Annotated in this window: 191 protein-coding genes, 4 tRNA genes and 8 pseudogenes (1 of these 203 only partly in view); 89 read left to right on the top strand and 114 right to left on the bottom strand. The window is 71.8% G+C overall.

Going from position 1 to position 230,686, the window contains the following annotated elements:
- Positions 1-3: 3 nt before the first annotated feature.
- Entirely contained in the window at positions 4-210 is a 207-nt protein-coding gene (locus K3769_RS11990) for a hypothetical protein (RefSeq protein ID WP_267026425.1), read from the bottom strand.
- 142 nt (positions 211-352) lie between these two features.
- On the opposite strand from K3769_RS11990, the gene K3769_RS11985 reads away from it, so the two are divergent.
- Positions 353-1,669, top strand: coding sequence for an RNA polymerase subunit sigma-70 (locus K3769_RS11985; protein ID WP_267026424.1), 1,317 nt, complete (start codon positions 353-355; stop codon positions 1,667-1,669).
- A 79-nt stretch (positions 1,670-1,748) separates the two neighbouring features.
- Complete coding sequence (locus K3769_RS11980; protein WP_267026423.1) at positions 1,749-2,516, top strand: SDR family NAD(P)-dependent oxidoreductase; 768 nt, start codon at positions 1,749-1,751, stop codon at positions 2,514-2,516.
- 329 nt (positions 2,517-2,845) lie between these two features.
- On the opposite strand, the gene K3769_RS11975 is transcribed toward K3769_RS11980, so the two are convergent.
- Complete coding sequence (locus K3769_RS11975) at positions 2,846-4,288, bottom strand: MFS transporter (RefSeq protein ID WP_267026422.1); 1,443 nt, start codon at positions 4,286-4,288, stop codon at positions 2,846-2,848.
- A gap of 80 nt (positions 4,289-4,368) precedes the next feature.
- Between K3769_RS11975 and dusB the strand changes: the two genes are divergently transcribed.
- Positions 4,369-5,535, top strand: coding sequence for a tRNA dihydrouridine synthase DusB (dusB, locus tag K3769_RS11970; RefSeq protein ID WP_267026421.1), 1,167 nt, complete (start codon positions 4,369-4,371; stop codon positions 5,533-5,535).
- Positions 5,536-5,907: 372 nt separating this feature from the next.
- Here dusB and K3769_RS11965 read toward each other — a convergent pair whose 3' ends face one another.
- Both K3769_RS11965 and K3769_RS11960 read right to left on the bottom strand, forming a co-directional pair.
- Positions 5,908-7,854 (bottom strand): amylo-alpha-1,6-glucosidase, encoded by a 1,947-nt coding sequence (locus K3769_RS11965; RefSeq protein ID WP_267026420.1) that lies wholly within the window; start codon positions 7,852-7,854, stop codon positions 5,908-5,910.
- Positions 7,851-9,434, bottom strand: coding sequence for an MGH1-like glycoside hydrolase domain-containing protein (locus K3769_RS11960; protein WP_267026419.1), 1,584 nt, complete (start codon positions 9,432-9,434; stop codon positions 7,851-7,853). The genes K3769_RS11965 and K3769_RS11960 overlap by 4 nt, the downstream gene beginning before the upstream one ends.
- A 145-nt stretch (positions 9,435-9,579) precedes the next feature.
- Between K3769_RS11960 and K3769_RS11955 the strand changes: the two genes are divergently transcribed.
- Together K3769_RS11955 and ppdK are read left to right on the top strand one after the other, a co-directional pair.
- Positions 9,580-10,797, top strand: coding sequence for an ROK family transcriptional regulator (locus K3769_RS11955; protein WP_267026418.1), 1,218 nt, complete (start codon positions 9,580-9,582; stop codon positions 10,795-10,797).
- Between the two features lie 416 nt (positions 10,798-11,213).
- A complete protein-coding gene (gene ppdK / locus K3769_RS11950; RefSeq protein ID WP_372514921.1) occupies positions 11,214-13,988 on the top strand; it encodes a pyruvate, phosphate dikinase in 2,775 nt (924 codons plus the stop codon).
- Between the two features lie 181 nt (positions 13,989-14,169).
- Here the strand turns inward: ppdK and K3769_RS11945 are convergent, their stop codons facing one another.
- The 4 genes from K3769_RS11945 to K3769_RS11930 form a co-directional block, all read right to left on the bottom strand.
- On the bottom strand, positions 14,170-14,631 hold the full coding sequence (locus tag K3769_RS11945) for an LAETG motif-containing sortase-dependent surface protein (protein ID WP_267026417.1): 462 nt from the start codon (positions 14,629-14,631) through the stop codon (positions 14,170-14,172).
- 99 nt (positions 14,632-14,730) lie between these two features.
- Positions 14,731-15,114, bottom strand: a complete 384-nt coding sequence (gene nirD / locus K3769_RS11940) for a nitrite reductase small subunit NirD (protein WP_267026416.1) — start codon at positions 15,112-15,114, stop codon at positions 14,731-14,733.
- Positions 15,111-17,780 (bottom strand): nitrite reductase large subunit NirB, encoded by a 2,670-nt coding sequence (nirB, locus tag K3769_RS11935; RefSeq protein ID WP_267026415.1) that lies wholly within the window; start codon positions 17,778-17,780, stop codon positions 15,111-15,113. Before nirB ends, nirD begins: the two co-directional genes overlap by 4 nt.
- Positions 17,780-19,048, bottom strand: a complete 1,269-nt coding sequence (locus K3769_RS11930) for an NAD(P)/FAD-dependent oxidoreductase (RefSeq protein WP_267026414.1) — start codon at positions 19,046-19,048, stop codon at positions 17,780-17,782. The genes nirB and K3769_RS11930 overlap by 1 nt, the downstream gene beginning before the upstream one ends.
- A 203-nt stretch (positions 19,049-19,251) precedes the next feature.
- Here K3769_RS11930 and K3769_RS11925 point away from each other — a divergent pair, with 203 nt between their 5' ends.
- Positions 19,252-20,034 carry a sulfite exporter TauE/SafE family protein gene (locus tag K3769_RS11925; RefSeq protein ID WP_267026413.1) on the top strand — a complete coding sequence of 261 codons (783 nt, stop codon included), beginning with the start codon at positions 19,252-19,254 and terminating at the stop codon, positions 20,032-20,034.
- A 42-nt stretch (positions 20,035-20,076) separates the two neighbouring features.
- On the opposite strand, the gene K3769_RS11920 is transcribed toward K3769_RS11925, so the two are convergent.
- A complete protein-coding gene (locus tag K3769_RS11920; protein ID WP_267031331.1) occupies positions 20,077-20,703 on the bottom strand; it encodes a class F sortase in 627 nt (208 codons plus the stop codon).
- 143 nt (positions 20,704-20,846) lie between these two features.
- Positions 20,847-21,428: a GVDTG sorting domain-containing protein gene (locus K3769_RS11915; RefSeq protein WP_267026412.1), complete on the bottom strand. Its 582-nt coding sequence runs from the start codon at positions 21,426-21,428 to the stop codon at positions 20,847-20,849.
- A gap of 314 nt (positions 21,429-21,742) precedes the next feature.
- Here K3769_RS11915 and K3769_RS11910 point away from each other — a divergent pair, with 314 nt between their 5' ends.
- Entirely contained in the window at positions 21,743-22,366 is a 624-nt protein-coding gene (locus tag K3769_RS11910; RefSeq protein WP_267026411.1) for an NADPH-dependent FMN reductase, read from the top strand.
- A 22-nt stretch (positions 22,367-22,388) separates the two neighbouring features.
- On the opposite strand, the gene K3769_RS11905 is transcribed toward K3769_RS11910, so the two are convergent.
- A complete protein-coding gene (locus K3769_RS11905; RefSeq protein ID WP_267026410.1) occupies positions 22,389-23,291 on the bottom strand; it encodes an aminoglycoside phosphotransferase family protein in 903 nt (300 codons plus the stop codon).
- A 23-nt stretch (positions 23,292-23,314) separates the two neighbouring features.
- Here K3769_RS11905 and K3769_RS11900 point away from each other — a divergent pair, with 23 nt between their 5' ends.
- A complete protein-coding gene (locus K3769_RS11900) occupies positions 23,315-23,893 on the top strand; it encodes a hypothetical protein (protein WP_267026409.1) in 579 nt (192 codons plus the stop codon).
- A gap of 113 nt (positions 23,894-24,006) precedes the next feature.
- On the opposite strand, the gene K3769_RS11895 is transcribed toward K3769_RS11900, so the two are convergent.
- Complete coding sequence (locus tag K3769_RS11895; protein WP_267026408.1) at positions 24,007-24,207, bottom strand: DUF397 domain-containing protein; 201 nt, start codon at positions 24,205-24,207, stop codon at positions 24,007-24,009.
- A 3-nt stretch (positions 24,208-24,210) separates the two neighbouring features.
- Entirely contained in the window at positions 24,211-25,104 is an 894-nt protein-coding gene (locus K3769_RS11890; RefSeq protein WP_267026407.1) for a helix-turn-helix domain-containing protein, read from the bottom strand.
- A gap of 199 nt (positions 25,105-25,303) precedes the next feature.
- On the opposite strand from K3769_RS11890, the gene K3769_RS11885 reads away from it, so the two are divergent.
- Complete coding sequence (locus K3769_RS11885; protein WP_267026406.1) at positions 25,304-25,732, top strand: ATP-binding protein; 429 nt, start codon at positions 25,304-25,306, stop codon at positions 25,730-25,732.
- A 77-nt stretch (positions 25,733-25,809) separates the two neighbouring features.
- Here the strand turns inward: K3769_RS11885 and K3769_RS11880 are convergent, their stop codons facing one another.
- From K3769_RS11880 to K3769_RS11865, 4 genes are all read right to left on the bottom strand, one after another.
- Positions 25,810-27,453, bottom strand: a complete 1,644-nt coding sequence (locus K3769_RS11880; RefSeq protein WP_267026405.1) for a M4 family metallopeptidase — start codon at positions 27,451-27,453, stop codon at positions 25,810-25,812.
- Between the two features lie 376 nt (positions 27,454-27,829).
- The gene (locus K3769_RS11875; RefSeq protein WP_267026404.1) at positions 27,830-29,977 is read right to left on the bottom strand and encodes a molybdopterin oxidoreductase family protein; all 2,148 of its coding nucleotides are present in this window, start codon (positions 29,975-29,977) and stop codon (positions 27,830-27,832) included.
- A 316-nt stretch (positions 29,978-30,293) separates the two neighbouring features.
- Positions 30,294-30,590, bottom strand: a complete 297-nt coding sequence (locus tag K3769_RS11870; protein ID WP_267026403.1) for a hypothetical protein — start codon at positions 30,588-30,590, stop codon at positions 30,294-30,296.
- A 159-nt stretch (positions 30,591-30,749) separates the two neighbouring features.
- Entirely contained in the window at positions 30,750-31,481 is a 732-nt protein-coding gene (locus K3769_RS11865) for a SanA/YdcF family protein (protein WP_267026402.1), read from the bottom strand.
- A gap of 211 nt (positions 31,482-31,692) precedes the next feature.
- Here K3769_RS11865 and K3769_RS11860 point away from each other — a divergent pair, with 211 nt between their 5' ends.
- The 5 genes from K3769_RS11860 (at position 31,693) to K3769_RS11840 (ending at position 39,004) form a co-directional block, all read left to right on the top strand.
- Entirely contained in the window at positions 31,693-32,469 is a 777-nt protein-coding gene (locus K3769_RS11860; protein ID WP_267026401.1) for a sirohydrochlorin chelatase, read from the top strand.
- 303 nt (positions 32,470-32,772) lie between these two features.
- Entirely contained in the window at positions 32,773-34,131 is a 1,359-nt protein-coding gene (locus K3769_RS11855; RefSeq protein ID WP_267026400.1) for a deoxyguanosinetriphosphate triphosphohydrolase, read from the top strand.
- A gap of 115 nt (positions 34,132-34,246) precedes the next feature.
- Entirely contained in the window at positions 34,247-35,512 is a 1,266-nt protein-coding gene (locus K3769_RS11850) for an NAD(P)/FAD-dependent oxidoreductase (RefSeq protein ID WP_267026399.1), read from the top strand.
- Positions 35,513-35,567: 55 nt separating this feature from the next.
- Positions 35,568-37,487, top strand: a complete 1,920-nt coding sequence (gene dnaG / locus K3769_RS11845) for a DNA primase (RefSeq protein ID WP_267026398.1) — start codon at positions 35,568-35,570, stop codon at positions 37,485-37,487.
- A gap of 203 nt (positions 37,488-37,690) precedes the next feature.
- Positions 37,691-39,004, top strand: coding sequence for an RNA polymerase sigma factor (locus K3769_RS11840; protein WP_267026397.1), 1,314 nt, complete (start codon positions 37,691-37,693; stop codon positions 39,002-39,004).
- Between the two features lie 346 nt (positions 39,005-39,350).
- Here the strand turns inward: K3769_RS11840 and K3769_RS11835 are convergent, their stop codons facing one another.
- The 4 genes from K3769_RS11835 to K3769_RS11820 form a co-directional block, all read right to left on the bottom strand.
- Entirely contained in the window at positions 39,351-41,279 is a 1,929-nt protein-coding gene (locus K3769_RS11835; protein ID WP_267026396.1) for an ABC transporter ATP-binding protein, read from the bottom strand.
- Entirely contained in the window at positions 41,279-43,012 is a 1,734-nt protein-coding gene (locus tag K3769_RS11830) for an ABC transporter ATP-binding protein (RefSeq protein ID WP_267026395.1), read from the bottom strand. Before K3769_RS11830 ends, K3769_RS11835 begins: the two co-directional genes overlap by 1 nt.
- A gap of 186 nt (positions 43,013-43,198) precedes the next feature.
- Positions 43,199-44,653, bottom strand: coding sequence for an FGGY family carbohydrate kinase (locus K3769_RS11825; protein WP_267026394.1), 1,455 nt, complete (start codon positions 44,651-44,653; stop codon positions 43,199-43,201).
- Positions 44,654-44,747: 94 nt separating this feature from the next.
- A complete protein-coding gene (locus tag K3769_RS11820; RefSeq protein WP_267026393.1) occupies positions 44,748-45,056 on the bottom strand; it encodes a YtxH domain-containing protein in 309 nt (102 codons plus the stop codon).
- 164 nt (positions 45,057-45,220) lie between these two features.
- On the opposite strand from K3769_RS11820, the gene K3769_RS11815 reads away from it, so the two are divergent.
- From K3769_RS11815 to K3769_RS11800, 4 genes are all read left to right on the top strand, one after another.
- Positions 45,221-45,293: transfer RNA gene (locus K3769_RS11815), tRNA-Asn, on the top strand.
- Between the two features lie 6 nt (positions 45,294-45,299).
- Positions 45,300-45,372 (top strand) — tRNA-Asn (locus tag K3769_RS11810).
- Positions 45,373-45,549: 177 nt separating this feature from the next.
- Positions 45,550-45,623 (top strand) — tRNA-Ile (locus tag K3769_RS11805).
- 399 nt (positions 45,624-46,022) lie between these two features.
- Positions 46,023-47,024 (top strand): AraC family transcriptional regulator, encoded by a 1,002-nt coding sequence (locus tag K3769_RS11800; protein WP_267026392.1) that lies wholly within the window; start codon positions 46,023-46,025, stop codon positions 47,022-47,024.
- 73 nt (positions 47,025-47,097) lie between these two features.
- Here K3769_RS11800 and K3769_RS11795 read toward each other — a convergent pair whose 3' ends face one another.
- Complete coding sequence (locus K3769_RS11795; protein ID WP_267026391.1) at positions 47,098-48,888, bottom strand: PucR family transcriptional regulator; 1,791 nt, start codon at positions 48,886-48,888, stop codon at positions 47,098-47,100.
- 408 nt (positions 48,889-49,296) lie between these two features.
- On the opposite strand from K3769_RS11795, the gene dnaK reads away from it, so the two are divergent.
- From dnaK to K3769_RS11750, 9 genes are all read left to right on the top strand, one after another.
- Complete coding sequence (gene dnaK / locus K3769_RS11790; RefSeq protein WP_267026390.1) at positions 49,297-51,201, top strand: molecular chaperone DnaK; 1,905 nt, start codon at positions 49,297-49,299, stop codon at positions 51,199-51,201.
- A 9-nt stretch (positions 51,202-51,210) separates the two neighbouring features.
- On the top strand, positions 51,211-51,828 hold the full coding sequence (locus K3769_RS11785) for a nucleotide exchange factor GrpE (RefSeq protein ID WP_267026389.1): 618 nt from the start codon (positions 51,211-51,213) through the stop codon (positions 51,826-51,828).
- Positions 51,829-51,834: 6 nt separating this feature from the next.
- Entirely contained in the window at positions 51,835-52,785 is a 951-nt protein-coding gene (locus K3769_RS11780) for a J domain-containing protein (protein WP_267026388.1), read from the top strand.
- Entirely contained in the window at positions 52,782-53,129 is a 348-nt protein-coding gene (locus tag K3769_RS11775) for a chaperone modulator CbpM (protein ID WP_267026387.1), read from the top strand. The genes K3769_RS11780 and K3769_RS11775 overlap by 4 nt, the downstream gene beginning before the upstream one ends.
- Entirely contained in the window at positions 53,120-55,759 is a 2,640-nt protein-coding gene (gene clpB, locus K3769_RS11770; protein WP_267026386.1) for an ATP-dependent chaperone ClpB, read from the top strand. The genes K3769_RS11775 and clpB overlap by 10 nt, the downstream gene beginning before the upstream one ends.
- The gene (trxA, locus tag K3769_RS11765; protein ID WP_267026385.1) at positions 55,756-56,214 is read left to right on the top strand and encodes a thioredoxin; all 459 of its coding nucleotides are present in this window, start codon (positions 55,756-55,758) and stop codon (positions 56,212-56,214) included. Before clpB ends, trxA begins: the two co-directional genes overlap by 4 nt.
- Before the next feature lie 96 nt (positions 56,215-56,310).
- Positions 56,311-56,574 carry a UBP-type zinc finger domain-containing protein gene (locus tag K3769_RS11760; RefSeq protein WP_267026384.1) on the top strand — a complete coding sequence of 88 codons (264 nt, stop codon included), beginning with the start codon at positions 56,311-56,313 and terminating at the stop codon, positions 56,572-56,574.
- A complete protein-coding gene (locus tag K3769_RS11755; RefSeq protein ID WP_267026383.1) occupies positions 56,574-58,307 on the top strand; it encodes an FAD-dependent oxidoreductase in 1,734 nt (577 codons plus the stop codon). Before K3769_RS11760 ends, K3769_RS11755 begins: the two co-directional genes overlap by 1 nt.
- A 93-nt stretch (positions 58,308-58,400) precedes the next feature.
- Positions 58,401-59,534 carry a hypothetical protein gene (locus tag K3769_RS11750; RefSeq protein ID WP_267026382.1) on the top strand — a complete coding sequence of 378 codons (1,134 nt, stop codon included), beginning with the start codon at positions 58,401-58,403 and terminating at the stop codon, positions 59,532-59,534.
- 53 nt (positions 59,535-59,587) lie between these two features.
- Here the strand turns inward: K3769_RS11750 and K3769_RS11745 are convergent, their stop codons facing one another.
- On the bottom strand, positions 59,588-60,451 hold the full coding sequence (locus K3769_RS11745) for a helix-turn-helix transcriptional regulator (RefSeq protein WP_267026381.1): 864 nt from the start codon (positions 60,449-60,451) through the stop codon (positions 59,588-59,590).
- Between the two features lie 130 nt (positions 60,452-60,581).
- On the opposite strand from K3769_RS11745, the gene K3769_RS11740 reads away from it, so the two are divergent.
- Complete coding sequence (locus K3769_RS11740; protein ID WP_267026380.1) at positions 60,582-61,532, top strand: NAD(P)-dependent alcohol dehydrogenase; 951 nt, start codon at positions 60,582-60,584, stop codon at positions 61,530-61,532.
- Positions 61,533-61,791: 259 nt separating this feature from the next.
- Here the strand turns inward: K3769_RS11740 and K3769_RS11730 are convergent, their stop codons facing one another.
- From K3769_RS11730 to K3769_RS11705, 7 genes and pseudogenes are all read right to left on the bottom strand, one after another.
- Positions 61,792-63,327, bottom strand: a complete 1,536-nt coding sequence (locus tag K3769_RS11730; RefSeq protein ID WP_372514918.1) for a sensor histidine kinase — start codon at positions 63,325-63,327, stop codon at positions 61,792-61,794.
- 257 nt (positions 63,328-63,584) lie between these two features.
- Positions 63,585-64,622, bottom strand: coding sequence for a rod shape-determining protein (locus K3769_RS11725; protein ID WP_267026379.1), 1,038 nt, complete (start codon positions 64,620-64,622; stop codon positions 63,585-63,587).
- 139 nt (positions 64,623-64,761) lie between these two features.
- Positions 64,762-69,342: an SAV_2336 N-terminal domain-related protein gene (locus tag K3769_RS11720; RefSeq protein ID WP_267031329.1), complete on the bottom strand. Its 4,581-nt coding sequence runs from the start codon at positions 69,340-69,342 to the stop codon at positions 64,762-64,764.
- A gap of 167 nt (positions 69,343-69,509) precedes the next feature.
- Positions 69,510-70,550 (bottom strand): AAA family ATPase, encoded by a 1,041-nt coding sequence (locus K3769_RS11715; protein ID WP_267026378.1) that lies wholly within the window; start codon positions 70,548-70,550, stop codon positions 69,510-69,512.
- 48 nt (positions 70,551-70,598) lie between these two features.
- Positions 70,599-71,312, bottom strand: coding sequence for a VMAP-C domain-containing protein (locus K3769_RS40880; protein ID WP_308216312.1), 714 nt, complete (start codon positions 71,310-71,312; stop codon positions 70,599-70,601).
- A 608-nt stretch (positions 71,313-71,920) separates the two neighbouring features.
- Positions 71,921-72,382: pseudogene (locus K3769_RS41125) on the bottom strand (S1 family peptidase); the annotation flags it as partial.
- Positions 72,379-72,774, bottom strand: a complete 396-nt coding sequence (locus K3769_RS11705; protein WP_267026377.1) for a CU044_2847 family protein — start codon at positions 72,772-72,774, stop codon at positions 72,379-72,381. The gene K3769_RS11705 and the pseudogene K3769_RS41125, both read right to left, overlap by 4 nt.
- A 211-nt stretch (positions 72,775-72,985) precedes the next feature.
- Here K3769_RS11705 and K3769_RS11700 point away from each other — a divergent pair, with 211 nt between their 5' ends.
- From K3769_RS11700 to K3769_RS41115, 3 genes and pseudogenes are all read left to right on the top strand, one after another.
- Complete coding sequence (locus K3769_RS11700) at positions 72,986-73,111, top strand: hypothetical protein (protein WP_267026376.1); 126 nt, start codon at positions 72,986-72,988, stop codon at positions 73,109-73,111.
- A 21-nt stretch (positions 73,112-73,132) separates the two neighbouring features.
- A pseudogene (locus K3769_RS41285) lies at positions 73,133-73,441 on the top strand (S8 family serine peptidase); the annotation flags it as partial.
- Positions 73,442-73,454: 13 nt separating this feature from the next.
- Positions 73,455-73,505: pseudogene (locus K3769_RS41115) on the top strand (hypothetical protein); the annotation flags it as partial.
- A 166-nt stretch (positions 73,506-73,671) separates the two neighbouring features.
- Here the strand turns inward: K3769_RS41115 and K3769_RS11690 are convergent.
- Genes K3769_RS11690 through K3769_RS11680 form a run of 3 tightly spaced genes read right to left on the bottom strand, consistent with a single transcriptional unit; the run spans position 73,672 to position 78,078 of the window.
- Positions 73,672-75,132, bottom strand: a complete 1,461-nt coding sequence (locus tag K3769_RS11690; protein ID WP_267026375.1) for a carboxyl transferase domain-containing protein — start codon at positions 75,130-75,132, stop codon at positions 73,672-73,674.
- Positions 75,125-76,639 (bottom strand): acyl-CoA synthetase, encoded by a 1,515-nt coding sequence (locus tag K3769_RS11685; RefSeq protein ID WP_267026374.1) that lies wholly within the window; start codon positions 76,637-76,639, stop codon positions 75,125-75,127. The genes K3769_RS11690 and K3769_RS11685 overlap by 8 nt, the downstream gene beginning before the upstream one ends.
- 53 nt (positions 76,640-76,692) lie before the next feature.
- Positions 76,693-78,078, bottom strand: a complete 1,386-nt coding sequence (locus tag K3769_RS11680) for an SLC13 family permease (RefSeq protein ID WP_267026373.1) — start codon at positions 78,076-78,078, stop codon at positions 76,693-76,695.
- Between the two features lie 203 nt (positions 78,079-78,281).
- Here K3769_RS11680 and K3769_RS11675 point away from each other — a divergent pair, with 203 nt between their 5' ends.
- Together K3769_RS11675 and K3769_RS11670 are read left to right on the top strand one after the other, a co-directional pair.
- On the top strand, positions 78,282-79,004 hold the full coding sequence (locus K3769_RS11675; protein WP_267026372.1) for a FadR/GntR family transcriptional regulator: 723 nt from the start codon (positions 78,282-78,284) through the stop codon (positions 79,002-79,004).
- A 55-nt stretch (positions 79,005-79,059) separates the two neighbouring features.
- Positions 79,060-79,839 (top strand): Type 1 glutamine amidotransferase-like domain-containing protein, encoded by a 780-nt coding sequence (locus K3769_RS11670; RefSeq protein WP_267026371.1) that lies wholly within the window; start codon positions 79,060-79,062, stop codon positions 79,837-79,839.
- 174 nt (positions 79,840-80,013) lie between these two features.
- Here K3769_RS11670 and K3769_RS11665 read toward each other — a convergent pair whose 3' ends face one another.
- Complete coding sequence (locus K3769_RS11665; protein ID WP_267026370.1) at positions 80,014-81,156, bottom strand: MerR family transcriptional regulator; 1,143 nt, start codon at positions 81,154-81,156, stop codon at positions 80,014-80,016.
- 162 nt (positions 81,157-81,318) lie between these two features.
- Between K3769_RS11665 and K3769_RS11660 the strand changes: the two genes are divergently transcribed.
- Positions 81,319-82,197 carry an ATP-grasp domain-containing protein gene (locus K3769_RS11660; protein WP_267031328.1) on the top strand — a complete coding sequence of 293 codons (879 nt, stop codon included), beginning with the start codon at positions 81,319-81,321 and terminating at the stop codon, positions 82,195-82,197.
- Here the strand turns inward: K3769_RS11660 and K3769_RS11655 are convergent.
- The 10 genes from K3769_RS11655 to pgfA form a co-directional block, all read right to left on the bottom strand.
- Positions 82,178-82,828, bottom strand: coding sequence for a hypothetical protein (locus K3769_RS11655; RefSeq protein ID WP_267026369.1), 651 nt, complete (start codon positions 82,826-82,828; stop codon positions 82,178-82,180). The genes K3769_RS11660 and K3769_RS11655 overlap by 20 nt on opposite strands.
- Positions 82,797-83,690, bottom strand: coding sequence for an FkbM family methyltransferase (locus tag K3769_RS11650; RefSeq protein ID WP_267026368.1), 894 nt, complete (start codon positions 83,688-83,690; stop codon positions 82,797-82,799). Before K3769_RS11650 ends, K3769_RS11655 begins: the two co-directional genes overlap by 32 nt.
- Positions 83,691-83,694: 4 nt before the next feature.
- Complete coding sequence (locus K3769_RS11645) at positions 83,695-83,991, bottom strand: Trm112 family protein (RefSeq protein WP_267026367.1); 297 nt, start codon at positions 83,989-83,991, stop codon at positions 83,695-83,697.
- Positions 83,897-84,898, bottom strand: coding sequence for a hypothetical protein (locus tag K3769_RS11640; RefSeq protein ID WP_372515143.1), 1,002 nt, complete (start codon positions 84,896-84,898; stop codon positions 83,897-83,899). The genes K3769_RS11645 and K3769_RS11640 overlap by 95 nt, the downstream gene beginning before the upstream one ends.
- A gap of 15 nt (positions 84,899-84,913) precedes the next feature.
- A complete protein-coding gene (locus K3769_RS11635; RefSeq protein ID WP_267026365.1) occupies positions 84,914-85,681 on the bottom strand; it encodes a class I SAM-dependent methyltransferase in 768 nt (255 codons plus the stop codon).
- Complete coding sequence (locus K3769_RS11630) at positions 85,678-87,054, bottom strand: condensation protein (RefSeq protein ID WP_267026364.1); 1,377 nt, start codon at positions 87,052-87,054, stop codon at positions 85,678-85,680. Before K3769_RS11630 ends, K3769_RS11635 begins: the two co-directional genes overlap by 4 nt.
- Complete coding sequence (locus K3769_RS11625; RefSeq protein WP_267031327.1) at positions 87,051-91,787, bottom strand: alpha-(1->3)-arabinofuranosyltransferase; 4,737 nt, start codon at positions 91,785-91,787, stop codon at positions 87,051-87,053. The genes K3769_RS11630 and K3769_RS11625 overlap by 4 nt, the downstream gene beginning before the upstream one ends.
- Entirely contained in the window at positions 91,784-92,677 is an 894-nt protein-coding gene (locus tag K3769_RS11620) for a class I SAM-dependent methyltransferase (RefSeq protein ID WP_372514917.1), read from the bottom strand. Before K3769_RS11620 ends, K3769_RS11625 begins: the two co-directional genes overlap by 4 nt.
- On the bottom strand, positions 92,674-93,825 hold the full coding sequence (locus K3769_RS11615; RefSeq protein WP_267026362.1) for a glycosyltransferase family 4 protein: 1,152 nt from the start codon (positions 93,823-93,825) through the stop codon (positions 92,674-92,676). The genes K3769_RS11620 and K3769_RS11615 overlap by 4 nt, the downstream gene beginning before the upstream one ends.
- A 326-nt stretch (positions 93,826-94,151) precedes the next feature.
- A complete protein-coding gene (gene pgfA, locus K3769_RS11610; RefSeq protein ID WP_267026361.1) occupies positions 94,152-95,129 on the bottom strand; it encodes a cell envelope lipid trafficking protein PgfA in 978 nt (325 codons plus the stop codon).
- A gap of 324 nt (positions 95,130-95,453) precedes the next feature.
- On the opposite strand from pgfA, the gene K3769_RS11605 reads away from it, so the two are divergent.
- The 4 genes from K3769_RS11605 to K3769_RS11590 all read left to right on the top strand — a co-directional run bounded on the left by K3769_RS11605 (position 95,454) and on the right by K3769_RS11590 (position 98,765).
- Positions 95,454-95,606 carry a hypothetical protein gene (locus K3769_RS11605; protein ID WP_267026360.1) on the top strand — a complete coding sequence of 51 codons (153 nt, stop codon included), beginning with the start codon at positions 95,454-95,456 and terminating at the stop codon, positions 95,604-95,606.
- 2 nt (positions 95,607-95,608) lie between these two features.
- Complete coding sequence (locus K3769_RS11600; RefSeq protein ID WP_267026359.1) at positions 95,609-96,850, top strand: PucR-like N-terminal domain-containing protein; 1,242 nt, start codon at positions 95,609-95,611, stop codon at positions 96,848-96,850.
- A gap of 188 nt (positions 96,851-97,038) precedes the next feature.
- On the top strand, positions 97,039-97,812 hold the full coding sequence (locus K3769_RS11595; protein WP_267026358.1) for an IclR family transcriptional regulator: 774 nt from the start codon (positions 97,039-97,041) through the stop codon (positions 97,810-97,812).
- Entirely contained in the window at positions 97,809-98,765 is a 957-nt protein-coding gene (locus tag K3769_RS11590) for an SMP-30/gluconolactonase/LRE family protein (protein ID WP_267026357.1), read from the top strand. The genes K3769_RS11595 and K3769_RS11590 overlap by 4 nt, the downstream gene beginning before the upstream one ends.
- A 108-nt stretch (positions 98,766-98,873) precedes the next feature.
- On the opposite strand, the gene K3769_RS11585 is transcribed toward K3769_RS11590, so the two are convergent.
- Positions 98,874-99,569, bottom strand: a complete 696-nt coding sequence (locus K3769_RS11585) for a GntR family transcriptional regulator (RefSeq protein WP_267026356.1) — start codon at positions 99,567-99,569, stop codon at positions 98,874-98,876.
- Positions 99,570-99,730: 161 nt separating this feature from the next.
- Between K3769_RS11585 and K3769_RS11580 the strand changes: the two genes are divergently transcribed.
- On the top strand, positions 99,731-100,264 hold the full coding sequence (locus K3769_RS11580) for a YbhB/YbcL family Raf kinase inhibitor-like protein (RefSeq protein WP_267026355.1): 534 nt from the start codon (positions 99,731-99,733) through the stop codon (positions 100,262-100,264).
- Between the two features lie 35 nt (positions 100,265-100,299).
- Complete coding sequence (locus K3769_RS11575; RefSeq protein WP_267026354.1) at positions 100,300-101,175, top strand: SCO6745 family protein; 876 nt, start codon at positions 100,300-100,302, stop codon at positions 101,173-101,175.
- A 475-nt stretch (positions 101,176-101,650) separates the two neighbouring features.
- Here the strand turns inward: K3769_RS11575 and K3769_RS11570 are convergent, their stop codons facing one another.
- Positions 101,651-103,195 carry a helix-turn-helix domain-containing protein gene (locus K3769_RS11570; protein WP_267026353.1) on the bottom strand — a complete coding sequence of 515 codons (1,545 nt, stop codon included), beginning with the start codon at positions 103,193-103,195 and terminating at the stop codon, positions 101,651-101,653.
- A 61-nt stretch (positions 103,196-103,256) separates the two neighbouring features.
- Entirely contained in the window at positions 103,257-104,162 is a 906-nt protein-coding gene (locus K3769_RS11565; RefSeq protein WP_267026352.1) for a LysR family transcriptional regulator, read from the bottom strand.
- A 150-nt stretch (positions 104,163-104,312) separates the two neighbouring features.
- Here K3769_RS11565 and K3769_RS11560 point away from each other — a divergent pair, with 150 nt between their 5' ends.
- Positions 104,313-104,504 (top strand): hypothetical protein, encoded by a 192-nt coding sequence (locus tag K3769_RS11560; protein WP_267026351.1) that lies wholly within the window; start codon positions 104,313-104,315, stop codon positions 104,502-104,504.
- A gap of 15 nt (positions 104,505-104,519) precedes the next feature.
- On the opposite strand, the gene K3769_RS11555 is transcribed toward K3769_RS11560, so the two are convergent.
- From K3769_RS11555 to K3769_RS11520, 8 genes are all read right to left on the bottom strand, one after another.
- Complete coding sequence (locus tag K3769_RS11555; RefSeq protein ID WP_267026350.1) at positions 104,520-106,166, bottom strand: pyridoxal phosphate-dependent aminotransferase; 1,647 nt, start codon at positions 106,164-106,166, stop codon at positions 104,520-104,522.
- A gap of 152 nt (positions 106,167-106,318) precedes the next feature.
- A complete protein-coding gene (locus K3769_RS11550) occupies positions 106,319-107,389 on the bottom strand; it encodes an aldose epimerase family protein (protein ID WP_372514915.1) in 1,071 nt (356 codons plus the stop codon).
- 103 nt (positions 107,390-107,492) lie between these two features.
- The gene (gene mmsB, locus K3769_RS11545) at positions 107,493-108,740 is read right to left on the bottom strand and encodes a multiple monosaccharide ABC transporter permease (RefSeq protein WP_267026349.1); all 1,248 of its coding nucleotides are present in this window, start codon (positions 108,738-108,740) and stop codon (positions 107,493-107,495) included.
- Positions 108,741-108,745: 5 nt separating this feature from the next.
- Positions 108,746-110,287, bottom strand: coding sequence for a multiple monosaccharide ABC transporter ATP-binding protein (gene mmsA / locus K3769_RS11540; RefSeq protein ID WP_267026348.1), 1,542 nt, complete (start codon positions 110,285-110,287; stop codon positions 108,746-108,748).
- A 35-nt stretch (positions 110,288-110,322) separates the two neighbouring features.
- A complete protein-coding gene (gene chvE, locus K3769_RS11535; RefSeq protein WP_267026347.1) occupies positions 110,323-111,435 on the bottom strand; it encodes a multiple monosaccharide ABC transporter substrate-binding protein in 1,113 nt (370 codons plus the stop codon).
- Between the two features lie 135 nt (positions 111,436-111,570).
- Entirely contained in the window at positions 111,571-112,539 is a 969-nt protein-coding gene (locus tag K3769_RS11530) for a hypothetical protein (RefSeq protein WP_267026346.1), read from the bottom strand.
- 151 nt (positions 112,540-112,690) lie between these two features.
- Positions 112,691-113,704 carry a zinc-dependent alcohol dehydrogenase gene (locus tag K3769_RS11525; RefSeq protein WP_267026345.1) on the bottom strand — a complete coding sequence of 338 codons (1,014 nt, stop codon included), beginning with the start codon at positions 113,702-113,704 and terminating at the stop codon, positions 112,691-112,693.
- 151 nt (positions 113,705-113,855) lie between these two features.
- The gene (locus K3769_RS11520) at positions 113,856-115,016 is read right to left on the bottom strand and encodes a mandelate racemase/muconate lactonizing enzyme family protein (protein WP_267026344.1); all 1,161 of its coding nucleotides are present in this window, start codon (positions 115,014-115,016) and stop codon (positions 113,856-113,858) included.
- Positions 115,017-115,293: 277 nt separating this feature from the next.
- Here K3769_RS11520 and K3769_RS11515 point away from each other — a divergent pair, with 277 nt between their 5' ends.
- The gene (locus K3769_RS11515) at positions 115,294-116,049 is read left to right on the top strand and encodes an SCO2400 family protein (protein WP_435369364.1); all 756 of its coding nucleotides are present in this window, start codon (positions 115,294-115,296) and stop codon (positions 116,047-116,049) included.
- Positions 116,050-116,246: 197 nt separating this feature from the next.
- On the opposite strand, the gene K3769_RS11510 is transcribed toward K3769_RS11515, so the two are convergent.
- Positions 116,247-116,696 carry a MarR family winged helix-turn-helix transcriptional regulator gene (locus tag K3769_RS11510; RefSeq protein ID WP_267026342.1) on the bottom strand — a complete coding sequence of 150 codons (450 nt, stop codon included), beginning with the start codon at positions 116,694-116,696 and terminating at the stop codon, positions 116,247-116,249.
- Between the two features lie 113 nt (positions 116,697-116,809).
- Between K3769_RS11510 and K3769_RS11505 the strand changes: the two genes are divergently transcribed.
- Positions 116,810-117,832: an NADP-dependent oxidoreductase gene (locus tag K3769_RS11505; protein WP_267026341.1), complete on the top strand. Its 1,023-nt coding sequence runs from the start codon at positions 116,810-116,812 to the stop codon at positions 117,830-117,832.
- A gap of 88 nt (positions 117,833-117,920) precedes the next feature.
- Here K3769_RS11505 and K3769_RS11500 read toward each other — a convergent pair whose 3' ends face one another.
- Together K3769_RS11500 and K3769_RS11495 are read right to left on the bottom strand one after the other, a co-directional pair.
- Complete coding sequence (locus K3769_RS11500) at positions 117,921-119,072, bottom strand: serine hydrolase domain-containing protein (protein ID WP_267026340.1); 1,152 nt, start codon at positions 119,070-119,072, stop codon at positions 117,921-117,923.
- 71 nt (positions 119,073-119,143) lie between these two features.
- A complete protein-coding gene (locus tag K3769_RS11495; protein WP_267026339.1) occupies positions 119,144-121,741 on the bottom strand; it encodes a M14 family zinc carboxypeptidase in 2,598 nt (865 codons plus the stop codon).
- A 260-nt stretch (positions 121,742-122,001) separates the two neighbouring features.
- Between K3769_RS11495 and K3769_RS11490 the strand changes: the two genes are divergently transcribed.
- Both K3769_RS11490 and K3769_RS11485 read left to right on the top strand, forming a co-directional pair.
- Positions 122,002-122,874: a hypothetical protein gene (locus K3769_RS11490; RefSeq protein ID WP_267026338.1), complete on the top strand. Its 873-nt coding sequence runs from the start codon at positions 122,002-122,004 to the stop codon at positions 122,872-122,874.
- A gap of 160 nt (positions 122,875-123,034) precedes the next feature.
- Positions 123,035-123,838 carry an EI24 domain-containing protein gene (locus tag K3769_RS11485; protein ID WP_267026337.1) on the top strand — a complete coding sequence of 268 codons (804 nt, stop codon included), beginning with the start codon at positions 123,035-123,037 and terminating at the stop codon, positions 123,836-123,838.
- Positions 123,839-123,840: 2 nt separating this feature from the next.
- Here the strand turns inward: K3769_RS11485 and K3769_RS11480 are convergent, their stop codons facing one another.
- Together K3769_RS11480 and K3769_RS11475 are read right to left on the bottom strand one after the other, a co-directional pair.
- Positions 123,841-125,154, bottom strand: a complete 1,314-nt coding sequence (locus K3769_RS11480) for a pyroglutamyl-peptidase I (RefSeq protein ID WP_267026336.1) — start codon at positions 125,152-125,154, stop codon at positions 123,841-123,843.
- Positions 125,155-125,291: 137 nt separating this feature from the next.
- Positions 125,292-125,861 carry a TetR/AcrR family transcriptional regulator gene (locus K3769_RS11475; RefSeq protein ID WP_267026335.1) on the bottom strand — a complete coding sequence of 190 codons (570 nt, stop codon included), beginning with the start codon at positions 125,859-125,861 and terminating at the stop codon, positions 125,292-125,294.
- 203 nt (positions 125,862-126,064) lie between these two features.
- Between K3769_RS11475 and K3769_RS11470 the strand changes: the two genes are divergently transcribed.
- Complete coding sequence (locus tag K3769_RS11470; RefSeq protein WP_267026334.1) at positions 126,065-128,512, top strand: glycoside hydrolase family 3 protein; 2,448 nt, start codon at positions 126,065-126,067, stop codon at positions 128,510-128,512.
- Positions 128,513-128,632: 120 nt separating this feature from the next.
- On the opposite strand, the gene K3769_RS11465 is transcribed toward K3769_RS11470, so the two are convergent.
- Entirely contained in the window at positions 128,633-129,547 is a 915-nt protein-coding gene (locus tag K3769_RS11465; protein ID WP_267026333.1) for an SGNH/GDSL hydrolase family protein, read from the bottom strand.
- A gap of 198 nt (positions 129,548-129,745) precedes the next feature.
- On the opposite strand from K3769_RS11465, the gene K3769_RS11460 reads away from it, so the two are divergent.
- Entirely contained in the window at positions 129,746-130,240 is a 495-nt protein-coding gene (locus K3769_RS11460; protein WP_267026332.1) for a DUF3145 domain-containing protein, read from the top strand.
- A gap of 212 nt (positions 130,241-130,452) precedes the next feature.
- On the opposite strand, the gene K3769_RS11455 is transcribed toward K3769_RS11460, so the two are convergent.
- The 5 genes from K3769_RS11455 to fasR all read right to left on the bottom strand — a co-directional run bounded on the left by K3769_RS11455 (position 130,453) and on the right by fasR (position 135,435).
- Positions 130,453-131,748, bottom strand: a complete 1,296-nt coding sequence (locus tag K3769_RS11455; RefSeq protein ID WP_267026331.1) for a beta-ketoacyl-[acyl-carrier-protein] synthase family protein — start codon at positions 131,746-131,748, stop codon at positions 130,453-130,455.
- A gap of 85 nt (positions 131,749-131,833) precedes the next feature.
- Positions 131,834-132,082: an acyl carrier protein gene (locus K3769_RS11450; RefSeq protein WP_267026330.1), complete on the bottom strand. Its 249-nt coding sequence runs from the start codon at positions 132,080-132,082 to the stop codon at positions 131,834-131,836.
- A 71-nt stretch (positions 132,083-132,153) separates the two neighbouring features.
- A complete protein-coding gene (locus tag K3769_RS11445; protein WP_267026329.1) occupies positions 132,154-133,185 on the bottom strand; it encodes a ketoacyl-ACP synthase III in 1,032 nt (343 codons plus the stop codon).
- A gap of 22 nt (positions 133,186-133,207) precedes the next feature.
- The gene (locus tag K3769_RS11440; RefSeq protein WP_267026328.1) at positions 133,208-134,140 is read right to left on the bottom strand and encodes an ACP S-malonyltransferase; all 933 of its coding nucleotides are present in this window, start codon (positions 134,138-134,140) and stop codon (positions 133,208-133,210) included.
- An 89-nt stretch (positions 134,141-134,229) separates the two neighbouring features.
- A complete protein-coding gene (gene fasR, locus K3769_RS11435) occupies positions 134,230-135,435 on the bottom strand; it encodes a fatty acid biosynthesis transcriptional regulator FasR (RefSeq protein ID WP_267026327.1) in 1,206 nt (401 codons plus the stop codon).
- A gap of 84 nt (positions 135,436-135,519) precedes the next feature.
- On the opposite strand from fasR, the gene K3769_RS11430 reads away from it, so the two are divergent.
- A complete protein-coding gene (locus tag K3769_RS11430) occupies positions 135,520-136,173 on the top strand; it encodes a pirin family protein (RefSeq protein WP_267031325.1) in 654 nt (217 codons plus the stop codon).
- Here K3769_RS11430 and K3769_RS11425 read toward each other — a convergent pair.
- Both K3769_RS11425 and K3769_RS11420 read right to left on the bottom strand, forming a co-directional pair.
- A complete protein-coding gene (locus K3769_RS11425) occupies positions 136,170-136,994 on the bottom strand; it encodes a serine hydrolase domain-containing protein (protein ID WP_267026326.1) in 825 nt (274 codons plus the stop codon). The genes K3769_RS11430 and K3769_RS11425 overlap by 4 nt on opposite strands.
- Positions 136,995-137,077: 83 nt before the next feature.
- A complete protein-coding gene (locus K3769_RS11420) occupies positions 137,078-137,548 on the bottom strand; it encodes a GNAT family N-acetyltransferase (protein ID WP_267026325.1) in 471 nt (156 codons plus the stop codon).
- 95 nt (positions 137,549-137,643) lie between these two features.
- Between K3769_RS11420 and K3769_RS11415 the strand changes: the two genes are divergently transcribed.
- Complete coding sequence (locus K3769_RS11415) at positions 137,644-138,108, top strand: MerR family transcriptional regulator (protein WP_267026324.1); 465 nt, start codon at positions 137,644-137,646, stop codon at positions 138,106-138,108.
- Positions 138,105-139,121 (top strand): aldo/keto reductase, encoded by a 1,017-nt coding sequence (locus K3769_RS11410; protein WP_267026323.1) that lies wholly within the window; start codon positions 138,105-138,107, stop codon positions 139,119-139,121. The genes K3769_RS11415 and K3769_RS11410 overlap by 4 nt, the downstream gene beginning before the upstream one ends.
- 156 nt (positions 139,122-139,277) lie before the next feature.
- Here K3769_RS11410 and K3769_RS11405 read toward each other — a convergent pair whose 3' ends face one another.
- Genes K3769_RS11405 through K3769_RS11395 form a run of 3 tightly spaced genes read right to left on the bottom strand, consistent with a single transcriptional unit; the run spans position 139,278 to position 142,233 of the window.
- A complete protein-coding gene (locus K3769_RS11405) occupies positions 139,278-140,186 on the bottom strand; it encodes a DUF4429 domain-containing protein (protein ID WP_267031324.1) in 909 nt (302 codons plus the stop codon).
- 58 nt (positions 140,187-140,244) lie between these two features.
- Positions 140,245-141,468: an alpha/beta hydrolase gene (locus K3769_RS11400; protein WP_267026322.1), complete on the bottom strand. Its 1,224-nt coding sequence runs from the start codon at positions 141,466-141,468 to the stop codon at positions 140,245-140,247.
- Between the two features lie 54 nt (positions 141,469-141,522).
- A complete protein-coding gene (locus K3769_RS11395) occupies positions 141,523-142,233 on the bottom strand; it encodes a TetR family transcriptional regulator (RefSeq protein WP_267026321.1) in 711 nt (236 codons plus the stop codon).
- Positions 142,234-142,318: 85 nt separating this feature from the next.
- Between K3769_RS11395 and K3769_RS11390 the strand changes: the two genes are divergently transcribed.
- A complete protein-coding gene (locus K3769_RS11390) occupies positions 142,319-143,935 on the top strand; it encodes an MFS transporter (protein ID WP_267026320.1) in 1,617 nt (538 codons plus the stop codon).
- Between the two features lie 292 nt (positions 143,936-144,227).
- Complete coding sequence (locus K3769_RS11385) at positions 144,228-144,500, top strand: small hydrophobic protein (protein WP_267026319.1); 273 nt, start codon at positions 144,228-144,230, stop codon at positions 144,498-144,500.
- A 314-nt stretch (positions 144,501-144,814) separates the two neighbouring features.
- On the opposite strand, the gene aceE is transcribed toward K3769_RS11385, so the two are convergent.
- Positions 144,815-147,562 (bottom strand): pyruvate dehydrogenase (acetyl-transferring), homodimeric type, encoded by a 2,748-nt coding sequence (gene aceE / locus K3769_RS11380; RefSeq protein WP_267026318.1) that lies wholly within the window; start codon positions 147,560-147,562, stop codon positions 144,815-144,817.
- Positions 147,563-148,068: 506 nt separating this feature from the next.
- Here aceE and K3769_RS11375 point away from each other — a divergent pair.
- The 6 genes from K3769_RS11375 to K3769_RS11350 all read left to right on the top strand — a co-directional run bounded on the left by K3769_RS11375 (position 148,069) and on the right by K3769_RS11350 (position 152,867).
- A complete protein-coding gene (locus tag K3769_RS11375; RefSeq protein WP_055519877.1) occupies positions 148,069-148,506 on the top strand; it encodes a DUF3052 domain-containing protein in 438 nt (145 codons plus the stop codon).
- 160 nt (positions 148,507-148,666) lie between these two features.
- Positions 148,667-149,125: a peroxiredoxin gene (locus K3769_RS11370; protein ID WP_267026317.1), complete on the top strand. Its 459-nt coding sequence runs from the start codon at positions 148,667-148,669 to the stop codon at positions 149,123-149,125.
- Between the two features lie 138 nt (positions 149,126-149,263).
- A complete protein-coding gene (locus tag K3769_RS11365) occupies positions 149,264-149,839 on the top strand; it encodes a TerD family protein (RefSeq protein WP_055617911.1) in 576 nt (191 codons plus the stop codon).
- A 156-nt stretch (positions 149,840-149,995) separates the two neighbouring features.
- Positions 149,996-150,571 (top strand): TerD family protein, encoded by a 576-nt coding sequence (locus K3769_RS11360; RefSeq protein WP_267026316.1) that lies wholly within the window; start codon positions 149,996-149,998, stop codon positions 150,569-150,571.
- A 289-nt stretch (positions 150,572-150,860) separates the two neighbouring features.
- On the top strand, positions 150,861-152,006 hold the full coding sequence (locus K3769_RS11355) for a DUF475 domain-containing protein (protein ID WP_267026315.1): 1,146 nt from the start codon (positions 150,861-150,863) through the stop codon (positions 152,004-152,006).
- Positions 152,007-152,129: 123 nt separating this feature from the next.
- Complete coding sequence (locus K3769_RS11350; RefSeq protein WP_267026314.1) at positions 152,130-152,867, top strand: TerD family protein; 738 nt, start codon at positions 152,130-152,132, stop codon at positions 152,865-152,867.
- A 115-nt stretch (positions 152,868-152,982) separates the two neighbouring features.
- On the opposite strand, the gene K3769_RS11345 is transcribed toward K3769_RS11350, so the two are convergent.
- Positions 152,983-153,873, bottom strand: a complete 891-nt coding sequence (locus K3769_RS11345) for a TerD family protein (RefSeq protein WP_267026313.1) — start codon at positions 153,871-153,873, stop codon at positions 152,983-152,985.
- A 201-nt stretch (positions 153,874-154,074) separates the two neighbouring features.
- Here K3769_RS11345 and K3769_RS11340 point away from each other — a divergent pair, with 201 nt between their 5' ends.
- The 3 genes from K3769_RS11340 (at position 154,075) to K3769_RS11330 (ending at position 158,677) form a co-directional block, all read left to right on the top strand.
- Positions 154,075-155,238 carry an HpcH/HpaI aldolase/citrate lyase family protein gene (locus tag K3769_RS11340; protein WP_267026312.1) on the top strand — a complete coding sequence of 388 codons (1,164 nt, stop codon included), beginning with the start codon at positions 154,075-154,077 and terminating at the stop codon, positions 155,236-155,238.
- A gap of 71 nt (positions 155,239-155,309) precedes the next feature.
- Positions 155,310-157,859, top strand: a complete 2,550-nt coding sequence (locus K3769_RS11335; protein WP_267026311.1) for a phosphoribosyltransferase — start codon at positions 155,310-155,312, stop codon at positions 157,857-157,859.
- Positions 157,859-158,677, top strand: coding sequence for an HAD family hydrolase (locus K3769_RS11330; RefSeq protein WP_267026310.1), 819 nt, complete (start codon positions 157,859-157,861; stop codon positions 158,675-158,677). The genes K3769_RS11335 and K3769_RS11330 overlap by 1 nt, the downstream gene beginning before the upstream one ends.
- On the opposite strand, the gene K3769_RS11325 is transcribed toward K3769_RS11330, so the two are convergent.
- From K3769_RS11325 to K3769_RS40870, 4 genes are all read right to left on the bottom strand, one after another.
- The gene (locus tag K3769_RS11325) at positions 158,661-159,284 is read right to left on the bottom strand and encodes a DedA family protein (protein WP_282566604.1); all 624 of its coding nucleotides are present in this window, start codon (positions 159,282-159,284) and stop codon (positions 158,661-158,663) included. The two genes, K3769_RS11330 and K3769_RS11325, sit on opposite strands and share 17 nt — an antisense overlap.
- A 111-nt stretch (positions 159,285-159,395) precedes the next feature.
- Complete coding sequence (locus tag K3769_RS11320; protein WP_267026308.1) at positions 159,396-159,605, bottom strand: FmdB family zinc ribbon protein; 210 nt, start codon at positions 159,603-159,605, stop codon at positions 159,396-159,398.
- Between the two features lie 9 nt (positions 159,606-159,614).
- Positions 159,615-160,184, bottom strand: coding sequence for a DUF4383 domain-containing protein (locus K3769_RS11315; RefSeq protein ID WP_308216468.1), 570 nt, complete (start codon positions 160,182-160,184; stop codon positions 159,615-159,617).
- Positions 160,118-160,720, bottom strand: a complete 603-nt coding sequence (locus tag K3769_RS40870) for an ATP-binding protein (RefSeq protein ID WP_308216310.1) — start codon at positions 160,718-160,720, stop codon at positions 160,118-160,120. Before K3769_RS40870 ends, K3769_RS11315 begins: the two co-directional genes overlap by 67 nt.
- 355 nt (positions 160,721-161,075) lie before the next feature.
- Between K3769_RS40870 and K3769_RS11305 the strand changes: the two are divergent.
- Together K3769_RS11305 and K3769_RS11300 are read left to right on the top strand one after the other, a co-directional pair.
- Positions 161,076-161,907 (top strand): annotated as a pseudogene (locus K3769_RS11305) (helix-turn-helix domain-containing protein).
- On the top strand, positions 161,904-162,107 hold the full coding sequence (locus tag K3769_RS11300; protein ID WP_267026306.1) for a DUF397 domain-containing protein: 204 nt from the start codon (positions 161,904-161,906) through the stop codon (positions 162,105-162,107). The pseudogene K3769_RS11305 and the gene K3769_RS11300 overlap by 4 nt, the downstream one beginning before the upstream one ends.
- 247 nt (positions 162,108-162,354) lie before the next feature.
- Here the strand turns inward: K3769_RS11300 and K3769_RS11295 are convergent.
- Positions 162,355-162,429, bottom strand: a tRNA-Val gene (locus K3769_RS11295).
- A 197-nt stretch (positions 162,430-162,626) separates the two neighbouring features.
- Between K3769_RS11295 and K3769_RS11290 the strand changes: the two genes are divergently transcribed.
- Together K3769_RS11290 and K3769_RS11285 are read left to right on the top strand one after the other, a co-directional pair.
- Entirely contained in the window at positions 162,627-163,451 is an 825-nt protein-coding gene (locus tag K3769_RS11290; protein ID WP_267026305.1) for a DUF4097 family beta strand repeat-containing protein, read from the top strand.
- 86 nt (positions 163,452-163,537) lie between these two features.
- Positions 163,538-164,935: a hypothetical protein gene (locus K3769_RS11285; protein WP_267026304.1), complete on the top strand. Its 1,398-nt coding sequence runs from the start codon at positions 163,538-163,540 to the stop codon at positions 164,933-164,935.
- A gap of 174 nt (positions 164,936-165,109) precedes the next feature.
- Here the strand turns inward: K3769_RS11285 and K3769_RS11280 are convergent, their stop codons facing one another.
- Positions 165,110-165,454, bottom strand: coding sequence for a DUF8825 domain-containing protein (locus K3769_RS11280; protein WP_267026303.1), 345 nt, complete (start codon positions 165,452-165,454; stop codon positions 165,110-165,112).
- A gap of 135 nt (positions 165,455-165,589) precedes the next feature.
- Here K3769_RS11280 and K3769_RS11275 point away from each other — a divergent pair, with 135 nt between their 5' ends.
- Complete coding sequence (locus tag K3769_RS11275; RefSeq protein ID WP_267026302.1) at positions 165,590-165,817, top strand: DUF2277 domain-containing protein; 228 nt, start codon at positions 165,590-165,592, stop codon at positions 165,815-165,817.
- A 34-nt stretch (positions 165,818-165,851) separates the two neighbouring features.
- Here the strand turns inward: K3769_RS11275 and K3769_RS11270 are convergent, their stop codons facing one another.
- From K3769_RS11270 to K3769_RS11250, 5 genes are all read right to left on the bottom strand, one after another.
- Positions 165,852-166,562 (bottom strand): DedA family protein, encoded by a 711-nt coding sequence (locus tag K3769_RS11270; protein ID WP_267026301.1) that lies wholly within the window; start codon positions 166,560-166,562, stop codon positions 165,852-165,854.
- A 265-nt stretch (positions 166,563-166,827) separates the two neighbouring features.
- Positions 166,828-167,283, bottom strand: coding sequence for a DoxX family protein (locus K3769_RS11265; RefSeq protein WP_267026300.1), 456 nt, complete (start codon positions 167,281-167,283; stop codon positions 166,828-166,830).
- A gap of 83 nt (positions 167,284-167,366) precedes the next feature.
- A complete protein-coding gene (locus tag K3769_RS11260) occupies positions 167,367-169,376 on the bottom strand; it encodes an FAD/NAD(P)-binding protein (RefSeq protein ID WP_267026299.1) in 2,010 nt (669 codons plus the stop codon).
- Positions 169,377-169,696: 320 nt separating this feature from the next.
- Positions 169,697-171,370, bottom strand: a complete 1,674-nt coding sequence (locus tag K3769_RS11255) for an alkaline phosphatase D family protein (RefSeq protein ID WP_267026298.1) — start codon at positions 171,368-171,370, stop codon at positions 169,697-169,699.
- Positions 171,371-171,571: 201 nt separating this feature from the next.
- Complete coding sequence (locus tag K3769_RS11250) at positions 171,572-172,216, bottom strand: HNH endonuclease family protein (protein WP_267026297.1); 645 nt, start codon at positions 172,214-172,216, stop codon at positions 171,572-171,574.
- 343 nt (positions 172,217-172,559) lie between these two features.
- Here K3769_RS11250 and K3769_RS11245 point away from each other — a divergent pair.
- Positions 172,560-173,223: pseudogene (locus K3769_RS11245) on the top strand (HAD-IA family hydrolase).
- A gap of 276 nt (positions 173,224-173,499) precedes the next feature.
- Here the strand turns inward: K3769_RS11245 and K3769_RS11240 are convergent.
- Positions 173,500-174,453, bottom strand: coding sequence for a peptidoglycan-binding domain-containing protein (locus K3769_RS11240; protein ID WP_267026296.1), 954 nt, complete (start codon positions 174,451-174,453; stop codon positions 173,500-173,502).
- Positions 174,454-174,611: 158 nt separating this feature from the next.
- Here K3769_RS11240 and K3769_RS11235 point away from each other — a divergent pair, with 158 nt between their 5' ends.
- The 3 genes from K3769_RS11235 (at position 174,612) to K3769_RS11225 (ending at position 178,335) form a co-directional block, all read left to right on the top strand.
- Complete coding sequence (locus tag K3769_RS11235; RefSeq protein ID WP_282566151.1) at positions 174,612-176,780, top strand: MDR family MFS transporter; 2,169 nt, start codon at positions 174,612-174,614, stop codon at positions 176,778-176,780.
- 125 nt (positions 176,781-176,905) lie between these two features.
- A complete protein-coding gene (locus K3769_RS11230; RefSeq protein ID WP_267026294.1) occupies positions 176,906-177,595 on the top strand; it encodes a hypothetical protein in 690 nt (229 codons plus the stop codon).
- A gap of 5 nt (positions 177,596-177,600) precedes the next feature.
- On the top strand, positions 177,601-178,335 hold the full coding sequence (locus tag K3769_RS11225) for a hypothetical protein (protein WP_267026293.1): 735 nt from the start codon (positions 177,601-177,603) through the stop codon (positions 178,333-178,335).
- A gap of 202 nt (positions 178,336-178,537) precedes the next feature.
- On the opposite strand, the gene K3769_RS11220 is transcribed toward K3769_RS11225, so the two are convergent.
- Positions 178,538-178,942 (bottom strand): DnaJ family domain-containing protein, encoded by a 405-nt coding sequence (locus K3769_RS11220; protein ID WP_267026292.1) that lies wholly within the window; start codon positions 178,940-178,942, stop codon positions 178,538-178,540.
- A 154-nt stretch (positions 178,943-179,096) separates the two neighbouring features.
- Between K3769_RS11220 and K3769_RS11215 the strand changes: the two genes are divergently transcribed.
- Positions 179,097-179,501 carry a hypothetical protein gene (locus K3769_RS11215; protein ID WP_267026291.1) on the top strand — a complete coding sequence of 135 codons (405 nt, stop codon included), beginning with the start codon at positions 179,097-179,099 and terminating at the stop codon, positions 179,499-179,501.
- Between the two features lie 36 nt (positions 179,502-179,537).
- Here the strand turns inward: K3769_RS11215 and K3769_RS11210 are convergent, their stop codons facing one another.
- Positions 179,538-180,209: an O-methyltransferase gene (locus tag K3769_RS11210; RefSeq protein ID WP_267026290.1), complete on the bottom strand. Its 672-nt coding sequence runs from the start codon at positions 180,207-180,209 to the stop codon at positions 179,538-179,540.
- A gap of 397 nt (positions 180,210-180,606) precedes the next feature.
- Between K3769_RS11210 and K3769_RS11205 the strand changes: the two genes are divergently transcribed.
- Positions 180,607-182,694, top strand: a complete 2,088-nt coding sequence (locus K3769_RS11205) for a bifunctional glycosyltransferase 87/phosphatase PAP2 family protein (RefSeq protein WP_267026289.1) — start codon at positions 180,607-180,609, stop codon at positions 182,692-182,694.
- Here K3769_RS11205 and K3769_RS11200 read toward each other — a convergent pair.
- Entirely contained in the window at positions 182,648-184,330 is a 1,683-nt protein-coding gene (locus K3769_RS11200) for a DUF8823 domain-containing protein (RefSeq protein WP_372514913.1), read from the bottom strand. The two genes, K3769_RS11205 and K3769_RS11200, sit on opposite strands and share 47 nt — an antisense overlap.
- Positions 184,331-184,450: 120 nt before the next feature.
- A complete protein-coding gene (locus K3769_RS11195; RefSeq protein WP_267026287.1) occupies positions 184,451-185,695 on the bottom strand; it encodes a cytochrome P450 in 1,245 nt (414 codons plus the stop codon).
- A 328-nt stretch (positions 185,696-186,023) separates the two neighbouring features.
- Between K3769_RS11195 and K3769_RS11190 the strand changes: the two genes are divergently transcribed.
- The 4 genes from K3769_RS11190 to K3769_RS11175 all read left to right on the top strand — a co-directional run bounded on the left by K3769_RS11190 (position 186,024) and on the right by K3769_RS11175 (position 189,013).
- Positions 186,024-187,193, top strand: a complete 1,170-nt coding sequence (locus K3769_RS11190) for a steroid 3-ketoacyl-CoA thiolase (RefSeq protein WP_267026286.1) — start codon at positions 186,024-186,026, stop codon at positions 187,191-187,193.
- 263 nt (positions 187,194-187,456) lie between these two features.
- On the top strand, positions 187,457-187,939 hold the full coding sequence (locus K3769_RS11185) for a helix-turn-helix domain-containing protein (RefSeq protein ID WP_267026285.1): 483 nt from the start codon (positions 187,457-187,459) through the stop codon (positions 187,937-187,939).
- Positions 187,936-188,490 carry a transposase gene (locus K3769_RS11180; protein ID WP_267026284.1) on the top strand — a complete coding sequence of 185 codons (555 nt, stop codon included), beginning with the start codon at positions 187,936-187,938 and terminating at the stop codon, positions 188,488-188,490. The genes K3769_RS11185 and K3769_RS11180 overlap by 4 nt, the downstream gene beginning before the upstream one ends.
- A gap of 64 nt (positions 188,491-188,554) precedes the next feature.
- A complete protein-coding gene (locus tag K3769_RS11175; protein WP_267026283.1) occupies positions 188,555-189,013 on the top strand; it encodes a pyridoxamine 5'-phosphate oxidase family protein in 459 nt (152 codons plus the stop codon).
- A 139-nt stretch (positions 189,014-189,152) separates the two neighbouring features.
- Here K3769_RS11175 and K3769_RS11170 read toward each other — a convergent pair whose 3' ends face one another.
- The 7 genes from K3769_RS11170 to K3769_RS11140 all read right to left on the bottom strand — a co-directional run bounded on the left by K3769_RS11170 (position 189,153) and on the right by K3769_RS11140 (position 197,206).
- The gene (locus tag K3769_RS11170; protein ID WP_267026282.1) at positions 189,153-189,578 is read right to left on the bottom strand and encodes an aggregation-promoting factor C-terminal-like domain-containing protein; all 426 of its coding nucleotides are present in this window, start codon (positions 189,576-189,578) and stop codon (positions 189,153-189,155) included.
- Positions 189,579-189,918: 340 nt separating this feature from the next.
- Entirely contained in the window at positions 189,919-190,809 is an 891-nt protein-coding gene (locus tag K3769_RS11165; RefSeq protein ID WP_267026281.1) for an ECF transporter S component, read from the bottom strand.
- On the bottom strand, positions 190,806-192,530 hold the full coding sequence (locus K3769_RS11160; protein ID WP_267026280.1) for an ABC transporter ATP-binding protein: 1,725 nt from the start codon (positions 192,528-192,530) through the stop codon (positions 190,806-190,808). The genes K3769_RS11165 and K3769_RS11160 overlap by 4 nt, the downstream gene beginning before the upstream one ends.
- Complete coding sequence (locus K3769_RS11155; RefSeq protein ID WP_267026279.1) at positions 192,527-193,837, bottom strand: energy-coupling factor transporter transmembrane component T; 1,311 nt, start codon at positions 193,835-193,837, stop codon at positions 192,527-192,529. The genes K3769_RS11160 and K3769_RS11155 overlap by 4 nt, the downstream gene beginning before the upstream one ends.
- A 16-nt stretch (positions 193,838-193,853) precedes the next feature.
- Complete coding sequence (locus K3769_RS11150; RefSeq protein WP_267026278.1) at positions 193,854-194,552, bottom strand: SCO2322 family protein; 699 nt, start codon at positions 194,550-194,552, stop codon at positions 193,854-193,856.
- Positions 194,549-195,847, bottom strand: a complete 1,299-nt coding sequence (locus tag K3769_RS11145; protein ID WP_267026277.1) for an SCO2321 family membrane protein — start codon at positions 195,845-195,847, stop codon at positions 194,549-194,551. Before K3769_RS11145 ends, K3769_RS11150 begins: the two co-directional genes overlap by 4 nt.
- Positions 195,848-196,195: 348 nt before the next feature.
- Positions 196,196-197,206 carry a PP2C family protein-serine/threonine phosphatase gene (locus K3769_RS11140; protein ID WP_267026276.1) on the bottom strand — a complete coding sequence of 337 codons (1,011 nt, stop codon included), beginning with the start codon at positions 197,204-197,206 and terminating at the stop codon, positions 196,196-196,198.
- A 275-nt stretch (positions 197,207-197,481) separates the two neighbouring features.
- Between K3769_RS11140 and K3769_RS11135 the strand changes: the two genes are divergently transcribed.
- Positions 197,482-199,608, top strand: a complete 2,127-nt coding sequence (locus tag K3769_RS11135; RefSeq protein ID WP_267026275.1) for an ATP-binding protein — start codon at positions 197,482-197,484, stop codon at positions 199,606-199,608.
- A 7-nt stretch (positions 199,609-199,615) separates the two neighbouring features.
- Here the strand turns inward: K3769_RS11135 and K3769_RS11130 are convergent, their stop codons facing one another.
- Entirely contained in the window at positions 199,616-200,638 is a 1,023-nt protein-coding gene (locus tag K3769_RS11130; RefSeq protein WP_267026274.1) for a Strvi_7410 family MBL fold metallo-hydrolase, read from the bottom strand.
- A 166-nt stretch (positions 200,639-200,804) separates the two neighbouring features.
- On the opposite strand from K3769_RS11130, the gene K3769_RS11125 reads away from it, so the two are divergent.
- Both K3769_RS11125 and K3769_RS11120 read left to right on the top strand, forming a co-directional pair.
- Positions 200,805-202,262 carry an aldehyde dehydrogenase gene (locus tag K3769_RS11125; RefSeq protein WP_267026273.1) on the top strand — a complete coding sequence of 486 codons (1,458 nt, stop codon included), beginning with the start codon at positions 200,805-200,807 and terminating at the stop codon, positions 202,260-202,262.
- A gap of 2 nt (positions 202,263-202,264) precedes the next feature.
- The gene (locus K3769_RS11120; protein ID WP_267026272.1) at positions 202,265-202,498 is read left to right on the top strand and encodes a ferredoxin; all 234 of its coding nucleotides are present in this window, start codon (positions 202,265-202,267) and stop codon (positions 202,496-202,498) included.
- Between the two features lie 229 nt (positions 202,499-202,727).
- On the opposite strand, the gene K3769_RS11115 is transcribed toward K3769_RS11120, so the two are convergent.
- Entirely contained in the window at positions 202,728-203,405 is a 678-nt protein-coding gene (locus tag K3769_RS11115) for a TetR family transcriptional regulator (RefSeq protein ID WP_267026271.1), read from the bottom strand.
- 248 nt (positions 203,406-203,653) lie between these two features.
- On the opposite strand from K3769_RS11115, the gene K3769_RS11110 reads away from it, so the two are divergent.
- Genes K3769_RS11110 through K3769_RS11100 form a run of 3 tightly spaced genes read left to right on the top strand, consistent with a single transcriptional unit; the run spans position 203,654 to position 206,897 of the window.
- A complete protein-coding gene (locus K3769_RS11110) occupies positions 203,654-205,093 on the top strand; it encodes a glycosyltransferase family 4 protein (protein ID WP_267026270.1) in 1,440 nt (479 codons plus the stop codon).
- Positions 205,087-205,830, top strand: coding sequence for a class I SAM-dependent methyltransferase (locus tag K3769_RS11105; RefSeq protein ID WP_267026269.1), 744 nt, complete (start codon positions 205,087-205,089; stop codon positions 205,828-205,830). Before K3769_RS11110 ends, K3769_RS11105 begins: the two co-directional genes overlap by 7 nt.
- Positions 205,827-206,897 (top strand): glucosidase family protein, encoded by a 1,071-nt coding sequence (locus K3769_RS11100; protein WP_267026268.1) that lies wholly within the window; start codon positions 205,827-205,829, stop codon positions 206,895-206,897. Before K3769_RS11105 ends, K3769_RS11100 begins: the two co-directional genes overlap by 4 nt.
- Before the next feature lie 52 nt (positions 206,898-206,949).
- Here K3769_RS11100 and K3769_RS11095 read toward each other — a convergent pair whose 3' ends face one another.
- The 10 genes and pseudogenes from K3769_RS11095 to K3769_RS11050 form a co-directional block, all read right to left on the bottom strand.
- Positions 206,950-207,240, bottom strand: coding sequence for a hypothetical protein (locus K3769_RS11095; protein ID WP_267026267.1), 291 nt, complete (start codon positions 207,238-207,240; stop codon positions 206,950-206,952).
- 92 nt (positions 207,241-207,332) lie between these two features.
- Entirely contained in the window at positions 207,333-208,340 is a 1,008-nt protein-coding gene (locus K3769_RS11090) for an LLM class F420-dependent oxidoreductase (protein ID WP_267026266.1), read from the bottom strand.
- Positions 208,341-208,467: 127 nt separating this feature from the next.
- On the bottom strand, positions 208,468-209,322 hold the full coding sequence (locus K3769_RS11085) for a hypothetical protein (RefSeq protein WP_267026265.1): 855 nt from the start codon (positions 209,320-209,322) through the stop codon (positions 208,468-208,470).
- 158 nt (positions 209,323-209,480) lie between these two features.
- Positions 209,481-210,425 carry an N-acetylmuramoyl-L-alanine amidase gene (locus tag K3769_RS11080; RefSeq protein ID WP_267026264.1) on the bottom strand — a complete coding sequence of 315 codons (945 nt, stop codon included), beginning with the start codon at positions 210,423-210,425 and terminating at the stop codon, positions 209,481-209,483.
- A 73-nt stretch (positions 210,426-210,498) separates the two neighbouring features.
- A complete protein-coding gene (locus K3769_RS11075; RefSeq protein WP_267026263.1) occupies positions 210,499-211,149 on the bottom strand; it encodes a class I SAM-dependent methyltransferase in 651 nt (216 codons plus the stop codon).
- A 495-nt stretch (positions 211,150-211,644) separates the two neighbouring features.
- On the bottom strand, positions 211,645-213,399 hold the full coding sequence (locus K3769_RS11070; RefSeq protein WP_267026262.1) for an MFS transporter: 1,755 nt from the start codon (positions 213,397-213,399) through the stop codon (positions 211,645-211,647).
- Positions 213,400-213,623: 224 nt separating this feature from the next.
- Complete coding sequence (locus K3769_RS11065; RefSeq protein ID WP_267031323.1) at positions 213,624-214,256, bottom strand: response regulator transcription factor; 633 nt, start codon at positions 214,254-214,256, stop codon at positions 213,624-213,626.
- 284 nt (positions 214,257-214,540) lie between these two features.
- Positions 214,541-215,786, bottom strand: a pseudogene (locus tag K3769_RS11060) (sensor histidine kinase).
- Positions 215,787-215,921: 135 nt separating this feature from the next.
- On the bottom strand, positions 215,922-216,641 hold the full coding sequence (locus K3769_RS11055) for an ABC transporter permease (protein ID WP_267031322.1): 720 nt from the start codon (positions 216,639-216,641) through the stop codon (positions 215,922-215,924).
- Positions 216,642-216,643: 2 nt separating this feature from the next.
- Positions 216,644-217,693 carry an ABC transporter ATP-binding protein gene (locus K3769_RS11050; protein WP_372514912.1) on the bottom strand — a complete coding sequence of 350 codons (1,050 nt, stop codon included), beginning with the start codon at positions 217,691-217,693 and terminating at the stop codon, positions 216,644-216,646.
- Positions 217,694-218,026: 333 nt separating this feature from the next.
- On the opposite strand from K3769_RS11050, the gene K3769_RS11045 reads away from it, so the two are divergent.
- The 3 genes from K3769_RS11045 to K3769_RS11035 all read left to right on the top strand — a co-directional run bounded on the left by K3769_RS11045 (position 218,027) and on the right by K3769_RS11035 (position 221,184).
- The gene (locus K3769_RS11045; RefSeq protein ID WP_267026261.1) at positions 218,027-218,902 is read left to right on the top strand and encodes a MaoC/PaaZ C-terminal domain-containing protein; all 876 of its coding nucleotides are present in this window, start codon (positions 218,027-218,029) and stop codon (positions 218,900-218,902) included.
- Between the two features lie 119 nt (positions 218,903-219,021).
- Positions 219,022-220,098, top strand: a complete 1,077-nt coding sequence (locus K3769_RS11040) for a Zn-dependent alcohol dehydrogenase (RefSeq protein ID WP_267026260.1) — start codon at positions 219,022-219,024, stop codon at positions 220,096-220,098.
- 51 nt (positions 220,099-220,149) lie between these two features.
- Positions 220,150-221,184, top strand: a complete 1,035-nt coding sequence (locus K3769_RS11035; protein ID WP_267026259.1) for a 3-oxoacyl-ACP reductase — start codon at positions 220,150-220,152, stop codon at positions 221,182-221,184.
- Positions 221,185-221,269: 85 nt separating this feature from the next.
- Here K3769_RS11035 and K3769_RS11030 read toward each other — a convergent pair whose 3' ends face one another.
- Positions 221,270-221,446, bottom strand: a complete 177-nt coding sequence (locus tag K3769_RS11030) for a hypothetical protein (RefSeq protein ID WP_267026258.1) — start codon at positions 221,444-221,446, stop codon at positions 221,270-221,272.
- 1,353 nt (positions 221,447-222,799) lie between these two features.
- Positions 222,800-223,972 (bottom strand): annotated as a pseudogene (locus K3769_RS11025) (hypothetical protein); the annotation flags it as partial.
- Between the two features lie 279 nt (positions 223,973-224,251).
- Between K3769_RS11025 and K3769_RS11020 the strand changes: the two are divergent.
- The 3 genes and pseudogenes from K3769_RS11020 to K3769_RS11010 form a co-directional block, all read left to right on the top strand.
- Positions 224,252-225,091, top strand: coding sequence for a Nif3-like dinuclear metal center hexameric protein (locus K3769_RS11020; RefSeq protein WP_267026257.1), 840 nt, complete (start codon positions 224,252-224,254; stop codon positions 225,089-225,091).
- Positions 225,088-225,831: a zinc ribbon domain-containing protein gene (locus tag K3769_RS11015; protein ID WP_267031320.1), complete on the top strand. Its 744-nt coding sequence runs from the start codon at positions 225,088-225,090 to the stop codon at positions 225,829-225,831. Before K3769_RS11020 ends, K3769_RS11015 begins: the two co-directional genes overlap by 4 nt.
- 175 nt (positions 225,832-226,006) lie before the next feature.
- Positions 226,007-226,669, top strand: a pseudogene (locus K3769_RS11010) (histidine phosphatase family protein); the annotation flags it as partial.
- A 149-nt stretch (positions 226,670-226,818) separates the two neighbouring features.
- Here K3769_RS11010 and eda read toward each other — a convergent pair.
- Entirely contained in the window at positions 226,819-227,475 is a 657-nt protein-coding gene (gene eda, locus K3769_RS11005; protein WP_267026256.1) for a bifunctional 4-hydroxy-2-oxoglutarate aldolase/2-dehydro-3-deoxy-phosphogluconate aldolase, read from the bottom strand.
- 111 nt (positions 227,476-227,586) lie between these two features.
- Positions 227,587-228,390: a peroxide stress protein YaaA gene (yaaA, locus tag K3769_RS11000; protein WP_267026255.1), complete on the bottom strand. Its 804-nt coding sequence runs from the start codon at positions 228,388-228,390 to the stop codon at positions 227,587-227,589.
- Positions 228,391-228,509: 119 nt separating this feature from the next.
- Between yaaA and K3769_RS10995 the strand changes: the two genes are divergently transcribed.
- Complete coding sequence (locus K3769_RS10995) at positions 228,510-229,991, top strand: RNB domain-containing ribonuclease (protein ID WP_267026254.1); 1,482 nt, start codon at positions 228,510-228,512, stop codon at positions 229,989-229,991.
- On the opposite strand, the gene K3769_RS10990 is transcribed toward K3769_RS10995, so the two are convergent.
- Together K3769_RS10990 and K3769_RS10985 are read right to left on the bottom strand one after the other, a co-directional pair.
- Positions 229,942-230,625, bottom strand: a complete 684-nt coding sequence (locus K3769_RS10990; RefSeq protein WP_267026253.1) for a hypothetical protein — start codon at positions 230,623-230,625, stop codon at positions 229,942-229,944. The two genes, K3769_RS10995 and K3769_RS10990, sit on opposite strands and share 50 nt — an antisense overlap.
- Positions 230,622-230,686, bottom strand: partial view of a MerR family transcriptional regulator gene (locus tag K3769_RS10985; RefSeq protein WP_267026252.1) — the 3' end only. The gene runs 760 nt beyond the window's last position; the window shows 65 of its 825 coding nt (coding positions 761-825); its start codon lies off the right edge, out of view; its stop codon occupies positions 230,622-230,624. The genes K3769_RS10990 and K3769_RS10985 overlap by 4 nt, the downstream gene beginning before the upstream one ends.

Here is a 230,686-nt window from a genome sequence, read left to right as displayed (position 1 = left end):
CCGTCAGGTCCCGGCCGGGTCCACCGTCGCCTGGTGTGCCTCCGTGAGATGTTCCTCGGCCTTCAGCCAGGGCAGGAACTGGGCGGGCCTGCGCCAGCCGCAGGTGTCGCATCTGATCGTCCGCTGCATGCCCGTGCGTTGTACCCGTACGACGTGCTCGCGGCCGTGTTGGTCCCAGCGGCTCACCTTGCTGGTGTTGATCTGCAGCATGACGCCTCCTGGTGGTCGCGCTCCGCTTGCGCGACAAGCCCTAGGAGTCTGCAACACGAACAACATCAACGGGGGCGCGTGCGCGGTGAGTTCTGTGTGCGTTCTGCGCGGTGTGGGGTTCTACGGAGACTAGCGTGTCGGCATGACCGGGAAGTGTCAGACCTGCTCAGGCCCCCTCCAGGACGGCGGAGGGCCCGGACGGGCCGCGTCCTACTGCTCGCAGGCATGCCGCCAGCGCGCCTACCGGGAACGGAAGCGGCCGGCCGGCGTGCCCGCCGGAGAACTCGTCTCCGACCTGGGCGACCGGCTGCGACGGCTGCGGCTGGAACCCGCGGTCGCCTTCCACGCCGATGTCGAGGCCCTGTCCACCCGCTTCAGCCGCCTGCGCCGCCTCGCCCGCGAAGCACGGGAGGAGAGGGTGGAGAGGGTGGAGAGGGTGGAGAGGGCGGGAATCGTCACGCCCGTCGGTGTGACGAATCCGCGTGACGGCGGGTTCGACGCGCTCGTCGAAGCGCACCGGCGGGAGCTGCGGGTCCACTGCTACCGGCTCCTCGGCTCGTACGACGAGGCCGAGGACCTCACCCAGGAGGCGTTCCTGCGCGCCTGGCGGGCCCGGGACACCCTGGAGGACGTCGACAACCCGAGGGCCTGGCTCTACAAGATCGCCACCCGGGTGTGCCTCGACTTCCTGCGCAGACACAACCGGCGTCCCACCCCCTACGAGCCGGTGCCGGGCATGGACTCCGGCGACGGGCCGCCGCCGCCGAGCCTGCCGTGGCTCCAGCCCTTCCCCGACGACCAGCTGCCCGAGACGCCCGTGGCCCGGTCCGCGCCGGACGAGGAGGCGGTGGCGGGCGAGACCCTCGAACTCGTCTTCCTCACCGCCATCCAGCGACTGCCGCCGCGCCAGCGGGCCGCGGTGATCCTGCGCGATGTCGCCGGATGGTCGGCCGCGGAGACCGCCGACCTGCTGGGCGCGAGCCAGGCCTCCGCCAACAGCGCGGCCCAGCGCGGCAGAACGGCCCTGCGGGAGGCGCTGCCCGGCCCGCGCGAGGACTGGTCGGCCCGTCCGCCCAGCGCCGACGACCTGGCGCTTCTGCGGCGCTACATGGAGGTCGCCGCCCGGGCCGACATCGACGCCATGGTCGAGCTGGTACGGGAGGACGCGGTGCTCACGATGCCGCCGAACCCGTTCTGGTTCACCTCGCGCGACGCGCTCATCGCCTTCGTGCGGCCGAACCTCGATCCCGCTTCGCCGATGTTCGCCGGACACTGGCGGCACCTGCCGGTGCGGGCCAACGGCCAGCCGGCGGTCGCCGGGTATCTGCGACGGCCCGGGACCAGCGTCTTCCGGGCCCAGCTCATCGACGTGCTGCGCGTCGAGGAGGGGCGGATCGCGCAGATCACCACCTTCGAGCCGCATCTCTTCGAGGTGTTCGGGCTGCCGATGACGCTGTGAGAGCGATGAGTTCCCGCGGCGGGCGCGTCTCATGGGGTGACGGGCGCACCTCGCGCCCCCTTCGAGGAGATGAAGAGCCATGCTGCAGAACAAGGTCGCGGTCGTCTACGGCGGAGCCGGTTCCCTCGGCGCGGGCGTCACGAAGGCGTACACGGAGGCCGGGGCGAGGGTCTTCCTCGTCGGCCGGACGGAGAAGACCCTGCGTGCGGTCGCCGACGTGACCGGGGCCGCGTACGACGTGCTCGACGCCGCTGACGAGGACGCCGTCGAGGCGCACGCCGACTCGGTGGTCGAGCGGGCCGGCCGGTTCGACGTCTCGTTCAACCTGGTGCCGCGCGGGGACTTCCAGGGCGTACCCCTGACCGAGATGTCGGTGGCCGACTACACGCGGCCGGTCACGCGGGGCATCACGTGCCAGTTCATCACCGCCCGGGCCGCCGCGCGCCGGATGGCCGCCCAGGGGTCCGGTGTGATCCTCGGCCTCAACAGCGGCTCCCACCAGGGCAGTCCGATGCTCGGCGGTACGGGGGCGGCCGACGGCGCGCTCGACGCGCTGATCCGCCAGCTCGCCCAGGAGGCCGGTCCTGCGGGGGTCCGCGCCCTCGGGATCTGGACGGCGGGCGTGGTCGACACCCTGACTCCCGAGAAGCTCAGCGCGGCGGGTGCGCCCGCGGCGGACGAGGCGGCGGTGGAGGGTATCCGCGCGCACCTCGACGGCCTGCGGATGACGAGGCGGTCGCCCCGGATCGCGGACATCGCGGCGCTGGCGACCTTCCTCGCGTCCGACGGGGCGGCGGGGCTCACGGGCACGTGGGTGAACGCGACCGCGGGAATGTTCCCCAGCTGACCGGCTGCCCCGCGCAGTCCCCCGCGCCCCTGAAAGGCCAAAAGACTGCGCCGTTCCCCGCGCCCCTGAAAGGCCAAAAGATTGCGCCGTTCCCCGCGCCCCTGGGGGGGTGAGGGCTGGGGCGTGTGGGGCGGGTGAACGTCGCCTGTGGCTGAGCGCGCAGTTCCCCGCGCCCCTAAAAGCCAAAAGATTGCGCCGTTCCCCGCGCCCCTGAAGGGGCAAAAGATTGCGCCGTTCTCTGCGCCCCTGAAGGGGCGAAAGCTGGGGCGCAGCCCCGCTTTTTAGGGGCGCGGGGAACTGCGCGGCCAGCTACAGGCGACGGTCACCCGTCATACGACCCCCGCTGACTCCTTCACCTCCGGTGAGGACAGGCGGTCCGCCGTGCGGGCGGCTGTTCCTCGGGCCCACCGCCCGCTCGACAGCCCGCCGACCACCAGCACCGCGAGCCCGCACCCCGCGATGATCCACCACGCGGGCCGGGCCGCCGAGACGAACGAGTCCCGGTACGACGACGCGCCGACCCCCGACGCGAGGACCGCGCCGATCACCGCCACCCCCAGCGTCTGCCCGATCTGGCGGCTCGTGGACGCCACCGCCGCGGCGACCCCCGCCTGCGCCCGGGGCATCCCGGACACCGCCGTGTTCGTGATGGGCGCGTTCACGAAACCGAAGCCGAGCCCGAACAGCACGTACCCGATGACGAGCGTCACGTTCGCCGTCTCGGCCTCGAACGCGGCGAACAGCACCCCGCTCACCGTCATCGTCGTACCCGCGATCAGGAGGGACAGGCGCGGTCCCCGGTTGCCCACCAGCCGCCCGGACAGCGGTGCGCAGACGAAGGTCATGGCCGCCATGGGCAGCATCCACAGGCCCGCGTCGAGCGCGCTCAGCCCCCGGACGTTCTGCAGGTAGAGGGTCGACAGGAAGAGGAAGCCGCCCAGCGCCGCGAATGCGCTGACCGCCACCACCGTGGCCCCGCTGAAGGGGACCGAGCGGAAGAAGCGCAGGTCGATGAGGGGCTCGTCGCGCCGGGGCTCGTACCAGAGGAGGGTGACCAGCGCGGCGAGCGCGATCCCGCCGAAGACGAGGATCTTGCCGGCGCCCGAACTGGGCGCCTCGATGATCGCGTAGGTGAGGGAGCCCAGCAGGGCGATCACCAGGAGCTGGCCCACCGGGTCCGGGCGGCGCGCCTTCGGGGCGCGGGACTCGGGCACGTACCGCAGGGTGAGCAGGAGCGCGGCCAGGCCCACCGGCAGGTTGACCCAGAAGATCGAGCGCCAGCCCACGGAGTCGACCAGGAGGCCGCCGACCAGCGGGCCCGCGGCCATGGATATGCCGACGACCGCGCCCCAGACGCCGATCGCGCGGGCACGCTCGCGCGGGTCCGTGAAGGTGTTGGTGATGATCGACATGGCGACCGGGTTGAGCATCGAGCCGCCGACCGCCTGGATCATGCGGAAGGCCACGAGCGATTCGAGGTTCGGCGCGAGCGAGCACAGGACCGAGCCGACGGTGAAGACGACCAGGCCCGCCATGAAGACCTTGCGGCGGCCGATGCGGTCGGCCGTCGAGCCCGCGAGCATCAGCAGCGAGGCGAGCACCAGCGTGTACGCGTCGATCGTCCACTGCATGCCCGCGAGGCTCGCGTGCAGATCCTTCTGCATGGAGGGGAGGGCGACGTTGAGAACGGTGTTGTCGAGGCTCACGATCAGCAGACTCATGCAACAGATCGCGAGCACCAGCTGACGCCGGCGGGGGCTGAGCTCAGGCATGGGTACCAGGTTACGCCCATGTCGGTAGTGTGCCTAACTAACGACTACCGTCACGGGTCGGCGTACGGGACAATGGGGGAATGTCCACGCCCACGATCACTCCCGCGTCCGCGGTGAGCACCGCTCTGCGGATCGGTCCGCACACCGTCCAGCCGCCCGTCGTGCTCGCCCCCATGGCGGGCATCACGAACGCGCCGTTCCGCACGCTGTGCAGGGAGTTCAGCGGGGGAAAGGGCCTGTTCGTCAGCGAGATGATCACCACGCGGGCGCTGGTCGAGCGCAACGAGAAGACCATGCAGCTGATCCGCTTCGACGCGTCGGAGACCCCGCGTTCGATCCAGCTGTACGGCGTCGACCCCGCGACCGTCGGCAAGGCCGTCCGCATGATCGCGGAAGAGGGCCTCGCGGACCACATCGACCTGAACTTCGGCTGCCCGGTGCCCAAGGTGACCCGCAAGGGCGGCGGCTCGGCCCTCCCGTACAAGCGGCCGCTGCTGCGGGCGATCCTGCGTGAGGCGGTGGCCGGGGCGGGGGACCTGCCGGTCACCATGAAGATGCGCAAGGGCATCGACGACGACCACATCACGTTCCTCGACGCGGGCCGTATCGCGGTCGAGGAGGGGGTCACGGCGATCGCGCTGCACGGGCGCACCGCCGCGCAGCACTACGGCGGGACGGCCGACTGGGACGCCATCGCGCGGCTCAAGGAGCACGTGCCGGAGATTCCCGTGCTCGGGAACGGGGACATCTGGTCCGCGGACGACGCGCTGCGGATGGTGCGGGAGACCGGGTGCGACGGGGTCGTCGTGGGGCGGGGGTGCCTCGGGCGGCCGTGGCTGTTCGCTGATCTGGTCGCGGCGTTCGAGGGGCGGGGCGGGCAGTACGCGCGGCCGGCCCTGCGCGAGGTCGCGGCCGTCATGGTGCGGCACGCGACCCTGCTCGGGGAGTGGATCGGGGACGAGGCGCGCGGGGTCATCGACTTCCGCAAGCACGTGGCGTGGTACCTGAAGGGGTTCGCGGTCGGCTCGGAGATGCGGCGGCGGCTCGCGGTCACGTCGTCCTTGAGCGAACTGGCGGAGGGGCTGGAGGAGTTGGAGCTCGATCAGCCGTGGCCGGTGGGGGCGGACGGGCCGCGGGGGCGGACGTCCGGCAACGGGCGGGTTGTCCTGCCGGACGGGTGGTTGAAGGATCCGTACGACTGTGCGGGTGTGAGTGAGGACGCGGAGCTGGACACGTCCGGAGGCTGAGCGCCCCGCGCCCCGGGGGAGCTGCCCGATTGCGCCGTTCCCCGCGCCCCTGAGGGAGTGAGGGCGGAGGTTGCTGGATGAGTGCGGGCACGTACGGGCTGGCCGCGCAGTTCCCCGCGCCCCTAAAGGCAAGCCGGGGCGCAGCCCCGCTTTCCAGGGGCGCGGAGAACGGCGCGCTCAGCGGCAGCCGTCCTGCACGGTCCCACGTGCCTCGGCCCTCATCCCCTCAGGGGCGCGGGGAACTGCGCGCTCGGCCACGGGCGACCTGCACCGTCCCACGTGCCTCGGCCCCCACTCCCTAGGGGCGCGGGGAACTGCGCGGCCCACCCCGGTCGGCCCGCACCCGAAAGCGCGCGGCGGCCACGCGCGACCTCACGCACCGCCCACCGCGGTGAGCAGCGCCAGCGGCGCGGCCGCGGACCGTGACTCCCGCACGCAGGCGTGCGGATACGGCACAGGCTCCGCACGCGTCCCCCTCCCGTACCCCGCGAGCACCTCCGGCAGCCGGTGCCCCGCGACGGACGCCGCGTCCACCAGCCCGTGCGCCACCGTCCGCGCCTCGTCGTGCAGCCCGTACCGCGCCAGCCCCAACGCGATCAGCGCGTTGTCGTGCGGCCACACCGACCCCCGGTGGTACGACAGCGGATGGTACGCGGCCTGCCCCGCGGCCAGCGTCCGTACGCCCCAGCCCGAGAAGAAGTCCGGCTCCAGCAGCCGCCGCCCCACCAGCTCCCCGTACTCCTTGTCCAGCAGCCCGGACCACAGCAGATGCCCCGCGTCGGACGCGAGCGCGTCGACGTGCCTCCCGTCGCCGTCGAGGGCGAGCGCGGGGAAGGCGCGGTCCGCCATCCAGAAGTCCCGCTGGAACCGGTCCCGCAGATCCGCGGCGGCCTGTTCGAGAAGCGCCGCGTACACCTCGTCGTCCCACACCGTCCGGGCGAGCTGCGCGGTCCGGCGCAGCGCGTCGTACGCGTACCCCTGCGCGCCCGCGGCCGTCACAGGACCGGTCGGCCGGCTGCCGTCGCCCGAGCAGATCGCGCCGGGGGAGTCCTTCCAGTTCTGGTTGGCGAGGCCGCCCTCGTCCGCGCGGTAGACGAGATAGCCGCGCGAGGTCAGCCCGCCGTGGTCCAGCATCCAGCCGATCGCCGCACGGGCGTTGGCCTCCAGCCGGCGGGCCGGCGCCGTGTCACCGGTCTGCTCGACGTACGCGCCGAGAAGGATCAGGAAGAGCGGGGTCGCGTCGACCGAGCCGTAGTAGCGGCCGTACGGCACCTGCCCGAAGTGGGCCAGCTCCCCGTGCCGCACCTCGTGCACGATCTTGCCGGGCTGGGCCACCGTGCCCACTCCGACCTCGGTGGCCTGGGCCGCGGCGAGCGCGGGCAGCGTGGCGGCGGCCAGCTGCGGGCGGTAGGGGAGCGCGAACAGGGACGTGAGCAGCGAGTCACGGCCGAGCAGGGTCAGGAACCACGGAACGCCCGCGGCAGGCACGCGAAGTTCCTCCCCGTCCGGGCCCGTCGCCGGTACCTGGAGCACCGCCAGGTCGGCCAGACCCCGCGCGCACGCGGCGGCCAGCTCCGGCCAGCCGGTCGGGAAGGGCATGCCCTCGGTGAACTCGCTCTCCAGCGCGCGGAGCCGGGCGTTCGCGGCGGCCGGGGTGGCGGGCACCCGCGGGGGTGCCGTGCCGTGCGGGCGCGCCGCCACCCGCAGGGCCAGCTCGGTCGAGCCGTGCGGTTCGAGGTCCAGGGCCCACACCAGGCGCCGCGCGCCCGTGCCGGTCTCCTCGACGCCGTCCGGCGCGGGTTCACAGGTGACGGTCGTACAGGACCGCCACTCACCGCGCTGGTAGCCGAACTCCACACCGTCGTCCAGGACTTCGCGGGAGCGGACCGCGCCGGTCTTCGCGTACGTCCGGTGGTCGGAGCGCAGCTCGAACTGGTCCGTGAAGTCGGCGTCGGCGGTGACCGCGATCCGGACCGTCGTCGGCACCGGGCGGTTGCTGGTGATCCGCAGCGACTCGACGAACGAGCCGTCCCCGACTGCCTGTTCGCGGAAGAGGGTGTGGGCGGGCGGCTCCTGCCGGCCGCCGCGCGGCACGAGGACGCAGCGGGCCGTGTCGCCGTCCGTGACCGGCGACAGCGCCTCGGGCACCGCGCCGTCGACGGTCAGCTGCCAGCGGCTCAGATGCCGGGCGTCGCGCACGAACATCCCGTCGGGGGCGGAGTGCGAACCGCCCCCGCCGCGTACTCCGCTGATGTCCCCGCCGTCGCCCACCGTGGCGAACGTCCCGCCGTGTACGAGCAGATGCTGCCGGTCCGTCATCGCAGGTCCCCTCCCAAGGCACCCTCGCCGAACTTCCCCGTCACGCCCAAGCTTCCCGTCACGCCGAACTCCTCGGCCGTGCCGCGCGTCGCGTCGGCCGTCCCGTGCGCCGTCTCCGGCGCCGTCCCGTGCAGCAGGTCCAGCGTCAGCGCCGCGGTCCAGCTGAATCCGAGCGCCCCGCAGGCCTCACCGCTGTACGGGTCCACGTACTCGGCGAACCCGGAGGTGTCCGCCGTCTCCAGCAGCGCGCCGCGCAGCTCTGCCGCGCGGGCCGTCTCCCCGTGCAGCCGCAGCCCCCGCTCCACCAGCCAGTTGGTGTTGAACCAGGCCGGCCCCCGCCAGTACCGGTGCGGGTCGAAGGCGTGCCCGGTCAGGTCGTAACTCGGTACGAGCCGGGTGGTGTCCCCGAGCCCGAAGTGCGGGCCGCACAGGGTCCGTACGAGTGTCGCGGCCGTCTCACGCGGCAGCGTCGGCAGGATCAGCGGGACCAGACCGGAGACCCCGCGTTCGGGGATCGGCTCGCCCGTGCGCACGTCCCGGCAGAGGAACATGCCCGCCGCCGGATCCCACAGCCGGTCCACCAGCGCCGTCGTCAGCCGCTCCGCGCGCGCGTGGCGGGCGGTGCCCGTCGCGCCCAGCTCCCGGGCGATGCGGGCCAGCGCGTGCTCGGAGGCGATCAGCAGCGCGTTGAACGCCGGGTCCTCCACGGCGAACCCGCCGGCCCGCCCGCCGTCCGCGTGACCCCCGTCCGCGTACCCCCCGTCCCGGTAGTCCGCCGCCAGCCGTACGTACCGCCCGTAGTCCAGGTCCGTCGGCCGGTCCTCGGCCGCGCCGTGGTCCAGGTCGGCGCGGCGGAAGGAGCGGGCCGGGGCCGGGGCGACGCGGGACAGCGGCGCGTCCCAGCTCGGGGCGTTGTCCATGCCCTGCTCCCAGGGGTGGACCACCGAGGCGAGCCCCCCGCCGCCCAGGTCCCGGCGGTGCAGCAGGTAGCGGTGCCAGGCCGCGAGGCGCGGGTACATCCGGGACAGGAAGGACCGCGAGCGGGACAGCCCGGGGTCGGCGGTGTGCACCAGCCACACGGCGAGCGCGTGCACCGGTGGCTGCACGATGCCCGAGGTCTGTACGGTGCCCGGGGCGCCCGCGGTGCGCCCCGCGGTCGAGGAGCGCCAGAAGTCCGGGCTCGGGAAGTACGCGTCGAGGGGGACGGAGGGGTTGAACACGATGTGCGGGATCCGGCCGTCGCCCCACTGCGCGCCGAGCAGCGTCTCCAGCTCGGTCTGGGCCCGCAGCGGAGACAGATGCCGCAGCCCGATCGCGATGAACGCGGAGTCCCAGGACCACTGGTGCGGATACAGGCTGCGCGAGGGCACCGTCGACGTGCCCCGCCAGTTGCCGTTCAGCACCCGGGCTGCCCTGGCCTGCAACGACTCCGCCGGGCGGACGGATCCGAGCGGATCGACCGGACCGAGCGGATCGCCGGGATCGACCGGATCGTATACGGCTGTTCCCGCCCGCCCGTGTTCATGGTGCGGGGCGCGGCGGGCGGTAGGACGGGCGGTGAGCTGGGTCGTGCGGTCCACTCAGGTCTCCCCGAAGACATGCGGCCGATCAGTTCGGCAGTAACCACCGTGTAGTTACGTCTATTTAACACGCAGAACTCAATATGTAATGCAGAGTTGGGGAACGCAAGGGGTCCGTATGACCGGAACCGGAGGGAGGAGCGCGATGGCGATCAGGACGGGGAAGGCCGGGAGCCAGGCCAGCTCCGGCGACCTGCTGGAACTCGTGCGAAGCGGACGCGCCACCACACGGGGGGCGTTGCAACAGGTCACCGGATTGTCCCGGGCCACCGTCGGACAGCGCCTCGACCGGCTCTTCCGGGCCGGCTGGCTGCGCGAGGGCGCCGCGGGCCCGGTCGACTCACCGCTCGGCGGACGCCCCTCGGTCCGCCTGGAGTTCGACGACTCCCACGCCGTCGTCCTCGCCGCCGACCTCGACACCCGGCACGCGCGCGCCGCCGTGCTGTCCCTGACCGGCGAGCTGCTGGCCGAGCACGCCGGGCCGCTGCGCGTCGAGGACGGCCCGGACGCGGTCCTCGGCGAGCTGGGCCGCTGGTTCGCCGAACTGCTGGAGAAGGCCGGGCACCGGCCGGCCGAGGTGTGCGGCATCGGACTGGCCGTACCGGGGCCCGTGGACACCGACACGGGCCGGGTCGTCCAGCCGCCGATCATGCCCGGCTGGGACGGCTACGACATCAGGGCGCGCCTCACCCGGGCCTTCACCGAGCACAGCGGCGCCGGACCGGTCCCGGTCCTGGTCGACAACGACGCCAACCTCATGGCGTACGGCGAGCAGCGCACCGCCCACCCCGACTGCTCGGCCTTCGTCCTGGTGAAGGTCTCCACCGGTATCGGCGCGGGTGTGGTCGTCGGCGGCAGGATCTACCGGGGCATCGACGGCGGAGCCGGGGACATCGGGCACATCCGGGTCCCGGAGGGCGCCGACGCGCTGTGCAGATGCGGGTCGTACGGCTGTCTCGCGGCCGTCGCCAGCGGGGGAGCCGTGGCCCGCAGGCTGGTGGAGTCGGGAGTCCCGGCGGCCTCGGGCTCGGACGTGCGCGATCTGCTCACCTCGGGGCACCCCGGCGCGGCGGCCCTCGCGCGGGAGGCGGGGCGGCAGGTCGGCGACGTCCTCGCCACGGTGGTGACCCTGCTCAACCCCGGCGTCCTGATGATCGCGGGGGATCTGGCCGGAACCGCCTTCCTCACCGGTGTACGCGAACTGCTCTATCAGCGGGCTCTGCCCCGCTCCACCGCGCACCTGGAGGTGCTCACGTCCCGGCTCGGCGAGCGGGCGGCCCTGGTCGGAGCCGGTGCGCTCGTCGTGGAGCACCTGTACGCGCCCGAGCGCATCGAGGAGCGCCTGCTCGCCCTGGGCGTGTGAGGCGATGTGACGGTGGTGTCACCGGTCGGGGAACGCGTCCGCATGGTGAAATCCGGGCGCCGGAATCGGCGTGATTCTCGCCACGCATGATCGATGTTTCGCTCAGATGAGCGGATCTTGAGCATCTGCACTTCTCCAAGGGGTGGCACTCAGTGCCACCCCTTGATCGTTGACGATCTGAACTCAGACGTGGCGTTCGCCGCTCAACTGAGCGCAATGCCGGGTCCGTGGGCGTGCCCGCCTTCAAGAAGTGAACGCTGTAGGGCGCATCGGCTTACCATCCCTTGACTTTCGATCTGGTGGCGGACGAGTGGTTACAGCCGTATGACGCGCAAGTGGACGTACCCAGACGCCTTCGATCTGGGTATGTTCCCCGTCGTCAGGGCAGCCACCGCGTCGTCGAGGAGTCGAGACCCGTGTCGGAAAACAAAGATCCCCACGTAGCCACGAACGGCGACAGCGGCGTCGAGAACGGCGGCGAAGGCGTCGGCGGGAGCGTGAAGTTCGTTTATGACTTCACCGAAGGCAACAAGGAACTCAAGGATCTTCTCGGCGGCAAGGGTGCCAACCTCGCCGAGATGACCAACCTGGGTCTTCCCGTGCCTCCCGGCTTCACCATCACCACCGAGGCCTGCAAGACCTACCTCGACAGCGGCGAGGAACCGGCGGCACTGCGTGACGAGGTGAGTGCGCACCTCGACGCCCTCGAAGCGAAGATGGGCAAGAAGCTCGGACAGGCCGACGACCCCCTCCTCGTCTCGGTCCGCTCCGGCGCCAAGTTCTCCATGCCCGGCATGATGGACACCGTCCTGAACATCGGCCTCTCCGACAAGTCCGTACAGGGCCTGGCCAAGCAGGCCGGCGACGACCGCTTCGCGTGGGACTCGTACCGCAGGCTCATCCAGATGTTCGGCAAGACCGTCCTCGGCGTCGAGGGCGAGCTCTTCGAGGACGCGCTGGAGGCGGCGAAGCAGACCAAGAAGGTCGCGGTCGACACCGATCTCGAAGCGGCCGACCTGAAGAAGCTCGTCACCAAGTTCAAGAAGATCGTCAGGACCGAGGCCGGCCGGGACTTCCCGCAGGACCCGCGCGAGCAGATGGACCTCGCCATCCACGCGGTCTTCGACTCCTGGAACACCGAGCGGGCCAAGCTCTACCGCCGCCAGGAGCGCATCCCGCACGACCTGGGCACCGCCGTCAACGTCTGCTCCATGGTCTTCGGCAACCTCGGCCCCGACTCCGGCACGGGCGTCGCCTTCACCCGCGACCCGGCCTCCGGACACCAGGGCGTGTACGGCGACTACCTGCAGAACGCGCAGGGCGAGGACGTCGTCGCGGGCATCCGCAACACCGTCGCGCTCGCCGACCTGGAGCAGATCGACAAGGCGTCGTACGACCAGCTCATGCAGATCATGAAGACCCTGGAGAACCACTACCGGGATCTGTGCGACATCGAGTTCACCATCGAGCGCGGGCAGCTGTGGATGCTCCAGACCCGCGTCGGCAAGCGGACGGCCGGCGCCGCCTTCCGTATCGCCACCCAGCTCGTCGACCAGGGCCTCATCGACGAGGCCGAGGCGCTGCAGCGCGTCAACGGCGCCCAGCTCGCGCAGCTGATGTTCCCGCGCTTCGACGAGGGGACGAAGATCGAGCAGATCGGCCGGGGCATCGCCGCCTCGCCGGGCGCCGCGGTCGGCAAGGCGGTCTTCGACTCGTACACCGCCGTGAAGTGGTCCCGGTCCGGCGAGCAGGTCATCCTGGTCCGCCGGGAGACGAACCCCGACGACCTCGACGGCATGATCGCGGCCGAGGGCATCCTCACCTCGCGCGGCGGCAAGACCTCCCACGCGGCCGTCGTCGCGCGCGGCATGGGCAAGACCTGTGTGTGCGGCGCCGAGGAGCTGGAGGTCGACACCAAACGGCGCCGCATGACCGTGCCCGGCGGGCACGTCGTCGAGGAGGGCGACATCATCTCCATCGACGGCTCGTCGGGCAAGGTCTACCTGGGCGAGGTCCCGGTCGTGCCGTCCCCCGTCGTCGAGTACTTCGAGGGCCGGATGCACGCGGGCGCCGACGACGCCGACGAACTGGTCGAGGCCGTCCACCGGATCATGGCCTTCGCCGACCGCAAGCGCCGCCTGCGGGTGCGCGCCAACGCGGACAACGCCGAGGACGCGCTGCGCGCCCGCCGCTTCGGCGCCCAGGGCATCGGCCTGTGCCGCACCGAGCACATGTTCCTCGGCGACCGGCGCGAGCTGGTGGAGCGGCTGATCCTCGCGGACACCGACGCCGAGCGCGAGGAATCCCTGAAGGAGCTTCTGCCGCTCCAGAAGCAGGACTTCGTGCAGCTCTTCGAGGCGATGGACGGCCTGCCAGTCACGGTCCGCCTCCTGGACCCGCCGCTGCACGAGTTCCTGCCCGACATCACCGAGTTGTCGGTGCGCGTGGCCCTCGCCGAGGCCCGCCAAGACCCGCACGAGAACGAACTGCGGCTGCTCCAGGCCGTCCACCGGCTGCACGAGCAGAACCCGATGCTCGGCCTGCGCGGCGTACGCCTGGGCCTGGTCATCCCGGGCCTGTTCACCATGCAGGTACGGGCGATCGCCGAGGCCGCCGCCGAGCGCAAGAACGCCAAGGGCGACCCGCGCGCCGAGATCATGATCCCGCTTGTCGGCACGGTCCAGGAGCTGGAGATCGTTCGCGAGGAGGCCGAGCAGGTCATCGCCGAGGTGCAGGAGCACACGGGCGTGGACCTGAAGCTCTCCCTCGGCACGATGATCGAGCTGCCGCGGGCCGCGCTGACCGCCGGTCAGATCGCCGAGGCGGCCGAGTTCTTCTCCTTCGGCACGAACGACCTCACGCAGACGGTGTGGGGCTTCAGCCGGGACGACGTGGAGGCCAGCTTCTTCACGGCCTACCTGGAGAAGGGCATCTTCGGGGTGTCCCCCTTCGAGACGATCGACCGCGACGGCGTCGGCAAACTCGTCCGCGACGCCGTGCTGGCCGGCCGTGAGACGCGGCCCGACCTGAAGCTCGGCGTCTGCGGCGAGCACGGCGGCGACCCGGAGTCGGTCCACTTCTTCCACGAGGTGGGACTCGACTACGTCTCCTGCTCACCGTTCCGCATCCCGGTGGCGCGCCTGGAGGCGGGCCGAGCGGCCTCGTCCTCGACGGGCAGCGACCACCGGTAGGCCGAAACCCAGGTCCAGGTCCACAGGGCTCCGGGCCCGTCATCCGCCACCACCCTCACCGGCGGCCGACGGACCCGGCGCACGAAAACGAGGAGGCGGCACCCCGTGCGGGGGGTGCCGCCTCCTCGCCGCGCGCGCCCGGTGCACCCAACGGGCGGGCCCATGCGTCGGGCCCCGGGCGTCAGTTGGTGTCGCCTCGCCTCCGCAGCGCGAACAGCACCCCGCCGCCGGCCAGCAGGACGGTCACGCCGCCGGCCGCGAGGTAAGGGGTGGCACCGCTGCCGCCGGTCTCCGCCAGGTCGGGGTTCCGCCGCCCGGTATCCGTGCCCTCGTCCTTGCCGTCGCCGTCCTTGCCGTCCCCGTCCTTGCCGCCCCCGCCCTTGGCGTCCGTGGCCGTGTCCTGGTCGCTCGCGGGGACGAAGCCGGCGGGCGGTCTGTCGCAGCCGACGCCGTCCTTGTCGCGGTCCAGGTCCTCGGCGTAGTGGTCGTCGCCCTTGACGATGTTCGCGTACCCGTTCGCGTACGCCTCGGTGCAGTTCTCGAAGGGGTGCAGGCCGTCGTGGGCCTCGGCGGCGGTGACGGACACGGCGGCCAGGGCCAGCGCGGCGACGGCCAGGGAGGCGGACTTCCGGAACAGGTTCACGGGGACGAAAGTACGAGAGGGGTTCTCGGCACCGCGGCGGAACGACGGACCCGTGATGCGAACGTGACGTGACCGTACGGTAACTCTCCGCGCACGGAATCAGTGCGCCCGTACCTCGTACGTCGTCACCCGTACCGACTCGTCGTCCAGGCACACCCCCGACGCCAGGTCGAACCGCTGCTTCAGGAGCGGCGAGGCGACGAACGGCCGTCCCTGGTGCGAGCCGGTGAGCCCGCGGGAGAGGACGGCCGCGCCCGTGAACGGGTCGCGGTTGTCGATCGCGTACATCCGGCCCGTACGGTCCAGGAAGAGCGCCACCTGCCGTCCGTCCGGCAGCAGCGCCGCCACCCCCCGCCCGGGCAGCAGGACGGACAGGTCGCACACCGCGAACCAGTCGTCGGCGACCGCCGTACCGGCCGTGCCGTGCGGTTCGGTCAGCCGGAGCTGGACCCTGAGCGTCGTGGTCTCGGGTGCGAGCGTCATCGCTGGGCGCTTCCTTCCAGGGGACGGCTGCCGATGCTCAGCAGCGGCAGGTCGGGCTTGATCTGGTCGCGCTCCGGAACGAAGCCGACGACCGGGTCGGGCGTGTCCGGCGCGTTCACGAACGACACGAAGCGGGACAGCTTCTCCGGGTCGTTGATGGTCTCGGCCCACTCGTCGCGGTAGGCGGCCACATGCGCCGCCATCAGCGACTCCAGCTCCTCGCAGATGCCCAGCGAGTCCTCCACGACCACCTCGCGGACGTGGTCGAGGCCGCCGGGGATCCGCTCCAGCCAGGTCGAGGTGCGCTCCAGCCGGTCGGCCGTACGGATGTAGAACATCAGGAACCGGTCGATCAGACGGATCAGCTCGGCGTCGGAGAGGTCCTGGGCGAGCAGGTCCGCGTGGCGCGGGGTGGCGCCGCCGTTGCCGCCGACGTACAGGTTCCAGCCGGCCGCCGTGGCGATGATGCCGAAGTCCTTCGACTGGGCCTCGGCGCACTCACGGGCGCACCCGGACACCGCCGACTTGAGCTTGTGCGGGGACCGCAGACCCCGGTAGCGCAGCTCCAGGTCGATGGCCATGCGCACCGAGTCCTGCACGCCGTAACGGCACCAGGTCTGCCCCACGCACGACTTGACCGTCCGCAGCGACTTCCCGTACGCGTGCCCGGACTCGAAGCCCGCGTCCACCAACCGGGACCAGATCAGCGGCAGTTGCTCGACCCGCGCGCCGAACATGTCGATCCGCTGGCCGCCCGTGATCTTCGTGTAGAGGCCGAAGTCCCGTGCCACCTCACCGATCACGATGAGCTTCTCCGGGGTGATCTCACCACCGGGGATGCGCGGCACGATCGAGTACGAGCCGTTGCGCTGCAGGTTCGCGAGGAAGTGGTCGTTGGTGTCCTGGAGGGCGGCCTGCTCACCGCCGAGGACATACCCCTCCGCGCCGATCGTGGGTGCCAGCGACGCGACGATCGAGCCGACCGTGGGCTTGCAGACCTCGCAGCCGTCACCGCCCCGCGCGTCCTCGCGGCCGTACCGGTCGAGGAGTTGCTGGTACGAGGAGATGCGCAGGGCGAGGACGATCTCGTACAGCTCCTCACGGGTCTGCGAGAAGCAGCCGCACAGGCCCTTGTCGACCTCGACGCCGCTCGCCTCCAGCTCGGAGGTGACCAGTTGGCCGAGCACCTTCACGCAACTGCCGCAGCCGGTACCGGCCTTGGTGCACTTCTTGACCTCGGGGACCGTCGTGCACGCGTGCTCGGTGACGGCGCCCCGGATCGCGCCCTTGGTGACGTTGTGGCAGGAACAGATGATCGCCTCGTCCGGCAGCGAGGAGGGGCCGAGCTGGACGGGCGCCCCCGCGCCGGCCGGCAGCACGAGCTGCTCCGGGGCGATCGGCGGCACCGAACCGGTGAAGGCCCGCAGCGTGCCGTACGCGTCCGCGTCGCCGACCAGGATGCCGCCGAGCAGCTCCCCGCCCGCCCCGATGACCAGCTTCTTGTACGTGCCCGAGCGCGAGTCCGCGTAGACGACGTCGAGGCAGTCGGCGGCGGCCCCGTGCGCGTCACCGAAGGAGGCGACGTCGACACCGAGGAGCTTCAGCTTGGTGGAGAGGTCGGCGCCCGTGAAGGAGGCGTCGGTGAGGGAGGCGTCGGTGAGGGAGGCGTCGGTGAGGGAGGCGTCGGTGGGGCCGGTCCCGTCGGCGGCGATCGCCGCCGCCGCCGTCTCGGCCATCTCGTAGCCCGGCGCCACCAGGCCGTACACCCGGCCGTCCGAGGCCAGCGCGCACTCGCCGATCGCGAAGACGTGCGGGTCGGAGACCGTACGGCACCGGTCGTCGACGCTGATGCCGCCGCGCTCGCCCACGGTGAGGCCGCAGTCGCGGGCCAGCTGGTCACGGGGGCGCACACCGGCCGAGAACACCACCAGGTCGGTGGCGACCGTGGAGCCGTCGGAGAGCTTCATGCCGGTCACCGCGCCGTCGTCGCCGGTGACGACCTCCTGCGTACCCGTCCCTGTGTGGACCGTCAGGCCCATGTTCTCGATGGTGCGGAGCAGCGCCGCGCCGCCGCCCTCGTCGACCTGGACGGGCATCAGCCGGGGCGCGAACTCCACGATGTGCGTGGCCAGTCCGAGCCCCTTCAGCGCACCGGCGGCCTCAAGTCCGAGCAGCCCGCCGCCGACCACCGCGCCGGTCGTCGCCCGCGCCTTCGCGTACTCCTCGATGGCGAGCAGGTCCTCGATCGTGCGGTAGACGAAGCAGCCCTCGGCGTCCTTGCCCGGGACGGGCGGCACGAAGGGGAACGAGCCGGTGGCGAGGACCAGCGTGTCGTAGCCGACGACGAGACCCGAGCGGGCGGTGACCTTACGGGCGGCCCGGTCGACGGTCTCGGCCGGGTCGCCCAGGTGCAGCTCGATGCCGTGTTCCTCGATGAACCCCATGTCCGTCATGGACAGTTCCTCGGGCGTGCGGCCCGAGAAGTACGAGGTGAGCTGCACGCGGTCGTACGCGGGACGCGGCTCCTCGCACAGCACGACCACCCGGTGCGTGGCGGTCAGGCCGCGCTCGGCCAGCGCTTCGAGGAAGCGCTGGCCGACCATGCCGTGGCCGACGAGCACGATCGTGGGGCGGGGGCCGGTTCCCACAGGTGCGGTCGTGGACATCAGGAGCCTCCATCGTTGGTGAGCAGGTGGAGCAGCGGGGCGCCGTCCGCGGGGAGCGGTTCCGCTCCCTCCCAGGCGCGGGCGAGCGCGCCGACGGTGCCCAGCTCGCCGACGAGCACCCCGCCGACCAGGCGGTCGTCGCGGACGACGACCTTGCGGTAGGTGCCGCGGGTCGCGTCGGTGAGCTGGACGACGTCGTCCCCGGGGAGCGGGGTGTGCTCCCCGAAGGCGGCGAGGTCGAGGGGACCGCCGGAGGCGGCGGAGCCGCCGGTGGCGAGGGTCAGCCGGGTGAGGGCGCGGGTGCCGCCGTAGCCGGCGGCGCCTCCCGCGGGGCCCGTGGACGACCCGGCCGACGGTGGTCCGGCCAGCAACTCGGCCAGCACGTCGGCCTGTTCGAGCGCGGGCGCGGCCAGCCCGTACACCTGGCCGTCGTGCTGCGCGCAGTCGCCGATCGCCCGGATGTGCGGGTCGGAGGTGCGCAGCTCGTCGTCGACGATGACGCCCTTGTGCACGGCGAGCCCGGCGTCCTGGGCGAGTCCGGCCCGCGGACGTACTCCGCAGGCCAGCACCACCAGGTCGGCGCCGAGGGTGTAGCCGTCGGCCATCTCGACCGAGCGGACCGCGCCCTCGACGCAGCGCACACCGCGCACCCGGCTCTCGGTGTGCACCTCGACGCCGAGGTTCTTGAGGTGTCGGAGCACCAACTTGGAGGCCGACGGGTCGAGCTGACGCTCCATCAGCCGTTCGCCCTGCTGGGCCAGTACCACCTGCGCGCCGCGTTCGGCGAGTGCGCGGGCGGCCGAGACGCCGAGCAGCCCGCCGCCGATGACGACGGCCCGGGTGTCCCGCCGTACGGCGTCGGACAGGCCCAGGCAGTCGTCCATCGTGCGGAACGCGTGCACGCCTTCGGGCAGTTCGTGCCGGCCGGGGGAGAAGAGGCCGCGCAGCGGGGGCAGTACGGGGTTCGAGCCGGTGGCCAGGACCAGCGTGTCGTATGCGATCACCGTGTCGTCGGCGAGGCGCACCTGCCGCAGCGCGCGGTCGATGCGCACGACCCGCCCGCGGGTCAGCCGCTCGGGCACCGGGAGCGCGATGACCTCGGGGGCGTAGCGCCCCGCCAGGACTTCCGCGAGCAGCACCCGGTTGTACGGGGTGTGCTCCTCCTCGCCGACGAGTACGGCGGACACGCCGAGCTCCGAGAGCCTGCGGGCGAGACGTACGCCCGCGAGGCCGGCGCCGATCACCACCACACGCGTATTCGAGGTCATGTACGGCAGCGTGCGGTGCCGGTGTTACCCGGCAGCATCACGACTGTTTCCCGCGGGGAACGCTGCCCTCAGCGGGACCGGGGCACGGATGTGAGGGTTCTCGGCGGCCGGTCGGCAACCTCAGAAGTCCCCAACCTCAGAAGTCCCTCAAGGTTCACATAATTCATGGACGGCCCATCTATACCGTCCGTACTGTCGTGATCATGCCCGACATCTCGCTGACCATGGTCGTCGTCCTGTGCCTCGCCGCCCTCGCGGCCGGCTGGATCGACGCGGTCGTGGGCGGCGGCGGCCTGCTCCTCCTCCCCGCCCTGCTGCTCGGCCTGCCGAACTCGGGCTCGGCGGCCCAGTACGCGCTCGGCACCAACAAGGCCGTGGCGATCGTCGGGACGACGGGCGCGGCGGTGACGTACGCGCGCAAGGCGCCCGTGGACGTCCGCACGGCGATACGGATCGGCCTCGCGGCGCTGGCCGGGTCCACGGCCGGGGCGTTCGTCGCCACCGGGATGAGCACCGAGATCCTGAAACCGGTGGTCATGGTCGTCCTGCTCGGTGTCGGCACCTTCGTGATCATGAAGCCCGCGTTCGGTACGGCTCCCTCGACCGAGCCGGTCTCGCCGCGCCGCGTCCTCGCCGCGATCGGACTCGCGGGGCTCGGTATCGGCTTCTACGACGGACTGGTCGGCCCCGGCACGGGCACGTTCCTGGTGCTCGCCCTGACCGCGCTGCTCCACCTCGACCTGGTGTCCGCCTCCGCCACCGCGAAGATCATCAACTGCTGCACCAACGCGGGCGCGCTGGCCACCTTCGCCTGGAAGGGCACGGTGTACTGGCAGCTGGCCGCGCTGATGGCCGTGTTCAACCTCGTCGGCGCGATGGCCGGGGCGCGCACCGCGCTCAAGAAGGGCAGCGGTTTCGTACGGGGCGTGCTGCTGACGGTGGTGTTCGCGCTGGTGGCGAAGCTGGCGTACGACTTCTGGCTGTGAGCCCCCGCTGATCTACGGCTTCTGGCTCTGAGCCCCCGCTGATCAGGGGTGGCGGCTGCCCGTGAGGTGGGCGAAGACGACCACGTTGCCCCGGTAGCCGGTGCCCGCCGAGTAGCCGCCCCCGCAGGTGATCACGCGCAGCTCCGGGCGCGCGGCGGCCCCGTACACCTTCTCGTCCGGGAAGTCGCGGGCGTCGTACACCTCGACCGCGTCGACGGAGAAGAGGGCGACGCTGCCGTCCCGGCGGCCGACCTCGATCGTGCTGCCCTTCCCGAGGGCGCCGAGCCGGTAGAAAACGGCGGGGCCCTCGGCGTTGTCGACATGGCCGGCGACGATCGCGGTGCCCTTCTCGCCGGGCGCGGTACCGGCCTCGTACCAGCCGGCGAGGTTCTTCCGGGCGGCGGGCGGCACGTCGAGGCTGCCCTGCGGGGAGAGGCCGAGGCCCATGAGGGGGGCGTCCACCCGGATCGAGGGGATACGGACGCGGTCGGGCGGTGAGTGCGGCAGCGCGTCGGCCGCCGGCCGGTCCACATGGCTGCCCGCGCGGGCCTGCGCGGCCGACGGCTGGGGCGGCGCGTGCGTCTGGGCGCCGCGGTGCAGCAGCAGGGCCCCGCAGAGCAGCGCGACCAGGGTGGCGGCGGCTATCGAGACGTTCGAGATGTTCGCGATGCCGCTGAACGGACGCACCCGCACGCGGACCCCCTCCCTCCTGTGACGGTTCAGTGGGTCCCGCGTCCCCCTCCGGGCCGCGAGCGGCGTCGGGTCCGGAGAGGGCGGGGACGGCGGTACCGGTGGACAGCGGAGGGTGTCCGTCAGATCCCGTCGCCTCTCGCCCGGCGATGCAGGAGCCAGGTACCGCCCGCGGCGGCGACGGCCAGGGCGGCCACTCCCGCCGCGGTCTGCACGGGGTCGGGACCGAGTGCGCCGCCGACCCCCGTCTTCACGCTTCCTCGCGGGTGGACCTGCGTCTGCGGCCTGCTCTCCTGGGTGGAGGTGAGCGTGACCACCAGGTCGCCGGTCATCCGCGTACCGCCGGAACAGCGCACGACGATCTCGTACGTGCCGGGCTGCGCGGACGGCGGTACCTCGAAGCGGCCGACCGCGTCCTCCTCGTGCACGCTGGGGATCAGCGTGAACCGGCCCGCGCCGACGGCCCCGGCGTCACCCGACACGGCGTCGTCGGACTCGCACGACGCGGTGTTGACGGTGACCTCGTCGCCGGGCGCGACGGTGGCCGGGTAGAGCTCGATGGCCCCGGCGCCGGCCCGGTCGTCCCTCGCCCCGTCGGTCCGCGCCCCCTCCCCGCCCCCGGCCGCCCCGTACGCGGGTGCCGCGCAGAGGGCCGCCGAGGCGACGGCGAGCGCGGTACCGGTCAGCAGGCGGGCTGTGCGCATCGTGCTCGCTCCTGTTCGAGGGGGCGCGACCCGCGACACCCCCATGTGCCGCTGCGTCGGTCACGCCCTGCCCTACCGAGGTAAGTGGCTGTCGACGCCGTACGCCTCCTGATGTCACGTCAGAAGTGCGGTGAACGGGTGTCAGGCGCAGGCTGCGCGGAGCCGTCCCGCCGACGTTTCACCAGGTCATAGGGGTGCGGGTGCCGTCCGGGCAGAAAGAACCCGAAGAGAGCGGGCGGCACGTGTGAACGGGTGACCGGATCTCGCCCTCGCCGCCTTGACCTCAACTTTGGTCGAGGTGTGAGACTCGCCGCATGAACCCCACAGCGGACGTATCCGCACCCCTTCACACCCCCGTTTCCGCACCCGTCAAGGTCGCCGTCATCATCGGCAGCAACCGGGAGGGCCGCTTCGGTCCCGTCGTCGCGGACTGGCTCCTGGGCCTGCTCCGCGAACGCGACGACTACACGACCGAGGTGGTGGACGCGGCCGACGCCGGACTGCCGACGGCCCTCTCCTACTCCCCGACGCCCGAGGTGACCGCGGAGCTGGCGAAGATCACGCCCAAGCTGGCGGCGGCGGACGCCATCGTCGTCCTGACCCCCGAGTACAACCACTCCTACCCCGCCTCGCTCAAGGCCCTCATCGACTGGCACTACGAGGAGTGGCGGGCCAAGCCCGTCGGTTTCGTCTCGTACGGCGGGGTCTCGGGCGGCCTGCGGGCCGTCGAACACCTCCGCCAGGTCTTCGCGGAACTGCACGCCGTCACCGTCCGCGACACGGTCTCCTTCCACAATGCGGGCGCGTCCTTCGACGACGAGGGCCGCCACCGGGACCCCGCGGCCCCGGACGCGGCGGCGAAGGTGATGCTGGACCAGCTGGCGTGGTGGGCGTCGGCGCTGAGGGAGGCCAAGGCGGTGCGACCGTACGGCAGTTGAGTCGTCGCGGTCGTCGCGGTCGTCACTCGGCGTCGGCGAGGGCTTCCGCCACCGCCCGGTGGCCGACGGCCGCGAGGACGGGATTGGTGACCCGGTAGTGGTGCTCGGCCGTCAGCCCGAAGTACAGGGCCCAGCCGCGCCCACGGGCCCAGGTGGCGTCGTCGACGCCGGCGGCCTCGCGGAACAGCGGCCGGGTCCGGCCGTCGAACACGGCCCAGGCGGCGAGTACGTCGGCCGCCGGGTCACCGGTGCCGAGCCCGCCGAAGTCGATGACCGCGCTGAGCCGGCCGTCCTGGGCCAGCAGATTGCCGGGCAGCAGGTCGCCGTGCAGCCAGACGGGTTCGCCGGTCCACCGGGGAACCCGCAGGGCGTCCTCCCAGACGGCGGTGGCGGCGCCCGCGTCCACGATGCCGGCCGCGCCCAGATCGCGGATCGCGGTCCGGACCTGACGGTCGTCGGCGAGAGGCCCTCCACGCCATGAGGGCGATCCACCGACGGCATCGACCTCCCTCAGCGCGGCTACGAACCGCCCCAACCTGCTGGCGGCATAGGCGAGTTCGGCACCTCCACCCAAGGGCTGGTCATAGACATTGCTGCCGTCCAGCCAGCGGAAGACGCCCCACGGCAGCGGGTACCCCTGCCCGGGGGCACCCGCGGCGAGCGGCACGGGGACGGCGAGCGGCAGCCGCGGCGCGAGCACCGGCAGCCACCGCTGCTCCTTCTCCACCTGCCCCGCCCCACCGGGCAACCGAGGCAGCCGTACGACCATGTCCTCGCCGAGCCGGTACATGGCGTTGTCGGTCCCGGCGGACACGACCCGCGTCACGGACAACCCGCCCCACCCAGGAAACTGCTCACCGACGAGCCGCCGGACGAGCGCGGCGTCGATGTCGAGTTCGTCGGGGTGCATCTTCACGTCGGTCATGGCTTTCTGCGCTGAGACGGAAAGTGGACCGTATCCCTGCCGCTCCCTCGTCTCAACGGCTTTTGGAACACCGGCGGCACCCTCAAGCCGCGTACATATCCGGGCAGCCGGGTCACCGGCTACGCGTACGACAACGTCGGCCGGGTCAAGACCCAGGCCACAGCAAGGCGACCAACTACGGCTACCTGCCGCAGATCGCCACGGACACCGATGGCTCCGGCGCACTGATCGCGGACTATCACGCCGACCCCTCCGGCAACTGCCCGACCTGTATCGGCGCGGGCATCGGAGCCGTCGTCAGCGGCGGCGTCTACGCCTTCCAGTACCAGGACGACTTCGACTGGGGCGACTTCGCGGTGGCCACCGGCAAGGGCGCCGTCGAGGAACACGGTCGTTCTCGCATTTCGATGGACGCAGGCCTGGTAATTTCGGCCGCACATTTGAAGAGTATTCGTAATATCTTCAAACTTTCTTTGGCGGACGTCAAGCCGCTCGTGAACAAAATGCGATCCGAAGGGTTCTGGGTGACGTATGTGGAATCAGAATACTTGGTAGCGCAATTGAAGTCGGCAGGTCTGCATATGACGTTTGAGCATGGGTGAGGCCCAGTGTGTGTTATCTGTTTCAGTGGAAAGGGTGAGAGTGTCGAATTTCAGGCGCTGAGGCAGGGCTGGCCTGTGCCGTCGAGACGGTGGGGTATCGGGCGGGGCTGGCGTCAGCCGCGGAGCGGGATCAGGCAGCCGTTCAGCAGGGCGGTGTGGAAGGCCGTCCAGGTGGCGGGGCGGATCCGGAGGGAGGGGCCGGCGGCGTGCTTCGAGTCGCGTATCGCGATGGTGGTGGGGATGTTGGTGGCTATTTCGACGCATTCGGCCAGGGAGTCGCTATAGGTGGACTTGCGGTACTGGAATGCAGTCACGGCTCACAGTTCCTTGTGGAGGGTGTGGAGGAGTGAGAGGGAGTCTCGTTCGCTGAGGGAGTGTCCGGCGATCCTCTTGAACAGCTCGTCGTACGTTGCGGCTCCTTCTCCACCTTCGATCCACGTCTGCGTGAGCACGGACTCGTAGTAGACGACGTCCATGGCGCCGGGTTCGGCGAACGAGATGATGTTGAACGGCCCGTTCATGCCCTGATGTACTCCGCCGCCGAAAGGGAACACCTGGAGAGTGACGTTCGGCAAGTTGCTTACTTGGACCAGGTGATCAAGCTGTTCGCGAGCTGCCTCCCCGCTGAGAGGCAGGCTCCGCAGCGCCGCCTCGTGCAGTACGGCGTCCAGTCGGAGTGGTGGATCGTCGGTGAGCCGCTGCTGCCGTGCGAGTCGCGCAGCGATGAATTCCTCGTCTCCCACTCTGTGCGAGGCCGGTGTCTTCAGACGCCTCGGTGATTCCCTCAAACCCCGCACGTATTGCGGAGTCTGCAGGAGTCCCGGGATGAATCCGAACTGCCACGTCTTGATGGCCGTCGCCGCGTTCTCCAGCGTGACGTACTCCTGCATGACGCCGAGCGTCGTGTAGTCGTCCCACCACCCCTTGGCCTTGCGGCGCTCGCGATCGATCCGGGCGAGTTCCAGGAGGCGGCCCACAACGCCGGGATCGCTGACGAGATACAACTCGCACAGTGCCCGAATGTCGGGGTCGCGCATCGGCACCCAACCCCGCTCCATTTTCGCGACCTTCGTCGTGGAGGCGGTGAGTGCCTTGGCCGCGTGGGTCTGCGTCAGGTTCGCCGCCATGCGCAACTGGAGGAGTTCACCTCCCAATCGGCGCCCCAGGACAGTGGACGTGCTGTTGCCCTGTGTCGGCTGGGTCGCGGTCACGTCGGTGCTCCTCCTGGCCGGCTGATGCGCTGCCAGTCTGGCGCGGGGCGTGTTGATCTCGCAAACCCCGTTCGGAGGAAATCCTCCGGGAGGTACTTGCGAAGTTCGGCAACCCGCTCCTACCTTCAGTGACGTCTCGCTAACAGAGTGATGTCACTTGGACTGTGGCGCCGCTCGCCCCTGCCCGAAGGTGAGCGACATGATCGCCCCCGATGAACCCCTGGCTCTCCAGTACGACTGTCTCGACTACACCCCCCTCCCCAGAAGCGTCACCCTCGCCCGGCGCCGGGCCCACCGTCTGCTCGCGGACTGGGGGCACCCGGAACTGGCGCCCGACGCAGCCCTGTTGGTGTCCGAGTTGGGAAGCAACGCCGTACTGCACGGCAGTCTTCGTGAGCGGCTCTTCCGGGTGGAGCTCACCCTCACCGAGCAGGCCGTGCGGATCGCCGTGTCCGACCCCAAGGGGGAGTTACGGCCGAACCTCCGCGAGGCGACCGCGGACGACATGTTCGGGCGCGGGCTGCTGATCGTCGGACAGGTGGCCGACCGCTGGGGCGTACACACACTGACCGTCGGCAAGTCGGTCTGGTGCGAACTGGACCTCGTGGGCACTCGCGCAGCCCGCTGAATGTCCGACCCGGCCCCCGACGTACGAGTGGCCGCCCCGGTCGTGAACCGGGGCAGCCACGCGGCTCTCGCGCCGGCTCAGCCCACGGACACCGCCGACCAGGCGGCCCCCACCGCCGCGTACTCCGCGCTGCCCGCGCCGTACAGGTCCTTCGCCGCGTTCAGGGTGGCGGTACGCGCGCCCGCGTACTTCGTCGACGATGTCATGTAGACCGTCAGCGCCCGGTACCAGATCGCGCCCAGCTTGGCCTTGCCGATCCCCGTCACCTTCGCGCCGTCGCAGGTCGTGCCGTTGTGGGCGACGCCTCCGACGGTCTTCAGGCCGCTGCCCTCGGCGAGGAGGTACGCGAAGTGGTTGGCGACGCCCGAGGAGTAGTGGACGTCGAGATCGCCGACCGAAGAGGTCCAGCAGTCCGCGGAGTCGCCGTCCTTGGAGGGCTGGTCCATGTAACGCAGTGCCGAGCGGCCGAAGCCGGACTTCACGACCTTCTCGCCGATCCGCCAGTCCCCGGGGTCGGAGGGATTTGCCGCGTAGAACTCCACCAGCGTGCCGAATATGTCCGAGGTCGCCTCGTTCAGGCCGCCCGGCTCGCCCGAATAGGTCAGCGCCGCCGTCTTCGAGGTCACGCCGTGGGACATCTCGTGGCCGCTCACATCCAGCGACACCAGCGGCCCGAAGGTCGTCCCGTCACCGTCGCCGTACGTCATGCAGAAACAACCGTCGTCCCAGAAGGCGTTGTTGTAGGCGCTCCCGTAGTGCACACGGTTGTACGAGCCCTTGCCGTCGCCCGCTATCCCGGTGCGGCCGTGGGTCTTCTTGTAGTAGTCCCAGGTGGTGTCGGTCCCGTACTGCGCGTCGACCGCCGCCGAGGCCCGGCTCGAAGCGGCGCCCGTACCCCAGTGGTTGTCGGCGTCGGTGAGGACGGGCGCCTCCGCACGCTTGTAGCAGAGGATCAGGATGCAGGAGTCGGTCTTGTTCCGCGTGTCGCCCGTGTACGTGTTTCCCCTGGTGGGGTCGGACAGTTGGTAGGTCGAGCCGGACTTCGTCGTCTGCAGCGGGACCGTACCGGCGTAGAGGGAGCGCCCGTCGCCCGCCGCCGTCTCGATGCTGTCCCAGGCGTCGATCTGCCGGCCGGTGACCGCGTCGGTGAGAACGACCCGGGCCGTCGGATTCCCGAGCGAGTCCTTGCCGGTGGCTTCGGTGCGCCAGGCCAGCCGGGGCTTGCCGTGCAGGGCGTCGACGACCAGTTGCGGCTTGGCGACCAGACCGCGGAGCGTCTCACCGACGTTCGCGAGGCGCAGGGCCGCGGTGGCGAGACCGGCCGCCTTCGGCGCCGACACCGACGGCTCGACGGTCGTGAGGGAAAGGGGACGAGTGGTGGCCCGGTCCGCACTCCGGAAATCCCCCGCCGTCGTCAGATGGACCACGAAGTCGCCGCCCAGCACGGGCAACTGACGATACGTCCGGTCGTACCGCACATGCTGCGTGCCGTCCGAGTCGACGATCACGTCACGGGCCTTCGTGTCCTGGTCGGAGGTGAGGCCCAGCCGCGCGGCCTGGTCGGCGATCACCGCCGCTGCGTTGCCGAGCACGGTGTCCCGGCTCGGCCCGTCGGCCGCGGCCACGCCGGGGGACAGGGCACCCGCCAGCAAGGTGGTGGCCGCCGCGGATATACCGACGGTGGCGAGGCGCGAGCCCCGGATGTGCCGTGTCCGACTCATCGAACGCATCGAACTCCTCAGGAAGGCACGCGAAACGCGTGGTGGGGGAGTGGAGGGTGGGGGATGCGAATGCGAATACCCGCTCAGTTCTAGGTGGCGGGACGGTGTCATGTCCATAGCTGATCGCTGGGGGACGTGTGGGGATGTGTGTGGGGTGCGAATCGTTTCTGCAAAGGCCGGAGCATGCTGTTCAGGCATGCTGAACCGACTGCCGTTCCTCGTCTACGGGACCCTGCTCCCGGTTCTGCTTTCAGGGGCGAGGGGAACGGCGCAACCCTTTGCCTTCAGGGGCGAGGGGAAAGGCGCAACCCTTTGCCTTCAGGAACGCGGGGAACTGCGCGACCGGCCCCCACGGACCCGCGGAGTCCCCCGGACGTCACCCCACCCGCTCCACCCGAACCGCACACCCCTTGAACTCCGGCATCCGTGACACCGGGTCGAGCGCCGGATTCGTCAACGTGTTGGCTCGCCCCTCGCCCGGCCAGTGGAACGGCATGAACACCGTGTCGGCCCGGATCGTGGTCGTGATCCGCGCCGGCGCCACCGCCCGCCCCCGGCGCGACACCACGGCCAGGGGTTCGCCCTCCGCGACCCCGAGCCGAGCGGCCAGCCGGGGATGCAACTCCACGAAGGGACCGGGCGCGGCGGCGTTCAGTTCGTCGACGCGGCGCGTCTGCGCACCCGACTGGTACTGGGAGACCACCCGCCCCGTGGTGAGCAGCACCGGGTACTCCTCGTCCGGTTCCTCCGCCAGCGGCCGATGGCTCACGGCGACGAACCGCGCGCGCCCGTCGGGCGTGGCGAACCGGTCGAGGAACAACCGGGGCGTACCGGGATGCACCCCGCCGGCACCGGCACCGGCGTCGGCGTCGGCGGCGAGCTCCGTCGTGCCACCGGCCTCCTCCGCCGGGCACGGCCAGAACACCCCGCCCTCCTCCGCCAACCGCCGATACGTGATCCCCGAGTAGTCCGCGGCCCCACCCGCACTCGCCCGCCGCAGCTCCTCGAAGACCTCCTCCGGGTCCGTGGGGAAGCCCTTCTCCACGCCCAGGCGGGCGGCCAGTTCCCGCATCACGTACAGATCGCTGCGGATGCCGTCCGGCGGCGTGATCGCCTGCCGGCGCAGCAGGACCCGGCCCTCCAGATTGGTCGTCGTGCCCGTCTCCTCGGCCCACTGGGTGACGGGGAGGACGACGTCCGCCAGCTCGGCCGTCTCGGACAGCACCACGTCGGCGACGGCCAGGAAGTCCAGCGACCGCAGCCGCTCCTCGACATGGGCGGCCCGGGGTGCGGAAATCACCGGGTTCGAGGCCATCACCAGAAGCGAGCGGATGTCCGTGCCCATGGCGTCGAGCAGCTCGTACGCGCTGCGGCCAGGACCGGGCAGCGAGTCGGGGTCGACGCCCCAGACCCCGGCCACATGCCGTCGCGCGGCCGGGTCGTCGAGTTTGCGGTAGCCGGGCAACTGGTCGGCCTTCTGCCCGTGTTCACGTCCGCCCTGCCCGTTGCCCTGACCGGTGAGACAGCCGTAACCGGAGAAGGGGCGGCCCGCCCGCCCGGTCGCCAGGCACAGGTTGATCCACGCGCCGACCGTGTCCGTGCCCTTGGACTGCTGCTCGGGCCCGCGCGCGGTGAGCACCATCGCGGACTCCGGCTCGCAGAACATCCGCACGCTCTCGCGGAGTTGGGGCACGGACACCCCCGTGATCCGCTCCACGTACTCCGGCCAGTGCGCCATCGCCGCGGCCCGCGCCGCCTCCCAGCCGCTCGTACGCTCCTGGATGTACGCCTCGTCCGTACGCCCCTCCGCCACCACCAGGTGCAACAGCCCGAGCGCCAGGGCGAGATCCGTACCGGGGCGCGGCGCGAGATGCAGGTCGGCCTGGTCGGCCGTGCGCGTGCGGCGCGGATCGATCACGATCAGCTTGCCGCCGTTCTCCCGCAACTCCGTGAGATAGCGGAGCGCGGGCGGCATGGTCTCGGCGAGGTTCGAGCCGACGAGGATCACACACCCGGTGCGCGGGATGTCCTCCAGCGGGAAGGGCAGCCCCCGGTCCAGACCGAAGGCCTTGATGCCGCCGGCCGCCGCGGACGACATGCAGAACCGTCCGTTGTAGTCGATCTGCGAGGTGCCGAGCGCGACGCGGGCGAACTTGCCGAGCGTGTACGCCTTCTCGTTGGTCAGCCCGCCTCCGCCGAAGATCCCGCACGCGTCCGGGCCATGCTCCGTACGCGTGCGGGACAGCCCCTCGGCGATCCGGTCGAGCGCCTCGTCCCAGCCGGCCGGACGCAGCTCGCCGTCCCTGCGGACCAGCGGGGTGGTCAGCCGCACCCGGGACGAGAGCAGCGCGGGCGCGGTGCGGCCCTTGCCGCACAGGGCGCCCCGGTTCACCGGGAAGTCGGTGCGCTCCGTCACCTCGACCACGCTGCCGCCGTTGCCGTCGCCGTCCGGCACGGGCGTCAGGTTCATGCCGCACTGCAGGGCGCAGTACGGGCAGTGCGTGGGCGTCACGGAGGTCTGCATACCGCCCAGCGTGCGTCGGGAGTGTTACGCGGCACGACGCACCCCGTTACGCGGCAGGCACGGGGACCTCCCCGCCCCGGCCGGCCGGCCGTGAGGGCGCCCGCACCGGGAGGGGTGGTGGGCGGCGAGAGCGGGCGGTGGGGTGGGAGTACCCGCCAGTGCTCCCGCCCCACCGCCCACCCGAAGGCCGCGCCCACCCGGCCACGTATGCGCGGCCACACACACGCGGCCACACACACGCGGCCACACACACGCGGCCACACACACGCGGCCTGCTCACGCGGCCTGCTCACGCGGCCGGTTTACGCGCCCCCGCTCAGCACTCGTACGCGTAGTACGGCTCGTCGCCCGCCTCCAGGCCGATGCGCCCGACCCCGCCCGGCGCGATCTGGATGCAGTCGGGGTCCCACCCGTCGACTTCGACCGTGGCGGAGATCGTGTGGCCGCACGCGTTGCGGATGTCGGCCCATCCCCAGCCGGACGCGCCGAGCTTGGCGCACCCGGGCTCCCGCAGTGACCCGTCGGCGTCCGCCGAGGCGGTCGCCACGGCACCCGGCACCGACAGCAGCGCGACCGCCATGGCGGCGACGAAGGCGGTACGAAGTCCGGTCATGATGTGTCCTTCCCCTCAAGCCCGGTTGAGGTCCGGGCTGGTGAAACAGACACTATCCGTAGTCACTTGACTACAGAACGCTTCGGAACCGCTTTCACGCGGCAGGGTGAGCGACCGCCGCCAAACCCCGACGACCGCGTGACATCCCTCTCGTCGGCATTACCCGGCAGACTGTTTGGCGGACGCCAACGCCCGTTCCACGCCCGGCTCTTGAGGCCCCAGGAACGTGGGATCGGGCTCGAAGACCGCGTCCAGGAGTGCCTTGCCCGCCGCCATCACCTCGCGGGCCCCGCCGTAGTACCAGGTCGTGTCGTGCACGTCGTCCACCCCGACCCCGTACGACGTGACGCCCGCCTCCTGGCACAGCGCGACCGCGCGCCGGATGTGGAAGCCCTGGCTGATCAGTACGGCCTCGTCCACGCCGAAGATCTTCTTGGCCCGTACACAGGAGTCCCACGTGTCGAAGCCGGCGTAGTCGCTGACGATCCGCCCGTCGGGCACGCCCCGCTTCGTCAGATAGGCGCGCATGGCGTCCGGCTCGTCGTAGTCCTCACGGCTGTTGTCGCCGGTGACCAGGACCACCTGGATACGGCCGGAGCGGTACAACTGCGCCGCCGCGTCCAGCCGGTGCGCGAGGTACGGGGACGGCTCGCCCTGCCACAGCCCGGCCCCGAAGACGACGGCGACCTCGGTACGCGGCACGTCCGCGGTCGTCCGCAGCCGGTCGTCCGTGACCGTGAACATCCACGCCGACGGGAGCAGCGCCAGCACGCACCCCGCCATCACGGCCTGCACGGCGCGGCGCTGCCCGGTACGGGTACGCGGCAGCCGCGGTCGCACTCTCGGAAACGCCGGCAGGTGCGGCAGTCGCGGACGTCTCGGACGACGCATGGGACGGTCCCTCCCCGGGTGGCCTCGCTCCGGGAGACGCGGCAGGCGGCCGTCCGGTTCACTCCGTGTCACCGTGCCTCCGTGTGACCGTGCCGCCGCGGAATCGCGCGCACGGCAGCTCACACGGCCGCGCACCCCACCGTGAAGCTCCCGAAAACCACCGTGACCACGGCGCAACGGAGCGGCAACCTCGTTCCCGCACCCTTGGTGCATGACGGCGCACCTAAGGAACCGGAACAGAAGCGGTCGGCCCGGCACCCGGCGTGCCGCCCCGCCCGCGCTCGTCCTGGTGGGCCACGGCAGCCGCGACCCGCGCGCACTGAGCACCGTACGGACCTTCATGGAGCGGATCCGCGAGCTGCGCCCCGGTCTGCCCGTGCACCTCGGGCACATCGAGCTGAACGAACCCCTGCTGCCCGACACCCTCGCCGCCCTCGGCACCGGTGAGGCGGTCCTCGTACCGCTGCTGCTGAGCCGCGGCCACCACGTCAAGCGGGACATCCCCGAGGCCGCCGCCGCGTCGTCGGCGCGCACCCGGATCGCCGGACCGCTGGGCCCGCACCCGCTGCTCGTGGAGACGCTGTACGAGCGTCTTGTCGAGGCCGGCTGGCGCAGGCCGGACGCCGCCGGGCGCCGGACGAGTGCGGTCGTGCTCGCCGCGGCCGGCTCGCGCGACCCCGACGCGGCCGTCGACACCCGCCACACCGCCCGGCTGCTCGCGAACCGCCTCGGGGTGCCCGTCGTCCCCGCGTACGCCTCCGCCGCCGGGCCCACGGTCGCGGACGCCGTACGCGCGCTCACCGCCCGAGGCCGCCCCCGTATCGCGATGGCCTCCTACTTCACGGCCCCCGGCCGCTTCGCCACGGAGTGCGCGGCGGCGGCCCCAGGCATCGCCGCGTCCCCCTTGGGCGCCCACCCCGCGATGGCCCACCTGACCCTGCACCGCTACGACCAGACCACCCAACACACCCTGCCCGCAACCGCGTAGCACCTCCAGGACCGCAGCAAACGACGCAGCCTTTCGCCTCCAGGACCGCAGCAAACGACGCAGCCCTTCGCCCCCAGGGGCGCGGGGAACGGCGCAGTCTTTTGCTTTTAGGGGCGCGGGGAACGGCGCAATCTTTTCGCCCTTCGGCGGCGCGCGGCGCAGCCCTTCGCCTCCAGGGGCGCGGGGAACGGCGCAATCCTTCAACCCCCGGCGGCGCAAGCCGTGTCCGGTTGCCGCTTCGCAGCAGGGCACGACCAACCACCCCGCACCCCGATTGTCAGCTCCTCCGCTTACTGTCAAGGCATGGAAGGCACGAGCACCAACCCCACCCGCCCCCCAAAGGCACACGAGCACCGCACCACCCCCGCGGCCTACGACCCCACGGCAGTGGCCCGCTGGGTCACCGAGCCGGACAAACGCCCCGGCCGCACCGCCTTCCAGCGCGACCGGGCCCGTGTCCTGCACAGCTCCGCCCTCCGCCGCCTCGCGGGCAAGACCCAGGTGGTCACCCCCGGCACCCGGAGTCAGGTCTGGGACGCGAGCCCCCGTACCCGTCTGACCCATTCCCTGGAGTGCGCCCAGGTCGGCCGTGAGCTGGGCGCCGCCCTCGGCTGCGACCCCGACCTCGTGGAGGCGGCCTGCCTCTCCCACGACCTGGGGCACCCCCCGTTCGGGCACAACGGCGAACAGGCGCTGAACGAATTCGCCGAGGACTGCGGCGGCTTCGAGGGCAACGCCCAGTCGCTCAGACTCCTCACCCGGATCGAGCCCAAGCGCTTCGTGCGCCGCGCGGCCGTCCCGTCGGCGGCCCTCGCGGACGGCGACGAACTGGTCAGCGTCGGACTCAACCTCACCCGCGCCACCCTCGACGCCGCCACCAAGTACCCCTGGCCGCGCGGCGCCCACCCCACCGACCCGGGCTCCCCGAAGTTCGGGGTCTACGAGGACGACCGCCCCGTCTTCGACTGGATCCGCGAGGGCGCCCCCGGCACCCGCAGCACCTTCGAGGCCCAGGTCATGGACTGGGCCGACGACGTGGCGTATTCGGTGCACGACGTGGAGGACGGCCTGCACGCGGGGCACATCGACCCGGAGTGCCTGTACGCGGAGCCCGAGCGGCAGGAGATCTTCCGGGTCGCCGTCGGGCGGTACGTGGAGGCGGACACCGACCCCGCCGAGCTGGCCGAGGCCCTCGACCGGATCCTCGGCCAGCGGTGGTGGCCCAAGGGCTACGACGGCTCGGCCGTCGCCCAGGCCCGGCTGAAGGACGCCACCAGCCAGCTCATCGGCCGGTTCTGTCTCGCCGCCGAGAGCGCCACGCGCGCGAGACACGGCACGGGCCGGCTCACGCGGTACGCCGCCGAGCTGGTCGTCCCGCGCGCCGCGCGCCTGGAGTGCGCGGTCCTCAAGGCCGTCGCCGACCGGTACGTGATGCAGCGCGCCGAGCAGGAGCTGCTCCGCGCCGACCAGCGCATCGTCGTCGCCGAGCTGGCCGAGGCGCTCACCGCGCGGGCGCCGGAAGGCCTCGACCCGCAGTTTCGAGCCCTGTTCGACGAGGCGTCCGACGACCGGGCCCGCAAGCGGGTGATCGTCGACCAGATCGCCTCGCTCACGGACGCCGCCGCACGGTCGCTGCATGCGAGGCTCAGGGTGCAGGTGTGACCACCGGAGGGGGCGTGCGTGACCCTGCGTGGCCTGAAGGGGCCGCTCCCTCTTCCCCCATCACGCTGCGTGCGGGACGCTCGCAGGTGGCGACACCGTAACGAGGAGGCATCAAGTGGTCGACGCAGATCAGACATTCGTCATCGTCGGAGGAGGCCTGGCCGGCGCCAAGGCGGCCGAAACCCTCCGGGCGGAGGGCTTCAACGGCCGGGTGATACTGATCTGTGACGAACGGGACCACCCGTACGAACGGCCGCCGCTGTCCAAGGGATACCTGCTCGGCAAGGAGGAGCGCGACAGCGTCTTCGTCCACGAACCCGCCTGGTACGCGCAGAACGACGTCGAACTGCACCTCGGCCAGACCGTCGACGCGATCGACCGGACCGCGAAGACCGTCCGCTTCGGCGACGACGGCACGCTCGTCCACTACGACAAACTGCTGCTCGTGACCGGCGCCGAGCCGCGCCGTCTCGACATCCCCGGCACGGACCTCGTCGGCGTCCACCACCTGCGGCGCCTCGCCCACTCCGAGCGCCTCAGGCAGGTCCTGGCCGCCCTCGGCCGCGACAACGGCCACCTGGTCATCGCGGGCGCCGGCTGGATCGGCCTGGAGATCGCCGCGGCGGCCCGTGAGTACGGGGCCGAGGTCACCGTCGTCGAGCCCGAGGAGACCGCCCTGCACGGCGTGCTCGGCCCCGAGCTGGGCGAGATCTTCGCCGAACTGCACCGCGGGCACGGCGTCCGCTTCCACTTCGGCGCCCGCCTCACCGAGATCGTCGGCCACGACGGCATGGTCCTGGCCGCCCGCACCGACGACGGCGAGGAACACCCCGCGCACGACGTCCTGGCCGCGATCGGCGCGGCCCCGCGCACCGGCCTCGCCGAGGCGGCGGGTCTGGAGCTGGCCGACCGGGCGCACGGCGGCGGCATCGCGGTCGACGAGCAGCTGCGCACCTCCGACCCGGACATCCACGCGGCCGGTGACGTGGCCGCCTTCCCCCACCCGCTGTTCGGCACCCGGCTGCGCGTCGAGCACTGGGCGAACGCGCTGAACGGCGGCCCGGCGGCGGCCCGGGCGATGCTCGGCCGCACGACGACGTACGACAGGGTGCCCTACTTCTTCTCCGACCAGTACGACGTAGGGCTTGAGTACTCGGGCTGGGCGCCGCCGGGCACGTACGACCAGGTGGTGATCCGGGGAGACGTGAGCAAGCGCGAGTTCATCGCCTTCTGGGTGAAGGAGGGGCGCGTGCTGGCCGGGATGAACGTCAATGTGTGGGACGTCACAGAACCCATCCAGCAGCTGATCCGCACGGGGATCCGGGTGGACTCCGAGGCGCTCGCCGACCCCCACGTTCCGCTGGACAGCCTGGTCCCGTGACCGGCGAGGGACTCGGGGGGACTCCACTGTCACACCGTCCCCGTAGACTCGGCGCGTGGCAGGCAGGATCAACGACGAGGACGTGAAGGCGGTTCGGGACGGGGTCCCGATCGACGCCGTGGTGTCCGAATACCTCCAACTGCGCAACGCGGGCGGCGGAAACCTCAAGGGACTGTGCCCGTTCCACGACGAGAAGTCGCCCTCCTTCCAGGTCAGCCCGAGCAAGGGGCTCTTCCACTGCTTCGGCTGCCAGGAGGGCGGCGACACCATCACCTTCGTGATGAAGGTCGACCACCTCACCTTCTCGGAGGCGGTCGAGCGCCTCGCGGGCCAGGCGGGCATCACCCTTCGTTACGAAGAGGGCGGGTACAACCCCTCCCACCAGCGCGGCGAGCGCATCCGCCTGGTCGAGGCCCACCAGGCCGCTGCCAAGTTCTACATCGAACAGCTCGACACCAGCCCGGAGGCCGACACCGGCCGCACGTTCCTCGCCGAGCGCGGCTTCGACCAGTCGGCCGCCGCGCACTTCGGCGTCGGCTACAGCCCCCAGGGCTGGGACCACCTCACCCGCTTCCTGCGCGGCAAGGGCTTCACCGACAAGGAACTGCTGCTCTCCGGTCTCGCCCAGGAGGGCCGCCGCGGCCCCATCGACCGCTTCCGCGGCCGGCTGATGTGGCCGATCCGCGACATCGGCGGCGAGGTCGTCGGCTTCGGCGCCCGCAAGCTCTACGAATCGGACAACGGCCCGAAGTACCTGAACACGCCCGACACGCCGATCTACCGCAAGTCCCAGGTCCTGTACGGCATCGACCTCGCCAAGAAGGACATCGCCAAGAGCAGCCGGGCCGTCGTCGTCGAGGGCTACACCGACGTCATGGCCTGCCACCTGGCCGGCATCACCACCGCCATCGCGACCTGCGGCACGGCCTTCGGCAACGACCACATCAAGATCCTGCGCCGGCTCCTGATGGACAACGGCTCGGCACGGGTGATCTTCACCTTCGACGGGGACGCGGCCGGCCAGAAGGCCGCCCTGCGCGCCTTCGAGGACGACCAGAAGTTCGCCGCCGAGACCTACATCGCGATCGCCCCGGACGGCATGGACCCCTGCGACCTGCGCCTCGCCAAGGGTGACGCGGCCGTCGCCGACCTCGTCGAACCGCGCACCCCGCTCTTCGAGTTCGCGCTGCGCCAGATCATCGCCCGCTACGACCTGGAGACCCCGGCCGGCCGTGCTGCCGCGCTCGACGAGTCCGCGCCCGTCGTGGCCCGCATCAAGAACAGCGGCGCCCAGCACGAGGTCGCCGTCCAGCTCGCCGGCATGCTCGGCATCCTCGACACCCAGTTCGTCGTCAAGCGGGTCGCCCAGATGGCCCGCTGGGCCCGCGACCGCGGCGGCAAGGGCCCCGCGCCGACGAGCGGGGGCACGGGCAACGGCCGCGGACCGCAGCAGTACGAGAACAGCGGACCCAGGCCCCCCTCGGGCCCGGCCCTGACCCTGCGCAACCCGGTCTACGCCACCGAACGCGAACTCCTCAAGCTCGCCCTGCAGCGCCCCGACCTGGTCTCCCCGGCCTTCGACGCGTACGGGGTGGACGAGTTCACCGCCCCGCCGTACGCGGCCGTCCGCGAGACGATCATGGAGGCGGGCGGCGCGGAGTACGGCGTCCAGGACCCGCAGGAGTACCTCGTGCAGGTCCGCGAGGCCGCCCGGGACGACGTGGTTCGCGCCATGGTCACGGAGCTCGCCGTCGAGGCCATCATGCGCAAGACCGTCGACGAGGCCTACGCCGGCGAGCAGTTGGTGACCGTCCGCAGGCGCGCCGTCGAGCGCCGGGTCCGCGACGTCCAGGGCGCACTCGCGCGCGCCAGCGCGCAGGGCGACCCGGTGCAGCTGGCCGCCGTGCAGAACGAGCTGTGGGTGCTCCAGCAGTACGACCAGGCGCTGCGCGAAAAGGGCCCGGCCGCGCTCTGAGCGGGCCGACGCGGCGGGCCCCGGGCCGGAAACCGGACCACGAACCGGATCGGGAACCGGACACCTCGGGGAACGTCCCAGATCAGGGTGCACAGAAGCACACATACCTTCCGCGAGGGTAACCAGGCAGTCACGGACAGGACTCAAAAAGTCACCGCACGCCCCTCGTGGCGAGGATGTGTCGTACTCCACACTGGGTTCCGGTGCCTGAGTCCTCGGAGCGCGGCCGACCCGAACGCGACGGGTCCGAAGTCCCCGCGGTTCCGCTCAATGACTTCGGGATGGACAGCGGCAAGGCCGTCGACCCCATCCCCGACGTACCGCTGCCGCACGCCCCAGCAGCGACATTCCTGGAGGTCGCCCCCGTGCAGACCCAGACCCTGACCGGCAACAGCACGACCCCCGCGCCACCCGCGCCGCCCGCGCACAAGGACACCGACGCCGATGTCCTCGCGGCCGTACCACCGCAGAAGCGTGCCGCCCGGCACCCCGAGAGCGCACCGGAACCGGAGAGTACGCCGGAGCCGCCCGCCGCCGTCCTGGTGGAGAGCGAGGCCGAGACGCCGGAGCCGGTGGAAGCGCCGCGCGGACGTGCGGACACCGGCGCGCCCTCCTCCGACCTGTTCCGCCAGTACCTGCGGGAGATCGGCCGGATACCGCTGCTCACGGCGGTGGAGGAGGTCGAACTGGCCCGCCGGGTCGAAGCGGGCCTCTTCGCCGAGGAGAAACTCCGGCTGGCCTCCGACCTCGACAGTCAACTCGCCCTGGACCTCGACAAACTGGTGGTCATGGGCCGGATGGCCAAACGCCGCCTGATCGAGGCCAACCTGCGCCTCGTCGTCTCCGTCGCCAAGCGGTACGTGGGGCGCGGGCTGACCATGCTCGACCTGGTCCAGGAAGGCAACCTGGGGCTGATCAGGGCGGTCGAGAAGTTCGACTACGCCCGCGGATACAAGTTCTCGACGTACGCGACCTGGTGGATCCGCCAGGCCATGTCCCGGGCGCTCGCCGACCAGGCCCGCACGATACGGGTCCCCGTGCACGTGGTCGAGCTCATCAACCGGGTCGTGCGGGTTCAGCGGCGGATGCTCCAGGAGCGGGGGTACGAGCCGACGCCCGACGAGGTCGGCGCGCATCTCGACCTGTCCAGTGAGCGGGTCAGCGAGGTGCTGCGGCTGGCGCAGGAGCCGGTGTCCCTCCACGCGCCGGTGGGGGAGGAGGACGATGTCGCCCTCGGTGACCTCATCGAGGACGGGGACGCGACGAGTCCCGTGGAGTCGGCCGCGTTCCTGCTGCTGCGGGAGCATCTGGAGGCGGTTCTCTCGACGCTCGGTGAGCGTGAGCGGAAGGTCGTCCAACTCCGGTACGGGCTGGCGGACGGCCGTCCCCGAACGCTGGAGGAGATCGGGCGGATCTTCGGCGTCACCCGCGAGCGGATCCGCCAGATCGAGTCCAAGACCCTCAACAAACTCCGCGACCACGCGTTCGCGGACCAGCTGAGGGGCTACTTGGACTAGGGTCTGTCTGACAATTCCCGTCGTCGCCCGTAGGGCGGCTGCGCGGCGTCAGGTGCGTGCTCTCGGTGTGCCGGGCGTAGAGCCTCGTACTGGACGTACTCGGCTCTGCGCCCGGTGCGGCGAGTGCGTGCATGGCGTCGCGCGGCAGACGGGAATTGTCAGACAGACCCTAGGGCTTCTCCTCGCCCCCGCCGCCCCTTCCCGTTCCCGACCACGTGCCGGGGCTGCGCCCCTCGCCCCCTGTCGCGCTGCGCGCTCGCGCAGTTCCCCGCGCCCCTGGGTACCCAGGGCGCGGGGAACTGCGCAACGGTTCGGGGCGGAGCCCCGCGTACGTGACGGGAAGGGGTCAGTCCACCTCTACCGCCGCCTGGGCGAACTGGGCCTTGTACAGGCGTGCGTACGCGCCCCCCGCCGCCAGCAGATCCGCGTGCGCGCCCTGTTCCACGATCGCCCCGTCCTCCATGACGAGAATCGTGTCGGCGTCGCGAATCGTCGACAGACGGTGCGCGATGACGAACGACGTACGACCGTGCGCGAGCTTCGCCATCGCCTTCTGGATGAGCACCTCGGTCCGCGTGTCCACGGAACTCGTCGCCTCGTCGAGAACGAGGATCACCGGATCGGACAGGAACGCCCGGGCGATCGTGATGAGCTGCTTCTCACCCGCGCTCACCCCGGACCCCTCGTCGTCGATGACGGTGTCGTACCCGTCGGGCAGCGTCCGCACGAACCGGTCCGCGTGGGCCGCCCGAGCCGCCTCCTCGATCTCCCCGCGAGTCACCTCGGACGAGGCCCCGTACGCGATGTTCTCCGCGATCGTGCCCCCGAACAGCCAGGTGTCCTGCAGCACCATGCCGATGCCGGCCCGCAGTTCGTCGCGGGACATCGTGGCGATGTCGACCCCGTCGAGGGTGATCCGGCCGCCGGTGGTCTCGTAGAAGCGCATCAGCAGGTTCACGAGCGTCGTCTTGCCGGCGCCCGTCGGGCCCACGATCGCGACCGTGTGGCCCGGCTCCACCGACAGCGACAGGTCCTCGATGAGCGGCTTCTCCGGGTCGTACCGGAAGGAGACCCCCTCAAGGGCGACCCGCCCCCGCAGCTCCTTCGGACGCGCCCCCGTCACCGGGTCGGCCTCCTGCTCCTCGGCGTCGAGCAGCTCGAAGATCCGCTCCGCCGAGGCGACCCCGGACTGCACGAGGTTCGCCATGGAGGCGACCTGCGTGAGCGGCATGGAGAACTGCCGGGAGTACTGGATGAAGGCCTGTACGTCACCGATCGAGAGCGAGCCGGACGCGACGCGCAGCCCGCCCACCACCGCCACCAGCACGTAGTTGAGGTTCGACACGAACATCATCAGCGGCTGCATGACCCCGCTGTTGAACTGCGCCCGGAACCCGGCCTCGTACAGCTTGTCGTTCTCCTCGGCGAACTGCGCCGCCGACTCGTCCTGCCGTCCGAAGACCTTCACCAGGTTGTGCCCGGTGTACATCTCCTCGATGTGCGCGTTGAGCTTGCCGGTGGTGCGCCACTGCTGCACGAAGTGCGGCTGCGACCGCTTGCCCACCCGGGTCGCCACGACGAACGACAGGGGCACGGTGACGAGCGCGACGAGCGCGAGCAGCCACGACACGTAGAACATCATGATCAGCACGCCGACGATGGTCAGCAGCGAGTTGACGAGCTGGCCCATCGACTGCTGAAGGGTCTGCCCGATGTTGTCGATGTCGTTCGTGGCGCGGCTGAGCACCTCACCGCGCTGACGCTTGTCGAAGTAGGAGAGCGGCAGCCGCGACAGCTTGGTCTGCACGTCCTCGCGCATCTTGTACATCGTCAGGTTGACGGCCCGGTTCACCAGCCGCGTCGCGACCGCCATCAGCAGACCGGCCAGCAGGAACGCCACCAGCGCGATCCCCAGGACCTCCCCGACCGCCTCGAAGTCGATGCCCTGGCCCGGGGTGAAGTCCGTGCCCGAGAGCATGTCGGCCATCCCGCCGTCGCCGCGCTCCCGCATCGCCGCGAGCACCTCGGCCTTCGACTGCCCGGCGGGCAGCTCCCGTCCGACGACCCCCGCGAAGACCAGGTCGGTGGCCCGCCCCAGGATCTTCGGCCCGAGGACCGACAGGCCCACACTGCAGACCACGGCGGTGAGCATCACGTACAGCGTGGTGCGCTGCGGTTTGAACTGCGACAGCAGCCGTTTGCCCGACCCCTTGAAATCCATCGAGTGCTGGTCGGGTCCCGACCCGGCCAGCATGCGCCCCATGGGCCCGGCCATCAGGCTGCCTCCGCTTCCGTCAGCTGCGAGAGCACGATCTCCCGGTAGGTCTCGTTGTCCGCCATCAGCTCGTGGTGGCGGCCGGTCCCGACGACCCGGCCCTCGTCGAGGACCACGATCCGGTCGGCGTCGCGGATGGTCGACACCCGCTGGGCGACGATCACGACGGTCGCCTCGGCGGTCTCCCGCGCGAGCGCCGCACGCAGCGCCGCGTCCGTCGCGTAGTCGAGCGCCGAGAACGAGTCGTCGAAGAGATAGATCTCGGGACGCTGTACGAGGGTCCGGGCGATGGCGAGCCGCTGCCGCTGACCGCCGGACACGTTCGTGCCGCCCTGCGCGATCGTGGCGTCGAGCCCGTTCTCAAGCCCTTCCACGAACCCCTTGGCCTGCGCCACCTCCAGCGCGTGCCACAGCTCCTCGTCCGTGGCGTCCGGATTCCCGTACCGCAGGTTGGTCGCCACCGTCCCCGCGAACAGATACGGCTTCTGCGGTACGAGGCTCACCGTGCGCGCCAGCAGCCGCGGCCCGACCGTGCGGACGTCGACGCCGTCGACCAGCACCTGTCCGTCCGTGGCGTCGAACAGCCGGGGGACGAGCCCGAGGAGTGTCGACTTGCCGCTGCCGGTCGAACCGATCACCGCGGTCGTCTCCCCGGGCAGCGCCACCAGGTCGACGGCCTTCAGGACCGGCTCCTCGGCGCCCGGGTAGCGGAACCCGGCGCCGCGCAGTTCCAGATGACCGTGCCGCCGCAGCTCAAGGACCGGAGCCTTCGGCGGGACCACACTGCTGGAGGTCTCCAGGACCTCCTGGATGCGCTCGGCGCACACCTCCGCACGCGGCACCATCATGAACATGAAGGTGGCCATCATCACGGACATCACGATCTGCATGAGATAGGCGAGGAACGCGGTCAGCGCGCCGATCTGCATCCCGCCGCTGTCGATGCGGTGGGCGCCGAACCACACCACCGCGATCGACGAGACGTTCACCACGGTCATGACGATGGGGAACATCAGCGCCAGCATCCGCCCGGTGCCCAGCGACACCTCGGTGAGGTCGGTGTTCGCCTTGCGGAACCGCTCCTCCTCGTACGCGTCGCGCACGAAGGCACGGATGACGCGGTTGCCGGTGATCTGCTCGCGCAGCACGCGGTTCACGGTGTCCAGGCGCACCTGCATCGTGCGGAACAGCGGTCGCAGCCGGCGCACGATGAGGCTGACCGAGATGCCGAGCACCGGCACGACGGCGAGGAGCACCCCGGACAGCGGGACGTCCAGGCCGAGCGCCAGCACGATGCCGCCCACACACATGATCGGCGCCGACACCAGCAGCGTGAACGTCATCAGGGCCAGCATCTGCACCTGCTGGACGTCGTTCGTCGTACGGGTGATCAGGGAGGGCGCCCCGAAATGGCCCAGCTCACGCGCGGAGAACGACTGCACCCGGTCGAAGACGGCCGCCCGCAGGTCCCGGCCGACCGCGGAGGCCGTACGGGCGCCGTAGTAGACGGCGCCGATGTTGCAGACGACCTGGGCCAGCGAGATGCCGATCATCAGGGCGCCGAAGGAAAGGATGTAACCCGTGTCGCCCTTCACGACACCGTTGTCGATGATGTCGGCGTTCAGGGTGGGCAGGAAAAGCGTGGCGCAGGTCTGCAGGAACTGGAGCAGGACGAGCAGGCCGATGGGTTTCTTGTACGGGGTGAGATAGGTACGCAGAAGTCTTATGAGCACGCTGGGTCTCTCGGGGTCGGCGGCGGGGCGGTTGGTTGCCCTTGGCCCCCATCGTCGAACACTCCCCCCGTGTTACCTCAACTGATTAACCCAAGAGAGGGCCAAGAACGGAGAGGGGATCGGTCCGAAGTCGTAGGCCGCCCGAGACGCCCCGCGCCACCGGGTCCCCGATGGCCCCAGAGGCTCTCAGGACCGGAAGGCGCCCGGGTGGGTCTGGTTGCGCACCGACACGTACTGCTGCCGCACCGCCTGTCCCACCGCCAGCTCCTCGCCCGGCTCCAGGACCTGCGCCGCCGCGCCCTGCCAGACCGGCGGCAGACCCGGCTGGATCGTGCCCTGCTGGACACCGAGCGCCCAGGCGGCCTGCCGGGCCGCGCCGATCGCCGCGTAGTCCGCGGGCTGCGGCACCACGATCTGCGTACCGAGCAGCGCGGGCGCGCACGCCTGTACGGCGTTCAGCTCCGCGGCCTGGCCCAGCAGGAAGATCCGCCGTACCTCGACGCCCCGCTTGCGCAGCACGTCCAGGGCGTCGGCGAGCCCGCACAGCATGCCCTCGAAGGCGGCCCGCGCCAGATGCTCGGGCTTCATCGACTCGCGCCGCAGCCCGGCCAGCGTGCCCGCCGTGTGCGGCAGGTTCGGCGTCCGCTCACCCTCCAGATACGGCAGCATGACGAGCCCGTGGGAACCGGGCGTCGACTTCATCGCCAGATCCGACAGGGCCTCCAGGTCGGGTACGCCCAGCAGTTCGGCGGCCCCGCGCAGGGCCCGTACGGCATTGAGGGTGGTGACGACCGGCAGGTGCATGCCGGTCGCGTCCGCGAGCGAGGTGATCATTCCGGAGGAGTCGACCAGCGCCTCGTGGTGGACGGCCATCACGGAACCGGAGGCGCCGAGCGACACCACCGCGTCCCCGAGACCGATGCCCAGACCGAAGGCCGCCGCCATCGTCTCGCCCGTGCCCGCCGAGATCAGCAGCCCCTCGGGGGTCGTCCCCGCGGCCTCCCACGGCCCGAGCACATCGGGCAGCAACGCCTGGTGGCCGAGCGCCAGTTCCACCAGATCCGGCCGGTACGCGCCGGTCGCCGCCGACCAGTACCCGGTGCTGGAGGCGCCGCCCCGGTCGGTGGTGCGGCGGGCGGGCCTGCCGAGCAGCTGCCACACCAGCCAGTCGTGCGCCTGGAGCAGCATCGCGGTGCGCGCCGCCGCCTCGGGCTCGGTCCGCGCGAGCCAGCGCAGCTTCGTCACCGGCTGGGCGGCCTGCGGCACCGACCCCACGGCCTGCGCCCAGGCCTCCCGCCCGCCGAGCGCGTCGACGAGATCGGCGGCGGCGACCTGGGCACGCTTGTCCCCGCCGACCATCGCCGGGCGGATGGTGTTGCCCTGGCTGTCGACGGGGACGAGGCCGTTCTGCTGTGCGGACACGCCGATGGCCTGGACGCCCTCCAGGAGCCCGCCGCCCGCGGCCTCGCCCAGGGAGAGCAGCCAGGCCTGCGGGTCGACGTCCGAGGGCCGGGAGCCCTCCGCCGGGCCGTCCAACGGATGCGGGGCATACCCCTGCCGGAGTACGGCCCCGCTGTCCGCGTCGCAGACGACGATGCGTGTGAAATCGGGCGAACTGTCCAACCCGGCGACTATCCCCATGGCGGAAATTCTGCCGCATCGCGGCACCGACTCGGGCCGTGGGCGTCGTCGGGGTGCCCCCGGCCCGGTGCCCACGGGTGCGTGGGGAGTGGGGCTAGGTGTTGCTCGTACCCCAGTCGTCCTCGGGGCGGGTGCCGTTCGCGTTGCGTTCGCGCAGGGAGCGGACCCGCTCGGAGACCGAGTCGGGGACCCGGTCGCCGACCTTCTCGCTCACCACGTGGAACGCCTTCCCGGCGAACTGCCGTCCCTGCTGGGCCGCCGACTCGGCGGTGTTGCGCACCGCCGGGTTCTGCGAGACCTGCCGGGCGGTCTTCCTCAGTTGCTCGTAGCGTTCGCGCCCGGCGCGTGTGCCGAGCACGTATCCCAGAGCCATTCCGACGACGAACGTGAGCCGGTAGCGCATGGGGCCACCCTTCCTCTTGTGAGTCGGTCCTTTGCGGCGGCGTCGGTCGCGGGCGGGTTACCGATTGGCGGAGCACCCCCCTGCTTGCGCTAATGTATGTGTCGCAGCGAGCGCACGCCCTCTGGCGAATACCCAGGGAGCTACGTTCGATGCAAACGAGGCAATCCCCTGTAGCTCAATTGGCAGAGCAGCCGGCTGTTAACCGGCAGGTTACTGGTTCGAGTCCAGTCGGGGGAGCTTCGGTCTTCCGTAGCTCAATTGGCAGAGCAGCCGGCTGTTAACCGGCAGGTTACTGGTTCGAGTCCAGTCGGGAGAGCAGTGCGGACGAGGACCCCATGGACTCCATCGGGGTCCTTTTTCATGCCCTCGGGAACCGCTGCGTCCCAGGTGAGGTCCTAGAGGGCAGGCGAAGCCGACCATCCGAAGCAGGAGATCGTATGAGCGGCTATGCTGCGGCAGACGGCGCGCACACATGTGCGCGACGCGCCGTAATGGGGCGGTAGCTCAGCCGGTTAGAGCAGCGGACTCATAATCCGCCGGCCGTGGGTTCGAGTCCCACCCGCCCCACCTGCGCAGGTTCTTGGCCTGCGGAAACGTTCCCCTTTGATGGTCGGAGCGTCGACTTCGAGGCCTTGGGCGACGGGGGTCTCAACCTTTGCCGCGACCGTCTGCTGTCGCGCGTGATCACTCGCGGTGGCCGCAGCGCCGGTAACTGTGATCGGCGCCCGGGGCAGGGGCCGGTAGGCGCATGCGGTGATCCCTTGAGCGCGGTCGGCTGATCGTTCAGGCATGTGTTCGGTGCGGAACTCCGCCGGTGAGGCGGCAGACTTCGGTGGATGCCGCAGATCCCGTACCCGACGCCCGGTGGCAACGTGTGGCTTCGGGGGTTCCGCCGCAGCCGTACCGTGCCCTGATGTCGGGCAGGGGACAGACGAGCCGTGGTACGTGGTGAGGAGCGACGGGGACATGCATCAGGTTTCGGCTCTGCGGGCTGAACTCGCCCGGCCGGTCCGGCTGCGCACCACCGACCTGGACGAGGCCCGGCAGGTCATCCGGCAGAACTTCTACAGCAATGTGGTCGATCTGCTCCAGCCGTCACCGGTCCTGTCCGGGCACTTCGCGGTGAGCAGGCTGCGCCGGGTGACGATCGGTGCGCTGCAGTTCGGTGCGGATCTGCGCATGCGCTTCGGTGAACTGACCGCCTACCACGTCGACGTGCCGCTGACCGGGTCCATGGTGTGGCACCAGGGAGGCCTCGATCCGCTCCTGGCCACGGTGGACGAGGCTGCGGTCTTCCAGCCCGGCCGCACCACGGTGCTGGACCGGTGGGACGGTGACTGCCGACTTCTCGCCGTCAAGATCGAACGCCCCGAACTGGAGCTTCAGCTGGAGCGACTGCTCAACGCCCCGGTACGGCTGCCCCTTCGGCTGGAACCCGCCATGGACATCTCCCGCGGCCCGGGGCGCAGCTGGGCCCGGCTGGTCCGGATGGTGGCGGAGGACGCACAGACTTCCCAGGGGCTCGTCCGTCACGACCTGGTGGCCGACCGACTGCACGAGGCGGTGGTGACAGGACTGTTGCTGGCGGCCGATCACCCTTATCGGGAACGCCTGGCGCGGCCGGTCCCGCCCAGCCGTCCCGCCCCGGTCAAACGCGCCATCGACGCCATGGAGGCGCACCCGGAGCATCCGTTCACCGTGTCGGCCCTTGCCGAGATCTCCGGAGTGGGCATCCGGCAATTGCAGGAGGGGTTCCGCCAGCACGCCGGTATGCCCCCCATGGACTACCTGCGCCGGATACGGCTGGCCCGCGTCCATGAGGAACTGCGCCGCAAGGAACCCGGTCAGGTGACCGTCACCGATGTCGCCCACCGCTGGGGCTTCACCCACCGGGGCAGGTTCGCCGGCGCCTACCGTCGACGCTACGGCGTGACGCCCTCGGCCACCCTGCACAAGACGCAGGGGTAGGCGGCCACGACCTGCCGCGCGACGAGCCGCCGGGCCGTCCCCGCTCTCGTCGCGCGGCGGTTGTGGCGGGGCATCACGGCGGTCCACCCGGCGCGATCTTCCACACCCGGGTCGCCACCTGCAGGTTGAGCCGCTCCTCGGCGTTCGCGAGGTCTCTCCCGCTGATGTCGTGAATGCGCTTGGGCCGATAGCGCAGCGTGCTGCGGTGAATGCGCAGGGATGCCGCGGTCTCGTCGTAGTTGCCGCCGCAGTCGAAGTACCGGGACAGGGTCTCCACCATGGACGTCTTGTGCCAGGCGTCGTAGTCGATGAGCTGTCCGAGCCACTCGTCGACGAACGTCTTCAGTTCTCGGTGGTCGTTCCCGGGGCCCAGAATGCGATAGAGGCCGAGCTCGTCGAAGAACGTGGTGCCGTAGCGCTCACGGGACCGACCGCGCACGGTCAGGGCGCGCTGTGCGTCCCGGTAGCCGCGGGGAATGGCGTCCGGGGAGGCGCACCGGGCGCTCACCCCGATCGTTCCGGACGGTGCGCCGGTCTCGCGGGCGAGCGCCTCGTACAGCGCGTGGGCGTGCGGCCTGGCGTCGGTGATCAGGATGACGTGGTCGGAACGCCAGGTCAGCAGCGCGCGCATACCCACCTCGGAGGCCGCTCGGCCGACGGTCCGGGCGAAGGAGTCGTCCGCGGTCCGGTCCGACCACCGCACCGCGACGACGTACTGGCTGCGGTGCAGGTCGTGCCCGGCCGCCTCGGAACGGGCGTAGGTGCTTGCCTCGGCCGTCCCGGCCAGCAGATCGTCGACCAGCTCGCGGTGCAGTCTCAGCTCCACTTCGGCCAGATCGCGCAGGTGCGTCAGTTCCAGGGCGAGCGACGTCGCCGCGTCGTTCAGTGCGAGCACGGTGTGCTCGTCGGCCTCGCCGTCGGGGTCGACCAGGGCCAGCACGCCCAGGATCTCGTCGTGCGGGCGGACCAGGGTGATGAGCCGGTTCTTGATCCGCACCGGTCCGGCCTCCCGGGCGACGGCGTTGAGCAGTTCGTCCTGACGTACGGGGTCCGGTTCCGGATAGGGGTCCGGGCGGCCGGGGCCGGTCCATGACCTCGGCCGGCCGAAGCGGTCCTCGACCAGCGCCGGGAGTCCGGTGATCCGGTGCAGTGCGCGGGTGACGGCCTTCTCGCCACCGCCCGAAGCGGCGATGTCGGCCATGAGAGCGTGGGCGGCCCGCTGATACCCCAGCTCGGCCACGACGCGGATCAGCTGCAGCTGCAGGGCCGTGCGTTCCTTCCGCAGCCGGTGCAGCTCCCGTGCTTCCTCGCGTCGACGGCGCTGCGTGAAGGCGAGGGAAAGAGCGGCGGTGGTGTGTCCGACAAGCGCGGTGAGCAGGGAGCGCTCCGCCTCGGTGGGCCGGGAAGGGGACGTCACCACGAGGTAGCCACGGATTCCCTCGACACCGCGCAGTCCCAGGGCCCGCCCCCAGGATCCGCCGGACACGCGCACGGGACCGTCGTCGCCGGCCAGGTCCCGCAGCCTCCGGCCCAGGCCCGGGGCAGGGGCCGCTCCCGTCGGGTCAGGGACCAGTTCGCCATCCACTTCGAGGTATCCGGCCACAGCTCTGTACGGTCCGGTGGCGGCTACGTGACCCATGGCGAGGCGCAGGATGTCGCCTTCGTCGGGAGTGCCGAGCAGGACGCGGGAGAACTCCGTCAATGCGTCGAGTGCGTGCCCGACCGAGGTCCGAGCGGGTGAGCAGAGCTCTCTCCGCGGGGCCGCGGGGAGCAGCCGGGCGCTGCCTTTCGAGAGCCTGTCGTCACGAGCGGCGCGGCGGTGGTGCTGGTGGTGGGGCTGGTGGTGCGTTCTGCTGTCGGCCATGGGATCTTTCCCCGTTCGCCTGAGCCCTCAGGAGGCAAGCAGTGGGCTGTGGACCCGTTCCACAGGCCGGCTCATTCAAACTGTTCGAGTTCCTCCTCTGATACTCCCAGGACGACCGGACCCCCGCATTTCTGACCTGCCGGGCTCAGGCGCGCAGCGGCCCGGCTCATCACGCTGGGGAGGTGTTCGAGAGCGTCCTGCGCACTGTGGGACGGGCGACGACCGCACGGCCCGAGCCGGTACGAGGCCGTCGTGTCCGCGGAGCCCGCCCGCGCAGGCTGAACGGCGTGCCGCAGGCCACCGGCGGAGGTTCCGTCCGCCGTACCTGAACCCATGTGCGTCCGCCGTACCCAAAAACCAACGTGCTCCGGAGAGTCGGTGCGGGAGGCCGCACCGGGAGGAGTTCCTATGTCGAAGGCAGTGGGTATCGACCTGGGCACCACCAACTCGGTGATCGCCGTCTGGGAGGGCGGCGAGCCGACAGTCGTGCCCAACAGCGAGGGCAACCGCACGACACCGTCCGTGGTCGCCTTCACCGACACCGGGGAGCGCCTGGTGGGCCAGCTGGCCCGGCGCCAGGCGATCCTCAACCCCAAGGGCACCATCTACTCGGCCAAGCGGTTCATCGGCCGGCACTTCAACGAGATCTCCGACGAGGCCAAGGCGGTGGCGTACGACGTCGTCGAGGGCGACGGCGGCGCGGCCCGCTTCGAGGTACGCGACAAGCTCTACGCGCCGGAGGAGATCAGCGCGCAGGTGCTGCGCAAACTCGCCGACGACGCCTCCAAACAACTCGGGGAACGCGTCACGGAGGCGGTCATCACGGTGCCCGCCTACTTCAACGACGCACAGCGCACCGCCACCAAGGACGCGGGCCGGATCGCGGGCCTGGAGGTGCTGCGGATCATCAACGAGCCGACGGCCGCCGCCCTCGCGTACGGCATGGACAAGAAGGAGCACGAGACCGTCCTCGTCTTCGACCTGGGCGGCGGCACCTTCGACGTGAGCATCCTCGATGTCGGTGACGGCGTGGTGGAGGTGCGCTCCACAGCCGGCGACAGCCACCTGGGCGGGGACGACTTCGACCGGCGTCTGGTCGATCACCTGGCGGACGGCTTCCAGAAAGAGAACGGCATCGACCTGCGCAAGGACCCGCAGGCCCTGCAACGCCTGTTCGAGGCGGCGGAGAAGGCCAAGACCGAGCTCAGTTCGGTGACGCAGACGCAGGTCAGCCTGCCGTTCATCACCGCCGACGCCGCAGGTCCCAAACACCTCACCGACTCCGTCATGCGGTCCACGTTCGAGCAGATCACCAGCGACCTGGTGGAGCGGTGCCTGGGACCGGTCCAGCAGGCCATGGGCGACGCCAAGGTCGGCGAGAGCGACATCGACGAGGTCATCCTCGTCGGCGGTTCCACCCGTATCCCCGCTGTCCAGGCCCTTGTGCGCCGGCTGACCGGCGGCAAGGAGCCGAACATGAGCGTCAACCCCGACGAGGTCGTGGCGCTCGGCGCCGCGATCCAGGCCGGGGTGCTCAAGGGCGAGGTCAAGGACGTCCTGCTGCTCGACGTCACCCCCCTGTCGCTGGGCGTGGAGACCCGCGGCGGTGTGATGACGAAGATCATCGAACGCAACACCACCATCCCGGTGCGCCGCAGCGAGACCTTCTCCACCGCCGAGGACAACCAGCCGGCCGTCGATGTGGTGGTCCTCCAGGGCGAGCGCGAGCGGGCGGCCGACAACCGGGTGCTCGGCCGGTTCCAGCTCACCGACATCCGGCCGGCGCCGCGCGGCGAACCACAGATCGAGGTCGTCTTCGACATCGACGCCAACGGCATCCTTGAGGTCAAGGCCCGCGACCGGGACACCGGCAAGGAACAGGGCATCACCATCAGCGAGAGCTCCAACCTGGACCGCGGCGAGGTCGAACGCATGGTCCAGGAGGCCGAGCGCAACCAGGGCGAGGACCAGGCACTGCGGGAGGCCGTCGACGCCCGCAACGAGCTCGACGCCGTCGCCTACCAGGTCGAGAAGCGTCTCGCCGAACTCGGCGACGCGGCGCCGGGGCACGAGAAGGCCCGTGCCGAGATGCTCGTGTCCGACGCCCGGGCGGCGGTCGAGGAAGAGGCGGGCGTGGAGCGCACGCGGCCTCTGACCTCCGAACTCCAGCAGGTACTCGCCGGGCTGGCGGCTCACCAGGACACCGCCGCCACGGGAGGTCCGGGCCGGACGACGGCCACCGGGGACGGGGCGGCCGGCAGCCCGGGCGGCGGTGACGACGACATCATCGACGCCGAGTTCGACAAGGACTGAGGAATCGCCATGCCGATCCACTCAGGGGAACCCGGCCCGGCCGTGTCCGGGCAGACCGATCCGGCTCCGGAGGGCGCTGTGAGCCCTCCCCCCGAGAACCCGCCGCGCTCGGATCCGCCGACCGAGCGGGGGACCGCCACGGACGAGGCGCCCCGCCCCTACGCGGCCGGCGCAGACACACCGTCCGAAGGCGAGTACTCCACCGAGCTCCGCGAACTGGAGGACCGCTGGCGCCGCGCGCTCGCCGATCTCGACAACCTGCGCAAGCGCCACACCAGGGAGTTGGAGCGGGAGCGGACGGTGGAGCGATCCCGTACGGCTGCCGCCTTCCTGCCCGTCCTCGACAACCTCGAACTCGCCCTGGCCCACGCCGGCGCCGAGGCGGGCGCGGTCGTGGAGGGCGTTCGGGCGGTCCGCGACCAAGCGGTGAACGTCCTCGAACTCCTCGGCTACCAGCGGCACGCGGAGACCGGCGTCGCCTTCGACCCGGCCCAGCACGAGGTGATCGGCGTCGTCCAGGACCCCGACGCCCCACCGGGCACCGTCGTCGAGGTGCTGCGCCCGGGCTACGGGGACGGAGAACGACAGCTCAGGCCTGCCGCCGTGACCGTCGCGAAGCGGGAGTGACCGGTCATGGCACAGGACTTCTACGAGGTGCTGGGAGTGTCCCGCACCGCGAGCCAGGACGAGATCCAGCAGGCGTACCGCAGGCTCGCCCGCAAGAGCCACCCCGACGTCAACAAGGATCCCGGGGCGGAGGAACGCTTCAAGGACCTCAACGAGGCGTACAGCGTCCTGTCGGATCCGAAGACCCGGGCCCGTTACGACCGGTTCGGAGAGGACTTCCGCAAGATCCCCGAGGACTACGAGGAACGGGTCGCGGCGGGCGCGGGCAGCGGCTTCCGCGCCCGGACCACCTCGGGCGCGGGTGGCCCCCGGGTCCGGTACTCCACCGGCTTCGGCGACGACTTCGCGGCGGAGGGTGTCGACATCGAGGACCTTCTCGGCTCGCTCTTCGGAGCGGGCGCCGCCGGGGGTGTGCCGGGAGCCGACCAGGAGGCCGAACTGCCGCTCACCGTCGAGGAGGCGTACCGGGGCGGCCGTCGTACCGTCACACTCGCCGGCCCCGCCGGGCAGCCGAGGCGTTACGAGGTCGAGGTGCCGCCGGGCGTCACCCACGGGCAGCGCATCAGGCTGGCGGGCGAGGGCGGCCGGGGAAGCGGTGACGCCGCCGGGGGCGACCTGTACCTGAGGGTGCGCATCCGGCCTCATCCGCGGTTCCGGCTGGACGGCCGCGACGTGCACGTCCAGCTCCCCGTCGCCCCCTGGGAGGCGGCACTGGGGGCGACCGTGCCGGTACCGACTCCGGCCGGCGGCACGGCCAAGGTCACGGTACCCGCCGGCTCGTCCAGCGGCCGGCGGCTGCGGCTGCGCGGCGAGGGCATGCCGCATCCGCGCGGCGTCGACGGTGACCTGTACGCCGAACTGCGCATCATGGTGCCGCCCACCCTCGACGACCGGGAACGCGAACTGTTCGAGGAGCTCGCCGCCACCTCCTCGTACGACCCCAGGAGGACGCGATGAACCACCGACCCGCGCAAGGGGCAGGCATCGCCGTCCGGTACGCCCTCGTGGCCTCACCCGGCCTTTCCCTGGACGCCGTGGCCCGTCGCTCGGGCCTGCATCCCGACCTTGTCCGCCGGTTCGTCGCCCTCGGCCTGCTCGACGCCGGACGCGACGGCGCGGGGCGCCTGGTGTTCGGCCCCACGGCCCCGGCGGACCTCGCCCGCATCCAGCGGCTGCGCTCCGGACTCTGCCTCAACTACGCATCCATCGGCCTGGTGCTCGACCTGCTCGACCGCATCAGCCTGCTCGAATCCGCCCTGCGCGACCGGGATACGAGGAGTGACACACCCCCATGGACATGAACCGCCTCACCCAGAAATCGCAGGAAGCCCTCCAGGAAGCCCAGAGCGCAGCCGCCCGCATGGAACAGACCGAGGTCGACGGGGAGCACCTGCTGCTCGCGCTCCTCGACCAGGAGGACGGCCTGATCCCGCGCCTGCTGCAACAGGCGGGCACCGAGCCGGAGAACCTGCGCACGGCCGTGCGCGAGGAACTCTCCCGCCGCCCGAAGGTGACCGGCCCCGGCGCGGCCCCCGGCCAGGTCTTCGTGACCCGGCGCCTCGGCCGCCTGCTGGATACGGCCGAACGGGAGGCCAGACGACTCAAGGACGAGTACGTGTCCGTCGAACACCTCCTGCTCGCCCTGGCCGAGGAAGGCTCCGCGACCGCGGCCGGACGACTGCTCAACCAGGCGGGCGTCACCAGGGACACGTTCCTCGACGCGCTCACCCAGGTCCGCGGCAACCAGCGTGTCACCTCCGCCAATCCCGAAGTCGCCTACGAGGCCCTGGAGAAGTACGGCCGCGATCTCGTCGCCGAGGCCAAGGGCGGCAGGCTCGACCCGGTCATCGGCCGGGACGCCGAGATCCGCCGCGTCACCCAGATCCTCAGTCGCAAGACCAAGAACAACCCCGTCCTCATCGGCGACCCCGGCGTCGGCAAGACCGCCATCATCGAAGGCCTCGCCCAGCGCATCGTCCGCGGAGACGTGCCCGAAGGGCTCCGCGACAAGGTCGTGTTCGCCCTCGACATGGGCTCGCTGGTCGCCGGTGCCAAGTACCGCGGTGAGTTCGAGGAACGCCTCAAGGCCGTGCTCAGCGAGGTCAAGGCCGCGCAGGGACGCATCCTGCTCTTCGTCGACGAGCTCCACACCGTCGTGGGAGCGGGCGCCGCCGAAGGAGCCATGGACGCGGGAAACATGCTCAAGCCGATGCTCGCGCGCGGCGAACTGCACATGATCGGCGCCACCACCCTCGACGAGTACCGCAAGCACATCGAGAAGGACGCCGCCCTCGAACGCCGCTTCCAGCAGGTCCTGGTCGACGAGCCGAGCGTGGAGGACACCATCTCCATCCTGCGCGGACTGCGCGAACGCCTGGAGGTCTTCCACGGCGTCAAGATCCAGGACACCGCACTGGTCTCCGCGGCGACCCTCAGCCACCGCTACATCACCGACCGGTTCCTCCCCGACAAGGCCATCGACCTCGTCGACGAGGCATGCGCCCGGCTGCGTACCGAGATCGACTCGATGCCCGCCGAACTCGACGAGATCACCCGCCGGGTGACGCGCCTGGAGATCGAGGAGGCGGCCCTGTCCAAGGAGACCGATCCCGCCAGCCGAACCCGCCTGGAGGAGCTGCGCAAAGAGCTGGCCGACCTGCGCGGCGAGGCCGATGCCCGGCACGCGCAGTGGGAGGCCGAACGGCAGGCCATCCGCCGCGTGCAGGAACTGCGGCAGGAACTGGAGCAGACCCGCCAAGAGGCGGAAGAGGCCGAACGCGCCTACGACCTCAACCGTGCGGCCGAACTCCGCTACGGCCGCCTCCAGGACCTGGAGCGCCGGCTCGCCGCGGAGGAGGAACAACTGGCCGCCAAACAAGGGCAGAACCGGCTGCTGCGCGAGGTCGTCACCGAGGAGGAGATCGCCGAGATCGTCGCCGCCTGGACGGGCGTTCCCGTCGCCCGCCTCCAGGAGGGCGAACGCGAGAAACTGCTGCGCCTCGACGAGATCCTGCGCGAGCGCGTCATCGGCCAGGACGAGGCCGTCCGGCTCGTCGCCGACGCCATCATCCGTGCCCGCTCCGGCATCCGCGACCCGCGCCGCCCCATCGGCTCGTTCATCTTCCTCGGCCCCACCGGCGTCGGGAAGACCGAACTGGCCAAGACTCTCGCCCGGGCCCTGTTCGACTCCGAGGACAACATGGTCCGCCTCGACATGAGCGAGTACCAGGAACGGCACACCGTCAGCCGGCTCATGGGGGCACCACCCGGATACGTCGGCTACGAGGAGGGCGGCCAGCTCACCGAAGCCGTACGCCGCAAGCCGTACTCGGTCGTGCTGTTCGACGAGATCGAGAAGGCGCACACCGACGTCTTCAACACCCTGCTGCAGCTCCTCGACGACGGCCGCATCACCGACGCCCAGGGCCGCACCGTCGACTTCCGCAACGCCGTGATCATCATGACGTCCAACATCGGCTCCGAGCACCTCCTCGACGGCGCCACGGCCGAGGGGGAGATCAAGCCGGAGGCCCGAGCCCTGGTGATGGGCGAGCTGCGCGGGCACTTCCGCCCCGAGTTCCTCAACCGCGTCGACGACATCGTGCTGTTCAAGCCGCTCGGTGAGCGGCAGATCGAGCGGATCGTGGACCTGCAGTTCGACGAACTGCGGCAGCGGCTCGCCGAACGCCGTATCACCGTCGAACTCACCGACGCCGCCCGCGAGGTGATCGCCCACCAGGGCTACGACCCGGTGTACGGGGCACGGCCACTGCGCCGCTACATCTCGCACGAGGTCGAGACACTCGTCGGACGCGCGCTGCTGCGGGGCGACGTCCAGGACGGCGCGACGGTCCGCGTCGACGCCGACCACGGAGAACTGGTGGTGACCTACGACCGGCGGGACGCGGCGCGGGAGGCGAGGGCGGCGTGAACACCACCGCGACGGTGACGGTCACCTGCCCGCACTGCGGACGCGCCAACAGGATTCCCGTGGCCGCCGAAGGGAGCCCGAAGTGCGGCCACTGCACACAGCCGCTGCCCTGGATCGTGGACGCGGGCGACGACGACTTCGCCGAGGTCGTCGAGCGGGCCACCGTGCCGGTCGTCGTCGACCTCTGGGCCACCTGGTGCGGTCCCTGCCGCATGGTCAGCCCCGCCCTCGAACAGGTCGCCCGCGACCTCGCCGGACGGATCAAGCTCGCCAAGGTCGACGTCGACAAGAACCCGCGGCTCAGTCAGCGGTTCGAAGTGCAGGCCGTACCGACCCTGCTCGTCCTGGACCGGGGCCGGACGCTCGCCAGGCAGGCCGGTGCGGCACCCGCACAGGTCCTGCGCCGGTGGGTCGAGCAGGCGCTGGAGGACCGGCGGACCGCGGCGGGAGGCTGAACACGGGCGGGCCGACCACCACGTGGGCGGAACGCGGCCCCGACCCGGACCGGCCGGCCTCCTCGCGCAGCGGTTCCAGACGGAAGGAGAACCCCCATGTCCACGATTCCCGACCCGCACCTGCAGATGGTGCGCCCCGTCACGCCGCGTACCCCCCAGGGCTGCGAGGAGTGCCTCAAGGAGGGCTCCCCCTGGGTGCACCTGAGGCTCTGCCTCACGTGCGGGCGCGTCGGCTGCTGCGACTCGTCGCCCCGCAGGCACGCCAGATGGCACGCGCAGAACGCCGCCCACCCCGTCGTGCGGTCCTTCGAGCCCGGCGAGGACTGGCGCTGGTGCTACGTCCATGAGGCCCTGGTCTGATGAGCGGGGCCGAGCACCGGCACGGCGCGGTCCACGAGACACCGGACCAGGGCGGGGCGTTCCCGCGCCTGACGCCGCAGCAGCTCCGTGAGCTGGCCACGCAGGGTGAGCACCGCAAGACCCACGGGGGTGAGGTCCTGTACCGCGAGGGCGAGCCGTTCCGGGAGTTCGTCGCGATCCTCAGCGGGACCGTGGAGATCCTCCAGGACCCCGGCGGGCCCGAGGAGCGCACGGTGGCCGTGCACGGACCCGGCAGGTTCCTGGGTGAACTCGGGCTGCTGGAGGGCGAGGTGGCGTTCGACACGGCCGTGGTGCGTGAGGCGGGCGAGATCCTGGCGGTACCGGCGGAGCCGCTACGCCTCCTGGTGGGCCGCGACCCCGTCCTCGGCGACCTCATCCTCCGCGCCTACCTGGGCCGCAGGTATCTGCTCATCGGACTCGGCGCCGGCTTCCGGATCCTGGGGTCGTGCTACTCGCCCGACACGCTGCGGCTGCGTGAGTTCGCCGCCCGCAACCGGCTGCCCCACCGCTGGGTCGACTTGGAGAAGGACAAGGAGGCGGAGTCACTGCTGCGCCGGTTCTCCATCCGTCCCGAGGAGACTCCGGTGGTCCTCTGGAAGGGCGAGCGGATCCTGCGCAATCCGAGCAACGCCGAACTCGCCCGGCTCATCGGGCTGCCCGCTCCCTCCCCGGAGCCGGGGCGGTGCGACGTGATGGTGGTCGGCGCGGGCCCGGCGGGACTCGCCGCGGCCGTGTACGGCGCCTCCGACGGACTCCGCACCGTCACCGTCGACGCCGTGGCCACCGGAGGCCAGGCCGCCACCTCGTCCCGCATCGAGAACTACCTCGGCTTCCCCTCGGGCGTCTCCGGGGGCGAGCTAGTCGAACGCGCGGTGCTCCAGGCCCGCAAGTTCGGTGCCCGCCTCATGGTGCCGGCCGAGGTCGACGGGCTCACGCCGCAGGACGACGAGTACGAGATCTCCTTCACCGACGGGTCCCGGACGCGGGCCGGCGCCGTGGTGCTCGCCTCGGGCGTGTGGTACCGCAGGCTGGAGGTGCCCGGCATCGACCGCCTGGAGGGCGTCAGTGTTTACTACGCGGCGACCGTCCACGAGGCCGGCCTCTGCCGGGCGGACCCGGTCGCCGTGGTGGGCGGCGGCAACTCCGCCGGCCAGGCGGCGCTGTTCCTCGCGAACCACGCCTCCCGGGTCCACCTCCTGGTCCGCGGAGGTGACCTCAACGCGGACATGTCGCGCTACCTGGTGGACCAGGTGACACGGCACCCGAAGATCGAGGTGCTCCTGCGCACCGAGGTCCGGGGCGTCACCGGGGAGGAGAAGCTGGAGTCGCTGACCGTGCGGGACAACGCCGGTGGCGAGCGCCGCGAACTGCCGGCCAAGGCGCTCTTCGTGTTCATCGGGGCCAGGCCGCGTACGGATTGGCTCAGAGGAGTGCTGGCCCTGGACGAGAAGGGCTTCGTCCTCACCGGCGCCGATGCCCGGGCGGCGGCCGACGCGGCCCGGTGGGACCCGCTCGGCCGTGGGCCGCTGCTGCTGGAGACCACACTTCCCGGAGTGTTCGCCGCCGGTGACGTCAGAAGCGGCTCGGTCAAACGGGTGGCCTCGGCGGCGGGCGAGGGAGCCATGGCGATCCGCCTCGTGCACGAGCACCGGGAAAAGGCGGGCGCCCTGGTCCGCACCGTCGGCCCCGAGGGGCCTCGCCCGACCGGGTGACCGCGGTGCAAGGCCCCCGGCACCTCGACGTTACTCCCGGACATCCTGTGGGAACCCGTGATCGCCTGTGCAGCCGACGAGAGGGGCCCAGTCATGCCGGAGTCGTCCCAGAGCGTTACGGTCGTGGCTCTCCTGGCGGATCCGGACGCGCCGACGGAGATCGCGCGGCGCATGGCCCGGACACTTCCCGCCCGGCTCGCCGACAAGTCGGGCCCCGGGCGACGGTTCGAGGTCGAGGTGGTCAGTGAGCCCTTCACCTCGGGGACCGAGGACCCGCCGACGCTGATGCGCCGGATCATGGACCGTGGAAGGGCGGAGGACTGGGACATCGTGGTGGCCCTCACCGACCTTCCGCTGCACGCACACGGGCGCAAGCTCGTCGTGAACCTGAGTCACGAGCACGGCCTGGTGCTGCTGTCACTGCCTTCGTTGGGCGGTCTGCGGCTGCAGAAGAGGGCCCGGCTAGCCGTGGAGGAGGCCGTGCTCGGCTTGACGGGTCCGCGGGCCGCCGGGGCGCAGGCGCCGCCACGGGAGCCGCCGCTGCCCGCGCCCTTCAACGGGCGCCTCACACCCGTTCATCCGAGTCCGGTCGATGAGGACGAGACCGCCGATCTGCGCTACGTCGTCAGCGGGCCGCGCGGTTACCTGCGGATCCTCGGCGGTATGGTCCGCGCCAACCGGCCGTGGCGGCTGGTGCCGGGCTTGTCGAAAGCTCTGGCGGCCGCACTCGCCACGGGGGCGGTCGCCACCGTGAACTCCACCGTCTGGAGCCTGGCCGAGGCCCTGAGCACGCCCCGTCTCATGATCGCCACGGTCGGATCTGTCGTGATCATGATCGGCTGGCTGATCGTGGACGCCAACCTGTGGCATCGGCCGGCGGCGTCCACGCGGGAAGCGAAACAGAAGGCGAGGCTCTACAACGCCTCGACGGTCCTGACCGTGGGTCTCGGAGTGCTCGTCTGCTACGTGGGGCTGCTGGTCATCAATCTGGTGTGGGCGCTGTTCATCCTCAACGACCAGGTGTTCGCCTCCATGACGCGGTCCCCGCTGGACGCCACGGACTACTGGACGCTGTCATGGTTCGTCGCCTCGACCGCCACCGTCGGCGGCGCGCTGGGATCTGGCCTGGAGAGCGACGAGGCGATCCGGGCGGCGGCCTACTCCAAACGCGAACAGGAACGTCGTCAGCTGCTCCAGGACGACGGCGAGGACCGGCCCGCGAAGTGAACCCGCACCGGCTGCCACAGCCACTTCCGTGCCGTACGTCGGCGCGCGCCGGATCAGTCGGCGTCCAGCATGCCCGCGAGGAGGCGCAGGCGTTCGGCGTCGGGGCTGTCGTCGGCGGCTGTGCAGACGATGAGAGCGGGGCCCGGTGCGCCCGGTATCGGGTATGCGTCCCAGTCCAGGTTCAGAGCCCCGACCTGGGGATGGTTGAGGCGCAGACGGCCACGAGTCGGTTCCTCCACGTCGTGGAGGGCCCACACGGCCGCGAACTCGTCGCTGCGGACGGCGAGTTCACCGACCAGTTCCACGGCGCGCGGATGTCCCGGATCGGCGGCGACCTGTGTCCGTAGCATCCCGATCAGCTCGGCGACGGTGGCGGCGCGGTTCGGGCAGGTCCGGTCGGCCTCGGGGTGCAGGAACAGCGCCAGCAGGTTCCGCTCCCTCTCCGGCAGCCGGGTCAACTCTCCCAGCAGGGCCGCGCCGAGGGGGTTCCAGGCCAGCACGTCCAGGAAACGGCCGACGACCAGGGCGGGCGAGGCCGTGGCGCGCAGCAGCCGTAGCGTCGTGTCCGGAACCGTCTCCGGTGCGTACGCACGCGGCGGGCGGGCCGGGGTGCGAGCGGCGGCGGCGAGACCGTGCAGGTGGCGTGTCTCCTCGGCGGTGAAGTCGAGGGCGCGGGCCAGAGCGCCCAGGACCTGTTCGGAGGGACGTACGTCGCGTCCCTGCTCCATGCGCTGGTAGTAGTCCGGACTCACCCCCGCCAGCAGGGCCAGTTCCTCCCGCCGCAGCCCGGCCACGCGCCGCCGCGGGCCGGGCTCCAGGCCGACGTCCTGAGGGCGCACCCGGGTTCGGCGGGTGCGCAGGAACTCGGCGAGTTCGCGCCGCGGATCGTCGTTCAGGGCGTGCGAGGAGTCGGTCACGGCAGCAGTATGCCGTCGGCGCGGCCCGCGAGGGTGGGTCTGCCGGACCCAGGAACAGGACAACGACCGCGATGCCGCGTGCGGGGGCCAGCATCGGACACACCACAACCGGTCACGGAAGGACAGCGACATGAAGGCCGTTCAGGTCATGGGTTTCGGTACGGCGGACGTCCTGCGGGTCAATGACGTGGAGCGTCCCGCTCCCGGCGCGGGAGAGGTCCTGGTGGCGGTCGAGGCGTCCAGCGTGAACGGGCACGATGTGATCGTCCGGGCCGGGGAGTTGAAGATGGTGTCGGGGCGCCGCTTCCCGATCGGTGTGGGGCTGGACTTCGCGGGGACGGTCGCCGAGACCGGCGCCGATGTCGCAGGTCATCGAGTGGGGGACCGCGTGTGGGGCATGGTGCATCCCCGCCTGAGGCACACGACAGCGGGGGCGGCCGAGTACGTGGTGGTCGCTGCGGACCGGATCGCACCCGCCCCGGAAAGCCTGTCGCCGGTCGAGGCGGCCTCCCTGGTCGTCGCGGGCTCCACGGCACTGCTCGCGCTGCGTGACAGCGTGCGTCTCACCGGCGGGGAACGGGTTCTGGTCCGGGGCGCGGCCGGCGGAGTCGGCACGGCCGCCGTGCAGTTGGCGCACGCGATGGGCGGCCATGTGACGGCACTGGCCCGCGACCGCCACGCCGGGCTCCTCACCGGCATCGGTGCCGACGAGGTGCTGGACCACCGCTCCACCACCTCGGACCGGACAGGGCCGTTCGACGTCATCGTCGACACCGTCGGCTCTGAACTGAACTGCTACCGAAGCCGGTTGGACAAGGGCGGCCGGATGGTCACCGTGGGACTGTCCGCTTCGGCCCTGGCCGCGATCGCCGCGTCGAGCGTGTACGGGGCCCGCCGCATCCGCACCTTCAGCGCCAATCCCGACACCGCCCTGCTCCGTGAACTGGCCGGTCATGTCACGTCGGGTGCGCTGCGCCCCGTGATCGACAGCGTGCACCCGCTCGCTGACATCGCTGCGGCACACGAGGCGTTCGAGCGCGGCGGCGCCGCAGGCAAGCACGTGGTCGCGGTGGCGGAGTAGCTCCTTGGTCCTCGTGCCTGTCCGGTGCCGTCCGCCGACCGCGAATTCAGTCGTGGGGCCGACCGCGAATTCAGTCGTGGGCAACCAGCGGAACCTGGCCCGCTTCACCTTCCTCCCCCTGCCGCCCGCCGCTTCCACCCCGACCGGGACGCCTTCGCAGACATCACCGTCGCCCTTGCGCGTACGGAAGCCGGGCGTGATGCGCACGACTGGCGGCGGATGTGAGGCGGTAGGGCCGGGGTCGGAGTTCGGCCGGGGATCAGAGGGGGGACTGCCACGTCGTTGTCGTGCTCCCTCCCCGGTCCGCGCCAGTGCCAGTGCCAGTGCCAGTGCCTGTGTCCGTGGCGGTGTCTGTGTCTGTGTCGGCCGCGTTCTCGATCCCGTTGTCGGACACCTTGAGGCGTACGGCCGGGCGGCCGTCCGGCAGGCTCGCCGTCGCGTCGACCGTGACCTCGACACGAGTCGTGCCGGCGCGCCGTGTCGCCGTGGTGAGGGCGTCTTCGAGGGCCGTGAGGAGGTGTTCCGCCACCGCGTCCGGGATACGGGTGTCGACCGGACCGGTGAACCGGACCGACGGCCGGACGCCGAGTGCCGCCCCCGCGCCCGCCGTCTCGCGCAGCACCTTGCCCCGGAAGCTGGTCGGGGCGTCCGCGGGCGGCTGCTGCAGGGCGAAGATCGCCGTACGGACCTCCTGCACGGTGGACCTGAGTTCGTCGAGGGCGCGGCCGATCGTCGCGTGGACCCCCGCCTCCCGCTCGTCCGCCGCCGCGCGGCGCTGCGTGGACTCCAGCATCATGCCCGTCGCGAAGAGCCGCTGGACGACCAGGTCGTGCAGGTCACGGGCGATCCGGTCGCGGTCCTCGAAGACCGCCAGCCGCTCCCGGCGCTGCCGCGCGTCCGCCAGCACCAGCGCCAGCGCGGCCTGCGAGGCGAACTGCGTGGCCAGCAGCTTCTCGGCCGGGCTGTACGGGGGATCACCGCGCCGGCGCGGCAGGGCGAGCGTGCCGATGAGGCGGCCCCCGGCCTGGAGCGGCAGCATCATGCTCGGCCCGAACCGGTGCCGTACGGGAGTCGTCATGCGGGCGTCGGTCGCCGAGTCCTCCAGGAACACCGGCTCGCCGCCGAGGAGTTGTTCCAGGACCGCGCTGCCCGGCGCGATGGTCGTACCGATCAGGCCCTCCCGGCCGTCCGGGGCCGACGCCGTGACGATCTCCATGCCGCCCTCGTCCGTGGGCTGGAGGATCACGCCGGCCGACGCGTCGGCCAGGACGCGGGCACGCTCGGCGACCGTCATCAGCGCGTCGGCCGCCGTCTCGCCGGTGAGGAGCGCCGTCGTCACGGCCGCCGCGCCCTCGATCCAGCGCTCCCGCTGCCGGGCCGTCTCGTAGAGGCGGGCGTTGCCGATCGCGAGGCCCGCCTGAGCGGCCAGCAGCCGTGCCACCTGCTCGTCCTCGGCGGTGAAGGGGCCGCCGCCGCGCTTCTCGGTGAGGGAGAGGGTGCCGTACACCTCGTCCTGTACGAGCAGGGGTACGCCGAGGAAGCCGCGCATCCGGGGATGCCCGGGCGGGAAGCCGCACGCGCGCGGGTCGGCGGTCAGGTCGGTGAGCCTGATCGGCGCGGCCTCGTGGACGAGCGCGCCGAGCAGGCCCCGGTGCCCGTCGGGCGGCTGCCCGATCCGTGCCCGCTCCGCTTCCGTCATCCCGGCCGTGCAGAACTCCGCCAGCCCGTTGTCGCCGGGGGCGAGCACGCCCAGCGCCGCGTACCGGGCGCCGGTCAGCGCCGCCGCGTTCTCCACGACGCGCTGGAGCGTGGCGCGCAGTTCGAGATCGCTGCCGACACCGAGTACGGCTTCGAGGAGACGGGGGAGGGGGAGGAGAGGGAGTCCCTGGGAGGGAGGCTCCCCGGGGTCCGGGTCCGGGTCCGGGTTCGGGTCCGGGTCCGGGTCCGGTCGGGGGGTGTGGGTTCCGTCATGGGTGTCGTGGCCGTGGGGGTGAGGGGTAGGGCTCGGGGTTCTGTGGCCGCCGGGTCGGGGGCGGTCAGCCGGTCAGCCGGTCAGCTGGTCGTCGAGTCGAGGACCAGGGGCTCGATGCGGCCCTCCAGCATCGCGCCCAGGCCGAGGACCGCGCACACGTCGGGCCGTTCGGCGATGTGCACCGGCATGCCGGTCGCCTGCCGCAGCATCTGGTCGAGGCCCGGCAGCAGCGCGCTGCCGCCGACCATCATGATCCCGCGGTCCACGAGGTCGGCCACCAGGTCCGGCGGGCAGGCGCGCAGCACCTTGCCGATGCCGTCGAGCACGGCGGTCAGCGGGGTCTGGATGGCGTCACGCACGGCGGCCGTCTCGACCTGTACGGAACGGGCGAGGCCGGTGGCCACGTCCCGGCCGTGGATCTCGGTGGACGTGGGCCCCTGCGAGGTGAGGCCGTTCCCGGAGAGGGCGAGCTGCAGCGGGCGTACGGACTGCGAGGGGAGCATCAGCTCGTGGTGGTGGCGCAGGTGCTGGACGATCGCGTGGTCGATGGCCTCGCCGCCCACGGGGATGCGTTCGGCCGTCACGATCGAGCCGAGCGACAGCACCGCGACCTGGGTGGCGGCGGCCCCGCACACCATGATCATGGTGGCCTCGGGGCGTTCCACGGGCAGCCCGCAGCCGACACCGGCGGCGATGAGCGTGTCGACCAGTTCGACGCGCCGTGCGCCGAGACCGACGAGCGTCTCCACGGTCGCCCGCTGGGCCAGCGGGTCGGAGTCGTGCGGGGTGCAGGCGGCGGCCCGCAGCCGGGGCTTGCGGCGCAGGGTGCGGCGGACCTTGTCCCCGAGGAGCTGGCGCAGCATGCGCTGGGCCATCTCGATGTCGACGACCGTGCCGCCCGAGACGGGGCGTACGACACGGATGTAGTGGGGGGTGCGGCCCGTCATCTTCTCCGCGAACTCACCGACCGCGATCAGGGCGCCGGTCCGCGTGTTCACCGCGGCGACGCTGGGCTGGTCGACGATCAGCCCGGCGCCCTTCACGAAGACACGCGTTCTCGCCGCTCCGAGGTCGACGGCGAAGTGGCAGCGGCGCAACTGCTCCAGGCTGGCGGTCATGGCAGGTCCTCCCGAGAGCACAGACCGTGGGACTCCACCGGGCGGCGGTCCTCCTACGCATCGTGCGGGAACTGACGGGGTGTCGCCTTTCGGGGTGGGCCGGGCGGGGTGCGGCTGGACGGGTGGTCTTCGGCGGGGCTCAGGTGTTGGGGAGGGAGCGGAGGAGGGGGGCCCACGAGGCCGTGGTCACCTCGCAGCCCGCGCGGAGCAGGCGCTGCTTGTGCCCCTCGGAGCGGGTGTAGCCGAGGAAGCGCAGGCCGGCGGCGCGCGCGGCGGTGAGTTCGGCGACCGAGGAGCCGACCAGTACGGCTTCCGTGGGCGGCACGCCGAGGTGTCGCAGGGCACGCAGGAGGGAGTCGGGGTTCGGCATCAGCAGGGTCAGGTCGTCCGCGCGGCCGTGCACTCCGCCGGTCACCAGGCCGGTCAGCCGGCCGTGCGAGTGCAGGTACTTCCAGACGGCGCCGGGCGCGTTGTCCGCGACGACCGCGATACGCCGTCCGAGCGCGCTGAGCGTGGTGATCAGGGCGTCCGAGAACGGGGTGGACGCCGCGGCCGACACGGCCCGCTCCTCGATCCGGTTGAGCCGTCGGCGCAGATCCGCTCCCTGCGGATGGTCCGCGAAGGCGCGCAGCAGGTCGAGGGGGTTGGCGCGCCCCTCCAGCGGCTGCGTGGGCCCGCCCAGGAGGGAGAGCGGGTCGCCTCTCAGCGCGGCCTCGGGGTCGCGCAGCTCCGCGAGGAGCGTGGCGAGTTCCCTGGTGGCCTGCTTCTCGGCGTCACTCGTGTAGAGACGGACGAGGGGGCCGTCGAAGCCGAGGAGCACGCAGGGGCTGCTCTGCAGCAGGGCCGAGGCCGCCGCCTCCGCGCGCCGGGCGCCCGGTCCGGCGGCCCGCGCGGCGCCGGCCTGCCGGGTGGCCGCCGAGGCGCCCTGCGGACCGGGCTCGGAGAGGGGGGTGCCGGAGAGGGGGGTCTCGGGCCGGCGGGTGGACCTGGATCGCCGAGTGGTCTCTGAGGGCCGAGTGGTCTCGGAGGGCCGCGTGGTCTCGGACGGCCGAGGCGACCCGGGCCGACCGGGGGCCTCGGGACCGCCGGCGGATTCGCGCTGCTGAGGGCTCTCCGACCCGCCGGCGGATGCGGGCTGCTGGGCGCTTTTCGACCCGCCCCGGGATTCGCGCTGCTGAGTGGTCTCCGAGTCGGTGGCGGGAGCGGGGTGCCGGGTGCTCTCGGGTGGGGCGGTGGGGCGGTCCGGGATGGCCAGGTGGCAGGACCAGGCGATCGGCGGGCCGTCGCCCGTCCCGGGCCGCAGGGGCCGGAAGTGGACCGGGCCCACCGGGACGTCCCCGCTCGTCAGCTCCTCGTAGAGGACGGGGGAGACGACCACGGCGATGTCCGACCGATCGGGGGAGGGCGGCGGCGGGGTGGTGCGGGGAGGGCGGGCGGTGTGCCAGAACGTCAGCCGGATCCTGGGCGGGTCCGGCACCTCCAGGAGGATGTCCGGCAGGTCGCGCAGCGTCGCGTTCAGCACGTTCAGCACGGACGCCCCGGGCGCGGTGAACACCAGGTAGCCGTTGTCGACGGCCTGCATGTCGTACTGGTCGGAGGTCAGCCCGCTCAGCGAGAGCAGCCAGGTCATGGTCTGGGAGAGGGCGCCGTACGCGGTCCGGCCGGAGTCGGCGCACTCCATGGTGACGGTCGGCCGGTTGTCGTCGGGGACGGCCCGCAGTTCGCGGTACAGCTCGACGAGCGTGGGGTCGGGTTCGCCGAACTGCCGGTCCTGCAACTCCTCGTACGCCTCGTACGAGTCGATGGCCTCCGCGATGCGGCCCTGGCCCTTGAGGGCGAGCATGTGCAGGCGCCGCAGGTCCTCGCGCTCGGGGTGCTCGCGCAGCAGCGCGCCGAGGTCGCTCGCCGCGCGCTCGAACCGTCCCAGGACGAGGTCGTGTTCGGCGCAGGTGACGCCCAGCGTGAGACGGAGGGAGCGCAGCCGCAGCCGCGCCGACGCCGCGGCAGGGCCGGGAACACCGGCGAGAGCGGCGCCGGACCAGAGGTCCAGGGCTTCCTGGAGGGCGTCGCGGGCCGCCGCCGTACTCCCCTCGTCCCGCAGGTACTTGGCCTCGGCGACGAGGTTCTCGCACCGCATCACGTCGATGGTGGCGGAGGGAGCGTGCAGGGCGTGACCGTCGGGCCCGTCGGCCAGGACGCCGGGTCCCAGCGCCTCCCGGAGCTCGGAGGCCACGACGGCCAGGGTGCGTACCGGATCCTCGGGGAGACTCGTTCCCCAGAGCCCCGCGGCCAGTTCGTCGTGCGGTACGAACCGGCCGTGCCGCAGGAGCAGCATGCAGAGCAGGGCCTGCGCCTGGGGCGGGAGGTCCGGCAGGTGCGAGTCGCCCCGGCCGATCCGCACCGGGCCGAGCAACCGGTAGCGCAGTCGGGTCGCGGTCACGTTCCGCAGCACCGGGCTGAAGGAGCGGGGCATGAGGAGGTCCGCGCCGACGCTCCGGGTGTAGGTGTCCGAAGAGAGCAGGCAGTCCACGGCTTCGACGAACGGCGACCTGAACTCCGGCGGTACGAGCGGGAGTTCGGTCGGTGACGAGGGATCGCCGTCGGCCAGCACGCACAGCAGTTCCCCGAGGTCGCGCAGGTCGTTCGACGCGTCGGCGCCGTGCGGTACCGGCAGCGGGAAGCGGGTGAGCCTGAAGGAGCCGTCGGGCAGTGACAGCACGCCGGACGCGCCGAGCCCGCCGTGAACTGTCGCCTCTCCGTGGAGTGCCTTGAGGCCGAGCACGACCTGATGGGCCAGCGGCGCGAGGGTCGCGAAGGGCACGCCGGGGGTGCCCGGAGGGGTGAGTTCGGCCAGGGTGACGCCCGGCAGGAACGCCGTGACGAGGCAGGGGATGCCGTCGTCGATGCCGAAGTCGTGGACCGCGACCACGTTCTGGTGCCGGACGCGGGAGAGCGCGCGGGCGTCGTGGAGGAACCGCTCGTGTCGCTCGGGCTCGACGGCGTACCGATGGACGGCCACCGTCCGGCCCAGCCGTACGTCGTGCGCCTGCCAGATCCGCCGCGCGCGTCCCAGCGGCCGTACGAGCCGGTACCGGCCGAGCACGAGTCCCGCGGCGCCCTTCGAGGGCGGCCCGCCCATCCGCCGTACGGACTCCTCGCGCACCGCCGCGAACGGTTCGCCCGCGGTCTCCCCGCCCCCGTGCCCCGTACCGCCGCCTGTGCTTCCCGCGCCCGTGCCGTCGCCGCCGGGGGCGAGGACGCGGAACTCGCCGGCCGAAAGACCGGCCCGTTCGTCGATCAACGCACCTACCCGGGCCAGGAGTTCGGAGGTCCTGCCGTAGGCGGAGCGCGGCAGCGTGCGGCGCAGCAGCTCCCGTACGCCCGGCCGGAAGACGTACGAACCGGCCGCCCCCGGGACCGAGACGAGCGCGCCGCTGAGAATCACCTCGGCCAGGTGCTGCGGCCGGGGGTTCCTCTCCACCGCCGCCTGGACCAGGCGCATGACCGGCAACTCCACCGGGCCCACCGCGAGATGCCCGGCCAGCCGGAAGGCCTCCGGCGAGGCGAGGGAGCGGAACCGCAGCAGCAGTTCCTCGGGGGAGAGCCGCTCGACATCGCTGCGGCCCCGCTCGTCGACCGGCGCGAGCGGCGGCCCCGGGCCCAACAGGGCCACTGCGCCCGGCAGTCGGCCGCCGCCCGCCACGAGGGACGACCAGTTGCCCAGCCAGGGCGCCGAGGCTTCGAGCACGGGGAGCGGCAGCAGGCCGGGCGGCAGCCCGTCGAGTGCGTACGAGTCCAGGGCGTACGAGTCCACGGTGTACGCCGAGTTGGGCGCCGCGGGTCCTGGCGCGGTGATCCGCGTGGTCGTGGCGGGCAGGGCGGTGGTGCGCCACAGGCGTTCCGGGAGCGGCTGGACCAGGGCGACCGGCATCCGGGCCGCCCAGCGGCGCAGCGTGCCGTACCAGCGGGCGCCCGCCGGGCCGTCCCGCCACTGGGGGCCCATGCAGTCGCTGAGGAGGAGGGTGACCGTGCGGCCGTCGGCGAACGACTCCTGCGAGCCGGGGCGGCGTACGGTGCCGTCGGCCTCAAGACGGTGCAGTTCCACCGTGCGGAAGATGCCCGACTGGGCCAGCGCCGCGTGCAGTTCGCGGACGAGCGGGCGCCAGACGGGCATCGTCGGGCCGGTGTCGTGCACGAGGTGCAGGGTCAGCCATCGCTCGGCCATCGGCCGCAGCACGGGCAGCCACCACTGGGGTGCGGCTCCGAGCCGGGCGATGCGGTGTGCGGTCGCCGCCTCGTCCAGCTCCTGGCCGACCGGGGCGGGGACGCTTCGCTTGAGGGGGCGCAGGGCTCGTTGGAGGCGGAGGGGGTGGGGGAGCATGGGGGGTGCGGGGGCCAGGAGGGAAGTGTAGAGTCGTCCGGGTGTCCCGGCCCGCGCGGCCGGGCGTCGGTGTGCGGGGCCCGGCAGGCGGAGGGGGATGCGGGTGCCGGGGGCTCGGGGCGGGGCTGGGGTGCGGGTTCGCTGTGGCCGGCCGCGCCGCTCCCCGCCCCTAGGGGGGTTGGGGAGCGGCCGGGGTGGGAAGGTTCGGCCGGTCGCTGGGGGGAGAGGGGGGTGGAGCGGGCTCGCCTGGTGATGGCGGCATGTGGGAGGCCAGCCAGAGAAGCTCGGCCAATTCCACGGAGGCCGGCCCCGACCCCCCGGAAGCCCGAGCCAACACACCAGCAAGAACCGCCACACCCGACCCCGACCCTGAGCCCGGCCCCGCGTCCGACCCCGAGGTCGGCCCCGTGCCTGCACCCGAGGCCGACCCCGACCCCGCACCCGAGTGCCCGCCACCGGGTGTGTCGCCGGCCGCGGCGTCGGGCCCGGCGCCCTCCGTGGGTGGGTCAGAACGCATCCGGTTCTTCTCCTGTGCGGCTCAGGTACGGCATCAGTTGTTCGGCCAGTTCGTCGCGGGAGGACGCGTCGATGCCCGCCACGCCCGTGAGGTAGATCGCGTTGAGCAACTGGTCCGTGGCGAGCTCGCCCTCGGTGCCGCGGGACAGGAAGCGTTCGATCAGGTCGCGGGCGTACGCGTCGGGTTCCCCCAGGTGGGCGCGGACGATGTGCTCCAGGTGGGCCGCGCGGGGCTGGTGCAGTTCGAGGCGGACACAGCGGCGCAGGAAGGCGGGCGGGAACTCGCGCTCGCCGTTGCTGGTGAGGACCACGAAGGGGAACGCCCGGCAGCGTACCCGGCCCCGCGTGACCCCGACCCGTTCGTCCGTGCCGTCGATCATGACCTCGGCCGTCGGGGTGTGCCGGGCGGAGCGGACCAGCTCGGGGATCTCGTACTGGCCCTCCTCCAGGATGTTGAGGAGGTCGTTCGGCAGGTCCAGGTCGCTCTTGTCGATCTCGTCGATCAGCAGGGCCCGCGGCCGGCCGTACGGCAGGAGCGCCGTGCCGAGCGGCCCGAGCCGCAGATGGTCCTGGAGCTCGCCGTCCCGCGGGGTGGCGGGGGCGGGCGGGGCCCCGCCGTCCGGCCGGACGTCGCGTGCGGCCGCGTACAGGCGGGACAGCGGGTCGTACTGGTACAGCCCGTCGTGCAGCGTCGTGCGGCTGGTGATGTTCCAGCGGAGGACGGGGCCCAGCCGCAACTCCCGCGCGACGGCGTACGCCAGGCTCGACTTGCCGCTGCCCGGCGGACCCGTCACCAGGAGCGGCCGGCGCAGATAGAGGGCCGCGTTGACGAGCTGGACCGCGCGGTCCGTGGCGCGGTAGGTGCGGGCACGGTGGCGGCGGTCCGGGGACGTGGCCGAGGCGTCGTCGTCCTCGGCGGGCGTCACCAGCTCCGGGCCGCCGTCGAAGTCGCGCCAGGGCGGCGGCGCGGGCAGCTCGGCGATGCCGTCGTGGGGCTCGCTCGCACCCGTGTAGACGGGCCACAGGGACATGGTCTCTCCGAACGTGTTCCGGTATGCGGGGCTGGTCTCCGGACGGGGCTAGCCGACCGGGTTGTGCAGATAGCCGGCGGGGTCAGGAAGGCATTCGGGGTCCTCCCACAGCAGGGCCAGGTCGTACGCCCAGTGCGGCTCCGGGGCGTCGGAGGCGTACGCCGCCTCACGCAACTCGTGGATGTGACGCGGCAGTTCGCGGGGCGGCAGGTTCGCCAGATGCGCGGCGAGCCGGTCCAGGAACTCCGACCCCCGGCAGTCGACCGACTCCCCGCACCGGTGCTCACCCCGGCAGCCGGTGCGCGGCCACAGCATCACCGGCACCGCCGCGTTCAGGCTCGCCTGGAACAGCCGCCGCACCCGGTCCGCGCGCGGCGGCGTGGCGAAACCCACCATGTCGGCGTCGCGGCGCAGCCCGATCGTCAGCTTCACCTGGTCCTGGCCGACCGACCAGCAGTCGATACGGTGCAGCCGGGCCGTCGGCCGCTCGTCCAGGTACTGCCACTTCTGCCGGAGCTTGTGCTGCAGACCGCCGCTGCGCCGACGTTCCAGGTCCAGCACGACGAGCGGCGCGAACGTACCGAGCGGGCTGTCGTCGTCCGCGCTGCGCTGCCAGTGCGCCACGTCCGTGTTCAGCCAGCGGCGCGGCAGCACGAAGGCCAGCAACTCGCGTGCGCCGACCTCCAGTTCGCGGTACGCCTCGTCGATCCGCTCCAGTGTGTAGGGCCGTACCCGGTCCACGGGGAGGCGGCGCGAGCCCACCACCCGACGGTGTCCGCCGTTGTACGCGGACACCTCCACCAGGAAGCTCCCGTCGCCCGAGCCGCTGGGGCGATCTCGACCAGGATCGGCGACCAGGAGTGCGCAGGCCCTCGCGGGGCGGGCGGGGCGGGGTGGTGGGTCCGTGGGGTGGAGGGCCAGGCGCGCAGGGCGGTCCGGAGGGGGGTGTCGTCGACGAAGTCGGCCAGGCGGGTGGTGAAGCGGGTGACTGCTTCCGCGTCCTGGACCTCGCAGAGGAGGTACCAGGCCGCGTCCCACAGGGAGGTGAAGCCGTGGGGTGGGAGCGGGGGCCCCAGGGGGCCCACGGCGTCTTGGTACAGCCGTTCCGGAGCGTATTCCGAAGCGTGTTCCGGGCGGACCGGGGGATGGGTGTTCTCCGTCCGCGGGGCGGGGGGCCGCAGTTGCTCCAGCAGTCGCCTGAGGTGTTCCTTTTCCTGTTGGTCGTAGGCCGGGGTGGGGATGAGGTCCGCCAGACGGGGCCAGTAGCGGGCCATGACCGGGGCGGGGAGCATACGGCCGTTGCGGATCTCGGCGCTGCGGGCGGCGGCCGAGACCATGCCCACGACCAGACCGGTGTCCGCGAGGGTCACGGCGGCCCCGCTGAACCCCGGCGCCAGCGGCTGCCCGTGCGCCGCCCACGCCTCCAGCTGGACCCACTCGCCGGCGATCAACTGCTGTGCGGTGGCGCGGTATTCGGCGATCGTCCCCTCGTCGTACCGCTTGGGGAAGCCGTAGGCGAGGAGCCTGCGCGGGGGATCGCCGTACGCGTCGGCGGGGGTCGCGAACTCCGCGGGCTTCATCGGCACCGGCCGGTCCAGTTCCAGAACGGCCAGATCGCCCGGGTCGCTCTCGCGGCCGTCCCAGCCGCCGTGCGCGACCACCCGGGCGGGGACCTGCTCGTAGCCACCGTGCGCGAAGGACACCGCGATCGTCTCGGTGTCACCGCGCGCCACGACATGGGCGCAGGTCAGCACATGCTGCTCGGTGACGAGGAAACCGGCACCGGTGTCCCGCCCGCAGCTGATTCTCGCGTGCCAGGCAGCGCTGCTCATGGGCGCGGGGTGGTCTCCGGGGTGGCCGGGGCAGCGGGCCCGCCCTCCGGGGGGCCGGCTGCCGGGGGATCGGCCGACCGCTCGGGCGACCAGGAGAGCTTGACCACGAGATGGCCCTCGACGGCACTCTTGGCGATCAACGCACCCGCCTCCGCGGTGAGTTTGACGCCGAACTCGATCTCCACGGAGTCGGGCTTCAGCGAACCGTCCCTGAAGACCCGGAGCGCGGCGTCCGCGGCGGCCCGTACCCCTTCGAGTGAGCCCTCGAAGGTGCGGGTCGCGGCGACCGTGCCGTCGCCCCGCGCCACCAGGCGGGAGCCGGACTCGTCCTCGGCCCCCTCGACGACGACCAAGGCCCCGTCGTCGGTCTTGAACTCCACTAATCCGTCCATGGCGCCGCACAACCCCCGTAGTCCGTCACTGATGGCCGCCCTCATTGTCACGGACGGTACTTGCCGCTGTCGCGGTTTCCACCGGTCGTTCACCCTCTCACTGGCGGAAAACCGCCAGGGCAGCTTCCCGCCAGGTTCCGTCGGAGTCACCGCCGCACTGGCCCCTCGACACTCTTCGCAGCACCCTGGCACCACGAGAAGCGGGGCACCGATGAGCAGAGGACCGGCGAGGTACGGGGTGGCGCTCGCATCGGCCGGATTCCTGCTCGCCCCGCTTCCGGCCGCCGGGGCCGGAGCCGACGCGCCGGACATCGGTACCGGCGGCTGTTCGACGTGAGCGGGCCGCTACGCCACGGGCTCACCGACGGGAGGACGGACGCGCGCCCTGCCGAGCTTCCGCGGGGCCGCCGTCACCGCAGACAAGGGGCGCGCGTTCTCGCGGGCCCTCACCCGGCGGCACGACCTCGGTGAAGACGGGATCGACAAGGTCTGGCTCGACGGGCGGGTCCGCGCGGAGATGGCCGAAAGCAACGCCCAGACCGGTACGCCCGTGGCCTGGGAGGCGGGGCTGACCGGCAAGGGCGTCACCGTCGCCGTCCTGGACACGGGGGTGGACACCGGCCATCCCGATCTCGCCGGGCGGGTCCTTGTGACGAAGAGTTTCATCGAGCGGTACGTCGATGGCGACACCCCATGTCGCGGGCGTGGCCGCCCTCCTCGCCGAGCGGCACCCCGACTGGAGTGGCCCACAGCTCAAGAACGCGCTCATGTCCACGTCCGAGCGACTCGACGCGTCCGCCTATGTGCTGGTGTGCTGGGCGCCGGTGAGCGACGACCGAAGCGGCTCGGTGACCCAGGAGATCATCAGGGCGGTGGGCGTGCGGCAGTCGCCGCGACTCACAGCTCCCGCTCCCCCTCCCCTTCCCTCTCCCTCTCCCGCTCCCGCTCCCGCTCCCGCTCCACGATGCCGCGCACGACACCCAGCTCCACCAGGTCCTGCGGCCGGATGCGGAGGTGGTCGGCCGTGGCCCGTACCTCCTCCGCCGGGCGCTTGAGGATGGCGGCCGCGAGCTCGGGGGCGATGACGGAGAAGTAACTGCCGGGCGTGGCCCAGGTGTTGTCCGGGGCCGCGAGGGCCAGGGCGCCACCGGAGCCGCCCTCCCCGATCAGCAGCGTGGTCACCGGGGTCGTGGCCGACGCCACCGCCGCGAACAGCTCCGCGATCGCCGCCCCCGCGCCCTGCCGCTCCGCCGCCGCGTCGTTGGCGGCGCCCGGGGTGTCCACCAAGGTCAGCACGGGGATACCGAGCCGGTCCGCGAGCCGGATCAACCGGGCGGCGGTGCGATAGCCGGCGGGGCGCGTGGCGGTGCCGGTCTGGGCCGCGTACGCGACCGTACGGCCGTCCCGCGCCCGGACGCCGAAACCGCACAGCATCCCTTCGTCGACGCCGCCGCAGCGGTCACCGCTGATCGCCGCGCGCCGGACGAAGCAGGCGTCCAAATAGGCTTCGGCGCGCGGTCGTTGAGGTGTGCGCGCGGCCCGTACGGCCTCCCAGCCGGTGGCCGGGAGAGCGGTGTCGCCCAGTGCCGGGGGCGGTGGCGCCGGGGCCGTCGAGGGGGCGGTCAGCAGCCGCAGCCAGAGCGCCAGCGCTTCCGGCAGCTCCCGCTCGGCCACCACCGCGTCGACCGCCCCCGCCGCCCACTGCGCCTCGGCCGTGTACGCGGCCGGGTCCGCGTCGGGCGGCCGGACCCGCGAGCCCGCGAAGCCCACCTGCGCGCCGGACAGCGCGAGGATCACGTCGGCGCCCGCGCCCAGGGTGGCCCAGCCGCCGCCCGTCGTGGGGTCGCGCAACACGGCGATCTGGGGAAGGCCGGCCGCCCGGGTGAGGGCCGACTGCCGTGCCACACGCTGGAGTTGGACCAGGGCGCGCATGCCCTCCTGCATCCGGCTGCCGCCCGTCGCGACGAGCGAGACGACCGGGAGGCGGTGTTCGCGCGCGTAGGTGTGCGCGGCCACCAGCCGGTCGCCCGTGCGCTCACCCAGCGAGCCGCCGAGGAACCCGAACTCGAAGGAGATCAGCACGGCCGGGGTCGGCACGCCGTCCGCGCCGTTGACGGCGGCGGTGCCGCAGACGACGGACTCCTCCTCGCCGGTGCGCTCCGCGGCCCGGGCGCGCGAGGCGTCGTAACCCTGCCAGGAGAGGGGTCCGTCAGGACCGTACGAGCCCGGTGAGGCCGGTGAGTCCAGTGAGCCCGCTGAAGCAGGGCGGGCGAAGTCGGTGAAGCCGGTGCTGACGAGGGCGATCGCCTCGCGGGCCGTGGCCCGGCGGGAGCCGTGAGCCGAGGCGCGCTCAGTCATGGGCCAGCGCGCGCTTCATGATCTTGCCCATGTCGTTGCGGGGCAGGGCGCCGAGATAGTGGACGACGCGGGGCCGCTTGTGGGGCGCGAGCCGGTCGGCCACATGGTCCGCCAACTCGGCCGCGGACGGGGGCTTCTGGGCGTCGGCCGGCACGATCCACGCGACGATCCGCTCACCGAGGTCGGCGTCCGGTTCGCCCGTGACCGCGGCCTCCCGTACGCCCGGGTGCTCGATGAGCGCGTTCTCGATCTCGCCCGCGCCGATCTTGTAGCCGCCGCTCTTGATGAGGTCGGTGGCCTTGCGGCCGACGATGCGTACGTACCCGTCGGGGTCGCGTACCGCCATGTCGCCGGTACGGAACCAGCCGTCCTCGGTGAAGGCCGCCGCCGTCGCGTCGGGCCGGTTCAGATACTCGGTGAACAGGTTCGGGCCCCTGACCTGGATCTCGCCCACGGTCTCCCCGTCGTACGCCTCCAGGGCCGTCGTGCCGTCCTCCTCCGTCAACCGCAGTTCGACGCCCGGCAGCGGTACGCCGACCGTGCCCGCGCGGGGCTCGCCGTCCGCGCGGACGCTGGTGTTCATGAGGGTCTCGGTCATCCCGTACCGCTCGATGACCCGTCGGCCCGTCGCCTCGGCGATCCGTTCGTGGTCGTGCACCGGCAGGGCCGCCGAACCGGACACGAGCAGGCGTGCCCGTGCCAGCGCCTTCGCGAGCGCCGGGTCGTCGGGCAGGGCCTCCGCGATGCGGTGGTACATCGTCGGCACCCCGAACAGCATGGTGGCGCCGCCGCTCAACTCCCGTGTCACGCCCGCCGTTTCGAACCGGCCGAGGTGCCGTACGGATCCGGCGCGGCGCAGGGGGCCGAGGATGCCGAGGATCAGTCCGTGCACGTGGAAGAGGGGGAGGCCATGCACGAGGACGTCGTCGCCGGTCCACCGCCAGGCGTCCGCGAGGGCGTCCAGGGTGGTGGAGATCGCCCGACGCGGGATGACGGCACCCTTCGGCGGGCCGGTGGTGCCGGAGGTGTAGACGACGAGGGCGGGCAGCTCGTCGGCGAGGGCCGGCGGGGTCGGTCCGGGTGCCCGTACGCCGGTGTCGAGGTCGGTGTCGAGGCCGGCGTGGACGTCGATGCGGACGTCGATGTCGACGCGCGGCAAGGAGGCCAGGGCGTCCGGGAGTTGATCCCCCGGGGCGGCGAGCACGAGTGCCGGCGCGCTGTCCGCCACGATGTGCCCCAGCTCGCCGCCGCCCGACTTCGGGTTGAGCGGTACGGCGGGGACGCCGGCCAGCAGCGCGGCGACCACGGCGACGGCCGTCTCCAGGGTGGGCGTGGCCCAGACGGCGATCCGGCCCGCCTCCCCGACGCGGGCCGCCAGCGGGGCGGCGGTCGCCGCGAGTTCGCCGTAGGTCAGGGAGCGGTCGCCGAAACGCAGGGCCGACCGGTGCGCGGCGGTGCCGTCCGGGTCCGCCAGTGCCTCGGTCAGGGCCGGGAAGAGAGAGGACACGCGTACGTACTCCTTGATCGTCGGGCGTTGTCGTGCGGACCAGGGTGCCGGTGTCACCCCCAGTCGGGTACCACCAGGGCGAGCCACACCACGGCGGGGACCACGGCCACCACGATCCCTCCGTACATCATCAGCTGCCGGAAGAAACGCTCCCGGTCGACACCGGGCGCCGCGGCGAGGACCAGCGCGCCGTTCGTCGAGAACGGGCTCACGTCCACCACGGTCGCCGACACCGCGAGCGCCGCGACCATGCCGATCGCGCCGATCTCGCCCTGCGCCAGGAACGGCACCGCCAGCGGGATCAGCGCTCCCATGATGCCGACCGAGGAGGCGAACGCGGAGACCAGCGCGCCGATGTAGCAGAGCAGTACGGCCGAGAGCAGCGGGACGCCGATGTCGCTGACGCCCTCGCCCGCCCAGTCGATCGTGCCCATCTCGTCGAGGACGCCGACGTACGTCAGCACACCGCAGATCAGCAGGACCGTCGGCCAGGCGATCTGGCTGACGGCGTTGCGGCTGTCCTCGGCCCAGACCGTGCTGAGCAGGACGGCGAGGGTGATGGAGGTGAGTCCGGCGTCCAGGTCGAAGACGAGCACGGCGACGACGAGGGCGACGAGAGCGGCGAGGGTGGCGATCCGGGCGGGGTTGAGCCGGGAGGCGTCGTCGTCCGCGTCCAGCTCCTGCACGGCGACGGTCCTGGTCTGGGCTCCGGTCCCGGCATCGGCTCCGGTCCCGGCAGCGGTTCCGGGGCCGGCTCCGTCGGTGGCGGCGTCCGCCGTGGCGTCCGCGGTGACGTCCGCGGTCTTCTGCCGGTCGAGGCCGGTCTCCTCCGCGCGGCTCAGTTTCAGCCCGCCGAACAGCACGAACACGATCGCGGCGATCACGAGGTTGACGATGAGGGAGGCGAGGAAGAGGGCGATCTCGCTGCCGGGGAGGCCCTCGCGCTCGACGATGCCGTTGACGATCGATCCGTAGATGCTGATGGGGGAGAAGCCGCCGCCCTGGGCGCCGTGCACGACCATCGCGCCCATCAGCAGCGGGCTGATGGAGTAGCGCGCGGCGAAGCTCAGCGCGATCGGCGCCACGATGGCGACGGCGGCCGGACTGACCGCGCCGATCGCGGTGAGCGCGCCGGTCAGCACGAACATCACCCACGGGATCAGCACCACCCGCCCGCGTACGAGCCGGATCGAGGCGTGCACCAGCCAGTCGGTCGTGCCGTTGGCGCGGGCGATCGCGAAGAGGTACGTCACGCCGACGAGCACCACGAAGAGGTCGCCGGGGAAACCGGCGAAGATCTTGTCGGCGTCGAGGTCGGCGACGAGTCCGCCCACTCCGAAGGCGGCGGCGAAGGCGAGGGCGCCCATGTTGATGGAGCGGGTGGTGGCGATCACGAACACCACGACGAGCACGAGGATCGATATCAGTTCGGCGGACATACGGGCTCCCGTCTTTGGGTCCCTTGTCGAGTGGGAGTGGAGAGTGGGGAGTAGGTGGGGGGGCGGTATGGCTGAAAAAAGTGGCTGAGTGGCCAAGTGGCTGAACCACATTGGGCGGCCGTGGTGGAGAGCGTCAAGAGAGATGACGTAAATTGGCTCAGCCACTCGTCCGCCAGATCGAGAGGTAAGGGGGAAGACCGGACATGACCGACGCACTGCGGCCCATGGGGTCCAAACCGCGCCTGTACGAGCAGGTCCTCGACCGGCTGCGCAGCTACGCCGCCGAGGGCGGCCTCGGCGCCGGTGACCGGCTGCCGCCCGAGCGCGACCTGGCGGCCAGGCTCGGGGTCAGCCGCGCCTCCGTGAAGCAGGCCATAGTGGTCCTGGAGGTCCAGGGGCTGGTGGAGGTCCGCCACGGCGGCGGCACCTATCTGCTCCGCGACACCCTCGACGCCGAACCGGTGGAGCAACTCGTCGACCGGCGGCGCCGGTTGCCCGACGTGCTCGACGCCCGAGAGGCGCTGGAGACCAAACTCGCTGAGCTGGCCGCCGAGCGGCGCACCGACGAGGACGTGGCCGCCATGGACTCCGCCCTCGCGCACATGCGGGCCGAGATCACGGCGGGCGGCCACGGGGTGGAGGGCGACCGGCTCTTCCACGCGGCGGTCACGGCCGCCGGGCACAGCACGATCCTCGCCGAGTTCATGCGCTCGATCGCCGACCGGATCACCGAGAGCCGCCATGAGTCGCTGCGCCAGCCGGGCCGGCCGACCCGTTCCCTGACCCAGCACCGCGCGATCTTCGACGCGATCGTCGCCCAGCAGCCGGGGCGGGCCGCCGCGGCGATGCGGCGGCACGTGCAGACGGTGGCGAGGGTACGGCTGCTGGACTGGGACCCGGAGGACGGTGAGCGGCAGGGGCCGTGAGGGGCGCGGTGGTGAGCGGCGAGATCCCTGAACGCCGTGGCTAGGATCGGTCGTCATGACCGCGTCCACAGCAGCACACGCCGACCCCACCGCCTCCGCCGCCAGGCCGCCCACCATCCTCGCCACGTCCGGCGGGCACCGTGCGTGGGGTGCCCGGACCATGGTGGAGTTCGACGCGCTGGTGCATCACGCGGTCGACCTGTCGGGTGCGCACGGCCGCCGGCCCCGGGTGATGTACGTCGGTACGGCGATCGGTGACGCCGAGCACTTCGCGGCGCGGATGGCCGAGGCGGCGCGGGTGGCGGGGTTCGACCTCGTTCCGCTCAACCTCTTCCCGCGGCCCAACTTCGACGACGTCGAGGCCGCTGTCCTGGAACAGGACGTCATCTGGGTGATGGGCGGCTCGGTGGCCAACCTCCTCGCCGTCTGGCGGGTGCACGGCCTCGACGACATCATGCGCAGGGCCTGGCGTTCCGGTGTCGTGCTGAGCGGGGTCAGCGCGGGGTCGATCTGCTGGTTCGAGGGCGGTACGACGGACTCGTTCGGCCCCGAACTGCGCCCCGTCACCGACGCGTTGGGCTTCCTGCCCTACGGCAACGGCGTCCACTACGACTCCGACCCGGGCCGCCGCCCCCTGATCCACGACCTCGTCGCGAACGGCACGCTGCCCACCACCCACTGCACGGACGACGGGGTGGGACTGGTGTACCGGGGGACGGACCTGGTGGAGGCGGTGGCGGAGGTCCCGGGCAAGGGCGCGTACGTGGTGACCCGGGAAGGCGACGCGGCGGCCGAGGAACGGCTGGAGCCGCGGCGGTTGCCGGGGGTCCGGTAACCGAACGCAGGACGGGACAGTCCCGAACCCGAACCCGAACCCGAACCCGAACGGGCACCCGAGCCCGCACCCGCACCCGAGCCTGCACCCGCACCCGAGCCTGCACCCACGCCGGCTCCTACGCCCGTGCCCGAGTCCGTACCCGGGTCTGCGGGGCGTCCTTCGTGATCATGCTCACGCGGTGTCCACCACGTCCGTCGCGGTCACGACGTCCGCCACCACGCAGCTCACGTTGTCCGGGGCGCCGGAGGTGTGGGCCGTGGCCAGCAGGGCGCGGGCTGCCTCGGTCGGGTCGGGTGTCGTCGTGAGGGTTGCTGTGAGGGTGCCCTCGGGGACGACCCTCGACAGGCCGTCCGAGCACAGCAGGTAGCGGTCGCCGGGGCGGGCGTCGTGGAGGCGGATGTCGGGCGACGGCGAGCCCGCGCCCGTCAGCGCTTTCGCGAGCAGCGTGCGCTGGGGGTGGACCGTGGCCTCCTCCGGAGTCAGGCGGCCCTCGTCGAGGAGCGACTGGACCACCGTGTGGTCGTGGGTGATCCGGAAGAGTTCGCCGTCGCGCAGGAGATAGGCGCGGGAGTCGCCGATGTGGACCAGGGCCAGTTGCGAGCCCGTCCACACCATCGCGGTCAGGGTCGTGCCGGTTGCCGGGTCCGCCGGGCCCGCCGCCTCCCGGACCGCCTCCGTGGCGCCCTGGACCGCGTCCTCCAGGAGGTTGAGGACGTTTCCGGCGGCGAGCGGTTCGCCGTCGAGGAACTTCAGGGCCTCCACGGCGGCGCCGCTCGCGGGCGCGCCCCCGGCACCGAAGCCGTCCGCGACCGCCAGGACACGGGCGCCCGCGTACACCGTGTCCTGGTTGGCGGGACGGACGAGACCGGTGTCGGTGAGGGCGGCGTAGCGCAGTTCGAGTGTGCTCATGGTCGTCTCCTTGAGTGAGCGGGGGTCCGCGCGGGGGCCCGCGAGGTGGTCGACAAGGAAGGACGCCAGGTCGCGGCGCGTCGCCGTCTCCGCCTCGACCCGTGACCAGAACGCCCGGATCTCCCGCGCGGCGGACGCCGGTTCGAGGGCGCTGACCTCGCGGATCTCGGCCAGCGGCATACCGAGCCTGCGCAGCCACGCCACCAGGCGCGCCTGCTCCAACTGCTCCGGCGCGTAGTAGCGGTAGCCCGTCTCCGGGTCCACCCGCGCGGGACGCAGCAACTCCAACTCGTCGTACAGCCGAAGGGCCTTCGGCGACAGCCGGCATGCCTTCGAGAAGGCGCCGATCGTCATCAAGCCGTTGCTCAAGCCGTTGCTCAAGCCGTTGCTCGTGCCGTTGCTCATGGCGTTTCTCCCTTCCGGCACCGATGGTGTGGTCTCACCGAAGGTGAAGGTCAAGTGGCCCTTTTAATTCTCGGGCCGGTTCCTGGGGCGGTTGTTAACCTGCGACCGGTATTACCGGAGTGAGCCGATACACCGTCTGAGGAGCCCGCCGTGGCACGCACCATTCCCCGCATCGCCCTGGTCACCTGCCAGGAGGTGCTGGAGTCCGGGTACGACCGTGACCTGCCCGTCCTCGCGGACGCGGTGCGGCAGGCGGGGGCGGGTGCGGAGGTCTCCGTCGAGTGCTGGGACGACCCCGGCGTCGAGTGGGGCCGCTTCGACCTCGTACTCATCCGTTCCACCTGGGACTACAGCTGGCGGGCCGCCGAGTTCCTGGCGTGGGCCGACCGGTGCGGGGCCGCGACGACGCTGGCCAACCCGCCGGAGGTGGTGCGGTGGAACGCCGACAAGCGGTATCTGGGCGACCTGGCCGCCGCGGGTGTGCCCGTCGTCGACACCGCCTACCTCGCTCCGGGCGACCCGGTCGACCTGCCCGGCGACCGCGAGTACGTCGTCAAGCCGACCTCGGGGGCCGGAGCCCGGTACGCGGCCCGCTACACCCCCGAGGACCACGAGACCGCCGTACGGCAACTTGAGCGCATGCACGCCGAAGGGCTGACCGCGATCGTGCAGCCGTACGTGCGGAGTATCGACACGGCGGGGGAGAGGGCCCTCGTGTTCTTCGGCGGGCGTCTTCTGCACGCCATCCGCAAGGGGGCCGTCCTCGAACCCGGCACCGCCTTCGACGAGAAGAAGGTCGCGCACCCCGATCTGCGGACCTGGCAGCCGAGCGAGGCCGAACTCGCCGTCGCCGAGCGGGCGTTGGCCGCCGTGCCCGGTGCGCCGGAGCTGCTCTACGCGCGCGTGGACCTGGTGGACGGCGACGACGGGGCGCCCCGCGTCATGGAGCTGGAGCTCGTCGAGCCCAATCTCTTCCTCTTCCTGCACGAGGACTCCGTGCCGGTCGTCGCCCAGGCCGTCGTCAGCGCCGCGGCCCGGTGACCGCCACACGCTGAAGCAGCCCGTACGTGAACTCCGCGACGTAGTCCCGCGGCGCACTGTCCGGGACGGTCGGGCCGTCCGGGACGGTCGGGCCGTTCGGGCCGTCCGGCGCCGTGAAGGCGAGCCCCCAGCGCGTCGGCGCCGACCCCTCCAGCGGACGGACCGGCGCGAAGGCACGGGCGGCCTCGTCGACCGTGCAGGACCAGGGCGTCAGGTCGGCCGGCGACCGCAGCTCCGGACCGGGGGCGCCCGGCGCGCGGACCAGCCACTCGTTCCAGGCCACCCCGCCCGGCGCCACCAGCACCTCGAAGCGCAGGTCCGGCCAGAGGGGGACCGGCCACAGCAGCGCCTCGCAGGACAGGTCGCCGATCCGCCGGGGCGTCACCGACTCGGGGTCGCCCAGGATCGACCGGTACCGCGAGACCGCGCCCCGGCTGCGCGGCGCGTGCCGCATCGCCTGCCAGCGCCGGTTGGCCTCACGCATCTCGGCGACCGAGACCCCCAGCGTGTGGCGGGCGTCCTCCACGAGGTCCGCGTTGTGGTCGGCCATGCGGCGCAGCAGCACGAGCTGGAAGTCGAGCGGGGTGAACGGGGCGGCGCTAGCCGGCTTGGCGGAAGGCATGCGACCCATCGTCGCGTACGCGCCCCGCACGCCGTACGTGCCCCTCGTGCTCCTCGTCCCTCTCGTGCTCCTCGTGCTCCTCGGGCCTCTCGTGCCGCCCGCCCGGCGTCCGGCCGTCGGGGAGGAAGAGCACCGAGTTCACGTACCGGACGTATCCCGGGCCCCGGAAGGGCAGCACGCGGCGCAGCAGACCCTGGGAGACCACGTGCGAGGTGCGCGCCTGGTGGGCCTCCAGGTCGAAGGAGGACAGCGGCAGCCAGGTGTCGCCGGGCAGCACCCAGCCCTCGTAACCCCGCTCGGAGAGGTGGGAGACGACCGTGTCGACGGGCTGGATGCGGGCCTCCAGCTCGATGAACAGGGCCGGGCGGTCCCGGGCGAGGAGGGTGGCCGCGCCGCGCAGGACCGCCAGTTCGCCGCCGTCCACGTCGATCTTGACGAAGCCGACGTCGTGGAGGTTCAGGCTGTCCAGGGTGAGGCAGGGGACGTCCAGGGCGCGGGCGTGGATGTCCCGCCGGACCAGGGACGAGACACCCCGGTCGCCCTGGTCGCCGGGCGGCAGCCACAGCCGGGCCGTGCCGGTCCTGTCGCTCGCGGCGGCACGCACGACCTGGACGTTCCCGGGCGTCGCGGCGGTGATCAGCCGGGCCAGGTGCGGGACCGGTTCGACCGTCACCACGCGCCGGGCCCGGCGTGAGAGACGGCGGGTCCAAGGGCCGTACCAGCCACCGACGTCCACGGCGGTTCCGCAGCCGGAGGGGCAGAGGTCGCCGAGCCGGGCCAGCTCGGGCTCGAAGCGCGGATACACCAGCCGGGCGGCGGAGGCGACCAGCCGCACGGGCACGAAGGGGGCCAGGCGGGCTGCCAGGGTCATGGCGTCATCGCCCCCGGCTTCCGGGGTCCGCCGCGGGAGCCGCCGAGTCGTCGTCGCCGGTGATCCGCAGCAGCAGATCCTCGTGCTCGTCGTCCGTCACCTGCTCGCCGGAGGACGGCAGGAGCTGCGGGATGCCGTCCACGATCGGATATCGGCGCCGCAGCCGGGGGTTGTACAGCGCGGCCCCCGTGCCCTCGGCGGCCTGCTCACCCGCCGTTTCCTTCTCCCTTCCGAGGAGATGCAGCGGGCCCTTGTCCAGCGGGCACGCCAGTATCTTCAGCAGCGGGTCGTCCGGGTTCATGACTGGTCAACTCCCGTGTGGGGTACAAGGGTTGCTGTTCCGGCGGTTGGTCGTGCTTGGGCATCACGAGGAGTACGGAGACCGCCAGCGCCGTACCGCCGGTCCGCAGCGCCAGCCGCAGCGGGTCCTCGGGCAGCGCCTCGCCGAACGCGACCGTGCCGAGCACCGCCGTGAACAGACAGGTCACCGTCGTGCAGACCGGCACGATCAGCGAGGCCCGGCAGCGCTGCAGCGCCGCCTGCGACATGACGAGGCCGAACGCCCCGGTGAAGAGCAGGAGATACGGGTACGGGGAGCGCAGCAGCCCGAGCACCGCACCGCCGACCCCGCTCCCGGTGAGGTGGCTCGACACGCCCTTGATGGCCAGCGAACTGACCCCGTACAGCAGGCCCACCGCCACGCCGTACTCGACGCCCGTCGTCGGCATGCGGTGCCGGTGGCGGGCGCGGCGCTCGGCGGACCCGTACAGCCAGACGCCCAGGGTGAGCGAGGGGACGCAGACCAGCAGGATCAGCGGGGCCGGGGCGCTGCGGCTGACCGTGTCCGAGCCCTCCTTCAGGGACAGCACCACCATCAGGAGCGCGAGCAGGATCGCCCCGAGCGCGTACCGTTCGCGGCCCGAGGTCTCCTCGCCGAGCAGCACCGAGGAGAGCAGGACGAGGATGACGAGCCCGGAGACGAAGAGTCCCTGCGCGGCGGCGATCGGCAGGGTGCGGTAGACGACGAGCTGCGCGCCGAAGCCCGAGGCGAGGGCGAGGGAGCCGCCGATCCACAGCCGGCTGCCGAGGACCAGCCGCAGCAGCCGGGCGGGGCGGCGGACGCTCACCTCGGGCAGGGCCGCGAGCGCCCGTTTCTCCAGAACGAATCCCGCGCTGTAGAGCACGTTCGCCAGCAGGGCCGCGGCCACTCCCCACCACATGGTCTACGTCCTTCGCGCGTGCAGGAGAAGGATCGAGGCCATCGACGGGACACGGCACGCCAGCCGGTCCAGCGGGCGCAGCGGCCGGGGCACGCCGTGGAAGGGCGCGCCCCGCAGCCGGACGACCTCGAAGCCCGACGCGGTCACGAACTCCCGCAGGGCGCGGGGGGTGTAGAGCCGCAGATGGCCCACCACCTCCTTGCCGGGGCGACCGTGGATCGCGCGCAGGCTCACCTCGGAGAAGACGGGCTGGACGCCGGCGAGGAGCAGGGCCCGGTTGTACCAGGCGGCCAGGTTGGGTGTGGAGAGCATGAGATGACCTCCGGGGCGGAGGATCCGATGGAGCTCGTCGAGTGCCGCGTCCGGGTCGACGAGGTGTTCCACGACCTCGCTGAACAGGACGGCGTCGGCGCAGGCGGACCTGAACGGCAGTCCGCCGTCGGTGAGTTCGCCGCGTACCGCGTACGGGAGGCGGGCGTGGGCGCGTCTGAGGGCGTCCTGGGACCAGTCGACGCCGACGATGCGGTGGCCGGCGAGCAGGGGCGCGGCGGTCGCGGCGGCGCTGCCGTCGCCGCAGCCGATGTCCAGGACCGTGCGCGGGCCGGAGGTGGCGGGGCCGAGCGCGTCCGCGAGCATCCGGGCCTGGCGCAGGCTGCGGGGGGCGCCGGAGGCGACGGGGACGGCGGGGTCCTCGTAGAAGTCCCGCAGTCCGTGCGGTCCGTGGGGTCCGTGCGATCCGTGTGGCGGCCTGCGGGGCGGGGCCGTGGTCATGGTGCGCTCCCCGGGTGGCGGTCCGTGCGGCGATCTGTGGGGTGATCCGTGGGGCGGTTCGTGGCGTGTTCCGTCGCGTGCAGGTAGTGCTCGAAGAGGTCACGCAGGTGGCTGCCGTCGCCGTGGTTCAGCAGGGCGCGCGACCAGCGCAGCGCCACGTGCAGCCGGCCCGCCGTGGCGGCCGTCGTCACCGTCAGCCCGCGCGGCATCCGGGCGGGCGCCGAGAACCACACGGCGTGCGCCCGCCCGGCCTCCTCCCCGAAGTCCAGGGCGTACGGCACACGGCCGATGTTGCTCAGCAGGGTGGTCGACGTCCAGGGTCCGGCGGCTCTGCGCAGTCCTCTGGTGAACGCGGCCCGCCAGGCGACGGGCACCACGGGCGCCGTCAACAGGGAGGCACCGTGCCCCAGTTGGGGGCGCGGCTGGGCCTTGAGAGCGCGGGTGCGGTCCGCCGTGCGGCGCAGCAGCGCGGCCATGTCGGAGGCGTCCAGTTCCTCGGGGGCGAAGGGGACCTCGACGAGCCGCGTGCCGTTGCCGATCGGCATGTCCGTGCCTCGCGGGCGGTCGTCCACCGGCATGGTGATGCGCAGGGGGCGCGGCCGGGCGCCGTGTTCGCGGTTCCAGTGCGCGATCGTCAGGGCGGTGGCGGCCATCAGCTGGTCGTTGACGGTGTACGGGGAGCCCTTGGGGCGCCGCGGGACGCTCAGCTCGGTGACGAGCATGCCGTTGCCGTGCTGCTGGGGCGGTCCCGGGGTGCCGTGGGCCACCCGGGCGGGCGGTGCCCAGGTGGAGGGGGTGTCGGGGGCGCGCGGTGTCTCGTCCGTGGTGCGCGTGGGGGGCGCCGCCGGGGAGTTGTCCCGGCCGCCGTACAGTTCCGCCGCGGTCGCCAGGACCCGCAGACAGGCCGGGCCGTCGAGCGCGGTGTGGTTGATGGTGAGGAACAGGACCGCGCCGTCGTCCGCGGGGTCCCGGACCACCTCCAGCCGGATCGGGGGCGAGGCCGAGAGCGGCGGGGCGTCGCGCAGGGCCCGCTCCCGGGCGTGCTTCAGCGCGTCCCGGTCGGGCGCCGGGAACAGGACGGCCTCCACGTCGGCCTCGGGGGTCAGCTCCCACTCGTAGCGCCTGCCGTACCAGGGGCGGGTCGCCTCGCGCATCAGGATGCGGGGGTGGCGGTGCAGGGCCCCGGCGAACGCCCTTCGCAGGCGGTCCGGGTCGAGGTGGCCCGGCAGATGGACCTCGATGTGGACGGTCTCCGGTTCCTCCTCCTGGAGGCAGTGCCGGGCGACCTCGTCCACGACGGGGAACGGAACGCGGGCGGGCTGCCCGGCGGGACCACCGGTGCCGTCGCGTGCGGGGTGCTCCACGGCGGTCATGCGCCCTCCCCTTCCCCGGAACGCCCACGGCTCCCGGAACTCCCACGGCTCCCGGAACTCCCACGGCGACCGGTCCTCCCACGGTCCGCGGGCTGTTCGGCGCCGGGCCCCGGTCCGGGGAACGGCGTGCGCGGTGACCCCGGCCCACGGGCCGAGACGGTCGGCCCGGACCCGCCGGCCGGCGGACCGGCCGGCGAGAAGGGCACCGGCAACGCGCCCGAGACACCGGGTGCTCCGGGTCCTCCCGGCGCACCCGGTGCACCTGGCGCACTCGGCCCGTCCGACGCTCCCGGGCGTCCCGGCGCATCCGGCGCATCCGGTGCACCCGGAGTTCCGGCTGCACGAGGGGCATCGGTTACCCCGTGCCGCGCAGGCGCGCCGGGCGCGGTGCTCACCCCTGGACCCGCTCCGGGTCCTGCTCCGGGTCCTGCTCCGGGACCCGCGGCTCCGGGACTCGCGGCCCCGGGACTCGCGGCCCCGGGATCCCCGTGCTCCCCTCGCGTCCGCTGCGGCAGCGGTGCCGTCGGGGCTTCGGACCCCGGGAGCGGAGGCGGCAGCGCGCTCGGGCCCGTGGGACTGGTGCCCGGGCCGCCACCCGGTCCGCCCCGCCTGCCGTACGCGGGCCCGCCGATCGTCACCAGGCCCGCGAACAGGCCCGTCAGCGCCAGTAGTTGGGCCGTGTGCCCGAATGCCCCGGCGCCCTCGCCGACCGGCTGCCCGGCCCCCGTGGCCGCGGCGATCCCCGCCCCCGCGAGCGCGAGGAACGCGAGGGGTACGAGCACCTCGTGCCGTCGCCGGGCGAGCAGCGCCAGTACCGGCACCAGCAGCGCGAGGAACCCGGCGATCACGATCCCCACCAGGGTGAGCGCGACCGTGCCCAGGATCAGGCCGGGCGGCGGCGGCACCGGCGAGGGCGCGTCCGGATTGGGTGAGCGCCGCCGGAAGAGCGCGAGCCCCGCCAGGACGAGGACCCCGACACCGCCGCCGATCAGCCCGGCCTCGTACACCGTGGACGGTCCGTACGAGAGCTTCACCGTGCCGCCCTCGCCCGCCGGGATCCGCCAGCCCTGCTGCCAGCCGTCGAGGCGCACCGGGTCGAGTTCGCGGCCGTTCAGCGTCGCCTTCCAGCCGTCGTTGAAGTTCTCGTACGTCGTCAGGTAGGACGCCGCGCCCGAGCCGACGGTGACCTCGCGGCGGTCGCCGAGCCAGTCCCGTATGCCCAGTTCACGGCTCTGCGTGGCCGGGGTGGTGACCGTGCCGCGGGTCAGGGTCACGTCGGTGACGGCCAGCGGGCCCGCGTCGCCCGCCTCGACCCGGTGCGCGCCCGAGTCGAGCGACAGGTCGCCGTCCGCGCGCCCGTCCTGACAGAGGATCAGCTCGACCGGGCGCCGCGCCACCAGGTCGCCGACCGTTCCCTTCGCGCTCGTCTCGTACAGCTCGTCGTCGACGGCGAGCGTCGGACCCTTCCCGCAGGGCAGCTCGAAGGGGCGGGAGGAGAGGGCCTTCGGGGTGCGGTAGCGGTCGTCCAGGGCGGGGACGTACGCCTCGGTCAGCCCGACCGGAAGCTGCATGTCCTCGTCCGCGAGGGGGTTGTGGACGGTCAGCGGAGCCGTCTCGGTGACGGTGATGTCGAGCCGGTCCGTGGTGATCGGGTCGAAGCGGACGTTGCCGTTCTCGTCGACCCCGGCGACGACCGCCCCGTCCGGGGAGCTGATGTTCACCTCGGTGGGCCGGGTGGACAGCCCGCCGGCCGACGCGAGGACGACCTCGCCCACCGGCTGCTTGCCCTCCCAGCTCAGCCGGATGGTCGGGTCGTCCCCGGCGATCCACGCGGTGGTCAGATCACCGTCGGTGAGGTTGCGCGGCGACAGGCCGGTCCCCAGCCGGGCCGTGGAGCCGGCCGTCGCGGTGATCCGGTCGTTCTGCTCGGGCGCCACGTCGTACAGCAGCGCGTCGAGCGCGTCACCGGGTACGGGGATCGCGCTCGCCTTCACCGCGTACGTACCGGCCGCGTCCGAGGTCCAGCGGCGGTGCAGCCCGACCTCCGTGCCCGTCGGGGAGAAGCTGCCCGGGTCGGTGGCCCGGTGCAGGGAGACCGTCTCGGCAGCCGCGTCGGTGTTCTCGGCGTCCCTGGGGAGCCGCAGCATCCGGGTCACCTGGACGTCCGGAACGCTGATCTCGGAGAAGCCCGCGCCGGAGAGCCCGGCGTGCCGGGCGGTCGACTCGACGACGGTCACCTTCAGCCAACTGGACGGTCCCTCGGGGGACTTGATGCGCTGACGGGAGCCGTCGGCGCGCAGCGTGCTCGTCTCCGAGCCCCGTTCCGTCTCCACGCGGACCCGGGTCGGCGCCGAGCGCACGCTCTGCTGCGGGAGCGGGGTGACCCGGATCGACGCCGGGACCTCCGTCTCCCCGGTGAAGCCGATCCGCAGCCACTGCCCGTCCGCCGACCCCACCGCGCCCTCGGCCCACGCGGTGTCGGGGTTGCCGTCGAAGGCGTTCACCGGGTCGTACTGCGGCAGGTGGTACAGCCAGTTGCCGCTCGACGACGCGGTCACCGAGCGCGCCCCGCGCAGCTCGGCCACCGTCTGGTGCCCGATCCCGTCCGAGGGCAGGATCTGGTGCGGTTTCTCCCCGGCGTCCTGGTAGCTGCCGGAGTGATTGCGTTCGGTACGGGTGTACGTGTACGAGGTGTTGGCGCCGACCAGGCCGAACCGGGTGTCGGCGCGGCGCAGCCCGTCGCCCACCACCTGGAGGCCGGGGGAGCCGAGCCCCGGGTGGTTGTCGCCAGTCAGCACGGTCGCCCGGTCCCGCATCGCCGGGTCCGCGGCCAGCGGCAGCAGCGCCTCGGGCCCGCCGGACACGACGGCGGTGTCGGCGACGGCCTTCAGCCCGGCCTGGCCCGGCCGGGGCACGTCGGCGGCCGGCTCGTAGATCTCGACGGCCCGCTGGCGCGGATACAGCCCCTCTATCTGGATGGGCGTGTTCTCCGCGATGCGCCCGCCCGTCATCAGCGGGCCGAAGCCGGTCAGGCGCCGGTAGCCCGACTGCTCCAGGGTCCGCTTCACGGTCGTGGTCGGTACGTAGCCGAGCTGGTCGGGGTCGAGATCGTTGCGGACGACGACATAGTGGACGCCCGCCCGCCCCAAGTAGTCGGCCAGCCCCGGGACTTCGCCGCCGGTCTGCAGGGACTGCTCGACCGCGTCCATCGCGCGCCGGTTGCCCGCGGTGCCGAACGGCACGTAGTCCCGCTGGGCCCAGCGGGAGTCGGCGAGCACGTCGAGCGGCTGGTCGATGGTGGAGCCCCAGGTGAAGATGCCGTGCGCGGTGGCGGGCACGACGAGGGCACGGGAGTCCGGCGAGTACTTCTCCAGCCAGCTCGCCGTGGACTTCCAGTACTTGGGCAGCTCCTGGAACGAACCGGGCTGCAGGATCGACCCGTTGAGGTAGGGCCAGGCGAGGCCGGGGAGGACGAGGACCGCCGCGATCAGCGCCGCGTACCGGCGGCCCCGGATCGGACGGGCGCCCTGAGCCCGCGCGGCGACGCCCACCAGGTGGGCCAGCCCGAGGGCCAGCGCGAGCGCGAGCCCGGTCTGGAACTTGTAGATGTTGCGGAAGGGGGCGAGTCCGCCGTCCAGCCAGTCCTGGACCACCCCGTGGAAGGGCGCGCCGAACGAACCGCCGTACCCGGCCAGGGTGATCAGCGCGGCCGTCAGTACGGTCAGTACGAGCCAGCGCCGCTCGGGTATGTCCCGCCGGGCCAGGCCGGCGAGGCCCAGTCCGGCCGCCAGCGCCGAGGAGACGACGGCGACCACCGAGGCCGTCACGGTCCAGCCCGCGGGCAGCCAGGCCTCGTTGAAGTGCAGGTAGGCGACCCAGTTTCCGGCGCCGCGCAGCGACTCCGTCGCCGCCATGGTGTCCGTGGTGGTCCGCGCGCTCTCCACGTACGGGAGGAAGTTCTCGCCGTAGACGCCCAGCACCAGCAGCGGGACGACCCACCAGGCCGTCGCGAGGAGCACGCCCGGCACCCACCAGGCGATCAGCTTGCGCTGACGTGGACCGCGCGGGCGGGACAGGAGGTAGAGGCCGACCGGCAGCAGGGAGGCCAGGGTGGAGGCCGCGTTGACACCGCCCATGAACGGGATGAACAGCGCCGAGCGCAGGGCGGCGACCCGGGCGCTGTGCCGGTCGTTCGTCAGCGGCAGCAGCACCCACGGCAGGAACGCGCCGGGCAGGGCGGCGGCCGAGGTCGAGCCGACGACGATGGTGAACACCGGCCACAGCGCGTAGACCACGGCGCCGAGGAGCCGGGAGGCGGAACCGCCGATGTCCAGGCGCTCCGCGAGCCGCAGCGCGCCCCAGAAGGCGACCGCCACGATGAGCGACATCCACAGCCGCTCGGCCAGCCACACCGGCACGCTGATCAGGTCGGTCAGCCAGTAGTAGGGCAGCATCGGGAAGGCGTAGCCGACGTACTGGTCGGCGATCCCGCCGAAGCCGCCCCGGTCGTGCCACAGCTGGCCGAGGTCCGCGAGGAACTGGCCGGGGTCGAGCGCGACACCGAGCTTGGTGTCGAAGGTCTGCCGGCCCGGGTCCACGGCCAGGAACAGCACGAGGACCACGGCCCAGAATCCCAGCAGCCACCGCCGCGACCGGGGCCCCTGCTCGGGTCCTGGGGCCGGGGCGAGGGGGCGGGTCGCCGCCGGGGGAGGGGCCTGGACCGTGCTGGTCATGGACACCGCCGGAGGATGAGGAGGAGGTTCCAGGTGGCGAATTCACGCAGTCCCGGCGCTCTGGCGACGGCCTGGGCGAGGAACGGCCAGTAGCGGGAGCGCGCCGAGACGACCGTGACGTCGTCCCGGGCGCGTACCTGCCGCAGGGTGGGTCCGATGTGCACGGCGAAGAGGTTCTCGCCGAGGGTGTGCTTGGCGGGGCGGCCGGTACGGCGCCGGTAGCGGGCGCGGGCCCGGTCGGCGCCCAGGTAGTGCCAGGGCGCCCACTCGTGGCCGCCCCAGGGGGACAGCCAGTTGGTGAACGACACGTAGATCAGCCCGCCGGGCCGGGTGACGCGGACCATCTCGCTGAGGAAGGTCTGCGGGTCGGCGACGTGTTCGAGGACGTTGGAGGAGAAGCAGACGTCGGCGACGCCGTCCGCGAGAGGCAGCAGATAGCCGTCGGCGACGACCGATCCCCCGGGAGGGTTCGGGCCGAGCTCGCGCAGGTCCGGCTCGAAGAGGTAGCCGTGCGCGCCCCGCCGCTGGAACTCCTCGGTGAAGTAGCCGCCCCCGCCGCCCACGTCCACGACGGTCCGGCCCTTCACCGGACCGTCGTACGCCTCCACCTGGTCGGCGGCGTCCCGGGCGAGCAGCGAGTAGCAGCCCTCGGGGTCCTCCTGTTCGCGGCGGAAGGCACGGAAGAGGGTGAGGGACCGGCGCAGCGAGGGGTCCCGCAGCCCGGTACCGGGCCCGGGCCCGGGCCTCGCATGCTCGCGCCGCAAGGGCGCCGGGCGGGGGGCTGTCGGCCGAGGAGTCTCGGGCCGGGGAGCCTCCGGCCGGGAAGTCTCCGGTCGGGGAGTCTCCGGCTCGGGAGCCTTTCGCCCGGTGTTCTGTCGCCGAGGGGTCATGGTGTCCAGTCCCTCACCGCCTCCGTCGCCACGGCTCTGAACTGGCGTACCGTGCGGTGCCACCGGTACTGGGCGGCCCGGTCGCCGGCCGCCTTGCCCATGAGGGTGCGACGGTGGGTGGACAGGGCGAGGGTGCACCAGGCCGCGGCGAACGAGGACTCGCCGCGGGCCAGCAGGCCCGTCTCGCCGTCCACGATCGAGTCGCGCAGACCGGGTACGTCGAAGGCGATCGCGGGTGTCTCGCGGGCCGCCGCCTCCGTGACCACCAGGCCCCAGCCCTCGACGGCGGAGGGGTGCAGCAGCAGCCAGGCGGCGCAGAGCAGGCGGTGCTTCTCGGCCTCGGAGACATGGCCGGTGAACTCCACGCCGGGACCGGCCAGTTGCTGGAGCCGCTGCCGTTCGGGGCCGTCGCCGACGATCACCAGCCGGCCGCCGGTGACCGGGCGGACCCGTTCCCACAGGCGCAGCAGCAGGTCGATCCGCTTGTACTCGACGAGCCGTCCCACGGCCAGGAACAGCGGTTCCGGTGAGCGTTCGGCCGGTGCGCCCGGCTCCTCCACACCGTTGTGCACGACACGGATCCGGTCGCGCTCGACGCCGATGGCGCGCAGCGCGTGGGCCGTCGACGGGGAGACGGCGACCAGCAGGCCGCCGCGCCGCCCGCCCGCCAGGGCCCAGTGTTCGAGTCTTCGTCCGAGCCGGGCGGCGGGGGCCAGCGGTCCGCCGAACCGCATCCGCCACAGGTCGGTGTGCACGTGGTTGACCAGGCACAGGGTCGGCCCGCGGTGCCACAGGGGCGCCAGGTACGGCATGCCGTTGCAGACCTCGACGAGCAGGTCGCAGTCGCCGACCTGACGCTGGAACGCCGATCTGGCGCGCAGATAGTGGCCGAGGTCGCCGCCCGCCGACACGACGCGGTAGTCGCGGTACGCCGCGGGGCCGCCGCACAGCAGGGTGACCTGGTGGCCTAGATGGGTCAGCCCCTCGGCGAGTCTGTCGACGAGGAGTTCGGAACCGCCCGCTGCTTCGTTGCCGTAGTCACGGCGGGCGAGGAAAACGATTCGGCGCGGCTGTGGGGGGAGCGCCGGGTGTCGCTGCGCGGAGCTGGGGAAGGCGGCGCGCAACGACGAAGGCACGTGCTGGGGCATGGGTGCTCCAACTCGTCTCGGGGTGCGGAACCAGAGTGGGGCGTGGGGGGTTGGTGCGTTCCGGTGCGTGCGTGTGCGGGACGTGGGCCGGTGCGTTCGGTGCGTTCGGTGCGGGAACCCTGAATGTCCCGCGGGGAGGATCCGTACGGAGGGATGGAACCGTTCTGCCGGTACTTCTGTGGGGTGTGCGGGGTGTGTTCCGTGGGGGTGGGTGAATCGTGTCCGGGTGGGTCGCGTTCGGGTGGGGTGGACAGTTTTCGCCCGCTGCTCCGATGCGGCTACTCACCGAAGTGACAATTTCGGGGCTTTGTGGAGCTGACGTCTCATCACATTGTGAGCGGCTGCTGGGAGCTCTCGGGCGTATCGGGATGCGGACGCCCTCGTGCCACCAGAACGGCACCCACCACGGCCAGGAGGAAACCGGCAATTCCGGCTCCCAGCGGCACCGTGTGCCCCACCATGCGCAGCAGACCGCTGTCCGTCTCGGCGAGATCCACTTGCTTCTGCTGGGTCTCGGGGGTGAACGCGATCCGCTTGCTGTCGAGCAGGACGACGGCGTCCTTCTTCGTCCCGGGCGCCCTGAGCGTCTTGCGGGGCCCGATCGCCGCGTAGATGATCCGGCCCGTGCGCTGGTCGGCGACCAGCTCGACGCCGTGGTTGGAGTACCACTCCTCGGCGAGCACCTGGCCCGCGTCCTCCACCCCGACGAGGGTGCCCGGCACGAGCCGGGTGCCGGTCTTGGTGGCGGGTACGGTCCCGGTGAACCGCAGACCCTTGTACCCCTGGATCCGCTTCTCACCCCGGTACTTCAGCGTGACCGTCGAGCCGAGGGTGTTGTCCCACCAGATGTACGAGCGTTTCTGCACGTCGAAGGGGAACTTGAGGTACGCCTCGCCCTCGAAATAGGGCTTCTCCTCGCAGCAGTGGACCGGCTTGTTCGTCCTGCGGTCGGTCACCCAGCGCTCGATGGTCCACTGGAGCGAGTCGTGCGGGTCGGCCGCGGGCAGCGACTTGTCGGTGTCGACGGACGTGGACACGTCCCACACCGCCCGGCCGCTCCTCTCGCTCTCCGCGACGTCCCCGCGGACCTGCCGGGTGATGGTGATCTTCTTGTCGCGGACGGTTTCTATCTCGTCGGTGTCGAAATAGCTGCCCGTCCCGGTGAAGACGGTCGTCTGGTCGGTGTCGACGGGGGTGCGCTGCGCCCGTGGTTCGACGTACCGGGCGAGCAGCGGGGCGAGGACGAGCAGGAAGACGCCCAGACCCAGGACGATCAGCGAAAAGGGTGTGGCGGTACGGCGCATCCGGGCACTCCAGGAGCTCTTGGTGACACGGCACGCACAGGTGCCGGCACGGTGGGGGAGGGTGCAGGTGCGGTATGGGCCGGGAACCGTAGGCGCACCCTTGACGAAGTGTCAATGCGTTGATGACACTGAGGACTTGCCGGCACCGGGGACTCGTCGGCCGGGACGAGGTGGGCCCGGTGACGGAAGATGTGCCGCGCCCGTCAGGGGCGCGGGGAACTGCGCGGCCGGCCACGACCGGCCCGCGGATTCCGGATTTTCGGACAGCGTTCCCAGCGGAGCGCTGCGGTGGGGGTGACCTTTCGACAGAGAGGCTGACCCGCGATGCCCAGACTGCCCGCCGTCCTGCTGACCGTGACGGTTGCCGCCGTGCTCGCCGTGGGCGCCGCCCTCGGACTCGTCGTGCTGCTGGAGGCGACCCCGGAGCAGCCGAACACACCGCTCATCACCTATGAGACGGCCGGCCGGGAGCGCTGACCATGGCTCTCCGCCCGGCACCCGTCACCGTGCGCTCGGCCTGGCACGACGTACCGCGCCTGCAGGTGCGGCAGTTCGCCGCGCTCGCGCTGGCCGAGGCACCCGCGCTGGCCGAGCAGATCCTCCAGGAGATACAGCACGAGTATCCCCATCTGCCCGTGGTGCTCGACGACTCCGGCGAACCGATGGCGCTGGTCGGGATCCGCCGGGCCATCGAGGTGTTCGTCCAGCACCTGGAGACCGCCGAGGGCCGGCCCCGCGTGCACCCCGAGGTGTTCCAGGAGTTCGGCCGCGGCGAGGGGCTCAACGGCCGCAGCCTCGACTCGCTCCAGGCGATCTACCGGCTCGGTGTACGGCTCGCCTGGCGCCGTTTCGCCGAGATCGGGACGCGGGTGGAGATCCCGCCGCCCGCGATGTACGAACTGGTCGACGCCGGATACGAGTACCTGGACGGGCTGGTCGACCAGTCCGTACGCGGTTACGCCGAGGCCGCCGCCCGGCAGGCCGGGGAACGCCTGAGGCTGCAGCGCCGGCTGATGGAGCTGCTGCTCGCCGAGCACCATCGCGGTGATCCGGCCGAGGCGCTGGCCGAACGGGCCGCGCGGATCGGCTGGCCGCTGCCCGGCAGGGTCGCGGTCGGCGTCCTGCTGCGGCCCGCCCGGGAGGCCGTCGCCCCCGCCGTGAGCCAGGGTGTGCTGCTGGACATGGAGTACGAGCAGCCCCGCATGGTCGTGCCCGAGCCCGACGCCGCCGGGCGGCCCGAACTGCTGCACCGGGCGCTGACCGGCTGGGCCGGCGCGATCGGCCCGCCCGTGCCGCTGCGCGACGCGGCGAAGTCGCTGCGCTGGGCGGAGGCGGCGGTACGGCTGATGGAGCGCGGGCTGCTGCCCGCGGGGGAGGTGCTGTACTGCACGCAGCACACCGAGGCGCTGGTGCTGCTGCAACCGGAGGAGCTGATCGACGACCTGGCGCTGCGCTGTCTGGAGCCGCTCGCCCACTGCGGTCCCACGCACGGGCGGCGGCTCGCCGAGACGATGCTGGCCTGGCTGGAGACGCGGGGCGGGGCTCCCGAGGTGGCCGCGCGCCTGGGGGTGCATCCGCAGACCGTACGGTATCGCCTTCGGCAGATCAGGGAGCTGTGGGGGGACGAGGTCGATGACCCCGACCGGCGCTTCGAACTGGAGCTGGTGCTCAGGGCGCAGCGTCTCCGGGGTGAACTGGGCGACCCCCGCACCCGCCGCTGAACCGACCTTTCCTTCCCACCCGCCCACCCGTTTGCGGCAGTCCACCGGTGGCGCTCCGGAGAAGGGGCGCGGGGCAGCCCCCGCCCCCGGTCGCGCGCGCCCATTGCCCGGTGCAACCCGTGTGAGTAGCCTGTGTTCGCTATGCCGATCGGCTGTTGAAATTTCGAACATAAGGGAGGGGGCCAGTTGTGGGACGCCTCGTACCTGCCGTAACCAGGGCTCTCGACATACTTGAGCTCTTCCTCGACGGGGACGGCACGCTCTCCGCCCCCGACATCGTGCGCCGGCTGCAGTTGCCGCGCACCACGGTGCACGAACTGGTGACGACACTCGCCGCACGTTCGTACATCACGCCCGTACCGGGTCAGCCCGGACGCTACCGGCTCGGCGTGCGGCCGTACCAGCTCGGCAGCCGCTACTCCGAGCAGCTGGACCTGGCCGCCGAGGGGCAGCAGGTCGCCCGGTCCGTCGCGGAGACCTGCGACGAGACCGTGCACGTGGCGATCCTGGAGGGTACGGACGTCATCTACATCGCCAAGGTCGACTCCACGCACGCCGTGCGCATGGTGTCCGCCGCCGGCCGCCGCCTCCCCGCGCACTGCACCTCCGTGGGCAAGATGCTGCTCGCCTCGCTGTCCGAGCCCGAGCTGACCTCGCGGATCCCCGACGACGCCGACCTGATCCGGATGACGCCGAACAGCATCACCGACCCGGGTGCCCTGCGCGAGGCCCTCGTCGAGATCCGCGCGCGCGGCATCGCGGTGGAGAGCCGGGAGTCGAACCCCGACGTCAGCTGCATCGCGGCGCCGGTGCGCGACCGTACGGGCCAGGTCGTGGCGGCGCTGTCCATCTCCGTGCCGATGATCCGCTGGAGCGAGGACCGCAAGGCCGAGCTGGAGGGGCTGGCCGCGAAGGGCGCGGCCGAGCTGTCGGAGCGACTCGGACACCGGGGCGTCGCGTGAGGCGCCGGACGGCGCGTACGCACGCGTACGAGGTGGCGGTCCGGGCGGAGGCGGCCCTCGGGGAAGGCCCCACCTGGGACGCCGACGCCGGTCGGCTGATCTGGATCGACATCCTCGGGTCCCGGGTGTTCACGTACGACCCGGTCTCCGGCCGGCGCACGGTACTGGCCACCGAGCAGCACGTGGGGGCCGCCAAGCCCCGGGTGGGCGGCGGTCTGGTCGTCAACCTCCGCGACGGAATCGGCCTGTACGGGCCGGACTCCGTCACGGACGCGGCGGGGAGCCCCGCCGGAACCTCCGCCGCCGACCCCGCCGGAGATCCTGCCGGGGGCCGCCCTGCCGGGGGCCCGCAGGAATTCCGGTGGCTGCGTCGAGAGATCGTGCCCGGCCGGCGTGCCAACGACGCGGCGGTCGCGCCCGACGGCGCCCTGTGGGCGGGCACCATGCGCTACGACGAGGCAGCGGGCGGCGGCACGCTCTCCCGGGTCGCCCCGGACGGCTCGGCCGAGATCGTCCTGGACGACGTGACGGTGAGCAACGGCACGGGCTGGAGCCCCGACGGCCGCCTCATGTACTACATCGACACCCCGACCCGACGGGTCGACGTCTTCGACTTCGACGGGCAACGGGCCACCGGCAGGCGCCAGTTGGTCGCCATCGAGGAGGGCGACGGCTACCCCGACGGGCTCACCGTCGACGCCGAGGGCTGCGTCTGGGTCGCCTTCTGGGACGGCGGCGCCATCCGCCGCTACACCCCGTCCGGCGCGCTGGACCGCGTCGTGGAACTCCCCGTACCGCGCCCCACGGCCTGCGCGTTCGGCGGCGCCGGCCTGACCGACCTGTACATCACGACAGCCCGTACGGGCCTGGAGGCACCGCACCCGCTCGCGGGCTCGCTGCTGGTCGTCCCCGGCGCGGGACAGGGCCTGCCCCAACCGGCCTTCGCCGGCTGACAGTTCACGGCTGCCGGCTGCCGGCTACCGAGAGCCGGCCGGCCGACCGGCCAGTCGGCCGGCTGGCCGGCCGGCCGTCGGCGCGCCCCGCCCGATCCCGGGCGGGGCTCAGCCCGCCCGACCTGAACCGTCGGTCAGCGCGGCGGCCGTCATGGTGAGGTGCTCGACCAGGACCGCCGCCGCGGTGTCGGCGTCGCGGGCCAGTGCCGCCTCCTCCAGCCTGCGGTGCTCCTTCGCGCCGTCCCGTCCCGGAGTGCGGTGCGCCGACCAGCGGCGGGCCAGCTCGCTCGCGGTCCACAGCCGGTCGAAGGTCTCCAGCAGCGTGGGGTTGCCGCACCCCTCCAGCAGCGTGCGGTGGAAGGCCCGGTGGGCCTCGGCCCAGGCGGCGGTGTAGTACTCGCCCTCCTCCGGCGCGAACGCCGGGGTGCGCGCCAGCCGATGGTGGGCCGCCCGCACACGGGCCTCCCAGTCGAGGTCGCCGCGCTCCACGGACATGCGCAGCACGACCGGTTCGATGGTCCTGCGCGCCTCCGCGATCTCCTGCCAGCGGCGGTCCGAGAAGGACGGGACCGCGAATCCGCGGTTCGGCAGCCGGTCGGCCAGCCCCTCCCCGACCAGCCGCACCAGCGCTTCCCGCGTGACGGCCAGGCTCACTCCCTCCGCCTTGGCGAGATCCTGCGGCTTGAGGGCGTCCCCCGGGGCGAAGTCCCCCCGCATGACCGCGTCCCGCAGCCGCTCGTAGATCTGCTCGGAGAGCATCTGCTTCCCGGTGGGGGCGGGAGGACGGGGCGGTGTGTCAGTCATGGCTCCAGCATAGACGATTTCACAGATAATCGATTATCGGTGTTACTGTCGATTCTGACGCGGATCGCACCGCCATCGCACCGCCATCTCGCGCCGCGTGCCGCCTCCTGGCGCACAGTCACAGCCAACAACCCCTCGCACAGCCCCGAAAGGACCCTCACGTGACCGTCAACGACCCCTTCGCCCGCCTCCCCGAGGTCCCCTCCTTCACCGTCACCAGCACCACCGTCGCCGACGGAGCCGCCTGGCCGCCCGAGCAGCACGCCACCGGCCTGCCCGGCGGGAAGGACGTCTCCCCGCAGCTGTCCTGGAGCGGCGCCCCGGCGGGCACCCGGAGCTACGCCGTCACCGTGTACGACCCCGACGCCCCCACCGGCTCCGGGTTCTGGCACTGGGCGGTGGCCGACATCCCCGCCACGGTCACCCAACTGCCCGAGGGGGCAGGCGACGACACGGGCTCGGGTCTGCCCGAGGGGGCGTACCAGCTGCCCAACGACGCCCGGGCGGCCCGCTACATAGGCGCCGCCCCGCCGGCCGGTCACGGCCCGCACCGCTACTTCGTCGTGGTGCACGCCCTGGACACCGCCGCCATCGGCGTCCCGGCCGACGCCACCCCGGCCGTCCTCGGCTTCACCATGGCCGGTCACATCCTCGGCCGCGCGGTCCTGACCGCCACCGCAGAGACCACCGCCTGATGGCGCCGCCCCACCTCCCAGGAGAGGTGCCCGTGATGGGCCTCGACACCGTCCGCGAAGTCGGCCGAGCCGTCAGTGCGGCGCATCTGTTCACCTACCTCGTCCCCGAAGGGGCCCAGGAGGCGGCCGAGTTCGGCGTGACCGACCGCGGGCCGGTGTACCTGGCGTTCCGGTCGGCCGCGATGGGCGCGGTCCCGTGGCAGGTCACGCTCGCGGCCTTCTACAACTTCAGTCCCCGGGCGGTCCGGGCCATGGACGGCGTGTGGGACGCCGCGTCGCCCGCGCGGTGGCAGGCCGCCCGCTTCCGGGCCGTCGGCCGGGCGATGCGGCGGGTGGGTGTACGTATGCCGGCCGACCGGCTCGCCGAGGCGCGCTCGCTGATCGACCCGGTCGTGGCCGCCGCCGACCACGCGGGCAAACCGCTCGCCGCCGCGAACGCGTCGGTCGCGCTGCCCGCCGATCCGCTCGTCGCGCTGTGGCAGCAGATCACGGTGGTACGCGAGTGGCGCGGCGACGCCCACCTCGTCGTGCTCGCGGACAACGGCGTCGGGCCGTGCGACTGCCTGGTGCTGCACACCGCGGCGGGCGGCCCGCCGGCAGCTCTCGTGCGCACGACCCGTCGGTGGAACGACGAGGAGTGGGCCGCGGCGACGGCTCGTCTCGTGGCCCGCGGCTGGCTCGACTCCCGGGCCACGGACACGGACGCCGACGTCCCCCTCGCCCGCACCCTCGGCCTCACCGACGCCGGCGCCGCGGCCCGCGAGCGGATCGAGGCGGAGACGGACGCGCACTGCGCCGCGCTGTGGGCGCCGATCGGCGACGCGGGCGCCCGCCGCCTCGCCGCACTCCTCGCACCCATCACCGACGCCTTCACCGCGGCGGGGACGTTCCAGGCGGTCCGCCCGGCTTGACCCCGCGCCCTCGGCGGTCATGATCCGCCCCACCTGTGCGCCGTCCTCATCCCGTGCCCGGGCAATCCTCAGTTCGGGCACCTGGCGTCCCGTCCGTCCCCTCCGTCTCTGGCAGGCGCTTTCCGGAGGGACCTGGCGACACGAACGGGACGGACACGGACACGATGCGCACGCTGGTACTGCTCGCCCTGGCGGGCCTGGGCGCCCGGTTGGTGTACGACAGCCTCGGTATGGCTGTGGGCCGCGGCGCTGACCTACTCGATCCGCGCCCACCGCAGGGAGAGGGCGAGGGAGGCGGAGAGTCCCCGGCCCGCACCGGTCCGCGCCTGGAGGGGTGCGGGGAACTGCCTGACCGGCCCCACCGGGCCCGCGCTGCCCAGGTGAAGCCGGCTCCGCAACACGCCAGTGCCCCGCGTGGGAACGCGACCGCGGCGAATGACCTCCCCCGTGGGCCATTCGCCGCGCACTGTGCACGTTATGAGGCGACGTCCGCCGACGACCACCGTGCACGCCGCGCAGATCCGGCCGGTGGGTGTGCACGCTGTCCACCCGTCGCGCGCAGAGCGTGCACGAGGTCGTGGACGCCCGAGCCGGTGGTCAGCAGATCGCGGTTGAGGAGGCGTTCGGCGGCGCGCAGATGGGCGCGGACCGTGTTGCGGCTCAGGCCCACCCGCGCGGCCGTCCGCTGGGCGTCGGTGTTGGCGTCGATCCAGGCCTCCACGGTGAGACACAGATCGCGGTGCCGGGCGTCGCGCAACGGGTGCAGGAAGATCTCCGCCCACGTGGTGGCGGGGGAGGCGCGCAGGAGTTCCCCGAGCCGGGGCGCGACCAGCTGGACCGCGTCGGTCTGGGCGGGGTCGGCGGGGTCGGGCTGGAGCGCCGTGAGGGAGAGGGCCAGGTCGAGCGTGGCCCGGGTGCGGACGTCGCCGAGGTCGACGCCCAGCGCCTCCTCCGCCCGGCGGCAGTGGGCCGTGACGGTGGTGCGGCTGAGGTGCAGCAGACGGGCCACACCGGACCGGGAGAACGTCACGGCCAGCCGGACGACGTCCACCGTGGGCTTGGGAAGGGCCTGCAACGGCTCCAGGTAGGCGCGCGCCCAGGCGAGGGCCGCCCGGCGGGGCAGCACGTGCACCAGCGAGGGCCGGCCCCGGTAGGCGGCCAGCCGGCCGGGGGAGTTGCGGGCGACGGCCAGGGCGTGCACGGCCTCTCCGTAGGCCTCGCCCGTGGCGGCGAGCGGATGCGGCCTGCTGACGCCCAGCGCGTACCCCTCGTTCTCCGCGACGAGCCGCCGCAGCACCTCGCCCTGCCTGAACCGGCCGCCCAGCTCCGGGTCCTCGGCCATGGGGCAGATCAACTGCTCCTTGAAAACAGGGCAGTTCACCATCAAGCCCGGGCCGTGATAGCCCGACGGGTCCAGATACGTCCGGGTCAGCCGGTCGCGGTCGTCGGGCGGGCAGTGCAGGATGTGGACCCGTACGCGCTCCGCGTTCAGCAGCGGCGGTACGTCGCCCGTGGTCATCCGCCGTGCCATGGTGACGTCCCCGGCCAGCAGCGCGGTCAGCACCGCGAACCGCAACTGCGCCGCCTTCGCCTCGTACCCCCGCGTGCCGCCGTCGGCGTCCGACGCCCTGCTCAGCAGCTCGACGATGCCGCCGGCCTGCGAGGCCAGCGCGGCGGCCTCCCGCGGCAGCGGCGACGCGCTGACCGTCACCAGCACCGGGCGCGGCTCGCGTCCGCCGAAGGCCTCCAGGCGTACCTCACGCCCGGCGACGCGGGTGGTGGCCGCGGCCAGCCGTCCGCCGGCCAGCCGTTCCACCTGTTCCGTCAGCGCGTCCGCGATCCGCCGGGGGAAGCCGTCCGTGGCCGCCTCGACCGTGCCCTCGCGGCCGATCCACGCGACGTGCGCCCCGGTCCGGCGGCCGAGCCAGTCCAGCACCTCCGCCGGGGTGCCCCGGCGCCGCACGAGCCGCAGCAGTTCGTCGACGTCCTCCCCGTGTCCCGCCACCTCCACCGCGCTCACGCACCTTCCCTGCCCCGCCCGCCACGGTCCGACAGAGCCTAATGCGCCCCCTCTGTGACGGTCACGCCACCGCTGTGGGCGCCAGTTCCCGGAGTTCGGCCAGGGCCGCCGCGACAGCGGGGCGCTCGTGGCCCCCGGCGCGGGTGCAGGTGAGCAGTTTGCGGTGCGGGTCGCCCGTGCAGCGGACGCGGGTGATGGGCAGGTGGGGGGTCAGATGGGCGAGCCGCGGGATGAGCGCGACCCCGAGGCCGTGCGCGACGAGGTGGGCCGTCACGTTCCAGTCCCAGGCCTGGTGGACGATGTCGGGGGTGAATCCGGCCGCACCGCACGCGGACAGCACCTGTGTGCGGCAGGGGTTCTCCTCGGACGGCGCGATCCATTCCTCGCGGGCGGCCTCCGCGAGGTCCGTCAGCCCGCGTCCCGCCAGCCGGTGCGTGTCGGGTACGACCAGGTCGAACGGGTCGTCCAGCAGCGGCTGCTGGTCGAACCGGGCGTCGCTGATCGGGGGGTTGCGCGGGGTCGCCTCGACGACCGCGAGATCGGCCCCGCCCTCGAAGAGCAGGTTGAAGCTCTCGGGTACGACCGCCTCCTGGATTCGGACGGAGAGGCGGGGGTGGCGGTCGCGCAGCCGGGCCGCCATCGGGGCGATCAGCACCGAGACGGCGATCGGGAAGCCGGTGACCCGCAGCAGTCCGGCGGGATCGTCGTGGTCCGACCGCAGGTCCAGCTCCGCCTGGTCCCAGCGGGCCTGGATCGCGTCGGCGTGCGTGATCAGACTGCGCGCGGCGGGGGTCAGCCGTACGCCGCGGCCCTGCGGTTCCAGCAGGACGACGCCCAGTTCACGGGCGAGCTGGCGGACCTGCTGGGAGGCGGCCGAGGTCGTCAGGTGCAGGGCTCGGGCGGCGGCGGTGACGGTGCCGTAGTGCTCGACGGCCCGCAGGACATGGAGCCGGCGCAGGTCAATCATGAAGCCCAGGCTTAAGGGTCACGTCCGGAAAGTCAACCTGGACGTGCACGGTCGTCGGGTCGCACCCTGGAGGTGCCCTTGAGGGGCGAGGGAACTGCGCGAGCAGCCCCTCGCACCCGCACTCGGTCCCACGGCGTGAGGAGGCCCCGGATGAACGGCGCACAGGGTGAGGCGTGCCCCCACTGCGGGTGGCCGGACGGTGCCGAGCCGTTCCAGGTGGTGTCCCGGCACGGTACGGCGGCCGGCCACACGGTCTGGACCCGGTGCGCCTGCGGCTCGCTCCAGGTGCGGGTCGTGGACGCGTGCGGCATGCGCGTGCTCAGCCGTGGCGGGCGGGGGTGAAGGGGGCGTTCGCCGTCAGCCGACCCGGTTGACCCCGCCGGCCGCGGGCCACCCCGCTCCGTTGGACGCACCCGGTGTGTTCGGCCAGCCGCCGGGCTGCTGCTGGGGTACCGGCTGAGGCTGCGGCATCGCCTCGGGCTGCTGGGGGAACCCCTGCTGCGGGAAGCCCTGTTGCGGGAACCCCTGCGGCTGACCCGGGGCGGCGACCGCGGTCAGCCCCCCGGGCATCCCCGTGGTGCCCCGCGTCTGCGCCGCCGTCAACGGCTGAGGCTGCCCGACCATCCCGTTCGCCGCGGCGACCAGCGGCTGGGGCTGCGGGGGCTGCTGCGGCAACCGCGCCGGCTGCTGGGGCTGTTGCGGCAGTTGCGCGGGCTGTTGCGGCTGTTGCGGGATCTGCGGTGGCTGGGGCTGCTGCACCATCCCGTTCGCCGCGCCCGCCAGCCCCGGATAGCCCTGCCCGTTGGTCGAGCCGACGAGCCGGTCGACCGCCGCCGTACCCGAGCTGTAACCGGCCCCCTGGTTCAGTTCGGACACGGCGGCTCCCCGCCTGGTGCTGGTCCCGTAGAGCACCGACTCCAGGCCGACCACCAGCCGCCGTACGTCCTCCTGCGGGCGTACCACGAGCCGTACGAAGCGGCTCGACGAGCCGATCTTGTTGCCGCACTCGCGGACCAGGATCCGGTGCTCGGTGAGCAGCCGGTCGCGGACCACGGTGCCCTCGGCGCCCACGGGCAGGCGTACGAAGAGGAAGTTGCCCTGCGAGGGGTAGACGGTGAGGCCGGGCAGCATGGAGAGCTGACGCGCCATGTCGAGCCGGTCCCGGCGCACCATGTGCAGGCTCTCCGCGTACTCGGCCCCGTAGTCCTTGAGCATGAAGACCACGGTCTCCGCGAAGGCGTTCAGGTTCCACTTCGGCAGCATCGAGCGGATGCGGCCCGCCAGGCCCGGGTTGGCCACCATGTAGCCGAACCGCACGCCGTGCAGACCGAAGTTCTTGCCGAGGCTGCGCAGCACGATGACGTTGGGGCGCATCACCGCCTCCTCGACGATGCTCGGCTCGTTCTCCGCGTCGGCGAACTCCAGGAACGACTCGTCGATGACGATCAGGTCGAGGTCGGCGAGCGCGTCGCAGAAGGCCAGGATCGTCTGCTTGGGCAGGAAGCCGCCGTCGGGGTTGTTCGGGTTGCAGATGACGGCCGCCCGGGTGCCCCGGGAGCGGATGAACTGGATGTACTGCGCCGGGTCGAGCGCGAAGCCGTTGCTCTCCTGGAGCGGGAACATGTCGACGCGCTTGCCGGTCTCCAGCGGCTGGTCGGTCCAGCGGCCGAAGGTGGGGACGGGGATGGCGAGCGACTCACGGACCAGCAAGTGGTCGATCCAGGTGATGAGTTCGGTTGAGCCGTTGCCCATCGCCACGCACTGCGGGGGAAGTTGCAGCAGATTGCACAGCTCGGCGGTGATGGTGTCGGCGCTGCTCGGGTAGTACGTGATGATGTCGCGCAGCCGGTTGGTCAGCTCGTCCATCATCCGGGGCGAGGGAAAGTACGGATTGCACGGGATGCAGAAGTCCACCGGACCCGCCTCCCCGCTCTCGCGTGCCAGCGCGGCCATCGAGGGGCTGTGCGCGCCGGTGCGGAACAGCGAGGTGACATTGTCGGCCATGGACCCTCCGTCCTTGAGGGGCGGCCCGAGCGGGTACGCGGGCGGCGGCCCGAGCGGGGATACCCGGGCCGCTCCTAAGTACGTGCGCCTGTGTGTCCCTGTTCAACGACTGTGAACCGATGTGGAAATTGTGAACCACCTGTGGAGAGTGGTCACATGTTGAACGAATGGACCGTCGTCGAGCGGTACGTCCCACCCGGCCTGAGCACGGTCGAGGGGAACTCGGGACGGTTCGGCGAGTCGGGAAAGTGCTGGGTCTCCAGACACACCGCGTCGCCCTGCCGGTAGGCCCGCCCGCCGGTTCCGACGAGTGTGCCGTCCAGGAAGTTACCGGTGTAGAGCTGCACCCCGGGCTCGGTCGTCGCGATCCTCAGGGTGCGCCCGGAGACCGGCTCCCGCAGGTGGGCGATGTGCTCGGGCCGCTCCGTCAGGCCCTTGTCCAGGACCATGTTGTGGTCGATGCCCCGGGCATACAGCAGTTGTGGGTCGTCGCGCCGCAGGTCCGCCCCGAGCGTCTTGGGCGTACGGAAGTCGAAGGGGGTGCCCGCGACCTCGGCGAGCTCGCCGGTGGGGACGAGGCCGGCGTCCACCGGTGTGTAGCGGGACGCGGCGACCAGCAGCACATGGTCGTGGACGGAGCCGCCGTCCTCGCCGGCCAGGTTCCAGTACACGTGGTTGGTGAGGTTGACGACCGTGGCCCGGTCGGTGGTCGCCTCGTAGTCGACGCGCCAGTCGCCGCGGGCGGTGAGGGTGTAGGTGACCCGCACGGTGAGCGTGCCGGGGTAGCCCATCTCGCCGTCGGGGCTGGTGCGCCGCAGGACCAGGCCCACGTCGCCGCCGGAGGCGAACCCCGTCACGTCCCAGACCCGCCGGTCGAATCCCTCGGGCCCGCCGTGCAGGTTGTGGCCGCCGTCGTTGACGGGCAGCTCGTGGTCCTCGCCGTCGAGGCTGAACCGGCCCTTGGCGATGCGGTTGCCGTACCGGCCGATGATCGCGCCGAAGTACGGGCTGGACGTCTCGTACGCCTCGACGGTGTCGAAGCCGAGCGAGACGTTGGTGTGTCCGCCGCGGCCGTCGGGGAGTTCCAGGGACTGGACGATGCCGCCGTACGACAGGACTTTCAGCCGGGTGCCGCCGTTCTCCAGCGACCAGCGGTGGACCTCCGTGCCGTCGGCGAGTTCGCCGAAGGGTTCCTTCACCAGTTCTTCCACCCGTTCGTTCACCGGTTCCTGTCTTCCCGAGACGTCGAGACGCCAAGTGGTTCCTGACGCGCACAAAGCAAAATGGGGCCCCGTGGACCGTAGTCCACGGGGCCCCACCGGCACGTTACGAGCCGACCTTGCGCTTGTTCCAGACGTCGAAGCCGACCGCCGCGAGCAGCACCAGGCCCTTGATGACCTGCTGCCAGTCGCTGCCGACGCCGACGAGGTTCATGCCGTTGTTGAGCACACCGAGGACGACACCGCCGATGATCGCGCCGAGGACCGTGCCCACGCCACCGCTCATCGACGCGCCGCCGATGAACGAGGCCGCGATCGCCTCCAGCTCGAAGTTCACACCGGCCTTCGGCGAGGCCGCGTTGAAGCGGGCCGCGAAGACCAGACCGGCCAGCGCCGCGAGCATGCCCATGTTGAGGAAGACCAGGAAGGTGACCTTCTTGTCCCGCACACCGGACAGCTTCGCCGCGGGCAGGTTGCCGCCGATGGCGTAGATGTGGCGGCCGATGACGGCGTTGCGCATCACATAGCCGAAGCCGACGACGAGGACGCCGAGGATGATCAGCACGACCGGGGCGCCCTTGTAGCTGGCGAGCATCATCGTCACCGTGAGGACCGCGGCGGACAGGGCCACGATCTTCAGCAGGAACAGCTTGAAGGGCGGCACGTCGAGCGCGAACTCCTGCTGCCGCCTGCGGTCACGGAACTCCTGCAGCACGATGAAAGCGATCACGGCGAAGCCGAGCAGCAGCGTGAGGTTGTGGTAGTTGGTGTCCGGGCCGACCTCGGGCAGGAAGCCGTTGGAGACCTTCTGCAGACCCTCGGGGAACGGGCCGAGCGTCTGGCCCTCCAGGAAGATCTCGGTGAGGCCGCGGAAGGTCAGCATGCCCGCGAGGGTGACGATGAACGAGGGTATGCCCAGATACGCGATGAAGAAGCCTTGCGCGGCTCCCGCGGCGGCGCCCAGGAGCAGGCACAGCACCACGGCGATCGGCCAGTCGACGTCGTGCTTGACCATCAGTACGGCCGCCACCGCGCCCACGAAGGCGGTGAGCGAGCCGACCGACAGGTCGATGTGGCCCGCGATGATGACGAGCATCATGCCGATCGCGAGGATCAGGATGTAGCTGTTCTGCAGCACCAGGTTGGAGACGTTGCGCGGCAGCAGCAGGTCGCCGTCCGTCCACACCGCGAACAGCACCACGATCAGGCCCAGCGCGATCAGCATGCCGTACTGCCGCATGTTGCGGCGCATGCCGTCCATCATCAGCTGCAGGAGGCCGTCGCCGCCGCCTGTCGAGCCGCCCTTGCCGGCGGGGGCCGGCGCGGGGGACTTGGCGGTCACATTCGTGCTCATCGGTGTTACCTCTTGTCCTTCGTCATCTGGCGCATCAGCACTTCCTGCGTGGCCTCGGCCCGCTGGACCTCACCGGTCAGCCGTCCGGCGGACATGGTGTAGATGCGGTCGCACATGCCGAGCAGTTCGGGCAGCTCGGAGGAGATGAAGACGACCGCCTTGCCCTCGGCGGCCAGTTTGTCGATGACCGTGTAGATCTCGAACTTGGCGCCCACGTCGATACCGCGGGTCGGCTCGTCCAGGATCAGCACATCGGGACCCGCGAAGATCCACTTGCTGAGGACGACCTTCTGCTGGTTGCCGCCCGACAGCTTGCCCACCGGTTCGAAGACGGTCGGCGCCTTGATGTTCATCGACTTGCGGAAGCCCTCGGAGACCTGCCGCTCCTGGTGCTCGTCGACCACACCGCCCTTGGCGACCTTGCCCAGCGCGCTGAGCGAGATGTTCCGGTTGATGGTGTCGATGAGGTTCAGACCGAAGTGCTTGCGGTCCTCGGTCACGTACGCGATGCCGTGCTTGACCGCGTCGGACACCGTCTTCGTACGGATCTCCTTGCCGTCCTTGAAGACGGTGCCGCCCGCGTACCGGCCGTAGGTGCGCCCGAAGACGCTCATCGCCAGCTCGGTGCGCCCGGCGCCCATCAGCCCGGCGATACCGACGATCTCCCCGCGGCGCACCTGGATCGACACGTCGTCGACGACCTTGCGCTGCTGGTCGATCGGGTGGTGCACGGTCCAGTTGCGGATCTCCAGGGCCGGCGCCGCGCCCACCTCGGGTTCGTGCGGGGTGCGCTCGGGGAAGCGGTGGTCGAGGTCGCGTCCGACCATGCCGCTGATGATCCGGTCCTCGGTGGTCTCCGCGGCCTTCACGTCGAGGGTCTCGATGGACCGCCCGTCGCGCAGGATGGTCACCGAGTCCGCGACCGTCTCGATCTCGTTGAGCTTGTGCGAGATGATGATCGAGGTGATGCCCTGGTCCTTGAGGCCCAGGATGAGCTCCAGGAGCTTGCCGCTGTCCTCGTCGTTCAGAGCCGCCGTCGGCTCGTCGAGGATCAGCAGCTTCACCTTCTTCGACAGCGCCTTCGCGATCTCGACGAGCTGCTGCTTGCCCACACCGATGTCGGCGACACGGGTGTCGGGGTGCTCGTCGAGCCCGACCCGCCGCAGCAGTTCGGTCGCGTGCCTCAGCGTCTCGGTCCAGCTGATGAACCCGCGCGTGGCGTGCTCGTTGCCGAGAAAGATGTTCTCCGCGATGGAGAGGTAGGGCACCAGGGCGAGCTCCTGGTGGATGATCACAATGCCGTGCTGCTCGCTCGCCCTGATGTCCTTGAACCTGCAGGACTCACCCTCGAAGAGGATGTCGCCCTCGTAGGTCCCGTGCGGGTGGACGCCGGAGAGGACCTTCATGAGGGTCGACTTCCCGGCGCCGTTCTCCCCGCAGATGGCGTGGACCTCGCCCGGCCGGACGCTCAGGGAGACGTCCGACAGCGCCTTGACGCCGGGAAAGGTCTTGACGATCGAGCGCATTTCCAGGACGGGTCCCGCCATGGTCGTGCCTTCCAATCCCTAGAGAACGGCGGTTGTTACTTGAGGTCGCTTTCCTTGATGTAGCCCGAGTCGACGACAACTTCCTTGTAGTTGGACTTGTCGACGTTGACCGGGTCCAGCAGGTACGCGGGAACGACCTTCGCGCCGTTGTCGTACGTCTTCGTGTCGTTCGTCTCGGGCTTCTTGTCCTGCAGCACGGAGTCGACCATGTTGGCGGCGACCTCGGCGAGCTTGCGGGTGTCCTTGTAGACCGTCTGCGTCTGCTGGTCGGCGATGATCGACTTGACCGAGGCGACCTCGGCGTCCTGGCCCGTGACGATCGGCAGCGGCTTGCTCTTGGAGCCGTAGTCGTCCGACTTCAGCGCGGACAGGATGCCGATGGAGATGCCGTCGTAGGGCGAGAGCACCGCGTCGACCTTGGCGCTCTTGTACGCCGAGGTGAGCAGGTCGTCCATGCGCTTCTGGGCGGTGCCGCCGTCCCAGCGCAGGGTGGTCACCTGGTTGAGCTTCGTCTGGCCCGACTTGATGACGATCTGCTTCTTGTCGATGTACGGCTGCAGGGCGTTCATCGCGCCCTTGAAGAAGTACTGGGTGTTGTTGTCGTCGTTCGAGCCGGCGAAGAGCTCGACGTTGAACGGGCCCTTCTTGGAGCCGTCCTTGAGGCCGAGCTTGTCGACGATGTAGCCGCCCTGGAGCTCGCCGACCTTCTCGTTGTCGAACGACGCGTAGTAGTCGACGTTCGGCGAGTTGAGGATCAGGCGGTCGTAGGAGATGACCGGGATGTCGGCTTCCTTGGCCTGCTGCAGCACGTTGTCGAGCGACTTGTTGTCGATCGCCGCGATGATCAGCGCCTTGACGCCCTGCGTGATCATGTTTTCGATCTGCGAGACCTGGGTGTCCGGGTCGTCCTCGCCGTAGGCCAGCTTGGTCTTGTAGCCGGCCGCCTTGAGGTTCTTCTCCACGTTGGCGCCGTCGGCGATCCAGCGCTCGGACGACTTGGTCGGCATGGCGATGCCGACGGTGCCCCCCTTCGCGTCTCCCTTGTCGCTCTCACTGCCGCCGTCACTGTCCTGCCCGCAGGCGGAGAGGGTGAGGGCGAGTGAGGCTGCCGCGGCTATGGCGGTGAGGGCTGCCTTGCGATTGCGCATGATCATCTTCCTTGATGCTCTGACGGAGGCTCGGTCTTCAGTTGTTGAAAGGATGGAGCTCGGAACGACCGAGAGGAGGTGTGTGGGATTGTGTTCGGCCGCGTCGTCTTTTGTGAAGGGGGTGTAGTCGGAACGTTATGAGGGAATGTCGAAACGTCGGAGCGTCCCCGGCAGCCGCGAGCCGAGCGGCGCCATGTCGCCGTCCGCCCCGTGCCGCGCCAGCAGGTCCAGGGCCAGCCGGCCGCGCCGCACCCTCTCCCGTGCCGTGGACAGCGTCAGATCCCTCATGTGGTGGCCGTACGGGTAGATCCCGGGAGCCTTGGACAGGCCGAACTTGAGATACAGCGGTGCGCCGCGCCGGATCAGCTCGGCGACCTCGTACATGCGCACGTAGCCGCCGAGATCGTCGGGAGCCTCGATGTACATGTCCATGGGGGCGGCGCTGACCCTGCGGATCTCGGTCAGGTGGTCCAGCGTGAGATCGCTGGGCACGTTGATCGAGTCCCCGCCGAGCTGCTCGTACACGGCGTACGCGGCCGGGTTGACCGGACCGATGAGCGCCGAGACCTTGAGCGTGGTGTCGGCCGGGATGAGCCCGGCGACACGGGCCCTGTGCAGAGTCCACAGCACGCCCTCGTCAGCCACGAGGAGGCACTTTACGCCCAACTCCGTTGCGCGTACGGCGTCTTCCAGACAGCCCGCCACCGCATCGTGCCCACGGGCTCTGGTACCGCCGCCCCGCGAGTCCGTACGCGTCGAGCCGCCGATGTCCCAGGTGCCGCGCGGACCGGTGAAGAGGCACAGCTCGATGTCACGCTCGGCGGTGGCGTCGACCATCTCGGTGATCTCGGCGTCGGTCAGCATCCATATGCCGCTGCCCTGGCTGATCCGGTGGATCGGCACGTCGAGCCGCGAGGACTCCTTGAGGACCACGGCCAGCGCCTCGGGCCCCTCGCACGAGGGGATCTCGGTACGCCACTTGCCGCCGCCCGGGAAGGAGTGCGGCGAGGCGTCGGCGGGGGACAGGGCGGGAGCGCCGAGGCCGAGCGCGGCGAGCGCCTGCTCACCGGGTCGACGGGCCGCTCTGGGAGAAGCGTCGGTCACTGGCTTTCCTTAGCTCTGGCAAAGTATGCGTGGGCTCTGGCGAGGTACGCGTTCGATATGTCGGACATGGTTCGTATCGGTGGAGGTACGCCGGTGCGGAGCGTCAGGTCTCCGCACCGGCGTACGGATCGGGGTCGGCCGGAGCCGGTCCTCAGGGGCGCAGGAGCACCTTGCCCACCTTCGGATCGCCGGACCCCACCAGCTCGATGGCGTGGGCGAACTCGTCCAACGGAAGTTCGTGCGTCACCAGCGGCAGCGGATCGAGGAGGCCCGCACCGAAGACCCGTACCGTGTGCGCCCAGGCCTGGGGCGGCGCACCGAACACGGTGTGCACCTCCAGCTGCCGCACGACCAGGTCCGTGGGGTCCAGGCCCTCGGCGCCCGCCGCCGGGATGCCGGTGAGCACCAGCCGGCCGCCGCGTCTGAGCAGCGAGGCGGCGGTGGTCGCGGCAGTCGCGGAACCGGCGGTCTCGATCACCACGTCGAAGTCGGCGGGCAGCTCCTGGTCCCGGGTGCGGAAGTCACTGGCGCCGAACGTGCGCGACAGCTCCTCGCGGTCCGGGCGGGTGCCCACCACCAGCAGCTCCGAGGGCGAACCCGCCTTCAGGAACTGCACGGCGAACATGCCGAGCGTGCCGGTGCCGACGACCGCCACCCGCTCGCCGGGCCGCGCGTTCGCCTTCAGCGCCGCCGCCGCGATGCAGGCCGCGGGCTCCAGGAGCGCCGCCGCCGTCAGGTCGGCGTCGTCGGCGAGGACGTGCAGCAGGCGGGCGGGCAGCGTGAGCGTGGTGGCCATGGCGCCGGGCCGGGTGAAGCCCGTCTCCTCGTAGCCGGCCGTGCACAACGTCGTCTCGCCCTCGTGGCAGCGGTCGCAGACCTGGCAGTTGCGGAAACCCTCGCCCACCACCTTGCGGCCCACCAGGCTCCCGGGCACCCCGCTGCCGACCGCCTCGACCGTCCCCGACCACTCGTGGCCCGGCGTCAGCGGATAGCGGACGTACCCCTCGGGGCGGTTGCCCTGGTACACCTCGCGGTCACTGCCGCAGATCCCGCTCGCGTGGACCCGTACCAGGGCCTCACCGGCGGCGGGCGCGGCGGGCTCGTGGGGGACCAGCCGGAGCTCGCCCGGCCCCTCGATGACGACGGCCTGGGATGCGGCGCTCATGACGGCTCCGTGGCGGTGGGGCGGGTCGGGGTCCCGAGGGGGAGGTGTCCCCTTCGGTCCGCCGCGGCGCGCGACCACAGCGGCCTTGACGGCGTCCGGCGGCGGTGCACAGCCTGCCACAGACCCCGGTACAACTCGGTGCCGGGCGGCGTCACTTGCCCGTGCCCTTCGGCTTGCGCTGCTCCCAGCCGTCCGCCCACAGGTCGAAGCGCGCCTGCTGCTGCGGGAACTCCGCCGCCGCGTCCGTGTCCAGCTCGACGCCCAGACCCGGCTCGTGCGACAGCTCGAAGTAGCCGTCCACGACCTGCGGGGCCCCCTTCACGATCTTCTTGATGTCCGCGTCCGCGAAGTCGTTGAAGTGTTCGAGGATCTTGAAGTTCGGGGAGGAGAAGCCGACCTGGAGGGAGGCGGCGGTGAGGACCGGACCTCCGACGTTGTGGGGCGCCACGAGGACGTAGTGGGCCTCGGCGGTCGCCGCGAGCTTGCGGGTCTCCCAGATGCCGCCGAGGTGGCCGACGTCCGGCTGGATGATGTCCACGGCCTGGCTCTCGAACAGCTCACGGAACTCGATGCGGTCGTGAATGCGCTCACCGGTCGCGACCGGGATGTCGACCTTCGCCGCCACCTTCTCCAGCGCCTTCAGGTTCTCCGGCGGGACCGGCTCCTCCAGCCACGCGGGCTTGAAGGGCGCGAGCTCGTGGGCGAGCCGGACGGCCGTGGCGGGCGAGAAGCGGCCGTGCATCTCCAGCATCAGCTCGGTGTCCGGGCCGATCGCGTCCCGGACCGCCTCGATCAGCGAGACCGAGTAGAGGGACTGCGCGTGGTCCAGCTCGTAGTGGCCGGTCCCGAAGGGGTCGATCTTCAGCGCCTTGTACCCGCGCTCGACGACCGCCTTGGCCGCCTTGTGGTACGCCTCCGGAGTGCGCTCCGTGGTGTACCAGCCGTTCGCGTACGCCTTCACGCGGTCGGTGACCTTGCCGCCGAGCAGCTGCCACACGGGCACGCCCAGGGCCTTGCCCTTGATGTCCCAGCACGCCATCTCGATCACGGCGATACCGGACATGACGATCTCGCCGGCGCGCCCGTAGTCGCCGTACTTCATACGGCGGACGAGGTCTTCGACGGCGAAGGGGTCGGAACCGAGGATGTGATTGGTCTGCGCCTCCCGCAGGTAGCCGATCAGCGCGTCGGTGTGCCCCAGCATGCGGGTCTCACCGACCCCGGTGATGCCCTCGTCGGTGTGCACCTGGACATAGGTCAGGTTGCGCCATGGCGTCCCGACCACGTGTGTGCTGATTCCGGTGATGCGCACGGAGAATGCCCCTTGTCGTGCTCTGCGGCTGCTTTTACGAATCTGTTTCGACTGTTCGAGATTTCGTCACATGTTCGAAATGCTGGCCAGACAGTAAGGATTGGGCGGTGGACGTGTCAATGGGTCGAACGAAGAACGGTTTCGCCGAGATGGCGAAGGAAGGCGGGGAATGGTCGGGCCTGTCCTCAACTGGCACACCGGAACGGGTAGTTCAGCACAGAACTTTCACAGCTGCGCCTGGGAACGTGACCTGAGCGGAGTTTAGTCTTCCGGCGTCATGGACTACTGCCTCCCGTGCCAACGGCACCTCAATGGCGCCCTCGCTTGCCCGGGGTGCGGTACATCGGCCGAAGCGTGCCGGGAGTACGCGGCCTCCCAGGACGACCAGGAGGGCGCCGAGGGGCGTGACGCCCCGCCGGACGAGGGTGACGACGGCGAGTCGGAGGGCGGCGCGGGGCGCCGGTCCCGGCGCGGGCGCGGCGGGAGCCGGGGGGTGCGTGCGAACCGGCGGGACCGGAAGGCCGCGCTGCACCGGCGGCGGCGTAAGCGGGTGCTCCTGGTGGCGGCGGGGCTGCTGCTCGCGGCCGGCGGGCTGAGCCTTGCCGAGCTGGGTATCGAGGCACCGTCCTCGGAGCCGAAGGCGTCGGCCGCGGACGAGGCGTCCGCCAGGGCCTCGGCCGCCGCGGAGGGGTCGGCGGCGTCCGGGGGAGGCGGGTCCGGAGGGCCGGGGGCCTCACCCTCCGCCTCGGAGTCGAAGAAGTCCGACAAGGGCAAGGGCAAGGACAAGGACAAGAAGGACAAGGACGGCACGTCCGAGAAGGACGGGGACGGGGAGGGCGACGAGGGGACCGAATCGGCCGGCCCTGCGTCGTCGTCGGCGGCCGGCCCGACGTCCTCCGCGCCCGCCTCCGGTCCGTCCGACCCGGGGGCGTCGGATCCGGGGACGCCCGACCCCGGGCCCACGACGGGCGACCCGGACCCGGACCCGACCCCGACGGAGCCGTGCGACCGCTTCTTGTGGTGGTGCACGTAACCGCCGGCCGCGGGCCGCTGGCCGCGAGGGTGGGGGACATGGTCTTCGGTTCGGCCGACGACCAGGTGCGGGCCGACCAGGGCTGGCCGCGCAGTTCCCCGCGCCCCTAGGAGGGGCTGCGCCCCATCAGGGGCGCGGGGAACGGCGCAATCTTTTGTCTTTGAGGGGTGCCCCGCAAAAAGTGCGGGCAGACCCGCTCAGTCCGCCGACGTGCCCGGCTCCAGCATCCGCAGCAGCAGCCCCCGCAGAGACACCCGCTCCTCCCGCGACAGCCCCGCCAACGGCTCCCGCGCGAACCGCAGAGACAACCGCAGGCTCCGCGCCACCGCCCGCCCCTCCTCCGTCACCGCGGCCAGCTTGACCCGGCGGTCGGACGGATCCGGCCGCCGCTCCGCGAGGCCCCGCGCCTCGAGCCGGTCCACGATCCCGGTCACGTTCGACGGCTCGCACTTGAGCTTCTGCGCCAGCCGCCGCATCGGCAGCGGCTCCAGCGACAGCAGGCTCAGCAGCCGCGCCTGCGCCCCCGTCAGCGCGTGCTCGGCCGCCGCCTCCTCGTACTCCTCGTGGTAGCGGGCCACGACCGTGCCGATGAGGTCGACGACCTCGAAGGTCAGTGGGTCGAACGAGGGAGTCTTCTGTGCGGCCATGCCCGACAGGCTACCCGGTTACTTGACATCATGAAATATTCAGGAGCATGGTTGTTTCACATACTGAAGCATTCTCATGTGTGGAACCCGTTGCACCAGGAAAGGCGCCCTCCATGACCGACACAGCCGAGCTCCCCACCACCAACCGCGAATGGCACCTCGTGAGCCGCCCGGTCGGCGTCCCGAAGCCCGAGGACTTCGCGCTGGTCGAGGCCGACCTGAAGCAGCCCGGCCCGGACCAGATCGTGGTGCGCAACAAGCACCTCTCCGTGGACCCGTACATGCGCGGCCGTATGAGCGCCGCGAAGTCGTACGTCGCCCCCTTCGAGGTGGGCAAGGTCATGCAGGGTGGCGCGGTCGGCGAGGTCATCGCGTCGAACGCGGACGGCGTCTCCGTCGGCGACCACGTCCTGCACAGCTTCGGCTGGCGCGAATACGCCGTCTTCGACGCCAAGCAGGCCGTCAAGGTGGACCCCGAGGCCGCGCCCCTGAGCACGTACCTCGGCGTCCTCGGCATGACCGGCCTCACCGCGTACGCGGGCCTGCTGCGCACCGCCTCCTTCACGGAGGGCGACTCCGTCTTCGTGTCCGGCGCGGCCGGCGCCGTCGGCAGCCAGGTCGGCCAGATCGCGAAGCTCAAGGGCGCCTCGCGGGTCATCGGCTCGGCCGGTTCCGACGAGAAGGTCAAGCTGCTGGTGGAGGAGTACGGCTTCGACGCGGCCTTCAACTACAAGAGCGGCCCGGTGAGCGAGCAGCTCCGCAAGGCGGCGCCCGACGGCATCGACGTCTACTTCGACAACGTCGGCGGTGACCACCTGGAGGCCGCGATCGGCTCCCTCAACCTGCGGGGCCGTATCGCCATCTGCGGGATGATCTCCGTATACAACAACACGGAGCCGGCGCCGGGGCCGAAGAACCTCGCGCGCCTCATCGCGACGCGCGGCCGGATCCAGGGCCTTCTGGTCGGCGACCACTACGACCTGCAGCCGCAGTTCGTCCAGGAGGTCGGGCCGTGGGTCGCCTCCGGCGAACTCAAGTACCGCGAGACGGTTGTCGAGGGCATCGAGAACAACCTGGAGGCTTTCCTCGGGGTCCTGCGGGGCGACAACACGGGCAAGATGATCGTCACGCTCTGACCCCGACGCGGCCGGAGCCAAAAGATCGCGCTGTTCCCCGCGCCCCTGATCCGGGGCGCGGGGAACGGCGCAATCTTTTTACCGGCGCTCAGGCCGGCGCCGGCGCCGTGTGGATCGCGAGGACCAGCCGCTGGTTCTCCGGTGCCGCGCCCCCCGGGAACGAGATCCGCCGCCGCGTGTACCCGTACGCGAGCCCACTCCGCGGATCCGCGAACCCCTGCGACCCGCCCGCCCCGCTGTGGCCGAACGCCCCCGCCCCCAGGAACGGATGCCACATGTCGGCCGTGGCCTGGAACCCCAGCCCGTACGACTTGTGCGCCCGCGCCACCAGGTCGTACCCCACGGAGTGGATCTGCCCCACCTCCGCGACCGTGTCCGGCTTGAGCAGCGCCGCGCGCCCGTTCACCTCCCCGACCGCCGCCGCGTACATCCCGGCCAGCCCGCGCGCGGAGGCGACCCCGCCCGCCGAGGCCTGACCGAGGGCCCGCACCGCACGGGAGTTGGGGAAGTCCACCAGCGGCACGGCTCCCGGCACATGCTCGTTGAACGCGATCGAGGCCAGCGTGTGCGGCCCCCTCGGTGTCGCGTCCAGCAGCGCCTGCTCCGGCGGCGTCGGTGCCATCGGCTGCACCGACAGGTACCGGTGCTCCTCAGACTCGGGCAGCCCCAGATGGAAACCCAGCCCGTACGGCGCGCGGACCCGCTCCTCGTACACCTCCTGGAGCGTACGGCCGGTGACCCGCCGGACGATCTCGCCCGTGAGCGCGCCGATCACCAGCGCGTGATAGCCGAAGGCCGTGCCCGGCCGCCAGAACGGTCGCTGGCCCGCGAGCCGTTCGGCGATCACCCGGTCGTCGGCCAGTTCGTCGAGGGTGAAGCCCGCGTCCGAACCGACCAGCCCCGCCCGGTGGGCCAGCAGCTCCCGCAGGGTCACCGCCGACTTGCCCTCCGCCGCGAACTCCGGCCAGTAGTACGCCACTTCGCGATCCAGTTCCAGCGTGCCGTCCTGTACGAGCAGGGCGACCACCAGGTGGGCCGCCCCCTTCGTGGAGGAGAAGACACCGAACAGCGTGTCGCCGTCGGTGTCCGCGCCGGTCCACAGATCGACGACCCGCCGCCCCCGTACGTACGCGGCCAACTGTCCCGCGTAATCCGGACGTTCGGCTGCGACGACGGACGCGAACTCCTCGCGCACCGCCTCGAAGCCTTCGGCGACGGTGCCGTGGATCTCCTGTGCCATCCGTGCTCTCCTCAGATCTCTGTGTGCCGCGTCCCAGTTCTCGGCGACCGTGTTCCCAGTACCCGGTCCTCTCAGGACACGGTCAGCAACGCCCGTGCCACCTGCGCGAATTCTCCCTTCGGATGATCGCGGAAGAGCGGCTCCGTGCCGAACAGCACGGCATGCGGCCCGCTCACCACCGAAGCCCGGCCGGCCGCCTGCGCCGGTCCGCCGCCGCCGTCCTGCAACGCGCGCCAGTGGCCGGAGACGAGTGGACTCGCGCCGGCCCCGCCCCCGTACGACTGCTCCACGCGCACCCCGGCGCCGAGGCCCGTGAACCACACCGGCGCGTAGACGAAACCGTGGTCGGGGGCGCCGGCGGTCACCCCGCCACCGGGTGAATTGACCAGCCGTACCACGCCGTTGGCGTCCGGGTTGCCCTCCACCGCCTGGACCGTCAGGAGACCGGCGGAGGTGTTGAGAGCCGCCCCGGTGGCGCCACGGCCCACCAGCCCCTCCCGGCTCAGGAAGGCGTTCAGCGCGGTGCGCGCGGCCGGGGTGAGGTCGGCGGCGTCCAGCCCGGCGGACGCGAACAGGACGTCCGCCCGCGACCAGTCGAAGCCCGCGTTCAGGACGACCGTGGACACCGGGACCACGTCGAAGTTCATCTCCCGCAGCGCGAACAGCTCGCCCGGCGTAACCGCCGCGGCCACCCGGACCCGCCGCAGCGGGGCGCCGCCGCTCTCCTTCGTCGCGTCGAAGGCCACGTCGTACGTCCTCGCGGCGACCGCGGCCTTCCCGCGGGCCGAGGCGGGCACGATCGCACTGCCGTCGACCGCCCGCCGCACCGAAATCCCGTCCGCGAGAAGGGAGTTGAGCGCCGCGATCTCCCGGGGGTCGTCGAGGCGCAGCCGCAGTCGCGGCTGCCGCGTCCCGCCGGGGGCCACGTACCCGGCCTTCGCGGCGGCGTGCACCGCCCGGTCCGGCACGTCGAGTTCCGAGGTCCGTACGGTGTCGACGGTCGCGCCCCACAGGCGGCCGAGGCTCCAGCCGGAGATGTCGTACATCACCGACACCTTGTCGCTGATGTCCCGCCCGTCCGCCAGCATCACATTGGCCATGCCGCGCTTGGGCTGCCGCAGATCGACGACGTACGAGCCCTTCGCGTACGTCCTGCCGTTCGCGCCGCCGAGCCTGAAGTCCCGTGTCGCCTGCCGGACCCGGACGTCGTTGGCGAGCAGGTGGTCGACCAGGCGGGCGGCGGCCGGGGCCGAGCGCTGGGCATCCGCGCCCGCCGGAATCACGTACGCGCGGGGGAAGTCGGTGGTGTAGACGTCCTCCGGGCCGATGCCCGGGACACCCGGCACGGTCTCCGGCGAGACCGGGACCTGGGCGGCGCCCGTCACGCTCCGCCGGAAGACCTCGATCTGGTCGGCGACCAGTGAACTGCGGTGCGTGCGCGCGTAGTCCAGGCTCGCGCGCATCGCCGCGCCCGCGATGGCCACGTTGATCGACGCGCGGCGGCGCAGCTCGGTGACGGGCAGTTCGTCGTACTCGTCGTTGTTCACCGCCATGGGGAACTCGACGGTGTGCGCGGCGACCGTGCCGTGGAAGGGCATGTACTGCGGGGTGAAGATGGGCGGCCAGTCGTCCCAGCCCTCCTCCTGGTCCCGGAAGGGAATCTGGGCGGGCTCCACCCCGTCCCGCTCCGGTGTGTAGCCGAGGCCGTTGACGGCGGCCTCCATACCGAGGGCGTTGGCGTAGGTGTTCTTCAGGAAGAGGTCGTACTCGTAGTTCTCGCCGTGCGGGGGCGTCGTCGGCTCGATGAGGGTGCCGTTGACGTAGCCGTGCAGGTCGACCATGAGCGCGGGCTGCTTGTCGATCGCGATCTGCCGCATGGCCCGCACCTCGGGCTGCGAGGCGGTCACGAAGTCCCGGTTCAGGTCGAACCCGTTGGCGTTCGCTCGGGTGCCGGCGATACGGCCGTCCGGGTTCGCGGTGATGTTGAAGTACACGCGGTGGTGCGCGAGGAGGTCGCGGGTGCTGCCGTCCTCGGCCGTGGCGAGCTTCTCGATCAGCTTGAGGGAGGCGTCCGTGCCCTCCCACTCGTTGCCGTGGATGTTGTTGTTGAAGAAGACCGGCGTCTTGTAGTCCCGCTTGACGGCGGGGTCCTTGGCGGCGGCGACGGGCGCGTTCTCGATCAGCTCGCGCATACGCTCCTGGGCGCGCGCCTGCCGGTCGGACTCCGGCGCGGTGACGGTGACCAGGAACAGCCGGTGTCCGCCGGCCGACCGGCCCGCGACCTCCACACTCACCCGCTCGCCGAGGCGCTGCAGTGCGTTCAGCTTCGGGGCGATGGCGTGGTACGGGGTCAGGCCCAGCTTGATGGACTTGTCGGCCGGGTTCCGGGGGTCCGGGGCGAGTACCTGCTCACGCGGATAACCGCGTACGGCTCCGGCGTCGGGGGTGAGTTCGGTGACCGGGGCGGTCAGGGCGCGGTCGGTGGCGCTCCCGGGTGCCCTGGCCGCCTCTCCGGCTCCGCCGCCGGCGTCGAAGGGGCCGGATCCCTCGCGGACCGGCGCCCCCGGACGGGGTGTCGGGTCGGCGACGGCGCCGTTCGGGGTGAGCAGGAGCGTGGCCGCCGCGGTGGCGGTGGCCGTGACGATCAGGACGGGTCTCGGTAGGCGCACGTGTACCTCCGCGGAGAGGGCCTGACAGGGGTCACTTCGGTACGGGAGGTCTACCTGCTCGTCCCTCCCGCAACAAGAGGGCGTCGGCGTAACCGATGGGGCGGACGCGGGGTCCCCGGCCGGGCGGAGGGGGCATCCTGGAAACGGACCCGACACCAGGCACCGGGCGACCGGCACCCGATGACCGGCGACCGGCGACCGGCGACCGGCAGCGCACGTGCGCGGCGTGCGTGCGTGCGTGCGTGAGGCGAGGAGAGCCCATGGCAACGATCCCGTCGCTCCCCAGCAGGGACGACGTCGCGCGTATCGCGCGCAGCACGTCCGACATCACCGGCCAGCTCCTGGACACCGCGGGCAACCTCACCCGGATCGCCGTCAACACCCTGGACCCGAGGGACGGTTCGGGCGCCGAGGCGCTACGGGTGCTGCGCGAGACGACCGCCGAACTCGCCGAGGCGAGCGCGTCGCCCCAGGCGCAGGAGGCCTTCTACCGGATGGTGGACACGCTGACGCGGCTGGGGACGAGCGGGGCGCCGCTCGCCGGCCACCCGGTCGGCGAACCGGCGCGGGCGCTGCTCACCGCGCTCGGGGACAGTCTGCTGCCGCTCCTCGACGCGGTGGAGCCGGCGGTGGAGGAGGCCGCGGAGGCGCTGGGGGAGCTGGTGGACGCCTCGTCGCCGCTGCTGCCCGCGGTGGCGGGGGTGGCGGCCGGCACGCTGCTGGTGCTCGCGCCGGTGATCCGGGCCGCGGCCGAGGTGCTGCGGGACTCCTCGCCCGAACTGCGGCGCGGCGCGGACGCGTTGACGTCCGCGCTGGCTCCGCTGCTGCCGTTGCAGGCGGCGCTGGCGGAACGGGCCGCGGTGGCGGGGGCGGGCGCGGTCCGTGCGGCGGTGCCGCCGCTGGCGGACCTCACGGAGGTGGCCGCGGCCGGCTTGCGGGCGGGGCGGCCGTTGCTGGTCGCGGGGGAGGAGGCGGTGGTCTCCGGCCTCGAACAGCTCCAGCCGCTGCTTGTCGCTTCCGCGGGGTGGGCGGGCAGGGCGGTGCGGGCCGCGGCGGTGCGGGTGTCGGCGGTCGTCTCGCCCGCGGCGGGTCCGGCGGCGGTGGTGACCGCGCAGTTCCCCGCGTCCCCCTAAAAGCAAAAGACTGCGCCGTTCCCCGCGCCCCTAAGAGGGGCTGCGCCCCATCAGGGGCGCGGGGAACTGCGCAATCTTTTGGCTTTGGGGGCGAGGGGGAGCCGCGCGGCCGGTTTCACCGGCCCGCAGGCGCGGGATCCGCGCCCGGTAAGGTACAGCCATGCGTGATCTTGGCGTGGGATTCAGGTACTTGCTGCGCGGCCAGCGCTGGGTGGCCAGGCACGGAAAGCAGTTCGGCTTCGGACTGATCCCCGGCCTCATCACCCTCGTCCTGTACGCCGCGGCCCTGGTGGCCCTGGCCCTGTGGGGCACGGACTTCGTCACCTGGGCCACCCCCTTCGCCGACGACTGGTCGAGCCCCTGGCTCGGCCTCTTCCGCGGCTTCCTGACGGCGGTCCTCTTCGCGCTCGCCCTGCTCCTGTCCGTCGTCACCTTCACCGCCGCCACCCTCATCATCGGCCAGCCCTTCTACGAGAGCCTCTCCGAGAAGGTGGACCGGGACGTGTCCCCGGACGGCACGGCCCCCGAGTCGGACCTCCCGCTCTGGCGCGAACTGCTGATCTCGACCCGCGACAGCCTCCGCATCGTCGCAAGGGCCGTGATCTGGGGCGTCCTGCTCTTCGCGCTCGGCTTCATCCCGTTCGTCGGACAGACCGTCGTCCCGGTGATCGGCTTCTTCGTCACCGGCTACTTCCTCACCGAGGAACTGACGGCGGTCGCCCTGCAGCGCCGCAACATCGTGCTCCGCGACCGCCTCACCATGCTCCGCTCCCGCCGCATGCTGGTCTGGGGCTTCGGCACCCCCCTCGGCATCGCCTTCCTCGTCCCCTTCGTCGCCGTCTTCCTGATGCCCGGCGCGGTCGCGGGCGCCACCCTGATGGCCCGCGACCTGCTCGGCGAGGAGACCCGCGAGGAGAAAGAGGACGAGGACGCCCCGGCCCCCGCGGGCTCCCTCACCGACTGACGTCAGCCGGTCGCGTCCGCTGCCACCGTCAGGATCGACCGCACCTGGGCGATGATGTCCAGCCGGTTCCGCACGAACTGCGCGTCGGTGACCGTTCCGCTCGCCGGATCCGTGTTGCCCGCCCCGAACTCCAGTACCGGCGTGTGGACATGACCGCCGGGCAGCGAGCCGCCGAGCCCGAGCCGGTCCCGCAGGAGCGTCGCGCGGTATGCGATCTCGTTGGACAGGTAGTTGCCCCCACCGCCCGCCCGGGCCGTCGAGCCCGCGGTCGGACCCTCGGGGCGCACCACGGACTCCGTGTCGCCCGCCGGGATCTCGGTCACCGACGTGTTGTCGTACACGGGGAAGCGTCCCGTGTCCGCCGCGACGATGGCCTTGTACGGCAGGGTCGTCGTCGTCCACTGCGGCTGCGAGGCCGGGTCGGTCACCGGGACGGTCTCGGTGCGCGAAAGGTTCTCGTTGTCCGGGAAGCCGCCGCGCCAGGCCCCGTTGGTGCGCTCGATGTCGATACGGCCCACCCGGCCCTGGCTGACCGTGGTGAACAGGTCGACGTGGGGGAGGTGCGGGCGCAGCGTCCGCTCCACGGTCCCGTCGGCGAAGTCCTGCCAGCGGACCGGGAAGACGGCCGTCTCGATACGCGCCGGACCGTCCGCCGTCCTGATCACCGTGCCGTCCAGCGCGAGCGCGGTCGCCCCCGACGGGTTGGAGATCCGCACGTCCCGGTCCAGCGTGAACGGGTCGAACCCGGTCAGCAGGATCCGCTTGACCTTCTTGACTTTCTTGACCTTCTTGCCACCGGATGCGGACGTGACCTGCGACTGCGACTGCGACTGCGACCTGGTGTGCGGGAAGCGGATGGAGTCCTGGCCCCGTGACGTCCGCTCCAGCGCGGCCAGCAGCTTCGCGCGCCGGGCCTCGCCGAGCCCGAACTCCGGCTCCCACTGCCGCACTTCGCGTGTCATACCGAGCCGGGCCCAGTACAGCGGCCGGTCGTCGTCCCTGCTGAGGTCGCCGCCCGCGGGCCCGCGGCCCTGGGCCCGGTCCACCGCCCGCTGCCACAGCCGCGAACCCTGCCGTTCGACCAGCCGCTCGGCCTGCGCGTACGAACGGGCCTTGCCCAGCTCCCGGGCCAACTCCGGTGCCACCGTGTCGAATCCGGACCGGGCGAGGATCTCCTGGGGCGCCGCCTTGTCGAGGCGCTGCTCCTCCACGGTGGGCGTGGCCGCGGGGTTCTCCGCGGCGAGGGCGGGCGGTGCGGCGAGTCCGGCCAGCAGAGCCAGGCCGAGGGCGCCGATCCGGACACGTATGTGCGTCAAGGCGGTTCAGGTCCTTCCGAGTCGGGAGTGCGAGAGAGGGGGGACGTCGTCGGATGGCGGCAGTATGCGCGACGCACGGGACGCACGCCATAACGCGTGCCCCGCCCGCGCCACCCGCCCCACCCGACCCGTGAAGATCAGCCCTCGCCCAGCAGCGTGAGGAAGTCCCGGAACGCCGCCGGCATGTCCACCGACTCCGGCGCGAGCAGCCACTGGTACTGCAGCCCGTCCATCACCGCGACGAGCAGGGGGGCGGCCCGTTCCGGGGTGAGCCCGCTCGGCAGCCGCTCCCCGTACTCGGTCCGCAGCACCTGCGCCATGTTCGCGCGTACGGCCTCGTACCGGTCGGTGAAGAACTCCCGGGCCGGATGCCCCTCCGTGACGCTCTCGCCGAGCAGCGCCGAGAAGGTCTGCACGATCCCGGGCCGCATGGCGTTGTACTCGACGAGCTGGCCGAGCAGTTCGAGCCGCCACCCGGTGCCGGGGACGGCGTCCCACTGGTCGCGCTCCGCCAGTACGGCGACGAGCAGCGCCTCCTTGGTGGGGAAGTGGTGCAGCAGCCCCTGCGGGGTGAGGGCGACCCGCTCGGCGACCGCCGCCAGGCTCGCGCCCCGGTAGCCGCGCTCGGCGATCACCTCCAGCGCCGCCCGGAGGATCTCCGCGCGCCGTTCCGTGCCTCTGGCCGACCTGGGCGCCCCGCTCGTCATGACGTCACCGTACGACGGACAGGGCTCTCCCCGCGGCTTTCCAGGGCATAGATATAACGCGGACGTAACGAAACCTACCGATCAGCAGGTGACACGGGCAGGATGGCGGGGACGGAACGGTGTGCGACGGAACGCATCGCGCCGGACCGGACCCACCGCACTCAACGAGCTCGACGCAACGCACTCAACGAGGAGGCACCGCCATGGCGGGAACGCGGCCCACCCCGGCCGATCAGGCGCGCGAGGCAGTGGTCGAGGCGGCTCTCGCCCGCCTCGACCTGGACTCGAAGGCTCGGCTGCTCGCCGGACAGGACATGTGGTCCCTGCCCGAGCTGCCCGAGATCGGGCTGAGGTCACTGGTCATGTCCGACGGCCCGATCGGCGTCCGGGGCGTGCGCTGGACCGCCGACGACCCGTCCATCGCCCTGCCGTCACCGACCGCCCTCGCCGCCACCTGGGACCCCGCCCTGGCCCGCCGCGCCGGCCGTCTCCTCGCCCAGGAGGCCCGCCGCAAGGGCGTGCACGTCCTGCTGGCCCCCACCGTAAACCTGCACCGCTCGCCGCTCGGCGGCCGGCACTTCGAGGCGTACAGCGAGGACCCGTACCTCACCGGCCGGATCGGCACGGGGTACGTGACCGGCGTGCAGGAGGGCGGGGTCGCGACCACCGTCAAGCACTTCGTCGCCAACGACGCCGAGACCGACCGCTTCACCGTGGACAACGTGGTCTCGCGGCGCGCCCTGCGCGAGCTGTACCTGGCCCCCTTCGAGGCCATCGTCGCCAACGCCCACCCCTGGGGCATCATGACCGCCTACAACTCGGTCAACGGCACCACGATGAGCGAGCACCGCTACCTGGTGAACGAGATCCTGCGAGGCGAATGGGGCTTCGACGGCTTCAACGTCTCCGACTGGATGGCGGCCCGCTCCACCGTCGGCGCCATCAAGGGCGGCCTGGACGTCGCCATGCCCGGCCCGGTCACCGTGTACGGCGACAAACTCGCCGCCGCCGTCCGGGCCGGCGAGACCGACGAGGCCAAGGTCGACGAGGCCGTGCGCAACGTGCTGCGCCTCGCCGCCCGCGTCGGCATCCTCGAAGGCGCCGAACCCGTCGTCGCCGACCCGTCCGGGCTCCCGGAGACGATCCACGGCGAGTCCCTGGCCCGTGAGATCGCCCGCCGCGCCTTCGTCCTCGTACGCAACGAGGGCGCCCTCCCGCTGGCCGCCGGGCACTCGGTGGCGCTCCTCGGAGCCGCCGCCCGTGACGCCCGCGTCCTGGGCGGCGGCTCCGCGACCGTCTTCCCCGCCCGGACCGTCTCCCCGCTCGACGGCCTCACCGCCGCCCTGCCCGAGGGCGCGCTGACGTACGCGGTCGGCGCCGACCCGAGCCAGGAACTGGCGCCCGCGGACAAGGGGTTCGAGCTGCGCGCGGTCTGCCGCGACACCGCGGGGGCCGTCCTCGGCACGGGCTCGGCGCCGAGCGGCCACCTCCAGTGGATGGGCAACGACCTGCCCGACGGCGTCACCCACGACCGCCTCGACAGCGTCGAACTGACCGGCACCTTCACCCCGCGCGAGAGCGGCCCGCACACGTTCGGGATCAAGGGACTGGGCGCCTTCACGCTCACGATCGACGGCACGGAGTACTTCGACGGCGTCCAGAGCACCGATTTGGACGACCCGTTCGTGACGTTCTTCGGCGACCCCGTCGAGCGCGCCACGGTGGACCTGACCGCGGGCCGCGCCTACGACGTCTCCCTGCGCCACAAAGTCGTGGTCCCCGACGACGTGCCCATGCGGGTCATCACCTTCACGCTCGCCCACCAGGAGCCCGTCCGTGACGCCGACGGGCTGATCGCCGAGGCCGTCGAAGCCGCCCGCGCCGCCGACACGGCGATCGTCGTGGTCGCCACGACCGAGCGCGTCGAGTCCGAGGGCTTCGACCGCAAGGACCTCCGGCTCCCGGGCCGCCAGGACGACCTGGTCCGCGCGGTCGCCGCCGCCAACCCGAACACCGTCGTGGTCGTGAACTCCGGCTCCCCGGTGGAACTGCCCTGGCGCGACGAGGTCGCCGCGGTGCTGCTCGGCTGGTTCCCGGGCCAGGAGGGCGGCGCGGCCCTCGCGGACGTCCTCACCGGCGCCCACGAGCCGGGTGGCCGCCTCCCCACCACCTGGGGCCCGCTGGAGTCCGCCCCCGTCACCGAGGTCACCCCCGCCGACGGTGAGCTCCCCTACACCGAGGACGTGTTCATCGGCTACCGGGCCTGGGAGAAGGAGCACCGCACCCCGACGTACCCCTTCGGCCACGGCCTCGGCTACACCGACTGGACGTACGACGGCATCGAGGTGACGGGTACGACGGTCACGGTCCGCCTCACCAACACGGGCACCCGCACCGGCCGGGAGACCGTCCAGCTCTACCTCGCCCCGACGGACCCCACCCCCGACCGCCCCGCCCGCTGGCTGGCCGGCTTCGCGAACGTCGAGGCCGCCCCGGGGGAGTCGGTCCGCACGACCGTCGACCTCCCGGCCCGGGCGTTCGAGGTCTGGGACGAGGAGTCCAACGCCTGGACACCGGTGAAGGGCCTTTACGAGATCGAGGCATCCCACAGCCTCACGGACACCAGGCTGCGGGCCACCCTCGTCCACTAGCCTCCAGCTTCCACGGGCGGGGAACGGCGCACAGCCTTCAGCTCTGAGGGGCGCGGGGAACGGCGCAATCCTTTGCTCTTGAGGGCGCGGCGAACTGCGGGATCCTTCGCTTGCGCGCCGTCACCGAGATGGTGTACGGGACGTGACCACCCCGTACGCCATCTCCGCGAGCCGCGCCTGCCCGTCCACGCTCGGATGGAACCAGTCCCAGTGACTCAACTGCGTCGTCCCGAACCGGTAGTCGAAGACCGCCCCGCCGTCGGACCGGCACCACCGGTCCTTCGCGCACACCTCTTCCAGGACGGTGTTGTACGCCTGGACCCGGTCCTGCACCCGGTCCCGCCGCGACGTGGCCGCCGAACTCAACGAGTCCGCGTCGGCGAGCATCGAGGGACAGAGCCCCAGCTTCCAGATCTGCTTGCCCATCGGATTCGTCCGCCCCTGTGACCACAGCCGCTTCAGGTCCGGCACGCTGGACACGTACACCTGAGTCTTCGGCAGAGCGGACCGCAGCGTGCTCAGCGCGTCCTCGAACTGGCTGCGGAAGTCCGCGACCGACGTCATCGCGGACACCGACGAACGGCAGGCGTCGTTCGCGCCGGCCATCACCGTGACCAGCTGGGGTTTCTTCGCCGCGGCCTGTGCCATCTGGCCGGGCAGGTCGGCCATGCGCGAGCCGGTCACCGCGTAGTTCCAGCTGCGCTGCGAGGCCCCGGTCTTCCCCAGGAGCCGTACCGCGAGACTCTTCACCTTCGCGTCGGTGCCGGTGGCCCACGACACCTCGGGGCAGTCGGTCAGCACCGAACAGGCGTCGAAGCCGCGGGTGATCGAGTCGCCGACGGCGGCCAGCGAGCGCGGGCTGCGGTCCCAGGCCGGCGTGGGCTTCGGCGACGGCCCACCACTCCGCGCGTCCGTTCCCTTCGGCCCCGGGGAGTTGCCGCCCACCGCGTCGCAGCCGGTCAGTCCCACGACGCCGACAAGAGCCGCGGCGACGGCCGCGACCAGGCCCCGCGAACGGTGGCCACGCTTTCGCATCCCCAGTTCCCCTCGTTCATCACGCAACGGCGGTCCGCCTCCGAGCGTCCTCCCGGGTGAAACTGCCGTGTTTCCGGGCGCCTGGACCGACGGTACGTCACACTCCTTGCGCCGCCACGCGGTAGCCTCGCCAGGTGGCCGCACTGCCACTGAACGATCCGCCAAGCCGCAAAGTGCCCGCTCTGCCCGGAGGTGCCAGTGACGACACGTGGAGTTCTCTACGTGCACTCCGCGCCGCGTGCGCTGTGCCCGCACGTGGAGTGGGCGGTCGCGGGCGTGCTCGGTACGCGGGTCAGCCTCGACTGGATCCGGCAGCCCGCCTCGCCCGGCACGTGGAGATCAGAGTTCTCCTGGAAGGGTGAGGCCGGTACGGCCTCCAAGCTCGCCTCGGCGCTGCGCGGCTGGCAGATGCTGCGCTTCGAGGTGACCGCCGAGCCGTGCGCCAACGCCGAGGGCGAGCGCTACAGCTGCACCCCGGACCTGGGCATCTTCCACGCGGTCACCGGGATCCACGGCGACATCCTGATCCCCGAGGACCGGCTGCGCGCGGCGCTGGCCCGCTCCCAGCAGGGCGAGACCCACCTGGAGTCCGAACTCACCCGACTCCTGGGCAAGCCGTGGGACGACGAACTGGAACCCTTCCGCTACGCAGGCGAGGGAGCCCCCGTCCGCTGGCTCCACCAGGTGGTCTAGCCCCGGCAGACCCCACCCCACAGGGGCCGCGTGGCTTGTGGCCTTCAGGGGCGCGGGGAGCGGCGCGGTCTTTGGCTTGTGGCCTTCAGAGGCGCGGGGAACGGCGCAATCTTTTGACTTGGGCCCCGCCCCGCGACACGCCAGTGGCCCGACCCCTCGAAGAGAAGCCGAGCCACTCACTCACTCACGACCAAGCCGACGGCCGGCCGATCTCACACCGTGCGGAACGCAAGCACCACGTTGTGCCCACCGAAGCCGAACGAGTCGTTCAGCGCCGCGATCCGCCCCTCGACGGGCAACTTCCGGGCCTCCCCGCGAACGATGTCCGCGGTGGCCTCCGCCTCGGGGTCGAGGTTCTCGACGTTGATGGTCGGCGGAGCGATCCGGTGGTACAGCGCCAGGACCGTGGCCACCGACTCCACACCACCCGCGCCACCGAGCAGATGCCCGGTCATGGACTTCGTACCGGACACGGCGAAGTGGTCGGCGTCGTCGCCGAACACCTTCCGCAGCGCCTTCAGCTCGGCCACGTCGCCGGCCGGCGTGGAGGTCGCGTGCGCGTTGACGTGCACGATCTCCGCCGGGTTCAGGTCGGTGCTGTCGAGCAGGTGCTGCAGCGCCGCCGCGATGCCGCGGCCCTCCGGCTCCGGCTGCACGATGTCGTGGCCGTCGGAGGAGATGCCCTGGCCGACCGCCTCCGCGTACACACGGGCTCCGCGCTTGGCGGCGTGCTCGGCCGACTCCAGGACCACGACGCCGGCGCCCTCGCCCAGGACGAAGCCGTCACGGCCGATGTCGTAGGGACGCGAGGCGCCCTGCGGGTCGTCGTTGTTCTTGGACATCGCCATCATGTTGCCGAACGCGGCGATGGGCAGCGGGTGGATGGCCGCCTCCGTGCCACCGGCGACGACGACGTCGGCGCGGCCGGTACGGATCATCTCGATGGCGTAGCCGATGGCCTCGGCGCCCGACGCGCAGGCGGAGACCGGGGTGTGCACACCGGCGCGGGCGCCGACGTACAGGCCCACGTTGGCCGAGGGGCCGTTCGGCATGAGCATGGGAACGGTGTGCGGGGAGACGCGGCGTACGCCCTTCTCCTTCAGCACGTCGTACTGGTCGAGCAAGGTGGTGACGCCGCCGATGCCGGAGGCGATGACCGCGCCGAGCCGGTCGGGGTCGACAGCCGCGCCCTGCTCGGCGGTGTCCGCCGCCTCGGCGCCGGCCGTGGCGGTGAATCCTGCGTCGGCCCACGCCTCCTTGGCCGCGATCAGCGCGAACTGCGCCGAGCGGTCCAGGCGGCGGGCCTGCGGGCGGGGAATGACCTCGCCCGGCTCCACGGCGATCTGTGCCGCGATGCGGACCGCCTGGTCGGCGGCCCAGTCCTGCTCGAGAGGGCGGACGCCGGAACGTCCGGCGACCAGGCCCTCCCAGGTAGAGGCTGCGTCGCCACCCAGCGGTGTGGTTGCGCCGATACCGGTGACGACCACGGTGCGATTGGTCGGGCTCACGGGAATTCTTTCTCCAACGGATACGAGGATTCAGCGGCGCCACCGCCGGGCGGCGGGGCTAGCAGCGTCCGGGGGTGAAGGTGACTCAGCCCTGGTGCTTGAGGATGTACTCGGTCGCGTCGCCGACCGTCTTGAGGTTCTTGACGTCGTCGTCGGGGATCTTGACGTCGAAGCGCTCTTCGGCGGCGACGACGACCTCGACCATGGACAGCGAGTCGACATCGAGGTCGTCGGTGAAGGACTTCTCCAGCTGGACGTCCTCGACCGGGATGCCGGCGATCTCGTTCACGATGTCGGCGAGACCGGCGACGATCTCTTCCTTGGTGGCGGCCATGTCAGGCGCTCCTTCTTGTGTATCCAGAGGGTGTGGCGGTACGACCGTCCGGAACGTTCCGGACGGTGTGCCTAGGGGAGGGTAACGACCGTCGCGGCGTACACGAGACCCGCCCCGAAGCCGATGACGAGCGCGGTGTCGCCGCTCTTCGCCTCGCCGGTCGCCAGGAGCCGCTCCATAGCGAGCGGGATCGAGGCGGCCGAAGTGTTACCTGTGGTGCGCACGTCACGCGCGACCGTGACGTGTTCCGGCAGCTTGAGAGTCTTCACCATCGAGTCGATGATCCGCTCGTTGGCCTGGTGGGGAATGAAGACGTCCAAGTCGTCCGCGGTGAGTCCGGCGGCTTCCAGCGCCTCCTTGGCGACCTTGGCCATCTCGAACACGGCCCAGCGGAACACCGCCTGGCCTTCCTGCGTGATCGCGGGAAACTTGACCTCGCCCTTGGAGTCCAGGGGCAGCTGGGACACGTCCCCGATCCGGAAACGGTCCCAGGGGACGGTCTGCTTGATGGTGTTGGACTTGTCGCCCTCGGAACCCCAGACGGTGGGGCCGATGTGCGGCTCCTCGGAGGGGCCCACGACGACCGCGCCCGCGCCGTCACCGAACAGGAAGGCCGTCGCGCGGTCCTCCAGGTCGGTCAGGTCGGACAGCCGCTCGACGCCGATGACCAGCACGTACTCCGCCGAACCCTCAACGATCATGCCCTTGGCGAGCGTCAGTCCGTAGCCGAAGCCGGCGCAGCCCGCCGAGATGTCGAAGGCCGCGGCCTTCGCCGTGCCGAGCTTGTCGGCGATCTCGGTGGCGACGGCCGGGGTCTGGCTGAAGTGGGAGACGGTCGAGACGACGACGGCGCCGATCTGCTCGGCGCTGATCCCGGCGTCGGCGATCGCCTTGCCGGACGCCTCGATCGACATCGCGGCGACGGTCTCCTCGTCGTTGGCCCAGTGCCGGCTCTCGATGCCGGAGCGCGAACGGATCCATTCGTCGGACGAGTCGATGCGTTCGAGGATCACCTCGTTCGGGACGACGCGAACCGGGCGGTAGCCGCCCACACCGAGGATCCGCGCGAACGGGGCGCCTTTGCGGGCCTTGATCTTCGACATGCTCAGTGGGCTCCTTACGCGCTCAGGCCGAGGCGTGCTCGGCGATGAGCTCGCGAGCCGCTTCGAGGTCGTCGGGTGTCTTCAGCGCCAGCGTCTTCACGCCGGGCAGCGCGCGCTTGGCGAGACCGGTCAGCGTGCCACCGGGGCACACCTCGACCAGCGCGGTCACGCCGAGTTCCTTGAAGGTCTCCATGCACAGGTCCCAGCGGACCGGGTTGGCGACCTGACCGACCAGCCGGGAGACCACTTCGGCACCCGTCGTGACGGCGTTGCCGTCCTTGTTCGAGACGTACGTGACCGTCGGGTCGGCCGGCGACAGCTCCGCCGCGGCCTGCGCGAGGACGTCGACCGCCGGAGCCATGTGCCGGGTGTGGAACGCGCCCGCGACCTTGAGAGCCACCACCCGGCGTACGCCCTCGGGCTTGTCCGCCTCCAGGGCGGCCAGCTCCTCCAGCGTGCCGGCGGCCACGATCTGGCCCGCGCCGTTCACGTTCGCCGGGGTCAGGCCCAGCTTCTCCAGGTGCGGGATCGTCACTTCGGGGTCGCCGCCGAGCAGCGCCGACATCCCGGTCCGGGTGACGGCGGCGGCCTCGGCCATCGCCAGGCCCCGCTTGCGCACGAGCTTCAGTGCGGCCGTTTCGTCCAGGACACCCGCGAGGACGGCGGCCGTGATCTCACCGACGCTGTGTCCCGCGACGGCGTCGGGTGCCGGGGCGGCGGGCGCCGTGGCACCGAGTGCCGAGGCGGACAGGAGACCCGCGGCGACCAGCAGCGGCTGGGCGACGGCGGTGTCCCGGATCGCGTCGGCGTCTCCTTGCGTTCCGAAGTGGGCAAGGTCGAGCCCGATGGCGTCCGACCACGCGGCGACGCGGTCGGCGGCGCCGGGGAGGTCGAGCCAAGGAGTCAGGAAGCCGGGCGTCTGGGCACCCTGGCCGGGAGCGACGAGTACGAGCACTCTCACACTCTCTCTTGTGAACGGGCACGGCCGCCCGTGGGGACAGGGACGAAGAACAGGAGGGGGAATTGTAGGTCCCCGACAAAAGCCTAGAGTTGGGGATCTCCATCGGCCAGACGCCCCAGGATCAGCGCGATCCGCAGCGTGAACGCCGAACGTACGTCGGAAGGCGACCAGCCGGTGACGTCAGTCACACGTCGAAGCCGGTAGCGCACGGTGTTGGGGTGCACGAAGAGCATCCGCGCGGCGCCTTCAAGACTGCTCGCCTGTTCGAGATAGACGCTCAGCGTCTCCAGGAGCGCCGACCCGGCCTCCTCCAGCGGTCTGTAGATCTCCTCCACCAACTGGTCGCGCGCCGCCGGGTCACCGGCGATCGAGCGCTCCGGCAGGAGATCGTCCGCCAGCACCGGCCGGGGGGCGTCCTGCCAGGCGAAACACGCCTTCAGCCCGGCCGCCGCGGCCTGCGCGGAACGAGTCGCGGCCAGCAGGTCGGGGACCACGGGACCGGCCACCACGGCCCCCGCGGCGTACGGGCCGATCAGGGACTTCGCGACCGCCAGGGGGTTGTCGCTGCCGCCCGCGATGACGACGAGCCGGTCACCGAGGACGCCGGTGAGCACCTGCAGTTTGGCGTGCCGGGCGGCCCGCCGGATGGCCTCGACGGTCAGCTCGCTGTCACCGTCGGGTGCCGTGCCCAGCACCACGCACACATGCTCGGGCGAGTTCCAGCCGAGGGCCGCCGCACGGGACACCGCTCCCTCGTCGGCCTCGCCGGACAGGACCGCGTTCACGACCAGCGACTCCAGGCGGGCGTCCCAGGCACCGCGTGCCTCGGCGGCCTGCGCGTACACCTGGGCGGTGGCGAAGGCGATCTCCCGGGCGTACACGAGCAGCGCCTCGCGGAGCACGTTCTCGTCCCCCGGCGCCGCGACCTCGTCGATCGCGGACTCCATCACCTCGATCGTCGTACGCACCATCTCCACGGTCTGGCGCAGGGTGATCGCCCTGGTCAGTTCGCGGGGCGCGGTGCCGAAGACGTCCGTCGAGATGGCCTGGGGGGCGTCGGGCTGCCGGAACCACTCGGTGAACGCGGCGATACCGGCCTGGGCGACGAGGCCGATCCACGACCGGTTCTCCGGTGGCATCGCCCGGTACCAGGACAGCGTCTCGTCCATGCGCGCGATGGCCTGGGCGGCGAGACTGCCGGACGACTTCTCCAGCCGCTTCAGGGTCGCGGTGTGCGCGTGGGCGGTGCGCGCGGCGCGTTCGGTGTTGCTGGTCTCGGGTTCGGGCACGGCACAAGACTGCCTTATCCGGACGCCGGGATGCGGCGGAGGGTCGCAGGTGACACGCCCGGCAGGTCTACCGTGGGTCGCGTGATGGACGTACGGCGCGCCGACGAGCGCTACCGCGGAGGCGACCCGGCGGCCGGGATCGAGTCCCTGCACGCCTTCTCCTTCGGCCCGCACTACGACCCGGACAACCTCCGCTTCGGCGCGGTCCTCGCCTGCAACGAGGAGCGCCTGGCCCCCGGCGCCGGTTTCGACGAGCACCCGCACAGCCACACCGAGATCGTCACGTGGGTCGTCGAGGGCGAGCTGACCCACCGGGACTCCACGGGCCACGAATCGCTCGTACGCCCCGGGGACGTCCAGCGCCTCAGCTCGGCGGGCGGGATCCGCCACGTCGAACGCAACGACGGCGGTACGCCCCTGCGCTTCGTGCAGATGTGGCTGGCCCCGCTCCGGCCGGGCGGCGACCCGCTGTACGAGGTGGTCCACGGCATCGCGGACTCCACGCCGTACGCGGTCCCGGAGGCGGGGGCGATGCTGCACGTACGCCGCCTCGCCCCGGGCCGGCGGACCGCGATCCCCGACGCACCCTTCCTGTACGCGCATGTCGTACGCGGCGAGGTGCTGCTGGGCGGCGCCGAGGTGCTGGGCGCGGGGGACTCGGCACGTGTCACGGACGCGAAGGACCTGGAGGCGGTGGCCCGGGGGAGCGCGGAGCTGCTGCTGTGGGAGATGGGTTAGCCGTTCCGGAGTTCGGCGAGCACCGCGTCCGTGAAGGGCGGCCACGCCTCGGTCGCCCACGTGCCGAACGCCCGGTCCGTCAGGGTCACGCAGGCGACGCCCGCGTCCGGGTCGATCCACAGGAACGTGCCGGACTGGCCGAAGTGGCCGAAGGTGCGCGGGGAGGACGAACCGCCCGTCCAGTGCGGGGACTTGGAGTCGCGGATCTCGAAGCCGAGGCCCCAGTCGTTCGGGTTCTGGTGGCCGTAGCCCGGCAGGACGCCCTTCGTGCCCGGGTACTGCACGGTCATCGCCTCGGCGACCGTCCGCGGGTCGAGCAGCCGCGGCGCCTGCACCTCGGCGGCGAACCGCACCAGGTCGTCGACGGTCGAGACGCCGTCCTTCGCGGGCGAGCCGTCGAGGGTCGTCGACGTCATCCCGAGCGGTTCGAGCACCGCCTGCCTCAGATACTCCCCGAAGGGGATCTCCGTCGCCTTCGCGAGGTGGTCGCCCAGCTGCTCGAACCCGGCGTTGGAGTACAGCCGCCGCTGTCCGGGCGGAGCGGTCACCCGGTGCTCGTCGAAGGCGAGCCCGCTGGTGTGCGCGAGCAGGTGCCGCACGGTGGCGCCCTCGGGCCCGGCCGCCTCATCGAGCTCGACGGCCCCTTCCTCGTACGCGACGAGCACGGCGTAGGCGGCGAGGGGTTTGGTGACGGAGGCCAGCGCGAAGGGTCGGGTGACGGGCCCACGGGTCCCCAGGACGGTGCCGTCCGCCCGTACGACGGCCGCGGCGGCGGTGGGGACGGGCCACTTCTCGATCAGTGCGAGGCTCTGCAAGGACATGCCCAGAGCCTACGGGCCCCGTGCGAGGGCGTCGTCGGGGGTGCGGGGCCCCACCGGCGTGCCCCGCACCCGCCCACCACCGCTCAGAACTTCAGCCGCATCAGCGGATCCGGGGTCCGCACGAACCCCATCGACTCGTACAGCGGCGCGGCCTCCGGGGAGGCGGTCAGGTCGATCTGCCCCACCCCCCGCTCCCGGAACCACACGACCAGCTCCGCCATGCAGGCCCGCGCGTACCCCCGCCGCCGCACCGCGGGATCCGTCGCCACACTGAACACGTAACCGATCCGCCCGTGCGGGTTCCCGGCCCGCCCGATCCGGTACTCCAGCGTCCCCGCCACCAGCGCGGCCAGCGCCCCCGGCCGCTCGGGGTGGTCGACGACGAAGGCCGCGAAACCCCCGTAGGGATCGGCCAGCCGACCCCGTACGGTGGCCAGGGACGCGGCCTGCCAGCCGGTGGACGTGTCCGCCCCGGGCATCGAGTCGATCAACACCTGACGCAGTCGGAGCACTTCCCCGGCGTCCTCGGGCAGGGCACGGCGTACAAGACTCATGATCGGCACGCTAGTCAGCGCGGCGCCCCGTGTCGTCGGAATTTCACCGGCCCGCCCTTGCTTGGAGCGCACTCCAAGGTTTTAGCGTGGGGGCCATGACGGTGATGGAGACCACGGAGCCCGGGACCGACATCTGCGTACCCCCGCCGCAGAGGCTGAGGCGGCCCGACGGCCGGGACCAGTACACGATCAGCGAGGTCGTCGCGTTCACCGGCCTGACGGCACACACCCTCCGCTGGTACGAGCGGATCGGGCTGATGCCGCACATCGACCGCTCGCACACGGGCCAGCGGCGCTACAGCAACCGCGACCTCGACTGGCTCGACCTCGTCGGCAAGCTGCGGCTGACCGGGATGCCGGTCGCCGACATGGTGCGGTACGCGGAGATGGTGCGGGCGGGCGACGAGACGTACGCGGACCGTTTCGAGCTGCTCGAAGCGACGCGGCGGGACGTGCGGGCCCGGATCGCCGAGCTCCAGGACACCCTCGCCGTGCTCGACCGGAAGATCAGTTTCTATGCGGACGCCGGGCAGGCCCCGGCGTCGGAGAGGTCCCGATGACGGACAGCAGGATCGCCAAGGCCCCGCTCGGTACGGGCGGCCTCGAGGTCGGCGTGCAGGGACTCGGCTGCATGGGCATGAGCTTCGCGTACGGCCCCACGGACGCCGAGGAGGCCCGGGCCACCCTGGAGCGCGCGCTGGAGCTGGGCGTCACGCTCTACGACACGGCCGACGCCTACGGGCAGGGGGAGAACGAGCGGTTCCTGGCGCCGTTCTTCGCCGCGCACCGCGACGAGGTGGTCATCGCGACGAAGTTCGCCATGACGATCCCGCCGGACGAGCCGACCCGGCGGATCATCCGCAACGACGGCCCGTACATCCGGCAGGCGGTCGAGGCGAGCCTCAAGCGCCTGGACGTCGACGTGATCGACCTCTACTACATGCACCGCCGTGATGTGAACGTCCCCATCGAGGAGACCGTCGGCACCATGGCCGAGCTGGTCCGCGAGGGCAAGGTCAAGCAGCTCGGTCTCAGCGAGGTGACGGGCGGCGAGCTGCGGGCCGCGCAGACGGTGCACCCGATCGCGGCCGTGCAGTCGGAGTGGTCGCTGTTCAGCCGGGACATCGAGGCGGGGGTCGTCCCGGCCGCCCGTGAACTGGGCGTGACCCTGGTCCCGTACTCCCCGCTCGGGCGCGGTTTCCTCACCGGCTCCTTCACGGACGCCGCCAAGGACCTGACGGCCGGTGACTTCCGCCGTCAGCAGCCGCGCTTCACGGGGGACAACGCGGCGGCGAACGCGGCTCTGCTCGACTCGATCCGGACGGTCGCGGAGGCGCACGAGGTGTCCGTGGGGCAGATCGCGCTGGCCTGGGTGCACCGGCAGGCGGCCGTGCACGGTCTGCCGGTCGTGCCGATCCCCGGCACGCGCCGGCGCACGCGGGTGGAGGAGAACACGGCGGCGACACGGATCACCCTGACGGACACGGACCTCGCGGTCCTGGACCCGATCGCCGCGAAGGTCGCGGGCACGCGCTACGCCGACATGACGTTCGCGTCGGCGGGCCGGGAGTAGCCCACCGCAGTTCCCCGCGCCCCTGAATGCCAGAAGCAGGGCGCAGCCCCGCTTTTCAGGGGCGCGGGGAACTGCGCGGCCCACCCCGACCGACCCGCACCTGTCGAACCCCCTCAGCCCGGCCCAGCCCAGCCCTGCCTTGCCCAGCCGCAGGCGCTAAAGCTCCGCCAACAACTCCGCCTTCTTCACCGAGAACTCGTCGTCCGTGACGAGCCCCGCCTCATGCAGCTCACCAAGGTGCCGGATCCGCTCCGCGATGTCCGCCGGATCACGCCGGGCGGCCCGCGGAACCACCGCGACCGCCCCGGCGGCCGGCCCCGACGCCACCCCGTCGGGCAGCACCGCGGGCCCCCCGGACCGCGCCGCGGCCAGCACGGCCGCCGCGAACGGCAGTGACTCGTGCACCGGCCCGTAGCCGAGCCCGAAGACGACGGCGGCCGGATCCTGATCCGCCTGCCCCGGCTGCGGGACGCCCGCCTCCCGGCGCAGCAGCCGCAGATGCCCCTCGAAGATCTCGGGCGAGCGCCACTCCACCCCGCACAGGTCGGCGACGGCGAACGTCTGGTCGCCGGCCTTCCACTTCGCGGACGAGGCACCCGTCCAGAACCACCGGAAGGCCACGGACTTCCCGTCGAAGGAAGCCTTCCCGTCGTACGCCTTGAACTGGAGCGGCGTCTCGGGCGCCCGCACCAGATAGCGCTCCGCCGGACCCGCGTCCGGCGGCCCCAGCATCGCGCGCAGTTCGTCCGCGTAGTACTCGGCGAGCGTCTCGCGCTCGGCGGGCAGCACGAGCCGGTAGGGGTCGCACACGTCCTTCAGCTGTCCGGCCGCCGCCTCCATCAGCGGATCCGCCCCCGGCCGCGGCTCGGCACGCAGGACGACCGTCCCGCGCTTGCCGGGCGTCAGCGTCACCGACGCGATCGCGTCGAGCGGGATGCGCCGCTCACCGAGCGCCTGGAACAGCTTCGGCGTGCGAATCCCCCGTTCGAAGCGGATGAGCACGGAGTCGGACTCGAACTCCCAGGCGGCATGAAATCCGGCCAGTACGTCACCCATGCGGGCCATCGTATGCGGCATGCGCTTCCTAGTCCCCTCCCTGAGCGGCCCGCGCTTTCCTCGTCCTCTACGCGCGTCCGGCTTCGGTGGTGCCGGGCAGACCCTCCCGGCACCCGTCGTCCTCGTGCGCGCAGCTGACCGCGCGGTACGCGCCAATACCGATCTCGGCGAAATTCCGCAGGCTGTCGGTCCCGGGCTCGAAATACCCGGTGTGTCCCTTCGCCCCGCGCGCGGACAGCACCCGCGCGCCGAAGTCGGAGGACATCGGGTCGGCGCCGTGCCCGAGCCCGCCGACCTCCAGATGCGGTACGTCCTGGATCCAGTCGTCGGAGTCCCGTACGGCCCACACCCGAGCCGCGGTGCGCAGTTGCGCGGCCCGCTCGACCCGCATGCCCGGACTGCCGGCCACCGCTATGTCGGAGACCCGGGGCGGCAGCGAGTGGGCGGCCACTCCGCAGACCACGCTTCCGTAGCTGTGGCAGTACAGCGCCACCCGTGAGCGGCCGGGCAGCGCGCGGACGAGGGCGCCGAGCCGGACCGCGCCCTCCTCGGCGCGTACGCCGGTGGCGGCGTCCATGCCGAGCCCGTTCGGCGTCGTGTAGTCGGCCCACGCGATCACGGCCGTACGCGTCCGGGGGTCGGCCTCCCGCTCGGCGCGGTAGAGGGCCTTGGCCATGCCGACCGGGGCGGTGTACTGGCGCTCGGTGCGCTGGAAGGTCAGCAGGTCGGTGTCGACGCCGGGCACCACGACCGAGACCCGCTCGGCGCGGCCGAGGTCTCCGAAGACCTCCGCGACCCGGCCGGACCCCATCGGGTCGAAGGCGAGGATGCGGCGTCCGCCGGTCATCAGGGCCTCGTAGCGGTGCATCCGGCGGCCCGCGTCGCGCTGGCCGACCGCGGAGAGCCGGCTGTCCCGCGTACGGGCGATCTCGACCTTGCGGGCCTGGCCGAGGGCGATCCGGTTGGCGCGGTAGCGCAGGGCCACCGGCGCCCCGTTCATGTTGCCGACCGCGAGCGGGTAGCGGGTGACGAGCCGGGTCCGCTGGTGCGCGTCGAGCGAGGCGAAGAACTGGGCGAGCCGGATCGGCGTCGTCCCGTCCGGGTCGGGCAGCCGGCGCCCGTCGATGTGCCCGCGTTCCCAGGCGGCGAGGGATGCCGCGATCGGTGTCGTCGCCCCTCTGTGGCCGCGCACCGCTGTCCAGCCGGTGGTCCCGAGCATCACGAACACCACGGCCAGCGCGAGCAACATGCGCCAGACGTTGAGTTGGGGGGTGGAGTCGAAGGAAGTCACTGAAAGGACACACTAGGAGAACGAGAGGGTCTCGCGTTAACCGAGTGAGGCGGATCACGTTTCCGTCGGGGTAATTGGGGCAAAGTCGCCCTGCGCCTCTTCCGCGTCCCGGTGGCCGCTTCCGTCGCGCGTGTGCCAGTTCTCGATCAGGGCGGGCCCCGTCTGGTCGAGATACGAGGCGGTCAGCTCGCGCATCGCGGCCACGCTGAAGTCGTCGCCCGCGCCCCATCTGCGGGCCGCCAGCCGCATCACGCCGCCGAACAGGGCGACCGCCACGCGCGGGCGCGGATCGGCGTCCACGTCGATGCCCTCCCGTTCCGCGATCAGCCGGGCCAGCTGCTCCTCCAGTGCCTCGTGGCGGCGCAGGTGAATGGCGAGCAGCGCGGGGGTCGACTCGATCAACTGGTAGGTGCGCATGTGCAGTTCGATCGGCACGATCGCCTCGATCGCCTCCCCGATGGTGTCCCAGCCAGCCATCACGGCCCGGCGCAACGCGTCCAACGGGGCTTCGTGGGGCGGGCGTCGGCGTACCGCGTCGAGGAAGTGCGACTCCGCCATCTCCTGGACGGCGAAGGCGGCCTCCTCCTTGCCGGCGAAGTAGCGGAAGAAGGTGCGCTGGGAGACGTCGACCGCCTCGACGATCTCGTCGACGGTCGTCCGCTCGTAGCCCTGGGCCGCGAACAGCTCCAGGGCGGACCGCACCAGCGCGTCCCGCGTGCGCTGTTTCTTGCGCTCGCGCAGGCCCGGTCGTGGTGCCGTGTCCATCAGTCCTCTTTCCCGGGTGACGTGTCAGTTACCGAAATGTGAATTGGTTTGTCAATTGTCAGCGGCTGTCACTAACCTCGAACGCATGACTAGTCAGACCACCGTCGACAAGACGGGCCCGGCCGACGAGGCCCCGGCCGCCTCCGGCCCGGCTCCGAGCGCGGGGCTGCGCGGCCACCCGTGGTTCACCCTCATCACCGTGGCCGTCGGCGTCATGATGGTGGCCCTCGACGGCACCATCGTGGCCATCGCGAACCCGGCCATCCAGAAGGACCTCGGTGCCACGTTCGCCGACGTCCAGTGGATCACGAACGGCTACTTCCTCGCACTCGCCGTCACACTGATCACGGCGGGCAAGCTCGGCGACCGGTTCGGCCACCGCCAGACCTTCCTCATAGGCGTGGTCGGCTTCGCGGCGGCCTCGGGGGCCATCGGGCTCTCGGACAGCATCGCCTTCGTGGTGGTCTTCCGGGTGCTCCAGGGCCTGTTCGGCGCGCTGCTGATGCCGGCCGCGCTCGGCCTGCTGCGGGCCACCTTCCCGGCCGAGAAGCTGAACATGGCGATCGGTATCTGGGGCATGGTCATCGGCGCCTCCACCGCGGGCGGCCCGATCCTCGGCGGAGTGCTCGTCGAGCACGTCAGCTGGCAGTCCGTCTTCTTCATCAACGTGCCGGTCGGTGTCCTCGCGGTCGTCCTCGGCGCGGTCATCCTCACCGACCACCGGGCCAAGAACGCGCCGCGCTCCTTCGACCTGCTCGGCATCGGCCTGCTGTCCGGCGCCATGTTCTGTCTGGTCTGGGCGCTCATCAAGGCCCCGGAGTGGGGCTGGGGAGCCGCGCTGACCTGGAGCTTCCTCGGTATCGCGGTGCTCGGCTTCGCCCTGTTCGCGTACTGGGAGAACCGGGTGCGCGAGCCGCTCATCCCGCTGGCCCTCTTCCGCTCCGTACCGCTGTCGGCCGGTGTGGTCCTCATGGTGCTGATGGCGATCGCCTTCATGGGCGGCCTGTTCTTCGTCACCTTCTACCTGCAGAACGTGCACGGGATGAGCCCGGTCGACGCGGGCCTGCACCTGCTGCCGCTCACCGGCATGATGATCGTCGGCTCGCCGCTGGCCGGCTGGCTGATCGGCAGGACGGGGCCGCGCATCCCGCTGGCGGGCGGCATGGCGTTCACGGCCCTCGCCATGTTCGGCATCTCGACGCTGGAGACCGACACCGGCAGCGGGCTGATGTCGATCTGGTTCGGACTGCTCGGCCTCGGCCTCGCGCCCGTCATGGTGGGCGCCACCGAGGTCATCGTGGGCAACGCGCCGATGGAGCTGTCCGGTGTCGCGGGAGGTCTTCAGCAGGCCGCCATGCAGATCGGCGGCAGCCTCGGCACGGCGGTCCTCGGCGCTGTGATGGCCTCCAAGGTCGACCGCGACCTCGCGGGCAACTGGGCCGACGCGGGGCTCCCGAAGCTCTCCCCGGCCGAACTCGACCAGGCCGCGGAGGCGGTGCAGGTCGGCGCGCCCCCGGTGGCGCCGGGCACGCCGCCGGAGATCGCCGCGAAGATCACTGAGGTCGCCCATGACACGTTCATCTCCGGTATGAGCCTGGCGAGTCTGGTCGCGGCGGGTGTCGCCGTCGTCGCCGTCTTCGTCGCCTTCCTCACGAAGAGGGGTGCCAACGCGGAGGCGGGCGCGGGAGTCGGCCACATCTAGTCCGGTTCCTCAATCCCCTTTACACCCCGCCGAGTTCCTTCGGCGGGGTTTTCGCCTATCCGAGTGACACCTCTACATATGACTTTCATACCGCCCGTCACCCGGGTCAGAGTGGTCTCAACTGATCTGTACGGAACGGGCAGTTCGGTTGCAGTGGCGGCGTGCTGCGGAGGGGGCAGCACGCCGCGCAACCGCCGCAAAGAGGTACGCGCCTGAATTGACATGACCGGGGTACCCGACTTCCGAGCCCGAACCGACCGGTATTCGGTCGGCTCAGAGGTCCAGGGAGTTGATGATGGCGGGCTTCGGCCACACCACGCGCAAACACCCTCGCTCGCGTAGCCGTACGAGGTCACGGAGCGGGCCGGATCGCGCGACGCTCGGGATCATCGGAGTCATCTGCGCGGTCGCCGGATTCTTTGTCCTGGGGATCATCCTCGGCCCGGCGGCCGTCGTCTGCGGCTGGCTGGCCATGGGCCGCCGCTGGAACGTCGCCCCACCGCCACCGGCCCTGATCGCCCTGGTCCTGGGAGCGATCGACACCATCCTGGCCATAGCCCTCTAGGAGCGCAGCGACCGGCGCACGCCGGCCCCAACGGACTCGCACCCCTTGCCTTTCCAGGGGCGCGGGGAACGGCGCACGCGAGCCCCAACAGGCCCGCACCCTTGCCTTTCCAGGGGCGCGGGGAACGGCGCACACCAGCCCTGACAGGCCCGCACCCTTGCCTTTTCAGGGGCGCGGGGAACTGCGCACTCCCGCCCCCGGGGACCCGCACCCATTGCCTTTAGGGGCGCGGGGAACTGCGCACACCGGCCCCAACCCCCCCCCGCACCCCCTGCCTTCCAGGGCGCGCGGGGCCCGGGGCCGGGCCCGGGAACCTACGCGTCTCCCCCCGCCGCCCCCGGATCCGCCGCGCTCACATCGAGCAACTGATACCGATCCACCGCCTGCTTCAGCAGCGACCGATCCACCTTCCCCTCACGCGCCAACTCCGTCAGCACCCCCACCACGATCGACTCAGCGTCGATGTGGAAGAACCGCCGAGCGGCCCCCCGCGTATCGGCGAACCCGAACCCGTCCGCCCCCAGCGACTGGTAAGTCCCCGGCACCCACCGCGAAATCTGGTCCGGAACCGCCCGCATCCAGTCGGAAACGGCCACGAACGGCCCCTCGGCACCCGACAGCTTCCGCGTCACATAGGGAACCCGCTGCTCCTCCTCCGGGTGCAGCAGATTGTGCCGCTCCACCTCCACGGCCTCGCGTCGCAGCTCGTTCCAGGAGGTCGCCGACCACACGTCGGCCCGTACGTCCCAGTCCTCGGCGAGCAGTCGCTGCGCCTCGACGGCCCACGGCACCGCCACGCCGGACGCCATGATCTGCGCCGGGATGGAGCCCGCGGTCCCGGGCGCGAAACGGTGGATGCCCTTGAGGATGCCCTCGACGTCGACGTCCGCCGGCTCGGCCGGGTGCTGGATCGGCTCGTTGTAGACGGTGAGGTAGTAGAAGACGTCCTCGCCGTGCGGGTGCTCCTCGGACGAGCCGTACATCCGCCGCAGCCCGTCCTGCACGATGTGCGCGATCTCGAACCCGTACGCCGGGTCGTACGCGACACATCCCGGGTTGGTCGAGGCGAGCAACTGCGAGTGCCCGTCCGCGTGCTGCAGACCCTCACCGGTCAGGGTCGTCCGCCCCGCGGTCGCACCCAGCACGAACCCGCGCGCCAACTGGTCGGCCATCTGCCAGAACTGGTCGCCGGTGCGCTGGAAACCGAACATCGAGTAGAAGACGTACACCGGGATCAGCGGCTCGCCGTGCGTGGCGTACGCCGAACCGGCCGCGATCAGCGACGCCGTGCAACCCGCCTCCGAGATGCCGTCGTGCAGCATCTGCCCGGTCGGCGACTCCTTGTACGCGAGGAGCAGTTCCCGGTCCACGGCCTCGTACTGCTGCCCCAGCGGATTGTAGATCTTCGCGCTCGGGAAGAACGAGTCCATGCCGAACGTGCGGTACTCGTCCGGCGCGATCAGCACGAACCGCTTGCCGATCTCCTTGTCCCGCATGAGGTCCTTGAGGAGCCGTACGAACGCCATGGTCGTGGCGATCGACTGCTGACCCGAACCCTTCTTCACACTCGCGTACGTCTTGTCCTCGGGCAGCGCGAGCGGCTTCGCGCGCACGACACGCGTCGGGACGTACCCGCCGTTGCCCTTGCGGCGGTCGTGCATGTACTGGATCTCGTCGGAGTCCCGGCCCGGGTGGTAGTACGGCGGCGCGCCGGACTCCAGCTCCTTGTCGGAGATCGGCAGGTGCAGCCGGTCGCGGAAGCCCTTGAGATCGGCGACCGTCAGCTTCTTCATCTGGTGCGTGGCGTTGCGGCCCTCGAAGTTCGGGCCGAGCGTCCAGCCCTTGACCGTCTGGGCGAGGACCACGGTCGGCTGGCCCTTGTGCGCCTTGGCCGCCGCGAAGGCCGCGTAGACCTTGCGGTGGTCGTGGCCGCCGCGGCCCAGGTGCAGGATCTGGTCGTCGGTCATGTTCTCGACCATGGCGCGCAGCCGGTGGTCGCCGCCGAAGAAGTGCTCGCGGATGTACGCGCCGGTCTCGGTGGCGTACGTCTGGAACTGGCCGTCGGGCGTGGTGTTCAGCTTGTTGACGAGCACGCCGTCGCGGTCCTGCGCGAGCAGCGGGTCCCAGCTGCGGTCCCAGACCAGCTTGATGACGTTCCAGCCGGCGCCCCGGAACTGCGACTCCAGCTCCTGGATGATCTTGCCGTTGCCGCGTACGGGCCCGTCGAGGCGCTGGAGGTTGCAGTTGACGACGAACGTGAGGTTGTCCAGGCCCTCGCGCGCGGCGATGGACAGCTGGCCGAGCGACTCCGGCTCGTCCATCTCGCCGTCGCCGAGGAACGCCCAGACATGGGACTTGGAGGTGTCCGCGATGGAGCGCGCCTCCATGTAGCGGTTCATCCGCGCCTGGAAGATCGCGCCGAGCGGCCCCAGGCCCATGGAGACGGTCGGGAACTCCCAGAAGTCCGGCATCGAGCGCGGGTGCGGGTACGAGGACAGTGCGCGCGGAGCCTTCGACTTCTCCTGCCGGAAGGCGTCCAGCTGCGCCTCGTCCAGGCGGTCCAGGAGGAACGCGCGGGCGTAGATACCGGGGGAGGCGTGCCCCTGGAAGAAGATCTGGTCGCCGCCGTCACCCCCGTCCTTGCCGCGGAAGAAGTGGTTGAAGCCGACGTCGTAGAGCGAGGCGGAGGACGCGAAGGTGGCGATGTGGCCGCCGACACCGATACCGGGCCGCTGGGCCCTGGACACCATCACGGCCGCGTTCCAGCGGGTCGCGTTGAGGATCTTGCGCTCGATCTCCTCGTTGCCGGGGAAGAACGGCTCGTCCTTGGTGGCGATGGTGTTGATGTAGTCGGTGCTGCGCATCTCGGGAACGGCCACGCGCTTCTCGCGGGCGCGTTCGATCAGTCGCAGCATGAGATAGCGGGCCCGCTCACGGCCGCGCTGGTCCACGGCGGCGTCGAGGGAGTCGAGCCACTCCTGGGTCTCTTCGGGATCGAAGTCAGGGACCTGACTCGGAAGGCCGCCAATGATGATCGGGTTGCGATCGGGTCCGGAAGCCACGCTGTTCCTTCGCTCTCGGGGGGCCGCTTCTTCTCGGTTTCTTCAGTTTTTACTTTGCTTTTTCTCTGGTTTCCTGGGCGTGTGCACCGTTCCCCATCGTGTACCTCGGGAGCGGAAACGTCATCTCTACCGAGAGGTAACCGACACGCTCGTACCGTTCTCCCAAGGGTGGGTCCGGCAAATCGCAACGATACGCCCGACCCGTGACGCGTACCGCAAAGGCATTCGAGTCTCGTACCCTCGTAGGGTTCCGAAATTCACAAACCGGGCAGATTCCTGTGGTGTGTGTCACGAACGGCTGTGATTCCCTGACGGGAGTTGCGGCGACACGGCCGGGATCGTCACCGTTTCGGCGGTCTTGACGGCCGGGTACTTGCGCGATCCGCCCCGCCCGTGTGGACTACGGCCAATGCTGCGCGCACGCGCGTGGCTTGAACTTCCCCAGGATCTCGGCTTCGTCCGGGCCGGGGAGGACCCCATTACCGAACATGATCAGGAGGCAACCCGTGAGCGCGACCGCGGACCACGCGGAGGAGCGGACGAGCCTGGCCGCCAGGCTGGGATTCCAGCCCGAGCAGGTGGTCCAGGAGATCGGCTTCGACGACGACGTCGACCAGGAGCTCCGCTCGGCCATTGAAGAAGTAATCGGCAGCGAGCTCATGGACGAGGAGTACGACGACGTCGCCGACGCCGTCGTGCTCTGGTTCCGAGACGACGACGGCGACCTGACGGATGCGCTGGTGGACGCCACCACGTACGTCGAAGAGGGCGGCGCCGTCCTGCTGCTGACGCCCAAGACCGGCCGAGACGGTTATGTGGAGCCCAGCGACATCGCCGAAGCTGTGACGACCGCGGGTCTGTCCCAGACCAAGGGCATCAGCGTGGGGAAGGACTGGAGCGGCACGAAGCTGGCGACGCCGAAGACGGCCGCCAAGAAGCGCTGAGGCGCAGCCGAGGCCAGGAGGCCCCCGCCGACTCCGGTCGGCGGGGGCCTCGTCCGTTCGACCCCCTCCAGGGCGCCGGGCCCCGCAGGCCGTGATCGGGTGTAGCTGCGTAGGGTGGGGGCACCCGAGCGGGCCGGATCGACGGAAGGGACGCAGGATCATGACGATCGAGGTCGGCGACAAGGCCCCGGACTTCGAGCTGAAGGACAACCACGGTGCCACCGTGAAACTCTCCGGCTTCCGGGGCGCGAAGAACGTGGTGCTGCTCTTCTACCCCTTCGCCTTCACCGGCGTGTGCACCGGCGAACTGTGCGAGCTGCGCGACAACCTCCCGCGGTTCGCCGACCGCGACACCCAGCTCCTCGCCGTCTCGAACGACTCCATCCACACCCTGCGCGTCTTCGCCGAGCAGGAGGGCCTGGAGTACCCGCTGCTGTCGGACTTCTGGCCGCACGGCGAGGTCTCGCGCGCCTACGGGGTCTTCGCCGAGGACAAGGGCTGCGCGGTGCGCGGCACCTTCGTCATCGACAAGGAGGGCGTCGTCCGCTGGACGGTCGTCAACGGCCTGCCGGACGCACGGGACCTGAACGAGTACGTACAGGCGCTCGACGCCCTGTAGGGCCCGCATGCCGACACTTCGGGATTCTTCGTGCCGCAGGGACTGCGGCGGCGGGGAACCTCTCACTAGGATCGGCACGTTGATCCGATACCAACGCACTACGGGGCTTCCCGCCCCCGGACACCAATGGGAGTACTCGTGGGAGTCAGCCTCAGCAAGGGCGGCAACGTATCGCTGTCGAAGGAGGCCCCGGGCCTGACCGCGGTCATCATCGGTCTGGGGTGGGACATCCGCACCACCACCGGTACCGACTTCGACCTCGACGCGAGCGCGATCCTGACGAACGCGGAGGGCAAGGTCAGCAGTGACGCCAACTTCGTGTTCTTCAACAACCTGAAGAGCCCCGACGGCTCCGTCGAGCACACCGGTGACAACACCACCGGTGAGGGCGAGGGCGACGACGAGCAGATCAAGGTCAACCTCGCCGGGGTCCCGGCCGACATCGAGAAGATTGTCTTCCCGGTCTCGATCTACGACGCCGAGAACCGCCAGCAGTCGTTCGGCCAGGTGCGCAACGCGTTCATCCGCGTCGTGAACCAGGCGGGCGAGGCGGAGATCGCCCGGTACGACCTCTCCGAGGACGCCTCGACGGAGACCGCGATGGTCTTCGGCGAGCTGTACCGCCACGGCGCGGAGTGGAAGTTCCGCGCCATCGGCCAGGGCTACGCCTCGGGTCTGCGCGGCATCGCGCAGGACTTCGGCGTCAACGTCTGAGCCGTTCCTCGGGGCCGCAGCCGGCCCTGAGAAGCAAGATCACTTCCCGTCCGGCGCCGCACACTCTTAGTGCGGCGCCGGACGTGCTGGTATCACCGCACCACCGCACCACCGCACCACCGCATCACCAAACGGCTTCAACGGGGAGGACCAAACATGGGTGTCACGCTCGCCAAGGGGGGCAACGTCTCCCTCTCCAAGGCCGCACCGAACCTCACGCAGGTGATGGTCGGGCTCGGCTGGGACGCACGCTCCACCACCGGAGCGGATTTCGACCTGGACGCCAGTGCGCTGATGTGCAACGGCGGGCGGGTGCTCGGCGACGAGTGGTTCATCTTCTACAACCAGCTCAAGAGCCCCGACGGCTCGGTCGAGCACACCGGTGACAACCTCACCGGTGAGGGCGAGGGCGACGACGAGTCCATCCTCATCGACCTCCACAAGGTGCCCGCCAACGTGGAGAAGATCGTCTTCCCGGTCTCCATCCACGACGCCGACAACCGCGGCCAGACCTTCGGCCAGGTGAACAACGCGTTCATCCGGGTCGTCAACCAGGCGGACGGCCAGGAGCTCGCCCGCTACGACCTCTCCGAGGACGCCTCCACGGAGACCGCGATGATCTTCGGCGAGGTCTACCGCTACGGCGGCGAGTGGAAGTTCCGCGCGGTCGGCCAGGGGTACGCGTCCGGGCTGCGCGGCATCGCCCTGGACTTCGGGGTCAACGTTTCGTAAAGGCGAACACCCGGCAGGCGACCCCGGTCCCCAGTGGTCGGGCGGAGGCCGGCGGTGGTGTCACGAAGTGGTGCCGGCGCGTGAGACGGCCCAGGTGGCAGAGGGCGCGCCACCTGGGTTCGGCCCCCCGGACCTGCGACTCTTCGGGCGAAAGGGCCCGGCCCTCTCCTTCGGGGAGTCGGCCCTCTAGACTTCGAGGTCAATGTTTCGTAAAGCCGGGTACGGCGGGGGGAAACCCCCTCCGGACTTCGTCCGGGGGTAGCCCCCCAACCTCACGATTGGGTAGCCAGTGGTTCTGAAAACCTTCGGCTGGTCGTTCGCGGTCACCGCGCTCGGCCTGGTCGCAGCGGTTTTGATCGGCGGATGGACCGCGTTCGGGATCGTGCTGATCCTGTCCATCCTCGAAATCTCGCTGTCCTTCGACAACGCGGTGGTCAACGCCGGAATCCTGAAGAAGATGAGTGCCTTCTGGCAGAAGATCTTCCTCACCGTCGGCATCCTGATCGCCGTCTTCGGAATGCGGCTCGTCTTCCCCGTCGTGATCGTGGCCATCAGCGCCTCGCTCGGTCCGATCGAAGCGGTCGACCTCGCACTGAACGACGCCGACCGCTACCAGGAGCTGGTGACCGACGCCCACCCGTCGATCGCCGCCTTCGGTGGCATGTTCCTGCTGATGATCTTCCTCGACTTCATCTTCGAGGACCGGGACATCAAGTGGCTGGGCTGGCTCGAGCGCCCGCTCGCCAAGCTCGGCAAGGTCGACATGCTGTCCGCCTGCATCGCCCTGATCATCCTGCTCTTCACGGCGCTGTTCCTGGCCCCGCAGGCCCATCTGCACGCGGGCTCCGCCGACAAGGCGGAGACGGTCCTGCTCTCCGGCGTCGCCGGCCTCATCACGTACCTGGTCGTCGGCGGGCTCTCCGGGTTCTTCGAGAACCGCCTCGAAGAGGCCGAGGAGCGCGAGCACGAGGCCGAGGAGGAGGCGAAGGCCAAGGGCAAGGAGGTCTCCGCCGGAGCCCTCGTCGGCAAGGCCGCCTTCTTCATGTTCCTGTACCTCGAAGTGCTCGACGCGTCCTTCTCCTTCGACGGTGTGATCGGCGCCTTCGCCATCACCAACGACATCGTCCTGATGGCGCTGGGCCTCGGCATCGGCGCGATGTACGTGCGTTCGCTGACCGTGTACCTGGTCCGCCAGGGCACCCTCGACGACTACGTGTACCTGGAGCACGGCGCCCATTACGCCATCGGCGCCCTCGCCGCCATCCTCCTCGTCACCATCCGCTTCGAGGTCAACGAGATCATCACCGGCCTCATCGGTGTCGTCCTGATCGCCTGGTCCTTCTGGTCCTCCGTGCGCCGCAACAGGGCGCTGGAGGCCGCGGAGGGAAAGGCTGATCCCTCGGACGACAAGACAGAGGTCTCCTCCGGGGTGTGACACCGGTCAGGTTGAGGAACGCTCTGTGAGGGGCGGCTGCCGGGGAGTCCTCGGCAGCCGCCCCCGCGTATGAGGCCCCGATTCTTCGTCGGGGCGGGGTGAAGGCCAAGCGTGGGGGCGGGAATGAGTTTCTGGGAAGGCCTGTGGGGCGGGCGCTCGACGCAGTTCGACTCGGGCAGCGCGGCGACCAACGCCATCGAACTGACCAAGCGGAACCAGACGATCTCACTCAGCAAACAGGGTGCGGCCACCGGCAATCTCCGTATCAACCTCTCGTGGCGGATGCGGACCTCCGACATAGGCGGGCCCCAGCGGGGCAGCCTGTTGCGGCACCCCTTCAAGGCCCTGAAGCCGGAAGTGGTGCAGGCGCACACCCAGTCCATGGTCAACGTCGACCTCGACCTCGGCTGCATGTACGAGCTGACCGACGGCACCAAGGGGGTCGTCCAGCCGCTCGGGGGCTTCCTGGGGGACCTGAACGGCCCGCCGTACGTGAAGCTCAGCGGTGACGACCGGTTCGGCTCGGGAACGGGCGAGACGGTCTTCGTCAACCTCGACCACCGCGAGAACATCAAGCGGCTGCTGATCTTCGTCTACATCTACGACCAGACCCCCGCCTTCGACCGTACGCACGCGATCGTGACCCTGTACCCGAGCAACGGGCCCCGGATCGAGATCGGGCTCGACGAGCGGCACTCCCAGGCCAGGTCCTGCGCGGTCGTCATGATCGAGAACGTCAAGAACGAGCTGGTGGTGCGTCGCGAGGTGAAGTTCGTGTACGGCTTCCAGGCGGAGCTGGACCGTCTCTACGGCTGGGGCCTGCAGTGGGGCCGCGGCTACAAGGCGAAGGCCGACCGTTAGTGCCCGTCGGGCCCGGCCCGCGTTTCTGGGCGAGCAGGCCCGGCCCGCGCTCCTCAAGGCAAAAGACTGCGCCGTTCCCCGCACCCCTGAGAGGCCTGGGCGTCCGTGCCCGCCCCTATCGGCCGATGAACTGCGGTCCCTGCGGGGGAAGGCGGAAGTCCGGGTCGGGGGCCGGGCCCACCGGCTGGGGGTAGCCGTAGCCGGACGGAGCCGCCGCGGCGGGCTGGGGCGGCGGCGGATATCCGTACGCGGGCGCACTGGTCGGCTGCGGATACCCGTACGCGGGCTGCGTGGCCGGCGGCTGCTGCCGCGTCGGTTCCGGACCGGGAGCGGCCGGCGGATATCCGTACGCCGGCTGGACCGGCTGCTGCGGCACCTGCGTGGTCGGCTCCTCGGGCGGCAACGGCTGCGAGCCGGCCCGCCCCGCGGACGCCGGCGCCTCCTCGGCCCCGGACTCGTCCACCGAGATGCCGAAGTCGGCCGCCAGCCCCTGCAGCCCGTTCGAATAGCCCTCGCCGAGGGCCCGGAACTTCCAGCCCTCGCCGCGCCGGTACAGCTCACCGCAGATCAGGGCGGTTTCCTCACCGGTCTCCGGCTTGATGTCGAAGTACGCCAGCGGCTCGGCGTCCCCGATCGTGGCGTCGAACACCACGATCCGCAGCGCGCGCACCCGGTCGAAGGTGACGCCGTCGGCGGAAGCGACAAGGAGAATCCGTCCCACCCCGTTGTCGACGCCCGCCAGATCCGACTGAATGGTGTCGGTGAGCCCCTCGGCGAGACCGTCGTTCACGCGCTTCTTGCCGAGTCGCCACACCTTCCCCGAGGGATGCCGGGGCTGGTTGTAGAAGACGAAGTCCTCGTCGGACCGCACACGGCCGTCGGGACCGAGAAGGAGCGCGGAGGCATCCACGTCCGGGACACCCCGTCCCGGCGTCCAGCGCAGCACGGCGCGCACCGCCGTGGCGTCCAGCGGGACGTTCGACCCCTTCAGCATGGCGTGCGTCATACGGTCATCCTGCCTTCTCGGGCCTGGTCACGACAACGTGGGGGTGTGCTCCCGCTCGGCTTGCCGCACGGATGTGCGGGCACAATGGTGTTTGTCTGCGTTACCTGAATTTCATGCCCGACGGGAACCCCGGACACGGAACTCTACGTACTATTACCGGCCACATATCGTCAGGCCATCCAGCCGCCCCGGGGGAGACTCATGCGTCATTTCGGGCATATTGCCCCTGAGGTGCGGGACCGCCTCTTCTTCCAGGAGCCGTGCGTCTTCACCGCGGACTCCCCGCCCCGCGTGCTGGCCGCAGCACTCGGAGCCACCCTCTACAGCCCTGCCACCAGGCAGAAGCTCGCCGACGACGTCGTGAAACAGGCCGGCCGCGGTGTCGTCTCCATGGTGGTGTGCCTGGAGGACTCGATCGACGACGCGGACGTCGCGGACGCCGAGGAGAACCTCGTCCGGCAGTTCCATGACCTGGCCGACCGCCCCGCGGACGAGCTGCCCCTGCTCTTCATCCGGGTCAGAACGCCCGAGCAGATACCCGACCTCGTCCGGCGCCTCGGCGCCTCCGTGCGGCTCCTGTCCGGATTCGTACTGCCGAAGTTCACCGAGGAACGGGGCGTCCCCTTCCTGGAGGCGCTCACCGAGGCCGAGGGCGCGAGCGAGCGGCGGCTCTTCGCCATGCCCGTCCTCGAATCGCCCGAACTGCTCTACCGCGAGTCCCGGGCGGAGACCCTCGCCGGAATCTTCCGGGCCGTCGACAAGTACCGCGACCGCGTGCTCGCCCTGCGGCTCGGCGTCACCGACTTCTGCTCGGCGTACGGGCTGCGCAGAGCGCCCGACATGACCGCGTACGACGTCCAGATAGTGGCTTCGGTCATCGCGGACGTGGTGAACGTCCTCGGGCGGGCCGACGGCACCGGATTCACGGTGACCGGGCCCGTGTGGGAGTACTTCCGCGTCCAGGAGCGCATGTTCAAGCCGCAGCTGCGCCGCAGCCCCTTCACCCCGGAGGCCGAGGACCTGCGCGCCGCCCTCATCGAGCACGACATGGACGGCCTGCTGAGGGAGATCTCCCTCGACCGGACCAACGGGCTGCAGGGCAAGACCTGTATCCACCCCTCGCACGTCCTGCCCGTGCACGCGCTCTCCGTGGTCAGCCACGAGGAGTTCAGCGACGCCCAGGACATCCTGCGGCCCGAGCGGGGCGGCGGAGGCGTACTGCGGTCCGCGTACACGAACAAGATGAACGAGGTGAAGCCGCACCGCGCCTGGGCGGAGCGCACCCTCCAGCGCGCCGAGGTCTTCGGCGTCACCAACGAGGACATCGGCTTCGTGGAGCTGCTCGCCGCCGGAATCCCCGGCTGACCCACCACCCCGGCCGACTGACTGACCGTCCCCGGCCGACACACCACCCTCGGCCGACACGCAAGGAACTCATGAACAAAGCTGTGAACGACGGCTCCGGCGTCTGGTCCGCGACGGGCTTCCGCCCCGGAACCAAGGCCGGATCCGGCGACGTCCCCGCCCGCGAGGTCTGGTCCGGGAGCTGGGTCGCCGAGCGCCTCGGCGTCGAACTCGTCGGCGACGAGGGGCTCGGGGAACTGCTCGGGCTCGCACTCCGGCGCAACCCCAAGCGCGCGCACCTGCTCGTGTCGAACGTGCTGGGCAAGCACGTACCGCAGTCGCCCGCCGTCGTCCACGGCTACGGATTCGCGCTCGGGCTGCGCGTACGCGACCTGCTCGGCGAGGAGGCGGCGAGCCGGGCCGTCGTCCTCGGGTACGCCGAGACCGCCACCGGGCTCGGCCACTCGGTCGCGGACGGCGTGGGCCTCGCCCCCTGCCTCCACTCCACCCGGCGGCCGGTCGAGGGCGTCGCGACGGCCGGCGGCTTCGAGGAGTCCCACTCGCACGCCACCTCGCACCTGCTGCTCCCGGAGAACCCCGGCCTGCTCGCCACCGACGGCCCGCTCGTCCTCGTCGACGACGAGTTCTCCACCGGCAACACGGTCCTCAACACCATCCGTGACCTGCACGCCCGCTATCCGCGCGGCCGGTACGTGATCGTCGCCCTGGTCGACATGCGCTCGGCCGCCGACCTCGGCCGCCTCGCGGACTTCGCCCAGGAGATCGACGCGACCGTGGACCTGGTGACGGCCGCCTCCGGCACCGTACGGCTGCCCGAGGGCGTACTGGAGAAGGGACAGGCGCTGGTCGCCGAGCACGAGCGCACGGGGGCCGCGACCCCCGCGTCCCGTCCTGGGCCCGGCGTGATCGCCCGCGTAGACCTCGGCTGGCCCCAGGGCCTCCCCGACGGCGGACGGCACGGCTTCACGCCCGAGCACCGCGTCCTCCTGGAGGGCGCACTGCCCGCCATGGCGGCCCGCATGGCCGAAGCGCTCCCGCCCCGCGCCCGCCACGGCCGCGTCCTCGTCCTCGGCTTCGAGGAGCTGATGTACGCGCCGCTGCGGCTCGGCGTCGCGCTGGAGAAGCTGACCGACGCCGAGGTGCGCTACTCCACGACCACCCGCTCACCCGTCCTCGCCGTCGACGACCCCGGCTACGCGATCCGCACCCGGCTCGTCTTCCCCGCCCACGACGGCCCGGCCGACGGCCCCGGCGAGCGGTACGCCTACAACGTCGCCGGCGCCGGCTTCGACGCCGTCGTCGCGGTGGTCGACTCCGCCGCCGACACCCCCGAACTGCACGCCCCGGACGGCCTGTTGGCGCAACTCGCCGCGCACACGGGCAGCGTGCTGCTCGCCGTCGTCCCCTCGTACGTACCCGAACCCGCACCCGAACCCGCACCTGCGCGGGCCGAAAGGTCCTTGATGCTGCCCGAGCCCCTCCGCGGCCCCGACTTCTCCTCATACGCGGCGGACGAGGTCGGCTGGCTGCTGCAGGACCTCTCGGACACCCGGCTCGAAGCACCGGTCGAGGAACGGGAGGAGGCCATCCAGAGCGGCGGCGCCCACTACGCGGAGTCGCTGCCGGTGGAGTACCAGCCGAGCCCCGAGTACCAGGAGCTGTTCCGCGACGCGCTCGCCGGCTCGGCCGCCCGCATCGCCCTGGCCGTCGGCGCGGTCACCGAGACCGTCCTCGCGGAACGCTCACCGCGGCCCGTCCTCGTCTCCCTGGCCCGCGCGGGCACCCCCGTCGGCGTGCTGATGCGCCGCTGGGCCCAACACCGCCACGGCCTCGACCTGCCCCACTACGCCGTCTCCATCGTGCGCGGACGCGGCATCGACGCCAACGCGCTGCGCTGGCTGGCCGCCCACCACGCCCCGGCCGACGTCGTGTTCGTCGACGGCTGGACCGGCAAGGGCGCCATCACCCGAGAACTCGCCGACGCGATCGAGGAGTTCGAGGCTTCCGGCGGTGCCGGCGGCTTCGACCCGGAGATCGCGGTCCTCGCCGACCCCGGCTCCTGCGTGCGCACGTACGGCACCCGCGAGGACTTCCTCATCCCCTCCGCCTGCCTCAACTCCACCGTCTCCGGGCTCATCTCGCGTACGGTGCTCCGCGCGGACCTGGTCGGGGAGCACGACTACCACGGGGCGAAGTTCTACCGCGAACTCGCCGCCACGGACGTCTCCGCCGAATTCCTGGACGCGGTCTCCGCCCGCTTCGACGAGGTCGGCGACGCGGTGGACGCCCGCGTCAAGGAACTGCTCGCCGCCGACCGGACCCCGACGTGGGAGGGCTGGGCGGCGGTCGAGCGGATCAGCGAGGAGTACGGCATCCACGACGTGAACCTCGTCAAGCCCGGCGTCGGCGAGACGACCCGGGTGCTGCTGCGCCGCGTCCCCTGGAAGATCCTCGCGCGGGCCGGGGCGGGCGCCGACCTCGACCACGTACGCCTGCTCGCCGAACAGCGCGGCGTACCCGTCGAGGAGGTCGCCGAACTCCCGTACACCTGCGTCGGGTTGATCCACCCCAAGTACACGCGCGGCGCGACCGGCGCCGACGGCAGGGCGGTGACGGCCTGATGCCCGGACCCGCCCCGCGCGCCCTGGTCGCCAGCGACCTCGACCGCACACTCATCTACTCCGCCAACGCGCTCGCCCTCACCGGCCCCGACGCCGAGGCGCCCCGCCTGCTCTGCGTCGAGGTGTACCAGAACAAGCCGCTGTCGTACGTGACCGAGACCGCGGCCGGACTGCTCACCGAACTGGGCGGCGCGGCGGACTTCGTCCCGACGACGACCCGCACCAGGGAGCAGTACCACCGCATCCGACTCCCCGGCCCCGCCGCGAAGTACGCGATCTGCGCCAACGGCGGCCACCTCCTCGTCGACGGCGTCTCCGACCCTGCGTGGCAGGCCCGGGTGACCGCGCGCCTCGCGGACGAGTGCGCCCCGCTGGACGAGGTGCGCGCGCACATGGCGGCCACCGCCGACCCGGCCTGGGTGCTCAAGCAGCGCGTCGCCGAGGACCTCTTCGTGTACTTCGTCGTCGAGCGCGAACTGCTCCCCGCGGACTGGGCGAAGGAACTCGCCGTCTGGGCGGAGAACCGCGGCTGGACGGTCTCCGTCCAGGGCCGCAAGGTCTACGCCGTACCGAAGCCGCTCACCAAGAGCGCGGCCATGCGGGAGGTGGCCCGCCGGACCGGCGCGCCCCGCACCCTCGCGGCCGGCGACTCCCTGCTCGACGCCGACCTGCTGCTGGCCGCGGACCACGCCTGGCGCCCCGGCCACGGCGAACTGGCCGAGGCGGGCTGGACGGCGCCGGGGGTCACCGCGCTGCCGGAGCGGGGGGTGGCCGCGGGGGAGCGGATTCTCGGGGAGTTCCTCAGCGCGATTCGGTAGAAGCCCTGGGGGTGTCCCTCTCCCGCCGCCGGCCGCCGCGCCCGGGCCGGAAGAGGCGTACGCCCACGAGGACCAGCAGCGCGAGCGCGGCGCCGGCCAGCACCACCTTCGAGTACGTCGACACATAGCCGGCGACGTCGGTCCAGTTCTCGCCGAGGAAGTAGCCGGCGAGGACGAAGACGGTGTTCCAGATGGCGCTGCCGAGGGTGGTCAGACCGAGGAAGACGGGCAGCGGCATGCGTTCGACGCCGGCCGGCACCGAGATCAGACTGCGGAAGACGGGGATCATCCGGCCGAAGAAGATGGCCTTGGTGCCGTGCCGCGAGAACCACGCCTCGGTCTTCTCGATGTCCGACACCTTGACGAGCGGCAGCCGGGCCGCGACAGCGATGGTGCGGTCGCGGCCCAGCAGCGCCCCCACGCCGTACAGCGCGAACGCCCCGACGACCGAACCGGCCGTCGTCCACAGCAGTGCGGCGAACAGGTTCATCTGCCCGGTGCTCGCCGCGAACCCCGCGAGCGGCAGGATCACCTCGCTCGGGATGGGCGGGAACAGATTCTCCAGGGCGATGGCGATGCCCGCGCCGGGGGCGCCGAGCGTGTCCATCAGGCCGTTGATCCACTGCGGTGCGCTGCTTTGGGTCACGCGCCCGACGCTAGAGAACGGAAGCTGAAGCCAGACTGAAGCCGGGCGTCAGCGGTGCGGGTGGGGCTCGGGTCAGCCGCAGCAGCCTCCGCCGCAACACCCGCCCCCGCCCGGTGCGGACGCGGGGGCCGAAGCGGAACCGCCGACCGCCACGGTCGACAGCAGCTTCACCGTGTCGTCGTGACCGGCGGGACAGTCCGCGGGCGCGGACGACTCGGCCATCGGACGGCTCTTCTCGAAGGTGTCGCCGCAGGTCCGGCAGCGGTATTCGTAACGAGGCATGGGCACAGGTTAGCGGCCGGAGCGTCCCTCTCCCAGGGGAGCCGGAGCGGGAGCGGTGGCGGGGGCGGCAGCCGGGCCGGAGCCCGTGGAGTCCGCGCCCCGGTCCAGCGCCTTCGCGCGCAACTCGGCCCCCGCCTTCACCCGCTGCTCACGCTCGGCCTGTTCGGGATGGCGGGACCGCCAGTACGGGTTGTCGTGGGGCAGGGCGGAGCCGACCCGTCCGTACATCCCGAAGAACATCAGCATCACGCCGACCACGAAGCTGAACAGCACGTTCGGGATGCGGAAGGCGAGGAAGTTCTGGTCCCTGTCGAGCAGGGCGAGGTTCACGAAGCCGCTGAGGATGAAGAGGACGCCCAGAACCATGTTGATCGTCGAGGCGACGTTGCCGCCGATGACCATGCCGACGAAGAGCAGCAACCCGGCGCAGATCGAGATCACGCTCAGCGCGCCGTTGGTGCTCAGCCCCGAGACCTTGTCCCCCTGGGTGTCGAAGAAGCCGACGCGGTCGATCAGCCCAAGGATCCCGAAGGCGAGCAGCACGAGCCCCATGAGCCCCGCACCGATCCGGTAGAACATGCTGAGCCGGTGATCCACCGGCAGATGCTCATCGAGCCTGATCCGCCGCCTGGGCGCCGTACGCAGTACATGAGCGGCCATGTCAGCCTCCTCGGGTGCGCGCTCGGGTGCGCGCTTGGTTGCGAGCGGAGGGCGTCCGTCCTCTCCCCAGCATCCGCCTGGGACGGCGGTACCGCCATCCCAGGGCTCCCGAGCTGTCTGTGGACCGGCCTGATCCTGTCGTGGAACTCGGCCCACACGGTCTTGCCGGGGGCGGTCTCGCGTGGGGTGACACCCCAGTCGTCCGTGAGGGCTTCGACGAGGAGGAGACCGCGGTCCGATTCGCCCTCCGGATCGGGGGTTCCCGTGGCGGGGAGCTTCTCGGCCCGGGTGTCGGTGACCTCGATCCGTAGCGTGCCGCCGGCCTGCGTGAGGCGCAGGTGGAAGTCCCGTCCGGGTACGTGCCCGTGGCGGACCGCGTTCGCCGTCAGCTCCGCCGTGACGAGCGTGATCGTCTCGTTGGTGCCCGAGGTGTAGGGGTGGCCCCAGTCGTTCATGCGGTGCGAGACGAGACGGCGGGCCAGTCGCGCACCGCGTGGGGTGGAAGTGAACTGCATGGCGAACTCTTGTACGGGCGCGATGCGTTGTGGCATATGCCCTTGTGGGGGAGTCACTGACTTCATGACGTACACGGTCGTGTGCGGTGCGTAGCTTTGACCAGGCGTGACGCGCTGACCGCGACGGTTGTACGTCGTCGACGTGCCGTTGTACGCGTGGTGAGGCGTCACTGGTCTTCGGCGCGGCCCGTTGTGCGCAAAGCGGCTGTTCAGAGCGGCTGTTCGGGACGGGGGTCGCGGTCGCGGGGTTGGTCTTCGGTGGTGGCGGTGGGCGACGTACGGGAGGTGCTGGGGCGTGGAGGAACAGCAGGCCGAGGGGGAGTACGAGTTCGGGACGGGGATACTGCACGTCTTCGGGCGCCAGTTGAAGCTGTGCCGGGAGCGGGCGGGGCTGGACCGGGCCGAGTTGGGGCGCCGGACGGGGTACTCCGCGTCCACGATCGCGTCGTACGAGCAGGGGCGACGCATTCCGCCACCCAAGTTCATCGACCTCGCCGACGAGGTGCTGGATGTGGGCGGGTTGTTGCGGGTGGGTAAGGAGGAGGTTGCTCGGGCGCAGTATCCGGCGTTCTTCAGGGATGCGGCGCGTTTGGAGACCAAGGCGGCAGCTCTCCACGTGTACGCGACGAAGGCTGTGCCAGGTCTCTTGCAGACTGATGACTACGCTCGGGCGGTGTTTGCCATGTGGCGGCCGTTGCTGGACGAGGAGATCGTCAGCCAGCGGGTGGCAGCTCGCTTGGCGCGTCAGGACGTCTTCTCTCGCACCCCCTTGTCCACCATCAGTTTTGTGATCGAGGAGTTTGTGCTGCACCGCCCACTGGGGGGGTTGGACGGTGATGCGGGGGCAGTTGGAGCAGATTCTGCTGCACGGGCGTCGGCGTAACGTCGAAATCCAGGTGATGCCGATCGAGCGGGAAGAGCATGCTGGGTTGGAGGGACCCTTCACCTTGATCGAGACGGAGGATGGGCAGAGGATCGCGTACGTGGAGGCGTTCAAGGACAGCCGTCTCTACACAGAGCGGAGGGCGGTGAGGGAGATCGAGGAGCAGTACGGCATTCTCCGGGCCCAGGCGCTCACTCCGCGCGAGTCGCTGGCCTTCGTCGAACAGTTGCTTGGAGAGAGATGAACGCCGAACAGTCTGTGCCCACGTCAGCCTGGTGCAAGAGCAGTTACAGCACAGGTTCGGGGGGTGAGTGCGTTGAGGTCGCTCCCTGGCGGGACCTGACGTATGTCCGTGACTCGAAGGTCGAAGCGGGGCCCATAGTGAGCCTTACGCCGACTGCCTGGAGCGAGTTCGTCGGGTTCGCCGCCCGGCACGCCACGTAAAGCGCGACGCGAGCATCGCCGTGCCCCGTGACCGTCCACCCTCGGTTACGGGGCACTGGCGTGTCAGGCCTTTGCCGCCTCCTGGGGCCCAACGGCCCGCAGCGATCTCGGCGTCCAGGGGGGGCGAGTCGGGGGGTTCTTCCCGGCGCGTGCGTGGAGAACGGTGGGGAGAAGCCGGTGGGAACGAGCAAGGCCCAGGCAGCCTGATGCGTATCGGCTGACCTGGGCCTTGACCATGTCCTGGACCTGGTGGGCGCGGACGGTTTCGAACCGCCGACATCCGCCTTGTAAGGGCGGCGCTCTACCGCTGAGCTACGCGCCCGGGACGAGTCGACAGCCTACATTGCCCGGGGTGGTGCCCCGCAAACCCGTTCCCGGGGGTGCCGTGCGGGGGTTTTCCCCACCCCTGATCCGGGAGTGGTCCGGATCCCCCGGGCGGGGTCTGATCCGTACGGTCGAAGTGTGGCCCCGCGCGATGGCGTGGGGCCGTTGCGGCAGCGGATCTGGGGGAGTCTCGGTATGAGTGGTCGGCAGGGTTCTTCGAGCACCGGTAGGAGTAGGAGCAGGAGTGGGTGGCGGCTTCGTGGGGGGTCTGTCGCCGTCGGTGTGGGGGTCGTCTTCGTGGGGCTTCTTGCCTCCGGGTGTGGGAACAGTGCTGATGAGGACAAGGATCCTGAGACGCGGTCCTTCGCGCTCGACGGCCGGACGTTGACCGTTGACTCCGATGATTCGGCGCTGGAGTTCGTCGTGGGGGACGTTGACGACGTACAGGTCACCCGGTGGTTCAAGGCCAGTGTCGCGATCGGCAAGGATCCCGAGATCAGCTGGAGCATGGAGAAGAGTAATGAGGGTGGCACCCTCACGCTTCGGGTGCATTGCTCCGGTGTTGTCGCTGACTGCTCCGCCAAGCATCGGGTCGTCGTGCCGCGTGGTGTCGCCCTCACCGTGAAGGACCAGGACGGGAGTGTGCGGGCCACCGGGTTCAAGGAAGCCCTCGACATCCGGGCCGCGGACGGGTCCGTGCGGGTCGAGGACGTGTCCGGGCGCCTGACGGTGCGTACCGAGGACGGGTCTGTTCGTGGCAGTGGTATTGACTCCCGGCGGGTCGACGTGAACACGCAGGACGGGTCCGCCCGGCTTGAATTCGCCTCCGTTCCGGACCGGGTCTCCGCGCGTGGGCACGATGGTTCGCTCACCATCGGGCTGCCGGACGCCACGTACCGGGTCACGACCGGTGCCCAGGACGGGTCCGTGGATGTGTCCGTGCCGCGTGACAACAGCAGCTCCCATGTCGTGTCCGCGCACACCCAGGACGGGAAAGTCACGGTGCGTACCGCGAACTAACCGGCCCGTGTGTTCGTCCTTACCTGGTGGGAGAATGAATCGAAGCCACCACCGGGGCAGGGCGGATCTCAGCACGGGAGAGGGAAGTGACGGCGACACCGGCGACACCTTCACAGCCGTATACGCCGTTTGTGCCGCGCGCACAGCAAGTACCTCGCTCCCGTGCGGGCCGCGACCTGTTGGGGCTCGTGCTGTTGCCGCTTCCGCTGCTCGCGCTGACGCTGCCCGCCGCCTTCGCCGGCGGGGGTACGCGGCGGTGGTTCGGTGGGCGTTCCGAGAGCCAGCGGGCCGAGGCGCAGGCCGCGAAGGACGCCGCGGCTGCCGCGTTCTACGAACTCGACACGGCCCAGCGCGATCTGCGGATCTCGATCGAGACCATCACCGCCGTCGACGACAGCCCGCCCGCCCGGCGCGCTGTCGCCGACTTCGAGGCGCTCGGCCGGCGTATCGACGAGGTCAGTCATACGTACATCGATGCCGTGGATGCTCACGATCTTGACCGGGATGATCTGGAGGCGTCGGTTGCCGCTCATGCGCGTACGGAGCTGACCCGGGCCAAGGATGAGCTGGTACGGGTCAAGCAGGAGCTTGATCGGTTCGAACGGGGGCTCGGGCCGCTGCTCGGCAAGGCCGAGACTCAGCTTGCCCGGCTTGCTCCCGCTGTGGAGCGGGCGCGACAGTCCCTGCTCGCCGCGTCGAACGCGCTCGACGCGGTGCGGGGGAGCGGCCTCAAGGCCGATGATCTGGCCGCCCGTCTCGCCGCGCTCGCCCCCGAGCTGACCAAGCTCAACCAGGGTGCCGGGCAGCACGGTGTGCCGGAGACGCTGGAGCGGGCCGACCGGGTCGCCCGGGATGCCGGCGCCGTGCGCGCGGAGGCCGAACGGCTGCCGGAGCGGGCCACCGAGATCGACCGCCGTCTGGTGTCGCTGCGTACGCGCGCGCAGGCGCTCACCACGCGGACCGGGCAGGTGGATCCGGTGCTCAGCGAGTTGCGGCGGCGGTTCGTGGCGGAGTGTTGGCAGGACCTTCAGCATGTGCCTGACCAGGCCGCGGAGGACGTCCGGCAGGCCGAGGCGAAGCTGGTGGAGGCGCGGGCCGCTCGTGAGGAGCAGCGGTGGGCCGACGCCACGGCCCTGCTGTCCACCGTGCGCGCGCTGCTGAACACGACCGATGAGGCGGTGTCTGCGGCCGGGGACCGGTTGCGGCGGCTGAACGAGGTGGCGAAGGACCCGCAGCGGGAGATCGAGCGGACGCGGTTCGCGATCCGGGACGCGCAGCGGCTCGCCATGGCCGGCCGCAACACGCCCGATCCCCGGCAGGCGCGTCCGCTCGACGACTCAGTGGCTCGGCTGGAGAGGGCGATCGGGTCGTTGGAGGGGCGGCATCCGGATTACTGGCATTTCCTGACCGAGCTGGAGGGTGTGCGGGCGACCGTCGCCGGGGTGGTGTCGCAGATCCGGGAGGAGCGGGGGGCCGGCGCGTGACCGGTCGACGCGTAACCGGTAGACGCCCGGTCGCTCGACGGCTGATCGACCTGCCCGCCCGCCGACCGGCCGGGTTCGTACGGCTCCGCTGAGGCGGGGCTTGTGCGCCGTTCCCCGCGCCCCTGGGTGGGTTGGGTGTGCCTTGGTTTGCGGCTGGGGCGGAGTGGGTGCGGGCTATGACGGAGGTCGGTTCTCAGGCTCGGCCGTGTGTTTGATGCTCATGCGCGCGTCCACCTTCTCCTTGGGCGTGACCTCCGACCAGAAGCGGTGGCAGGTCACGAAGACCGCCAGTTCGCGTTCGCGCTGCCGGAGCTTCTCCACCTCGGCCTGTTCGTCGGGGGTCCAGCCCGGTGAGGCGGGGCGTTCCACCTTGCGCCAGCCGTGGTCGTCGCTGAAGCCGTCCAGGGGCTCGACCGACCAGGGGAGCCGCTTCAGCAGGGCCAGAAGTTCGGCCCGGACCTGATGCAGTTCCTCCTGACCGGCCAGGAGGTCGCTTGGGAAGTCGTAGGTCTCAGCCACCCCTCAATGGTACGTCTGTTCGATTTTGCGATGCGAGTTCTTTGGGGACTTCGACGCAGGACCTCGCCAACGGGTTCGGCCGTAGGACTTCACGCGCGCGCTCGCGTTGTCAGTGGCTCGCGCCACACTGGACGTATGTGCCGCAGCATCAAGACTCTCCGACCGCCCGTCCTCCCCGAAGAGGCCACGGAGGACGACATCCGTGCCGCCGCTCTTCAGTACGTGCGCAAGATCTCGGGCTTCCGCGCCCCGGCCGCCCACAACCGCGAAGTCTTCGAACGCGCCGTCGACGCGGTCGCGGAGGCCACGGCCGAGTTGCTCGCCGGACTGGAGGTGAGAGGTCAGGCCGCCCGCACCTCCTGACGCCCTCACCCCGTAGCCGCAGCCCTGCCCGGTCTCAGGCGTTCGGGCCCGTCTCCGCCACGGGTGCCGGCACGAGAGCCGGTACGAGTGGGGGGACCGGCAGGGGTGCGGGGATGAGCGCGGTCACCGGCGCCGGTGACGGGCGCCGCATCAGGTACGCCGCCCCCGCGCCCGCCCCGAAGAGCGCGAGCAGCGAGATGCCCGACGCGAACCACGTCGCGCCCAGCCACTGGCCGCCGAAGTAACCGAGGGCCACGCTGTACGCGGCCCACGCGAGGCCCGCGAGGATCGACCAGGGCAGGAACTCGCGTACGCGCCGGTGCGCGGCCCCCGCGCCGAGCGAGACCAGTGAGCGGCCGGCGGGGGCGAAGCGGGCGAGCACGACCAGCGTGCCGCCGCCGCGGGCCAGGGCCGCGCCGAGACGTTCCTGCGCTCCGCTCAGGCGCGGGGAGCGGGCGATGGCGCGGTCGAGCCGTTCGCCGCCTTGCCAGGCCAGCCGGTACGCCACCAGGTCGCCCAGGACCGACGCGGTCGCGGCGCAGAGAGTCAGCGAGAGGATGTCCGGTACGTGCTGGACGGCCGCTCCGGTGCCCGCCGCGGCGGCCGTCGCCGCCGTGATGACCAGTACGCCGCTGGGCAGCACCGGCAGAAAGACGTCGAACAGGACCGACAGCGCCACTGCGGCATAGATCCATTGGCTGTAGATCCAAGGGGTGCCGGACAGCGACCCCACACTCTCAAGCACCGGAACTCCCCTGTGTCTCCCCCGTAGGCCTCGACCCTGCCGTATGCCGCGGTGTCGCGGGGGAGCGGCAGGAGCGGCCTGTGACAGCCATACAGCGTACGCGTCGGGTGGGGCAGGGGATCCACAGGGGGCGCGTGTGTTCGCTACACCATCTTCACCCGCCTGTCGCACCCGGCTGTCACGCTCGCCCGCCACGCCCGCCAGGCGTAGAAGTCCTGACGGACGCGCGGAAGGGCGGAAGGGCACCCTGCGGGGGCAGGGCGCGTCAGGCCGTGACCGGCTCCGAGGGGCGGTTCTTCTCCCCGGTCGGCGTGGACGAACGGCCGGGGATCAGCCGGTCCAGGCCGAACGCGCCGGAGCCGGTGAAGACGAGCAGGAGCATCGACCAGCAGTACATGGCCGCGCCCTCCCCGCTGTTCTCGATCGGCCACAGCGCCTCGGGCTGATGGACCTTGAAGTACGCGTACGCCATCGCGCCCGAGGCGATGAACGCGGCGATACGGGTGCCGAGGCCGAGCAGGACCAGCGTGCCGCCGACGAGTTCGATGACGGCCGCGTACCAGTTGGGCCAGGCGCCGGTCTCGACGGTGGCGCCCTTGCCGTCCACGCCGCCGAGCACGCCGAGCAGCGAGACGGCGCCGTGGCAGGCGAAGAGCAGGCCGACGACGATGCGGAACAGACCGATGGCGTATGGCTGGGCGCTGTTGAGGCGTCCGGTCATGTGGGATGACTCCTTCGGTGCGGTGCGGTCCATGGCGGACCGGTGGGGGACGTGACCGAGTGAGTGCTCTACGTTAGGTCTGACTATTCAATGCTTGCAAGTTCAACTTTGGGCCATGGTTTTTCGGTCGATACGGGTGTCGAAACGGGTTCCGCGTCCGCTTGCACGCCCCGTCCGACCTCGGCGGCAGCCGTGCGCAGGACGGCCCGCGCCACCGCGTCGGCGTCCGACAGGGTGACCGAGTCCACCCCTGGACGGACCCCCGCGGCGGTCACCCAGTGCACCCCCTCCGTGGGTACTCCGATCGCGAACCGCCGCGCGTGTACCCGACCTTGACGGTCTATCAGGTGATAGGGGCGTTGTGTCACGTCCAGCCCCCCGGTCTCGTAGCCGTCCACGGTGTGCGGGCGGCACTGGCCCGTCTTCAGCAGCCGGGCGAGCAGCGCGTCGGCGGTGCGCCGCAGGTCCGGCTCCGGCAGCCGGGCCTCGATCAGCGTGGTCGCCGACACGGTCGAGCCGGGCACGTCGGGGGAGTGCGCCACCCATGCCCCGTCCTCGGCGCGCACGTCGAGGCGCGGGCCGATCACCTCCAGCACGCCCGCCTCGATGAGCGCCACCATCTCCTCGATACGGCGCCGGGGCGGGCCGATGGACAGGAACGCGTTGAGCGGGGTGTACCAGCGGTCCAGGTGCTCCCGGCGCGAGGGCCCCGCGAGGCCGCCGTGGTCGACGATCTGCCGCAGCTCGTTGCGCAGGTCGCGCAGCACGTCGAGCGCCGCCTTGAGCGGGCCGTCGACGTTGCCGAGCGCGGCCTGTTCGGCGTCCTCACGCAGATGGGCCAGCAGCCAGCCCCGGAAGTCGGCGGGACCGGAGAAGACGCGTCCACCGTGCGGGCGTGAGACCCGGTCCCAGGACCAGCGGTCAGCGGCCGGCACCCCGAACTCGTCCAGCACCGCCGCCTCCTGGGGGTCCCGGTGCGCGACGGCGAGGAAGCGCTCACGGAAGCCGCGTACCGCCGGTGTGCCCGGACCGCCAGCGCCAGCGTCAGCGCCCGCCTCCGCGCCGGCTTCGGCGGTGGTCCGGGTCAACAGCGTCTCGTAGTAGACCGTTTCGACCTCCTTCGCCACCAACGGCCATATCTCCGTGAGGAAGTCGGGTGCGTCGCCCGAGTCCGCGCGCTTGCGGAAGCCGGAGATGGTCTCCGGGGTGAGCACGAGCGGGACGTGACGGCCGTACGGGCCCTTCGCGTTGTCGCCGCGCGCCTGGTACGGGATGCCGCGCCGGGAGCCCGCCACCAGACGCGGCTCGCGGCCCGAGGGGAGATAGCGCGTACCGGCCGGGGTGCGTACGAAACGGCCGCCGCGAGCCGTCGTCAACAGGGCCATGTGGTCGAAGAAGTTGAGGCCCAGGCCGCGCAGCAGGACGGTCTCGCCAGGGGCTACGGGGGAGAGGTCGAGGTCCGCCGGATTGGCGGGCGGGACATGACGCAGCCCGTGCCGCTCGGCATGCGCGGACAGCCGCTGCTGTGCCTGGTCCGCCACGGTCGGCAGATGGCCCTGGGCGAGGACCACGGCCGAAAGGTCCGTCAGGGCACGCCCGTTGTCGAGTACGAGGGTCTGGAGGCCGTCGGCCGTGCCGTCGAGACGGGTCGCGCGCGCCCGGTGCGTCTCGATCCGCAGCGCGGGCGGCGCCCCGCGGACCACCTCGCCGAAGACCCACTCCAGGTACTGGCCGTACTGGGCCCGGGTGGGGTAGTCGTCGGGGCCCAGCCCTTCAGCCGCCTGCCCTGCCGTCCGCGCGCTCGCCCAGGCGTGCAGGCTGGGGCCGGGGCGTATCGGGCCCGAGCAGTCCACGCTGTCGTCGGTGAAGAGGGTGACCTGGGACGCCACGGTGTTCATCAATAGCTCGGCCGGCTGGGCGGTGCGCCAGACGCGGCCGGGGCCCGGCGGTGACGGGTCGACGACGTGGACCGTCAAGTGCGTTCCGGGCGTGAGGAGTTCGGGTGCGGAGGCGCACAGGCGTTCCAGCACGCTGGTGCCGCGCGGTCCGGCGCCGACCAGGGCCACGGAGACGCGATCTGTTGGTTCCGACAAGGGTGTGACTCCCGGACAGGTGGGGCATATTGCGGCTCACCGCCCCGGTGGAAGCGGACGGTCCGCATCATCATGCCGTCGCACGACACGGGAACCGACCCCTGGAGCGGATCAACGGTGCCTGTTGTGGGATGCCTCACGGGACTCATTGGGCGCATGCGCACCAAGCGCCAACATCACGGGCAACACGCGCAATAGACGTACCAGGCCCCGTACGACGCCCCGGACGAGGTCCCGGACGAGGTCGCGGACGCGGACGAGGTCGCGGACGGGGCCACGTGTGAGGCCCCGTCCGGGGCAGCACTCCGTAAGGGGGCCGGTCAGCTCAGGACGGACTCCGTGATCGTCCGCAGCCGCGCCCCACCCCCGCGCTCCTCCCGCGCGTGGTCGAGCCGCAGCCGTGCCGAACGGCCGCTCAGCGTCAGCGTCATCAGCTGGTTGCCGAACCAGGGCCCGCCGGTCTTCCGCCAGTCCACCGGCGGTGCCGCGACCCTGCCGTGCCGGGTGAAACGGCGGCCGAGCGCCCGGCCCGCCCCGCTCCAGCCGAAGCGGAAACCGACCTTTATGTACGGCGGGATGGAGTTGTGGACGGGGGAGCAGGTCAGCTGGACCACCCGGGCGTCGGGGGCGGCCAGGCCCTCCCGCCAGACCGGCTCGGCGACGTACGCGTGGTGCACGTCCCCGGACAGTACGCACACCGTCGCGGGCGCCTGCGGTCCGGAGCCGGCCTCGGCGATCAGCTCCGCCAGCTTGTCGAAGGACGACGGGAACGCGGCCCAGTGCTCCAGGTCGGCGGCCCGCCGCAGGTTCTCCCCGCGCCGCGCCCAGCGCTCGCCCCGCTCGCCCCGGCACATCGCGGCGTTCCACGCCTCCGCGTCGTGCACGAGGTTGGGCAGCAGCCAGGGCAGGGAAGTACCGATGAGGAGGTGGTCGTAGGCGCCGGCGCCGTCGGGTGCCTGCTCGTCCAGTACGTGGCCGTCCATCATCTGCTCGCGCAGCCACTCCCACTCCGCCGGGTCGAGCATCGAGCGGTTCTGCTCGTCGAGGACGCGGGCGGCGCGGCTGTCGACCATCACGAGGCGGGTGCGGCCGAAGTCGCGGCGGTAGCTCCAGCGGACCGAGGCGGGGTCGGCGTCGGCGCGGGCGGCGAAGGCGCGCAGGGCGTCCGTGCCGTCGGGCGTGGCGCGGACCTCCTCGTACAGGGGGTCCTCGGCGAGGCGGTCGGGGGAGAGGTTGCCGAGGTGCTGGTGGACCCAGTACGACATCAGGCCGCTGAGTACGCGCTCACGCCACCAGGGGGTGTCCCGCATGTCGGCGACCCAGGCCTCGCTGGTGTTCCAGTCGTCGATCACGTCGTGGTCGTCGAAGATCATGCAGCTGGGCACGGTGGAGAGCAGCCAGCGGACCTCGGGGTCGAGCCACGATTCGTAGTAGAGGTGCGTGTACTCCTCGTAGTCCGCGACCTCGGCGCCGGGTGGCTGGTCGAGGCCGCGGCGGGCCTGCAGCCAGCGGCGGGTGGCCTTGGACACCTCGTCCGCGTACACCTGGTCGCCCAGCAGGACCAGGACGTCCGGGCGTTCGCCCTGCGGGTCGGCGGCGATGCGGGCCGCGAGGGTGTCCAGCGCGTCCGGGCCGACCGGGTCCTTCTCGCCCTCGGGAGGTGAGGCCCAGCGGCAGGAGCCGAAGGCGACGCGGACGGTCTCGTGGTCGTCCACGGGGGTGTGGATGGCCGAGGGCGGGAAGGGCGAGTCGGGGAGGGGCCAGACCCGCTCCCCGTCGAACAGCACCTCGTACGCGGTGGTCGTACCCGGTGTCAGTCCTTCGACCGGGATCAGGGCGTAGTGGTGGCCCGCCACCTGGAACGTGGGGGACTCACCACCCGAGCCGTCCGCGCAGCGCACCTCGGCGGTGGCCGGACGGCTCGCCTCGACCCACACGGTCGCGGACGAGCCGTCGACGTACCTCAGCAATGGACCCAGGCGCAGGCTCGCCACGTGATCACCCTCCTCCGTCGCCCCGTACGGTACGGAACGACGGAGGCCGGTGGGGAGATTCCGGCGAGAGACCGCCGGGGATCGACGGGGACCGCCGGAGATCGTGTGCGATCACGTGGGATCGGGCGGAATCGGGCGGGATCGCGTGGGATTGAGCGGATCCCGGGTCCCAGGTCCCGGGTCCCGGATCCCGGGTTCGGGTCAGCAGCCGCTGAGGACCGACGTGAGCTTGCTCTTCTCCGCGGAGTCGACGGAGAGGTCGTAGTAGTACTTCACCTGGACCCAGGCGCGGACGTAGGTGCAGGCGTACGCCGTGCGGGACGGCATCCACTCGGCCGGGTCCTGGTCGCTCTTCGACTGGTTCACGTTGTCCGTGACGGCGATGAGCTGGGGGCGGGTCAGGTCGTTGGCGAAGGCCTGCCGCCGGGCGGTGGTCCAGCTGTCGGCGCCGGAGTCCCAGGCCTCGGCCAGCGGCACGAGGTGGTCGATGTCGAGGTCGGAGGCGGCGGTCCAGGTGGCGCCGTCGTAGACGGAGTACCAGGAGCCGCTGGTGGCGGCGCAGGCGGAGCTGGTGACGATGTTCGTACCGTCACGCTTCAGTACGGTCTCGCGGGTGTTGCAGGTGCCGCTGATCGTGATCCAGTGCGGGAAGAGGTCGCGGTCGTACCCGGTGCGGTCCTCGGTCGCCACGGTGAGCGAGGCGAGGTAGGTGCGGGCGGTGGCGGCGCTGACCGGAGTGGGCAGTGCGGCGGAGGCGGCCGGGCCGTTGAAAAGGCCGGCCAGGGCTATCAAACCGGCGAAGGCGGCCACTAGACTCAGCCGTCGACGCGCGTAGACCTTCGGCATGCGAACTCCCTAGGGGTGGGGGGAAGTTGACCTGCGAGCGACCGAAATGCTCGCGGGGGGCGGTTTCCGGGAGATGTGCGACAGGTGAGAAGTTAATGACGTGTGCATGACACGACAAGATGTGCGGCGGGATTCCTGGTGCGGGCTGTCTGCTTTGTCATGTCCTCGCGGGTAATGCGGTGGGGGCCCCGGGGTGGCGGGATCACCCCTTTGTTTTGTACCGTGTAGGAACAAAGTGGTCCCCGTCCGCACTCCCTGACCGGCGGGCGGGGCCACCTTGTTTCCCCGGAGGCGTGCGGGGTTCCTCCTGGCGCGCCCTGTTTCCACGCTTTGGAGCCTGCCGATGACGGCCTCTACCGTGCTGACCGCCCGCGCCCTGCTGCTGGACATGGACGGCACCCTCGTCAACTCGGACGCCGTCGTCGAGCGCGTCTGGCGCCGGTGGGCCGACCGGCACGGGCTCGACGGGAACGAGGTCATGAAGGTCGTCCACGGGCGGCAGGGGTACGCGTCGATGGCCGTGCTGCTGCCGAGCCGGCCCATGGAGCAGAACTACGCGGACAACGCGCGCATGCTCGCCGAGGAGACCGCCGACATGGACGGGGTCGTGGCGATCAAGGGGGCGGCGGAGTTCCTGGCGTCCTTGCGGGAGCTCGGGGTGCCGCACGCGCTCGTCACGTCGGCGGACGTGGGGCTGTCCGCGGCGCGGATGGGGGCGGCGGGGCTGGCGCTGCCGGACGTGCGGATCACCGCGGAGTCCGTGGGGGCGAGCAAGCCGGATCCCGAGGGGTTCTTGAAGGGGGCGGCGGAGTTGGGGGTCGCGCCCGAGGAGTGTGGTGTTCGAGGACTCGGGGGCGGGGATCTCGGCAGGAAGCTCCGCAGGGGATGCGGGTGGTGGGGGTGGGGGGTGCGGGCCGGGTGCATCGGCCTGATGCGGTTGTTCAGGATCTGCGGGGGGTTCGGGTGAGAGGGTTGGGGGTAGAGGTGTGCGGTTGCGGGTGGGGTGAGGGGGTTTGCGCCGTTCCCCGCGCCCCCTAGGTGGGGGGGTGCGACGGACGCCGTGCCACGGTGGGGCGCAAAGATTGCGCCGTTCCCCGCGCCCCTGAAAGCGCAAAGATTGCGCTGTTCCCCGCGCCCCTGAAAGCCAAAGGACTGCGCTGTTCCCCGCGCCCCTGAAAGCCAAAGGACTGCGCCGTTCCCCGCGCCCCTGGAAGCCGAAAGATTGCGCCGTTAAGACTGCGTCGTTTCCCGCGCCCCTGGAAGGGGTGGCGCCGGTGTCGGGGTCAGGGGGTTGTTGTTTCTGATTCCAGGTGGGATCGGGTTTTTTCTGTGTAGACGCCCTGCTCCTCGTCCAGGCCTCGGGTGAACTGGTAGGTGCGTACGGCGTTCTCGGTGCGGTTGTCGTAGTCGCCGTCCGCGTCGCCCACGTAGAGGGCCAACTGCTTGAGGCGCAGCTGGAGTTCGGTGACCTCGGGGCCCTGGTTGCCGCGGCGCAGCACCGCCGGGCCCGCCTTGTCCGTCGGGGCGGCGGACGGCGGGGCGGCGCTGGCCGAGTTGTCGGGCGCCGGTGCGCGCGTCGTCGCGGACGTCCGGGACGACGGGGTGGCCGAGTCGCTCGGCGACCCGGAGTCCGAGGGCGTGGGGCTCTCGTCGGCCGACGCGGACGCCGAGGCCGACTCCGAGGCCGAGGACGACGCGGAGTCCGACGGGGACGGCTCGTCCACCGCCGTGTCCGGCACGCTCGCGCGGATGTCGTCCGGGGCCGCGCCGTTGCGCGACGGCGCCTCGTACGAGAACAGTCCGCCCGCGAACCCGGCCGCCGCGACCACGACCGCCGTGGCGCCCGCTCCCACCAGCACGAAGCGACGCCGGCGGCCCGTGTCCGGAGGGGTGTCCGAGGGGGCCGAGGGCAGGTCGTCGGACGAGGTGCGTTGCAGCGGGATCGAGATCGTCGCCCGGTCAGCGGGGTCCTGGCCGACCGCCGTCGCCGTCGGAGGCGGCGGACCGCCGACGGGGCCCGCGCCCGCGCCCGTGCCCTCCGCGTGTACCTCCAGGTCCACGTAGGGGCGTATGCGCAGCGGGTCGAAGTCCTCCGCGGCTGCCGTCTCGGCGGACCGGGTCTGCAGGAGTTCGTCCGCCGCTCTGCGGGCGCACTCGCAGGTGGGGGAGGACCCCGACTCCCTGGGTGCCCCGCATTCCGGGCATATATGACCGCTCCGGTCGCTCACGTCGTGCATCCTTCCCCGTACGAACTCCAGCGATTATGCAGACCTCCTCCACACAATCTCCCGGTTACCCCCGGAATCCCGAACTCCTGGCCGAATCCACCAGGCCATAACCGGTCACACCGCCCAGGATGGAAGAGGAACGGGACGTTCATGGCCGGGAGGTCCGCATGGCCGGGGATGCGCACGGCAGGGGTGACACGGGCGGCGACAGGGAGGCGCATGGCAGGGGTGGGGGCGGCGGGGGTGTACCCGACGCGGCCCCGGACGCCCTCCGGCCCCGGAGTCCACGGGATCACTCGCCTGATGCCGCCGCCGCTCCGCCGCCCGTGCGCGGCGGTGTCCTCGTCTCCATCGGGGCGCTGCTCCTGGGGCTGCTGCTCGCCGCGCTCGACCAGACCATCGTGTCGACCGCGCTGCCGACCATCGTCAGCGATCTCGGCGGGCTCGACCATCTGTCGTGGGTCGTCACGGCGTATCTGCTGGCCTCCACGGCCGCCACCCCGCTCTGGGGCAAGCTCGGTGACCAGTACGGACGCAAGAAGCTGTTCCAGGTCGCCGTCGTGATCTTCCTCATCGGCTCGGCGCTGTGCGGCATGGCGCAGAACATGCCCCAGCTGATCGCCTTCCGCGCGCTCCAGGGCCTCGGCGGCGGCGGGCTCATCGTGCTGTCGATGGCGATCGTCGGGGACATCGTGCCGCCCCGGGAGAGGGGGAAGTACCAGGGTCTGTTCGGCGCGGTCTTCGGGGCGACCAGTGTCCTCGGGCCGCTGCTCGGCGGGCTGTTCACCGAGCACCTGAGCTGGCGCTGGGTCTTCTACGTCAACCTGCCCGTCGGGGTCGTCGCGCTCGCCGTCATCGCCGCCGTGCTGCACATCCCGGTCCGCTCGCGGCGCCACACGATCGACTACCTCGGTACGTTCCTGATCGCGGCCGTCGCCACCTGCCTCGTCCTCGTCGCCTCGCTCGGCGGCAACACCTGGGGCTGGGGCTCGCCGCAGATCATCGGCCTCGCGGTCCTCGGCGTCGTACTCGCCGCGCTGTTCGTGGCCGTCGAGCGCCGCGCCGCCGAACCCGTGCTCCCGCTGAAACTGTTCGGCATCCGCACCTTCACCCTCGCCGCGGTGATCAGCTTCGTCGTCGGCTTCGCGATGTTCGGCGCGATGACGTACCTGCCGACGTTCCTCCAGGTCGTCCAAGGGGTCTCGCCCACCATGTCGGGCGTGCACATGCTGCCGATGGTGGCCGGACTGCTGCTCTCCTCGACGGTCTCGGGGCAGATCGTCAGCCGGACGGGCCGCTGGAAGGTGTTCCCCGTCGCGGGCACCGCCGTCACCGCCCTCGGCCTGCTCCTCCTCCACCGGCTCGACCCGGACAGCTCCACGGCCGAGATGAGCGTGTACTTCCTGGTCTTCGGCCTCGGCCTCGGGCTGGTGATGCAGGTTCTCGTCCTCATCGTGCAGAACGCCGTCTCGTACGAGGACCTGGGCGTCGCGACCTCCGGCGCCACCTTCTTCCGGTCCATCGGGGCCTCGTTCGGAGTGGCCGTCTTCGGCTCGGTCTTCACGAGCCGGCTGAGCGGCGACCTCGCCGACGTACTGCGCGGGCAGACCCTCCCGGCCGGCCTGGACGCCGACGCGCTCAAGTCCGACCCGAAGATCATCGTCGAACTGCCGGCCGCGCTCCGGCCACCCGTCGTCGAGGCGTACGCCGTCTCCATCACGGACGTCTTCCTGTACGCGTCCCCGGTCGCCGTCGTCGGCTTCGTGCTCGCCTGGTTCCTGCGCGAGGACAGACTGCGGGGCTCGGTGACGGCGCCCGACGCCACCCAGACGCTCGCCAGCAACCCCGTGGAGCGCTCCTCGTACGACGAGGTGTGCCGGGCGCTGTCCGTGCTGGGCAGCCGGGAGGGGCGGCGGGAGATCTACCAGAAGATCACCGCCCGCGCCGGGTACGACCTGCTGCCCGCCGCGAGCTGGCTGCTACTGCGCATCAGGCGCTACGGCTGGGCCGAGCCCGCCGCCCTCGCCGAACACAGCGGGGTGCCCCTGCAGACCGTCATCGAGGCCGCGCGCCAGGTGGAGGAGCGGCGCCTGGCCGTACGGGAGGGACCGGACCTCGTTCTCACCGAGCGGGGGCGTCAGGCGGCCGAGAGGCTGGCCGCGGCCCGGGAGGAGTCCCTGGCCGAACTCCTCGGCGACTGGTGGGGCCCGGACCGGCCCACCGACCTCGCCCAGCTCGTGGCGGAACTGAACTCCGAGCTGTGCGGCTCCGACGCGGAACGGCCCCACGCCGACGCCACGCCGAAACCGGCCGGCCGGACGTGGCTCGCCAAGTGAGCTGAACCGAGGCCCACTTGGGGTGTACGTGACGTGGATCCGGCCACCGGCCGTTTGGTAGCCGAAGTCCGGGCAACCAGACGAAAGGAAGCGGCCCGCTGGGCCCAGAACCCGGAAGGCAATCCATGTCCACAGGCGTGATCATCGTTCTGATCGTGATCGTGGTGGCCGTCGTCGCCGCCGTGATCGCTCGGCTCGTGATGGCCCGCAGGCCGGGCGGCGGGCAGAGTCTGAAGCGGCGCTTCGGGCCCGAGTACGACCGGGCACTGGCCCGGCACGACGGGGACTCCCAGGCCGCCGAGCGCGAACTCGAGGAGCGCGTGCAGCGGCACGGTTCGCTGCGCGCGCAGCCGCTGGAGCCCGCGGCGCGGGACCGTTACGCGGTCCGCTGGACCGCGATCCAGGAGCAGTTCGTCGACTCGCCGCGCGACGCCGTCGTCGAGGCGGACCGGCTGCTCGGTGAGGTGGCCGGCGCGCGCGGCTTCCCGGACGCCGGCCAGTACGAGGAGCAGCTCTCCGCGCTCTCCGTGCACCACGCGCACCACGTGAACGGCTACCGCCGGGTCCACCTGGCCGCGCACCCGAACGGGGCCGGCGCCGAGCGCACCGACACGGAGGAGCTGCGTGAGTCCCTGGTCGAGGCCCGCGCCCTCTTCGAAGCCCTGACCGACTCCGCGCGCGACGACAGGGCGCAGCTGCGGAAGGCAGGCGGGGACGGTGGCGAGGACGCGGCCGAGACCACTCGAAGCGACAGCACCCGCGGCCGTTCGCACGCGCCGTGGGCGCTCAACAGGCGCCACGTGAAGGGGAGTTGAGACACATGCCGGACAACACCGCGACAGGACCTTTCAAGGATCGGCGGGACGGGTCGGACAGGCGCGACGAACGGGGCGATGTGACCAGGACGCCGGGAACGACCGGAGCGGCGCACGGCGACGGGTCCGGGGCCGGGCGTGACGATGTGCTCGGCGGCCGGGACACGGCGGAGCAGGAGCGGGTGCGGGACGGCCAGGACACGATGGTCGGCGGGCGGATCCCGGCCGCCACCGGGCCGCGTACACCGGAGCAGGAGCGCTCGCCGGGGCGCGAGGGCGCCGCGGGTCAGACGAAGATCGCGAGCGGCACCGGCACCGGCACCGGCACTGGCACCGGCACCGGCACCGGGATCGGCACCGGCAAGGCGGCCCCGGGCGGCGGCCGGAGCGGCGCGTCCCGGGAGGGCATCCTGGGCGCCGAGGCGAGGGTGAACGCCGGGAAGGCCAAGGCCGGCACGGACTCCGGCGGGCGGCTCATGCCGCACGACGAGGGCGACAAGTGGTCGCAGCGGCTGCACGACGCGGTCGCCGGGTTCGTCGACGGGCCCCGCGGCTCGGTCGAGGAGGCGGACCGGGTGCTCCAGGAGGTCGCCGAACGGTTCACCGAGGCCGTCACCCAGCGGCGCCGCGCCCTGGGCACGTCCTGGCAGAGCTCCGCCGACGACAAGGCCGACACGGAGCAGCTGCGGCTGGCCCTGAAGGACTACCGCGAACTGACGGAACGGCTCCTGAGGATCTGAGACGGGCCGCAGTCGAGACGGGCCGCAGCCGCACAACTCGCTTGCGCGGCAGGCCGGTTGCGCTGAGTCGACTGAGCCGAGGAGGCCCCGCCCGGGCGATGCGCCGGGCGGGGCCTCACTCGTGGGCGCACACTGCCGTGAGCCGTGAGCCGTGAGCCGTGAGCCGTGAGCCCTCGACGCCGAGCCGCGTGGCCGTCGAGTGTCAGGCCGCGCGGTGTTCGTGCCAGGCGCGGACGATCTCCTCCACGTCGTACGGCTTGAGGCCCAGCGGCGGGCCGGGCGGTGGCTTGAACATCATCTCGCGGATCTTCGCGTTGATCTCCGTGACGATCCGCCGCACCACCCGCTCCGACGGCGCCGCGGCGGCCTGCTCCAGCGCGTCCTCCGCCTCCTTGCGCAGCGCCAGCGTGGGAGGCAGCACGGACATGCCCTCGCGGGCCATCTTCTGCTTGATCCACCACAGTTCGTCGTACGACGTGTCGGGGCCGCTCGGCAAGGGCTTGCCCGCACCGGCGAGTTCGGTGAACTCGCCGCGTGCCTCCGCCTCGCGGATCTGCCGGTCGACCCAGGACTCGAAGCCGACCCCGGGAGGTTTGCGCTCGGTCATACCTCCACGGTATGCGACTGTGCCGGACGCTGTACGCCCGCGCGCTCTATCATTCGGCGGCGATACGTCACCGGCCGTCGCACACGTCCGGCGCGGGACAATCGGAACTTCGGCACATCGGAACGCGGTTACGCGGGGGAACGAAGGAGCGCACGTGCTCGAACTCACCATGGCCTCGGTGTCCGGGACGGACGCCGGCGCGACGGCCGGAATGCAGATGGCCGACGCGCCGAGCGAGCCGGGCGCCGTGCTGCGGGTGGGGCGCGACCGGGGCGCGTGCCGCCTCGCGACGCCCGACGACTGGCTGTTCGTCTCGCGGGTCCACCTGGAGTTCCTGTGCGGGCCCGAGGGGATCTGGCAGGTGACCTGGCTGCGGGGCACGCACGACGACCCGTCGTCCGAGGTGCGGTTCACGCTGGTCGGCGGGGGCGGCGGAGTCCAGCAGCCGCTGCCGTACGGCGGGACGGCGCAGCTGCCGGTGGGGGGCGCGGGCGAGCTGGTCATCCATGACCGCACGGGTCCGCGCAGCGTGAACGTGGGTTTCTACCACGAGGTCTGACGCCGCCGGGTACGGCGGGACCGCCGCGCGCGGCGCCTACGGCAGTACGCGCGCCAGCGCGAACCCGTCGTACCCCTTCACGCCCACCGTCTGGATCGCCGTGGCGCTCAGCTTGGGGTGTGTGGCGAAGAGGTCGAGCGCCTCACGGGTGCCGCGCACGCTCGGGTCGTCGCTGAGGGCGTCGGTGACGGCGCCGCCGCGGACGACGTTGTCGAGGATGATCAGACTGCCCGGCCGGGTGAGCTTGAGCGCCCATTCCACGTAGCGCGGGTTGTTCACCTTGTCCGCGTCGATAAAGACCACGTCGAAGGGTGCGGGGTCCTCGTCGGCCAGCGTCCCCAGGCCGATCAGGGCCGGTCCCACCCGGACCTCGGTGATCTTGTCCAGGCCGGCGCGGGCGAGGTTGTGCCGGGCCACCTCGGCGTGTTGTTCGCTGTACTCCAGGGTGATCAGCCGGCCGTCCTCGGGGAGGGCGCGGGCCAGCCAGATGGTGCTGTAGCCGCCGAGTGTGCCGATCTCCAGGATGCGGGTCGCGCCCTGGATCACGGCGAGGAGATGCAGCAGTTTGCCCTGGTTCGGGGCGACGTTGATCTGCGGGAGTCCGGCGGCGTCGCTGTCGCGCAGCGCGTCGGTCAGGGCGGCGTCCGGCGGGGCGAGAAGCCCCGTGAAGTAGTCGTCCACGTCGTGCCAGAGCTGCGGCTCGGTCATGCGGCGAACCTTTCGTCTGTTTGTTCGGCTCAGCTACGTGGCCGAACTGTTTAGCTGAGCTACTTAGCCGAGCTAGTTAGTAGGGCTAGTTAGTAGGGCTAGTTAGTAGGGCTAACGAGTTCCGTAGCCGAATATAGCCGGTTCCCGGTGGGTTGGGTGGTTGTATTCCCGTCATGGCCTCGCGTGGCGGCGTGCCGTGGGCCCTCTTCGGCCTTACAACACCTTCATCGGGACAAAAGAATGAAGGACGTCAGGTGAAGAGGGGGTTGCCCGCGTCTCACATCGGGGGTGGTGCGAGCCTCTAAGGGTTCGAACGAGAAACAGACGCACGGGACCCCGCGGACTTGTGGGGTTCAAGGGGCGTAGGGGACGAACGGGGCGGGAGGGCCGACGGCACGTGGCAAATGTGGAGCACGGCGGACGACCAGGTGATCCCTTCGGGGCGACGGCGCCCGAGGCGGCCAGAGCGCGGCTGGGCCTGGTCCGTGCGGGCCTGTGGCTGATCGCCGCCGTCCTGGCCGTACGACAGGTCGCCGTCGTCCTGAGTACGCCCAGGGGCGAGCGCCTGACGGATCTGGAGACCTGGGTCGGCCCCGACGGCGTGCTGCATGTGAACGGTTCGCTGTACGACTCGACGCGCTTCACCGGCACACCCTTCGGCGGACTCGTCCTCAAACCTCTCACCAAGGCGGCCGAGCAGGCTCTCGGCTGGGGCTGGACCTTCGGCACGCTGCTGCTGGTGGTCGCCCTCGGCCTGGTCGCCGCCCGCGCCCTGCCCCAGCCGGTGAGCCGCCGTACGGCCCTGCTGGCCGCCCCCGTCGCCATCAGCCTCCTGATGCTGTCCCTGCCCGTGCGCAACACCCTCTACCTCGGCCAGACCAGCATCATCCCGGTCCTGCTCGTGCTCCTCGGCTGCTTCGCCGTGCGCGGGGAACGGGCGAGCGGGGTACTGATCGGCCTCGCCGCGGCCCTGCAGCCCACCGTCCTGCTGTTCGCGCCGCTCCTGTGGTTCACCGGCCGCCGCCGGGCCGCCGTCTCCTCCGCCCTCGCCTTCGCCGCGCTCACCGCGCTCGCGTGGGCGGCCATGCCGCACGACTCGTACACGTACTGGGTGCACCACCTGGCCGGGGTCGGGCTCGGGCGGCCCGCCGACGATCTCGCCAACGAGTCGCTGCACGGGGCGCTGCTGCGGCTCGGGGTCGAGGGGCCGCTGGAGATCGGGCTCTTCCTCGTGCTCGGCACCGCCGTCGCCGTGCTCGGCCTGCGCCGCGCCGTGCGCTACGCCCGCGACGGGCAGCTGCTGCTCGCGGTCGCGGTCACCGGCTGCGTCGCCGTCGCCGTCGCGCCGACCACCTGGCAGCACCAGCTGCTGTGGGTGCTGCTCGCGCTGGTCGGCCGCGTCGGCAAGAAGGCGGGCGACCGGTACGTGTGGCCGGTCGCCGTCGTCCTGGTGATGACCCTGCCGGCCAAGATGATGCTGCCGAACATGGAGTGGCTCTACCCGCTGCGGGACAACGTCGTGCTGCTCGCCGCCCTCGCCGCCGCGACCGTGGTTCCGTTTCTGTCCCGTACGTCGGAGTACTACCGCTCGCCCGTCCCGACCGAGTACGCGCCGCCGGTGCCCACCCGGTTCAGGCGCGTCCCCCTGCTGCCGTTCCTGCGCCGCGTCCTCAGCCGCCCGAACCTCCTCCTCGAACTGCTGCTGATCCGCGTCGGCTACTCCGCGTACCAGCAGGTCAGGCTCGCGGCGACCGGGGGTACCAACACCGGGGGGCGGGCCACCGCCGAACAGCACGGCGAGCAGATCCACTCGATCGAGCAGTTCCTCTTCATCGACATCGAGCACTGGGTCAACCACACGGTCGTGCGGATCGGCTGGCTGGAGGACTTCTTCAACTTCTACTACACGTCGTTCCACTTCGTGGTCCCGCTGACCGTGCTCGGCGTGCTGTACGCCCGCCGGCCCGCCGAGTACCGCTGGGCCCGCTCGGCGCTCGGCTTCGCCACGCTGTTCGCGCTCGTCGGCTTCTGGCTCTACCCGCTGGCCCCGCCGCGGCTGATGCCCGGCCTCGGGTTCATCGACACCGTGCACGGCGTGCAGGACTTCTCCCAGCCGGACTACGGGACGCTGACCGCGCTCACCAACCAGTACGCGGCGATGCCCTCGCTGCACTTCGGCTGGTCGCTGTGGTGCGGGCTCGTCATCGCGATCCTCGCCCCCCGATGGTGGATGAAGGCGCTCGGTCTGCTGCACCCGCTGTTCACGGTCTCCGCGATCGTGGCGACCGGCAACCACTGGGTGCTGGACGCGGTGGGCGGCGCGGCCGTCGTCGGCGCCGGCTTCGGGCTGACCTACCTGCTCCAGGGGCCCAGGCCCCGCCCGCGCACGCTCACGAAGACGGCCGAAAGGGTCGGGGAGGCCCAGAACGCGCAGGCGGTCAGCAGCGCGGGGCCGGGCCCGGCGAAGGGCCGTACCCCGAGCTGATCCGGTACTCGCCCGGCTCGGTCACCGTCAGCCGCGTGAATTCTCCCTCCTTTTCGAGGCAGCCCCCCTCGGCGTACAGCCAGGGCGAGAACGCGACCCGCACGGTCACCGGGCCGGGCCGCGGGACCCGCACCACCACCGCCGCGCTGTCGGCCCGCACGACCGAGGCGGGCGCCGACACCAGCGGAACCGCCTCGCGCACGCGGTAGACCCGCCAGTTCGGGTCCCGCCACACCGGCTCCAGCCACGGCGTGCCGTTCCTGACCAGGCGCGCCTCGTCCTCCGCGAAGCCGTCCGGCTTCCCCGAGGGCAGCACCACGAAGCCGACGGCCCACCGGTCGAGCCAGGCCCGGTAGGTCCTCTCCGAGAAGGTCCCGTCGTAGAAGAGCCGGCCGCGCTCCATGTCCAGCTGCCGGTTCCAGCCGCGCGCCAGGTTCACGTGCGGGGCCAGCGCGGTGGCCTCGCGGTGGTTGCGGGCCGGGACCACCTCGACGCGCGTACGGTCCGCGCCGAGCCGGTCCAGGGCCTCCACGACGCCGGTCGTGTCGTGGGCCCAGGCGGGCACCACGGTCGACACCGCCAGATCGTCGACGGTCTTCTTGCCGACCCAGCCCACGGAGAACACCAGCGCCATGGTCAGCGCCACGCGCCGCCTCGCGTGGGCGGTCCCCGACCTCGGCACCGCGAGCAGCGCGGCCAGCAGCGCCGCCGGGGCGAACAGCTCCGCCAGCCGCTCCACGTTCGTGCCCACCGGAGAGGGCACCAGATACGTGAGGACCGTCCCCGCCGCGTACACGACGGCGCCCCAGCGCAGCACCCGCCAGCCGCGCGGCGCCAGGGTCAGCACGACGAGGCCGATCAGGACCGGCGGCCAGATCCGGGCGGCGGGCATCAGCTGCTCCCCGGTGAACGGGAAGAGCAGGGCGGTCGCACCCACCACCACGACCGGGGGCGCGATGAGCGCGGCGGCCCGCGCCCGGTCCCGTACGAGGGCGTGACCTGCGCCCGCGACGACCAGGAACAGGCCCGCGACCGGGCTGGCCATGGTCGCGAGCGCCGCGTACGCCACGGCGAGGGGGATGCGCCGCTCCCGGGTCAGCAGCACGCAGGCGGCGAGTCCGAGCGCGACGCCGAGCGCGAAGGTCGTACGCCCCGACGCCACGTTGCACCACAGGGCGAGCGACGCGAGCAGCGCCGGGCCCAGCGGGCGGCGGATGCCCGTACGGACGATGAGGACCGCGGCCAGCCAGGCGGCCAGCAGCCCGGCCGCCACGGTGACCGTCCGCACGCCGAAGGCGGCCATCAGGTAGGGCGAGATCAGGCTGTAGTTCGCGGTGTGCATCCCGCCGTACCAGAACAGGGTGTACGCCGAGCCGCCGTGCCGGGACGCGAAGTCGGCCCAGGCCTCCTGCGCGGCCAGATCACCGCCGCCGGTGGCCAGGAACAGCCACCACACCACGTACAGCGGGACGGTCGGGAGGGTGGCGAGGAGCGGCACCCGGTGCCGTGTCCACGCCGGACCCCACGCCGGACCCCGCACCGGAACCCACTTCGGCCTCCGAACCGGTCGGAGGACCCGCTTCCGGGCGGTCCGCGCGCCCTCCCGTGGGTCGGGGGACAGTTCGGCTGGGGCCACGGCTCGGCGTTTCCGTTCGATGTCTTCGCAGGTGTGGGTCGACTGTGCCACCTGTGAAGACGCGTAACGGGGCAAAATCGTTCACCGGCCGGAGAATTCCTCCGGCCGATCGTCGATCCCTCAGTCGACGCCGACCTGAAGTTCCTTCACGCCGTTGATCCAGGCGGAGCGCAGTCGGCGCGGGTCGCCCGCCAGGTGCACCCCGGGCATCGCGTCGGCGATCGCGTTGAAGATGAGGTCGATCTCCAGGGTGGCCAGGGACTTGCCGAGGCAGAAGTGCGGGCCGCCGCCCCCGAAGCCCAGATGCGGGTTCGGGTCGCGGTGGACGTCGAAGACCTCCGGCGTGTCGAAGACCTCCGGGTCGTTGTTGGCGGACGAGTAGAAGAGGCCGACGCGGTCGCCCTTCCTGATCTGCTTGCCGCCCAGTTCGGTGTCCTGGGTCGCGGTGCGCTGGAAGGCGACGATGGGGGTGGCCCAGCGGACGATCTCCTCCGCGGCGGTCGCCGGGCGCTCCCGCTTGTAGAGGTCCCACTGGTCGGGGTGGGTGAGGAAGGCGTGCATGCCGTGCGTGATGGCGTTACGGGTCGTCTCGTTGCCGGCGACGGCCAGCATCAGGACGAAGAAGCCGAACTCGTCGGAGGCGAGGTTGCCCTCGTCCTCGGCGGCCACCAGCGTGGTGACGATGTCCTTGGCGGGGCACTGCTTGCGGTCGGCCGACATGTTCATCGCGTAGGCGAGGATCTCGGTGGCGGCCTCCTGGCCGATCGCCTCGGTGATCGCGTACTCCGGGTCGTCGTACGCGATCATCTTGTTGGACCAGTCGAAGATCTTGGCGCGGTCCTCCTGCGGGATGCCGATGAGTTCCGCGATCGCCTGGAGGGGCAGCTCGCTGGCGACCTCGGTGACGAAGTCGAAGGAGCCGCCGGGGCCGGCGTTCGCGAGGGCGGTCGCCACGATCCGGGTCGCGCGGCCGTGCAGGTTCTCCTCCAGGGCGCGGATGGCACGCGGGGTGAAGCCGCGCTGGACGATCTGGCGGACCCGGGTGTGCTCGGGCGGGTCCATGTTGAGCAGGATCAGCCGCTGGGCGTCGATCGCGTCCCGCTCCATGTGCGGGCCGAAGCGGATGATCGCGGTGTTGAGCGTGGAGGAGAACAACTCCGGGTGCGTGGAAACGTACTTGACGTCGGCGTGCCGGGTGACGGCCCAGTAGCCCCCGTCCTGGAAACCGGCGACGTTGGCCGGCTGCGGGATCCAGCGCACCGGTTCGGCCTGACGCAGCTCGGCGAACTCCGGGAGGGGCACGCGGTGGTGCAGCAGATCGGGATCGGTGAAATCGAACCCGTCGGGCAGCGCTGGACAGGGCATCGGCAACTCCAGGTCGTGAAGTCCAGGTCGTACGACGGTCGTGTTCTGACGGTCCATCAGGCACCGGGAATTGCCGTGAAGGTAGTAACGGGTTCTACAAGAGGCAAGAGGTGCGGCACCGCGAATCTCGATGGATGCTCCGTTTCCCCGCGGGGTCCGTTTCTGTGCGCAGTCGGTGCGGATCGCGACTTCGGCAGCTGCACGACCCTTGCGGTGACGGACGCCGGGTCAGCAGACTGCACACAGAACTAGAACGCGTACTAGTTCAGCGTGGCGGGTGGGCCGGGACGCCCGCGCCGCGCGGGTGACCCGAGGAGAGGAACTCCCCATGGCCGCGGAACCCGTGATCGTCGAAGCCGTACGCACCCCCATCGGCAAGCGCGGCGGCGCGCTCGCCCATCTGCATCCCGCCTATCTGCTGGGCGAGACCTACCGTGAACTCCTCGGCCGTACCGGCATCCAGGCGGACTGCGTCGAGCAGATCGTCGGCGGCACGGTGACGCACGCCGGCGAGCAGTCCATGAACCCCGCCCGCACGGCCTGGCTGACGATGGGACTGCCGTACGAGACGGCGGCGACCACGGTCGACTGCCAGTGCGGCTCCTCGCAGCAGGCCTCGCACATGGTGGCCAACATGGTCGCGGCCGGAGTGATCGACGTCGGCATCTCGTGCGGCGTGGAGGCCATGTCGCGGGTGCCGCTGGGCTCCGGGTCCAAGCACGGGCCGGGAAAACCGTTCCCCGACGAGTCGAACGTGGACCTGCCGAACCAGTTCGAGGCGGCGGAGCGGATCGCGCGCCACCGCGGACTGACGCGCACGGACGTGGACGCGCTGGGGCTCCTCTCCCAGGAACGCGCGGCCGTCGCGTGGTCCGAGGAACGCTTCAAACGCGAGACGTTCGCCGTCCAGGTGCCCACGACCGAGGACGAGCAGCGGGCCGGGCAGGGCATGTGGCGGCTCGTCGACCGCGACGAGGGCCTGCGGGACACGTCCATGGAGGCCTTGGCGAAACTGAAGCCGGTCATGCCCACGGCCATCCACACGGCGGGCAACTCCTCCCAGATCAGCGACGGCGCCAGCGCGATCATGTGGGCGTCGAAGCGGATGGCGAAGGCGCTGAAGCTGCGCCCCCGCGCCCGGATCGTGGCCCAGGCACTGGTCGGCTCCGACCCGCACTTCCACCTCGACGGACCGATCGACGCGACGAAGGCCGTCCTGGGCAAGGCCGGGATGTCCTTGAAGGACATCGACATCGTCGAGATCAACGAGGCCTTCGCCTCCGTGGTGCTGAGCTGGACCCGGGTCTTCGAGCAGGACCTGGCGAAGGTGAACGTGAACGGGGGCGCGATCGCGCTCGGCCACCCGGTCGGGGCGACAGGGGCGCGGCTCATCATCACGGCACTCCACGAACTGGAGCGCAGGGACAAGGAGTTCGCGCTCATCGTGATGTGCGCGGGTGGGGCGCTGTCGACGGGGACGATCATCCAACGGCTCTGATCCGGGACACGCCACCCGGAGGGCGTCGGTCGACGGACGGATGTGCGACGACGGGACCACAGGACGACAGGACCGCATGGGGCGCGGGACCTAGTGCTGGATTCCTCTTTCACTGGGTATATGTCCTGGTGGCGGGGTAGTTGAGGGTGCTCGGGGGCGGGTGCTGGGCGATGGTTTTATGGGCACGACCGGAGCGTGACGAGGACGAACGGGCCGTCGTCCGGCGCCTGTCACGGGCACGGAAGGCTCCGCGGGATGCGGTGATGCGGGCCCGGATGATCGAGCTGAGCTGGTCGGGGCTGCGGGTGCCGGCGATCGCCGTGGAGCTGGACTGCAGCCAGAAAACGGTCCGCTGCTGGCTGCACCGCTTCAACCGATCGGGCCTGCAGGGACTCGATGATCTGGGCGGGCAGGGCCGCAGACGACGCATCACCGAGCAGGAACGATCCCGGATCATCTCCCTGGTCAAGACCGTGCCGCCGGGGCGACTGCGGTGGGAACCCGTCGGAGAACTGTGGGCCTTCGACGAGTCCGGGCCGGCCGAGTGGACACTGGATTCTCTGGCCGCGGCCGCGCGGGCCGAGAGGATCGAGGTAGGCCGCTCACAGGTGCGCCGTATCCTGCTCGCCGAGGGCGTGCGCTGGCGCCGCACCCGGTCCTGGATGCGGTCGAAGGACCCGGACTTCGTCCCAAAAGGACAAGGATCATCGGCCTCTACACCCACCCGCCCGACGACGCGACGGTGATCTGCGCCGACGAGCTGGGGCCAGTGATCCCCCGGACCTTCCCGCCCGCACCCGCCTGGTCACCCGACGGACGCCGGATCAAAGCCGAGCTCGATTACAGCCGTGGGCCCGAGAAAACCTGGGTCTACGGGGCTTTACGCGTCCGGGACGGCCAGCAGATCACCATGACCGCTTCCTCCCGTAACAGCGTCTTCTACCAGCGGTTTCTGCAACAGGTCGAGGACGCCAACCCGACCGGGGAGATCTGGATCGTCACCGACAACTTGTCCAGCCACAACAGCCTGTCCACCCGGACCTGGCTCGAGGAACATCCCCGCATCCACCACTCTTTCATCCCCGTCGGCGCGTGCTGGCTCAACCTCCAGGAAGGCTGGTGGCGCATCTTCCGCAAGGCCGCCCTCGCCGGCCGGTCGTTCGCCAACCCCGACGACATCGCCCAGGCCACGACCCTCGCAACCGACCAACTCAACTCCCGTGCACGTCCCTGGGTTTGGGGCAGAGCGGCACCACCAACCCGCTCTCTACGACGCCGCTATGTGTACCTTCTTTGAGGAATCCAGCACTAGGTCCCGCGCCCCATGCGGTCCGCCGGCCCGCTGGCTACCTTTGACGACCATGCACAGCACGGGAGTTGACCGCCGCGGCACGCGGGAGCGCAGGCGCGACACACTGGAACGGCTCGAAGCGGAACGGGACGTCTGGGTGTCGACAGCCCATCCGGAACGCGGGCCGCACCAGGTGCCGCTGTGGTTCCGGTGGGACGGACGGGCGGTCTGGATGTGCACCGGCGCGGCGTCGGTGACCGCGCGGAACCTCCGTACGGAGCCCCGGGTGCGCCTCGCGCTGCCGGACACCTTCGATGTGGTGCTGCTCCAGGGCGAGGCGGAGTGCTTCCCCGGCGAGCGGGTGCCCCCGGACGCGGCGGAGGGGTTCGCCGCCAAGTTCGGCTGGGACCCGCGCGCCGAGGAGGGGTCCTTCGTGTACGTGTGCGTGGTGCCGAAGACCGTGCGCGCCTGGCGCGGTGAGCCGGAACTGCGCGGCAGGGTCATCATGCGTGACGGGACGTGGCTGTGAGGACGCCCACGGCGTCCGGCGTGCCGCTCGGCGCACGGCGAAGGCGGCGGCCCGGGGATCGGGGCCGCCGCCTTCGCGTACGGGGGGTGGTGCGGGGGGTTCTGCGGAGGTGTCGTGCTCAGGTGGCGTGCGGGGCGGCTCAGTACCAGCCGTTCGCCTGCCAGAAGTTCCAGGCGCCGACCGGGCTGCCGTAGCGGGAGTTCATGTAGTCGAGGCCCCACTTGATCTGGGTCTTCGCGCTCGTCTTCCAGTCGGAGCCCGCGGAGGACATCTTCGACGCGGGCAGGGCCTGGACCAGGCCGTAGGCGCCGGAGGAGGAGTTCGTGGCGTCGACGTCCCAGCCGCTCTCGTGCTCGACGATCTTCGAGAACGCCTTGTACTGGGCGTCGTCGTGGATCATCTTCTGCGCGATCGTCTTGGCCGACGCGGAGGAGGCCACCGTGGGGGCCGCGGCCTGGGCGGGGCCCGCCGCGAACACCATGCCGGCGGTGGCGGCGGCCACGGCGGCGCCGGTGAGGGCCTTCTTCGGGGTGGCGACGAGACGGATGCGGGTGGAGAAGGACACAGGGAACCTTTTCTTCGGGGACGGGGCGGTCGCTCGTACGCCCTGACGTCAGCCCTGGCATGCGGCGGCGCCGAGGCCCTGGGGGGCACGTCGGCGCCTTGCGACTCCACCAATGAACCAGGTCGGGAGAGCGTCCGCAATGACCCCTTTTGCTAGTTGTGGTCGTATCCGCTGCAAAAGGTCCTTCTGTGACGTGGCTCTCAAACCGCAGGTCAGGGACGGTGAGGCCGTGGGCATGACAAGAGCGATCGGCCACGATCGCCGGTAGTAGAGGACCAAGGTCCTGTGGGACGCCTCACGAGGTGGGCACCGTGTGCGTGACAGCACGTAGTTGCGCTTTCTACAGTGTGCGGCCGGGTGATGTGACGGGCGCCGCATCCTCGTCGCCACCGCGATCGCGACCGGGGTCCCCGAACGTGACCGGCGTCTCGAAAGCCGCCCTGCGCGTGGCCCGGCGGAGTGCTCTGAGGACCGTCGCGCCGAGCGTGAGGGTCAGGACGACCGTCACCGTCGCCCGGCCCAGGTCCCAGCCGAGCGACGTGGCCAGGCAGTACGCGACGAACCGGGCCAGGTTGGCGTGCACGGCGTCATGCGCGTCGAAGGCCACGCTCGACGACAGCGCGTCCATGAAGGGCCACCCCGCCAGATTCATGAACGTGCCGTACGCGAAGGCCGCCAGGAAGCCGTACGCGGCCAGCATCGCCAGCTCACCCCGGCCCCGCAGCCGGTCCGGACCCGGCAGCAGCCCCGCGCCCATCGTGAACCAGCCCATGGACAGCATCTGGAACGGCATCCACGGCCCGACCCCGCCGGTGAGCAGCGCGGACGCGAACATCGTGACCGACCCCAGCACGAAGCCGAACCCCGGCCCCAGCACCCGCCCGCTCAGCACCATCAGGAAGAACATCGGCTCGATGCCCGCCGTACCGGCCCCGATCGGCCGCAGCGCGGCACCGGTCGCGGCCAGCACCCCGAGCATGGCGACGGCCTTGGGCCCGAGCCCCGACTCGGAGATCGTCGCGGCGACGACACCGACCAGCAGCACGAGCAGCCCCGCGAACAGCCACGGCGCGTCCTTCGCGTGGGCGCCCACCTGCGAGGTCGGCCCGCTGAAGAAGGGCCAGGTCAGCGCGGCGAGCCCGAGGGCACCGACCAGGACGAGCGCGGCGACGGAACGGGGGCCGAGCCGGATGGGGCGGGCCTGGCGCCGGGCCGGGGGACGGTCGCTCATGAAGGACCGCCTCCCGCCGCACCGGACGCGCTCAGCGCCTCGCGCACCTGCGAGACCGTCAGCCACTTCTGCGGGGAGAGGACCTTGGTGACCTGCGGCGCGAAGGACGGGGAGGCGACGACGACCTCGGCCGTCGGGCCGTCGGCGACGGGTTCGCCGTCCGCGAGGATGACGACCCGGTGCGAGAGTTCGGCGGCCAGCTCCACGTCATGGGTGGCCAGGACGATGGCGTGTCCCTCGGCCGCGAGCGCCCGCAACAGCGTGACCAGGCGGGACTTGGCCGCGTAGTCGAGGCCGCGGGTCGGCTCGTCGAGGAGGATCAGGGGCGGCCGGGCGGTCAGCACGACCGCCAGCGCGAGGGTGAGCCGCTGCCCCTCCGACAGGTCACGCGGATGCGTGTCGTCCGCGATGCCCGGCAGCAGCTCGGACACCAGGGTCCGGCAGGTGCCCACCTCGGCCCCCGCGTCCGCGTCCGCCGCCGCGCACTCCCCGGCCACCGTGTCCGCGTACAGCAGATCCCGGGGCTCCTGCGGTACGAGGCCGACGTGCCGGACGAGGTCACCGGGTGCCGTGCGATGGGGCTGGAGCCCGCCCACGCGGACCGAACCCGCCGAAGGGGGGACGAGGCCGACGAGGGCGGACAGCAGCGTCGACTTGCCCGCGCCGTTGCGGCCCATGAGCGCGACGGTCTCGCCGGGGGCGACGGACAGGGTGACGTCGTGCAGCACTTCGGTGCGGCCACGGCGGACGGCGAGGCCGGTGACCACCGCCGGACGGGCGGTGGCGGGGGGTGCCTCGGACGGGCGCCGGCGGAAGAGCCGCGACCGGCGGGCGTGCGCCGCACCGCTCTCCGCGGCGGGCGGCGGGGGCACGGGGACCGGGGTGCCCGGTCGCTCGTACGGGATCGTCTCCAGGCGGTTCCGCAGGGGGGCCGCTTTGCGGCGGGCGTCCCTGACCGTGAGGGGCAGTGGGGACCATCCGCCGAGCCGGCCCAGGGCCACCACCGGTGGGAACACCGGTGACACGGCCATGACCTCGGCCGGTGTGCCCAGCAGCAAGGGGGCGCCGGGGGAGGGGAGGAGGGCGACCCGGTCGGCGTACTGCACGACGCGTTCCAGGCGGTGTTCGGCCATCAGGACCGTCGTGCCGAGGTCGTGCACGAGGCGCTGGAGGACGGCGAGGACCTCTTCCGCGGCAGCCGGGTCGAGGGCAGAGGTCGGCTCGTCGAGGACCAGGACCTCGGGGTGCGGGGTGAGGACCGAGCCGATCGCGACGCGCTGCTGCTGTCCGCCGGAGAGCGTGGCGATGGGGCGGTCGCGCAGGTCGGCGAGGCCGAGCAGGTCAAGGGTCTCCTCGACGCGGCGGCGCATCACGTCCGGCGCGAGGCCCAACGACTCCATGCCGTAGGCGAGTTCGTCCTCGACCGTGTCCGTGACGAAGTGCGAGAGCGGGTCCTGGCCCACCGTGCCGACCACGTCCGCGAGTTCGCGGGGTTTGTGCGTGCGCGTGTCACGGCCCGCGACCGTCACGCGTCCGCGCAGGGTGCCGCCCGTGAAGTGCGGCACCAGTCCGCTCACCGCCCCGAGCAGCGTCGACTTGCCGACGCCGGAGGGGCCGACCAGCAACACCAACTCACCCTCTGGAACGGTGAGTTCGATATTGCGGACCGTGGGCCCCGGCGCCCCGTCGTACGTCACGGAGACATCCTCGAAGCGGATCATGAGGGCTCCTTGCCGGTGGTACGGATGCCCGAGGGGGCGGGTGCGGGGGCTGGGGCGACGAAGGCGGGGAGCAGGCCGAGCAGGACCGCCGCCGCGGGCCACAGCGGGAGCGTCGGCGCGGTGAGGGGGACGACACCGGGGTGCAGGGCCGCGTAGGCGGACGCGCCGGACGAGGCGTACAGGACGAGCAGTGCCGCGACGGCCGCACCGGACGCTGCGACCAGCCAGGCGCGTACGCCCCAGGTGTCCGGCCGGTACCGGGTGCGCAGCGAGCGGCGCCCGCCCAGCCACAGGCCGCCGAGGGCGGCGGCGAGTCCGGCGAGCAGCACCGGCAGACCGTAGGTGCCGCCCTCAGCGGTGAGCAGGCCGTACGTGCCCGCGCAGACCCCGACCAGACCGCCGAGGGTGAGGACGGCGGTGGTACGGCGCACTCCCGGGGGCACCTCGGCGGAACGGCCGTACCCGCGCGCGTCCATCGCCGCCGCGAGAGCCACCGAGCGCTCCAGCGCGCCCTCCAGGACCGGCAGTCCGACCTGGAGCAGCCCGCGCAGACCGTGGTCGGGACGGCCGCGCAGCCGCCGGGCCGCGCGCAGCCGCTGGACGTCGGCGATCAGGTTCGGGGCGAAGGTGAGGGCGACCACGACGGCGACGCCCGCCTCGTACAGGGCGCCCGGGAGGGATTTGAGGAGGCGGGCCGGGTTCGCGAGGGCGTTCGCGGCGCCCACGCAGATGAGGAGCGTGGCGAGTTTCAGGCCGTCGTAGAGGGCGAAGACCAGGCCCTCCGCGGTGACCCGGCCGCCGACGCGGATGCCCTGTGCCCAGTCGGGGAGGGGCAGTTCGGGGAGGGTGACGAGGGTGTGCGTGCCCGGAATCGGCGAGCCGAGCAGGACGGCGAAGGCCAGCCGGATGCCGAGCACGGCGAGCGCCAGTTTCACGAACGCGCCGTAGGAACGGGCCCAGGGAGCCTCCGTGCGGCGCGCCGCCACCACGTAACCGGCGACGCCGACGAGGAGGGCGAGGAGGAGCGGGTTGGTGGTGCGGGACGCGGCGGTCCCCAGGCCCAGGGCCCAGATCCACCAGGCGCCGGGGTGGATGGCGTTGGTACGGGTCGCGCGGGGGGCGCGCAGGCGCGTCCGGGCCACGCCGGCGCCGGCCGGTGCCCCGGCCGCGAGGCCGCCGACTCCGGCCCGAACGGCGCGCTCCGTGCGGCGGGCGACCGAGGGGGCCGCGGCGCTGCCCGCGCCGTCCGGGTGCCCGGCCGCGGGGGCGGGACCGCCGTCCTGGCCGGTGTTCTCGCCGGTGGTCATCGTCCGTGTCCCGCCGTCAGCCGCGACGGCGGCGGGCCTGCCAGAGCGCGCCCGCGCCCAGTACGGCCACGGCGGCGATCCCGGCCACCAGGCCTACCGACGGTCCCCCGTCCCCGTCCCCGCTCCCGGGTTCGCTCGCCCGGCGAGGCGTCGCGGAAGCCTCGGGGCGGTCGCCCGAGCCGGCGTCGCCCGACCCGGCCCCGTCCGACACCGCCTCGCCGCAGCCCGTGCGGGGGTAGCCCGCGATGGCGCACAGCAGGGCGTTCGTGTCGTAGCGCAGGGGCTCGGCGACGGCGGCGAGGGCGTCCGCTGTCGTCGCGTCCTCGTCGAGGCGGGCGCAGGCCGTACGCGGGCTCGGGTCCGGCGGTGCCGAACCGGCCGGCGCGTCGTCGGCCGTACCGAAGTCGAGGACGAGCGCGACCCGCTTGGCGCCCTCCCGAGCGGGCGTCTTCGCGCAGATCGCCGCGAAACCGCTCGGCCCGCGAGGCTTCGCCGAGTGCTTCGAGTCCTCGCTCACCGAGAACCGGAAACCCTGGACGTCGCCGTCGGACGGCCGCGCGGTCGACGGGCCCTGGGTCGCGTACACCCACGTACCGGCGGCATCGCGGTCCCAGAAGGACCAGTAGCGATAACCGACCGCCTGGGCCTGCCCCGCCGTGCCGACCACGGCGAGCAGGAGGCCCAGGACGAGCAGGGCGGGGCGGTGGCGGGTCACGGCTGCCGCTGCTTCTTGGTACGGCTGCTGAGGAGGAAGCCGACGCCGATGCCGCCGACCAGGCCGACCCCGACGATCCACCAGACGCTGACCCCGCCGTCCTCGTCGCTCGCCTCGTTCTGAGCGTCCTTGCCGTCCTTGCCGTCCTCGGCGGCGGGTTCGGCCGCCGGGCCCGTGGCGCCCAGCTGCTTCACGAGGTCGGCGCCGCCGAAGTCGCGCGGGTCGGTCCCCGTGGCGTGCGCCGCGAAGATCAGCTGTGCGTACGCGGCCGGACCGCTCTCCGCCGCCCAGGAGCCGGAGTTCTTCTCCAGCCAGGCCAGCGGCTTCCCGGCGTCGGCCGGGCGGCCCGCCGCCGCGAGCGCGACGACCGTGTCGGCGGTGTTGCCGTAGTCGGGCTGCTTCTCGGCGCCCGCGAGGGCGGACTCCAGATGACCGGACCCGGCGACCGCGCCCACGAGGTACGCGGCGCCGTTGGCCGCCGCCTGCTCCGGGGTGGGGGAGTCGCCACCCTCGCACCCGGCGGCGCCGGAGGACGCGGGGGACCGCTCGTCGTCCTCGGGGTCCGTCACCAGGCCCTCGCCGAGCGTGCCGAGTACGCCCGCGGCGGTGGCGTCGGCGTTCGCCGCGAGCACGCCCTTCTTGTCGGGCTGGAAGGCGAAGGCGCCGCCGTCGTTCCCGCTGCCCTTGCCGCAGGGCAGAGCGAGAGCGAGGAGGGCGTCGTACGGGGTCCTGTCGTCCTTGGAGCGCAGGTCCTCGGTGTCGGTGTCCGCGGCCTCCAGCGCCCCGATCACGACGGACGTCGAGTTCGTGTCGCTCGCCCCGCCGGGGAGGTAGCCCCAGCCGCCGTCCTTGTTCTGCACGGACTTCAGCCACTTCACGGCCGCGGTCACGGCTGCCGCTCCCGCTTCGGTGTCGTCGGTGTCGAGCGCGGTCAGGGCCTGGAGCGCGGCGCCGGTGCTGTTCGTGTCGGTCTGCGTCCTGGCGTCGCACTTGGTGGCCGGGTCGGCGCGGTAGGCCGCGAAGCCGCCGTTCGCGCACTGCTGTCCGGTGAGCCAGTCGACGGCCTTCGCGGCGGGCCGCACGCCCGCGGTGTGCTGGGCGAGCAGCGCCAGCGACTGCCGCCAGACACCGTCGTACGTGGGGTCGGTGCTGCCGTACAGACCGGAGGGAAGCTTCGGGGACGGAGACGGGGACGGGGAAGCGGAGGGTGAGGCGTCGGCGAGGGCGGCCGGCGTGAACGCCGTGCCGATCACGGCGGTGGCGGCCAGTACCGCGGCGCTGCGGCGGACAAACATGATCGGCGGGTGCCTCTCTGTACTCGGCGGTGCGCCGACGGGGGTGCCCCTTCGGCCCTCCCGGTGCGGGAGGAGCCGGGCAGCCCGGAGCCCCGGGCGGCTCGGCTCCGTGTGCCTCGACGGTGCCGGTCACCGGCGGTCCCGGTGACGCGAGCCGGTCACGTTCCGTACGGGGCAGTCCGGCTTGCCGCCCGGCGGGAGCGGGGCGGCACACGGTTGCGGGTCAGCGCCGGATTTGCACCGGCTTCCCCCCGTACGAGTGTGATGACGACCCGCTCACTGTACCGGCCCGTAGGAATGCGGCTGCCGGGCGGCGGTGGGGGCCGGTCGCGCGGCTCCCCGTGTCCCTTACGGGGCCTTCTGGTGCGCCGGGGCCGGGGCGGGGACCTGGGTGGGCTGGCAGAGGACCAGGGCCAGGTCGTCCGTGGGGGGAGTGACCGTGTGGGAGACGAGGCGGGTGTACAGGGTGTCCAGGGCCTCGTCGGGGAGGGGGTCCCGCAGGGCGTGGGCCGCTTCCGTGAGGAGGGGGAAGAGCGTGCCGTCGGGAGCGCGTGCCTCGGTGAGACCGTCGGTGTAGAGGAGGAGGCGGTCGCCCGGCTGGAGGCGTACGCGGTACTGGAGGGGGTCGGGGCGCAGCCCCAACGGCAGCGCGGAGACCGCCGGTTCGAGCAGTTCCACTCGCTCGCCGGAGCGCAGCGGCGCGGGGTGGCCGCAGTTGACCAGCCGGACCTCGCCCGGCGCGAACTCCGCGAGGAGCGCGGTGACGAAGTCCTCCGGGCCCAGGTCGGGCGTGAGACGTGCGTCCAGGCCGGTGGCGAGGGACGGCAGGTCCGGCACGGTGTGGGCGAGTTCACGGAAACCGGCCACCGTCTCGGCGGTCAGCCGGATGGTCTCCAGGCCGTGTCCGCGCACGTCACCGACGAGGACCCGCAGGCCGAAGGGCGTCACGGCGACGTCGTACAGGTCCCCGCCGATCGCCGACTCGCGTACGGCGCAGTGGTAGCGCGTGGAGACGTGCGTGCCGGCGAGGTCGCGGGAGAGCGGTCGCACGATGGCCTCCTGCGTGATCCGCGCGACCTCGCGCACCTCGGCGAGCCGCGCGAGGAGCCGCTCCCGCTGCCGCGCGGCGTGCACGGTGAAACCGCAGCCGAGCACCAGCTGCGTGAGCGTGACGGCGGGCGAGACGTGGTCCAGCAGGAGCGCCGGGCCGGCAATGAGCACGCAGATCGCCGAAGGCGCGACGAGCCGTCCCTCCGAGAGCGTGCGGAGGTCGCCCGACGGGCCGCACCGGGGCGCTCGGCCGAGGTCGCGCAGGCGTCGCCACCGGCCGGGTCGCGTCTCCCTGGTGTCGCGGGTCATCCGCTCGTTCCGCCCTCTCCCCGCCCCTCACGACGGCCTTCGCGACGCCCTTCGCGCGACGGTCTCCGAATATCCCCTTCCGCTCCCGCACCGACAGGGAGTTGATCGGATCTCGACGCAATGTGTCCGCAAGTGACGGCGGGGGACCGAGTTCGTCCGCGGTGCGGGGGGACGGTTCGAAGTGGCCCGCCGACCGCGTCACACTGGCCGGGTTGCGCGATCCCGCGGGGCTCGCTCGTACGCCGTGCAGGAGACCGTGCGGAGGGGGCGTTGCCGTGCCGGAGAACACGACCGCCGGGGGGCGGGCGGGGAACCTGCCGCCCGAGACACGGAGTTTCGTCGGCAGACGACGGGAACTGGCCCGGCTCGACGCACTCCTGGACCCGGCCGCGCGGCCCGGACGCCTCGTGACACTCGTCGGGACCGGCGGTGTCGGCAAGACACGGCTCGCCCTGAACGCCGCCCGCCGCGCCTCCCACCGGTACCCGGACGGCGTCTGGTTCGCCGAACTCTCGCCGCTGCGCGCCCAGGGCCTGGTGGGCTTCGCCGTCGTGGAGGCGCTGCGGCTCGCCGACCGGTCGACGTCCCCGGTGACCGAGGTCCTCGCCGACTGGCTGGCGGACAAGAAGGCGCTGATCGTCCTCGACTCCTGCGAACACGTGCTCCCCGGCTGCGCCGACCTCGTCCGCGCCCTGCTGCCCGCCGCGCCCGGCCTGCGGTTCCTGGCGACCAGCCGGGAACACCTCGGCCATCCGTGCGAACTGCGCCTGCGGATCGACCCGCTGCCGCTGGGAGACGGAGAGGGCGCGCGCACTGGGGGAGGACCGCCCGGTGACGCGCTCGACCTGTTCGCCCAGCGGGCCGCCGAGGCCCGGGCCGGCTTCGTGCTCGACGAGGACACGGCCGGGCCGGCCGCCGCCGTCTGCCGACGGCTGGAGGGCATTCCGCTGGCCATCGAACTGGCCGCCGCCCGTCTCGGCGAACTCTCCCTCGGCGAACTCGACGAACGGCTCGGTGAGCGGCTGCCGTCCCCGCTCGACCTCCTCGCGGCGGGACTCGACGAGGGACCGCTGCGGCACCGCACCCTGCGCACGGCCATCGGCTGGAGCCATGAACTGTGCGCCCCGCTGGAGAGGCTGCTGTGGGCGAGGCTCTCCGTGTTCACCGGCGGCTTCGACCTGGCCGCCGCCGAGAACGTCTGCTCGGGCGGCCCCCTGCCCGCCGGGCGGATCGCGGCCCTGCTCGAACGGCTCGTCGAGCAGTCGATCGTGCTGCGCTACCGCACGGACCCCCGGCGCTTCCAACTCCTCGACAGCGTCCGGGACTACGGCGGCGACTGGCTGCGCGCACTCGGCGAGGAGCGCACCCTGCGACTGCGTCACCTCGACCACTACCGCGGCCTCGCGCGCGGCGGCTGCACGGAGTGGAACACCGGCCGCCAACTGCTGTGGTGCGAGCGCGTGATCACCGAACACGCCAATCTCCGTACCGCCATGGACTGCGCGCTGTCCGAGCGCGACGCCCCCACCGCCCTGCGTACGGCGGCCGACATCGGCTTCCTGTGGCGCCACTGCGGCTATCTGCGGGAGGCCCGGCACTGTCTCGACCAGGTGCTCACCACCGATCCGGCGCCCGGCCCCGACCTCGTACGGGCCCTGTGGGCGAGGGCCGCGGTCGCCCTCCTCCAGGGCGACCTGGACTGCGCCGAACGCTGGGCGGCGGTGTGCACGGCGGCGGCCGTGGAACAGGGCGACGCGGTGGCGGTCGTCGGCGCCGCGTACGTCACCGGCGGGCATCTGCTCCTGCGCGGGCGGCTCGGTGAGGCGCTGGTGGTCCTGGAGGGGGCCGACCTGCTTCCGGTCCGCGACGACTGGCTGGGCTCGGCGCAGCTCCAGGTGCGGCTCGCGGTCTGCCTGGTCCACCTGCTGAGCGGGGACTTCACCGGCGCCAGGGCGGTCGCCGAGGAGGTCCGCGCGGAGAGCGCACGGCGCGGCGAGCGGTGGGCGGGCGCCTTCGCGGACTGCTTTCTCGCGCAGGCCGACCTGGCCGAGGGCGACCTTCCGGCGGCGACGCGCAATGCCCGTACGGCCGTTGTCGGGCACTCGCTGCTGAACAGCACGCTCGGGGTCGCCCTCACCCTGGACGTCCTGGCCGACGCGGTCGTGGCGACGGGTGACGGGCCACGCGCGACCCGCCTCCTCGCCATCGGCCAGCGCATCTGGGAACGCCTCGGCAGCGCGCAGATGCAGTCACCGGACCTGATGTCCGCCCGCCGCGCCCGGGAGGACCTGGTCCACGAGAAGCTCGGGTCCGAGGCCTACGCGCGGGCGTACGAGGAGGGGCTGGCCATGTCGTACGAGCGGGGCATCGCCTACGCGGTGGAGGACGTCCGGGACAGCTGACGTGCCGTCAGACCGCTCTGTAAGTCACCGGATCGCTGCCCGGTACCTGCTCCGCGCGGCCCAGCTTCACCAGGCGGCGCAGATGGGCCTCCGCCTCCGAGACGGCGATGTTCCGGGAGCCGTACGGGATGTCGGCCCAGGGGCGGTTCCACTCCATCCGCCGGGCGACCTGCCACACGGTGAGCGGGGTGGCGAGGAGTGTGCGGAGACCGGTGAGGCGTTCCTCGTGGTGGTCCAGCAACTCCCTTACGCGGGAGGGGGCGTCGGTGAAGGCGTGCAGATGGGCCGGGAGCACCTCGGCCGGTCGGAGGTTTCCGATCCGCTCCAGGGAGTCGAGGTAGTCGCCGAGCGGATCGGGCTCGCTGTCGTCGTCCGGGTCCTCGTACAGCCCGATGTGGGGGGTGATCCGCGGCAGGAGGTGGTCCCCGGAGAACAGCCGGCCGTTGCCCGGCAGTTGGGCCGGATGGCGCTCCTCCAGGTGGAGGCAGACATGGCCGGGGGTGTGGCCCGGGGTCCAGATCGCGCGCAGACGCCGGCCGGCGAGGTCCAGGAGCTCACCGGGGACGATCTCCCGGTCGGGGAGGGCGGGGGAGAGGCCGGGGAGCCGGGAGCGGGCGGTGCGCAGCGGGGCCACATGCTCCTCGGGCGCGCCCGCGGCGGTCAGCTTGTCCGCCATGTACGTGAACCAGCGGCCGGGCCTGGTCTCCCGGGTCCGCCGCACGATGGCGATGTCGGCGGCGTGCATGGCCACCCACGCGCCCGACGCCTCGCGCACCTTGGCCGACAGGCCGTGGTGGTCGGGGTGGTGGTGGGTGATCACCACGCCGTGGACCTCCCCGACGGCGGTCCCGCAGGCCGTCAGGCCCTCGGCGAGTGCGTCCCAGGAGGCCGGATCGTCCCAGCCGGTGTCGATCAGCACCGGCCCGCGGTCGGTGTCCACGACGTACACGAGGGTGTGCCCGAGCGGGTTGTCCGGGATGGGGACCTCGACGGACCGTACGCCCCCGCCGTGATCGGTCACCTGTGGCATGGGCTCCCCTGTCGCCGACTCCCGACTTGCGGCCACTATAACTAGAACCCGTTCTTATGGGAGTGCTGTGCGCTCCGTGGACTCCTCCAAGGGGAACTGGTATCAGTTCCAGTGTCTGATGCACCGTCAGGAGTTGTCCTCGCAGCCCCCGGAGAGGCAGTCGGCCATGACCGAACTCGTGGAACACGCAGAGCTGTTCATCGGCGGCGAGCTGACCGCTCCCCATGGACGGGACGTCATCGAGGTGGTCTCCCCGCACACCGAGGAGGTCATCGGCCGGGTGCCGCACGCCGCCCGGGAGGACGTCGACCAGGCCGTCGCGGCGGCGCGCACCGCCTTCGACGAGGGGCCCTGGCCGCGGATGTCCCTCGACGAGCGCGTCGAGGTGGTCACCCGGATCAAGGACGCGATCGCCGTACGCCACGAGGAGATCGCCCGGGTCATCTCCTCCGAGAACGGCTCCCCCTACTCCTGGAGCGTCCTCGCGCAGGCGCTCGGCGCGATGATGGTGTGGGACGCGGCGATCACGGTCGCACGGGACTTCACGTACGAAGAGACACGTGACGGGGTGCTCGGGAAGATCCTCGTACGGCGTGAGCCGGTCGGGGTCGTCGCGGCCGTCGTCCCCTGGAACGTGCCGCAGTTCGTGGCGGCGGCCAAGCTCGCCCCCGCCCTGCTGACCGGTTGCACGGTCGTCCTCAAGCCGTCGCCCGAGTCGCCGCTGGACGCGTACATCCTCGGCGAGATCGCCAAGGAGGCCGGGCTGCCGGAAGGGGTCCTGTCGATCCTGCCGGCGGACCGCGAGGTCAGCGAGTACCTGGTCGGGCATCCCGGCATCGACAAGGTCTCCTTCACGGGGTCGGTCGGAGCGGGCCGGCGCGTCATGGAGGTCGCCTCGCGCAACCTCACCCGGGTGACGCTGGAACTGGGCGGGAAGTCGGCGGCGGTGGTCCTGCCGGACGCGGACATCGGGACCGCGGTGCCCGGGATCGTCTCGGCGGCCTGGATGAACAACGGCCAGGCGTGCGTCGCCCAGACCCGCATCCTGCTGCCGCGCTCGCGCTACGACGAGTTCGCGGAGGCGTTCGCGGCGGCGGCGAACGCGCTGGTGGTCGGCGACCCGCTGGATCCCGCGACGCAGGTCGGACCGCTGGTCGCGCGGCGGCAGCGGCAGCGCAGCCTCGACTACATCCGCATCGGGCAGGAGGAGGGCGCCAAGATCCTCACCGGGGGCGGGCGGCCGGCGGGTCTGGACCGGGGCTGGTACGTCGAGCCGACGCTCTTCGGCGACGTCGACAACTCCATGCGGATCGCCCGCGAGGAGATCTTCGGGCCGGTGATCTGCCTCCTCCCGTACGGGGACGAGGCGGAGGCGGTGAAGATCGCCAACGACTCCGACTACGGGCTGAGCGGGAGTGTGTGGACGGGGGACGTGGCGCGGGGGATCGAGGTTGCGCGGCAGGTGCGGACCGGCACGTACTCGGTGAACACGTTCAGCCTCGACATGCTCGGGCCGTTCGGCGGCTACAAGAACTCGGGGCTGGGGCGGGAGTTCGGGCCCGAGGGGTACGGGGAGTACCTGGAGCACAAGATGATCCATCTGCCGGCCGGGTGGGAGGCCTGAGGATGGGGGATCGCTGGCATGTGGAGGTCGACCGGTCGCTGTGCATCGGGTCGGCCCAGTGCACGCATGTCGCCCCGGCGGCGTTTCGCCTCGACTCGGCGATGCAGTCACATCCTGTGGAGCCGGAGGGGGATGCGGGCGAGAAGGTTCTGGAGGCGGCGGAGGGGTGTCCGGTGGAGGCGATCATGATCACGGTGGTGGGGAGCGGGGAGGGGGTGTTTCCTCCGGAGGAGTGAGGGGGCCTCGCGGCGCGGTGGGGGGGATGGGCAGGTGCGGGCCCGCCATGGTTGCCCGCGCCGTTCCCCGCGCCCCTTTAAAGACTGCGCTGTTCCCCGCGCCCCTTGGGAGTTGGGGGGAGGTGGGATGGCAGGTGCGGGCGGGTCGGGGGTGCCCGCGCAGTTCCCCGCGCCCCTTAAAGCATGGGTGCGGGCCCGCCAAGGTTGCCCGCGCCGTTCCCCGCGTCCCTCAGAGGCTGTGCCGTTCCCCGTGCCCCTTGACCGCTGCGGGGGATGTCAGGTCGATCAGCTGGCAGACCGTTTCTATGTCTATCTTGACCTGGGCGATCGATGCGCGGCCGGAGAGCCAGGTGATCAGGGCCGAGTGCCAGGTGTGCTCGATCACGCGGACGGCGGAGAGCTGGGCCGGGGTCGGGTCGTCGAGGCCCATCGCGTCCAGGATGATCACCGTCGTCTGCCGGGACACCTGGTCGACCTCCGGACTGACACTCCGGTCGGCGAACGTGAGCGCGCGGACCATCGCGTCCGCGAGATGCGGCTCCCGCTGCAGCGCGCGGAACGCCCGCATCAGCGTCTCCGCCACCCGCTCCGCCGCCGTGTCCCCCGACGGCGGCTTCTTGCGCAGCGTGCCGTGCATATGGGCCAGCTGGTCCTGCATGGTCGCGACCAGCAGATGCACCTTCGACGGGAAGTAGCGGTAGAGCGTGCCCAGGGCCACCTGGGACGACTCCGCGACCTCCCGCATCTGTACCGCGTCGAAACCGCCCCGGCTCGCCAGCTGCGCGCTCGCGTGCAGGATCCGCCGCCGGCGCGCCTCCTGGCGCTCGGTGAGCGGAGGAGTGACCGGCTGCGCGGCCCGTACGGGCGGCTGCGCGGCCTTCGCCGCAGTCTTGGCTTCCGCAGGCATGGATCCCGTTCCGTGACGTTCGTACAACAGAGGGCTTCGTACAACAGAGGGCCGTGGGTCGGGCGGGGGCGGGTCGGGCGACAGCAGAGTAGAGGTCCCGCCGTGGCGTGAATCACCCGATCCACCGCTCACAGGAGGGCTACCTGCCGGTAGATTCAGTGCTCCCTGAACGATCAAGTCTGAAACTTGTTCTAGATTACCGTCCCGAAGTAATCTCGCGGGAACGTGCTGGAAGAAGGGGGCCGAGAGTGACCCATGAGGCCAGGGAGGCAGGCCTCCACGCGGGCTCGGCCGCCGACGCCGACCGACCGCTGCGCATCGCGCTCCTCACCTACAAAGGGAACCCGTTCTGCGGCGGCCAGGGTGTCTACGTACGGCACCTCTCGCGCGAACTCGCCCGGCTGGGCCACCACGTCGAGGTGATCGGCTCACAGCCCTACCCGGTGCTCGACGAGGGCGAGGGCCTGGACGGACTCACCCTCACCGAACTGCCCAGTCTCGACCTGTACCGCTCGCCCGACCCCTTCCGTACGCCGAAGCGGGACGAGTTCCGCGACTGGATCGACGCGGTCGAGGTCGGCACGATGTGGACCGGGGGCTTTCCCGAACCGCTGACGTTCTCGCTGCGCGCCCGCCGCCATCTGCGCGCCCGCCGCGGCGACTTCGACGTCGTGCACGACAACCAGACGCTGGGGTACGGGCTGCTGGGGGACGTGGGCGCGCCGCTGGTCACCACCATCCACCACCCCATCACCGTGGACCGTCAGTTGGAGCTGGACGTCGCCGGGAGCCGCCGCAAGCGGGCGTCCGTGCGCCGCTGGTACGCGTTCACGCGCATGCAGAAGCGGGTGGCGCGCAGGCTGCCGTCCGTGCTCACCGTCTCCGGTACGTCCCGCCAGGAGATCGTCGACCACCTCGGCGTACGCGACGAGCGGATCCACGTCGTCCACATCGGCGCCGACGCCGAGCTGTTCTCGCCCGATCCGGCCGTGCCGAAGGTGCCGGGCCGGATCGTCACCACCTCCAGCGCCGACGTCCCCCTCAAGGGGCTCGTCTACCTCGTCGAGGCGCTGGCCAAGGTCCGCACCGAGCACCCCGCCGCCCACCTCGTCGTGGTCGGCCGACGGGCCGAGGACGGGCCGGTCGCCCAGCTCATCGAGCGGTACGGGCTCGAAGACGCCGTGGAGTTCGTGAAGGGCATCCCGGACGCGGAACTCGTCGACCTCGTGCGGTCCGCCGAGGTGGCCTGCGTGCCCTCCCTGTACGAGGGTTTCTCGCTGCCCGCCGCCGAGGCGATGGCCACGGGTACGCCGCTGGTGGCCACCACCGGCGGAGCCATCCCCGAGGTCGCGGGGCCCGACGGGGAGACCTGCCTGGCCGTTCCGCCCGGCGACGCGGGGGCGCTGGCCGTCGGCCTGAGCAGGGTGTTGGGCGACCCGGGCCTGCGCGAGCGGCTCGGCGCGGCCGGGCGGGCCCGCGTACTGGAGAAGTTCACCTGGGCCCGCGCGGCGGAGGGCACGGTGGCCCGCTACCGCGAGGCGATCGCCCACGCCCACCGCTCCGCGACGGCGACGCACAGCCCCGACCGCTCCGCGCCCCGGACTCCCGGCCACTCCGCGGCCCCACAGGCCACCCCCGTGAACACCCCCGTGGACACCCCTCACCGTGAAAGCAGGACCACGTGCTGACCGTCGACTTCTCTCGGTTTCCGCTCGCCCCGGGGGACCGCGTGCTGGATCTCGGATGCGGGGCCGGACGCCACGCCTTCGAGTGCTACCGGCGCGGCGCCCAGGTCGTCGCGCTGGACCAGAACGGCGAGGAGATCCGCGAGGTCGCCAAGTGGTTCGCCGCGATGAAGGAGGCGGGCGAGGCACCCGAGGGCGCCACCGCCACCGCGATGGAGGGCGACGCGCTGCGGCTGCCCTTCCCCGACGAGTCGTTCGACGTCGTCATCATCTCCGAGGTGATGGAACACATCCCGGACGACAAGGGCGTGCTCGCCGAGATGGTCCGGGTCCTCAGGCCAGGCGGACGGATAGCGATCACCGTGCCGCGCTACGGGCCCGAGAAGGTCTGCTGGTCGCTGTCGGACGCGTACCACGAGGTCGAGGGCGGGCACATCCGCATCTACAAGGCGGACGAACTGCTCGGCAAGATCCGTGAGGCGGGCCTGCGGCCGTACGGCTCGCACCACGCCCACGCCCTGCACAGCCCCTACTGGTGGCTGAAGTGCGCGTTCGGCGTCGACAACGACAAGGCGCTGCCGGTACGGGCGTACCACAAGCTCCTCGTCTGGGACATCATGAAGAAGCCCCTCGCGACCCGGGTCGCCGAGCAGGCGCTCAACCCGCTGATCGGCAAGAGCTTCGTGGCGTACGCGACCAAGCCGCACCTGCCCGCCGCCACCCTCACGGACGCTTCGTGACGACTCCGCGCACCGAACACCTCGTCCTGGCAGGGGTGCTCACCGCGGAAGAGGCCGCCCAGACCGTCCGGGGCATCCTGGCCGTGCAGCGCGCGGACGGCGCCATCCCGTGGTTCCGCGGCCACCACCTCGACCCGTGGGACCACACCGAGGCCGCCATGGCCCTGGACGCGGCCGGCGAGCACGAGGCCGCCGCGCGGGCGTACGCGTGGCTGGCCCGCCACCAGAACGAGGACGGCTCCTGGTACGCGGCCTACGCGGACGGCGACGCGGACGACGTCACCGACCGCGGGCGCGAGACCAACTTCTGTGCGTACATCGCCGTCGGGGTGTGGCACCACTACCTGGCGACCGGCGACGACACCTTCCTCGACCGCATGTGGCCGGCTGTGTTCGCGGCGGTGGAGTTCGTCCTCGGACTCCAGCTGCCCGGCGGCCAGATCGGCTGGAAGCGCGAGGACGACGGCACGGCCGTCAACGACGCGCTGCTGACCGGGAGTTCGTCCGTCCACCACGCGCTGCGCTGCGCGCTGGCCATCGCCGAGGAACGCGAAGAGCCGCAGCCCGACTGGGAGTTGGCGGTGGGCGCGCTGCGCCACGCGATCCGCCGGCACCCCGAGCGGTTCCTCGACAAGGACCGCTACTCGATGGACTGGTACTACCCGGTGCTGGGCGGTGCGCTCACCGGCGCCGAGGCGAAGGAGCGCGTCGAGCGGGACTGGGACCGGTTCGTGGTCCCGGGGCTCGGGGTGCGCTGCGTGGTGCCCAACCCCTGGGTGACGGGCGGCGAATCGGCCGAACTCGCCCTGGCCCTGTGGGCCGTGGGCGAGTCCGACCGCGCGCTGGAGATACTGCAGTCGATCCAGCACCTGCGCGACCCGGCGACGGGCCTGTACTGGACCGGCTATGTCTTCGACTCACGGGCGATCTGGCCGGAGGAGCTCACCTCGTGGACGGCGGGCTCCCTGCTCCTCGCCGTGGCCGCACTGGGCGGTGACGAGGCGACCTGCGCGGTCTTCGGCGGCGACCGCCTGCCGTTCGGACTGGACCCCGACTGCTGCCGGTAGCGGACCCGACCGCTGCCGGACGGTGGCCAGTCGGGTACGCGGCCGGGATGGATCAGCTGCGTACGCGGTTGGCTATCGCGTGCCCGATGAAGAGGTAGACGACGGCCGCGAGACCGTAGCCCGCGACGACCCGTGCCCACTGCTCGTCGAACGTGAACAGGTCGTGCGACCAGCCGGCGAGCCAGCGTGCGCAGTCATGGATGAACTGGACGAACGTGTTGCCCTGGTTGGCGTCCAGCAGGTACATGAGGATCCACAGGCCGAGGATGAAGGCCATGATGTCGGCAACGATGGCGACGACCCTGCCTGCTGAATTGGAACCGTTGCGATATCGAGGGGACATGTCATGCGGATTACCCCTGGATCCCGTGTGAAACCTGGAGACTTTCTCCTGACGGCCCGCAAGTCGACATCCTGGATCGCGCGGGGGCGTGCTCAGTTCAGGTCGGCCACCGTGCGCAGCGTGTGAGGGTCGGGGGACAGGAGCAGCAGGTCCGTCACGGGACCCTTGCGCCACAACTCCAGCCGCTCGGCGATCCGCGCGCGTGGCCCGATCAGCGAGATCTCGTCCGCGAACGCGTCCGGCACGGCACGCACCGCCTCCTCCCGCCGCCCCGCCAGGAACAGCTCCTGCACCCGCCGCGCCTCCTCCTCGAACCCCATCCGCGCCATCAGATCCGCATGGAAGTTCCGGGCCGCGTGCCCCATCCCGCCGATGTAGAAGCCGAGCATCGCCTTCACGGGCAGCAACCCCTCGGCGACGTCGTCGCAGACCTGCGCCCGGGCCATCGGAGCGACGAGGAAACCCTCGGGCGCCGCGCCCAGCGAAGCCTCGTACACCTCGGTCCGCGTCGGTGACCAGTACAGCGGCAGCCAGCCGTCCGCGATCCGCGTCGTCTGGGCGATGTTCTTCGGCCCCTCGGCCCCCAGCAGTACGGGCAGGTCGGGCCGGAGCGGGTGCGTGATCGGCTTGAGCGCCTTGCCGAGCCCGGTGCCGTCGGCGCCCCGGTACGGGTGCGTGTGGAAGCGGCCGTCCAGCTCGACCGGGCCCTCGCGCCGCAGGACCTGGCGTACGACGTCGACGTACTCCCGGGTCGCCGTCAGCGGTGACTTCGGGAACGGCCGCCCGTACCAGCCCTCGACGACCTGCGGTCCGGACAGGCCGAGCCCGAGCATCACGCGCCCGCCCGAGAGATGGTCGAGCGTGAGCGCGTGCATCGCCGTCGTGGTGGGGGAGCGGGCCGCCATCTGGGCCACCGCGGTACCCAGCTTGATCCTTGAGGTACGTGCCGCGATCCAGGTGAGCGGGGTGAAGGCGTCCGAGCCCCAGGACTCGGCGGTCCACACCGAGTCGTAGCCGAGCCGTTCCGCCTCCAGCGCGAGGGGCACCTGGTCCGCCGAGGGGCCGCGACCCCAGTAACCGAGGGCGAGTCCGAGCCGCATACAGCACTCCTGACGGTCCGTCAGATGTTCTCCGGGCCGGGCCGACTGTACGGGAACGGCCCCCCGCCCGGAAGGGCTCCGAGGAGCACCCTGGGCGGAGGGCCGTGACGGACCGGCGGTGACGGGGTCAGCCGCGCTGGATCCCGGACGTGTCCTGGAGCACGCCGCGGCGGCCGTCCTGCGTCTGGGCCACCAGGCTCGGACCGCGCTGCTCGACGGCCAAGTACCACGTACCCGGCGCCAGCTCGGCGATCGGGGTGGGCGAACCGTCCTCCGAGAACAGCGGCCGGGCCACCGGCACCGCGAACCAGAACGGCGCGAAGTCCCCCGCGGGCTGCTGCGCCTGCGGGGCCTGCGCCTGGTGGGGCTGCTGCGGCTGAGGCTGACCGGGCTGCGTGCCGAACGGCTGGCCCTGCTGCGGCTGTCCTGGCTGACCGCCGAAGGACGGGCCCGGCTGCTGGGCGCCCGGGTAGCCGTAACCACCCTGCGGCTGGCCGCCGTAGGGCTGCGGGGCGGCCGGCTTCGGGGGCGGCAGGAGCGCGCCCTTGAGGGCCGGGACCAGCGGGGTCGCGATCGCGGCACCCGCGAGGATCAGGGTGGCGATGAAGCTGAGGATGAGGCCGGTGCCGCTGCCGATGGCGTCACTGCCACCGTTGTTGTCGAAGCCGCCGGCCGGGTCGAAGATGTTCCCGAGGGCGCTCCAGGCGGCGAACACCGTGAAGGCGACACCGAACGGGCCGAGGTCGAGACCGGCGACCTTCGGCGCCTGCGGCAGACCGCGGGCCACGACGATCAGCGCGGCGCCGATGATGCCGGCCAGCGTGACGCTCAGGAGGACCGGGCCACTTCCCCAGGCGTTCGGGATGTCGGCGCTGTCGGGGGCCCCGTCGATCGAGTAGATGTCGAGGAACGACGCGATCAACAGCAGAACCGCTGCTCCGATCACCACGCCGTCGCCTCGACTGAGGGAGCGGATATTCACTTCAGGTCCTTCGTCAGTCGTCTCGTCATCGGTAGAGGCGTCGCCGTCACCACGTCGTCGTCCGGTCGTGGTGGGAAGCGAAGGGGTGGCCCCTTATCGTAGGGAGGACACTATCGCCCGCCCTACACGGGTGTCCGCCCGGATGTCCCCTCTGATCGCTACCCGCGCAGGAAACTCACGATTCCCTCAGAGATTCCCTCCGCCGCCTTCTGCCGCCAGGCGCCGCTGGTCAGCTGCGAGACGTCCTTGGTGTCGCGCATGTTGCCGCACTCGATGAACACCTTCGGAACCGTTGACAGATTGAGACCGCCGAGGTCTTTGCGCACGTCGAGGCCGGTGCCGTCACCGATGTAGTTGGACGGCGGGCCGCCGGTGGTGCGCAGGAAGCCGCCGGCGACGCGTTCGCCCAGCTCGCGGGAGGAGGCGACGATGGGGCGGGTGTCGGCGGCGCCGGAGTGCACCGAGCCCGGCAGGATCACATGGAAGCCGCGGTTGCCCGGCGCCGAGCCGTCCGCGTGGATCGACACGACGGCGTCCGCCTTGGCCTTGTTGCCGATCTCGGCCCGCTCGTCCACGCACGGGCCCCAGGGGCGGTCGCCGTCCTGGGTGAACTTCACCGTGGCGCCCTCCTCCTTGAGGATCGTGCGCAGCCGGTGTGAGACGTCGAGGGTGAACTCGGCTTCCGTGTAACCGGCGTTGCTCGCCGTGCCCGTCGTGTCGCACTCCTTCCAGTTCGTCCCGATGTCCACCTTGCGGTTGATGTCGGACGGGTGCCGGAAGTTGCCCGGGTTGTGACCGGGGTCGATGACGACGACCTTGCCCTTGAGGGGCCCGGAACCGCCACCGCCCTGCTCCTTGCCGTCGTCGGCGGGGGCCGGCAGCTCGGACGAGGACGCGGATGCGCTTGCGCTTGCACTTGCCGGGGCCGATGTCCGTGCGGCTGCCGCCGATCCGTCCCCGTCGTCGGGGTCGCCCACCGCCTGCCACACCAGCCAGCCCGCCAGGGCCCCCGGTACGAGCGCGGCGACGGCGACGGTCAGGGGTCCGCGCAGGGGGTGGCGCGGGGGGCGTGGGGGTTCGAAGTCCGGGCCTACGTATGACACGGCCAACACCTTACGGGTCGGCCGGGCGGATCCCTCGTACCGATCCCTCGTACCGATCCCTCGTACGGATCCCTCAGATCCCCTTGCCGGTGCGGCGCAGCACGCGCAGGGAGTCCGTCGCCGAGACCTCCGTGAACGCGCCGGACTCCAGCGCCCGCAGATACACGCGGTACGGCGCCTGGCCGGTGAACTCGTCCACCGGGTCCGGGAACACGTCGTGGATGAGCAGCAGCCCGCCCTCGGCGACGTGGGGTGCCCAGCCCTCGTAGTCGCCGCTCGCGTGCTCGTCGGTGTGGCCGCCGTCGATGAAGACGAGGCCGAGAGGGGAGTTCCAGAAGGCGGCGATCTGCGGGGAGCGGCCTACTACCGCGACCACGTGGTCCTCCAGGCCGGCCCGGTGGAGCGTACGGCGGAAGGCCGGAAGGGTGTCCATGCGGCCGAGTTCCGGGTCGACCGTGGTGGGGTCGTGGTACTCCCAGCCGGGCTGCTGTTCCTCGCTGCCGCGGTGGTGGTCGACGGTGACGGCCGTGACGCCGGCCGTGCGGGCGGCGTCGGCGAGCAGGATCGTGGAACGGCCGCAGTACGTGCCGACCTCCAGCAGGGGGAGGCCGAGCCGTCCCGCCTCGACGGCGGCGCCGTACAGCGCGAGGCCTTCCCGCAGGGGCATGAACCCCTTTGCCCCCTCGAACGCGGCGAGTACGGGGGGTGCGGGGGCGGGGGGCATGGGGGTCCTCCAGGTCGTGACGGGGGTGGCGGGTGTGCCCGCCATGGTGCCGTACGCCTGCGGCGGGGCGCTGGGAGGGGCTGCGCCCGGGGTGCGCGCTTTCAGGGGCGCGGGGAACTGCGCGGCCGGCTACGACGTGCCCGCACCCGACGACTGCCTCGGGGGTGGCGTCTTCAGGGGCGCGGGGAACTGCGCGGCCGGCGAGGACGTGCCTGCGCGTGGCGGTCCGGCTCCGCTGGAGTTTGCTGGGGCCCGCGTGCGGGTCCGCTGCCGCGGGGTGCGCAGTTCCCCGCGCCCCTTGGGGCACTGCCGTGCGGGTTGGATGGTGGTGTACGTGTGTGGGGGCTGGGTGCGCCGTTCCCCGCGCCCCTTGGGGGGGCTGGTGTGCGGGTTTGCTTCGTGGTGCACGTGTGTCGAGGGTGGGTGCGCCGTTCCCCGCGTCCCTTGGGGGGCTGGTGTGCGGGGTGGTTCTCGGTTCTGCCGGGGCGGCGCGTGTTATGCGAGAACCCTCGCTGCCGGGAGCGCCAGGTCCATGTGGATCGGCGCGTCGCCGCCGGGGTGGCTCGCCGCGGAGGCCAGGGGGCCGTGGCCGACCGCCGTGACGGCCAGGACGTATGCCCCCTCGGCCGGTACGGCGAGCGCGTAGCCGCCGTCCGGCGCCGACAGCGTCGCCCCCGCCTGCCGCCCCCGCCGGTCGATCAGCGTCACCTTGGCCCGCGCGACCGGCTCGCCGTCCGAGGTGAGGACCCGGCCGCGGAACCCGGAGACCGGGGCAGCGGGAGTCGGCGCAAGCTCGGGCAGAGGGTCGCTGGAAGCGACCAGGTGCGGCTTCGCCGCGTTCGCCGCCGCCCGCCGTCCCGGCAGGAACGCCGCGAACACCAGCCCCAGCAGCACCGCACCCGTAGCGATCATGAACGACACCCGGAAGCCGTGCATCGTGGGCACGGCGACCCCGCCCACCTGGTTCGCGGTGTTCGCCAGGACCATGCCGATCACGGCACTCGACACGGACGTACCGATCGACCGCATCAACGTGTTGAGCCCGTTCGCCGCCCCCGTCTCCGACGCCGGCACCGCGCCGATGATCAGCGCGGGCAGCGAGGAGTACGCGAGACCGATGCCCGCGCCCAGTACCACCGCGATGACGATGGTCTGCCAGGCGGCGCTCATCAGGCCGAGCCCGGCCCCGTACCCGACCGCGATGATCAGCATGCCGATCATCAGCGTGACCTTGGGGCCGTACTTGGCGGAGATACGGGCGTACACCGGAGCGGTGAACATCATCGTCAGGCCCAGCGGCGCCACGCACAGCCCCGCCACGACCATGGACTGGCCGAGGCCGTAACCGGTCGACGAGGGCAGCTGGAGCAGCTGGGGCAGGACGAGGGAGACGGCGTAGAAGGCGACGCCGACCATGATCGAGGCGAGGTTGGTGAAGAGGACGGCCGGACGGGCCGTGGTGCGCAGGTCGACCAGCGGAGCCTTCAGCCGCAGCTCCATCACGCCCCACAGGAGCAGGACGGCCACCGCCGCGCCGAACAGGCCGAGCGTCGTGCCGGACGTCCAGCCCCAGTCGCTGCCCTTGGTGATCGGCAGGAGGAAGAGGACAAGACCGGCGGACAGCCCGAGCGCGCCCAGGACGTCGAAGGTGCCCACGGCCCGCATCGGCGACTCGGGTACGAAGATCAGGGTGAGGACGATCGAGACGACGCCGAGGCCCGCCGAGCCGAAGAACAGCGCGTGCCAGTCGGCGTGCTGCGCCACCAGGGCCGCGACCGGCAGGGCGAGTCCGCCGCCGACGCCGATCGAGGAGCTCATCAGGGCCATCGCCGAACCGAGCTTCTCGCGCGGCAGCCCGTCGCGCATCAGCCCGATGCCGAGCGGGATGGCGCCCATCGCGAAGCCCTGCAGGGCCCGGCCGACGATCATCACGAGCAGTTCGCTGGTGAAACCGGCGATCAACGAGCCCACGACCATCACCGCGAGGCTGGCGATGAGCATGCGCCGCTTGCCGTAGAGGTCACCGAGGCGGCCCATGATCGGCGTGGACACGGCGCCCGCGAGCAGGGTGGAGGTCATGACCCAGGTGGCGTTGCCGGGGGAGGTGCCCAGCAGTTCCGGCAGGTCCTTGATGACCGGCACGAGCAGGGTCTGCATCACCGCGACAACGATGCCCGCGAAGGCCAGTACCGGGACGATTCCGCTGCCGCTCGGCCTTCGGGTGCGCGGGTTCGTCGCTGTCCGGGTCATTACGTGCGGCCTCCAGAGGCGTGAGACAGGCAGGGCTTCAGGCGTAGGTAAGTGCAGGGTGAACCCCGTGCGCCCAGGCAACTATTCCGTTGCTTCGGGCCGCTAACGAATTCTTGACCTTCTCATTACGTGCGGCCGTCGAAAAGCCAGAAGATTGCGCCGTTCCCCGCGCCCCTGGGGGTGGGTTCGCGCCCGCGCGGCCAGAGTGCTCCTCCCGATAAGGGCTACAGCCACCCCTGGTGGCGGGCCTCCCGCATGGCCTCCATACGGTTGCGGGTCGCCGTCTTGCCGATCGCGGAGCTGAGGTAGTTGCGGACGGTCGACTCGGAGAGGTGCAGCTTGGCCGCGATGTCGGCGACCGTCGCCCCGTCCGCCGAGGCCTTCAGCACATCGCACTCACGGGTGGTGAGCGGGTTCGGCCCGGCACCCAGCGCGGCAGCGGCGAGCGCCGGGTCGATGACGGTCTCCCCGGTCAGCACCCGGCGGATCGCCTGCGCCAGCTCCTCCACGGGCCCGTCCTTGACGAGGAAGCCCGCGGCGCCCGCTTCCATGGCCCGCCGCAGGTAACCGGGCCGGCCGAAGGTGGTGAGGATCAGCACGCGGCAGTCAGGCGTCTCCTCGCGCAACAGCGCGGCGGCGTCGAGACCGCTGATGCCGGGCAGGTCGATGTCCAGCAGTGCGACGTCGGGCCGGGATTCCAGGGCCGCCCCCACGATGGCGTCGCCGGTGCCGACCTGCGCCACCACCTCGATGTCCGCCTCAAGCCCGAGCAGCAGCGCCAACGCGCCCCGCATCATCCCCTGATCCTCGGCGAGCAGCACACGAACGGACTTGGCAGGCCGATGATCCCGGGGCATCTCGTTCACCCCCCAACCTTAGGCGGCCCCCGCCCACCCCCGCGGCACCACCACAGCCACCACAGCCCAAGGGGCGCGGGGAACGGCGCAGTCTTTTGCCTTTCAGGGGCGCGGGGAACGGGGCAGTCTTTTGCCTTTCAGGGGCGCGGGGAACGGCGCAGTCATTTGCTCTTCAGGGGCGCGGGGAACGGCGCAGTCCTTTGCCTTTAGGGGCGCGGGGAACGGCGCGGCCAGCCACCACCCACCCCCACCCGACAATCCACCCCCCCCGCCCCGGGAGGGGCTCACGCGGCAACCACCCCCGGCAACTCCGCCGTCACCACAAACCCACCCCAACCCCCGGCCCCGCCTCCAAAGAACCCCCGCCGCCGCAAGCCGCTCGGTCAGCCCCTTGAGCCCGGTCCCGCCGATACCCGGCAACACGGCCGACGAGCCCCCCGCGGGCACCGTCTCCCGCACCGTCTCCCGCACCGCCTCACGCACACCCCCGCCGTCGTCCGACACCCGCACCCGAACCCGCTCCGACCCCCCGTCCACCGTGATCGCACAGCGGCGAGCGCCGCTGTGCCGCACCGCGTTGGTGACCGCCTCCCGCACGACCCACCCCAGCAGCGCCTCCGTCTGCGCGGACAACGGCGGCCCCGACTGCCGTACGTCCGGTTCGATGCCCGCCGCCAGCAGCGCCGACCGCGCCCGGTCCAGATCAGTGGCCAGGCTGCCCTCCCGATACCCCGTGACCGCCTCACGGATCTCGGTGAGCGCCTGCCGCCCGACCGACTCGATGTCGGAGACCTGGACGAGCGCCGCGTCCAGATCACGGTGGGCGAGGCGCCGGGCCGCCTCCGACTTCACGACGATCACGGAGAGCGTGTGCCCGAGCAGGTCGTGCAGATCGCGGGAGAAGCGCAGGCGCTCCTTCTCGACGGCCTGGTGTGCCAACTCCTCCCGCGCGGCCCGCAGTTCACGTACCGCGTCCGACAGCGACAGGATCGCGGCGGTCACCATGGTGGACAGGAACGTGCCGTACGCGACGTTCACCGCGCCCCAGCCGTCCCGCAGCCAGGCCATGCCGCCCGCGAGCACGCTCAGTCCGATACAGGTCCTGCCGAGCCACGGCCCCCGCACGATCGCGCCCGCCGCGAGCCCGAGCAGCGGGAAGAAGAGGAGCCAGCTGCCCCCGTACAGACCGCCGAGGAGGCAGGTCACCACGCCCAGCGCGATCAGCGCGGCCCGGGTGGAACGCGCCTCGCGGGCCTTCTTGGAGAAGGCGCGGAACACCACCTGGATGTAAAGGGAGTTGAAGACGAGGAGTCCGATGCCACCGATCCACGGGTTCGGGGTCTTGCCCTGGAAGAGGTTGGAGAAGGCGCCCATCCCCATGAGGAGCCAGGGCAGCAGCGCGAAACCGCTGGGCGGCGGCCCCAGGTGCTCAGGAAGCCTCCCGGTACCGGCAGCACCACCAGCACCGCACCCGGCCCGCCCCTCCCGCCGGGCGGCCAGCCGACCACCGACGCTCCGCAACCAGGACATCTCCCCAGCTCCCGTTCCCGTGCCCGTCTCTGTTCTCGTTCTCGTTCCCGTGTCCCTGTCCCCGTCCCCGTCCCCGTCCCTGTCCGTGTCCGTGTCCGTGTCCCTGTCCGTTTGTGTTTCCGTTCGCGTTTCCATTCAGACAGCCCGCGCGGACCTGCGGTACGAGACCACAGCGTACGAGCCGAAGAGCAGCAGCCAGCCGGTCAGCACCAGCACGGCCGCGAGCGCCGGCGCCCGCCCGTCGGCGACGGCCGTACCGAGCTGCGCGAAGCGGTTCGTGGGCGTGTAGGACGACAACGACCGCAGCCAGCCGGGGAAGAGGGCCAGCGGGAACCACAGCCCGCCGACCACCGCGAGCGTCAGGTTGCACACCATGTTCACCACGCCGGTGGCCTGCGCGGTCAGCCGGTAGCCGTTGCCGAGCCCGAGCAGGGTGAAGGGGACCGAGCCGAGCCAGAGCGACAGCGCGATCACGGCCCACTTCCAGGCGTCCAGCCGTACGCCGTTGACCAGGCCGCCCGCCGCGAGGACCGCCACGATCGCCGGCAGCACCGTCACCGCGCCGGTCAGCGCGCGCCCGGCGACCACCTGGCGCGGGCTCATCGGAGTGATCCGCAGCTGTCGCAGCCAGCCGATCGTGCGGTCCTCGGCGACGCCGCCGCCGGTGTTGAGGGCCGAGCCCATCGCACCGTACGCGGCCATACCGATCATGGAAGCGGTCTTCCAGTCGCCGTCGGCGCCGCCCCCGAGGTTCGTGAACAGCAAGTACATCACCACCGGCATCACGACCCCGCCGATCATGAAACCGACGTCACGCAGCGTCCGGCGCACTTCGAGCCGCAGGTAGGCGAGCATCATCACACCGTCTCCAGGGGAGCGAGCGGGGCCACCGTGTCGGCGGCCCCGTCGGAGGCCGTCCCGGAGGCCGTCCCGGAGGCCGGGGCGGTCAGGGCCAGGAACGCGTCGTCCAGCGAGGCCGGGGCGACCTCCAGGCCGCGTATCGCATCTCGTTCGGCCAGCGCGATCACCGTCGCGTCCGGGTCCTCGGTCCGCAGCCGGGCCCGGCCCCCGCGGACCTCCAGGGAGACCACGCCGGGCAGCAGGGACAGCCCCTCCGTGCCGGTACCTGTACCGCCTTCGGCACCGTCGGGGTCGAAGGCGGTGCCCGCGAGGTCGAAGGCGACGAGACTGCCGCCCGCGGCCCGCCTGAGCTGCTCGCCGGTGCCGTCGGCGACGATCCGCCCGTGGTCGACGACCACGATCCGGTCGGCGTTGGCGTCCGCCTCCTCCAGATAGTGCGTGGAGAAGAGGACGGTGTGGCCGCGGCGCGCGTACGCCCGCATCGAGTCCCAGAACGCGTACCGGGCCTCCACGTCCAGGGCCGCGGTCGGTTCGTCGAGCACGATCAGCGAGGGGTTCCCGACGAGGGCGACCGCGAACCGCACCCGCTGCGTCTGGCCCCCGGAGAGCCGGTCGACGCGCCGTCCGGCCAGGTCGGCGATGCCCGCCAGCGCCAGGGACTCCGCGACCGGCATCGGCGCGGGGTACGTACCGGCCACGAACCCGACCAGTTCACCCACCGTCACCCGCGGCACGGGCCGCCCCTCCTGCAGCATGGCACCGACCCGGCCGGCCCGTACGGCGTGCTCCGGAGCGGCGCCGAAGAGGCGGACAGTGCCCTCGTCGGGCTCGTCCATGCCCAGCAGGAGGGAGATCGCGGTGGACTTGCCCGCGCCGTTGCGGCCGAGGAGCGCGACCGTCTCGCCGCGGGCGATCTCCAGGTCGACGCCGTTCACGGCCCGTACCGCACCGAAGGCCTTGACCGCCCCCGTCATCCGCACCGCCGCCGTCTCCGGCCCCGTCTCCGGCCACAGTTCCGGCCCTGTCCTCGTCCCCGTCTTCGTCATGGGTACGACGCTACGGAGCGGCGGGTGGGGCGTGGCAGATGCGCATGTACGGACTCGGGCAGGACAAATGTCACTGCCGGGACACGGCCCCAGATGCGATCTGACATGGCGTCAGGAGTCTTCACATGTGCCCGGGGCTCGGCTATACAGGGGATCGCCGGTACTGGAACGCGTTCTAGAACGGGCGGGTTCCAGGCCCTCCGGCCCAGAGTCGACCTCGGTGCGGCCGACGGTGCGGACGGCCGCATCGAGGTCTTCCCGTGTCCCCATGTCCCCGCGTCCCCCGTACGTCTCCGTGTTCTCCGTGTTCGCCGCGTGGCAGTCAGGAGCCCCATGCCCATCGACGTTGCCCAGGCCCTCGCGGCCGAGCCCCGGTCCGCCGGGATCGCCTGGGGTCACAAGGACGTCCAGCTCTACCACCTCGGCCTCGGCGCCGGCGCGAACCCCGACCGGGACACCCCCGCGACCGACCCCGACGAACTGCGCTACACCCTGGAGTCCAGGCTGCACGTCCTGCCGAGCTTCGCGACCGTCGCGGGCGCGGGCTCCCCGGGCGTGATCAGCGGCCTCTCCATGCCGGGCGTCGACGTCAACCTCGCGCATGTCCTGCACGGCGGCCAGAGCGTCATGCTCCACCGGCCGATCCCGGTCGCGGGCGAGGCCGTCGCCACCGCCCGGATCGCCGCCGTGTACGACAAGGGCAAGGCCGCCATCCTCGTCGTACGCACCGAGGTCGCCGACGCGGACGGGCCGCTGTGGACCAACGACGCCCAGATCTTCGTACGCGGCGAGGGCGGGTTCGGCGGTGACCGGGGCCCCTCCACGCGCCCCGAACCACCGGCGGGCGCCCCGGACCGGACGGTCGAGCGCCCGATCCGCGAGGACCAGGCCCTCCTGTACCGGCTCTCCGGCGACTGGAACCCGCTGCACGCCGACCCCGAGTTCGCCAAGCTCGCCGGTTTCGACCGCCCGATCCTGCACGGGCTGTGCACGTACGGGATGACGCTGAAGGCGGTCGTGGACACCGTGCTCGGCGGCGATGTCACCCGGGTCCGTTCCTGCGCCACGCGGTTCGCCGGGGTGGTGTACCCGGGCGAGACCCTGCGGGTGCGCATGTGGGAGGAGGACGGCCGGGTCCGGGTGACGGTGGGCGCGGCCGAACGCGACGACACACCCGTCCTCACCGACACCGTCGTCGAACACACCTGAGTCGCCGTAAATCGCCCATACGTCGTCCATACGTGGTCCACACGTCGTCCATACGTGGTCCGCATGCCGTCTGTACGTCGTCCGCACGTCGTCCGTACGTTTCCGAGGGGAGCCGCACCATGCGCGCAGCCGTACTGCAGGAGATCGGCCAGGACAAGCTGGAGATTTTCGACGACGTCGAGGCGACGGGCTTCGGGCCGGGGCGGGTACGGATCCGGGTACGGGCCACCGGCCTGTGCCACTCGGACCTCTCCGCGATGGCCGGGGTGCTGCCGCAGCCCGCGCCGTTCATCCCGGGGCACGAGGGAGCCGGTGAGGTCCTGGAGGTCGGCGAGGGCGTCACGAACGTCAAGGCGGGCGACCGGGTCGTCGTCTGCTGGCTGCCCGCGTGCGGCGCGTGTCCCGCCTGCAAGCGCGGCCAGACCGAACTGTGTCTCGCCGGGTTCATGAACGCCGGCACGCCCAACTTCAAGCGCCCCGGCGGCGATGTGTTCGGCTTCGCGGGCACCGGGACCTTCACCGAGGAGGTCGTCGTCGACGCGGGCTGCGCCGTGCCGATCCCGGACGACGTGCCCTTCGACATCGCCGCGCTCATCGGGTGCGGGGTCACCACGGGACTCGGTGCCGCGCTCAATACTGCTGACGTGGAGGCCGGTTCGTCGGTCGCCGTCATCGGCTGCGGGGGTGTCGGTGTCTCGGCGATCCAGGGCGCGCGGCTCCGGGGCGCCGCGGAGATCGTCGCCGTCGACCCGGTCCTCTCGCGACGGGAGGCCGCGCTGCGGTTCGGCGCCACCAGGGCCGTCTCGCCGGACGAACTCCCCGACGCCAAGCAGTCGGTGACCGCGGGCGAGGGCTTCGACTACGTCTTCGAGGTCGTCGGCCGCTCCGCCACCGCCCGCACGGCGTACGAGAACACCCGGCGCGGCGGCACGCTGGTCGTCGTCGGCGCGGGCGCCATGGACGACTTCCTCCAGCTCAACATGTTCGAGCTGTTCTTCGACGAGAAGCGGATCCTGCCGTCCATGTACGGCGGAGGGGACGTCCTGCGGTCCTACGAGCGGACCATCGCCCTGTGGCGTGCCGGGCGCATCGACCTGGAGGGCCTGATCACGCACCGGGTGCCGCTCGGCGACATCAACGAGGCGCTCGACCAGATGCGTACGGGCGTCTCGCTGCGTACCTGCATCGAGATCTGACGCCGCCCGCCTGCCCCAGCAGCCACAGCAGGTCGAGCCGAAGGGTTTTCCATGTCATTGCCAGGTCTGCCACGTCTGCCAGTTCTGCCGCTTGAGGGACGGGTCGCGGTCGTCACGGGGGCCGGGCGCGGGCTCGGCCGGGCGGAGGCACTGGAACTCGCCCGGCTGGGGGCCGCTGTCGTCGTCAACGACTACGGACAGCCCGACCGGGACGGTTCCGGCGACGCGTCGGCCGTCCCCGCCGAGGAGGTCGCCGCTGAGATCCGGGCGGCGGACGGTCGCGCGCTCGCGCACAACGGTGATGTGGCCGACCACCAACAGGCCCGTGAACTCGTGGAGTCGGCGATCGCGGAGTTCGGGCAGCTGGACATCCTCGTCAACAACGCGGGCATCCTGCGGGACCGGATGGTCTTCTCCATGTCCGAGGACGAATGGGACTCGGTGATCCGTGTCCATCTGAAGGGACACTTCAACACCACCCACTTCGCGTCCGCGTACTGGCGGGCACGGTCCAAGGCGGCGGACGCGCCGGTGTACGGGCGGATCGTGAACACCTCCTCGGAGGCGTTCCTCGCGGGCTCGGCGGGGCAGCCCAACTACGCCGCCGCGAAGGGCGGGATCGTCGGGCTGACGACCTCTACGGCGCTGGCCCTGTCCAAGTACGGCGTCACGGCGAACGTGATCTGCCCGCGGGCCCGGACCCGTATGACTGCGGACGTCTTCGCGGGCTACCAGGAGCCGGGGGAGCGGGAGGGGACGATGGCGGGGCGGGGGCAGGGGGAGCGGGAGGGGGAGAACGCCGTACGGCCGCGCGGCCCTCTCGACCCGCTCGCGCCCGAGCATGTCGCACCGCTCGTCGGTTACTTGGCCTCGCCGGCCGCGGCCCACGTCAACGGCCAGCTGCTCGTCGTGCACGGCGGGATGGTCGCGGTCGTCGAACGGCCGCGGGTGGCGGCGAAGTTCGACACCAAGCAGGAGGCGTTCACCTACGACGAACTGGACGCGCTGCTCACGCCCCACTACGCGGGCCGGCCGCCGGGGCAGACGTTCGCGGCGGCGGAGGTACTGGCCCTGCGGCACGAGTGACCGGAATTCCCTGCGCCCCCATGCGGAACGGCCCCGCCCGACGAGTGTCGGACGGGGCCGTGTCGTGTCGCGGCCCGTGGTGTGGTCAGGCCCCGGTGTCGTGCTGCTCGGCGGGCCTGCGGTGCCGGCCGCGGGGGATCGCCCCGTTTTCCTGTGCGGAGACGGGCCCTCGGTGCCGGCCTTGGCCACCGTCGTCGTCGGCCTGCGCCGACGTCCCCCGCAGGTCGGTGGGCGCCGTCTCCATGATGTTCGTTTCGCTCATCTTCAATTCACCCCGTCAGCAAGATCCTTCGGTACAGCGCCGGAGATTCTAACGGTCGGTTGTGACCGACTTGAGGGGTGGGCGGGGCTACTCGGTGGTCACTTCGAGGGGGTCGGGAGAGGGCCCGCTCCCGACCCCCACCCGGAGCGCCCGCAACCCGGCCGGCGCTTCCCGGCTGACCTGCTCGACCCGCAGCGGCTGCACGGACGCGACGACGGGTACGGGCCGGACGCCGCCGGGCGCGGGGGGAGCGCTGTCGCCCTGCGCACTGGGTGCGTTGGGATTGCTGGGTGCGCCGGGTGCGCCCGGTGCACCGGGCGCGTTGAGTGCGTCGGGCGTGCGGGACGCGGGTGCTGCGCCCGCCACTTCGCCCGGCGTCCTACCCCGGACGCCCGCTACCGCCCAGCCGGGGTTCCTGCCGGAAGGTCCGCCTGGAGTCTCGCCCGGCGCTTCGCCGCGGGCGGGGCCCGAAGCGGCGCTGCGGCTCTCCTCCACCGGCGAGCCGGGGTTCCCGGCGGGAGTTGCGTTCGGAGTCTCGCCCGGCGCTTCGCTGCGGGCGGGGCCCGAAGCGGAGCCGGGGCTTTTCTCCGGCACCGGGGCGGGGTTCCTGGCGGAAGCTTCGCCCGGAATCTCGCCCGGTGCCTCGATGCCGGCCAGGCCCGGCGCCGCGCCGTGGCCTCCCTCCGATGCCCGGTCGGTGGGCCTGCTTCGGGGATCGTTGGGTGTCCTGCCCCGACTTTCCCTCGGCTTCCTGGCGGGCGCGCTGCCCTGAGCCGTGCCGCGGTCCGGACCCTGGCCCTGGCCCGACCCGCGGCCCTCCGCCGGTGCCGGGGCGGGAGTGCTGCCCGGAGCTCCGCCCGGTGCCCCGCCGATGGCGTCGCCCGCAGCCGCGCCCCCGCCTCCTTCCGGCACCACATCCGCAGCAACGTCCGGAAGCACGTCCAGCGCGATCTCCGAGGACCGATCCGAGGACCGATCCGAAGACTGATCCGGAGCCCGATCCAGCGGCCGGTCCGGGGTCCGTTCCGACGCCCGGCTCAGCGGCCGGTCCGGACTCGGGTCCGTCGTCCGGTCCGACGGCCGCTCCGGAAGCCGGTTAATCGGCCGGTCCGGTGCCTGGTCCGGTTGCCGTTCCGGGGTCCGGTGCGCAGCCCGGATCTTCGGCCGGTCCGGTTCCGGGTCCGGTGGGCGTTCCGGGGTCCGGTGCGGAGCCCGGGTCAGCGGTCGCTCCGGTGCCCGGTCCGGTGTCCGGTCCGGTGCCCGGTAAGGCGGTCCGCCCGGCCCCGCCCCCCGTCCCCTCCCCGCCTGCGCCGCCCTGCGGCCCGCGACCGCGTTCGCGAGTGCCTGGGCCGTCAAAGGGGCTTGTTGGAGCGGCACCGGGCGGGCCACCCCCGGCCCTGGGCTCGGCCCCGGGCTCGGCATAGGGGGCGGCCCCCCTGCCGAGCCCCCCGTACCGGCCGCGTCCCCCGCCCAGGTGGACGCCCCCGTGGACGCCTCGACCCGCGCCACCCCGCACGGCACCGCCCCCGTCGCGTACGGCAGGTGCAGCACCCCCTCCCTCGTCCACCAGCCGGAGCCGGTCAGCCACCCCTCCGGCGGCCGGAGCTGCTGGAGGTGGCGGTCCGTCGGGCGCCACACCCCGAGCCAGCTCCCCCCGCCCCCGGCACCGCCGTCGCCGTCCCCGTCGATCCGCAGCGCGACCCCGCAGCTCTCCGGCGTCAGCACCAGCCCCGGCTGGATCGCGAACGGCGTCACCGTGCAGCCCGCCGGCTGAAGGCACTCCGGGAACCGCACCGGCAGCGTGCTCCCCAGCACACCCCAGCCCAGCCGCTCCCGCCCCGGAGACGGCGCGTCCGAGCGGATCAGGAGCAACCCGCTGTCCGCGTCCGCGAGCAGCAACCGGTCGTTGCTCTCCTCGGAGATCTGCAGCAGCGGCGACACCTCACCCCCGCGCTCCAGATCGACCACCACCGTCTTGGTCCTGCCCCGCACCTCCCGGTCCAGCGCGAGCAGCCGGTCCCCGCCACCCAGCCACACCCCGCCCGAGCAGCGCCCCGGCACCTCCGCGAGATGCTCGGGCCCGAAGGCGCCGCCCGCCACCAGCCACACGGCCGTGGAACTCGGGCCCACGGCAAGGGCGTACGCCCGTGTGCCGCCCGGCGCGGGTGGCAGCAGCCGCAGTCCCGTGCCCGGCTCGGGGCACTCCACCGCGCCGAGCGGTACCTCACCCGTCCCGGGGCCCGTCGGGTACAGCAGGGAGAACGCGTGCCGCCCGTCGGTGAACCGGTGGATGAGCACCCGCCCGTCCGCCATCGGCAACACCTCCGTACCGGGCTCCTCCGGCTGGTTGCCCGGCAGGGGCACGGCATAGGGCTCAGGGCCGTCCAGCGTCCAGCGCTCCGGGAACCAGGAGTCGCCGCTACGGGCCAGCCGGGCCGCGTAGGCCCCGTCCACGGTGATCACGCACCCTGCCCTCGTCGCCCTTTCGTTCCCGGACACCGTGGACTCGATCGCACAGGCCGCCATCGTTCGGTCACCTCCGGCGACGAAACTAGTTTTCGCACGCACAGACGTGGGACCTGCGGGCAGCCCCTTCACACATAAGAGTGGCCGCCTTCCGATTCGCCTGAGGGAACGGGGGCGCGTGTGCTCGACGGGAACGGAGGTACCGGCGATGAGGCCGCCCCGCATACGACCTGCGCCGCGACGCCGTCGTCACCCGGTGTCCCGGCCGGGCCCCGGCCTCCGCAGGTCCGGTACCCGCGACCGGTAGGGCACGGACACAAGGCAGGTAGCCTTTTGTTCGTGCCCCGTCTGTCTGAAGCAATCGCCGCGCTCGACGCCCTCTGGCCCCCTGGGAGCGCGGAGGCATGGGACGCCGTCGGGACGGTCTGCGGAGACCCCGACCAGGAGGTCTCCCGTGTCCTGTTCGCCGTCGACCCAATCCAGAAGATCGTGGACGAGGCCGTGAAGCTGGGCGCGGACCTGCTGGTCACCCACCACCCGCTCTACCTGCGCGGTACGACGACGGTGGCGGCCTCCACCTTCAAGGGCCGGGTCGTGCACACGCTCATCAAGAACGACATCGCGCTGCACGTCGCCCACACGAACGCCGACCGCGCCGACCCGGGGGTTAGCGACGCACTCGCGGGCGCCCTGGACCTGCGGGTCGTACGCCCCCTGGTGCCGGACCCCGCCGACCCCGAAGGCCGCCGGGGCCTGGGCCGGGTCTGCGAGCTGGACCACCCTGTCACCGTCCGCGAGTTCGCCGCCCGCGCGGCGGAGCGGCTGCCCGCCACCGCGCAGGGCATCCGGGTGGCCGGCGACCCGGACGCGCTCGTGCGGACCGTCGCGGTCAGCGGCGGCTCCGGCGACAGCCTCTTCGAGGACGTACGCGCCGCGGGCGTGGACGCCTTCCTCACGTCGGACCTGCGCCACCACCCGGTGTCGGAGGCCCGCGCCCACAGTCCTCTCGCGCTGCTCGACGCGGCGCACTGGGCCACCGAGTGGCCCTGGTGCGAGCTGGCCGCAGCCCAGCTCGACGAGATTTCCGACCGTCACGGCTGGGACCTGCGGGTCCATGTCTCGAAGACGGTCACCGATCCGTGGAACTCCCACTCCCCTTCACCTGGAGCCCCCAACTGAACGCCGCGCCCGCCGACCAGATCCGACTTCTCGACGTCCAGTCCCTCGACGCCCGCCTCCAGCAGCTCGCCCACAAGCGGCGTTCGCTGCCGGAGCACGACGAGATCGAGTCGCTGACCAAGGACCTCACGCAACTGCGTGACCTGCTCGTCGCCGCCCAGACCGAGGAGAGCGACTGCTCCCGCGAGCAGACCAAGGCGGAGCAGGACGTCGACCAGGTGCGCCAGCGTGCCTCGCGCGACCAGCAGCGGCTGGACTCCGGCGCCGTCACCTCCCCGAAGGACCTGGAGAACCTCCAGCGCGAGATCACCTCGCTGGCCAAGCGGCAGGGTGACCTCGAGGACGTCGTCCTGGAGATCATGGAGCGCCGCGAGTCCGCGCAGGAGCGGGTCGCCGAGCTGACCGGACGGGTCTCGTCCGTCCAGTCGAAGATCGACGACGCGACGAGCCGCCGGGACGCGTCCTACGAGTCCTTCGACGGCGAGGGCGCGACGCTGACCAAGGAGCGCGAGGTCGTCGCGGGCTCGGTCCCCGCGGACCTCCTCAAGCTCTACGAGAAGCTCCGCGAGCAGCAGGGCGGCGTCGGCGCGGCCCGCCTCTACCAGCGGCGCTGCGAGGGCTGCCGTCTGGAGCTCAACATCACCGAGGTCAACGAGGTGAAGGCGGCGGCCCCGGACCAGGTCCTCCGCTGCGAGAACTGCCGCCGCATCCTGATCCGTACGTCGGAGTCGGGCCTGTAGGCGCCCGCGCCCCGGCCCACGGGGCCCCAGGCGGGGCCCCGTCAGGGGCGATGATCGGCGTGCTCGGCCAGGGCCCCGTCAGGGGCGCGGGGAACTGCGCGGCCGGCCACGACGGGCCGCCGGCGTAACGCCCACCCCGCGACACCGACGTACAGGCAGCCAAAACATGACCCGCCCCCCGGATCTGGGCACCCCCACCACCTTCGTACTGCTCCGCCACGGCGAAACCCCCCTCACCCCGCAGAAGCGCTTCTCAGGAAGCGGGTGTGGAGTCGGGAGCGGGACCGGCGCCGCCACCGACCCACCCCTCTCGGCCACCGGCCGCCATCAAGCGGAGCGCACCGCCACCGCCCTCGCCGCGCGCGGCACCGTACAGGCCGTCGTGTCCTCCCCGCTGGCCCGCTGCCGCGAGACCGCCGAGTTCGCGGCAGCCCGACTCGACCTGGACGTACGGGTCGAGGACGGGCTCCGCGAGACGGACTTCGGTGCCTGGGAGGGCCTGACCTTCGCGGAGGTGCGAGAGCGCTATCCAGACGACATGGGCGCCTGGCTGGCCTCACCGGAGGCCGAACCGACCGGTGGCGGCGAGAGTTTCGCGGCGGTCGCCCGGCGGGTGGCGGCTGCCCGCGACGCACTGGTCGCGGAGTACGCGGGCCGCACGGTGCTCGTCGTCTCGCACGTGACGCCGATCAAGACGCTGGTGCGGCTGGCCCTGGGCGCCCCGCCGGAGGCGTTGTTCCGGATGGAACTGTCGGCGGCGTCGCTGTCGGAGGTGGCGTACTACGCGGACGGCAACGCGAGTGTGCGGTTGCTCAACGAGACGTCTGCGCTGAGCTGAACTGCGTTGAGCTGAACTGATCTGCGTTGCGCTGAACTGAGCTGAGTTGAGCTGAAGGGGGCCTGTCGTCGGCCGGGCGCGGTCGGTGGGGGGCGTTCGCGCAGTTCCCCGCGCCCCTTACGGGGCCCCTGCCGGGCCGCCCCTACGGGCTACGGGCGCAACCCCGCCGCCTCTCGCGCGAGCTTCTCCACTCGGGGCCAGTCGCCGGCGGCGATCGCGTCCGGCGGCAGCATCCAGCTTCCGCCCACGCAGAGGACGTTCGGCAGCGCGAGGTACTCGGGGGCGACGGCGGGACCGATCCCCCCTGTCGGGCAGAAGCGGGCCTGTGGAAGCGGCCCGGCCAGCGACTTGAGATACGCCGTGCCGCCGGCCGCCTGCGCCGGGAAGAACTTCATCTCACGCACCCCGCGCTCCAGCAGCGCCACGACCTCCGACGTCGTCGACACCCCCGGCAGGAACGGCACCCCGGACGCCTTCATCGCGTCGAGGAGCACGTCCGTCCACCCGGGGCTGACGAGGAAACGCGCCCCGGCGGCCACGGAGTCCGACACCTGGGCGGGGGAGATGACCGTGCCAGCGCCGACCACCGCGTCCGGCACCCCGTCCGCGATCGCCCGGATCGCGTCGAGCGCCACCGGCGTCCGCAGTGTCACCTCGATCGCCGGCAGCCCGCCCGCGACGAGCGCCCGCGCCAGCGGAACGGCGTCCGCGACGTCCTCGACGACGACCACCGGCACCACGGGCGCGAGTTCGAGCACGGGAAGGGACGACGGCGAGGACGACGGGGGCAGCGGCGAAGGCGACATGCCGTCATCCTGCCCGCAGCGCGCAGCATGCGCAAAGGTCGTTGCGTATGCTGCAACCGTGAATGGCTAATGGCTAATGGCTAATGGCTAGTGGCCGGCGGCCGACAGTGCTCAGTGGACCTCGTCCACCAACACATCCAGCATCCACGGCTTGCCCGCCCCCGCCGTACCGCCCGTTCCCGTTCCCGTCCCCGCGACCTCCACCACGTACCCGAGATCCCGCAACGCCTCCACCAGCTCCGCCGGACCCGACGGCACAACCCCGGTCTCCATGAGGCTTCGTACGATCCGCCCCTTGGTCGCCTTGTTGAAGTGGCTGACGACCTTCCGGGTCGGCGCGTGCAGCACCCGTACGCTCGCCGTACGCCCCGCGACCTCCCCCTTCGGCTTCCACGCGCCCGCGTACGCCGCCGACCGCAGGTCCAGTACGAGCCCGCTCCCGGCGACCTCCGGCAGCACGGCGGCCATCGGCGCACGCCAGTGCGAACTCAGCGCCCCGAGGCCGGGCAGCCGCACCCCCATCGAGCAGCGGTACGAGGGAATCCGGTCCGTCACCCGGACCGCGCCCCACAGCCCGGAGAAGACGAGCAGCGAACGCCCCGCCCGCCGCTTCCCCGCCGTGTCGAGGGAGGCCAGGTCCAGTGCGTCGTACAGCACACCCGTGTAGATCTCCCCGGCGGGCCGGGCCCCCGCGGTCCGCAGCTCCGTGTTCTTGGCGACCTCGCCGCGCAGGCCCTCGCTCAGCCCGAGCACCTCGCGCGCCTTCTCCTCGTCGGCAGCGCACAGCTCGACCAGCTCGTCGAGCACCGCCTGCCGCGCCTCGGCGAGCCCCGGCAACGACAGCGACTCCGGCTTCAACGGCGCGCCCCGCCCGGAGGGAGCCTTTCCTTCGGACGGCGGCAACAACACGAGCACGGCGGTTCTCCCTGGGACTTTCGATACGGTGCTTTCGCTACGGGGCTCTCGATACGTACGCGGAGCCACCCGCCAGCCTACGGGGTGCCGCCCGCCCCACCCCGTCCTACGCTCGTCGTGTGCCCCGCCGCCAGATACGAGCGACCGGCGCAGCCGAGACCCCGTTGCGGGCCGCGCTGCGCGCCCTGCGCACCGAACTCGGTGTCCCGGAGGTCCCGGAGGACTTCCCGCCGGACGTGCTCGCCGAGGCCGAACGCGCCGCCCGCGCCCCGGCGCCGCCGGACCACGACGCGACGGACATCCCCTTCTTCACCGTCGATCCGCCCACCTCCACCGACCTCGACCAGGCCATGCACCTCTCCCGCCGCCCCCACGGCTACCGGGTGCGGTACGCGATCGCCGACGTCGCCGCCTTCGTCGTACCCGGCGCAGCCCTGGACGCCGAGGCCCACCGCCGGGTCACCACGCTGTACTTCCCGGACGGGAGGACCCCGCTGCACCCGCCGGTGCTGAGCGAGGGCGCCGCGAGCCTGCTCCCGGACGAGACCCGTCCTGCCGTCCTGTGGACGATCGACCTGGACGCGGACGGCAGCCCGACCGCGACCGACGTACGCCGTGCCCTGGTCCGCAGCCGGGCCAAGCTCCACTACGAGGGCGTACAGCGGCGGATCGACGCGGGCACGGCCGAGGAGCCCCTCGCCCTCCTCCGGGACATCGGGCTCCTGCGCGAACAACGGGAGGTGGACCGCGGCGGCATCTCCCTCAACGTCCCCGAGCAGGAGATCACCGACCGCTCCGACGGTCACGAGGGTGCCGACGACCACGAGGGCCCGTACGAACTCGTCTACCGCGCCCCCCTCCCCGCCGAAGGCTGGAACGCGCAGATCTCCCTCCTCACCGGCATGGCCGCCGCCGAGCTGATGCTCGCGCACGGCACCGGCATCCTGCGGACGCTCCCGGCCGCCCCCGACGGCGCGGTCGGCCGGCTACGGCGTACCGCGCACGCGCTGCGCATCGACTGGCCGCACCACGTCTCGTACGCGCGCCTCATCCGCACCCTCGACCCGCACCGACCGCACCACGCGGCCTTCCTCCAGGAATGCACGACACTGCTGCGGGGTGCCGGCTACACCGTCTTCCGGGACGGAGCCGTCCCCGACCTCACCACGCACGCCGCGGTCGCCGCGCCCTACACCCACTGCACGGCACCGCTGCGCCGCCTCGTCGACCGGTACGCCGGCGAACTGTCCCTGGCCGCCGCCGCGGGCGCCGCCCCGCCCGAGTGGGTCCTGGCCGCCCTCGACGAACTGCCCGCGCGGATGGCCGAGGGCACCCGCAGGGCGGGCCAGGCCGAGCGCGGATGTGTGGACATCGTCGAGGCGGCCCTGCTCAGGGACCGCGTCGGCGAACTCTTCGACGGCACGGTGGTGGACGTACGGGAACGCGAACCCGCTGTGGGAACCGTCCAGTTGGAGACTCCGGCGATCGTCGCCCGGATCGAGAGCGGGAACGGTACGACGCTGCCGCTGGGGGAGCGGCTGCGGGTACGGCTCACCCGGGCCGACCCGGGGTCGGGGAAGGTGCTGTTCGCTCCCGCGTGAGCGTGCGGTCGCGTATCGCGCGTACGAGCACGTCGGACTCATCGGCGTGGAACCGGATCACCCGTACGTCCTGGGGACGCCCGAGCAAGCCGAAGTGCCTTACCGGGGCGTCCAGTTCGAGGGTGACCGTGGTCTGCGCGGCCACCGCCAGATCCAGTCGCCCTTCGGTCCGCTCGTGCGTGGTGACCAACTCCCGCCGTACGGAGACGATCGCGGCCAGCGGCACGCGCAGGTCGACGTGGGCGGCGCGGCGGACGCGCAGGACCGTGTCGCCGAGGATGTGCGGACGGGTCACGGACGCCGCGTGCGTACCGACGACGAACAGCAGCGTGTAGAGGTCGAGGGCGAGGACGACGCGGTGCACGTCGGGGTGGTCGCGCAGCAGCACCGCCATGCAGGCGGTCTCCAGGACGCACACGAACCCGAGCCCGAACATCATCGCGCCCTGCCCCCGCGCATACCCGAAGGCCCGCTCCCGTTCCCGCTCCCGTTCCTGCCCCCGTTCCTGCCCCCGTTCCGGCCCCCGCTCCGGTCGCGGCCCGGCGTCGTGCGGGCGCCGGGCCACCCACCGGACGATGCTCACCAGCAGCCGCACCTCGTGCGCGAGGAGCCGCCGTCCGGGTCCGGCCGTCATCGCCCACGCTCCGAGCGACCGTGTTCGGCGCGGGCACGTTGCACGAGAAGCCGGATCGTCC

The organism is Streptomyces ortus (assembly GCF_026341275.1).
Taxonomy (GTDB): Bacteria; Actinomycetota; Actinomycetes; order Streptomycetales; family Streptomycetaceae; genus Streptomyces; species Streptomyces ortus.
Note: the sequence above shows the minus strand (reverse complement) of the source record. Positions and strands in the feature narration are given on the sequence as shown.

Bases quoted from the DNA above. Each gene is read 5' to 3' on its own strand.
- K3769_RS10990 (WP_267026253.1), bottom strand. From the start codon at position 230,625: ATGACGGCCGGACCCGGACGGCGGCTCCTCGCGCACGAGGTGCGGCTG.
- K3769_RS11470 (WP_267026334.1), top strand. From the start codon at position 126,065: ATGGCGGGAACGCGGCCCACCCCGGCCGATCAGGCGCGCGAGGCAGTG.
- K3769_RS11040 (WP_267026260.1), top strand. From the start codon at position 219,022: ATGCGCGCAGCCGTACTGCAGGAGATCGGCCAGGACAAGCTGGAGATT.
- K3769_RS11165 (WP_267026281.1), bottom strand. From the start codon at position 190,809: ATGAGCGACCGTCCCCCGGCCCGGCGCCAGGCCCGCCCCATCCGGCTC.
- K3769_RS11045 (WP_267026261.1), top strand. From the start codon at position 218,027: ATGCCCATCGACGTTGCCCAGGCCCTCGCGGCCGAGCCCCGGTCCGCC.
- K3769_RS11795 (WP_267026391.1), bottom strand. From the start codon at position 48,888: ATGGCCGACAGCAGAACGCACCACCAGCCCCACCACCAGCACCACCGC.
- K3769_RS11605 (WP_267026360.1), top strand. From the start codon at position 95,454: ATGCCCAGACTGCCCGCCGTCCTGCTGACCGTGACGGTTGCCGCCGTG.
- K3769_RS11775 (WP_267026387.1), top strand. From the start codon at position 52,782: ATGAACCACCGACCCGCGCAAGGGGCAGGCATCGCCGTCCGGTACGCC.
- K3769_RS11475 (WP_267026335.1), bottom strand. From the start codon at position 125,861: ATGACGAGCGGGGCGCCCAGGTCGGCCAGAGGCACGGAACGGCGCGCG.
- K3769_RS11065 (WP_267031323.1), bottom strand. From the start codon at position 214,256: ATGCCCCGGGATCATCGGCCTGCCAAGTCCGTTCGTGTGCTGCTCGCC.
- K3769_RS11120 (WP_267026272.1), top strand. From the start codon at position 202,265: ATGGGGGATCGCTGGCATGTGGAGGTCGACCGGTCGCTGTGCATCGGG.
- K3769_RS11705 (WP_267026377.1), bottom strand. From the start codon at position 72,774: ATGGACGGATTAGTGGAGTTCAAGACCGACGACGGGGCCTTGGTCGTC.
- K3769_RS11885 (WP_267026406.1), top strand. From the start codon at position 25,304: ATGATCGCCCCCGATGAACCCCTGGCTCTCCAGTACGACTGTCTCGAC.
- K3769_RS11690 (WP_267026375.1), bottom strand. From the start codon at position 75,132: ATGACTGAGCGCGCCTCGGCTCACGGCTCCCGCCGGGCCACGGCCCGC.
- nirD (WP_267026416.1), bottom strand. From the start codon at position 15,114: ATGACGCTCGCACCCGAGACCACGACGCTCAGGGTCCAGCTCCGGCTG.
- K3769_RS11855 (WP_267026400.1), top strand. From the start codon at position 32,773: ATGGAAGGCACGAGCACCAACCCCACCCGCCCCCCAAAGGCACACGAG.
- K3769_RS11500 (WP_267026340.1), bottom strand. From the start codon at position 119,072: ATGGCACAGGAGATCCACGGCACCGTCGCCGAAGGCTTCGAGGCGGTG.
- K3769_RS11665 (WP_267026370.1), bottom strand. From the start codon at position 81,156: ATGAGCAACGGCACGAGCAACGGCTTGAGCAACGGCTTGAGCAACGGC.
- K3769_RS11345 (WP_267026313.1), bottom strand. From the start codon at position 153,873: ATGACGCACGCCATGCTGAAGGGGTCGAACGTCCCGCTGGACGCCACG.
- K3769_RS11075 (WP_267026263.1), bottom strand. From the start codon at position 211,149: ATGCCCCCCGCCCCCGCACCCCCCGTACTCGCCGCGTTCGAGGGGGCA.
- K3769_RS11575 (WP_267026354.1), top strand. From the start codon at position 100,300: ATGGGCCTCGACACCGTCCGCGAAGTCGGCCGAGCCGTCAGTGCGGCG.
- K3769_RS11370 (WP_267026317.1), top strand. From the start codon at position 148,667: ATGACGATCGAGGTCGGCGACAAGGCCCCGGACTTCGAGCTGAAGGAC.
- K3769_RS11760 (WP_267026384.1), top strand. From the start codon at position 56,311: ATGTCCACGATTCCCGACCCGCACCTGCAGATGGTGCGCCCCGTCACG.
- dnaK (WP_267026390.1), top strand. From the start codon at position 49,297: ATGTCGAAGGCAGTGGGTATCGACCTGGGCACCACCAACTCGGTGATC.
- K3769_RS11330 (WP_267026310.1), top strand. From the start codon at position 157,859: ATGCCCGGACCCGCCCCGCGCGCCCTGGTCGCCAGCGACCTCGACCGC.
- K3769_RS11210 (WP_267026290.1), bottom strand. From the start codon at position 180,209: ATGACCGAGCCGCAGCTCTGGCACGACGTGGACGACTACTTCACGGGG.
- K3769_RS11235 (WP_282566151.1), top strand. From the start codon at position 174,612: ATGGCCGGGGATGCGCACGGCAGGGGTGACACGGGCGGCGACAGGGAG.
- clpB (WP_267026386.1), top strand. From the start codon at position 53,120: ATGGACATGAACCGCCTCACCCAGAAATCGCAGGAAGCCCTCCAGGAA.
- K3769_RS11780 (WP_267026388.1), top strand. From the start codon at position 51,835: ATGGCACAGGACTTCTACGAGGTGCTGGGAGTGTCCCGCACCGCGAGC.
- K3769_RS11250 (WP_267026297.1), bottom strand. From the start codon at position 172,216: ATGCCGAAGGTCTACGCGCGTCGACGGCTGAGTCTAGTGGCCGCCTTC.
- K3769_RS11515 (WP_435369364.1), top strand. From the start codon at position 115,294: ATGGACTACTGCCTCCCGTGCCAACGGCACCTCAATGGCGCCCTCGCT.
- K3769_RS11955 (WP_267026418.1), top strand. From the start codon at position 9,580: ATGGCGATCAGGACGGGGAAGGCCGGGAGCCAGGCCAGCTCCGGCGAC.
- K3769_RS11360 (WP_267026316.1), top strand. From the start codon at position 149,996: ATGGGTGTCACGCTCGCCAAGGGGGGCAACGTCTCCCTCTCCAAGGCC.
- K3769_RS11880 (WP_267026405.1), bottom strand. From the start codon at position 27,453: ATGAGTCGGACACGGCACATCCGGGGCTCGCGCCTCGCCACCGTCGGT.
- K3769_RS11450 (WP_267026330.1), bottom strand. From the start codon at position 132,082: ATGGCCGCCACCAAGGAAGAGATCGTCGCCGGTCTCGCCGACATCGTG.
- K3769_RS11140 (WP_267026276.1), bottom strand. From the start codon at position 197,206: ATGACCCGCGACACCAGGGAGACGCGACCCGGCCGGTGGCGACGCCTG.
- K3769_RS11645 (WP_267026367.1), bottom strand. From the start codon at position 83,991: ATGAACCCGGACGACCCGCTGCTGAAGATACTGGCGTGCCCGCTGGAC.
- K3769_RS11820 (WP_267026393.1), bottom strand. From the start codon at position 45,056: ATGCGCTACCGGCTCACGTTCGTCGTCGGAATGGCTCTGGGATACGTG.
- K3769_RS11050 (WP_372514912.1), bottom strand. From the start codon at position 217,693: ATGACGAAGACGGGGACGAGGACAGGGCCGGAACTGTGGCCGGAGACG.
- K3769_RS11385 (WP_267026319.1), top strand. From the start codon at position 144,228: ATGATGGCGGGCTTCGGCCACACCACGCGCAAACACCCTCGCTCGCGT.
- K3769_RS11635 (WP_267026365.1), bottom strand. From the start codon at position 85,681: ATGACCACGGCCCCGCCCCGCAGGCCGCCACACGGATCGCACGGACCC.
- K3769_RS11300 (WP_267026306.1), top strand. From the start codon at position 161,904: ATGAACGCCGAACAGTCTGTGCCCACGTCAGCCTGGTGCAAGAGCAGT.
- K3769_RS11800 (WP_267026392.1), top strand. From the start codon at position 46,023: ATGCATCAGGTTTCGGCTCTGCGGGCTGAACTCGCCCGGCCGGTCCGG.
- K3769_RS11870 (WP_267026403.1), bottom strand. From the start codon at position 30,590: ATGACCGGACTTCGTACCGCCTTCGTCGCCGCCATGGCGGTCGCGCTG.
- K3769_RS11560 (WP_267026351.1), top strand. From the start codon at position 104,313: ATGAACGGCGCACAGGGTGAGGCGTGCCCCCACTGCGGGTGGCCGGAC.
- K3769_RS11320 (WP_267026308.1), bottom strand. From the start codon at position 159,605: ATGCCTCGTTACGAATACCGCTGCCGGACCTGCGGCGACACCTTCGAG.
- K3769_RS11585 (WP_267026356.1), bottom strand. From the start codon at position 99,569: ATGACTGACACACCGCCCCGTCCTCCCGCCCCCACCGGGAAGCAGATG.
- K3769_RS11070 (WP_267026262.1), bottom strand. From the start codon at position 213,399: ATGACCCGGACAGCGACGAACCCGCGCACCCGAAGGCCGAGCGGCAGC.
- K3769_RS11925 (WP_267026413.1), top strand. From the start codon at position 19,252: ATGCCCGACATCTCGCTGACCATGGTCGTCGTCCTGTGCCTCGCCGCC.
- K3769_RS11220 (WP_267026292.1), bottom strand. From the start codon at position 178,942: ATGACCGAGCGCAAACCTCCCGGGGTCGGCTTCGAGTCCTGGGTCGAC.
- K3769_RS11650 (WP_267026368.1), bottom strand. From the start codon at position 83,690: ATGACCCTGGCAGCCCGCCTGGCCCCCTTCGTGCCCGTGCGGCTGGTC.
- K3769_RS11340 (WP_267026312.1), top strand. From the start codon at position 154,075: ATGCGTCATTTCGGGCATATTGCCCCTGAGGTGCGGGACCGCCTCTTC.
- K3769_RS11315 (WP_308216468.1), bottom strand. From the start codon at position 160,184: ATGTTCTACCGGATCGGTGCGGGGCTCATGGGGCTCGTGCTGCTCGCC.
- K3769_RS11860 (WP_267026401.1), top strand. From the start codon at position 31,693: ATGACGGCGCACCTAAGGAACCGGAACAGAAGCGGTCGGCCCGGCACC.
- K3769_RS11190 (WP_267026286.1), top strand. From the start codon at position 186,024: ATGGCCGCGGAACCCGTGATCGTCGAAGCCGTACGCACCCCCATCGGC.
- mmsB (WP_267026349.1), bottom strand. From the start codon at position 108,740: ATGAGCACGAATGTGACCGCCAAGTCCCCCGCGCCGGCCCCCGCCGGC.
- K3769_RS11055 (WP_267031322.1), bottom strand. From the start codon at position 216,641: ATGCTCGCCTACCTGCGGCTCGAAGTGCGCCGGACGCTGCGTGACGTC.
- K3769_RS11145 (WP_267026277.1), bottom strand. From the start codon at position 195,847: ATGTTTGTCCGCCGCAGCGCCGCGGTACTGGCCGCCACCGCCGTGATC.
- K3769_RS11095 (WP_267026267.1), bottom strand. From the start codon at position 207,240: ATGTCCCCTCGATATCGCAACGGTTCCAATTCAGCAGGCAGGGTCGTC.
- K3769_RS11835 (WP_267026396.1), bottom strand. From the start codon at position 41,279: ATGGCCGGGCCCATGGGGCGCATGCTGGCCGGGTCGGGACCCGACCAG.
- K3769_RS11985 (WP_267026424.1), top strand. From the start codon at position 353: ATGACCGGGAAGTGTCAGACCTGCTCAGGCCCCCTCCAGGACGGCGGA.
- K3769_RS11195 (WP_267026287.1), bottom strand. From the start codon at position 185,695: ATGCCCTGTCCAGCGCTGCCCGACGGGTTCGATTTCACCGATCCCGAT.
- K3769_RS11875 (WP_267026404.1), bottom strand. From the start codon at position 29,977: ATGCAGACCTCCGTGACGCCCACGCACTGCCCGTACTGCGCCCTGCAG.
- K3769_RS11465 (WP_267026333.1), bottom strand. From the start codon at position 129,547: ATGCGAAAGCGTGGCCACCGTTCGCGGGGCCTGGTCGCGGCCGTCGCC.
- K3769_RS11975 (WP_267026422.1), bottom strand. From the start codon at position 4,288: ATGCCTGAGCTCAGCCCCCGCCGGCGTCAGCTGGTGCTCGCGATCTGT.
- K3769_RS11125 (WP_267026273.1), top strand. From the start codon at position 200,805: ATGACCGAACTCGTGGAACACGCAGAGCTGTTCATCGGCGGCGAGCTG.
- K3769_RS11395 (WP_267026321.1), bottom strand. From the start codon at position 142,233: ATGGACACGGCACCACGACCGGGCCTGCGCGAGCGCAAGAAACAGCGC.
- K3769_RS11425 (WP_267026326.1), bottom strand. From the start codon at position 136,994: ATGTCCTTGCAGAGCCTCGCACTGATCGAGAAGTGGCCCGTCCCCACC.
- K3769_RS11325 (WP_282566604.1), bottom strand. From the start codon at position 159,284: ATGGACACGCTCGGCGCCCCCGGCGCGGGCATCGCCATCGCCCTGGAG.
- K3769_RS11225 (WP_267026293.1), top strand. From the start codon at position 177,601: ATGCCGGACAACACCGCGACAGGACCTTTCAAGGATCGGCGGGACGGG.
- K3769_RS11915 (WP_267026412.1), bottom strand. From the start codon at position 21,428: ATGCGCACAGCCCGCCTGCTGACCGGTACCGCGCTCGCCGTCGCCTCG.
- K3769_RS11350 (WP_267026314.1), top strand. From the start codon at position 152,130: ATGAGTTTCTGGGAAGGCCTGTGGGGCGGGCGCTCGACGCAGTTCGAC.
- K3769_RS11415 (WP_267026324.1), top strand. From the start codon at position 137,644: ATGACGGTGATGGAGACCACGGAGCCCGGGACCGACATCTGCGTACCC.
- K3769_RS11275 (WP_267026302.1), top strand. From the start codon at position 165,590: ATGTGCCGCAGCATCAAGACTCTCCGACCGCCCGTCCTCCCCGAAGAG.
- K3769_RS11410 (WP_267026323.1), top strand. From the start codon at position 138,105: ATGACGGACAGCAGGATCGCCAAGGCCCCGCTCGGTACGGGCGGCCTC.
- K3769_RS11555 (WP_267026350.1), bottom strand. From the start codon at position 106,166: ATGGCCGACAATGTCACCTCGCTGTTCCGCACCGGCGCGCACAGCCCC.
- chvE (WP_267026347.1), bottom strand. From the start codon at position 111,435: ATGCGCAATCGCAAGGCAGCCCTCACCGCCATAGCCGCGGCAGCCTCA.
- K3769_RS11980 (WP_267026423.1), top strand. From the start codon at position 1,749: ATGCTGCAGAACAAGGTCGCGGTCGTCTACGGCGGAGCCGGTTCCCTC.
- K3769_RS11160 (WP_267026280.1), bottom strand. From the start codon at position 192,530: ATGATCCGCTTCGAGGATGTCTCCGTGACGTACGACGGGGCGCCGGGG.
- K3769_RS11630 (WP_267026364.1), bottom strand. From the start codon at position 87,054: ATGACCGCCGTGGAGCACCCCGCACGCGACGGCACCGGTGGTCCCGCC.
- K3769_RS11175 (WP_267026283.1), top strand. From the start codon at position 188,555: ATGCACAGCACGGGAGTTGACCGCCGCGGCACGCGGGAGCGCAGGCGC.
- K3769_RS11265 (WP_267026300.1), bottom strand. From the start codon at position 167,283: ATGACCGGACGCCTCAACAGCGCCCAGCCATACGCCATCGGTCTGTTC.
- K3769_RS11700 (WP_267026376.1), top strand. From the start codon at position 72,986: ATGAGCAGAGGACCGGCGAGGTACGGGGTGGCGCTCGCATCGGCCGGA.
- K3769_RS11035 (WP_267026259.1), top strand. From the start codon at position 220,150: ATGTCATTGCCAGGTCTGCCACGTCTGCCAGTTCTGCCGCTTGAGGGA.
- K3769_RS11090 (WP_267026266.1), bottom strand. From the start codon at position 208,340: ATGCGGCTCGGACTCGCCCTCGGTTACTGGGGTCGCGGCCCCTCGGCG.
- K3769_RS11675 (WP_267026372.1), top strand. From the start codon at position 78,282: ATGACCGACGCACTGCGGCCCATGGGGTCCAAACCGCGCCTGTACGAG.
- K3769_RS11390 (WP_267026320.1), top strand. From the start codon at position 142,319: ATGACTAGTCAGACCACCGTCGACAAGACGGGCCCGGCCGACGAGGCC.
- K3769_RS11715 (WP_267026378.1), bottom strand. From the start codon at position 70,550: ATGTCCCTGTGGCCCGTCTACACGGGTGCGAGCGAGCCCCACGACGGC.
- K3769_RS11130 (WP_267026274.1), bottom strand. From the start codon at position 200,638: ATGCCACAGGTGACCGATCACGGCGGGGGCGTACGGTCCGTCGAGGTC.
- K3769_RS11600 (WP_267026359.1), top strand. From the start codon at position 95,609: ATGGCTCTCCGCCCGGCACCCGTCACCGTGCGCTCGGCCTGGCACGAC.
- nirB (WP_267026415.1), bottom strand. From the start codon at position 17,780: ATGTCCACGACCGCACCTGTGGGAACCGGCCCCCGCCCCACGATCGTG.
- K3769_RS11865 (WP_267026402.1), bottom strand. From the start codon at position 31,481: ATGCGTCGTCCGAGACGTCCGCGACTGCCGCACCTGCCGGCGTTTCCG.
- K3769_RS11785 (WP_267026389.1), top strand. From the start codon at position 51,211: ATGCCGATCCACTCAGGGGAACCCGGCCCGGCCGTGTCCGGGCAGACC.
- K3769_RS11965 (WP_267026420.1), bottom strand. From the start codon at position 7,854: ATGACGGACCGGCAGCATCTGCTCGTACACGGCGGGACGTTCGCCACG.
- K3769_RS11740 (WP_267026380.1), top strand. From the start codon at position 60,582: ATGAAGGCCGTTCAGGTCATGGGTTTCGGTACGGCGGACGTCCTGCGG.
- K3769_RS11680 (WP_267026373.1), bottom strand. From the start codon at position 78,078: ATGTCCGCCGAACTGATATCGATCCTCGTGCTCGTCGTGGTGTTCGTG.
- K3769_RS11930 (WP_267026414.1), bottom strand. From the start codon at position 19,048: ATGACCTCGAATACGCGTGTGGTGGTGATCGGCGCCGGCCTCGCGGGC.
- K3769_RS11335 (WP_267026311.1), top strand. From the start codon at position 155,310: ATGAACAAAGCTGTGAACGACGGCTCCGGCGTCTGGTCCGCGACGGGC.
- K3769_RS11910 (WP_267026411.1), top strand. From the start codon at position 21,743: ATGAACCCCACAGCGGACGTATCCGCACCCCTTCACACCCCCGTTTCC.
- K3769_RS11505 (WP_267026341.1), top strand. From the start codon at position 116,810: ATGACCGACACAGCCGAGCTCCCCACCACCAACCGCGAATGGCACCTC.
- K3769_RS11525 (WP_267026345.1), bottom strand. From the start codon at position 113,704: ATGAGCGCCGCATCCCAGGCCGTCGTCATCGAGGGGCCGGGCGAGCTC.
- K3769_RS11420 (WP_267026325.1), bottom strand. From the start codon at position 137,548: ATGAGTCTTGTACGCCGTGCCCTGCCCGAGGACGCCGGGGAAGTGCTC.
- mmsA (WP_267026348.1), bottom strand. From the start codon at position 110,287: ATGGCGGGACCCGTCCTGGAAATGCGCTCGATCGTCAAGACCTTTCCC.
- K3769_RS11825 (WP_267026394.1), bottom strand. From the start codon at position 44,653: ATGGGGATAGTCGCCGGGTTGGACAGTTCGCCCGATTTCACACGCATC.
- K3769_RS11725 (WP_267026379.1), bottom strand. From the start codon at position 64,622: ATGACCGCCAGCCTGGAGCAGTTGCGCCGCTGCCACTTCGCCGTCGAC.
- K3769_RS11755 (WP_267026383.1), top strand. From the start codon at position 56,574: ATGAGCGGGGCCGAGCACCGGCACGGCGCGGTCCACGAGACACCGGAC.
- K3769_RS11510 (WP_267026342.1), bottom strand. From the start codon at position 116,696: ATGGCCGCACAGAAGACTCCCTCGTTCGACCCACTGACCTTCGAGGTC.
- K3769_RS11565 (WP_267026352.1), bottom strand. From the start codon at position 104,162: ATGATTGACCTGCGCCGGCTCCATGTCCTGCGGGCCGTCGAGCACTAC.
- K3769_RS11750 (WP_267026382.1), top strand. From the start codon at position 58,401: ATGCCGGAGTCGTCCCAGAGCGTTACGGTCGTGGCTCTCCTGGCGGAT.
- K3769_RS11990 (WP_267026425.1), bottom strand. From the start codon at position 210: ATGCTGCAGATCAACACCAGCAAGGTGAGCCGCTGGGACCAACACGGC.
- K3769_RS11670 (WP_267026371.1), top strand. From the start codon at position 79,060: ATGACCGCGTCCACAGCAGCACACGCCGACCCCACCGCCTCCGCCGCC.
- K3769_RS11030 (WP_267026258.1), bottom strand. From the start codon at position 221,446: ATGAGCGAAACGAACATCATGGAGACGGCGCCCACCGACCTGCGGGGG.
- K3769_RS11290 (WP_267026305.1), top strand. From the start codon at position 162,627: ATGAGTGGTCGGCAGGGTTCTTCGAGCACCGGTAGGAGTAGGAGCAGG.
- K3769_RS11240 (WP_267026296.1), bottom strand. From the start codon at position 174,453: ATGCACGACGTGAGCGACCGGAGCGGTCATATATGCCCGGAATGCGGG.
- K3769_RS11905 (WP_267026410.1), bottom strand. From the start codon at position 23,291: ATGACCGACGTGAAGATGCACCCCGACGAACTCGACATCGACGCCGCG.
- K3769_RS11625 (WP_267031327.1), bottom strand. From the start codon at position 91,787: ATGACCAGCACGGTCCAGGCCCCTCCCCCGGCGGCGACCCGCCCCCTC.
- K3769_RS11655 (WP_267026369.1), bottom strand. From the start codon at position 82,828: ATGGGTCGCATGCCTTCCGCCAAGCCGGCTAGCGCCGCCCCGTTCACC.
- K3769_RS11185 (WP_267026285.1), top strand. From the start codon at position 187,457: ATGCGGGCCCGGATGATCGAGCTGAGCTGGTCGGGGCTGCGGGTGCCG.
- K3769_RS11405 (WP_267031324.1), bottom strand. From the start codon at position 140,186: ATGGCCCGCATGGGTGACGTACTGGCCGGATTTCATGCCGCCTGGGAG.
- K3769_RS11230 (WP_267026294.1), top strand. From the start codon at position 176,906: ATGTCCACAGGCGTGATCATCGTTCTGATCGTGATCGTGGTGGCCGTC.
- K3769_RS11490 (WP_267026338.1), top strand. From the start codon at position 122,002: ATGGCAACGATCCCGTCGCTCCCCAGCAGGGACGACGTCGCGCGTATC.
- dusB (WP_267026421.1), top strand. From the start codon at position 4,369: ATGTCCACGCCCACGATCACTCCCGCGTCCGCGGTGAGCACCGCTCTG.
- K3769_RS11155 (WP_267026279.1), bottom strand. From the start codon at position 193,837: ATGACCACCGGCGAGAACACCGGCCAGGACGGCGGTCCCGCCCCCGCG.
- K3769_RS11430 (WP_267031325.1), top strand. From the start codon at position 135,520: ATGGACGTACGGCGCGCCGACGAGCGCTACCGCGGAGGCGACCCGGCG.
- K3769_RS11485 (WP_267026337.1), top strand. From the start codon at position 123,035: ATGCGTGATCTTGGCGTGGGATTCAGGTACTTGCTGCGCGGCCAGCGC.
- K3769_RS11615 (WP_267026362.1), bottom strand. From the start codon at position 93,825: ATGCCCCAGCACGTGCCTTCGTCGTTGCGCGCCGCCTTCCCCAGCTCC.
- eda (WP_267026256.1), bottom strand. From the start codon at position 227,475: ATGTCGCCTTCGCCGCTGCCCCCGTCGTCCTCGCCGTCGTCCCTTCCC.
- K3769_RS11445 (WP_267026329.1), bottom strand. From the start codon at position 133,185: ATGTCGAAGATCAAGGCCCGCAAAGGCGCCCCGTTCGCGCGGATCCTC.
- K3769_RS11620 (WP_372514917.1), bottom strand. From the start codon at position 92,677: ATGACCCCTCGGCGACAGAACACCGGGCGAAAGGCTCCCGAGCCGGAG.
- pgfA (WP_267026361.1), bottom strand. From the start codon at position 95,129: ATGCGCCGTACCGCCACACCCTTTTCGCTGATCGTCCTGGGTCTGGGC.
- K3769_RS11115 (WP_267026271.1), bottom strand. From the start codon at position 203,405: ATGCCTGCGGAAGCCAAGACTGCGGCGAAGGCCGCGCAGCCGCCCGTA.
- K3769_RS40870 (WP_308216310.1), bottom strand. From the start codon at position 160,720: ATGAACGACTGGGGCCACCCCTACACCTCGGGCACCAACGAGACGATC.